This is a genomic window from Oryzihumus sp. JJN4-3R (assembly GCF_057747915.1).
In genome coordinates, this window is sequence record NZ_CM173229.1 from 57,672 (window position 1) to 283,982 (window position 226,311).

The 226,311-nt window shown below is 73.5% G+C and carries 197 protein-coding genes, 1 tRNA gene and 1 riboswitch (2 of these 199 running past the window's edge); of the genes, 92 read left to right on the forward strand and 106 right to left on the reverse strand.

From position 1 onward, the window contains the following. On the reverse strand, window positions 1-425 hold the 5' portion of the coding sequence (locus AC3ANM_RS00215) for a type 1 glutamine amidotransferase domain-containing protein (protein WP_488286126.1). Its footprint begins 274 nt before the window's first position; the window shows 425 of its 699 coding nt (coding positions 1-425); it begins with the start codon at window positions 423-425; the stop codon falls past the left edge of the window. Between the two features lie 217 nt (window positions 426-642). On the opposite strand from AC3ANM_RS00215, the gene AC3ANM_RS00220 reads away from it, so the two are divergent. Next, window positions 643-864 carry a hypothetical protein gene (locus AC3ANM_RS00220; RefSeq protein ID WP_488286127.1) on the forward strand — a complete coding sequence of 74 codons (222 nt, stop codon included), beginning with the start codon at window positions 643-645 and terminating at the stop codon, window positions 862-864. Between the two features lie 122 nt (window positions 865-986). On the opposite strand, the gene AC3ANM_RS00225 is transcribed toward AC3ANM_RS00220, so the two are convergent. Next, complete coding sequence (locus AC3ANM_RS00225; RefSeq protein ID WP_488286128.1) at window positions 987-3,176, reverse strand: cell wall-binding repeat-containing protein; 2,190 nt, start codon at window positions 3,174-3,176, stop codon at window positions 987-989. A 228-nt stretch (window positions 3,177-3,404) separates the two neighbouring features. Here AC3ANM_RS00225 and AC3ANM_RS00230 point away from each other — a divergent pair, with 228 nt between their 5' ends. Then, window positions 3,405-3,962 (forward strand): hypothetical protein, encoded by a 558-nt coding sequence (locus tag AC3ANM_RS00230; protein WP_488286129.1) that lies wholly within the window; start codon window positions 3,405-3,407, stop codon window positions 3,960-3,962. A 31-nt stretch (window positions 3,963-3,993) separates the two neighbouring features. Continuing rightward, window positions 3,994-4,815: an Imm1 family immunity protein gene (locus AC3ANM_RS00235; RefSeq protein WP_488286130.1), complete on the forward strand. Its 822-nt coding sequence runs from the start codon at window positions 3,994-3,996 to the stop codon at window positions 4,813-4,815. A gap of 17 nt (window positions 4,816-4,832) precedes the next feature. On the opposite strand, the gene AC3ANM_RS00240 is transcribed toward AC3ANM_RS00235, so the two are convergent. The 5 genes from AC3ANM_RS00240 to AC3ANM_RS00260 all read right to left on the reverse strand — a co-directional run bounded on the left by AC3ANM_RS00240 (window position 4,833) and on the right by AC3ANM_RS00260 (window position 9,913). Beyond that, the gene (locus tag AC3ANM_RS00240) at window positions 4,833-5,282 is read right to left on the reverse strand and encodes an iron chaperone (RefSeq protein WP_488286131.1); all 450 of its coding nucleotides are present in this window, start codon (window positions 5,280-5,282) and stop codon (window positions 4,833-4,835) included. 183 nt (window positions 5,283-5,465) lie between these two features. After that, entirely contained in the window at window positions 5,466-6,461 is a 996-nt protein-coding gene (locus AC3ANM_RS00245; RefSeq protein WP_488286132.1) for a formylglycine-generating enzyme family protein, read from the reverse strand. A 58-nt stretch (window positions 6,462-6,519) separates the two neighbouring features. After that, window positions 6,520-7,071, reverse strand: coding sequence for a hypothetical protein (locus tag AC3ANM_RS00250; protein ID WP_488286133.1), 552 nt, complete (start codon window positions 7,069-7,071; stop codon window positions 6,520-6,522). Continuing rightward, complete coding sequence (locus AC3ANM_RS00255) at window positions 7,068-9,341, reverse strand: arylsulfatase (RefSeq protein ID WP_488286134.1); 2,274 nt, start codon at window positions 9,339-9,341, stop codon at window positions 7,068-7,070. The genes AC3ANM_RS00250 and AC3ANM_RS00255 overlap by 4 nt, the downstream gene beginning before the upstream one ends. 263 nt (window positions 9,342-9,604) lie before the next feature. Then, the gene (locus AC3ANM_RS00260) at window positions 9,605-9,913 is read right to left on the reverse strand and encodes a three-helix bundle dimerization domain-containing protein (RefSeq protein ID WP_488286135.1); all 309 of its coding nucleotides are present in this window, start codon (window positions 9,911-9,913) and stop codon (window positions 9,605-9,607) included. A 368-nt stretch (window positions 9,914-10,281) separates the two neighbouring features. Here AC3ANM_RS00260 and AC3ANM_RS00265 point away from each other — a divergent pair, with 368 nt between their 5' ends. Further along, on the forward strand, window positions 10,282-10,542 hold the full coding sequence (locus tag AC3ANM_RS00265; protein ID WP_488286136.1) for a hypothetical protein: 261 nt from the start codon (window positions 10,282-10,284) through the stop codon (window positions 10,540-10,542). 209 nt (window positions 10,543-10,751) lie between these two features. Continuing rightward, entirely contained in the window at window positions 10,752-11,018 is a 267-nt protein-coding gene (locus tag AC3ANM_RS00270) for a hypothetical protein (RefSeq protein ID WP_488286137.1), read from the forward strand. A 531-nt stretch (window positions 11,019-11,549) separates the two neighbouring features. Here AC3ANM_RS00270 and glnA read toward each other — a convergent pair. Next, window positions 11,550-12,974, reverse strand: a complete 1,425-nt coding sequence (glnA, locus tag AC3ANM_RS00275; RefSeq protein ID WP_488286138.1) for a type I glutamate--ammonia ligase — start codon at window positions 12,972-12,974, stop codon at window positions 11,550-11,552. Window positions 12,975-13,195: 221 nt separating this feature from the next. Here glnA and AC3ANM_RS00280 point away from each other — a divergent pair, with 221 nt between their 5' ends. Then, a complete protein-coding gene (locus AC3ANM_RS00280; protein ID WP_488286139.1) occupies window positions 13,196-13,663 on the forward strand; it encodes an RDD family protein in 468 nt (155 codons plus the stop codon). A gap of 345 nt (window positions 13,664-14,008) precedes the next feature. On the opposite strand, the gene AC3ANM_RS00285 is transcribed toward AC3ANM_RS00280, so the two are convergent. The 3 genes from AC3ANM_RS00285 to AC3ANM_RS00295 form a co-directional block, all read right to left on the reverse strand. Continuing rightward, entirely contained in the window at window positions 14,009-14,740 is a 732-nt protein-coding gene (locus tag AC3ANM_RS00285) for a DUF4191 domain-containing protein (RefSeq protein ID WP_488286140.1), read from the reverse strand. A 17-nt stretch (window positions 14,741-14,757) separates the two neighbouring features. Beyond that, entirely contained in the window at window positions 14,758-15,783 is a 1,026-nt protein-coding gene (gene lipA / locus AC3ANM_RS00290; RefSeq protein ID WP_488286141.1) for a lipoyl synthase, read from the reverse strand. Window positions 15,784-16,013: 230 nt separating this feature from the next. After that, window positions 16,014-16,766 carry an SDR family NAD(P)-dependent oxidoreductase gene (locus AC3ANM_RS00295; RefSeq protein WP_488286142.1) on the reverse strand — a complete coding sequence of 251 codons (753 nt, stop codon included), beginning with the start codon at window positions 16,764-16,766 and terminating at the stop codon, window positions 16,014-16,016. A 197-nt stretch (window positions 16,767-16,963) separates the two neighbouring features. On the opposite strand from AC3ANM_RS00295, the gene AC3ANM_RS00300 reads away from it, so the two are divergent. Beyond that, window positions 16,964-17,896: an LLM class F420-dependent oxidoreductase gene (locus AC3ANM_RS00300; RefSeq protein ID WP_488286143.1), complete on the forward strand. Its 933-nt coding sequence runs from the start codon at window positions 16,964-16,966 to the stop codon at window positions 17,894-17,896. A gap of 57 nt (window positions 17,897-17,953) precedes the next feature. On the opposite strand, the gene AC3ANM_RS00305 is transcribed toward AC3ANM_RS00300, so the two are convergent. Then, a complete protein-coding gene (locus AC3ANM_RS00305) occupies window positions 17,954-18,358 on the reverse strand; it encodes a cupin domain-containing protein (protein WP_488286144.1) in 405 nt (134 codons plus the stop codon). 151 nt (window positions 18,359-18,509) lie between these two features. After that, window positions 18,510-19,142 (reverse strand): lipoyl(octanoyl) transferase LipB, encoded by a 633-nt coding sequence (gene lipB / locus AC3ANM_RS00310; protein ID WP_488286145.1) that lies wholly within the window; start codon window positions 19,140-19,142, stop codon window positions 18,510-18,512. Window positions 19,143-19,228: 86 nt separating this feature from the next. Here lipB and AC3ANM_RS00315 point away from each other — a divergent pair, with 86 nt between their 5' ends. Both AC3ANM_RS00315 and AC3ANM_RS00320 read left to right on the forward strand, forming a co-directional pair. Then, window positions 19,229-21,406, forward strand: coding sequence for an MMPL family transporter (locus AC3ANM_RS00315; RefSeq protein ID WP_488286146.1), 2,178 nt, complete (start codon window positions 19,229-19,231; stop codon window positions 21,404-21,406). A 61-nt stretch (window positions 21,407-21,467) separates the two neighbouring features. Next, entirely contained in the window at window positions 21,468-22,499 is a 1,032-nt protein-coding gene (locus AC3ANM_RS00320) for a Gfo/Idh/MocA family protein (RefSeq protein WP_488286147.1), read from the forward strand. An 81-nt stretch (window positions 22,500-22,580) separates the two neighbouring features. Here AC3ANM_RS00320 and AC3ANM_RS00325 read toward each other — a convergent pair whose 3' ends face one another. Continuing rightward, the gene (locus tag AC3ANM_RS00325; RefSeq protein ID WP_488286148.1) at window positions 22,581-23,309 is read right to left on the reverse strand and encodes a Type 1 glutamine amidotransferase-like domain-containing protein; all 729 of its coding nucleotides are present in this window, start codon (window positions 23,307-23,309) and stop codon (window positions 22,581-22,583) included. A gap of 24 nt (window positions 23,310-23,333) precedes the next feature. Here AC3ANM_RS00325 and AC3ANM_RS00330 point away from each other — a divergent pair, with 24 nt between their 5' ends. Then, window positions 23,334-24,797 (forward strand): serine/threonine-protein kinase, encoded by a 1,464-nt coding sequence (locus AC3ANM_RS00330; protein WP_488286149.1) that lies wholly within the window; start codon window positions 23,334-23,336, stop codon window positions 24,795-24,797. 69 nt (window positions 24,798-24,866) lie between these two features. Here AC3ANM_RS00330 and AC3ANM_RS00335 read toward each other — a convergent pair whose 3' ends face one another. The 4 genes from AC3ANM_RS00335 to AC3ANM_RS00350 form a co-directional block, all read right to left on the reverse strand. Continuing rightward, complete coding sequence (locus AC3ANM_RS00335) at window positions 24,867-25,781, reverse strand: TIGR01777 family oxidoreductase (RefSeq protein ID WP_488286150.1); 915 nt, start codon at window positions 25,779-25,781, stop codon at window positions 24,867-24,869. Between the two features lie 54 nt (window positions 25,782-25,835). Then, window positions 25,836-27,587, reverse strand: a complete 1,752-nt coding sequence (sucB, locus tag AC3ANM_RS00340) for a 2-oxoglutarate dehydrogenase, E2 component, dihydrolipoamide succinyltransferase (RefSeq protein ID WP_488286151.1) — start codon at window positions 27,585-27,587, stop codon at window positions 25,836-25,838. Window positions 27,588-27,617: 30 nt separating this feature from the next. Then, window positions 27,618-28,994, reverse strand: a complete 1,377-nt coding sequence (lpdA, locus tag AC3ANM_RS00345) for a dihydrolipoyl dehydrogenase (protein WP_488286152.1) — start codon at window positions 28,992-28,994, stop codon at window positions 27,618-27,620. Between the two features lie 197 nt (window positions 28,995-29,191). Beyond that, window positions 29,192-30,367 (reverse strand): hypothetical protein, encoded by a 1,176-nt coding sequence (locus AC3ANM_RS00350; RefSeq protein WP_488286153.1) that lies wholly within the window; start codon window positions 30,365-30,367, stop codon window positions 29,192-29,194. Between the two features lie 115 nt (window positions 30,368-30,482). Between AC3ANM_RS00350 and AC3ANM_RS00355 the strand changes: the two genes are divergently transcribed. The 3 genes from AC3ANM_RS00355 to AC3ANM_RS00365 all read left to right on the forward strand — a co-directional run bounded on the left by AC3ANM_RS00355 (window position 30,483) and on the right by AC3ANM_RS00365 (window position 32,461). After that, on the forward strand, window positions 30,483-30,818 hold the full coding sequence (locus AC3ANM_RS00355; protein WP_488286154.1) for a hypothetical protein: 336 nt from the start codon (window positions 30,483-30,485) through the stop codon (window positions 30,816-30,818). 34 nt (window positions 30,819-30,852) lie between these two features. Further along, window positions 30,853-32,130 (forward strand): glycoside hydrolase family 3 N-terminal domain-containing protein, encoded by a 1,278-nt coding sequence (locus AC3ANM_RS00360; protein ID WP_488286155.1) that lies wholly within the window; start codon window positions 30,853-30,855, stop codon window positions 32,128-32,130. Between the two features lie 139 nt (window positions 32,131-32,269). Next, the gene (locus AC3ANM_RS00365) at window positions 32,270-32,461 is read left to right on the forward strand and encodes a DUF5302 domain-containing protein (RefSeq protein WP_488286156.1); all 192 of its coding nucleotides are present in this window, start codon (window positions 32,270-32,272) and stop codon (window positions 32,459-32,461) included. Window positions 32,462-32,557: 96 nt separating this feature from the next. On the opposite strand, the gene AC3ANM_RS00370 is transcribed toward AC3ANM_RS00365, so the two are convergent. After that, on the reverse strand, window positions 32,558-34,072 hold the full coding sequence (locus tag AC3ANM_RS00370; RefSeq protein WP_488286157.1) for a leucyl aminopeptidase: 1,515 nt from the start codon (window positions 34,070-34,072) through the stop codon (window positions 32,558-32,560). A gap of 172 nt (window positions 34,073-34,244) precedes the next feature. On the opposite strand from AC3ANM_RS00370, the gene gcvT reads away from it, so the two are divergent. Continuing rightward, on the forward strand, window positions 34,245-35,351 hold the full coding sequence (gene gcvT / locus AC3ANM_RS00375) for a glycine cleavage system aminomethyltransferase GcvT (RefSeq protein WP_488286158.1): 1,107 nt from the start codon (window positions 34,245-34,247) through the stop codon (window positions 35,349-35,351). 68 nt (window positions 35,352-35,419) lie between these two features. Here the strand turns inward: gcvT and AC3ANM_RS00380 are convergent, their stop codons facing one another. Beyond that, window positions 35,420-35,947, reverse strand: coding sequence for a DinB family protein (locus tag AC3ANM_RS00380; RefSeq protein WP_488286159.1), 528 nt, complete (start codon window positions 35,945-35,947; stop codon window positions 35,420-35,422). A gap of 143 nt (window positions 35,948-36,090) precedes the next feature. Here AC3ANM_RS00380 and AC3ANM_RS00385 point away from each other — a divergent pair, with 143 nt between their 5' ends. Together AC3ANM_RS00385 and AC3ANM_RS00390 are read left to right on the forward strand one after the other, a co-directional pair. Next, on the forward strand, window positions 36,091-36,483 hold the full coding sequence (locus tag AC3ANM_RS00385; RefSeq protein ID WP_488286160.1) for a YciI family protein: 393 nt from the start codon (window positions 36,091-36,093) through the stop codon (window positions 36,481-36,483). 18 nt (window positions 36,484-36,501) lie between these two features. Then, the gene (locus tag AC3ANM_RS00390; protein WP_488286161.1) at window positions 36,502-37,737 is read left to right on the forward strand and encodes an RNA polymerase sigma factor; all 1,236 of its coding nucleotides are present in this window, start codon (window positions 36,502-36,504) and stop codon (window positions 37,735-37,737) included. Here the strand turns inward: AC3ANM_RS00390 and AC3ANM_RS00395 are convergent. From AC3ANM_RS00395 to AC3ANM_RS00420, 6 genes are all read right to left on the reverse strand, one after another. Beyond that, window positions 37,734-38,510 (reverse strand): adenosylcobinamide-GDP ribazoletransferase, encoded by a 777-nt coding sequence (locus tag AC3ANM_RS00395; protein ID WP_488286162.1) that lies wholly within the window; start codon window positions 38,508-38,510, stop codon window positions 37,734-37,736. The genes AC3ANM_RS00390 and AC3ANM_RS00395 overlap by 4 nt on opposite strands. Window positions 38,511-38,597: 87 nt before the next feature. Beyond that, window positions 38,598-39,149, reverse strand: coding sequence for a bifunctional adenosylcobinamide kinase/adenosylcobinamide-phosphate guanylyltransferase (cobU, locus tag AC3ANM_RS00400; RefSeq protein WP_488286163.1), 552 nt, complete (start codon window positions 39,147-39,149; stop codon window positions 38,598-38,600). Continuing rightward, window positions 39,146-39,934 (reverse strand): ECF transporter S component, encoded by a 789-nt coding sequence (locus tag AC3ANM_RS00405; RefSeq protein WP_488286164.1) that lies wholly within the window; start codon window positions 39,932-39,934, stop codon window positions 39,146-39,148. Before AC3ANM_RS00405 ends, cobU begins: the two co-directional genes overlap by 4 nt. Further along, window positions 39,934-41,634: an ABC transporter ATP-binding protein gene (locus AC3ANM_RS00410; protein ID WP_488286165.1), complete on the reverse strand. Its 1,701-nt coding sequence runs from the start codon at window positions 41,632-41,634 to the stop codon at window positions 39,934-39,936. Before AC3ANM_RS00410 ends, AC3ANM_RS00405 begins: the two co-directional genes overlap by 1 nt. Further along, entirely contained in the window at window positions 41,631-42,779 is a 1,149-nt protein-coding gene (locus AC3ANM_RS00415; protein WP_488286166.1) for an energy-coupling factor transporter transmembrane component T, read from the reverse strand. Before AC3ANM_RS00415 ends, AC3ANM_RS00410 begins: the two co-directional genes overlap by 4 nt. 25 nt (window positions 42,780-42,804) lie before the next feature. Then, window positions 42,805-43,524: an SCO2322 family protein gene (locus AC3ANM_RS00420; RefSeq protein ID WP_488286167.1), complete on the reverse strand. Its 720-nt coding sequence runs from the start codon at window positions 43,522-43,524 to the stop codon at window positions 42,805-42,807. Window positions 43,525-43,821: 297 nt separating this feature from the next. Here AC3ANM_RS00420 and AC3ANM_RS00425 point away from each other — a divergent pair, with 297 nt between their 5' ends. Further along, a complete protein-coding gene (locus AC3ANM_RS00425; RefSeq protein WP_488286168.1) occupies window positions 43,822-44,772 on the forward strand; it encodes a cobalamin biosynthesis protein in 951 nt (316 codons plus the stop codon). A 10-nt stretch (window positions 44,773-44,782) separates the two neighbouring features. Next, complete coding sequence (locus AC3ANM_RS00430) at window positions 44,783-46,249, forward strand: cobyric acid synthase (RefSeq protein ID WP_488286169.1); 1,467 nt, start codon at window positions 44,783-44,785, stop codon at window positions 46,247-46,249. A 53-nt stretch (window positions 46,250-46,302) separates the two neighbouring features. Here AC3ANM_RS00430 and AC3ANM_RS00435 read toward each other — a convergent pair whose 3' ends face one another. The 3 genes from AC3ANM_RS00435 to AC3ANM_RS00445 form a co-directional block, all read right to left on the reverse strand. Beyond that, on the reverse strand, window positions 46,303-46,698 hold the full coding sequence (locus AC3ANM_RS00435) for a universal stress protein (RefSeq protein ID WP_488286170.1): 396 nt from the start codon (window positions 46,696-46,698) through the stop codon (window positions 46,303-46,305). Between the two features lie 97 nt (window positions 46,699-46,795). Further along, entirely contained in the window at window positions 46,796-47,740 is a 945-nt protein-coding gene (locus AC3ANM_RS00440; protein ID WP_488286171.1) for an anti-sigma factor RsbA family regulatory protein, read from the reverse strand. After that, window positions 47,737-48,594: an MEDS domain-containing protein gene (locus AC3ANM_RS00445; protein WP_488286172.1), complete on the reverse strand. Its 858-nt coding sequence runs from the start codon at window positions 48,592-48,594 to the stop codon at window positions 47,737-47,739. Before AC3ANM_RS00445 ends, AC3ANM_RS00440 begins: the two co-directional genes overlap by 4 nt. A 338-nt stretch (window positions 48,595-48,932) precedes the next feature. Between AC3ANM_RS00445 and cbiE the strand changes: the two genes are divergently transcribed. Together cbiE and cobM are read left to right on the forward strand one after the other, a co-directional pair. After that, window positions 48,933-50,201, forward strand: a complete 1,269-nt coding sequence (cbiE, locus tag AC3ANM_RS00450; RefSeq protein WP_488286173.1) for a precorrin-6y C5,15-methyltransferase (decarboxylating) subunit CbiE — start codon at window positions 48,933-48,935, stop codon at window positions 50,199-50,201. Next, window positions 50,198-50,965 carry a precorrin-4 C(11)-methyltransferase gene (cobM, locus tag AC3ANM_RS00455; RefSeq protein WP_488286174.1) on the forward strand — a complete coding sequence of 256 codons (768 nt, stop codon included), beginning with the start codon at window positions 50,198-50,200 and terminating at the stop codon, window positions 50,963-50,965. Before cbiE ends, cobM begins: the two co-directional genes overlap by 4 nt. 83 nt (window positions 50,966-51,048) lie before the next feature. Here the strand turns inward: cobM and AC3ANM_RS00460 are convergent, their stop codons facing one another. Continuing rightward, entirely contained in the window at window positions 51,049-52,272 is a 1,224-nt protein-coding gene (locus AC3ANM_RS00460) for a cobalt-precorrin-5B (C(1))-methyltransferase (RefSeq protein ID WP_488286175.1), read from the reverse strand. A 59-nt stretch (window positions 52,273-52,331) separates the two neighbouring features. Here AC3ANM_RS00460 and AC3ANM_RS00465 point away from each other — a divergent pair, with 59 nt between their 5' ends. Beyond that, window positions 52,332-53,078, forward strand: a complete 747-nt coding sequence (locus AC3ANM_RS00465; RefSeq protein WP_488286176.1) for a cobalt-precorrin-6A reductase — start codon at window positions 52,332-52,334, stop codon at window positions 53,076-53,078. Window positions 53,079-53,082: 4 nt separating this feature from the next. Here AC3ANM_RS00465 and AC3ANM_RS00470 read toward each other — a convergent pair whose 3' ends face one another. The 4 genes from AC3ANM_RS00470 to cobG form a co-directional block, all read right to left on the reverse strand. Continuing rightward, entirely contained in the window at window positions 53,083-53,556 is a 474-nt protein-coding gene (locus AC3ANM_RS00470) for a hypothetical protein (protein WP_488286177.1), read from the reverse strand. Window positions 53,557-53,691: 135 nt separating this feature from the next. After that, complete coding sequence (locus AC3ANM_RS00475; RefSeq protein WP_488286178.1) at window positions 53,692-55,236, reverse strand: precorrin-2 C(20)-methyltransferase; 1,545 nt, start codon at window positions 55,234-55,236, stop codon at window positions 53,692-53,694. Continuing rightward, window positions 55,233-55,856, reverse strand: coding sequence for a precorrin-8X methylmutase (locus tag AC3ANM_RS00480; RefSeq protein WP_488286179.1), 624 nt, complete (start codon window positions 55,854-55,856; stop codon window positions 55,233-55,235). Before AC3ANM_RS00480 ends, AC3ANM_RS00475 begins: the two co-directional genes overlap by 4 nt. 11 nt (window positions 55,857-55,867) lie before the next feature. Next, window positions 55,868-57,202 carry a precorrin-3B synthase gene (gene cobG / locus AC3ANM_RS00485; protein ID WP_488286180.1) on the reverse strand — a complete coding sequence of 445 codons (1,335 nt, stop codon included), beginning with the start codon at window positions 57,200-57,202 and terminating at the stop codon, window positions 55,868-55,870. Between the two features lie 95 nt (window positions 57,203-57,297). Then, a riboswitch (adenosylcobalamin (AdoCbl) riboswitch) is annotated at window positions 57,298-57,438 on the forward strand. A 40-nt stretch (window positions 57,439-57,478) separates the two neighbouring features. On the opposite strand from cobG, the gene cobN reads away from it, so the two are divergent. The 12 genes from cobN (at window position 57,479) to AC3ANM_RS00545 (ending at window position 73,741) form a co-directional block, all read left to right on the forward strand. Continuing rightward, on the forward strand, window positions 57,479-61,072 hold the full coding sequence (cobN, locus tag AC3ANM_RS00490; protein ID WP_488287890.1) for a cobaltochelatase subunit CobN: 3,594 nt from the start codon (window positions 57,479-57,481) through the stop codon (window positions 61,070-61,072). Window positions 61,073-61,157: 85 nt separating this feature from the next. Continuing rightward, the gene (locus tag AC3ANM_RS00495; protein WP_488286181.1) at window positions 61,158-63,245 is read left to right on the forward strand and encodes a magnesium chelatase subunit D family protein; all 2,088 of its coding nucleotides are present in this window, start codon (window positions 61,158-61,160) and stop codon (window positions 63,243-63,245) included. Next, window positions 63,245-63,859 carry a cob(I)yrinic acid a,c-diamide adenosyltransferase gene (gene cobO, locus AC3ANM_RS00500; RefSeq protein WP_488286182.1) on the forward strand — a complete coding sequence of 205 codons (615 nt, stop codon included), beginning with the start codon at window positions 63,245-63,247 and terminating at the stop codon, window positions 63,857-63,859. Before AC3ANM_RS00495 ends, cobO begins: the two co-directional genes overlap by 1 nt. Then, a complete protein-coding gene (locus tag AC3ANM_RS00505; protein ID WP_488286183.1) occupies window positions 63,856-65,256 on the forward strand; it encodes a cobyrinic acid a,c-diamide synthase CobB in 1,401 nt (466 codons plus the stop codon). Before cobO ends, AC3ANM_RS00505 begins: the two co-directional genes overlap by 4 nt. Further along, window positions 65,253-65,678: a cobalamin biosynthesis protein gene (locus AC3ANM_RS00510; RefSeq protein WP_488286184.1), complete on the forward strand. Its 426-nt coding sequence runs from the start codon at window positions 65,253-65,255 to the stop codon at window positions 65,676-65,678. Before AC3ANM_RS00505 ends, AC3ANM_RS00510 begins: the two co-directional genes overlap by 4 nt. Further along, window positions 65,675-66,733: a HoxN/HupN/NixA family nickel/cobalt transporter gene (locus AC3ANM_RS00515; protein WP_488286185.1), complete on the forward strand. Its 1,059-nt coding sequence runs from the start codon at window positions 65,675-65,677 to the stop codon at window positions 66,731-66,733. The genes AC3ANM_RS00510 and AC3ANM_RS00515 overlap by 4 nt, the downstream gene beginning before the upstream one ends. After that, a complete protein-coding gene (gene cobC / locus AC3ANM_RS00520; protein ID WP_488286186.1) occupies window positions 66,726-67,757 on the forward strand; it encodes an Rv2231c family histidinol phosphate aminotransferase CobC in 1,032 nt (343 codons plus the stop codon). Before AC3ANM_RS00515 ends, cobC begins: the two co-directional genes overlap by 8 nt. After that, entirely contained in the window at window positions 67,754-69,487 is a 1,734-nt protein-coding gene (gene cobT / locus AC3ANM_RS00525; RefSeq protein WP_488286187.1) for a nicotinate-nucleotide--dimethylbenzimidazole phosphoribosyltransferase, read from the forward strand. The genes cobC and cobT overlap by 4 nt, the downstream gene beginning before the upstream one ends. Before the next feature lie 2 nt (window positions 69,488-69,489). After that, window positions 69,490-70,728: a uroporphyrinogen-III C-methyltransferase gene (gene cobA, locus AC3ANM_RS00530; RefSeq protein WP_488286188.1), complete on the forward strand. Its 1,239-nt coding sequence runs from the start codon at window positions 69,490-69,492 to the stop codon at window positions 70,726-70,728. A gap of 9 nt (window positions 70,729-70,737) precedes the next feature. Next, complete coding sequence (locus tag AC3ANM_RS00535; RefSeq protein WP_488286189.1) at window positions 70,738-70,953, forward strand: hypothetical protein; 216 nt, start codon at window positions 70,738-70,740, stop codon at window positions 70,951-70,953. Further along, entirely contained in the window at window positions 70,950-72,392 is a 1,443-nt protein-coding gene (locus AC3ANM_RS00540) for a serine hydrolase domain-containing protein (RefSeq protein ID WP_488286190.1), read from the forward strand. Before AC3ANM_RS00535 ends, AC3ANM_RS00540 begins: the two co-directional genes overlap by 4 nt. Beyond that, on the forward strand, window positions 72,389-73,741 hold the full coding sequence (locus AC3ANM_RS00545) for a transaminase (RefSeq protein ID WP_488286191.1): 1,353 nt from the start codon (window positions 72,389-72,391) through the stop codon (window positions 73,739-73,741). The genes AC3ANM_RS00540 and AC3ANM_RS00545 overlap by 4 nt, the downstream gene beginning before the upstream one ends. A 107-nt stretch (window positions 73,742-73,848) precedes the next feature. Here AC3ANM_RS00545 and AC3ANM_RS00550 read toward each other — a convergent pair whose 3' ends face one another. After that, complete coding sequence (locus AC3ANM_RS00550; RefSeq protein WP_488286192.1) at window positions 73,849-74,427, reverse strand: DUF3043 domain-containing protein; 579 nt, start codon at window positions 74,425-74,427, stop codon at window positions 73,849-73,851. An 80-nt stretch (window positions 74,428-74,507) separates the two neighbouring features. On the opposite strand from AC3ANM_RS00550, the gene AC3ANM_RS00555 reads away from it, so the two are divergent. Then, complete coding sequence (locus tag AC3ANM_RS00555; protein WP_488286193.1) at window positions 74,508-75,875, forward strand: M20/M25/M40 family metallo-hydrolase; 1,368 nt, start codon at window positions 74,508-74,510, stop codon at window positions 75,873-75,875. A gap of 132 nt (window positions 75,876-76,007) precedes the next feature. Here AC3ANM_RS00555 and AC3ANM_RS00560 read toward each other — a convergent pair whose 3' ends face one another. Beyond that, window positions 76,008-77,372, reverse strand: coding sequence for a pyridoxal phosphate-dependent decarboxylase family protein (locus AC3ANM_RS00560; RefSeq protein WP_488286194.1), 1,365 nt, complete (start codon window positions 77,370-77,372; stop codon window positions 76,008-76,010). A gap of 181 nt (window positions 77,373-77,553) precedes the next feature. Here AC3ANM_RS00560 and AC3ANM_RS00565 point away from each other — a divergent pair, with 181 nt between their 5' ends. Both AC3ANM_RS00565 and AC3ANM_RS00570 read left to right on the forward strand, forming a co-directional pair. Then, window positions 77,554-78,132, forward strand: a complete 579-nt coding sequence (locus AC3ANM_RS00565; RefSeq protein WP_488286195.1) for a hypothetical protein — start codon at window positions 77,554-77,556, stop codon at window positions 78,130-78,132. 145 nt (window positions 78,133-78,277) lie between these two features. After that, window positions 78,278-79,024 carry a dienelactone hydrolase family protein gene (locus AC3ANM_RS00570; protein ID WP_488286196.1) on the forward strand — a complete coding sequence of 249 codons (747 nt, stop codon included), beginning with the start codon at window positions 78,278-78,280 and terminating at the stop codon, window positions 79,022-79,024. Window positions 79,025-79,058: 34 nt separating this feature from the next. Here the strand turns inward: AC3ANM_RS00570 and AC3ANM_RS00575 are convergent, their stop codons facing one another. Beyond that, complete coding sequence (locus tag AC3ANM_RS00575) at window positions 79,059-79,994, reverse strand: PLP-dependent cysteine synthase family protein (RefSeq protein ID WP_488286197.1); 936 nt, start codon at window positions 79,992-79,994, stop codon at window positions 79,059-79,061. Window positions 79,995-80,037: 43 nt separating this feature from the next. Further along, a complete protein-coding gene (gene nadA / locus AC3ANM_RS00580) occupies window positions 80,038-81,240 on the reverse strand; it encodes a quinolinate synthase NadA (RefSeq protein ID WP_488286198.1) in 1,203 nt (400 codons plus the stop codon). Window positions 81,241-81,570: 330 nt separating this feature from the next. On the opposite strand from nadA, the gene AC3ANM_RS00585 reads away from it, so the two are divergent. Next, window positions 81,571-81,741 carry a hypothetical protein gene (locus AC3ANM_RS00585; protein ID WP_488286199.1) on the forward strand — a complete coding sequence of 57 codons (171 nt, stop codon included), beginning with the start codon at window positions 81,571-81,573 and terminating at the stop codon, window positions 81,739-81,741. A gap of 98 nt (window positions 81,742-81,839) precedes the next feature. Next, window positions 81,840-82,751 (forward strand): LLM class flavin-dependent oxidoreductase, encoded by a 912-nt coding sequence (locus AC3ANM_RS00590; RefSeq protein ID WP_488286200.1) that lies wholly within the window; start codon window positions 81,840-81,842, stop codon window positions 82,749-82,751. A gap of 6 nt (window positions 82,752-82,757) precedes the next feature. Here AC3ANM_RS00590 and AC3ANM_RS00595 read toward each other — a convergent pair whose 3' ends face one another. Further along, the gene (locus AC3ANM_RS00595; RefSeq protein ID WP_488286201.1) at window positions 82,758-83,531 is read right to left on the reverse strand and encodes a hypothetical protein; all 774 of its coding nucleotides are present in this window, start codon (window positions 83,529-83,531) and stop codon (window positions 82,758-82,760) included. 58 nt (window positions 83,532-83,589) lie between these two features. Between AC3ANM_RS00595 and AC3ANM_RS00600 the strand changes: the two genes are divergently transcribed. Next, window positions 83,590-84,372, forward strand: coding sequence for an ABC transporter ATP-binding protein (locus AC3ANM_RS00600; RefSeq protein WP_488286202.1), 783 nt, complete (start codon window positions 83,590-83,592; stop codon window positions 84,370-84,372). A gap of 50 nt (window positions 84,373-84,422) precedes the next feature. Here AC3ANM_RS00600 and AC3ANM_RS00605 read toward each other — a convergent pair whose 3' ends face one another. Continuing rightward, the gene (locus tag AC3ANM_RS00605) at window positions 84,423-85,643 is read right to left on the reverse strand and encodes an MFS transporter (protein ID WP_488286203.1); all 1,221 of its coding nucleotides are present in this window, start codon (window positions 85,641-85,643) and stop codon (window positions 84,423-84,425) included. An 84-nt stretch (window positions 85,644-85,727) separates the two neighbouring features. On the opposite strand from AC3ANM_RS00605, the gene AC3ANM_RS00610 reads away from it, so the two are divergent. The 5 genes from AC3ANM_RS00610 (at window position 85,728) to AC3ANM_RS00630 (ending at window position 89,577) form a co-directional block, all read left to right on the forward strand. Continuing rightward, window positions 85,728-86,054: an ArsR/SmtB family transcription factor gene (locus tag AC3ANM_RS00610; RefSeq protein WP_488286204.1), complete on the forward strand. Its 327-nt coding sequence runs from the start codon at window positions 85,728-85,730 to the stop codon at window positions 86,052-86,054. Window positions 86,055-86,207: 153 nt separating this feature from the next. After that, window positions 86,208-86,675: an NfeD family protein gene (locus AC3ANM_RS00615; RefSeq protein ID WP_488286205.1), complete on the forward strand. Its 468-nt coding sequence runs from the start codon at window positions 86,208-86,210 to the stop codon at window positions 86,673-86,675. A 67-nt stretch (window positions 86,676-86,742) separates the two neighbouring features. After that, on the forward strand, window positions 86,743-87,906 hold the full coding sequence (locus tag AC3ANM_RS00620; RefSeq protein WP_488287891.1) for an SPFH domain-containing protein: 1,164 nt from the start codon (window positions 86,743-86,745) through the stop codon (window positions 87,904-87,906). A gap of 61 nt (window positions 87,907-87,967) precedes the next feature. After that, entirely contained in the window at window positions 87,968-88,741 is a 774-nt protein-coding gene (locus AC3ANM_RS00625) for a sulfite exporter TauE/SafE family protein (RefSeq protein WP_488286206.1), read from the forward strand. Window positions 88,742-88,758: 17 nt separating this feature from the next. Beyond that, a complete protein-coding gene (locus AC3ANM_RS00630; RefSeq protein WP_488286207.1) occupies window positions 88,759-89,577 on the forward strand; it encodes a TrmH family RNA methyltransferase in 819 nt (272 codons plus the stop codon). A 74-nt stretch (window positions 89,578-89,651) separates the two neighbouring features. On the opposite strand, the gene AC3ANM_RS00635 is transcribed toward AC3ANM_RS00630, so the two are convergent. From AC3ANM_RS00635 to AC3ANM_RS00680, 10 genes are all read right to left on the reverse strand, one after another. Further along, on the reverse strand, window positions 89,652-91,061 hold the full coding sequence (locus AC3ANM_RS00635) for an ABC transporter substrate-binding protein (protein ID WP_488286208.1): 1,410 nt from the start codon (window positions 91,059-91,061) through the stop codon (window positions 89,652-89,654). A 90-nt stretch (window positions 91,062-91,151) separates the two neighbouring features. Beyond that, a complete protein-coding gene (locus AC3ANM_RS00640) occupies window positions 91,152-92,033 on the reverse strand; it encodes a carbohydrate ABC transporter permease (protein WP_488286209.1) in 882 nt (293 codons plus the stop codon). Further along, complete coding sequence (locus tag AC3ANM_RS00645; protein ID WP_488286210.1) at window positions 92,030-92,971, reverse strand: carbohydrate ABC transporter permease; 942 nt, start codon at window positions 92,969-92,971, stop codon at window positions 92,030-92,032. The genes AC3ANM_RS00640 and AC3ANM_RS00645 overlap by 4 nt, the downstream gene beginning before the upstream one ends. Next, window positions 92,968-93,501 carry a YbaK/EbsC family protein gene (locus AC3ANM_RS00650; protein WP_488286211.1) on the reverse strand — a complete coding sequence of 178 codons (534 nt, stop codon included), beginning with the start codon at window positions 93,499-93,501 and terminating at the stop codon, window positions 92,968-92,970. The genes AC3ANM_RS00645 and AC3ANM_RS00650 overlap by 4 nt, the downstream gene beginning before the upstream one ends. Continuing rightward, on the reverse strand, window positions 93,498-94,043 hold the full coding sequence (locus AC3ANM_RS00655; protein WP_488286212.1) for a YbhB/YbcL family Raf kinase inhibitor-like protein: 546 nt from the start codon (window positions 94,041-94,043) through the stop codon (window positions 93,498-93,500). Before AC3ANM_RS00655 ends, AC3ANM_RS00650 begins: the two co-directional genes overlap by 4 nt. Before the next feature lie 55 nt (window positions 94,044-94,098). Next, a complete protein-coding gene (locus tag AC3ANM_RS00660) occupies window positions 94,099-95,583 on the reverse strand; it encodes a peptide MFS transporter (protein ID WP_488286213.1) in 1,485 nt (494 codons plus the stop codon). Window positions 95,584-95,618: 35 nt separating this feature from the next. Next, window positions 95,619-96,005, reverse strand: coding sequence for a DUF3037 domain-containing protein (locus AC3ANM_RS00665; protein ID WP_488286214.1), 387 nt, complete (start codon window positions 96,003-96,005; stop codon window positions 95,619-95,621). Next, window positions 96,002-96,802: a HipA family kinase gene (locus AC3ANM_RS00670; protein ID WP_488286215.1), complete on the reverse strand. Its 801-nt coding sequence runs from the start codon at window positions 96,800-96,802 to the stop codon at window positions 96,002-96,004. Before AC3ANM_RS00670 ends, AC3ANM_RS00665 begins: the two co-directional genes overlap by 4 nt. Window positions 96,803-96,919: 117 nt before the next feature. Beyond that, window positions 96,920-98,137, reverse strand: coding sequence for an MFS transporter (locus AC3ANM_RS00675; protein WP_488286216.1), 1,218 nt, complete (start codon window positions 98,135-98,137; stop codon window positions 96,920-96,922). Between the two features lies 1 nt (window position 98,138). Next, window positions 98,139-98,690 (reverse strand): MarR family winged helix-turn-helix transcriptional regulator, encoded by a 552-nt coding sequence (locus AC3ANM_RS00680; RefSeq protein WP_488286217.1) that lies wholly within the window; start codon window positions 98,688-98,690, stop codon window positions 98,139-98,141. Between the two features lie 124 nt (window positions 98,691-98,814). On the opposite strand from AC3ANM_RS00680, the gene AC3ANM_RS00685 reads away from it, so the two are divergent. From AC3ANM_RS00685 to AC3ANM_RS00715, 7 genes are all read left to right on the forward strand, one after another. Further along, the gene (locus AC3ANM_RS00685) at window positions 98,815-99,774 is read left to right on the forward strand and encodes a DUF389 domain-containing protein (RefSeq protein ID WP_488286218.1); all 960 of its coding nucleotides are present in this window, start codon (window positions 98,815-98,817) and stop codon (window positions 99,772-99,774) included. A 95-nt stretch (window positions 99,775-99,869) separates the two neighbouring features. Beyond that, window positions 99,870-100,619: a lysophospholipid acyltransferase family protein gene (locus AC3ANM_RS00690; RefSeq protein WP_488286219.1), complete on the forward strand. Its 750-nt coding sequence runs from the start codon at window positions 99,870-99,872 to the stop codon at window positions 100,617-100,619. 128 nt (window positions 100,620-100,747) lie between these two features. Continuing rightward, window positions 100,748-102,478 carry an ABC transporter ATP-binding protein gene (locus AC3ANM_RS00695; protein WP_488286220.1) on the forward strand — a complete coding sequence of 577 codons (1,731 nt, stop codon included), beginning with the start codon at window positions 100,748-100,750 and terminating at the stop codon, window positions 102,476-102,478. Window positions 102,479-102,519: 41 nt separating this feature from the next. Continuing rightward, window positions 102,520-104,472, forward strand: coding sequence for an ABC transporter ATP-binding protein (locus AC3ANM_RS00700; RefSeq protein WP_488287892.1), 1,953 nt, complete (start codon window positions 102,520-102,522; stop codon window positions 104,470-104,472). A gap of 164 nt (window positions 104,473-104,636) precedes the next feature. Then, window positions 104,637-106,742 (forward strand): RecQ family ATP-dependent DNA helicase, encoded by a 2,106-nt coding sequence (locus AC3ANM_RS00705; protein WP_488286221.1) that lies wholly within the window; start codon window positions 104,637-104,639, stop codon window positions 106,740-106,742. Window positions 106,743-107,078: 336 nt separating this feature from the next. Next, entirely contained in the window at window positions 107,079-108,467 is a 1,389-nt protein-coding gene (locus AC3ANM_RS00710; RefSeq protein ID WP_488286222.1) for an HNH endonuclease signature motif containing protein, read from the forward strand. Window positions 108,468-108,830: 363 nt separating this feature from the next. Continuing rightward, complete coding sequence (locus AC3ANM_RS00715) at window positions 108,831-109,613, forward strand: class I SAM-dependent methyltransferase (protein ID WP_488286223.1); 783 nt, start codon at window positions 108,831-108,833, stop codon at window positions 109,611-109,613. Window positions 109,614-109,670: 57 nt separating this feature from the next. Here AC3ANM_RS00715 and AC3ANM_RS00720 read toward each other — a convergent pair whose 3' ends face one another. From AC3ANM_RS00720 to AC3ANM_RS00785, 14 genes are all read right to left on the reverse strand, one after another. Continuing rightward, window positions 109,671-110,318 (reverse strand): hypothetical protein, encoded by a 648-nt coding sequence (locus AC3ANM_RS00720; protein WP_488286224.1) that lies wholly within the window; start codon window positions 110,316-110,318, stop codon window positions 109,671-109,673. After that, window positions 110,315-111,166, reverse strand: coding sequence for a hypothetical protein (locus AC3ANM_RS00725; RefSeq protein ID WP_488286225.1), 852 nt, complete (start codon window positions 111,164-111,166; stop codon window positions 110,315-110,317). Before AC3ANM_RS00725 ends, AC3ANM_RS00720 begins: the two co-directional genes overlap by 4 nt. Before the next feature lie 47 nt (window positions 111,167-111,213). Beyond that, the gene (gene pilM / locus AC3ANM_RS00730) at window positions 111,214-112,350 is read right to left on the reverse strand and encodes a type IV pilus assembly protein PilM (protein ID WP_488286226.1); all 1,137 of its coding nucleotides are present in this window, start codon (window positions 112,348-112,350) and stop codon (window positions 111,214-111,216) included. Window positions 112,351-112,381: 31 nt separating this feature from the next. Then, window positions 112,382-113,179, reverse strand: a complete 798-nt coding sequence (locus AC3ANM_RS00735) for a prepilin peptidase (protein WP_488286227.1) — start codon at window positions 113,177-113,179, stop codon at window positions 112,382-112,384. After that, window positions 113,179-115,980, reverse strand: a complete 2,802-nt coding sequence (locus AC3ANM_RS00740; protein WP_488286228.1) for a hypothetical protein — start codon at window positions 115,978-115,980, stop codon at window positions 113,179-113,181. Before AC3ANM_RS00740 ends, AC3ANM_RS00735 begins: the two co-directional genes overlap by 1 nt. Beyond that, the gene (locus AC3ANM_RS00745; RefSeq protein WP_488286229.1) at window positions 115,977-116,786 is read right to left on the reverse strand and encodes a hypothetical protein; all 810 of its coding nucleotides are present in this window, start codon (window positions 116,784-116,786) and stop codon (window positions 115,977-115,979) included. Before AC3ANM_RS00745 ends, AC3ANM_RS00740 begins: the two co-directional genes overlap by 4 nt. Next, a complete protein-coding gene (locus AC3ANM_RS00750) occupies window positions 116,780-117,274 on the reverse strand; it encodes a prepilin-type N-terminal cleavage/methylation domain-containing protein (RefSeq protein WP_488286230.1) in 495 nt (164 codons plus the stop codon). Before AC3ANM_RS00750 ends, AC3ANM_RS00745 begins: the two co-directional genes overlap by 7 nt. Before the next feature lie 145 nt (window positions 117,275-117,419). Beyond that, a complete protein-coding gene (locus AC3ANM_RS00755) occupies window positions 117,420-117,878 on the reverse strand; it encodes a prepilin-type N-terminal cleavage/methylation domain-containing protein (protein WP_488286231.1) in 459 nt (152 codons plus the stop codon). Window positions 117,879-118,312: 434 nt separating this feature from the next. Continuing rightward, window positions 118,313-119,542 (reverse strand): type II secretion system F family protein, encoded by a 1,230-nt coding sequence (locus tag AC3ANM_RS00760; RefSeq protein WP_488286232.1) that lies wholly within the window; start codon window positions 119,540-119,542, stop codon window positions 118,313-118,315. A 6-nt stretch (window positions 119,543-119,548) separates the two neighbouring features. Beyond that, entirely contained in the window at window positions 119,549-120,685 is a 1,137-nt protein-coding gene (locus AC3ANM_RS00765; protein WP_488286233.1) for a type IV pilus twitching motility protein PilT, read from the reverse strand. A 273-nt stretch (window positions 120,686-120,958) separates the two neighbouring features. Then, window positions 120,959-122,629: a GspE/PulE family protein gene (locus AC3ANM_RS00770; protein WP_488286234.1), complete on the reverse strand. Its 1,671-nt coding sequence runs from the start codon at window positions 122,627-122,629 to the stop codon at window positions 120,959-120,961. Window positions 122,630-122,840: 211 nt separating this feature from the next. Further along, the gene (locus AC3ANM_RS00775) at window positions 122,841-123,806 is read right to left on the reverse strand and encodes a hypothetical protein (protein ID WP_488286235.1); all 966 of its coding nucleotides are present in this window, start codon (window positions 123,804-123,806) and stop codon (window positions 122,841-122,843) included. A 636-nt stretch (window positions 123,807-124,442) separates the two neighbouring features. Then, the gene (locus AC3ANM_RS00780; RefSeq protein ID WP_488286236.1) at window positions 124,443-124,907 is read right to left on the reverse strand and encodes a TspO/MBR family protein; all 465 of its coding nucleotides are present in this window, start codon (window positions 124,905-124,907) and stop codon (window positions 124,443-124,445) included. Beyond that, window positions 124,904-125,488 carry a DinB family protein gene (locus AC3ANM_RS00785; protein WP_488286237.1) on the reverse strand — a complete coding sequence of 195 codons (585 nt, stop codon included), beginning with the start codon at window positions 125,486-125,488 and terminating at the stop codon, window positions 124,904-124,906. Before AC3ANM_RS00785 ends, AC3ANM_RS00780 begins: the two co-directional genes overlap by 4 nt. A 259-nt stretch (window positions 125,489-125,747) precedes the next feature. On the opposite strand from AC3ANM_RS00785, the gene AC3ANM_RS00790 reads away from it, so the two are divergent. The 3 genes from AC3ANM_RS00790 (at window position 125,748) to AC3ANM_RS00800 (ending at window position 128,490) form a co-directional block, all read left to right on the forward strand. Continuing rightward, entirely contained in the window at window positions 125,748-127,142 is a 1,395-nt protein-coding gene (locus AC3ANM_RS00790; protein WP_488286238.1) for a class I SAM-dependent methyltransferase, read from the forward strand. Beyond that, window positions 127,142-127,948: a DUF1295 domain-containing protein gene (locus AC3ANM_RS00795; protein ID WP_488286239.1), complete on the forward strand. Its 807-nt coding sequence runs from the start codon at window positions 127,142-127,144 to the stop codon at window positions 127,946-127,948. The genes AC3ANM_RS00790 and AC3ANM_RS00795 overlap by 1 nt, the downstream gene beginning before the upstream one ends. A 77-nt stretch (window positions 127,949-128,025) precedes the next feature. Next, window positions 128,026-128,490 carry a peroxiredoxin gene (locus AC3ANM_RS00800; protein ID WP_488286240.1) on the forward strand — a complete coding sequence of 155 codons (465 nt, stop codon included), beginning with the start codon at window positions 128,026-128,028 and terminating at the stop codon, window positions 128,488-128,490. 93 nt (window positions 128,491-128,583) lie between these two features. Here the strand turns inward: AC3ANM_RS00800 and AC3ANM_RS00805 are convergent, their stop codons facing one another. Together AC3ANM_RS00805 and AC3ANM_RS00810 are read right to left on the reverse strand one after the other, a co-directional pair. Continuing rightward, window positions 128,584-128,886: a Fe-S cluster assembly protein HesB gene (locus tag AC3ANM_RS00805; protein WP_488286241.1), complete on the reverse strand. Its 303-nt coding sequence runs from the start codon at window positions 128,884-128,886 to the stop codon at window positions 128,584-128,586. A 102-nt stretch (window positions 128,887-128,988) separates the two neighbouring features. After that, window positions 128,989-130,005: an LLM class flavin-dependent oxidoreductase gene (locus AC3ANM_RS00810; protein ID WP_488286242.1), complete on the reverse strand. Its 1,017-nt coding sequence runs from the start codon at window positions 130,003-130,005 to the stop codon at window positions 128,989-128,991. Window positions 130,006-130,059: 54 nt separating this feature from the next. On the opposite strand from AC3ANM_RS00810, the gene add reads away from it, so the two are divergent. Continuing rightward, window positions 130,060-131,109, forward strand: a complete 1,050-nt coding sequence (gene add / locus AC3ANM_RS00815) for an adenosine deaminase (protein WP_488286243.1) — start codon at window positions 130,060-130,062, stop codon at window positions 131,107-131,109. Here add and AC3ANM_RS00820 read toward each other — a convergent pair. Further along, window positions 131,106-131,348: a DUF2795 domain-containing protein gene (locus AC3ANM_RS00820; RefSeq protein ID WP_488286244.1), complete on the reverse strand. Its 243-nt coding sequence runs from the start codon at window positions 131,346-131,348 to the stop codon at window positions 131,106-131,108. The two genes, add and AC3ANM_RS00820, sit on opposite strands and share 4 nt — an antisense overlap. A 203-nt stretch (window positions 131,349-131,551) precedes the next feature. Next, window positions 131,552-133,192: an alkaline phosphatase D family protein gene (locus AC3ANM_RS00825; protein ID WP_488286245.1), complete on the reverse strand. Its 1,641-nt coding sequence runs from the start codon at window positions 133,190-133,192 to the stop codon at window positions 131,552-131,554. 306 nt (window positions 133,193-133,498) lie between these two features. Between AC3ANM_RS00825 and AC3ANM_RS00830 the strand changes: the two genes are divergently transcribed. After that, window positions 133,499-134,272 (forward strand): hypothetical protein, encoded by a 774-nt coding sequence (locus AC3ANM_RS00830; protein ID WP_488286246.1) that lies wholly within the window; start codon window positions 133,499-133,501, stop codon window positions 134,270-134,272. 115 nt (window positions 134,273-134,387) lie between these two features. Here AC3ANM_RS00830 and AC3ANM_RS00835 read toward each other — a convergent pair whose 3' ends face one another. Further along, window positions 134,388-135,242 (reverse strand): LytR C-terminal domain-containing protein, encoded by an 855-nt coding sequence (locus tag AC3ANM_RS00835; protein WP_488286247.1) that lies wholly within the window; start codon window positions 135,240-135,242, stop codon window positions 134,388-134,390. A gap of 193 nt (window positions 135,243-135,435) precedes the next feature. Between AC3ANM_RS00835 and AC3ANM_RS00840 the strand changes: the two genes are divergently transcribed. Further along, a complete protein-coding gene (locus AC3ANM_RS00840) occupies window positions 135,436-136,443 on the forward strand; it encodes an inorganic phosphate transporter (RefSeq protein WP_488286248.1) in 1,008 nt (335 codons plus the stop codon). Then, window positions 136,440-137,042: a DUF47 domain-containing protein gene (locus tag AC3ANM_RS00845; RefSeq protein ID WP_488286249.1), complete on the forward strand. Its 603-nt coding sequence runs from the start codon at window positions 136,440-136,442 to the stop codon at window positions 137,040-137,042. The genes AC3ANM_RS00840 and AC3ANM_RS00845 overlap by 4 nt, the downstream gene beginning before the upstream one ends. Window positions 137,043-137,088: 46 nt before the next feature. On the opposite strand, the gene AC3ANM_RS00850 is transcribed toward AC3ANM_RS00845, so the two are convergent. Both AC3ANM_RS00850 and AC3ANM_RS00855 read right to left on the reverse strand, forming a co-directional pair. After that, window positions 137,089-137,352, reverse strand: a complete 264-nt coding sequence (locus AC3ANM_RS00850; RefSeq protein ID WP_488286250.1) for a metal-sensitive transcriptional regulator — start codon at window positions 137,350-137,352, stop codon at window positions 137,089-137,091. Window positions 137,353-137,401: 49 nt separating this feature from the next. Then, the gene (locus tag AC3ANM_RS00855; protein WP_488286251.1) at window positions 137,402-137,794 is read right to left on the reverse strand and encodes a DUF302 domain-containing protein; all 393 of its coding nucleotides are present in this window, start codon (window positions 137,792-137,794) and stop codon (window positions 137,402-137,404) included. A 332-nt stretch (window positions 137,795-138,126) separates the two neighbouring features. Here AC3ANM_RS00855 and AC3ANM_RS00860 point away from each other — a divergent pair, with 332 nt between their 5' ends. The 5 genes from AC3ANM_RS00860 (at window position 138,127) to AC3ANM_RS00880 (ending at window position 142,648) form a co-directional block, all read left to right on the forward strand. Continuing rightward, complete coding sequence (locus AC3ANM_RS00860; protein WP_488286252.1) at window positions 138,127-138,450, forward strand: rhodanese-like domain-containing protein; 324 nt, start codon at window positions 138,127-138,129, stop codon at window positions 138,448-138,450. Between the two features lie 52 nt (window positions 138,451-138,502). Next, window positions 138,503-139,876 (forward strand): MBL fold metallo-hydrolase, encoded by a 1,374-nt coding sequence (locus tag AC3ANM_RS00865; protein WP_488286253.1) that lies wholly within the window; start codon window positions 138,503-138,505, stop codon window positions 139,874-139,876. After that, complete coding sequence (locus AC3ANM_RS00870; RefSeq protein WP_488286254.1) at window positions 139,873-140,697, forward strand: sulfite exporter TauE/SafE family protein; 825 nt, start codon at window positions 139,873-139,875, stop codon at window positions 140,695-140,697. The genes AC3ANM_RS00865 and AC3ANM_RS00870 overlap by 4 nt, the downstream gene beginning before the upstream one ends. Before the next feature lie 98 nt (window positions 140,698-140,795). Beyond that, window positions 140,796-141,389: a rhodanese-like domain-containing protein gene (locus tag AC3ANM_RS00875; RefSeq protein WP_488286255.1), complete on the forward strand. Its 594-nt coding sequence runs from the start codon at window positions 140,796-140,798 to the stop codon at window positions 141,387-141,389. Next, entirely contained in the window at window positions 141,386-142,648 is a 1,263-nt protein-coding gene (locus tag AC3ANM_RS00880) for an MFS transporter (protein WP_488286256.1), read from the forward strand. The genes AC3ANM_RS00875 and AC3ANM_RS00880 overlap by 4 nt, the downstream gene beginning before the upstream one ends. Before the next feature lie 156 nt (window positions 142,649-142,804). On the opposite strand, the gene AC3ANM_RS00885 is transcribed toward AC3ANM_RS00880, so the two are convergent. Continuing rightward, on the reverse strand, window positions 142,805-144,769 hold the full coding sequence (locus tag AC3ANM_RS00885) for an N-acetylmuramoyl-L-alanine amidase (protein ID WP_488286257.1): 1,965 nt from the start codon (window positions 144,767-144,769) through the stop codon (window positions 142,805-142,807). Between the two features lie 335 nt (window positions 144,770-145,104). Between AC3ANM_RS00885 and AC3ANM_RS00890 the strand changes: the two genes are divergently transcribed. After that, the gene (locus AC3ANM_RS00890) at window positions 145,105-145,308 is read left to right on the forward strand and encodes a cold-shock protein (protein WP_488286258.1); all 204 of its coding nucleotides are present in this window, start codon (window positions 145,105-145,107) and stop codon (window positions 145,306-145,308) included. A 168-nt stretch (window positions 145,309-145,476) separates the two neighbouring features. Here the strand turns inward: AC3ANM_RS00890 and AC3ANM_RS00895 are convergent, their stop codons facing one another. Further along, on the reverse strand, window positions 145,477-146,334 hold the full coding sequence (locus AC3ANM_RS00895; protein WP_488286259.1) for a hypothetical protein: 858 nt from the start codon (window positions 146,332-146,334) through the stop codon (window positions 145,477-145,479). 225 nt (window positions 146,335-146,559) lie between these two features. Here AC3ANM_RS00895 and AC3ANM_RS00900 point away from each other — a divergent pair, with 225 nt between their 5' ends. The 4 genes from AC3ANM_RS00900 (at window position 146,560) to AC3ANM_RS00915 (ending at window position 154,863) form a co-directional block, all read left to right on the forward strand. Beyond that, entirely contained in the window at window positions 146,560-146,946 is a 387-nt protein-coding gene (locus AC3ANM_RS00900) for an NUDIX domain-containing protein (protein ID WP_488286260.1), read from the forward strand. Between the two features lie 68 nt (window positions 146,947-147,014). Beyond that, complete coding sequence (locus AC3ANM_RS00905; protein WP_488286261.1) at window positions 147,015-150,347, forward strand: ABC transporter transmembrane domain-containing protein; 3,333 nt, start codon at window positions 147,015-147,017, stop codon at window positions 150,345-150,347. Window positions 150,348-150,527: 180 nt separating this feature from the next. Beyond that, the gene (locus AC3ANM_RS00910) at window positions 150,528-152,807 is read left to right on the forward strand and encodes a hypothetical protein (RefSeq protein WP_488286262.1); all 2,280 of its coding nucleotides are present in this window, start codon (window positions 150,528-150,530) and stop codon (window positions 152,805-152,807) included. Between the two features lie 16 nt (window positions 152,808-152,823). Then, the gene (locus AC3ANM_RS00915; RefSeq protein ID WP_488286263.1) at window positions 152,824-154,863 is read left to right on the forward strand and encodes a serine/threonine-protein kinase; all 2,040 of its coding nucleotides are present in this window, start codon (window positions 152,824-152,826) and stop codon (window positions 154,861-154,863) included. A 35-nt stretch (window positions 154,864-154,898) separates the two neighbouring features. Here AC3ANM_RS00915 and AC3ANM_RS00920 read toward each other — a convergent pair whose 3' ends face one another. The 7 genes from AC3ANM_RS00920 to AC3ANM_RS00950 all read right to left on the reverse strand — a co-directional run bounded on the left by AC3ANM_RS00920 (window position 154,899) and on the right by AC3ANM_RS00950 (window position 163,428). Further along, entirely contained in the window at window positions 154,899-156,389 is a 1,491-nt protein-coding gene (locus AC3ANM_RS00920) for an aminoglycoside phosphotransferase family protein (protein ID WP_488286264.1), read from the reverse strand. Further along, window positions 156,386-157,228, reverse strand: coding sequence for an ATP-grasp domain-containing protein (locus AC3ANM_RS00925; protein WP_488286265.1), 843 nt, complete (start codon window positions 157,226-157,228; stop codon window positions 156,386-156,388). The genes AC3ANM_RS00920 and AC3ANM_RS00925 overlap by 4 nt, the downstream gene beginning before the upstream one ends. Then, entirely contained in the window at window positions 157,225-158,193 is a 969-nt protein-coding gene (locus tag AC3ANM_RS00930) for an ATP-grasp domain-containing protein (protein ID WP_488286266.1), read from the reverse strand. Before AC3ANM_RS00930 ends, AC3ANM_RS00925 begins: the two co-directional genes overlap by 4 nt. Window positions 158,194-158,428: 235 nt before the next feature. Further along, window positions 158,429-159,256 (reverse strand): protein kinase domain-containing protein, encoded by an 828-nt coding sequence (locus AC3ANM_RS00935; protein ID WP_488286267.1) that lies wholly within the window; start codon window positions 159,254-159,256, stop codon window positions 158,429-158,431. Window positions 159,257-159,267: 11 nt separating this feature from the next. Beyond that, window positions 159,268-160,854 (reverse strand): FHA domain-containing protein, encoded by a 1,587-nt coding sequence (locus AC3ANM_RS00940; RefSeq protein ID WP_488286268.1) that lies wholly within the window; start codon window positions 160,852-160,854, stop codon window positions 159,268-159,270. Further along, complete coding sequence (locus AC3ANM_RS00945; protein ID WP_488286269.1) at window positions 160,851-162,668, reverse strand: glycoside hydrolase family 15 protein; 1,818 nt, start codon at window positions 162,666-162,668, stop codon at window positions 160,851-160,853. Before AC3ANM_RS00945 ends, AC3ANM_RS00940 begins: the two co-directional genes overlap by 4 nt. Window positions 162,669-162,678: 10 nt before the next feature. Further along, the gene (locus AC3ANM_RS00950) at window positions 162,679-163,428 is read right to left on the reverse strand and encodes an FHA domain-containing protein (protein ID WP_488286270.1); all 750 of its coding nucleotides are present in this window, start codon (window positions 163,426-163,428) and stop codon (window positions 162,679-162,681) included. Window positions 163,429-163,714: 286 nt separating this feature from the next. Here AC3ANM_RS00950 and AC3ANM_RS00955 point away from each other — a divergent pair, with 286 nt between their 5' ends. Together AC3ANM_RS00955 and AC3ANM_RS00960 are read left to right on the forward strand one after the other, a co-directional pair. Next, window positions 163,715-164,560 carry a glycerophosphodiester phosphodiesterase gene (locus tag AC3ANM_RS00955; RefSeq protein WP_488286271.1) on the forward strand — a complete coding sequence of 282 codons (846 nt, stop codon included), beginning with the start codon at window positions 163,715-163,717 and terminating at the stop codon, window positions 164,558-164,560. Window positions 164,561-164,633: 73 nt separating this feature from the next. After that, window positions 164,634-165,011 (forward strand): hypothetical protein, encoded by a 378-nt coding sequence (locus AC3ANM_RS00960; protein WP_488286272.1) that lies wholly within the window; start codon window positions 164,634-164,636, stop codon window positions 165,009-165,011. A 128-nt stretch (window positions 165,012-165,139) separates the two neighbouring features. Here the strand turns inward: AC3ANM_RS00960 and AC3ANM_RS00965 are convergent, their stop codons facing one another. Together AC3ANM_RS00965 and AC3ANM_RS00970 are read right to left on the reverse strand one after the other, a co-directional pair. After that, window positions 165,140-166,081 carry an MEDS domain-containing protein gene (locus tag AC3ANM_RS00965; RefSeq protein ID WP_488286273.1) on the reverse strand — a complete coding sequence of 314 codons (942 nt, stop codon included), beginning with the start codon at window positions 166,079-166,081 and terminating at the stop codon, window positions 165,140-165,142. Further along, a complete protein-coding gene (locus AC3ANM_RS00970; RefSeq protein ID WP_488286274.1) occupies window positions 166,078-166,890 on the reverse strand; it encodes an MEDS domain-containing protein in 813 nt (270 codons plus the stop codon). The genes AC3ANM_RS00965 and AC3ANM_RS00970 overlap by 4 nt, the downstream gene beginning before the upstream one ends. A gap of 313 nt (window positions 166,891-167,203) precedes the next feature. Here AC3ANM_RS00970 and AC3ANM_RS00975 point away from each other — a divergent pair, with 313 nt between their 5' ends. From AC3ANM_RS00975 to AC3ANM_RS00985, 3 genes are all read left to right on the forward strand, one after another. After that, complete coding sequence (locus AC3ANM_RS00975; protein ID WP_488286275.1) at window positions 167,204-173,392, forward strand: chitobiase/beta-hexosaminidase C-terminal domain-containing protein; 6,189 nt, start codon at window positions 167,204-167,206, stop codon at window positions 173,390-173,392. Continuing rightward, window positions 173,389-174,678 carry a glycoside hydrolase family 5 protein gene (locus AC3ANM_RS00980; protein WP_488286276.1) on the forward strand — a complete coding sequence of 430 codons (1,290 nt, stop codon included), beginning with the start codon at window positions 173,389-173,391 and terminating at the stop codon, window positions 174,676-174,678. Before AC3ANM_RS00975 ends, AC3ANM_RS00980 begins: the two co-directional genes overlap by 4 nt. Window positions 174,679-174,941: 263 nt before the next feature. Further along, a complete protein-coding gene (locus tag AC3ANM_RS00985) occupies window positions 174,942-175,595 on the forward strand; it encodes a Crp/Fnr family transcriptional regulator (protein ID WP_488286277.1) in 654 nt (217 codons plus the stop codon). 162 nt (window positions 175,596-175,757) lie between these two features. Here AC3ANM_RS00985 and AC3ANM_RS00990 read toward each other — a convergent pair whose 3' ends face one another. Then, window positions 175,758-176,714 carry an FG-GAP repeat domain-containing protein gene (locus tag AC3ANM_RS00990; RefSeq protein ID WP_488286278.1) on the reverse strand — a complete coding sequence of 319 codons (957 nt, stop codon included), beginning with the start codon at window positions 176,712-176,714 and terminating at the stop codon, window positions 175,758-175,760. 255 nt (window positions 176,715-176,969) lie between these two features. Here AC3ANM_RS00990 and AC3ANM_RS00995 point away from each other — a divergent pair, with 255 nt between their 5' ends. Both AC3ANM_RS00995 and AC3ANM_RS01000 read left to right on the forward strand, forming a co-directional pair. Next, window positions 176,970-177,644, forward strand: a complete 675-nt coding sequence (locus AC3ANM_RS00995) for a response regulator transcription factor (protein WP_488286279.1) — start codon at window positions 176,970-176,972, stop codon at window positions 177,642-177,644. A gap of 41 nt (window positions 177,645-177,685) precedes the next feature. Beyond that, window positions 177,686-178,987, forward strand: coding sequence for a sensor histidine kinase (locus AC3ANM_RS01000; protein ID WP_488286280.1), 1,302 nt, complete (start codon window positions 177,686-177,688; stop codon window positions 178,985-178,987). Between the two features lie 32 nt (window positions 178,988-179,019). Here the strand turns inward: AC3ANM_RS01000 and AC3ANM_RS01005 are convergent, their stop codons facing one another. The 13 genes from AC3ANM_RS01005 to AC3ANM_RS01065 all read right to left on the reverse strand — a co-directional run bounded on the left by AC3ANM_RS01005 (window position 179,020) and on the right by AC3ANM_RS01065 (window position 194,155). After that, window positions 179,020-179,943, reverse strand: a complete 924-nt coding sequence (locus AC3ANM_RS01005; RefSeq protein ID WP_488286281.1) for a double zinc ribbon and FHA domain-containing protein — start codon at window positions 179,941-179,943, stop codon at window positions 179,020-179,022. A gap of 31 nt (window positions 179,944-179,974) precedes the next feature. Then, entirely contained in the window at window positions 179,975-181,267 is a 1,293-nt protein-coding gene (locus AC3ANM_RS01010; protein ID WP_488286282.1) for a vWA domain-containing protein, read from the reverse strand. 93 nt (window positions 181,268-181,360) lie between these two features. Further along, a complete protein-coding gene (locus tag AC3ANM_RS01015) occupies window positions 181,361-182,692 on the reverse strand; it encodes a protein phosphatase 2C domain-containing protein (RefSeq protein ID WP_488286283.1) in 1,332 nt (443 codons plus the stop codon). Beyond that, window positions 182,677-184,947, reverse strand: coding sequence for a serine/threonine-protein kinase (locus tag AC3ANM_RS01020; RefSeq protein ID WP_488286284.1), 2,271 nt, complete (start codon window positions 184,945-184,947; stop codon window positions 182,677-182,679). Before AC3ANM_RS01020 ends, AC3ANM_RS01015 begins: the two co-directional genes overlap by 16 nt. After that, complete coding sequence (locus AC3ANM_RS01025) at window positions 184,944-186,113, reverse strand: hypothetical protein (protein WP_488286285.1); 1,170 nt, start codon at window positions 186,111-186,113, stop codon at window positions 184,944-184,946. The genes AC3ANM_RS01020 and AC3ANM_RS01025 overlap by 4 nt, the downstream gene beginning before the upstream one ends. Then, a complete protein-coding gene (locus tag AC3ANM_RS01030) occupies window positions 186,110-187,132 on the reverse strand; it encodes a glutamate ABC transporter substrate-binding protein (protein WP_488286286.1) in 1,023 nt (340 codons plus the stop codon). The genes AC3ANM_RS01025 and AC3ANM_RS01030 overlap by 4 nt, the downstream gene beginning before the upstream one ends. Then, window positions 187,129-188,478, reverse strand: a complete 1,350-nt coding sequence (locus tag AC3ANM_RS01035; RefSeq protein ID WP_488286287.1) for a hypothetical protein — start codon at window positions 188,476-188,478, stop codon at window positions 187,129-187,131. The genes AC3ANM_RS01030 and AC3ANM_RS01035 overlap by 4 nt, the downstream gene beginning before the upstream one ends. Then, on the reverse strand, window positions 188,475-189,932 hold the full coding sequence (locus AC3ANM_RS01040; RefSeq protein WP_488286288.1) for an AAA family ATPase: 1,458 nt from the start codon (window positions 189,930-189,932) through the stop codon (window positions 188,475-188,477). The genes AC3ANM_RS01035 and AC3ANM_RS01040 overlap by 4 nt, the downstream gene beginning before the upstream one ends. Beyond that, window positions 189,929-190,504, reverse strand: a complete 576-nt coding sequence (locus tag AC3ANM_RS01045) for a hypothetical protein (protein WP_488286289.1) — start codon at window positions 190,502-190,504, stop codon at window positions 189,929-189,931. Before AC3ANM_RS01045 ends, AC3ANM_RS01040 begins: the two co-directional genes overlap by 4 nt. Window positions 190,505-190,530: 26 nt before the next feature. Continuing rightward, window positions 190,531-191,775: a toxic anion resistance protein gene (locus AC3ANM_RS01050; RefSeq protein ID WP_488286290.1), complete on the reverse strand. Its 1,245-nt coding sequence runs from the start codon at window positions 191,773-191,775 to the stop codon at window positions 190,531-190,533. 294 nt (window positions 191,776-192,069) lie between these two features. Beyond that, window positions 192,070-192,687, reverse strand: coding sequence for a hypothetical protein (locus AC3ANM_RS01055; RefSeq protein WP_488286291.1), 618 nt, complete (start codon window positions 192,685-192,687; stop codon window positions 192,070-192,072). Window positions 192,688-192,818: 131 nt separating this feature from the next. After that, window positions 192,819-193,892 carry a hypothetical protein gene (locus AC3ANM_RS01060; RefSeq protein ID WP_488286292.1) on the reverse strand — a complete coding sequence of 358 codons (1,074 nt, stop codon included), beginning with the start codon at window positions 193,890-193,892 and terminating at the stop codon, window positions 192,819-192,821. A gap of 175 nt (window positions 193,893-194,067) precedes the next feature. Continuing rightward, window positions 194,068-194,155, reverse strand: a tRNA-Leu gene (locus AC3ANM_RS01065). 107 nt (window positions 194,156-194,262) lie between these two features. Here AC3ANM_RS01065 and AC3ANM_RS01070 point away from each other — a divergent pair. Both AC3ANM_RS01070 and AC3ANM_RS01075 read left to right on the forward strand, forming a co-directional pair. Continuing rightward, the gene (locus AC3ANM_RS01070) at window positions 194,263-195,606 is read left to right on the forward strand and encodes a M20/M25/M40 family metallo-hydrolase (RefSeq protein ID WP_488286293.1); all 1,344 of its coding nucleotides are present in this window, start codon (window positions 194,263-194,265) and stop codon (window positions 195,604-195,606) included. Window positions 195,607-195,755: 149 nt separating this feature from the next. After that, window positions 195,756-196,919, forward strand: coding sequence for a hypothetical protein (locus AC3ANM_RS01075; protein WP_488286294.1), 1,164 nt, complete (start codon window positions 195,756-195,758; stop codon window positions 196,917-196,919). Window positions 196,920-197,042: 123 nt separating this feature from the next. Here AC3ANM_RS01075 and AC3ANM_RS01080 read toward each other — a convergent pair whose 3' ends face one another. Next, window positions 197,043-197,237: a DUF5703 family protein gene (locus AC3ANM_RS01080; protein ID WP_488286295.1), complete on the reverse strand. Its 195-nt coding sequence runs from the start codon at window positions 197,235-197,237 to the stop codon at window positions 197,043-197,045. Window positions 197,238-197,266: 29 nt separating this feature from the next. Here AC3ANM_RS01080 and AC3ANM_RS01085 point away from each other — a divergent pair, with 29 nt between their 5' ends. Next, on the forward strand, window positions 197,267-197,596 hold the full coding sequence (locus AC3ANM_RS01085) for a primosomal protein (protein WP_488286296.1): 330 nt from the start codon (window positions 197,267-197,269) through the stop codon (window positions 197,594-197,596). 95 nt (window positions 197,597-197,691) lie between these two features. Here the strand turns inward: AC3ANM_RS01085 and AC3ANM_RS01090 are convergent, their stop codons facing one another. Then, window positions 197,692-198,630: an aldo/keto reductase gene (locus AC3ANM_RS01090; RefSeq protein ID WP_488286297.1), complete on the reverse strand. Its 939-nt coding sequence runs from the start codon at window positions 198,628-198,630 to the stop codon at window positions 197,692-197,694. Between the two features lie 64 nt (window positions 198,631-198,694). On the opposite strand from AC3ANM_RS01090, the gene AC3ANM_RS01095 reads away from it, so the two are divergent. Next, window positions 198,695-199,759 (forward strand): LLM class F420-dependent oxidoreductase, encoded by a 1,065-nt coding sequence (locus tag AC3ANM_RS01095; RefSeq protein WP_488286298.1) that lies wholly within the window; start codon window positions 198,695-198,697, stop codon window positions 199,757-199,759. A gap of 41 nt (window positions 199,760-199,800) precedes the next feature. Beyond that, window positions 199,801-200,655, forward strand: coding sequence for an undecaprenyl-diphosphate phosphatase (locus tag AC3ANM_RS01100; protein WP_488286299.1), 855 nt, complete (start codon window positions 199,801-199,803; stop codon window positions 200,653-200,655). Window positions 200,656-200,809: 154 nt separating this feature from the next. On the opposite strand, the gene corA is transcribed toward AC3ANM_RS01100, so the two are convergent. Further along, window positions 200,810-201,784, reverse strand: coding sequence for a magnesium/cobalt transporter CorA (gene corA, locus AC3ANM_RS01105; protein ID WP_488286300.1), 975 nt, complete (start codon window positions 201,782-201,784; stop codon window positions 200,810-200,812). Between the two features lie 58 nt (window positions 201,785-201,842). On the opposite strand from corA, the gene AC3ANM_RS01110 reads away from it, so the two are divergent. From AC3ANM_RS01110 to mshC, 4 genes are read left to right on the forward strand one after another with little or no spacing between them, the layout of a single operon-like run. Beyond that, complete coding sequence (locus tag AC3ANM_RS01110) at window positions 201,843-202,661, forward strand: MSMEG_4193 family putative phosphomutase (protein ID WP_488286301.1); 819 nt, start codon at window positions 201,843-201,845, stop codon at window positions 202,659-202,661. 9 nt (window positions 202,662-202,670) lie between these two features. Continuing rightward, window positions 202,671-203,225 carry a DUF3090 domain-containing protein gene (locus AC3ANM_RS01115; RefSeq protein ID WP_488286302.1) on the forward strand — a complete coding sequence of 185 codons (555 nt, stop codon included), beginning with the start codon at window positions 202,671-202,673 and terminating at the stop codon, window positions 203,223-203,225. A gap of 8 nt (window positions 203,226-203,233) precedes the next feature. Beyond that, entirely contained in the window at window positions 203,234-204,076 is an 843-nt protein-coding gene (locus tag AC3ANM_RS01120) for an SCO1664 family protein (protein ID WP_488286303.1), read from the forward strand. A 23-nt stretch (window positions 204,077-204,099) separates the two neighbouring features. Beyond that, window positions 204,100-205,359, forward strand: a complete 1,260-nt coding sequence (gene mshC / locus AC3ANM_RS01125; protein WP_488286304.1) for a cysteine--1-D-myo-inosityl 2-amino-2-deoxy-alpha-D-glucopyranoside ligase — start codon at window positions 204,100-204,102, stop codon at window positions 205,357-205,359. A gap of 90 nt (window positions 205,360-205,449) precedes the next feature. On the opposite strand, the gene AC3ANM_RS01130 is transcribed toward mshC, so the two are convergent. After that, complete coding sequence (locus tag AC3ANM_RS01130) at window positions 205,450-208,521, reverse strand: M4 family metallopeptidase (RefSeq protein ID WP_488286305.1); 3,072 nt, start codon at window positions 208,519-208,521, stop codon at window positions 205,450-205,452. A 142-nt stretch (window positions 208,522-208,663) separates the two neighbouring features. Then, window positions 208,664-209,518: a PAC2 family protein gene (locus AC3ANM_RS01135; protein ID WP_488286306.1), complete on the reverse strand. Its 855-nt coding sequence runs from the start codon at window positions 209,516-209,518 to the stop codon at window positions 208,664-208,666. A 181-nt stretch (window positions 209,519-209,699) separates the two neighbouring features. On the opposite strand from AC3ANM_RS01135, the gene metH reads away from it, so the two are divergent. The 3 genes from metH to AC3ANM_RS01150 all read left to right on the forward strand — a co-directional run bounded on the left by metH (window position 209,700) and on the right by AC3ANM_RS01150 (window position 215,472). Next, window positions 209,700-213,254 carry a methionine synthase gene (gene metH, locus AC3ANM_RS01140; RefSeq protein WP_488286307.1) on the forward strand — a complete coding sequence of 1,185 codons (3,555 nt, stop codon included), beginning with the start codon at window positions 209,700-209,702 and terminating at the stop codon, window positions 213,252-213,254. Further along, window positions 213,251-213,934 (forward strand): HAD family hydrolase, encoded by a 684-nt coding sequence (locus AC3ANM_RS01145; protein WP_488286308.1) that lies wholly within the window; start codon window positions 213,251-213,253, stop codon window positions 213,932-213,934. Before metH ends, AC3ANM_RS01145 begins: the two co-directional genes overlap by 4 nt. 236 nt (window positions 213,935-214,170) lie before the next feature. Continuing rightward, on the forward strand, window positions 214,171-215,472 hold the full coding sequence (locus AC3ANM_RS01150; protein ID WP_488286309.1) for an HNH endonuclease signature motif containing protein: 1,302 nt from the start codon (window positions 214,171-214,173) through the stop codon (window positions 215,470-215,472). Between the two features lie 364 nt (window positions 215,473-215,836). On the opposite strand, the gene AC3ANM_RS01155 is transcribed toward AC3ANM_RS01150, so the two are convergent. Next, window positions 215,837-216,775: a tyrosine-type recombinase/integrase gene (locus AC3ANM_RS01155; protein ID WP_488286310.1), complete on the reverse strand. Its 939-nt coding sequence runs from the start codon at window positions 216,773-216,775 to the stop codon at window positions 215,837-215,839. Window positions 216,776-217,069: 294 nt separating this feature from the next. Then, a complete protein-coding gene (locus AC3ANM_RS01160) occupies window positions 217,070-217,915 on the reverse strand; it encodes a RecB family exonuclease (protein WP_488286311.1) in 846 nt (281 codons plus the stop codon). A 174-nt stretch (window positions 217,916-218,089) separates the two neighbouring features. Between AC3ANM_RS01160 and AC3ANM_RS01165 the strand changes: the two genes are divergently transcribed. The 3 genes from AC3ANM_RS01165 (at window position 218,090) to arc (ending at window position 222,130) form a co-directional block, all read left to right on the forward strand. Further along, complete coding sequence (locus AC3ANM_RS01165; RefSeq protein ID WP_488286312.1) at window positions 218,090-219,259, forward strand: site-2 protease family protein; 1,170 nt, start codon at window positions 218,090-218,092, stop codon at window positions 219,257-219,259. Between the two features lie 11 nt (window positions 219,260-219,270). Then, window positions 219,271-220,272 carry a tRNA (adenine-N1)-methyltransferase gene (locus AC3ANM_RS01170; RefSeq protein WP_488286313.1) on the forward strand — a complete coding sequence of 334 codons (1,002 nt, stop codon included), beginning with the start codon at window positions 219,271-219,273 and terminating at the stop codon, window positions 220,270-220,272. A gap of 73 nt (window positions 220,273-220,345) precedes the next feature. Continuing rightward, on the forward strand, window positions 220,346-222,130 hold the full coding sequence (gene arc / locus AC3ANM_RS01175) for a proteasome ATPase (protein ID WP_488286314.1): 1,785 nt from the start codon (window positions 220,346-220,348) through the stop codon (window positions 222,128-222,130). On the opposite strand, the gene AC3ANM_RS01180 is transcribed toward arc, so the two are convergent. From AC3ANM_RS01180 to AC3ANM_RS01190, 3 genes are read right to left on the reverse strand one after another with little or no spacing between them, the layout of a single operon-like run. After that, window positions 222,127-222,723, reverse strand: a complete 597-nt coding sequence (locus AC3ANM_RS01180) for a GNAT family N-acetyltransferase (protein WP_488286315.1) — start codon at window positions 222,721-222,723, stop codon at window positions 222,127-222,129. The genes arc and AC3ANM_RS01180 overlap by 4 nt on opposite strands. A 34-nt stretch (window positions 222,724-222,757) precedes the next feature. Continuing rightward, window positions 222,758-223,138: a DUF3054 domain-containing protein gene (locus tag AC3ANM_RS01185; RefSeq protein ID WP_488286316.1), complete on the reverse strand. Its 381-nt coding sequence runs from the start codon at window positions 223,136-223,138 to the stop codon at window positions 222,758-222,760. Next, window positions 223,135-223,659: an NUDIX hydrolase gene (locus AC3ANM_RS01190; protein ID WP_488286317.1), complete on the reverse strand. Its 525-nt coding sequence runs from the start codon at window positions 223,657-223,659 to the stop codon at window positions 223,135-223,137. The genes AC3ANM_RS01185 and AC3ANM_RS01190 overlap by 4 nt, the downstream gene beginning before the upstream one ends. A 102-nt stretch (window positions 223,660-223,761) precedes the next feature. On the opposite strand from AC3ANM_RS01190, the gene AC3ANM_RS01195 reads away from it, so the two are divergent. Continuing rightward, the gene (locus tag AC3ANM_RS01195; protein ID WP_488286318.1) at window positions 223,762-225,903 is read left to right on the forward strand and encodes an MFS transporter; all 2,142 of its coding nucleotides are present in this window, start codon (window positions 223,762-223,764) and stop codon (window positions 225,901-225,903) included. Beyond that, window positions 225,900-226,311, forward strand: the 5' portion of a protein-coding gene (locus tag AC3ANM_RS01200; RefSeq protein WP_488286319.1) for a TetR/AcrR family transcriptional regulator. It continues 143 nt past the right edge of the window; the window shows 412 of its 555 coding nt (coding positions 1-412); the start codon lies at window positions 225,900-225,902; its stop codon lies beyond the right edge, outside the window. Before AC3ANM_RS01195 ends, AC3ANM_RS01200 begins: the two co-directional genes overlap by 4 nt.

Genomic DNA, 226,311 nt, shown 5'->3' on the forward strand with positions numbered 1-226,311 from the left:
GGCGCGTGGCAGACGACGCCGAGCGGCTTGCCCGAGGCCAGGGCGGCCGTGAGCAGCCGGGCGGAGTCGGCGTTGACCGACAGGTCCTCCATCGGCCCGTGACCGCCGGGGTAGAACACCGCCGCGTAGTCGGCGAGGTCGACGTCCTCGAGACGCACGGGCGACTTCAGCTGCTCGATGCCCTCGAGCTCGGCCTTCACGGCGTCGGCCTTGTCCTGGCCACCGTTGGCGTCGGCCGCGAGGCTGCCCTGGTCCACCACCGGGACCACGCCGCCCGGCGTCGCCACCACGACCTGGTGGCCGGCGTCGGTGAAGGCGCGGTACGGGGCGACGAGCTCCTCGGCCCAGAAGCCGGTCGGGTGCTTCGTGCCGTCGGACAGGGTCCAGTGCCGGGCACCGGTCACGACGAACAGGATTGTGCTCACTGGCTGCTCCCTCGGAAGAGTTCGGCTCGTGCGGTCTCACGACCATACGTCGGCGGGCGGGGGCTTCGCTCCTGAGGGGTGCCCGGCGTTCGGTCAGGCGTGCGGAGCGGCACGAGGGGGGAGCGCCGGAACCGACCACCATGCTGCGCCGTCTGCCCGGTAGGGCCACTCTTGGTCTAGAGGCCGGCCCCGGCACTGGACGTGGGGAGTGGTTCGCATGGTGGTGACCATCGTGGGCACGATCGTGGTCGTGACGGTGTTCTTCCTGATCTGCGCCAGCATCGCCAAGGCGCTGGCGTTCCGCAGCCCGACGCCCGACGGCGACACCGTCGGCAACCGGTTGGCCGGGCACGGGCCGAACGACGAGATCCACGAGCCCACGGTGCGCGAGCGGGTCGCCCGGGTCCGGGGGTGGGTGCGCAGCCGCGCCCGACGGTAGGCGTGCGGGAGTCGCCTCGCCCGGGTCCCCGGGCACGATGCCGGAGGCCGCCGTCCCTCACCGTGGGGCGGCGGCCTCGGTCGTGTGCGCGGCGCCTGCGCCAGGGCGCGGCGCGGTCGACCTCAGAGGAGGTCCGGCCCCCACACCGCGGACTGTGAGCCGCCGAGGCGCTGGGCCACCTGCACCGCGGCGTCCGGGAGCACCGTCGTCCCCCCGAAGGCCAGGACGGTGTCGGTGGCCGAGCGGGCCACGTGCCACCAGGCCTGGGTCGGGGCGGGCACGCTCGAGCCGTGGACCAGCAGGAGCGGCGCACCCATCTGGGCCATCGCGGCGCCGCCGGTCACCGCATCCGGCCAGTTGCCGCCGTCGGCCATCCCGGTGACGGGCGGCGCCCAGAAGAACGTCTTGGCGACGTACTCGGCCGTCTGGTAGCGGTCGGCGCCGACTGTGCTCACGAACGTGCCTGCGGTGCTGGGGTCGCTGTCCACCGCCTTGGAGGCGCTGCCGCCGATCGCGTTCATCCACCGCTCGTTGGGAGCGGGATGGGCGGCCATCTCCTGCGTCAGGTACGAGCGGGTCGAGCTCGGCAGCCTCGTGCCGTTGCTCAGCACGATGGTGCCCCACCAGTGGCTGGCGGCCGGTCCGGTCACGAGCGCGTCGGCGAACGCCGTGCCGTCGGCGACGAAGATCGGGCTGATCGGCCAGGTCTCGGGGCGGGGGTCGTGGGCGTCGAGGAACCGGGCGACGGCCACGGCCGTCTCGAACCGGTCGCGTCCGGCGAGACGGACCACCTGGAAGCCCCGCGCCACGAGTGCCTGCTCGACCGTGCGGCTCACGGCTGCCGTGCCGCCGGCGACGTAGACGGTGGCGCCCGGCGTCACCGCCCGGCTCAGCTCGGTGGCGACCCGCGCGTCGAGGGAGGCGGCCGCGGTCATCAGCAGTGGCCCACCCAGCCGCCCGGCCAGAGGGGTCGCGGCCAGTGCGTCGGGGAAGGCTCCTGCACCGGCGATGACGGCGGTCCGTGCCGAGGCCGGGGCGAAGAGCACCCGGCTGGTGGTCACCGCCGTGGCGATGCGGTCGGCGCCGCCGAGGCGGCCAGCGAACGGTGCCGGCGTGCGGGCCTTCCAGGACATCGACGCGAACGGTGCACCGGTGCCCGAGTCGGCGACCACCCGGGCCGTCCCGGTGTCATAGCGGGTGCCGTCGGCGCTGAGCACCCAGAGCCTGGTCCGCGAGCACTCCTGGCCCGCCGCGCCGGCGGCCTCGAGGTAGGCGACCTGCCGGTGGCTGGGGGAGAAGAGCACCTGCGTCCCCGGGCAGACGGCGCCGAGCGGGGCCACGCGGACCAGACCGCGTCCATCGGCGTGGTCGACGTAGAGGCCGGCGCCGCCGTCCGTCGCCGGCAGGCGGACCGGCAGGGCCAGGTAGTCCGGTGACTGCCGGAGCGCCGAGCCGCCCGGTGCCAGCCCGATGGCCGGGGTCCCGAAGTCGGTGAACGTCCCCGTGCTGACGTCCACGGTGTCACCGTGGGGCTGCCGCCCGTCGGGGTAGCTGGCGCGGGTCACCGTGAGCCCGTCGCGGGTGAGCGCGGGGTCACCGCTGGTCGCGGACCACGGGGTCAGGATGACGTCGCCGTAGCTGTTGACCAGCGGCGAGGCGAAGGGGGTGTGGCCGCCGGTGTGGAAGTACCAGCTCAGCGACGAGGGGTTGACGGTGTACGGCATCCCGGCGGCGGCGCTGGTGGCGACGTTGGCGGCGTCCCCGAACGGCGACCAGACCGGCTGCACCCGGGGCCGGGCGACGGACTCGTCCGAGCCGCGCAGCACCGTGTTGGAGGCGCCGTCCTCGTCGGTGAAGACGGCCGGCGGGTAGGTACCCGTCCCCACCGCGACGAGCCGGTCGCCGGCCGGCCCCCAGACCGGCAGGCCGTATCCCGAGGGGACCCGTTGCGTGGTCACCGCACCGGTGCCCGGGTCCAGGGAGCGGACCGCTGGGCCCTGCTGCACGGTGATCGCGCCGTCGATGGCGCTGACCGCCGACGCGGTCGGGGCCGCCCCGACCCGGGGCGTCCCGGTCCGCAGGCGGTCCAGCAGGGCGGCGCGGGGACCGGGCACCGAGAAGGTGTCGGCCCCGGGGCTGGTGGCGGCGGCGCGCTGGCGTCGGTCGTCCTGGAGCTGCTGCCAGGTCATGACGGTGCTCACCGACGACACGGCGGTCGCGGCACTGCCGGGCACCGCCCACGCCGGCGACACGCCCTGCGACGTCGTCACCAGCGCCAGGCCCAACCCGGTCGCCGCCACCACTTCGGCCATCCTGCGGCCACTGCCCCGAACCACGCTCGCCCCCTGCTCTGTGATGCCACGACGGCGGCCGAAACCTACCAGCCGACAGCGGTTCCCGGGCACGGTCGGGACAGGTCCGGCGGTGAGGGGCGGGTCGGGCCGGTGCCGGTGTCATTCTTCCGGTCGGGAGCGCGGCCGGCTCGCTGCTTCCGTGTGCAACGATGCGCGGAGCATCGGCACCGGATCCGGGGGGCGCACATGAGCACGGAGGAACCCTTCCCCGCGTTCGACGACCATGATGATGTCGGCGCGAGTCGCAGGACTGCGCTGCGACCGGACCTCGTCCTCCGGCTGCTGGTTCCCCTCTGCGCGGCGCCGTTCGTCGTGGATCTGGTCCACGGTCGGCTCGCGGCCGCCCTCACCGCTCCGGCTGCCGACACCGTCGTCGTGGCGCTGGTCTCGCTGGGCATGGTGGCCGGCACCCTCTACGCCAGCGTGATGCTGTGGACCACGCGCGTGTGGGTGGAGCGCGCCGGCAGCAGCATCTACGACCCGAAGGTGCTGCACAGCGCCCGCCTGGGGAGGCGCCAGCAGGCCGTGCTCCGTCCGCCGACGCGCCTCCGAGTCACGGGCTCCAACCCGTACGGCGCGCGCCCGTCGTGGCGGCTCGTCGCCACGGACGGCGAGGGGCGGGAGATGCTCAGGCTGCGCACCCCGTTCGTACCCGCGCTGCGCCGCGTCGTCAGCCTCATCCGTGAGGCGGTCCCGTTCGACGCTGATCTGACCGCTGACCTACGGTCGAGCCCCCATGGCTGACCTTCCACCGGGTGTGACCCGGTACCGCCGCATGGGGTACCGCTACCGGCGCTTGGGGGCCGGGGACCTGGTGTGGGGGGCTCTCCTGCTGCTGTTCACCGTCGCGCTGGCCGTGTGGGGGTTCGGGTCCGACCCCGGCACGGTCCTCACGATCGTGGCCGTGTGTGTCCTCGTTCCTCCCGTGACGATCGTGGTCCCGTGGATGGTGCGCGCGGTGGTCATCGCCGGCGTCACCATCGCCGTGCTGAGCTGGGCCAACGCCGGCGGGCACGACGGCCGTGGCTACGTCTTGAGCTGGTTCATCGGAACCATCTCGGGGCTGGGCCTGCTCCTTGCCCTGGCCCACCGGCGCTGGCGACGGCAGCGCCGGGCGAGGGCGGAGGGAGCGGCCCCCACCGACCTCGATCCGAGCAACGGCAAGGACGTCGGAGTCTTCGCGACCTGGCGGGACGATGCGTACGACTACGAGGCGGCCCAGCCCGGGCTCGAGGTCGTCCTCGGCGCCGTACGCGCGCTCAACGGCCGGGACCGCACCGTGGTCTCGGTCTTCCACGGCCCCGGCCGGCTCGACGTCGGCGGAGACGCGGCCGGCCGGCTGGTGGTGCTGCAGAGCGACGACCGCCGGGCCTGGCACATGGTGGAGGACCGGGACGAGCCCGAGGGCAAGGCGCCCATCGTCGTGGCCGGGGTCTTCACGCACTATCCGCGCCGCCGCCTGGTCCCGTTGGTGGCCGCCGAACGAGCGATGACCACGTGGCTCCTCCGGGGCGAGCGGGACCCCGACCTCGACTGGTGGTCCGACACGGCATGGGACGAGGCGTTCCGGCCGCGGCCCCTGACGCTGACGGACTGACTGACCCCAGCCTGACGTCAGGAGATTGCGGCCTTCACCAGCTCCACGACCTTCTTCTCCACCGCGGGGCTCCACTGCTGGAGGGCGTAGGACACCGGCCACAGGTCGCCGTCGTCGAGGTTCGCCGCGTCCTGGAAGCCCAGGGTCGAGTAGCGGTACTTGAACTTGCCCGAGTCCTGGAAGAACACGACCACCTTGCCGTCCTCGTTCGCGTAGGCGGGCATGCCGTACCAGGTCTTCGGCGTCAGCTCCGGGGCCGTGGCGGTCACCGTCACGTGGACGCGCTCGGCGAGCGCACGGTCCTCGGGCGACATCTTCGCGATGCCGTCGAGAACGTCCTGCAGCCCGTCGGCCTTCTTGGCGCCCTTCTTGCCCTCGGCGCGCAGCTCGGCGGCGCGCTGCTTCATCGCGGCCCGCTCCTCCGCGGTGAAACCGTCGGACTCGGTCTTGACACTGTTCGCGGTCATTCTCGGACTCCCCTTCGACGTTCGGGGCTCGGCGTCGCGCCGGCCTTCATCACCGAGGTTAGGCAGCGCACCCGCGGTGGCGCTTCTTGATTCCTGACCACGTCAGGCGAACCCATCGACCGATCGCACCCTGCGTGGAGTACTCGCTGCCGTCGGCCGGCTCCTCGCACGAACCGCCGTGGTCTAGTCGGCGGCGCAGCGGAACCCGGTGTTCCCGGTGGAGCTGTCGGGGGTGTTCGCGGTCCGGGCGGCGACACGGTATCGGTTGCAGTAGGAGCGGTGGCAGAGGTACGAGCCGCCGCGGATGACCCGGGACTCACCGGTCGGGGGGCCCTGGGGGTCCGGCGTCGAGGCGCCGGGGTGGGTGGCGCTGAACCAGTCGGCGCACCACTCCCAGACGTTGCCTGCGACGTTGTGGAGGCCAAAGCCGTTGGGCTCGAAGGCGTCGACCGGTGCCGTGCCGAGGAATCCGTCGGCCAGGGTGTTCTCGGTGGGGAAGGTGCCTTGCCAGATGTTGCACATCCAGCGGCCCTCAGGAGTCAGCTCGTCTCCCCACGCGTAGCGCGCCCCCGCCAGGCCACCGCGGGCGGCATACTCCCACTCGGCCTCGGTCGGGAGGCGCCGCCCGGCCCACTGGCAGTATGCGGCGGCGTCGTCCCAGGAGACGTGCACCACGGGATGGTCCATCCGACCGTCCAGCGAGGACCCGGGACCTTCCGGGTGCTGCCAGTGCGCACCATGGACCTGCCGCCACCACGGTGCGTCGGCCACCGCTCGGGTGGGCGGGTGGTCATCGGGCAGCAGCCCGGCGAAGACGAAGGACCAGCCGTACCGCTCGGCGTCGGTGCGATAGCCGGTGGCGTCCACGAACTCGGCGAACCTCTCGTTGGACGTGGCGTACCGGTCGATCCGGAACGGTGACAGCGTGACGGCGCGAACCGGGCCCTCACCGTCGGCCGGGAACCCGTCCGGGTCGTCGGCACCCATCAGGAACGACCCGCCAGGCAGGTGGACCAGCGAGGAGTCCGAACCGGCGCCTCCCCGGGTGCGGATGGCCTGCCTCGGGCCCGCCGGTGGTGCTGACGCGCTGTCGGGGGAGGCCGCACTGTCGGGGGAGGCCGCGCTGTCTCGGGAGACCGCACAACAGGCAGCCGGCGCGGCTGGTCCCTGGACTTCCACGTGGGTGTTCCCCTTCGGCCCGCCAGCACGTGTCCACGGCTGGCTCGCGGTCAACCTGCTAGCTCGCGGTCGCGGCCATCTGCTGCTGGGCGCCGGCGAGGGCGCTCCTCAGCGCCTGGACGTGGTGGCCGTGCCCTTCGGCCGTGGCCTTGGTGAGCGCCCTCGTCACCACCGGTTGCACGGCGTCGGCTGACGAACGCGGGTACGCGATGATGAGCGCAGCGCAGCCCAGGGGGATCATCGACGCCGCCTGGCCCTTGACCTTGGTCTCGGTGAGCAGGTGCAGTGCCTCGCCCAGGAAGCCGCCCATCACGGCGCCGAAGCCGGTGGTGAGCGGCACCAGCGGGAAGACCATCAGTCCGGTGAGGAACCCCAGGGTGCCGAACCCCTGGGCTCCTTCGCGGACCATGTGGTCGGACTGCTCCACCGTGACCTTGCCGGACAGGTCCTTGGCGACGAGGATCGCGCCGTGCAGGTATGCGCCGCAGGTCAGGGCGGCTTGGTAGTCATCGCGGGCCGCGTCGTGGGACAGGTAGCTGCTGATCAGGACGTCGGTGGTCTCGTGGTCGATCGGCAGTGAGAGGACCTTGAGTCCGGCGGTGGGGTTCATGACGAGAGCCCGTGTGCTGCGTGGGCGTGGTGGGCGACCGTATGCATGGCTTGCTCGTCCTTGGCCCGGCGATGGGGCTTGACGTCAAAGGTGACCTTCTTGATCGTGCCGGTGAATGCGAACGGTCGCCGGTCCGCGTAGCTCAGGTCGACCACGCCACCGTTGTCGCGGCCGACGTCCATCCCGGCATAGGCCGAGAACCTCATCGGAACCGTGTGGTCCATCCTCCCGCCACCGACCGGGGTGTCGTTCACGAACAGGGTGACCTGCCCGCCGGTGGCCGGCTTGGCCGCGTCGGCGGCGAACTCCATGCGCACGTTCACCTCGCCGGTGGGCAGGGGGACGTCGGCCTGCTGGCGGTAGACGAACACGCCCATCATCGAGTACGTGTGGGTGAGCCGGCCGCCGTCGACGAACAGGGAGAACCCGCCGAGATGGTCGGCCTCGGCGACGATGACGCCTTCGGCGCCATCGGGCGGTATGACGAGGTCTGCGCCGATCGCGTAGGAACGGTTGTAGATGCGCGGGATCATGCCCGGCGCCACGTTCTGCACGTCACCGCGGAACTCGATCTTGTGGGTCGCCTCGAGCGGCGGCGTGATGCCGAAGAACGCCGAAAGCGTGGCCAGCAGCGGCAGCACCTTGTACCGCTCGGCCTCCTCCCAGAACAGCGTCCTGAGCTCCTGGACCTTGTCCGGGTGGGCGGCGGCCAGGTCGTGGGCCTGGCTGAAGTCGTCGGGCAGGTAGTACAGCTCCGCCGGGTCGGCGTCGGGGTCCCACACACCCGGTGCATAGGGCTGCAGCACCTCGGGGGTGATGACCCACGGGATGCGCGGTGTCTTCATCGCCAGCCACCAGCCGTCCTTGTACATGGCCCGGTTGCCGATCGTCTCGAAGTACTGCTGGGTGTGCCCTTCGGGCGCGGCCGCGTCGAGCAGCGTGTCGGCGAAGGTGACGCCGTGCAGCGGTTCCTGCTCGATCCCGTCCACGCGCGACGGGGCCGGGATGCCGGCGATGTCGAGAATCGTCGCTCCCACGTCGGTGACGTGGGTGAACTGGGAGCGCAGGCCGCCGGGGTCGACGATGCGCTCCGGCCAGTGGATGACCATCGGGTTGCGGGTGCCGCCAAGGTGCGAGCCGACCTGCTTGCCCCACTTGAACGGGGTGTTCCCGGCCCATGCCCAGGCCGCCGAGTAGTGCGGGTCCATGATCGGGGCACCCCACGACTCGCCGCCGCCGTAACGTTCGGAGAGCTGCAGCTGCATCTCGTCGGTGAGCGGGATGCCGTTCTGCATCGTCATCTCGTTGAACGAGCCGGTGATGGTGCCCTCCATGCTGGCGCCGTTGTCACCCCAGATCCAGATGACCAGGGTGTTGTCGAGCTCGCCCAGCTCCTCGATCGCGTCGACGACCCGGCCGACGTTGTGGTCGGCGTTCTCCGAGAAGCCGGCGTACACCTCCATCTGGCGTGCGTAGTAGGCCTTCAGCCGCGGCGGAACGCTGTCCCATGCCGGGAAGGCCTCGTCGCGTGCCGTGAGCTCCGCATCAGCGGGGACGACGCCGAGCTCCTTCTGCCGTGCGAAGACCTCTTCACGCAACCGGTCCCATCCCTGGTCGAACTGCCCCTTGTACTTGTCGGCCCACGTGGAGGCGACGTGGTGGGGGGCGTGGCTGCATCCGGTGGAGAAGTAGACGAAGAATGGCTTGCGCGCGTCCTGGCCGCGCACCCCGTGCAGCCACTCGATGGTCCTGTCGGCCATCGCGTCGGGCAGGTAGTAGGGGTTCTCCTCGTCGTCGTACTCCGCCGGGGTCCCGATGATCTTCTGGTTCTCGGCCAGGCACGGGTCCCATTGCCCGGAGTCGCCGCCGAGGAAGCCGTAGAAGTAGTCGAAACCCCAGCCGGTCGGCCAACGCCCCAGGGGGCCGGCGGGTCCCTGTTGCCCGTCCGGGGTCAGGTGCCACTTGCCGAACGCCGCCGTGCTGTAGCCGTTGTCGCGCAGGATCCTCGGCAGCGGGGCACACTCGAGCGGCACCATGGCGGTGTAGCCCGGGAACCCGCTGGAGAACTCACCCACCGAGCCGAAGCCGACCGCGTGGTTGTTGCGCGCAGTCAGCAGCGCGGCTCGGGTCGGGGAGCACAGCGCGGTGACGTGGAACCGGTTGTAGCGCAGCCCGGCTTCGGCGAGTCGGGTGTAGTTCGGGGTCTGGATGGGTCCACCGAAGGTGCTCGGGTTGCCGAACCCGGCGTCGTCGATCAGCACCAGCAGCACGTTCGGTGCGCCCTTGGGGGGTTCCAGTCGGGTTCCGAGCCCCGAAGGGTGCGGTTGGCCGTCCCCTCGAACGGCGGCGTGGTCAGCGGCAGGGTGGTGCGGTCGGGCTCGCGCATGTCATCTCCAGGTCGGTCACCGGCGCCCGTCACACGGCCGACACGAACGCCACGGTGCTGGGCAGGCCCGCCTTTGGAGCAGACTCACACCCGAGGAGCCTCTGACCTCACACGACGGGGGTCATCATCCCCGGCGGATGACCTCGATCATCCCGGCGTCACGGCATCTGCTGGTGGGGCCGGCATCGGCTCGGCCCGGGTTCCGGGATCCGCGACGGCTCCACTCCCGGAAGCTGCCCGCAGGTCACTCCTGGCGTAGCGGTGGACCAGCAGGGGCAGGAAGGTGCGCACCCGTGCATGCTCGAAGCGGGCGGTCACCTCCTCGAGGACCCGCTCGACGCCCTCCGCCGCGATGCGGTCGTCGAACTCCCGGTGCAGCCGGGCGGCGATCTCGTGCAGCTCGGCGCGAAGCCCACGATGGACCGGGTGGGCGTGGGTGAGGGGCAATTGGGTCATGACTGATGGTGCAGCGCGGCAAGCCCGCCGCACCATCGCCGAACGTCCTGACATGGAGGGCGGCAGGCGGGGGCCTCTGCCGGCATGGGGATGAGCCGTGCTGCGTCGTACGGGGGATCCCGCCGGGAGCGCGAACGGGGAGGGTGGGTTCACCGTCGCTGTGGCCTGAGGCCGCACGCTGCGGCTGACGCAGTTCACGGCACGGGTGGATCTGCGGGAGGGGTACAGGCATGGACCGATCCGGGCGGCGGCACTGGCGCCGCCGGCGCCTTCAGGGGCCGCTGCTTCCCGGGGCACACACACTGGACCCCCCGATCACGCGGCGCTGGCCGTGGCTGCTTGGTGGGCTGCTGGTCGGAGCCGCGGCCATGGACCGCGCCCTCGTGGGCGGCCAGGCCGCCCCGGCCACCGACTGGCAGCACCTGTTCGCCGTCGCGATCCGGGCGATGGCGGTGCTCGATGTGGTCGTGGTCGTCGCGCTCGTCGTGCGGTGGCGCGGCCGGGAGCACGCCCGCGTGCGGGCCGCCGGCACCGGGCTGCTGCTGGGGTCACTGGTCGCCCTCGGCGCACCCACGGTGTGGCTCGTGGCCAGCGTCCTGATGCACCGTCAGCTGGCCGGGCGGCTGTGAACGTTCGCGGGCTGCGCCGGAGCCGACCGATGGAACCACGGGCGCCATGGCCGAGCGCGTTGAGTGCGCGGTAGGCACGGGGCACCCAGAGCTGACCGGGGAAGCGGTCCGCGCGATCGGCAGCTACTGCTCCTGCTGTTCCCCGTAGCCCAGCGCACCGCGGCGGCTGAGGTCGCGCGGCGGGCGGCAGCCTGGCGCACAATCGACGCGTGCTGGAAGACGCGATGGACGAGTTCGCCGCGCATCTGCGTGCGTTCGGAGAACCCGAGTTGGCTGCCGCCGTCGAAGGAGCTCGTGATGGCGACCCCGGGCGGCTGCCGCAGCGGGTGCTGGGCCTGTTTCGCCAGGGGATGGGTGGATTGCTCGACGTTCCGCTGTACAGCGGAGGAGCAGTGGATCGCGCTGCGACGGATCGACGGGATGACCTGGCGGAATCGGTATTCGTGGCCGCGAAGGCGCGGCTCGGACACGAATAGGCGCCGCGAACCGGCGACTCGATCGGCGAGCAGGAGACGAGTTCGGGGCCCATCAATCGGAACGCGATCTCATCGTGCGACTGCATCGCACCAGGGAAGACACCCCCAGGAACGGCATCCCGATCGACGCCACCGCACCGCTCGCCCTCGTCGTCGACGAGATCCTCCGTCACACCACAGCGATCGAGGGCCACCCATGCCCGACGCAGACCCCAGAAGCTGACTGTCGCCATCATCGGGGCGGGTAAGCCGGAGCCGCCGCGGCTCGCGCCCTCCGACGTCGGCGCGGACGTCACCGTCTACGAACTGGCGTCGAAGATACGGGAGGTCGGTGCCGGCAGCGTCCTGCGCAGTCACCTCCCGAAACGGCCCAGCCCCCGCCAGGGGAGTCCGGGGGACTCCCTGACGGGGGCTGGGCACTGGCTCGCTGCGCTCGCTCAGATGTCGCTGAGCCGTCGTTCGACCTCTGGCTCGCTGCGCTCGCTCAGATGTCGCTGAGCTGTCGTTCGACTTCTGGCTCGCTGCGCTCGCTCAGATGTCGAAGTACATCTCGAACTCGTGCGGGTGCGGGCGGAAGCGGATCGGGTCCACCTCGTTGACGCGCTTCCAGTCGATCCACGTCTCGATGAGGTCCTTGGTGAACACGTCACCCTCGAGCAGGTACTCGTGGTCGGCCTCGAGGGCGTCGAGGACCTCGGGCAGCGAGCCCGGGACCTGCTGGATCGCCTTGTGCTCCTCCGGCGGCAGCTCGTAGAGGTCCTTGTCCACCGGCTCCGGGGGCTCGATGCGGTTCTTGATGCCGTCGATGCCGGCCATGAGCTGGGCCGAGAACGCCAGGTAGGGGTTGGCCGACGGGTCCGGCACGCGGAACTCGATGCGCTTGGCCTTCGGCGAGGTCCCGGTGATCGGGATGCGCACACAGGCGGAGCGGTTGCGGGCCGAGTAGACCAGGTTGACCGGCGCCTCGTAGCCCGGGACCAGGCGGTGGTAGGAGTTCACCGTCGGGTTCGTGAACGCCAGCAGCGACGGGGCGTGCTTGAGCAGGCCACCGATGTACCAGCGGGCGATGTCGGACAGGCCGCCGTAGCCGCGCTCGTCATAGAACAGCGGCTCGCCGTCCTTCCACAGCGACTGGTGGCTGTGCATACCGGAGCCGTTGTCACCGAAGAGCGGCTTGGGCATGAACGTGGCGGTCTTGCCGTGGCCCCACGCGACGTTCTTGATGACGTACTTGAACTTCAGCACGTCGTCGGCCGCGTTGAGCAGCGTGTTGAAGCGGTAGTTGATCTCCTGCTGCCCGGCGGTGCCGACCTCGTGGTGGGCGCGCTCGACGGCGAGGCCGACCTCGTTCAGCGTCAGCGTCATCTCGTCACGCATGTCGGCGAAGTGGTCCACCGGCGGCACGGGGAAGTAGCCGCCCTTGTAGCGGGTCTTGTAGCCCTGGTTGCCGCCCTCCTCCTCGCGACCGGAGTTCCACGCGGCCTCGATGGAGTCGATGAAGTAGTAGCCGGCGTTCTGCTTCGTCTCGAAGCGCACGTCGTCGAAGACGTAGAACTCGGCCTCGGCGCCGAAGTAGGCGGTGTCGGCGATGCCGGTCGACTTCAGGTACGCCTCGGCCTTGGCGGCGATGTTGCGCGGGTCGCGGCTGTAGGGCTCGTCCGTGAACGGGTCGACGATCGAGAAGTTGAGGATCAGCGTCTTCTCTTTGCGGAACGGGTCCACATACGCCGTCGTCGGGTCCGGAATCAGCTTCATGTCGGACTCGTGGATCGCCTGGAAGCCGCGGATCGAGGAGCCGTCGAACATCTGGCCGTTGGTGAAGGCGTCCATGTCGAACGTCTGGGCAGGCACGTTGAAGTGCTGCATCACGCCCGGCAGGTCGCAGAAGCGCACATCGACGAACTTGACGTCCTCGTCCTTGATGAACTTGAGGACCTCGTCAGCGTTGCTGAACATCCAACCTCCTGTGGTGGGGCGGGCACGATCGCCGGCCCGGGTGGGTCGGCTACGACCTTAGACCCACGGGATTTCCCGACCATGACCCGAATGTTTCCCCGGTGTTACGGAGCCCCGTCGTCCGTGGCGAGCGTCACGTGATCCCGCCCGGCATGTGGGACCGTCAGGGACCAGCGGGACCGCGGCTGAGACAGCCGGCCCTTGGCACGTACCCTGTGGGCGTGGTGGATCGCAAGGACGTCGGCTCGTGGATCGAGGGCCCGCGCGCGGCGCGCGGCGGGGAGGGCAGCTACCCCGGGCAGCGGCTCGGCCTGCCCGAGCGTGGCGTCGGCTCGGTGGCGCGCTTCGGCCGCCGGCTCGTGGCGATCCTCATCGACTGGACCCTGTGCCAGCTCGTGGCGCTGGCCTTCCTCGGCGCCGAGCTCGGCCGCGGCGGGGTCAACGGCCTGCTGCCGCTCGCGGTCTTCACCGCCGAGAACGTCCTGCTCGTCGGCACGGTCGGCTTCACCATCGGCCACCGCATCATGGGCCTGCGCGTCGTGCGCCTCGGCGGCGCCCCCGCCGGGCCGCTGCCCGGTCTGATCCGCAGCCTGCTGCTGGCCATCGCCGTCCCGGCGCTGATCTGGGACAAGGACGAGCGCGGCCTGCACGACAAGGCCGCCGGCACCGTCCTCATCCGCACCCGCTGACCACGGCGCCGCGAGCGGCGCACCCGGCCGCCCGGCATACTGCCCCACCGTCCGGCGAGCCCGAGTCTGCCCTGCCGACCCGGTGGGCGCCCGCGGGGCCGGTGCCGCAAGGGCAGGGTCCGCGGGCAAACATGGGGTCGGGTCCCTGGGCAAACATGGGGTCGGGTCCGCGGGCGGGACCGGGTGGGTGCGCACACGCGCCCGTATGCCGTGCCGTCACCTCACGGGCGTCCGGTCACCTCCGGCCCGGTCCTGACCGAGTGGCGGTGTCCGCCGGGAACGCGCAAACCGGGTGGTTCTGCACGTGCAGATCCACCCGGTTTGCGGTTCGAAGGGGGGCGGGGCTCAGCGGCCGCGCATCGCCTTGCGGTCCATGCGGACCCGGTTGGGGTCGACGCCGGCGGGGATCGGCGGGCGGCTGCCGGCGAGGGCCTTGAGCCGCTTGTTGACCTGGGCCGCCTCGTCCTTGGTCAGGACCGGCTTCATCCGCTGCAGCTTGCTGGCCAGCTTGCGCACGCTGACCTCGCCCTCGGAGTCGCCGTCGCCGATGCGCAGCACCGTGACCGGGACGCCGGGCAGGACGCGGGTGACCTTCTTGCGCTCGGACTCGAGCAGGCGGGCGGCGCGGCCGGCCGGGCCCTCGCCGACGAGGACGACGCCGGGGCGGCCCACGGCGCGGAAGACCATCGCCGCACTGGCCAGGTCGCCGGGGCGCACGGCCTCGGCCGCGACCGGCTGCTGGTCGTAGTACCAGCCGCGCCGGATGGCGTTGAGCGCGGCGCCGGTGGCCCCGGGCTGGCCCTCGATCGAGCGGTAGGCCGCGCGCTCGGCGCGGCGGCTCATCACGAGCATGGCCGCGAGGACGCCGAACATCAGGCCCAGGATGCCGACGTAGACCGGGTAGCCGATGACCAGGCCGATGACGACGCCGAGCAGCGTGACGCCGAGGCCGGCGAGGAGCATCCACCAGCCGATGGCGGGGTCGACGCCCCGGGCGGCGGTGAAGATCTGACGCATCTGGGCGACGCGGCCGGCCTTCTCGGGCACGGCTGACTGGGGTGAATCCTTGCGGGCCATGGTGTCCAGACTACCGGTCAGGAGGCGCTGCCGAGAGCACGCTGGACCAGCGACGCGGCCTCCTGGCGGGCGGGCGAGGAGGCGGCCTCGGCCAGGTGCGACAGGTGCGCCGGGACCTCGCGGCCCCACTTGTTCATGGCCTGTGCGTAGAGCCGGCCGGCGCGGTAGGAGCTGCGCACCAGCGGTCCGGCCATGACGCCCTTGAAGCCCAGCTCCTCGGCGACCGTGCTCCAGTGCACGAACTCCTCGGGCTTGACCCACCGGTCGATCGGGTGGTGCAGCTTGGAGGGGCGCAGGTACTGCGTGATCGTGAGGATGTCGCAGCCGGCGTCGTGCAGGTCGCGGATCGCCTGCTCGATCTCGTGGTCCTCCTCGCCCATCCCGAGGATGAGGTTGGACTTGGTCACCAGCTCGGCCTCGCGGGCCATCGAGAGCACCTTGAGCGACTTCTCGTAGGTGAACGCCGGGCGGATCTTGCGGAAGATCCGCGGCACCGTCTCCAGGTTGTGCGCGAACACCTCGGGCCGGGCGTCGAAGACCTGCCCGACGAGCTCGGGGCGGGCGCCGAAGTCGGGCGGCAGGATCTCCACGCCGGTGTTGGGGTTGAGCGCGTGGATCTGGCGGATCGTCTCGGCGTAGAGCCCGGCGGCACCGTCGGCGAGGTCGTCGCGGGCGACGCCGGTGACGGTGGAGTAGCGCAGGCCCATCTGGCGCACCGACTCGGCGACCCGGCGGGGCTCGTCGAGGTCCAGGGGCGCGGGCCGGCCGGTGGCGATGTCGCAGAAGTCGCAGCGCCGCGTGCAGGTGTCGCCGCCGATGAGGAAGGTCGCCTCGCGGTCCTCCCAGCACTCGAAGATGTTGGGGCAGCCGGCCTCCTGACAGACCGTGTGCAGCCCCTCGCTCTTCACCATCGAGTGCAGCGCGGTGTACTCCGGCCCCATCTTGGCGGTGGTGCGGATCCACTCCGGCTTGCGCTCGATCGGTGTCTCGGCGTTGCGCGCCTCGACGCGCAGCATGCGGCGACCCTCAGGTGCGACGGTCACAAACGGCTCCCTTGCCAGTTCGGAAGAAGGCGGGCGGTGCGGTGGCACACCCAGACCAACCTCCAGCCTACGCGGCGTCTTCCCGCCGCCCCGCACCGCCGGTCCCTCACCAGCCGGTATGCCGGGTCCTCACCGCCGCGGCCACCTCGCGAGGTCGGTCGTGCGCGACCCGGCCCCGAACGCACCGGTATGCCGCGTGCGCACCCATGCACGCGGCATACCGGTGGGTCTCAGCGGGCGGTGTAACCGCCGTCGATGTAGAGCTCGGAGCCGGTGACGTAGCTGGCGTCGTCGCTGGCGAGGTAGGCGACGCCGGCCGCGATCTCGTCGGGACGGCCCAGCCGGCCCAGGGGAGTCGCCGAGGTCATCACCGCCTCGAACTCGGTGCCCTTGGCCGACTCGAGGATCGGGGTGTCGATGAAGCCGGGGTGCACCGAGTTGACCCGGACGCCGTCCGGGGCCCAGTGCAGCGCGGTGTTCTTGGTCATCAGCCGGACCGCGCCCTTGGCCGCGTGGTACGCCGGCGAGGTGCCGAAGCCGCCGATGGCGCCGAAGATCGAGCTGATGTTGACGACCGAGCCGTGGCCGGAGGCCTTGAGCAGGGCGGCGGCGGTCTTCATGCCGAGGAAGACGCCGGTCTGGTCGATCGCGATGGTGCGCTCCCAGTCGGCCACCGAGGTCTCCTCGATGGTGGCGAGGTCGCCCATGCCGGCGTTGTTGACCAGGATGTCCAGGCGGCCGTGCTCGGCGCGGACCCGCTCGATGACCTCCTGCCACTCCGCCTCGGAGGACACGTCGTGGTGGGCGTACTCGGCGGTTCCGCCCTCGTCCCGGATCTCGGCGACGACCTTCTCACCGAGGTCGTCCTGGATGTCGGTGACGAACACCATGGCGCCCTCCGCCGCGAGTCGGTGCGCGCAGGCCTTGCCGATCCCGCTCGCGCCGCCGGTGACCACGGCCACGCGGTCCTCGAGTCGCTGCATGCCGTTCCTCCCGTGCCGCCGGCACGCCGGTCGGCGTGCTCCCTGCGGACAGCCTCGCGGCGGCGGTGGGGATCGGCCAGCGACCTTGGTCCCGGTCGCACCGGCCAAGGGTCCCGAGGGGTGGTCCCGAGTGGTGGCCCGACTGGTGCTCCCGGCCGGTGTCAGGGCGCGGTGGCGCCAGACCTAGAGTTGGGGAAATGGACCTGCGCATCTTCACCGAGCCCCAGCAGGGGGCCACCTACGGCCAGCAGCTCGCGATGGCCCGCCGCGCCGAGGAGTGTGGCTACTCGGCGTTCTTCCGCTCCGACCACCTGCTCGCCATGGGCGACGGCGACGGCATGCCCGGTCCGACCGACACGTGGACCACGCTCGCCGGGTTGGCCCGCGAGACCCTGACCATCCGCCTCGGCACGCTGGTGACCTCGGCGACGTTCCGCCACCCGGGCATGCTGGCCGTGCAGGTGGCCCAGGTCGACGAGATGTCCGGCGGCCGGGTCGAGCTCGGCCTCGGCGCGGGCTGGTTCGAGGAGGAGCACGCGGCCTACGGCATCCCGTTCCCGGAGTCGGTGGGGGAGCGCTTCGACCGCCTCGAGGAGCAGCTGGCCGTCGTGACCGGGCTGTGGGAGACGCCGGTGGGGGAGCGGTTCTCCTTCGACGGCAAGCACTACCAGCTGCAGGACAGTCCGGCGCTGCCCAAGCCGGAGCAGTCCCCGGTGCCGATCGTCATCGGCGGCAAGGGCAGGAAGCGCACGCCGGAGCTGGTCGCCCGCTACGCCAGCGAGTTCAACCTGCCGTTCGTGACCGCCGAGCAGTCGGCGCCGATGTTCGAGAACGTGCGCACCATCGCCCGCGAGCACGACCGCGACCCGGCGACGATCACCATGTCCAACGCGCTGGTGCTCTGCGCCGGCCGCACGTGGGACGAGCTGGGCCGCCGCGCCGAGGCGATCGGCCGCGACGTGGCCGAGCTGCGCGAGAACGGCCTGGCCGGCTCGCCGCAGGAGATCGTCGACACCATCGGGCGCTACGCCGAGGCCGGCTCGCAGCGGATCTACCTGCAGGTGCTGGACCTCAGCGACCTGGACCACCTCGACCTGGTCGCCAGCGAGGTCATCCCCCAGCTCGACTGACCGGGGCGCCCGTCAGGCAGCGACGTCGCGTGGGACGCGCGGGGCGAGCGCGGGGACCTACCTCGGCAGCTCGATCCCGTGCTCCTGCGCGTACCTCATCACGTTCGGCATGACCACCGCAGCCTGCTCCTTGGCTTCCGCGGTGGGCGTGAACGCGACGTACTCGCTGCCGGCGAACGCGAGCGGAATGTGCCCGGGCTCGATGGTGAACGCGTCGCCGGCCTCGAAGATCTCCTCGACCCCGTCGGCCCGCCGGACGCCGAACCTGCCCTTGAGCACGTAGCCCACGTGGCTCGCCTGGCACTGGTCGTTCGGCGCGCCCTTGAAGAACGGCGCCATGTCCATGTCGGTGAACTCGCTCTCGACGGTGACGGTCCAGCCACCGACCTCCTGCTCGTGGACCTCCGAGTAGCCGGGGAAGACCTGGTGGGTCGTGGCGGTGGCCTTGGACACCTTCGGCATGGTGCTCTCCTCCATGTGGTGACTCGCACCGAGCCGGGGGCGGCTCGGTGCCGTGTCACCTTCGAGGCTTCTGCGTCGCGGTGCCGGGTCCCCAGAGGCCAAGGTCCCGCGCGCCGGTGCTCCCACGGCCCCGGCACGCGCGGCCGCCGGATCAGGCGAGGGTGAGGATCTCGACGAGGTGCTTCTCGGCGTAGGGGAGCACCTCGGCGACCGTCACGTCGCGGCCGAGCTCCTGGCTCAGCGAGGTCACCCCGGCGTCGGCGATGCCGCACGGGACGATGACCTGCGACCACGACAGGTCGCAGTCGCAGTTGAGCGAGAAGCCGTGCATCGTCACGTCCTGGCTGACCCGGATGCCGATGGCGCCGATCTTGCGGGCGGGCCCGCGCTCGTCGGCGGCCACCCACACGCCGCTGCGGCCCTCGACCCGGCCGGCCTCGAGCCCGAGGTCGGCGCAGACCCGGATCATCATCTCCTCCAGGCGGCGCACGTGGGCGACCACGTCGACGGGGGAGGGCAGCCGCACGATCGGGTAGCCGACGAGCTGCCCCGGGCCGTGCCAGGTGATCTTGCCGCCACGGTCGACGTCCACCACGGGCGTGCCGTCCCACGGGCGCTCGTGCGCCTCGGTGCGCTTGCCCGCGGTGTAGACCCTCTCGTGCTCCAGCAGCAGCACGGTGTCCTCCCCGCCGGCGACGACGCCGGCGTGGACCTCCTTCTGCGTGTCCCACGCCTGCTGGTAGTCGACGTAGTCCGGCGCGAAACCCAGGTGCTCCAAACGCATGAAGGCAGCGTACGCCGCGGCCGCGGCATACCCAGCAAGCACATAGGCTTTGCCCAACTGACGGGTGAGCTGGGGAGCGGCAGGTCATGACACGGCACGACATCACGGCGGAGCAGGAGAGCGCGGAGCGGGTCAAGGCGCCGGGGCGGACGCGCGTGGTCCGGCTGGTGGCGGTGCTGCTGGTGCTCCTCGCCTGGTTCGCCCTCGCCGGGGTCGGCGGGCCGCTGGTCGGCAAGCTCAGCGAGGTGCAGAAGAACGACAACGCCTCGTTCCTGCCCAAGTCGGCCGAGTCGACCGAGGTGCAGCAGCTCGCCGCGAAGTTCACCGACACCAGCACGTTGCCCTACTTCGTCGTCGTCGAGCGTCCCGGCGGCATCACCGCCGCGGACCAGGCGGCCGTCCAGCAGTTCATCGCCGGTGTCCCGGCCCTCACCTTCGAGGGCAAGGGCAAGTCCCTGGGGGACTACCTCAAGGAGCCGCCGAAGTTCGCCGTCCCGAGCCAGGACAAGCAGGCGCTGCTGGTGCCGGTCCAGCTCGACGGGAAGAAGGCCTCGCAGCCGTTGCAGGGCTCCTCGGCGCTCTACGAGGGCGCCAAGGCGTTGCGGGCCTCGGCGGCGAAGTCCCTGGCGCCGCAGGGGATGAAGGTCTACGTCACCGGCCCGGGCGGGGTGCTCGCCGACTTCGTGACCGCCTTCAGCGGCATCGACGGGATCCTGCTCGTCGTGGCGCTGGGCGTCGTCTTCGTCATCCTGCTCATCGTCTACCGCAGCCCGATCCTGCCGTTCGCGGTGCTCATCACCTCGGTGTTCGGCCTGGCCGCCGCCGCGACCGTCATCTACCCGCTGGCCAAGAACGGCACCATCGACCTCAACGGCCAGAGCCAGGGCATCCTGTCGATCCTCGTCGTCGGCGCCTCCACCGACTACGCGCTGCTGCTCGTCTCCCGCTACCGCGAGGAGCTGCACGACCACCCGAGCAAGTGGGCCGCGATGCGCGCGGCCTGGCGTGCCGCCGTCGAGCCGATCGCGGCCAGCGGCGCCACCGTCATCCTGGGCCTGCTGTGCCTGCTGCTGTCCCAGCTCGGCAACACCCGCGGCCTCGGCCCGGTCGGGGCGCTCGGCATCGCCGGCGCCCTGCTCGCGGCGCTGACCTTCCTGCCGGCGGTGCTGCTGCTGTTCGGCCGCCGGATCTTCTGGCCGCTGGTCCCGCGCGTCGACCACGTCCACGCGGAGGACTCGGTCGGCAAGCGCGGCATCTGGGGCCGCGTCGCGGGCCTGGTCGGCCGCCACCCGCGCCGGGTGTGGGTCACCACCCTCGTGCTGCTGCTCGCCTGCATCGCGTTCGTGCCCACCCTGAAGGCGCAGGGCATCTCGCAGTCCCAGATCTTCCTCAACAAGGTCGAGTCGGTCACCGGGCAGGAGGTCCTGGCCCGGCACTTCCCGGCCGGGTCCGGCACGCCGGTCCAGATCCTCGCGCCCTCGGACAAGGCCGAGGCCGTCGTCGCGGCGGCCCGCAGCGAGAGCGGTGTCGCCTCCGTCGTCGTCGGCGAGACCCCCGGCGCCCCGCCCAAGGTCGTCGACGGCAAGGTGCTCGTGCAGGCCACGCTCACGCCGGCCGCCGACAGCCCGGCGGCGGAGACCGTGGTGGAGAACCTGCGCCGCGACCTCGACAAGGTCAGCCCGTCGGTGCTCGTCGGCGGCAACACCGCGATCAACCTGGACGTGCGCCAGGCCAGCGAACGGGACCTGCGGGTCATCATCCCGGCGATCCTCGCGGTCATCTTCGTCGTGCTGATGCTCCTGCTGCGCTCGTTCGTCGCGCCCGTGGTGCTCGTCGTGGCCAACGTCATCTCGTTCGCGGCCACCCTCGGCGTCGCGGCACTGGTCTTCAACCACGTGTTCGGCTTCCCCGGCACGGACCCCTCGACGCCGCTCTACGCGTTCGTGTTCCTCGTCGCCCTGGGCATCGACTACTCGATCTTCCTGATGACCCGGGTGCGTGAGGAGTCGATCGAGAGGGGCACGCGCCCCGGCATCCTCGTCGGCCTGGCGGTCACCGGTGGCGTCATCACCAGCGCCGGCGTCGTGCTGGCGGCGACGTTCTCGGCGCTGGCGGTGCTGCCGATCCTGTTCCTCGTGCAGATCGCGTTCATCGTCGCGTTCGGCGTCCTGCTCGACACCCTGGTGGTGCGCTCGCTGCTGGTGCCGGCGTTCTCCTACGAGATCGACCGCCGCATCTGGTGGCCCGGACGCCTGTCCCGCTGAGCCGCAGCGGTGCGCGGCGGCCCGCGTCCGGTGGACCCGGCGCGGGCCGTAGGGTCGAGCCGTGACGAACGTCGGTCTTGCAGGGTTCGGCTCCGCCGGACAGGGAATCCACGCGCCGCTGATGCGCGCCGCCGGCCTGACGGTCGCGGCGGTGTCGACCTCGAACGCCGAGCGCGCCGGGCAGGCCCGCGCCGAGAACCCCGGCGTGCAGGTCGTGCCCGACCTCGACGCGCTGCTCGCGGTGCCCCGGCTCGACCTGGTCGTGCTGGCCACGCCCAGCGGCGCCCACGCGGCCCAGGCGCGGCAGGTCATCGAGGCCGGGATCCCGGTCGTCGTCGACAAGCCGCTGGCCACCACTGCCGCCGACGCCCAGGCCGTCGTTGAGGCCGCCGAGCGGGCCGGTGTGCCGCTGACCGTCTTCCAGAACCGGCGCTTCGACGCCGAGCACGCCACCGCCCTCCAGCTCGTCCGTGACGGCGCCCTGGGCGAGGTCTTCCGGGCCGAGATCCGTTGGGAGCGTTGGCGTCCCGAGCCCAAGGACCGGTGGCGCGAGAACGCCGCGTGGCAGGACGGGGGCGGGATCATGCTGGACCTGCAGACCCACCTCGTCGACGAGGCCGTCGACCTCTTCGGCCCGGTCGAGTCGGTCTACGCCGAGGTCGCGGCCCACACCACGACAGCCGAGGACGAGGCCTTCCTGGCCTGTCGCCATGTCTCCGGCGTCCGCAGCCACCTCGGCACGACCTCGGTGGCAGCTGCGCCGGGACCGCGCATGCGGATCCTCGGGCGGTCGGCGGCGTTCGTGCTCAACGAGTTCGAGGGCGACGTGGGCGTCTACGACGACCTGCGCAACCACGACGGCGACCACGCGGGCTGGCTGTTCGCGGGGCAGGAGCGCCGCCCCGCGCGCCGGGTCGCCTCCAGCCAGGTCGACTTCTACCGCGCCGTCGTCGCCGCCCTCTCCGCCGGTGACCCGCAGGCCGCCATGCCGGTCGACCCGCGCGACGCCGTGCACACCCTCGCCGTGATCGACGCCGCGCGCATCAGCGCCGAGACCGGGACCGTGGTGCCGGTCCGGACCCCGGGCGCCTGAGCCCCGGACGCGAGGTATGCCGGGTGGTCACCGCGCAGGTGACCACCCGGCATACCGGGTGGGTCGGGGTCGGGAGCAGGCTCAGGTGAGCAGGCGCGGCTTGAGGGTCTCCTCGACGGCGGCGTCGCCCTCGCGCGTCACGATGTAGGCGGCCTTGCCGGCCTGCTCGCTGACCGCCTCGACGAGCTCGGCGCCGCGGTAGACCAGGCCGACGCCGTCGTCGGTGCAGTGCGTGACCGGCAGCGTGCCGTCGGCGACGAGGCGGTGCACCAGCGGGCGGCGGCGGGCCTCGCTGTCGTAGTGGACCCCGTTGCCGTAGGGCAGGAAGCCCAGGCCGTTGGTGACCGCGCGCAGCTCGGCGCCGAAGGAGTCGGTGGTGCCGCCCTCGAACCAGCAGATGGAGCCCGCCGAGACGCCCGCGAGGACCACGCCGGCCTCCCAGACGCGGCGCAGGATCTGGTCGAGGCCGTGGACCCGCCAGACGGCGAGCAGGTTGGCCACCGAACCGCCGTTGACCCAGACGACGTCCTGCTCCATCAGGTGGCCCTCGACGTCCTCGACGTTTGGCATCGTGAACAGGTTGAGGTGGCTCATCGCGAAGCCCGCGTGCCGGCCCGCCTCGTCCATCTCCGCGTTGAACCAGCGCTGGTCGCCCATGGCCGTGCCGATGTGGCAGACCTTGGGGATACGCGCGTCGGCGCCGGAGAGATCCACGGCATAGTGGACGAGTTCCGCGAACTCGAAGCGCAGCCGCTCGTGCGTCCGGTATCCACCGGACGTGGCCAGGATCGTGGGGGTGTCGGTTGCCATGCGCGAAACCCTAGGGGGTCCCTCATGAACCAGCCCACCGTGCCGGGGTGTGTCGTCCTCGGCCGCCTCGGACAAGGGTCTTCCGGCACCGTCTGGCTCGCCGAGCGAGAGCGGGACGGGCTGCGCGTGGCCGTGAAGGTGCTCTCCGACAACGGAACCGGCGCCCGGGCGCAGGCCGTACGCGAGCTGGCCGTGCTGTCCCGCACGGTGGGGGAGCACGTGGTGCGGCTGCACGAGGCGGTGCCCCTCGCGGACGGCGGCCTGGCGCTGGTCCTCGACCTGGCCGACGGGGGCAGCCTGGCCGGCGTCGTCGCCGGCCGCGGCCACCTCTCACCGGGGGAGACCGTCACCGTCCTGACCCCGCTGGCCGGGGCGCTGGCCGACCTCCACAAGGCCGGGGTGGTGCACGCCGACGTCTCCCCGGGCAACGTGCTCTTCACCCGGGAGGGCAAGCCCATGCTGGCCGACCTCGGGGTGTCCCGGCTCGTGGGTGAGGTTGACGGGGAGGTCCACGGGACAACGGGTTTCGTCGCCCCGGAGGTCGTCGACGGAGGCACCCCGACGCCCGCCGCGGATGTGCATGCCCTGGGGGCGCTGGGCTGGCTCGCCCTGACGGGGACCGTCCCGCCGCCCCCGGCGGTTCGCCCGCCGCTGGCGACCGTGGTGCCACAGGCGCCGCCGGCCCTCGTCGGGGCCGTGGAGCGTGCCCTCGCGCCGGAGCCGCAGGACCGCCCGGGCGCCCGCGAGCTCGCCCTCGCGGTCTTCGACGCTGCGCCCGGGGAGCCGGTCCGGCTGGGGGAGGGCAGCGACCCGGCCCAGGAGCTGACCCACCGGCTGCGGGCCGAGGCGGCGCGACCGGCGACGCCGACCCGGGCGAGCCGCCGGACCCGGCCGCGGCGGCGGGTGGCGCTGGTCGCCCTCTGCTCGGTCGCCGGTCTGGCGCTGGCGGCGCCCGGGGCGGTGGCCTCCTGGCGGCTGGGACGCTCGATCGCCACACCGGCACCGGCACCGGCACCGGCTCCGCAGGCCGCGCCGTCGCCCGGCCCGGTCCTGCGACGTGGCTCGCACGGCCCGGACCTCAGGGCACTGGGGCCGCACATCGGCGCCCGCAGCGCGGCGGAGTCGGCGCCGCGCGCGCTGCTGCAGGACCTGGCTGACCTGCGGGCCCAGGCGTGGGTCGAGCACGACCGGCTGCTGCTGACGTTGGTCGACGCACCGCGGTCGCAGGCGCTCCAGACCGACCTGGCCCAGTTCGCCCAGCTCGAGGCGCAGGGCGCCGGCTACGAGGGGGTGCGGTTCACGGTGCGGGAGGCCTCGGGCAGCCGGCACGGCGACACCGCGACCGTGCGCGCGCGGGTCGACACGGCCGACTACGCCGTGGTCGGCGCGGACGGCGCGAAGCGCACGCTGGCGGGCCAGGCCGGCCGGGCGCTCACCTTCCGGCTCACCTGGACGTCACTGGGCTGGCGGATCGCCGGCTACGCCTGAGCCGGACGACGGGCGTCACGACGACGTCAGGATGGAGGCGTCACCCTGTCAGGGGTGAGCCGTGGCGCGTCAGGCGGCGGGCTCGGCCTGGTCGATGAGCCAGGTCGCGGCCTGCTCGAGGGTGTCCTGCTCGAAGGTGAAGCCCGAGGCGGTCAGCACACTCGGCATCACGCGGGCGCTGCCGAGGACGTCGTCGGCGAACTCGCCGAGGACCGCCTTGAGGGCGAACCCCGGCGCCGGTACGAGCGCCGGCCGGTGCAGGCACGTCGCCACCGCGCGGGCCACTTCGGCCTGGCGGGCGGGAGCCGGGCCGACGAGGTTGACCGGGCCGGTGACGTCGGGCCGGTCCACGAGGTGGGCGTAGCCCCGGACCACGTCGCGCAGCGTGATCCAGCTCCAGAACTGCCGCCCGGAGCCCAGGGGACCGAGCAGTCCCAGGCGGCCCAGGGTGAGCAGCCGCTCGAACGCCCCGCCGTCGGGAGACATGACCAGGCCGGTGCGGGCCATCGCGACCGGCAGCCCGGCGTCGGCGGCCGGCTTGGTGGCCGACTCCCACGCCCGGACGACGTCGGCGAGGAAGCCCTGCCCGGGCTCGCTGTCCTCGGTCAGCACCTCGTCGCCGCGGTCGCTGCCGTAGAGGCCGATCGCCGACGCGTTGACCAGGCGCACCGGCTCGTCGAGCTCGGCCAGCGTGGAGGCGATGGTGTGGGTGGCATCGACCCGGGAGGCGAAGATCTCCTGCTTGTAAGCCGGGGTCCAACGCTTGGCACCGACGTTGGCCCCGGCGAGGTTGACCACGGCCGTGACGCCGGCCAGGTCGGCCGGGTCGAGGCGCCGGTGCCGCGGGTCCCACCCGATCTCGGCGCTGGTGCGCGGCTCGCGGCGCACCACGTGCAGCACCTCGTCGCCGCGCTGCCTCAGGAACGCCGACAGCGCGCCGCCGATCAGGCCGGAGGAACCGGTGATGGCGACGCGCTGCGGCATGGTGTGCTCCTTCGTCAGGGCATGCTCAGGTGCTGCTCAGGGTGTGAGGCTCCCTCAGAGGGAGGCCTCGAACGCGCCCTCCTCCAGGCGGGTCTTCATCGTGCTGAGGAAGCGGGCCGCGTCGGCGCCGTCCACGATCCGGTGGTCGTAGGACAGCGCGAGGTACATCATCGAGCGGATCGCGATCGTCTCGCCACCGTCGGCGTCGGTCACCACGACCGGGCGCTTGACGACCGCGCCCGTGCCGAGGATGGCCACCTGCGGCTGGTTGATGATCGGCGTGTCGAACAGCGCGCCGCGGCTGCCGGTGTTGGTCAGCGTGAACGTGCCGCCACCGAGCTCGTCGGGGGTGATCTTGTTGGTGCGGGTGCGCTCAGCGAGGTCGGCGATGCCCCGGGCCAGGCCGGCGATGTTGAGGTCGCCGGCGTTCTTGATCACCGGCACGAGCAGGCCGCGCTCGGTGTCGACGGCGATGCCGAGGTTCTCCTGGCCGTGGTAGGTGACCTGGTCACCCTCGACGCTGGCGTTGACGTTCGGGTGCGCCTTGAGCGCCTCGACCGCGGCCAGCGCCAGGAAGGGCAGGTAGCTGAGCTTGACGCCCTCGCGGCGCTCGAACTCCCCCTTGGCCTTGCCCCGCAGACGGGCGATCTTGGTGACGTCGACCTCGACGACCGTGGTCAGCTGCGCGGAGACCTGCAGCGACTCGACCATGCGCTGGGCGATGACCTTGCGCAGGCGGCTCATCTTCTGGGTGGTGCCGCGCTTGGGCGAGACCGCCGGGGTGCTCGGCGCGCCGGCGGCCGGGGCCGCGCTCGGCGCCGCGGCTGCGGGGGCGGCCGGAGCCGGAGCCTTGGCCTTCTCCGCCGCGTCGAGGACGTCCTGCTTGCGGATGCGGCCGCCGACGCCGGTGCCCTTGAGCGAGCCCAGGTCGACGTTGTTCTCCGCGGCCAGCTTGCGCACCAGCGGGGTGACGTATGCCGAGGCGTCCGTCTCGCTGCCGGCCTGGGCCGCGGGGGCGGCCGGCTGGGCAGCCGGGGCGGGGGCAGCCTGAGGGGCCGGGGCAGCCTGAGGCGCCGGGGCGGCCTGAGGGGCCGGGGCGGCCTGCGGCGCGGGGGCGGCCGGAGCCTCCTGCTTGGGGGCCTCCTGCTTCGGGGCCTCCTGGGCCGGCGCGGCGGCGGCCTCACCACCGACGATGGCCAGGTCGGCGCCGACCGGCACCGTGTCGTCCTCGGCGACCAGGATCTTGGTCAGCGTGCCGGCGACCGGCGAGGGGATCTCGGTGTCGACCTTGTCGGTGGAGACCTCGAGCAGCGGCTCGTCGACCTCGACCTGCTCGCCCTCGGCCTTGAGCCAGCGGGTGACGGTGCCCTCGGTGACGGACTCGCCCAGCGCCGGCATGGTCACGGTGGTGCCGCCGGAGACCTCGCCGCCACCGGAGGCGGGCTGCGCAGGCTGGGCCGGGGCGGCCTGCTCGGGGGCTGCCTCCTGCGGCGCCGCCTCGGAGACCGGCTGCTCGGCGGTCTGCTCCTGAGCCGGCTCGGCCGGGGCCTGCTCAGCGGGGGCCGCGGCGCCGTCACCGATGACGGCGAGGTCGGCGCCGACCGGCACCGTGTCGTCCTCGCCGACGAGGATCTCCTGCAGCGTGCCGGCGACCGGCGAGGGGATCTCGGTGTCGACCTTGTCGGTCGAGACCTCGAGCAGCGGCTCGTCGACGGCGACGGTGTCGCCGACGTTCTTCAGCCAGCGCGTCACGGTGCCTTCGGTGACCGACTCACCAAGGGCCGGCATGGTCACGCGTTCGGACATGTGTGGTGTCTCCTCGTTCTGCGGTGGCTGTCAGGCGTGTGCGTGCAGCGGCTTGCCGGCGAGAGCCAGGTGGGCCTCGCCGAGTGCCTCGTTCTGGGTGGGGTGCGCGTGGATGAGCTGCGCGACGTCGGAGGGCAGGGCCTCCCAGTTGTAGATCAGCTGGGCCTCGCCGACCTGCTCGCCCATGCGGGCGCCGATCATGTGGACGCCCACGACGGGGCCGTCCTTCTCGCGGACCAGCTTGATGAAGCCCTGCGTCTGCAGGATCTGGCTCTTGCCGTTGCCGCCGAGGTTGTACTCGTAGGTCTCGACCTCGCCGTACTTCTCCGTGGCCTGGGCCTCGGTGAGACCCACGGAGGCGATCTCGGGCTCGCAGTAGGTGACCCGCGGGATACCCATCTCGTCGATGACCGGCGGGTTGAGCCCGGCGATCTCCTCGGCGACGAAGATGCCCTGGGCGAAGCCGCGGTGGGCCAGCTGCAGGCCGGGGACGATGTCGCCGACGGCGAACACCCCGGCGACGTTGGTGCGCAGGCGCTCGTCGGTGAGGACGAAGCCGCGGTCCATGGCCACGCCTTGCTCCTCGTAGCCCATGCCGCTGGCGTTGGGGCCGCGGCCGACGGCGACGAGCAGCAGGTCGGCCTCGATGGTCTCGCCGGACTCCAGCGAGACGGTGACGGTGTCGCCGGACTGGGTGGCGCCGGCGAACTTCACGCCGGTCTTGAACGCGATCTTGCGCTTGCGGAAGGAGCGCTCGAGCTGCTTGGAGATGGCCTCGTCCTCGGCGGCCACGAGCCGGGGCAGGGCCTCGACGATGGTGACCTCGGAGCCGAAGGAGCGGAAGACGGAGGCGAACTCGACGCCGATGACGCCGCCGCCGAGGACGACCACGCGGCCAGGGACGTCCTCGAGGAAGAGCGCCTGCTCGCTGGTCATGACGCGGCCGGTGACCTCCAGGCCAGGCAGCGTCTTGGCGTAGGAGCCGGTGGCGAGGACGACGTGCTTGCCGACCAGGGTGCGCCCGCCGGCCTCGACGGTGTTGGGGGCGACCAGGCGGCCCTCGGCCTCGACCAGCTCGACCTTGCGCGACTTCACCAAGCCCTGCAGGCCCTTGTAGAGGCGGCCGATGACGCCGTCCTTGTAGGCGTTGACGCCCTTCATGTCCACGGACTCGAACGTCGTCTTGACGCCGAACTGCTCGCCCTCGCGGGCGGTGTCGGCGACCTCGGCCGCGTGCAGCAGCGCCTTGGTCGGGATGCAGCCCATGTGCAGGCACGTGCCGCCGAGCTTGCCCTTCTCGACGAGGGCCACCGACAGGCCGAGCTCTGCGGCCCGGAGCGCGCAGGCGTACCCACCGCTGCCGCCGCCGAGGATGACGATGTCGAAGTTCTCGGCACCTGCCGACATATCGCTGACGCTCCCTTGCGTTCCGCGCTGACCTGATCGTGCCCCCGGAGCCCGCCGCACGGCATACCGGCGGTGGCGGAGGCGTCAGGAGGCATCTTGTCACTTCTTCACGGCGGAGTCGCACGCAGGTATGCCGCGTGCCCGGGTGCGCGGCGCCTCGCGCCCGCGCGCGGGTTACGGGACGGGGATGCCGCGGGTCAGCCGCGGGCGGACAGGCCGTGCAGGACTGCGCACCCGGAGGCGACGTCGCGCTCCGCCGCGAGGGCCCGCCCGACCCAGTCCGTGCGGGCCCGGCCCTCGGGGGTCGCGCCCGTGCCGTCGACGCACCACGAGGCCCACGACTCGGCGAAGTCCTCCTCCGGCGAGGTGGCCGCGTAGGGCGAGACGAACGCCGTGCGGTGCCGGGCGTAGAAGGTGCGCAGCGCGGTGAGCCGGGCCGCCTCGGTCGGCTGCTCGTCGGCGCGGACCCACTCCCGGAACAGGCCGGTCGTCCACGCGGCGTCCAGGAAGCCCAGGAGGAGGCTGCCCTGCCGCAGGCAGCCGGTGACGGTCAGGTAGGTCGGGCAGTCGCGGCCGGTGTGGCTGCGGTCCATCTGCCCGGTGCCAAGGCTGACGAGGTGGGCGACCTCGTGGGCGATGGTGAGCAGCAGCTGGTGGTCGTCGCCGGCGTCCAGGCGCAGGGCCAGCCGCCAGCTGCCCGGGTCGTCGCCCGCGGGCTCGACGTCGCCGAGGAGCTGGCCCTCGGGGGAGTCGTCGGGGCCGTCGAAGACGACCAGCTCGGCCAGGTGCGACCGCACGGGCGCGGGGGTGGCCGTGAGGACGACCCGCCACAGGTCGGCGTCGCAGGCGCGGACGTGGTCGAGGCCGTCGACCGGCTCGAGCCGGCCGGCGCGCACGGCGTAGGCCCGGCGCAGCCGCAGGTGCGGGCCGAGGCTGCTGATGGGGGAGAACCGGTCGCCCGGCGGCGCGTGCAGCGCCCGCTCGGAGCTCCCGGTGGAGGTCTGACCGGGAAGCCCGGTGGAGGTCGCGTCTGCGGTGGTGCAGGCAGCGGCCAGGGGCCAGCGCGGTGCGGTCGACAGGAGGTTCGGTGTCGCCGTCAGCAGGGCGTCCACGCTGGTGCGCCGCGAGGCGATGGAGGTGCCCGCGGCGCTCGTGGTCGTGCTGGTCGTGCCGGTCGAGCTGGCCGTGCTCGTCGCCGGCGAGGTCGCGCTCGTGGTCGCGGCGGTCGTCGTGGTCGTCGTGGTCGTGGTGGTCGTGCCCACCGGCAGGTGGCTGCCCGCGGCCGGCGCGGCGGGCAGCAGCGGGACGAGCGCCAGCAGGGCGACCGGTGGTACGACCCCGGCCACCCACCGGGACCGCCGCGGTGCGCGCACGGCGGGGAGCCTCGCACCCGGCCGCACGGCACACGTCCCACTTTGCCCAATCCTGACGCGCGCCGATAGGCCCAAATGCGCGTCGCCGCAGCAGGGCCGGACCTACAGTCGGCTCATGAGGTGGTGGGACCGGCTGCGGCGTCGCGGCTCGCGCGCGGGTCGCGCCGACGGGCCGGACATGGCGATAGACGCCGGGACGGTGCGCGCCTACCTGGCCGACTTCGCCCGCACGCACCGCGGGGTCGAGGCCTACGTCGAGCCGGCCACCAACGTCACCGCGACGACGGTCGTGCTCGTAGCGCACGACGGGGAGTGGACCCGCCGCGCCGTCCCGTCCCCCAAGGCGGCGTTCGAGTTCGCGCGCTCGCTGGGGATCCCCGTCTACGACGTGCACCAGACCGGCTACCCACGGCGGATGCGCGAGTGGACCTCCCGGCAGCGGCGTCGGTGAGCCCAGGCCGGGACGGCAGGAGAGGATGGGGCCGATGCCTTCCCGCCTCCCGCTGCTCGCGTCCCTGACCGCCGCGACCCTCCTGGGGGTGGTGGCGGCCGGCTGCGGCGCCGGCCAGGCGCAGCGGTCGGTCACGACCACCTCGACCTCGCCACACAGTTCCACGGCCACCGGCTCGCCCGCGCCGTCGACGCCGCCCGGCACCACGCGGGGTGCGCCCACCGCCACCGCCACCGGCTCCGTCCCGCACGTGGCGCCGACGCCCGACGCCGCCCAGCGCGCCCTGGCCCGGATGAGCCTGGCGCAGCGCGTCGGCCAGCTCTTCATGGTCGGCTCGCCCGCGTCCTCGCCGAGCGCGGCGACCGCGGCGACGATCACGCGCTACCACGTCGGCAACGTCATGCTCACCGGCCGCAGCCGGAGCGGGACGGCCGCACCGGCCCGCACCGCGGCCGCCCTGCGGGCCCGCGCGACCGTCGCCGCCACGGACGGGGTGCGCCTGTTCGTCTCGACCGACCAGGAGGGCGGGCTCGTCCAGGTCCTCAGCGGTCCCGGCATCTCCGCCATCCCCAGCGCCCTGACCCAGGGCGGGATGTCGCCCGCGAGCCTGCAGTCGGCGGCGGCGCGGTGGGGCCACCAGCTGCGCGTGTCCGGGGTGAACCTCGACCTGGCGCCGGTGCTCGACGTCGTGCCCGGCCCGGCGGCGGCCCGGGCCAACCCGCCGATCGGGGTGTTCGGGCGCGAGTACGGCTACACCACCTCGACCGTCACCACCCACGGGCTGGCCTTCGCCGCCGGGCTGCGCTCCGCCGGGGTGGGCGTGGCGGTCAAGCACTTCCCGGGCCTGGGCCGCGTGCACCAGAACACCGACACCAGCCCCTCGGTCACCGACACCGTGACGACCCGGCACGACCCGCTGCTGGCCCCGTTCGCCGCGGCCGTGCACTGGGGGACGCCGTTCGTCATGGTCTCGACGGCGACCTACGCGCGCATCGACCCCGCTCACCCGGCGGCGTTCTCGCCCACCGTGATCGGCGGGATGCTGCGCCACGACCTCGGCTTCGGCGGCGTGGTCATCTCCGACGACCTGGCGGCGGCGCGGCAGGTGGCTCGCTGGAGCCCGGGCTCGCGCGCGGTGCAGTTCCTGGCCGCCGGAGGCGACATGGTCCTCGTGGTCGACCCGACCCCGGTGGCCGCCATGCAGCAGGCGGTGCTGGCCCGGGCGTCGTCGGACAAGGCGTTCCGTGCCACCGTCGACGCCGCCGCCCTGCGGGTGCTGCGCGCCAAGGCCGCCGCCCACCTGCTGCCCTGAGACGCGGGGCCGTCGTCCTCGCCCTGAGGTCGCGCCCCGCCGTCTGCCCCCGGAGCCAGCGCGACCTCCGGACCAAATCCGGTGGTGGGGCGTCGCCGCCCGTGCGAGTGTGGGCCCACCATCGAGGCAGGAGGTACGCATGTCCGCCAGTCACGACACCCCGCACCCGGAAGGCGCGAGCGAGGACGTCAAGGCGAAGTTCCGCGAGGCACTCGAGCGCAAGCACGCCCACGGCGGCCGGGACGTCACCGGGGGGTCCGACCCCTCCAAGGTCCACGACGCCCACGGCCCGGCCCACACCCAGCAGATGTTCCGCCGCAAGAGCGGCTGAGCCACCCGGCATACCGGGCTGACGACGCCGGCCACCTCCCCTCACGGGAGGTGGCCGGCGTCGCGTGCGCTGTATGCCGTGTGCGGGCGGCTGCGGTCAGCCCGCCGTCGCGTAGCGCTCCAGGGTGGCCACGAGCGCGCCGACCCCGAAGCCGGTGGCGCCCTTGGGGGTGTATCCCCACGGAGCGGACTCGTTGAACGACGGGCCGGCGATGTCGAGGTGGGCCCACGGGATGCGGCCCTCGCCCTTGTCCTGCTCGGGGATGAACTCGCCGAGGAAGATGCCGGCGGTGAGCATGCCGCCCATCCGGTCGCCCTTGTGGGCGATGTCGGCGATCTGGCTGTCGAGGTTGGGGCGCATGTCGGCCGGCAGCGGCATCGGCCACAGGGTGTCGCCGGTCACGGCGCCGGCGGCCCGGACTGCGTCCCGCAGGACGTCGTCGTTGGCCATGACGGCGGCGACCCGGTTGCCCAGGGCGATCTGCTGGGCGCCGGTCAGCGTGGCGATGTCGATGATCGCGTCCGGCTTCTGCTCGCCGGCGAGGACGAGGCCGTCGGCCATGACCATGCGGCCCTCGGCGTCGGTGTCGATGATCTCCACCGTCTTGCCGCCGCGCATGGTGACGACGTCGCCGGGGCGCTGGGCGTTGGAGCCGGGCATGTTCTCGGCCAGGCACAGGTAGCCGGTGACCGCGACGGGCAGCTCGAGCTCGGCGGCGGCGAGGACCGTGGCGGCCACGGCGGCGGCACCGGCCATGTCGGACTTCATCGTCAGCATCGAGGCCGGGGGCTTGATGCACAGGCCGCCGGAGTCGAAGGTGATGCCCTTGCCGACGAGGGCGACGTGGGCCTTGGCCTTGCTCGGGGCGTAGGTCATCGTCACGATGCGCGGCGGGCGGGCCGAGCCCTGGCCGACGCCCATGATGCCGCCGAAGCCGCCCTTGAGCAGGGCCTTCTCGTCCAGCACCGAGACCTTGACGGCGGTCTTGGCGGCGCGCTCCTTGACCGAGTCGGCGAAGGTCTGCGGGTAGAGCAGGTTCGGCGCGGTGTTGACCAGGTCGCGGGCGTAGGCGCGGGCGCCCGCCAGCGTGGTCGCGCGGGCCACCGCGGCCTTGACGTCCTTGGCCTTGGCCTCGTCGGTGAGCACGGTCAGGGCACTCGGCGGCTGGCTGGTCGCCGGCTGGCTGCGGTGGGCGTCGAAGGCGTAGGCGCCGTAGAGCGCGCCCTCGGCGACGGCGCCGACGGCCGCGGCCCCGGAGCCGGGCAGCGCCAGCGCGACCTTGTCCACCCCGGTCAGGGCGCGGGTCGCGGCACCGGCGGCGCGGCGCAGGACCTCGTGGTCCCAGGCCCCGCCGCGGGCCGCGGCGCCGACGCCGGTGAGGACGACCAGCGGGGCGGTGACGCCGGGCACGGCCGGGAGCTTGACGACCTCGTCGGGGGTTCCCTTGGCGGACAGCGTCTTCAGCGCGGTCGCCAGGTGCTCGGCGGTGGCCTTGCCCAGACCGTGCCCGGGGGCCAGGCCCGCGCCGGAGTCGGTCTTGACGGTGGCGAGGACGAGGGCGTCAGCCTTGACGTCGCTCGCGGAGCGGTCGGAGACGGTCAGGGTCGTCACGGGGGTCCATTTCGTCGAGGTGCTGGGGGTGCGGCTGTGCTTCGCCGCAACGGGGGGCGGGCCACCTCCGGAGGCGAGGGACACGGCATACCGAGGTGCCCTGTCCGACCGCGGGCGGGTGCGGCCCACCGCCCGAGGATAGCCACCCGGTCGTGGCGGTAGGTTGCGCGTCATGACGACGACGCTGAAGACCTCGCCGCTGCACGACCGCCACGTCGCCCTCGGGGCGAAGATGGCCGACTTCGGGGGCTGGGAGATGCCGATCGAGTACCCCGGCGGCGGCGTCGTGCGCGAGCACACCGCGGTGCGCGAGCGGGTCGGCATCTTCGACGTCAGCCACCTGGGCAAGGCCGGCGTCCGCGGTCCGGGCGCGGCGGAGTTCGTCAACGCGTGCCTGACCAACGACCTGGGCCGGATCGCGCCGGGCCAGGCGCAGTACACCCTGTGCTGCGACGAGGACGGCGGCGTCGTCGACGACCTCATCGCCTACCTCAAGGCCGACGACGACGTCTTCCTCATCCCCAACGCCGCCAACACCGCCGAGGTCGTGCGCCGGCTGGCGGCGGCCGCGCCCGAGGGCGTCGAGGTGACCGACCTGCACGAGCGCTACGGCGTCATCGCGGTCCAGGGCAACGACAGCGACGCCGTGCTGGAGGCGCTCGGGCTGCCGACCGGGCACGACTACATGTCCTTCGTCGAGGCCGACTGGCAGGGCCGGCCGGTCATCGTCTGCCGCACCGGCTACACCGGTGAGCGCGGCTACGAGCTGGTCCCGCTGTGGGACGACGCCCCCGCCCTCTGGGACGCCCTCGTGGAGGCGGCCGCGCCGTTCGAGGGGCTGCCCTGCGGCCTCGGCGCCCGCGACACGCTGCGCACCGAGATGGGCTACCCCCTCCACGGCAACGACCTGAGCCGTGACATCACCCCGGTGCAGGCCCGCGCCGGCTGGGCGGTCGGCTGGAAGAAGCCGCAGTTCTGGGGCCGCGACGCCCTGGCCGCCGAGAAGGCCGCCGGCGCGCGCCGCACCTCCTGGGGCCTGCTGGCCACCGGCCGCGGTATCCCGCGTGCCCACTGCGAGGTCCGCTCACCCTCCGGGGAGGTCATCGGGGAGGTCACCTCGGGCACCTTCTCGCCGACGCTGAAGCAGGGCATCGCGCTGGCACTGCTGGCGCCCGGCACCGTCGAGGGCGACACGGTCGTGGTCGACGTGCGCGGCCGCGATCTCGAGGCCCGCGTGGTCAAGCCCCCGTTCGTCCAGGTCAACGTCCGCGCCGACTGATCCTCACACCGACAGACTTCGCCCGCGCGTCCTCCGCAAACCGAGAGACTCTGCGGGGGTGCGAGACATCAGGCGTCACCTGGCCGTCGGACCGCACTGCGGCCGTAGTCCCAGACTCCGCCGTCGAGGTTCTCGCGGGCGAGGTCCAGGTGCCCGGTGTGGCCGGCGTTGTCGTACAGCAGGTGGAGCAGGACTCCCCGGATGGTCTCCTGGCGATAGCCGCCCCAGGCTCCTTCGGGCCACCAGCCCGGGGCTGCATCGCCGGCCAGATGCTCCACCGCGGCGCAGGCCCGTGCGGTGTCGCGGCGCAGCTGGGGCAGGAGCTCGGCGACGGGCAGCTCCGGGTCGTTGTCCCAGCGGGCGTCCTCATCGAGCGTGGTCGGGTGGCCGGCGGCGACGTGGTGCAGCCAGAACCACGTGCACGCGTGCACATGGCCCACGAGGCCGGCGATGGACCATCCCGAGGGGGCCGCGGGCTCACGCACCTGTGCGTCGGTCAGTCCCTCGACGGAGCGGCAGACCCGCTCGGTGCTGTGCCGGACCCAGCCCAGCAGCTCCTCGGTCACGGGGTCACGGGGCGTTGTCGTCTGTGTCATGTCCCGAGGTCGGAGCTGCATGACGCCTCTCGACATGACGTCGGCGAGAAGTTGCGACGATGTCGAGAAGTCGTGTCGCTGCTCCGACAGGATGACGGAGCCACCGGCCTCCGAGCACCAGTCACCGTCCTGAAGGAGCAGTCGTGAAGTACGTCATCCTCATCCACTCCAACCCGCGCCCCTGGGGGCACCCCACGGCGGACTACCTGCCCGAGCGCCAGGCCATGGCCCAAGCAGACCGGGACCGCCTCAACCGGGAGTTCGAGAAGGGATTCGCCGAGGTCCTGGAGCGCGGCGAGCTCGTCCACGCGGAGGCGCTCGCGGCACCCTCCAGCGCGCGACTGTTCCGCTGGCGGGATGGGGACCGGATCCCCTCGGACGGGCCCTATGCGGAGGGCAAGGAGCACTTCGCCGGCTTCTTCCTCATCGACGTGGAGAGCCAGGAACGCGCGGAGGAGATCGCCCAGCTCTTCGGCTGCCCGGGAGAGACGGTCGAGCTGCGTCCCGTCATGAGCGGCGGGTCGGACGAGTCGTAGACAGGCCGTGGAGCACCGTTGAGCACCGCTGACTTCGAGGACGTGTGGCGTCGGGAGGCGCCACACGTCCTGGCCGCGCTGGCCCGCCGCCACGACAGCTTCGCCGACTGTGAGGACGCCGTCCAGCTCGCGCTGGTCGCGGCGTCCGAGCAGTGGCCGGTCGATGGAGTCCCGGCAAGTCCCGCGGGTTGGCTGAGGCGAGTGGCTGAGCGCCGCCTGGTCGACATGATGCGGGCCGACGGTTCCCGACGGCGGAGGGAGGAGAAGGCGGCCCGTCTCGACGGTGCCGTGGGGCCGGTGGTGCCCGACGGCGCCCTCCCGGGCCAGGACGGGAAGGACGACCCCCTGCTGCTGCTGGTGCTGTGCGCCCACCCCGCGTTGACGCCGCCGTCCCAGGTGGCACTGATGCTGCGTGCCGTTGGCGGCCTGACGACACGGGAGATCGCCGCGTGCTTCTTCGTGCCGGAGGCGACCATGGCGCAGCGCATCAGCAGGGCGAAGGCGACCCTTCGGGAGACCGGCGCACGTCTCGAGCCGCCGCCGAGGTCGGCGCTGCCGATCCGGCTCCACGCCGTGCGGCACGCCATTGCGCTGCTCTACACCCAGGCCCACTCCCTCGGGGAACGAGCGCCGGGCCAGGACGAGGGGCAGGACTCGCTGCTCGACCGGACCGCCCTGCGCCTGGCGCGCGAGCTCCATCGCCTGGCGCCGGCCGACCCGGAGAACGCCGGCCTGTTGGCGCTGCTGCTGCTCACGTCCGCCCGCGCCGCGGCTCGCCTGGACCCGGCGGGAGACCTCATCCCGCTCGAGGAGCAGGACCGGGGGCGCTGGGACCGTGCGCTCATCGCCGAGGGGACCGCGTTGCTGGAGCGGACACTTCCTGTGGGCTACGTCGGGTCGTTCCAGCTCCAGGCAGCCATCGCTGCGGTTCACGCCGAGGCGCCTTCGGCCACGTCGACCGACTGGGCGCAGGTCCTGGTGCTCTACGGAATGCTCGAGCAGGTCGACCCGACACCCGCCGTCACCCTGGGGCGGGCGATCGCCACCGCCGAGGTGGTCGGTCCGCAGGCCGGGCTCGAGATCCTGAGCCGGCTGCCGGAGGCCAACCACCGACGACACGCCGCCGCCGGCCACATGCTCCTCCGGATGGGGAGAGGTGCGCAGGCCCGGGCGGGGTTCCTGCGCGCAGCGGAGCTGACGCGAAGCGTGCCCGAGCAGCGCTACCTCAACAGGCTCGCCACCAACGACGGCTAGGCGGCGTGGGGGAGGAGGACCGCCGCGAGGCTGAGACTCGCCGCGAGGCCGGCCTCGACGACGGCGCCGAGCACGTCGCCGGTGACGCCGCCCAGCCGCGTCGTGCACCGGCGCAGCACGGCCAGGCCCGCCAGCACCGCGGCGACCCACAGCGCCGGCCCGAGCCACCACCGGGAACCGGCCAGCAGCCCGACCGCGACCGACAGACCGAGCACACCCACGGAGGCCACGGCCACGGCGAACCGCGGGACCGAGCCCGCGACGGTCGCGCCCAGGCCCGACGGTCGGGCCGAGGGCACCCCGGCGCGGCAGGCCCACGTCAGCCCGTGGCGGCTGAGCAGGACGCAGAGCCCGGCCAGCGCGATCCCGGTCCACGAGCCGGCCAGCGCCGACAGCGCCGCGGCGTCGACCAGCAGCACCAGCGCCACGGCGGCCACGCCACTGGGGCCGATGTCGCTGCGGTGCATGACCTCCAGGGCGCGCTCGCGGTCGTAGCCGGAGGACAGCCCGTCGGCGGTGTCGGCGAGCCCGTCGAGGTGCATCGCGCGGGTGCCCAGCACGGTGGTCGCCAGCGCCAGGACAGCGCCCAGCAAGGGCGGTGCCGCCCACCAGTGGAGCAGCCCGGCGACCGCGACCAGGCCGAGAGCCAGGGGCAGCGCGGCCAGCGGGGCCAGGGCCATCGCCTGCCCCCCGACCCGACGGTCGACCCGACGCGGCGGCGGCACCGGCAGCGCCGTCAGGGTGCCGAAGGCCAGCCGCAGGCCGTCAGTCATGGGGGCGACCAGGACCGGTTGGTGGCTCCGGGGGCCGCCGGCGGTCGGGCTGAAGGCCGTCGGGCGGCACGTGGAGCCGGCGCCCGCTCAGAACGGCACGACCGGGCAGTCGGACAGGTCGACGACCCGCCCCGCCACGACGAGGAACACCCGGTCGCAGGCCGCGCTGACCGCCGCGTTGAGGCGGCCCAGCTCGTCGCGGAACAGCCGGCCGGACGCGGTGTCCGGGACGACGGACAGGCCCACCTCGTTGGTCACCATCACCACGTCGACGACGGCCGAGCGCAGCACGGTGAGCAGCTCCTCGGTGCGCTTCTCCAGGTGCCGGCCGGTGCCCTGGGGGTCGCCCCAGCCGTCGATGTCGTCGATCTGGCGGGTGAGCCACGTGCCCAGGCAGTCCACGAGGACGGGGGAGTAGGCGGAGTCGATGGCGGCCGCGAGCCGGGGCGTCTCGACCGTCGACCACCAGGCCGGTCGGCGCAGCCGGTGGCGCCAGACCCGGTCGCTCCACTCCTGGTCGTTGCCGTCGGGGACGTTTCCCGTGGCGATGTAGGTCACCCGGGCGCGGTGGTCCAGCAGGCTCTCGGCGTATCGGCTCTTGCCGCTGCGGGCACCGCCGGTCACGAGCGTCGTGGTCATCGGTCGTGGTCCTCGAAGATCACCTCAGCGTCGAAGGCGGCGCGACGCACCGCCCGGCGCAGGGTAGCAAGCACGGGTCGGCCCGCAACCAGGACCAGGGCCGCGGTCAGCACGCCCCGCGGGACGTCCCAGCCGAGCGAGGTCGCGAGGTAGAAGGCGGCGTAGTGGCCGAGGTTCGAGGTGACGTCGTCGCCCGGCACGAAACCTGCTCCGGTTGGCGCGCTGGCACCCATGAACGGCCAGAACCACAGGTTCATGACCGCGCCGTAGACCAGCCCGGCAACCAGCCCGTATGCCGCGAGCATGGTCCGCTCGACCCTGCCGTTGGCGGGGGGCAGCAGGGCGGCCCCGAGGGCCACCCAGCCGGCGGCGATCATCTGGAACGGCAGCCACGGGCCGACGCCGCCGGTGAGGAAGGCGCCGGTGAGCACCGCCAGCGCGCCGAGGACGAACCCGGCGCTACGGCCCAGGACCCGCCCGGCCAGCACCAGCAGGAAGAACATCGGCTCCAGGCCCGCCGTCCCGGCGCTCAGCACCCGCAGGGCGCCGCCCATGGCGGCCAGCACGCCGAGCACGGCCACGGCGCGGGCGTCGAGCTGACCGGCGGACACCTCGGCGAGGACCACCAGCGCGAGCAGCCCGAGCAGCACCGCGAAGAGCCAGGGCGCGTCCTGGCCGTGGGCGAGGCCGACGCTGGGGTCGACCATGAACGGCCAGCCGAAGGAGGCGATGCCGACCACCGTCACCAGCAGGAGCGAGACGGCGCCCTGCCAGCGGATGGTCATCACGACGCGCGCTCCAGGGCGGCGGTGACGTCGGCGACCGTCAGGTAGGGCAGCGGGTGGACGATCTTGGCGACCTGCGGCGCGAACGCCGGCGAGCCGGAGAGCACGCCGCGTGCCGGCCCCTCAGCGACGACCTCGCCGTCGGCGATGACGACGACGTCCGTGGCGACCTCGGCGGCCAGCTCGACGTCGTGCGTGGCCAGCAGCACGGTGTGGCCTGCGGCGGCCAGGTCCCGCAGCACCACGACGAGCCTTGCCTTGGCCTGGTAGTCCAGCCCCCGGGTGGGCTCGTCCAGCAGCAGCACCTGCGGCCGGCCGGTGAGGATCACCGCCAGGGCCAGGCTCAGCCGCTGCCCCTCGGACAGGTCCCGGGGGTGCGCCTCGTCCGGGACGTCTCCGGCGATGGTGCGCAGCAGGGCGCGGGCGGTGCCGGGCGCGGCGGCGAAGTCCCCGTCGGCCGCGCGGCACTCCTGCGCCACCGAGTCGGCGTAGAGCAGCACCGTCGGGTCCTGCGGCACCAGCCCGACATGGCCGACCAGCTCGCGCGGGGCCGTCGCCGAGGGCGTCAGGCCGGCGACCCGGACCCGGCCGGCGGCCGGCGTGAGCTGGCCCGCGAGGGCGCCCAGCAGGGTCGACTTCCCGGCCCCGTTGCGGCCCATCACCGCCGTGACCGAGCCGGGGGCAACCTGGAGGTCGAGACCGCGCAACGCCACGGCGGCGCCGCGGCGCACGACCAGGCCGGCGACGTCGACCGGAGGGGTCGCGGGGGTCGACGGCGAGGCCGGGGTCGCGGGCACCGGGGTGCTCGCGCGCAGGGCGGGCCCACCGGCAGGGCCAGGCGCGGCGCCGACCGGGACCACCCGGTCCTGCTGGCGCTGCTCGTGGTCGGTCGTGAGCAGCTGACGCAGGGACCCGGCCCGTCGGCGGGCGTCGCGCACCGAGAGGGGCAGCGGGGCCCAGCCGGAGACCCGGCCCAGGCCGATCACCGGCGGGAAGACGGGGGAGCCGACCATCGCGTCGGCGGGCTCCAGCAGGGCCGACACGTGGCCGTCGTCGACGAGCAGCACGCGGTCGGCGTGGTGGATGACCCGCTCGAGCCGGTGCTCGGCGAGGACGACGGTGATGCCGACGTCGTGCACGAGGCGGGTGAGGGCCGAGAGCACGTCCTCGGCGGCGACGGGGTCGAGGGCGGACGTGGGCTCGTCCAGGACGAGGATCCGCGGACCGGCGGCAAGGACCGCGCCGATCGCGACGCGCTGCTGCTGGCCGCCGGACAGGTCGCGCAGGGACCGTCCGCGCACCTCGGCCAGGCCCAGGAGGTCGAGGGTCTCCTCGACCCGGCGGCGCATGGCCGTGGCGTCCACGCCCAGCGCCTCCATGCCGTAGGCGATCTCCTCCTCGACGGTGTCGGTGACGAACGAGGCGGTCGGGTCCTGCACGACGACGCCGACCAGGTCGGCCAGGTCCCGCGGCCGGTGGGTCCGGGTGTCGCGCCCGTCGAGGACGACGCGTCCGGTCAGCGTGCCGCCGGAGAAGTGCGGCACCAGGCCGTTGATGCAGCGCAGCAGGGTGGACTTGCCGCTGCCGGTCGGGCCGACCACGAGCACCAGCTCACCCTCGGGGACGGTGAAGTCGGCGCCGCGGAGCGCGGGAGCCGCGGCACCGGCATACGTCACGCTGACGTCGTGGAACTCGATCACGTTGGCACCTCGACGTTCTCGCGGGGGGCGGCACGGGTGGCGGCCGCGAGGGCCGCGCGCTGCGGCGGGCAGGGGCTCAGCCACGCCGCGGCGGCGGCCACCCCGATCGCGAGCACCGCGACCAGCGGGAGCTGTGGCAGCGTGGCCGGCACCTGGACCGGGGTGATCCCGGCCCAGCCCTGCTGGTCGCCGACGACGAGCGCGGCGGCAGGGACGAGGCCGCAGAGGGCGACCCCCCACTCGGGCAGGGCCCAGGGGTCACGGCGGTAGCGGGTGCGCGGGTCCCGACGCGCGCCGGTGGCCAGCGCGATGCCGGCGAGCACGACGCCGAGCAGCAGCAGCGGCAGCCCGAGCAGCGGTGGGGTGGAGCCGTCGAGCAGGCCGTAGAGCCCGGCGAGCACCCCGAGCAGACCGACCAGCGTGAGGGCGCTGGCGCGGCGCCGGGAGCCCACGCTGTGGTGCACGGCTCGACCGTACCCGCGGGACTCCATCGACGCGGCCAGCGACAGGGACCGGTCCAGGGCGCCCTCGAGCACCGGCACCGCGAGCCGGGCCATCTCGCGCAGCCCGCGCCCGGTGTGCCCGCGCAGCCGTCGCGCGGCGCGCACCCGGGCGGCGTCCTCGACCATCTGCGGGGCGTAGGTGAGGGCCACGACCACGGCGGTGCCCACGTCATACAGCGTCGCGGGCACGTAGCGCAGCAGCCGCCGCGGGCTCGCCAGGGCGTTCGTGGCGCCGAGGCAGGCGAGGATGGCCGCGAGGCGCATCCCGTCGTATGCCGCGGCGAGCACCCCTTCCAGGGTCACCGCACCACCCAGCCGCACGCCCGCGCTCCAGGCCGGAAGCGGGACCTCCGGCAGCCGGAAGAGGACGACGCGGCCGCTCACGCCGCCGCCGAGGACGACGGCGGTCACGACGCGCAGGCCGACCGCCACCAGGCCGATGAGCAGGAAGCTGGTGAAGGCATCGGTGGCCCCCAACTCACGGCGCTCCAGCACCACCCACCACGCCACGGCCGCGATGAGCAGCAGCAGGAACGGGTTGGTGGTGCGGGAGGCCGCGGTGGCCAGGCCGATGCCCCAGACCCACCACGCGACCGGGTGGAGCAGTCGCGGGAGGCTGGGGCGATCGGCGGCTTGGAGCATGAGTCTCCTTGCGGGACAGGGGTGCTCAGGCTCGGCTGCGGCGACGCAGGGCCACGCCGCCGACGAGGAGCACGACGAGCACGATCACGCCGATGAGCAGCAGGGTGCCGGTGGACGTGCCAGAGTCGGCCTTGGCCGCGGCCGGGGCGTCGGCCTTCTTTGCGGCGGCGATGGTCACCGGGGTGTCGGCCGCCTTGGCGGCGGCGGACAGCGTCTTGACCTCACCGCCGCAGCCGGTGGTCGGCCAGTTGTCGATGGCGCACGTCAGGCCCTTGTCGGCGCGGACGCTGGCCACGGCGGCGAGCACCTCGGCGCCGGTCGCCTGCGGGTCCACGACCGCGCACCTGGCGGCCGGCGCCGGCGGGGTGCCGGTCTCGGCGTCGGCCGGACGGCCGTAGTCCAGGACCAGACCGACGCGCTTCTTCCCGGCGACGGCCGGGGTCGCGCCGCAGATGTCCTCGAAGGACGGGGTCGCACGGGGCAGGCGGGTCGAGCTCTCGTCGCCGACCGCGAAACGCCATCCTTCGACGGCGCCGTCCTTGGGCGTGACCTTGTCGGGGCCGGTCTGGGCGAACGCCCACTTGCCGGACTGGAGGTGGTAGTAGCCCCAGTAGCGGTAGGCCGCGGCGTGCGCGGCGCCGGCCGGGGCCAGTGCGGTGAACAGGGCCGCCAGCAGGGCGACGAGGGTGAGCAGGGCAGCCGGGCGCGCGGGGGCGCGCAGGGCTGCGGGGCGCGAGTGGGACATCAGACCTCTCCTCGCGGCCGGTGGCGAGAAGGGCAGGGGCCGGGGCCCAGGTCTGCGCCTTCGGCTCCGGTCCGCATTCCACGACGGACGAACAACACTGGAGCCGACGACCCCAGCAGGTGCTCCGGCTCGTCGTCGGGTGGGTCGCCACGGGGGCGGGGCCACCGACGGCCTACGGTTGCGGGACAGCGCCGGACTCGGACCGGCTTCCCCTGACTGCGGACGTGCGGTGAGCGCACCGTCCCACGCGGCATCGAGGGGTGTCAAAGTGCTGGTCGTCACGAGGAGGGATGCCCCATGACCGGAACCGCGCGTGCGGCTGGGCTGGTCCTGGGCTACGCCGCCGATGCCGTGCTCGGGGACCCCCACCGGGGGCACCCGGTGGCGGTCTTCGGTCGGGTCGCCCGGGCGGCGGAGCGGCGCTGGTGGGCGGACAGCCGCGGGCGCGGAGCGGGATACGCGGTGGCCCTGGTGGCCGGGGCCGGCGGCCTCGGCTGGGCGCTGGAGCGAGCGGCGCGGGCCGGTGCGATGGCCGAGGCGGTCGTGGTGGCCGCGGCGACGTGGACCGTCCTCGGTGGCACCAGCCTGGCCCGCGAGGGTGCGGCCATGACCGGGTTGCTGGACAGCGGGGACCTGCCTGCCGCGCGGCAGCGGCTGGGGCACCTGTGCGCCCGCGACGCGACCGGCCTGGACGGGCCCCAGCTGGCACGGGCCAGCGTGGAGTCCCTGGCGGAGAACACCTCCGACGCGGTCGTGGCGCCGCTGCTGTGGGGTGCGGTGGCCGGCGCCCCCGGCCTGCTGGCCTACCGTGCGGTGAACACCCTCGACGCCATGGTCGGCTACCGCTCACCCCGCCACCACCGCTTCGGCTGGGCCTCGGCCCGGCTGGACGACCTGGCCAACCTCGTGCCCGCACGGGTCTCGGCCCTGCTGGCGACCGCTGCCGCCGGTCTGGTCGGCGGCCGCAGCAGCGATGCGTGGCGGGTCTGGCGGCGCGACGCGGCAGCCCATCCGAGCCCCAACGCCGGGCCGGTCGAGGCGACCTTCGCCGGCGCCCTCGGGGTGCGCCTGGGCGGCGTCAACCGCTACGGGGACGCGGTCGAGGACCGCGGCGTGCTCGACGGTGGGGCCGAGGTGCGCGTTCGCGACCTGCCGCGGGCCGTGTCCCTCTCGCGGGCGGTCGGCGCCGCCGGGCTGGGCGTGGCCGTGGTCGTCGCGGTGGCCGGTCGGGGCGGCCGTCGTGGCTAGGGGGCTGCTGGTGGCCGGGACCACCTCAGATGCCGGCAAGAGCCTGGTCACCGCCGGGCTGTGCCGATGGCTGGCGCGCGAGGGGGTGCGTGTCGCGCCCTTCAAGGCGCAGAACATGTCGAACAACTCGATGGTCTGCGCCGACGGGGCCGAGATCGGCCGGGCGCAGTGGACGCAGGCGGTGGCGGCGCGGGCCGTGCCCGAGGCGGCGATGAACCCGGTGCTGCTCAAGCCCGGCTCCGACCGCCGCTCCCACGTGGTGCTCATGGGACGGCCCTTCGGTGAGCTGCGCGCCGGGGAGTGGGCGACCGGGCGCCGCGTGCTCGCCGAGCGGGCGTTCGAGGCGTTCGAGGACCTCGCCGGCCGCTACGACGTGGTCATCGCCGAGGGCGCGGGCAGCCCGGCGGAGATCAACCTGCGCGAGGGCGACTACGTCAACATGGGCCTGGCCCGCGCGGTGGGCCTGCCGGTGGTCGTGGTCGGCGACATCGACCGTGGCGGGGTGCTCGCCGCGATGTACGGCACGCTCGCCCTGCTCGACGAGGCCGACCAGGCCCACGTGCACGGCTGGGTGGTCAACAAGTTCCGCGGCGACCTCGGGCTGCTGCAGCCGGGCCTGCGGATGCTGGAGGAGCGCACGTCCCGTCCCGTGCTGGGCGTCCTGCCCTTCCTGGCCGACGTCTGGCTGGACTCCGAGGACGCGCTCGCCATCGCCGGGTGGTCCGCGGTGGCCGGGGCGCGGGGGGACGCAGCCGCCGGCGCCACGCTCTCGGTGGCCGTCATCCGCTTCCCGCGCGTGTCCAACGCGACCGACGTGGACGCCCTCGCCGCCGAGCCCGGCGTCGACGTGCGGGTGACCGCCGACCCGGACGTGGTCGCAGGCGCCGACCTGGTCGTCCTGCCGGGGACCAGGGCGACCTTGTCGGACCTGGAGTGGCTGCGGGAGCGCGGGCTGGACACCGCCGTCCGTGCGCGGGCGGCGGCGGGCCGTCCGGTGCTGGGCATCTGTGGCGGCCACCAGATGCTCGCCGAGGTCATCGACGACTCCGGCGGCGTCGAGTCCGACTCTCCCGCAACGGTTCCCGGGCTGGGGCTGTTGCCGACTCACGTGACGTTCGAGCCGGAGAAGGTGCTGGGCACCCCGGCCGGGCGGTGGCGCGGGCAGGACGTCACGGCATACGAGATCCACCACGGGACGGCCCGGCTGGTCCCGGGCGCCCGGGACGTGGAGCCGTTCCTCGACGGATGGAGCCGGGGCAGCGTCCACGGCACGACGTGGCACGGGGCGTTCGAGTCCGACGGCTTCCGCCGGGCGTTCCTGGCCGAGGTCGCCCGTCAGGCGGGCGTGGCGTGGCGACCCCGGACGGACGTGCCGGGTTTCGCGGCCCGCCGCGACCTCATGCTCGACCGGCTCGCCGACGCCGTGGAGGAGCACCTGGACACCGCGGCGCTGGTCCGGCTGATGGGGCTGGGCTGACCGAAGGTGTCGCCGGCGGCGGGCACGACCGCCCGGGGTGCCACCCCGCGGGCTCAGGCCGGCGGCTTGACCGCCAGCACCGGGCACTCGGCCTCGAGCAGGATCTGCTGGGCGGTGCTGCCGGTGATGAGCTTGCCGACGGGGGAGCGGCGGCGCAGGCCGATGACGATCAGGTCCGCGCCGACCTCGCGTGCGGCGGCGAGGATCGAGTCGCCGGCGGCGACGTCCTCGGTGGGCTGGCGGACCTCGTGCGGCACCCCGGAGTCGGCCAGCTGCTTCTCGAGGCTGTCGAGGTCGCGGCCCTCGGCGAAGTTGGGGTCGGCGTAGTTGCCGTGGTGGACGGCGTTGACCACGACGAGGCGGGCGTTGTCGCGCTGGGCCTGCGCGACGGCGGCGTCGACCGCGGCAAGGCCCTCGGGTGTGGGGATGTAGCCGGCGAGGATGATCACGGGGGGCTCCCAGGGGTCGGGTCGGGCTGGCAGGTGCTGCGCCGGTCGGGACCGGTCGGGCCGGGCACGGTCGGGTCGGGGCTCAGTCTGGTGGGCCTCAGTCCGGCCAGGTGGACAGGCGCACGGTGAATCCTGCCGGACCGGACCACATTTCGACGCGGTCGCACAGCATGCGGGCAAGCCACAGGCCCCGGCCGGAGGACGCCAGGCCGTAGGGGTCCTCGGGCAGGTAGCCCGCGAAGTCGTCGGCGAAGCCGGTGCCGTGGTCGCTGACGGTGCACGCCAGGCGCTGCGGGGTGGCCCAGAGCCGCACCCACACCGGGGGCAGCCCGTGGACGAGGGCGTTGGCCGCGACCTCGCTGAACGCCGCGATGAACTCCTCCCGGGCCTCGGGGTCGGTGCCCGCCTCCGCCATGGCGGCGCGGAAGTCCTCGCGCAGCCGGGACAGTGCCATCCGGTCGTGGAGGACGGCCCGCATCGACGGTGTCGCCTCGATCTGCTCGTCGGCCGGGGGCATGGCCCGGTTGAAGGCGTCCGGGTCGAGGTAGTCGCGGTTGGGCTCCCACGCCGCGCCGGACACCAGGCGGGGATGGGTCATCCGCCCGTAGCGAACGGCCTCGGCCGGGAGCCGCCGCTCGTCATACAGGCACAGGGTGCTGAGCGGGAAGGCGGCGAGGGCACGGTTGACGTAGGCCTCGTAGCGCGCCCACTCCTGCCACACGAGCGGGTTCTGCCCGAAGTCGGTGTCACTGACCAGCCAGACGCGCCGGACCCCCTCGGCGAGGGCGTCCTCCATCATCCGGCGGTAGCCGTCCAGAGCCATGGTGCTGCGCCGGTACTGCCCCCCGCCGGGCAGGAACTGGACCCGGTCGTCGTGCAGGGCGTCGGCCAGCAGCGCCGACTGGTGCTCGTTGCACACGGCGACGGCCGCGTCGCCCCCGTCGAGCCCGGATCGCAGGAACGGCACCGCCGCGGCGAGGAGCTGCTCGTCGGTGCCGTGGATGAGAGCGTTGTGCAGCAACCCCTCCGGGGCAACGGTCATGGCCTGCTCGCGACGATGGCCATGCCCGGCATGTCGTCCAGCCCCATCAGCCGCAGGGTGCGGTCGACGACGGCCGCCGGCGCGAGAACCGCGACGGCGCCACCCGTGCGGCGGAAGCGCTCGGTCCCCGTGGCCAGCGCACGGCAGCCCGACACGTCGATGAAGTCGAGGTCGGCCAGGTCCAGCCACAACAGCCCGTCGTCGGCCCGGCCGGTGTCCTCCGCCCCGGGGTGCGCGCCCGTCGCCTGGACCAGCATCGCCGAGAGCACCGCGTCGTTGCTGACGTCCACGGAGCCGGACAACGCCAGCCCGCCGTCGGCCGGGGCGCTGCGCAGCTGGGTCTCCCGCAGGCCGGTCAGGTGCGTGCCGGTCGCCCGGCGCAGCCACCAGCCCGTCGTCGCGCCCTGGTCGTACTGGCACAGCGCGGACACCGGCCGCGTCGCGCACAGGACGTCCATCGCGTCCTCGAAGTGCTCGTAGTCGTCCTGGGCCACCCGGGTGAGCACCACCCGGGCCTCGGCGGACAGCCGCACCCGGACGAAGCCCTCGTCGAGGGCGCGGTCCACGAGGGACTCCTGCCCACCGGGTGGGTAGAACTCCGACAGGGGCAGCACGCTGAGGCGCCCCTCGGCGACGGCGGCCGCCGAGTCGACGCCGTGGCGGTCCAGGACGTCGAGCAGGCAGCGGTCCTGTGGCTCGTCCCCGCGCTCGGCGTAGAGGACCTTCTCGTCCGACTCCAGGCCACGGCGCACCCACGAGGCGAGGGCCTCGCAGCGCTCGGCCTCGGTGCGGTGGAGGAGCAGCAGGTGGCCGTCCCAGCCGACGGTCGAGGGGTCCCGTGTGGCGGTCGCCATGACCCGAGCGTACGCCTGCCCCGGGAGGCCACGACAGGGAGCGGATAGGCTCGCGCGACACCGTCGACGGTGCGGCAGGAACTCCGGTGCGGCCATGCGGTATGCCGTGTGGCCCAGTCCGGGGCGGTCCCGCCACTGTGAGCGGACCCGCGCGTGGAGCGAGGGGTCTGTGAGCCAGGAACTGCGCCCGTCGGCTTCGTTGACCTCTGACCCGAGGCGTGGACACCTCGAGAAGGGCCGGTGCCGTCGTGCCGCTGTCATCTTCTGGACCTGCTGGACCTGCTGCAACCGCTGGACCTGATGGACCTACCGACCCCCCGACCGGCGCGGTGGCCGTCGTGGGGATCGGCGCGGACGGCTGGGCCGGACTGGCGCCGTCGGCGCGGGCCGCCCTGCTGGAGGCGCGCGTGGTCCTCGGTGGCCGGCGCCAGCTCGACCTGCTGCCGGCGGGGGTGGAGGCGCGGCGGGTGGCCTGGCCCTCGCCGCTGCGCCCGGCCCTGCCGGGGCTGCTGGCCGCGCACCGGCCGGCGGGGCTGGCGGTCCTCGCCAGCGGCGACCCCCTGTGGTTCGGGATCGGTCGGGCGCTGGTGGAGGAGCTCGGCGCGGGGGCCGTGGTCGTGCACCCGCACCCGTCGTCGATCAGCCTGGCCTGCGCGCGGATGGGCTGGCCGGTGGAGGAGACGACCGTCGTCAGCGCGGTCGGCCGACCGGTGGCCGGCATGCTGCGCGAGGTGCACGAGGGGGCTCGGGTCCTGGTGCTCAGCGCGGACGGGGGGACCGCCGCTGAGGTGGCTGGGCTGTTGCGGGACAGCGGTTTCGGCGCGAGCGAGCTGACCGTGCTCGCCGAGCTCGGCGGCCCGGCGGAACGACGCACGGAGGGGGTCGCCGGCTCCTGGCAGCAGCCCGAGGGGGCGGCGCTGAACGTGGTGGCGGTCCGGTGCCGGCGAGACCTCCCGGCGTCGACGCGCGGCGGGCCGGACGGGAGCCACCGACCCCGGCTGGGGACGGTGCCGGGCCTGCCGGACGCGGCCTACGAGCACGACGGTCAGCTCACCAAGCGGCAGGTGCGCGCCGTGACGGTCGCCGCCCTGGCCCCGGCGCCGGGTGAGCTGCTCTGGGACGTGGGTGGGGGTGCCGGCAGCGTCGCGATCGAGTGGATGCGCAGCCACCACGCGTGCCGTGCCGTGGCGGTCGAGGTCCGCCCGGACCGCGCGGCCCGCATCGCCGGCAACGCCGGGCGCCTGGGCGTGCCGGGCCTGCGCGTGGTGACCGGCAGCGCGCCGGACGCCCTGGAGGGGCTGCCGCAGCCGGACGCGGTGTTCGTCGGCGGCGGCCTGACCGTGCCGGGGCTCCTCGAGACGTGCTGGCAGGCGCTGCCCCCGGGCGGCCGCCTGGTGGCCAACGCGGTGACGCTCGAGTCCGAGGCGCTGCTCTCGCGCTGGCACGCCCACCACGGCGGAGAGCTGACCCGCATCGCGGTCTCCCAGGCCGTGCCGGTCGGCGGGTTCACCGGGTGGCGCCAGTCGATGCCCGTGACGCAGTGGAGCGCGACCAGGTCCGGGGCCCCGCAGCCGTCCCCGGCGACGACGACGGGGGAGGACGCATGACGGTCCACTTCATCGGCGCCGGCCCCGGGGCGGCCGACCTCATCACGGTGCGCGGCCAGCGGCTCGTCGCCTCCTCCCTGGTGTGCCTGTATGCCGGGAGCCTGGTGCCGCAGGAGCTGCTGGACCACTGCCCACCCGGGGCCCGGCTCGTCGACACCGCCGGGCTGGACCTGGACCAGATCACGGCCGAGCTGGTGTCGGCCCACAACGCCGGGCTGGACGTGGCCCGGCTGCAGTCCGGCGACCTGTCGATCTACAGCGCGCTCGCCGAGCAGCTGCGACGACTGGACGCCGAGGGCGTGCCGTGGCAGATGGTCCCCGGGGTGCCGGCGTTCGCCGCCGCCGCGGCAGCGCTGGGCCGGGAGCTGACCGTGCCCACGGTGGGCCAGAGCGTCATCCTCACCCGCCTGGCCCAGCGGGCCACGGCCATGCCGTCGGGGGAGGACCTGGCCACGTTCGGCCGCAGCCGTGCCCTGCTGGTGCTGCACCTGGCGACCCACCTGGTCGAGCGCGTCGTGGAGGAGCTGACCCCGTGGTACGGCGCCGGGTGCCCGGCCGCGGTGGTGGCCATGGCCAGCCGCCCCGAGGAGGTGGTGCTGCGCGGGACGCTGGCCGACATCGCCGGCCAGGTCCGCGCGGCCGGGATCCGGCGGACGGCGGTCATCCTCGTGGGGCAGGTGCTGGCCGCCGAACAGTTCGGTGACAGCTACCTGTACTCCCCGGGACGGGACCGCAGCGGCAGCGGGCATGCGGCGTGCGGGTGAGCGGGCGGCATACCGGCTCCGCTGCGTGCTGCGTCGTCGCCGGCACGGCGGCGGGCCGCGGCCCCCGACCCGGGTCAGCCGGGTCAGCCCGGGGCGGCGTCCTCGGCTCCCGCGCCGCGGGGGCCGAGGGGACGCGCCCGACCGAGGACGGTGCCGGAGCGGTCGATGCAGAGCACGTCGACCGTGACCGGCGCCCCTCGCAGGACGCCCAGCGCCACGTCGCGGGCGCGATCGGCGACCAGGTCGCCCAGGGGCACCCCCGCCTTTCGGCACAGCAGCGCGGCCTCCAGCCCGGTGTTGGCAGCGGCCACCGCGGCGCACAGCCGCTCGTCGCCGCCGCCCTCGCGGGCCAGGCCCGCCAGGAAGGCGAGGTCGACCTGGGACCGGCCCGAGTGCAGGTCCAGGTGGCCGGCGGCGAGCTTGGACAGCTTGGCGAACCCGCCGGCGATGGTGAGCCGCTCGATCGGGTGGCGCCGCAGGTACTTCAGCACCGCGCCGGCGAAGTCGCCCATGTCGAGCAGGGCGTCGTCGGGCAGGGAGTGCTCGGCGATGGCCACCCGTTCGGACGTCGACCCGGTGCACCCGGCGACGTGGGCGTGGCCGACGGCCCGTGCCACGTCGATCCCCCTGCGGATGCTGTCGATCCACGCCGAGCAGGAGTAGGGCACCACGATGCCGGTCGTGCCCAGGATGGACAGGCCACCCACGATGCCGAGCCGCGGGTTCCACGTGTGCCGGGCGATCTCCTCGCCGTGGTCGACGGACAGCTCGACGACGACGTCACCGGGGTCGCCGTGCGCCTGGGCGATGGCCGCGACGTGCTCGCGCATCATCTGCCGCGGGACCGGGTTGATCGCCGGCTCGCCCACCGGGAGCGGCAGCCCGGGCAGCGTCACCGTGCCCACCCCCGGACCCGCCGCGAACGTCACGCCGGAGCCGGCCTCCCCGCGGCGGACGGTCGACCGGACCAGCGCCCCGTGGGTCACGTCGGGGTCGTCACCGGCGTCCTTGACGACGCCGGCCATCGCCCAGCCGTCCCCGAGGTCCTCACGCGCGAGGGCGAAGGCCGGCTCCTGGCCGCGGGGCAGCGTGATCGTCACCGGGTCGGGGAACTCACCGGTCACCAGCGCCGTGTATGCCGCGGCCGTCGCCGCGGTGGCGCAGGCCCCGGTGGTCCAGCCGCTGCGCAGGCCGGTGCGCTCCAGCTGGGCCGGGCGCCCGCCCGGCTGAGGTGGAACGGGCTGCGACGGGACGGGCTTCTCCGCCTCGTCGTCCTTCGGGCTCCCGGGAGCCTGACGGTCAACCACGGTGCCCCCGGGGCGCCGCGCACCGGTCCCGGTCGGACCCCGCGCCCGCAGGGTGCCCGATGAAGCACGTGCTGGTGCTGGGCGGCACGACCGAGGCGCGGGAGCTGGCCCACGAGCTCGACGCGCGACCGGGCATCCGTGTCACGAGCTCCCTCGCCGGGCGGGTCAGGAGGCCGGTGCTGCCCGATGGCACGGTGCGGGTCGGGGGCTTCGGGGGAGTGGAGGGCATCGCCGCGTGGCTCGCGGAGCACGCCGTGGACGCGGTCATCGACGCCACCCATCCTTTCGCGGCCGCGATCTCGGGCAACGCCGCACGGGCTGCGGCGCAGGTCCATGTTCCCCTGCTGGTGCTGCGCCGGCCCGGGTGGGTCGCCGACGGACGGGACCGGTGGCTGGGCGTGGACTCCCTGGCGGCGGCCGCCCGGGTCCTGCCGGGCCTCGGCGACCGCCCCTTCCTCACCACCGGGCGGCAGGGGCTGGGTGTCTTCGCCTCCCTGGACGCCCAGGAGTTCCTCATCCGAACCGTCGACCCGCCGACGCTGCCGTTGCCCCCACGGCACGTGCTCATCCTCGACCGCGGGCCGTACTCGCTGGACGGGGAGCTCACCCTGCTGCGCCGCCATGCCATCGACGTCCTCGTCACCAAGGACAGCGGTGGCGGCGCCACCGCGGCCAAGCTGGAGGCGGCCAGACGGCACGGCCTTCCGGTGGTGATGGTGCGCCGGCCGCCCGTGCCGGCCGGCGTGCAGGTCGTGGAGACGGTGCAGGGCGCGGTGCAGTGGCTGCGGGCCGTGGCGTCGCGGTGAGACCTCAGGTCTCGCCGCCGATGTCGACGACGTAGGCCTCGTAGATCAGGTCTGCGCCGCGTTGCCGGTGCCGCGCGAGCAGCCGCAGCAGGTCGGCGCAGCCCTCGCGCAGGGCGTCGACGCCGGCGGCGTCGGAGGCCACCTCGGCGGCGTCGACGAGCGACTCCACCGACGGCAGCAGGTGCGTGTGCTCCTGGTTGAGCCGGTGGACCTGCCCCACCAGCCGCGGTGAGCTCGTCACCACCTGCGCGAACAGCCCGTCGGGGGCCTCGGTGAGCTCCATGTGCACCCGCAGGTCCCCGGACAGCTCGACCAGGGCGGCGTGGACGCGCTCCGCCCAGGCGGCCACCCGTCCCGGGGAGGGCGCCGCGAGAGCCTGCTCGACCGCGGCCATGGACTCCCCGAGCTCGGCGCGCCGGCGGCGCACCTCCTGCAGCTCCGGTGGCAGGGTCGTGGTGGACGACGTCGTCTCGGACATGACGCTCTCCCAGCGTGCGGTGGGCAGCCACCATGCTCCGCCCACCGGTGGTCGCCGTCCAGACCCCGCCGCCGGGTGACGGTCCGGTCCGGTATGCCGTGCCCCTCGCCTTCCGGCGAGCCGCGTCAGACCGCGTCAGACCGCGGGCTGCTCCGGGTAGCGCCGGGGCGTCCACACGACCTGCCGCCCGTCGGCGCGGCCGACCGCCCGGGTCTGGGAGGACCCGACGATGAGCAGCGTGCGCATGTCGACCTCGGCGGGATCCAGGTCGCCCAGACGCACCACCCGCACGGCTTCTGCGGGGCCGCCGACGTCGCGCGCGACGACGACCGGCGTCTCCGGGGTCCGGTGCTCGAGCAGCAGGTCCCGCACCGCTGCGACCTGCCAGGTGCGGCTGCGCGAGGCGGGGTTGTAGAGGGCGAGCACGAGGTCGGCCGCGGCGGCGGCGGCCACCCGCGTGGCCACCACGTCGAACGGCTTGAGCCGGTCCGACAGCGAGATCGTCGCGAAGTCGTGCCCCAGCGGCGCGCCGACCCGGGCGGCCGCCGCGTGCGCCGCGGTCATGCCGGGCAGCACCCGGACCGGGACGTCGGCATACGCGTCCTCGCACGCGACCTCGAGGACCGCGCTCGCCATGGCGAACACGCCGGGGTCGCCCGAGGACACGACGGCGACCCGCCGTCCGGAGCGGGCCAGGTCCAGGGCGAACGTCGCCCGCTCGGACTCCACCTTGTTGTCCGAGGCGTGTCGCCGCTGGCCGGGCCGGGTGGGCACGCGGTCGATGTAGGTGCTGTAGCCCACCAGGTCGTCGGCGACGGCGAGGGCGCCGCGGGCCTCGGGGGTGAGCCAGGTCGGTCCGGCGGGTCCGAGTCCCACGACGACGACCTCACCGGCGTCGGCCGGCGCCGGCGGAACCTCCTCCACCGCAACGGTTTTCGCCGGGGCGCCCACCTCGCTCGGCACCAGGGCGACGGAGAAGTAGGGCACCGACTCCTCGTCCACGTCGGCCAGACGCCCGGTGCGCTCGCCGTCCATCGTGGCCCGCTCGACGTACCACGCGTCCCGCAGCCGCCCGGCCCGCTCCAGTGCCCGCTTCACGGAGGGGAAGGTGCGGCCCAGCTTGAGCACCACTGCGGAGTCCGTGGAGGACAGCCGCGCCGCCAGCTCCTCCTCCGGCAGCGTCCCGGGCAGCACCGTGAGCACCTCGCGGTCCTCCACCAGCGGTCGCCCGAGCCGGCTCGCAGCGGCGTTGACCGAGCTGATGCCCGGCACCACCTCGGTGGGGTAGCGGTGCGCCAGCCGCTTGTGCATGTGCTGGTAGGAGCCGAACAGGAACGGGTCCCCCTCACACAGCACCGCCACGTCGCGCCCCGCGTCGAGGTGGGCGGCCAGCCGCCGCGCCGCCTCCTCGTAGAACTCCTCCAGGACCGCGCGGTAGCCGCCGGGGTGGTCGGTGCCCTCGGTGGTGACCGGGTAGACCAGCGCCTCCTCGACCTGGTCGGCGCGCAGGTGGCCGGCGGCGATGCTGCGGGCGATGCTGCGCCCGTGGCGGGCCGAGTGGTAGGCCACGACGTCCGCCGCGCCGACGAGCTCGACGGCCCGCAGGGTCATGAGGTTCGGGTCCCCCGGACCCAGCCCGACGCCATACAGGCGGCCGGTTTGCTTGTCCGACAGGCTCATTCGACCTCACTCGCAATCGCGTTGACGGCGGCGGCGACGATGGCGCTGCCGCCCCGGCGTCCACGGACCACCACGTGCTCCAGGCCGAGGTCGTTGTCGACCAGGGCTTGCTTGGACTCGGCCGCTCCGATGAACCCCACCGGTATGCCGAGCACCGCGGCCGGGCGCCACGGCACCGTACGCAGGTGGTCCAGCAGGTGGAAGAGGGCGGTGGGGGCGTTGCCGATGGCCACGACTGCCCCGTCGAGGCGCTCGCCCCACAGCTCCACGGCGGCTGCGGTGCGCGTGGTGCCCAGCTGGCGGGCCAGGTCGGGCACGCGCGGGTCGGCGAGCGTGCACACCACGTCGTTGTCGCGGGGGAGCCGGGCGCGGGTGACCCCGCTGGCCACCATCTGGGCGTCGCACAGGACCGGGGCGCCGGCCCGCAGCGCGGCGCGGGCGCGCGGGATGGCCTGCGGGGTCGCCACCACGTCGGCGGCCAGGTCGACCATGCCGCACGCGTGGATCATCCGTACGACCACCTGCGCGGTGGCCGGGTCGAACGCCGCGAGGTCGGCCTCGGCGCGGATCGTGGCGAACGACTGCCGGTAGATCTCGGCGCCGTCCTTCTCGTAGTCCATGCGTGTCTCCATCAGGTGGTGCGCCGGGCGTCCGAGACGGCCGCGGCAAGGGCGTGCGGCGAGGCGTCGGCGGCAAGGGAGGTCGGCGTCAGGGGCTCGGCGATGTCGTGCCGCTCCAGCACGTAGTGGCCCCCGGGCTGGGCGACGACCTCCACCCTGGCGCCGCCGGGGTGGCCGCAGCGCCGTTCGCAGCCGGACCAGTGCAGCGGCAGGAGCGTTGCGCTGGAGGCCTTCCAGGACGTGAAGGCCGCCACGGCGTCGGCGTGGACGTTGGTGTGGGACTTCTCGCACCCGGGCCGCCCCGCGCAGGCGGTGACCCCGGCCCGGGGCGACCGGGCGTTGGTCACGAACCCGGCCGAGGCCAGCGAGGCGAGCCCCGCGGTGCATCCCGCCAGGTCGACGCCCGGGACCACGATGCCCCGCCACGGCGTGAGTCGCAGGTCCCCGGCTGCTGTCCGGGCCACCTCGACGAGAGCCTGCCAGGCGGCGGCCGGCGCCCGTCCGAGCGGTGCCGCGACGGACAGCGTCGCCCGGCCGTCCGGGGACCGGACCACCCCGAGGGCAGGCCCCTGGCGGCCGCCCGCCGAGGGGCGCAGCCCCGGGTCCGTCTGCTCGTGGGGCAGTCGGCGCTCCACCAGGAGGGACTGCACGGTGGGGAGCAGGTCGAGGGGGTCGCCGACGAGGTCGCGCACGCGCCAGGAGTCCGCGCCGGCGGCGGTGCGCGCCGCGAGGAAGGCCTCTGCCGCGGCCGCCGCGCAGCGCGCCGCGTCCGCGGTGGCGACGGTCAGGCCGCTCGGCACGCCGGCCAGCAGCAGCTCGGTGACCCGCTCGGCCCGCGCGACCAACGTCACATCGGCGCCGAGCCCCGCGACGTCGTGGCGCCCGTCGTCGAAGGCGACGAGGAACCGGCCTGACAGCTCGGCCAGGGCCGTTGTGCCGCAGAGGATCTCGTCGAACTCGCCGACGCTGGCGGCCAGGTCCGTCAGTCCGCGGCCGTCGAGCCCGGACAGCGGCGACAGCAGGACGTTTCGGGCGCGGTCGTGGGCCACGGACGGCAGGAGACCCACGGCATACAGCCGGTCTGTCAGGCCCTCCCCGCACGTCGGCGGCAGCCCTCTGAGCTGCACGTTCCCACGGGAGGTCACCTCGATCGAGCCGTCGCCGAGTTCCGTTGCAGCGCAGGCGATCTCATTCGCCTGGTCAGCCGTCAGGAGGCCACCGGGGACGCGGACGCGGGCCACGGATCCGTCCTCGGCAGCGTGCAGCCGGAGCGCCCCGGGGCATCGGTCGGGGCGACCACGCGACAGGGTCGGCGGGGTCGCCGGAGGGCGGTCCGGGGCGGGCATGGCGGTGGAGCATACCCACGCCGGATGGCCACTCCGGGCTGTCGTCCGGACGGCTCGTCTGGCTATGCTCGCGGCCAGCGCTCACTTGAGCGCCCTTTCGCCGGAAGACGGCGCAAGGGGAGGAAGCCGGTGTGAATCCGGCGCGGTCCCGCCACTGTGACCACGGCCCAGCCGTGGGAGTCAGGAACTCCCGTCGTCTTCTCTCACCCGGGGCGTGGACACCCCAGGAAGAGGTTCAGCGTGCTGCTGTTGTTGTCGACCTCCGACACCGACCTGATGAGCGCCCGGGTGGCCGACGGCCCCGTCGCATGGCGCTACGCCAACCCCTCGCGTCTCCTCCCCGAGGACCTCCCCGCCCTGCTCGAGGGCACCGACCTCGTGGTCGTGCGGCTGCTCGGGGGCCGCCGCGCCTGGGCCGACGGCGTCGAGGCGCTGCTGTCCGGCCCCCGTCCGGTCGTCGTCCTCTCCGGGGAGCAGGCCCCGGACGCCGAGCTGATGGGCCTGTCCACGGTCGCCGCCGGGATCGCCGCCCAGGCCCACGCCTACCTCGCCCACGGCGGCCCGGCCAACCTCGAGGCGCTGGGCGCCTTCCTGTCCGACACGGTGCTGCTCACCGGGCACGGCTTCGACGCCCCGCTCGTGGCACCGGCCTGGGGTCGCCTCGACCGGGCCGCCGCGACGCCGGGCACCGGCACCCAGCCGACCGTGGCGGTGCTCTACTACCGGGCCCACCACATGAGCGGCAACACCGGCTTCGTCGACGCCCTCTGCGACGCGGTGGAAGCCGCCGGGGGCCGCGCCCTGCCGCTGTGGTGCGCCTCCCTGCGCGACGCCGACTCCGGCCTGCTGGACGCGCTCGGCGAGGCCGACGTCGTGGTCACCACGGTGCTTGCCGCCGGGGGCACCCGGCCCGCCGACGCGCAGGCGGGGGGCGACGACGACGCCTGGGACGCCGGCGCGCTGGCCTCCCTGGACGTGCCCCTGCTGCAGGCGCTGTGCCTGACCAGCTCCCGCCGGCAGTGGCAGGCCAACGACGAGGGGCTCTCCCCGCTGGACGCCGCCACCCAGGTGGCCGTGCCCGAGTTCGACGGTCGGGTCATCACGGTCCCGTTCTCGTTCAAGGAGATCGACGCCGACGGGCTCCCTGCCTACGTCGCCGACCCCGAGCGCGCCGCGCGCGTCGCCGGCCTCGCCGTCGCCCACGGCCGGCTGCGCCACCTCGACCCGGCACACCACCGCGTCGCCCTGGTCCTGTCCGCCTACCCCACGAAGCACGCGCGCATCGGCAACGCCGTCGGCCTCGACACCGGCGCGAGCGCCATGGCCCTGCTGCGCCGGATGGGGGACGAGGGCTGGGACCTCGGCCCGGCCGCTGGCCCCGGCGCCCTGCCGGGGCTGGCCGCCGGCGACGGCGACGCCCTCATCCACGCCCTCATCGAGGCCGGTGGCTACGACCCCGACTGGCTGACCGCCGAGCAGCTCGCCGGCAACCCGGTGCGGATCCCGGCCGCCGACTACCGCCGCTGGTACGCCACCCTTCCGGCCGGCCTGCGCGCCCGGGTCGAGGAGCACTGGGGCCCGCCGCCCGGTGAGCTGTACGTCGACCGGTCCCGCGACGCCGAGGGCGACCTCGTGCTCGCGGCACTGCGGGCAGGCAACCTGCTCGTGCTCGTCCAGCCTCCGCGCGGCTTCGGGGAGAACCCGATCGCGATCTACCACGACCCCGATCTGCCACCCTCGCACCACTACCTCGCGGCCTACCGCTGGATCGCCGCGCGGCAGGAGGACGGCGGGTTCGGCGCCGACGCGGTGGTCCACCTCGGCAAGCACGGCAACCTGGAGTGGCTGCCCGGCAAGAACGCTGGCCTGTCCGCGGAGTGCGCCCCCGACGCGGTGCTCGGCAACCTCCCCCTCGTCTACCCGTTCCTGGTCAACGACCCCGGCGAGGGCACCCAGGCCAAGCGCCGTGCCCACGCGGTGCTGGTCGACCACCTCGTGCCGCCGATGGCCCGCGCCGAGAGCTACGGCGACATCGCCCGGCTCGAGCAGCTGCTCGACGAGCACGCCAACGTGGCCATGCTCGACCCCGCCAAGCTGCCCGCGATCCGCAGCCAGATCTGGACCCTGCTCCAGGCGGCGAAGATGGACCGCGACCTCGGCCTGGCCGGACGGCCCGACGACGAGCGCTTCGACGACATGATCATGCAGGTCGACGGGTGGCTCTGCGAGGTCAAGGACGCCCAGATCCGCGACGGGCTGCACGTGCTCGGCCAGGCGCCGCAGGACGCGCCTCGCATCGACCTCGTCCTGGCCATCCTGCGGGCCCGGCAGATCTGGGGTGGCAGCCACGCCGTCCCCGGCCTGCGCGAGGCGCTCGGGCTGGACGAGTCCGCCGCCGACCGGGGCGAGGCCGACCGGGCCGAGGCCCTGGCCCGCGAGGTGGTGGTTGCCATGGAGCGCCGCGGGTGGGACGCCGACGCCGTCGACGCGGCCCTCGCCCTCGTGCCGCAGGAGCGGGTCGAGGCCGTCGGCCAGGTGCTGGACTTCGCCGTGGCCCAGGTGGTCCCGCGGCTGGCTGCGACCACCGACGAGCTCGATGCGGTGGTGCACGCCCTGCGCGGCGGCTTCGTCCCCGCCGGCCCGTCGGGCTCGCCGCTGCGCGGCCTGGTCAACGTGCTGCCCACGGGCCGCAACTTCTACTCCGTCGACCCCAAGGCGGTGCCGAGCCGCCTCGCGTGGGAGACCGGCCAGCGCCTCGCCGAGTCGCTGCTGGCCCGCCACCGCAGCGACACGGGGGAGTGGCCGACGTCGGTCGGGCTGTCCCTGTGGGGCACCAGCGCCATGCGCACCGCCGGGGACGACATCGCCGAGGCCCTGGCCCTGCTCGGTGTCCGGCCCGCCTGGGACGACGCCTCCCGCCGGGTGACGGGGCTCGAGGTCGTCCCGCTGGAGGAGCTGGGCCGCCCGCGCATCGACGTCACGCTGCGCATCTCCGGCTTCTTCCGCGACGCCTTCCCCCACGTCGTCGGGCTGCTCGACGACGCCGTGCAGCTGGTCGCCGGTCTGGAGGAGGGCCCGGCCGACAACCTGGTCCGTGCCCACGTGCAGGCCGACCTGGCCGAGCACGGCGACCCGCGCCGGGCCACCACCCGCATCTTCGGGTCCCGGCCCGGCACCTACGGCGCCGGCCTGCTCCAGCTGATCGACAGCAAGGACTGGCGCACCGACGCCGACCTCGCCGAGGTCTACTCCGTCTGGGGCGGCTACGCCTACGGTCGTGGGCTCGACGGCCGGCCGGCGCGCGCGGAGATGGAGACGGCCTACCGACGGATCGCGGTCGCGGCCAAGAACACCGACACCCGCGAGCACGACATCGCCGACTCCGACGACTACTTCCAGTTCCACGGTGGCATGGTCGCCACGGTGCGGGCGCTCACGGGCGCTGCGCCGGCGGCATACATCGGGGACAGCACCCGGCCCGAGAGCGTGCGCACGCGCACCCTGGCCGAGGAGACCGCGCGCGTCTTCCGCTCCCGCGTGGTCAACCCGCGCTGGATGGAGGCGATGCGCCGCCACGGCTACAAAGGCGCGTTCGAGATGGCCGCCACCGTGGACTACCTGTTCGGCTACGACGCCACGACCGGCGTGGTCCACGACTGGATGTACGACCGGGTCACCCGCGAGTACGTCCTGGACGAGGTCAACCGGAAGTTCCTGGAGGCCGCCAACCCATGGGCGCTGCACGGCATGGCCGAGCGCCTGCTCGAGGCGGTCTCGCGTGGGCTGTGGGCCGAGCCGGACCCCGAGGTCCTGGCTGCGCTGCGGCAGGCCTACCTCGAAGCCGAGGGCGACCTCGAGGCCGGTCGCTGACCCCGGGCCCCCGCCCGTGACGCGTGCCCGCTGCCCGGAACGGCAGCACCCTCCCGCACCACCACCTCCGACGAAGGGCCATCCGTTGCGTCCCGACGCTGCCACCTACCCGTTCACCGCCGTCGTCGGCATGGACGACCTGTCCCTGGCGCTGTGCCTGTCCGCGGTCTCGCCGGCCATCGGCGGCGTCCTCGTCCGCGGCGAGAAGGGCACCGCCAAGTCGACGATGGTCCGCGCCCTGGCCGCCGTGCTGCCACCGGTGGAGGTCGTGCAGACGTGCCGGTTCTCCTGCGCCCCAACGGTTCCGGACGCCTCCTGCCCGGACGGGCCGCACTTCAACGCCCCCGTCGAGACGCGCCCGGTCCGGCTGGTGGAGCTGCCCGTCGGCGCCAGCGAGGACCGGGTCGTCGGCTCCCTGCACCTCGACCGGCTCCTCTCGGCCGGTGAGACCGCCTACGAGCCGGGCCTGCTCGCCCAGGCCCACCGCGGCATCCTCTACGTCGACGAGGTCAACCTGCTGCCCGACCACCTCGTCGACACGCTGCTGGACTCCGCCGCGATGGGCCGCGCGCGGGTGGAGCGCGAGGGGGTCTCGGTCACCCACGGTGCCCGCTTCGTCCTCGTCGGCACGATGAACCCCGAGGAGGGTGAGCTGCGCCCGCAGCTGCTCGATCGGTTCGGCCTGGCCGTCGAGGTCGCCGCCAGCCGCGAGGCGGCCGTCCGGGTCGAGGTGGTCCGCCGGCACCTGGCCTTCGAGCGGGACCCCGACGCGTTCGCCGGCCTGCACGCCCAGGGCGAGCTGGCCCTGTCGCTGCGCATCGCCGGGGCCCAGGAACGCGTCGCCGGCGTCGCCCTGCCCGACGCGGCGGTCGAGACCATCGCGCGCATCTGCGCGGCCTACGACGTCGACGGCATGCGCGGCGACCTGGTCACCGCGCGCACCGCCATCGCCCACGCCGCGTGGTGCGGGCGCGACGAGGTGACCGACGAGGACGTGCGCGTCGCGGCCCGCCTGGCGCTGCCGCACCGGCGCCGCCGCAACCCCTTCGACGACACCGACGGTGCGGCCGAGAACCTGGAGCAGGTGCTGGCCGAGCAGGCTCCCGAGGCGCCGGAGGACGACCCGGACCCGGACGGCCCCGGGGACGGACCCGACAACGACGGCCACGGCGACGGCCCTGACGACGACGGCCCCGGTGACGGCCCCGACGGTGATGGCCCCGACGACGGCGGTGGTCCTGACGATGGTGGCGGCCCCGGAGGCGGCCTGCCCCGGCAGCCCGCCGACGACGGAAACCGTTCAGGCACAGGGGATCCCGGGGATGCGGACGCTCCCGGGACTCCCGCCACGCAGGCCGGGCAGCCGTATGCCGCGCGCCTGCTCACGCACCAGCGCCCCGGTCCGGGGGTGGCCGGCCGGCGCTCCCGCGCCACGACCACGCACGGCCGGCACCTGCGCGGCATACCGCTGGAGGACCGGCGTGGCCAGGGGCTGTCGGTGACCGCGACCGTGCACGCCGCGGCCCGACGGACCCGGGGGTCCGCGGGGCCGTTGCGGCTGGTCCGCGCCGACCTGCGGCGCAGCCAGCGCGAGGGCCGCGAGGGCAACCTGGTGGTCTTCGCCGTCGACACCTCCGGGTCGATGGGCGCGGCGGCCCGGGTCCGGGAGGTGCGCACCGCGGTGGTGTCGCTGCTGCTGGACGCCTACCAGCGCCGCGACCGGGTCGCGGTCGTCACCTTCGCCGGTGACCGGGCCCGGCTGGTGCTGCCGCCCACGTCGAGCGTGGAGCTGGCGCAGCGGCGGCTCGCCGAGGTCCCCACCGGCGGGCGTACCCCGCTGGCCGAGGGGCTGGCCGAGGTGGCCGGGCTCGTGCGCCGCCAGCGGGCCCGCGACCCGCAACGGCGCCCGCTGCTCGTCCTGCTGACCGACGGGCGGGCCACCCACGGCGAGCAGCCGCTCCGGCGGGCCTCTGCTGCCGCGGCGCACTGCGTGGCCGAAGGGATCTCCTCGGTCGTCGTCGACTGCGAGAAGCGGTCCGTGGTGCGCCTCGGCCTCGCCCGCGAGCTGGCCGCCACCCTGCGCGCCGAGTACCTCGACCTCGGCGACGTCGCCGCCGATGCCCTCGCCGGCGTCGTCCGCCGCAGCGTCGCCCCCACGACAGGAGCAGCCTGATGCCCCAGGGACAGCCGGCCCGCGTGCCGGAGGACGGCCTGACCACCCGCCAGCGACGCAACCGGCCGCTGACGATCGTCCACACCGGAGCGATGAAGGGGAAGTCGACCGCCGCGTTCGGGCTGGCCCTGCGCGGCTGGAACCAGGGCTGGGACATCGGGGTGTTCCAGTTCGTGAAGTCGGCCAGGTGGAAGGTGGGGGAGGAGAGCGCCTTCCGTGCGCTCGGCGACCTGCACGAGAGCACCGGCGTCGGCGGCCCGGTGCAGTGGCACAAGATGGGCGAGGGCTGGAGCTGGTCGCGCAAGGCCGCCACCGAGGAGGACCACGCCGCCGCAGCGCTGGAGGGCTGGCGCGAGATCCAGCGACGGCTGGAGGCGGGCACCCACGACCTCTACGTCCTGGACGAGTTCACCTACCCGCTGAAGTGGGGCTGGGTCGACGTCGCCGACGTCCTGGCCACCCTCACCGCCCGGCCCGGGCACCAGCACGTCGTCATCACCGGCCGGGACGCGCCGGCCGAGCTGGTGGCCGCCGCGGACCTCGTCACGGAGATGACCAAGGTCAAGCACCCCATGGACGCCGGCCAGAAGGGCCAGCGGGGGATCGAGTGGTGAGCACCCCGGCGACGCACCTGCCGCGGCTGGTCATCGCGGCACCGGCGTCGGGCCACGGCAAGACCATGGTCGCGACCGGCCTCATGGCCGCCCTGCGCGCCGCCGGTCACGAGGTCTCCCCGCACAAGGTCGGCCCCGACTACATCGACCCCGGCTACCACGAGCTCGCCGCCGGGCGTCCGGGGCGCAACCTCGACCCGCACCTGCAGGGGGAGGACCGGATCGTCCCGCTCCTGCTCCACGGGGCGAGCCGCCCCCGCGCGGCCGACGTCGCCGTGGTCGAGGGCGTCATGGGGCTGTTCGACGGAGCCACCGGCACCGGCGGGTTCAGCTCGACCGCGCACGTCGCCCGGCTGGTCCAGGCCCCGGTGGTGCTGGTCGTCGACTGCCGCGCCGCCGGCCGCAGCCTCGGTGCCGTGGTCCACGGCTTCTCCCGCTTCGAGGACGACGTGCGCGTCGCCGGGGTGGTGCTCAACAACGTCGCCTCCGCGCGGCACGAGGCCGAGGCCCGCGACGGCATCGCCGCCACCGGGGTCCCTGTCCTCGGGGCCCTCCCGCGCCTGCCCGAGCTGCTCGTGCCCAGCCGCCACCTCGGCCTGGTCCCGGCGGCCGAGCGCTCGCCTGCGGCCACCGCTGCGGTGTCGGCCCTCACCGACCTGGTCCGCGACCACGTCGACCTGGACGCGGTGCTCCGGCTGGCCCGGCAGGCGCCGGACCTGGCCGCCGCGCCCTGGGACCCCGCCTCGGCGGTCGGCGCCCCGGTGGCGTCCTCCCGGCCGCCCCGGGTCGCCGTGGCGGGAGGACGCGCCTTCACCTTCGGGTATGCCGAGACGGCCGAGCTGCTCGCGGCCGCCGGTGCCGAGGTGGTCGGCTTCGACCCGCTGCGGGACGAGCACCTGCCGGAGGACGTCTCCGCCCTGGTCATCGGAGGCGGGTTCCCCGAGGTGCACGCCGCCGACCTGTCGCTCAACACCGCACTGCGACAGGCGATCTCGGACTTCGCCGCCGGCGGCGGAGCCATCGCGGCGGAGTGCGCGGGGCTGCTCTACCTCACCGAGGAGCTCGACGGCGCACCGATGTGCGGTGTCCTGCCGCTGACGTCCCGCATGGACTCCCGGCTGACGCTGGGCTACCGCAGCGGGGTCGCCCTCACCGGCAGCGTCCTGGCCGAGGAGGGGGAGCGGGTGACGGGGCACGAGTTCCACCGGACCGTGGTCACCCCCTCCACCGGCGCCGGCATCGTGCCGGCCTGGGGCTGGCGCGGCGCGAGCGGTGACCCGGTGCGGGAGGGGGCGGTGCGCGGTCGGGTGCACGCGTCATACCTGCACACGCACTGGGCCGGGCACCCCCGGATGGCTACGCGGCTGGTCGCCGCGGCGGCGGAGGCGGGGCGATGAGCCACGTCCTGGGGGTGGGTGGGCGCCCGGAAGCGCCGGCGGACGAGCTGCGGGCACTTGCCGCGGCGGCCCTGACCGAGCACGGCCTCGACCCCGCTGCCGTGTCCCTCGTCACCACGCTCGACCGCCGCGCCGGCGCCGAGGCAGTCCTCGCGCTCGCCGCGGCCAGTGGCGCGCCCGTGCAGCCGGTCGCCGTGGAAACCCTTGCCGCACAGCCCTGCCCGACGCCCAGCGGTCGGGTCCTCGCCGCGGTCGGAAGCCCCTCCGTGGCCGAGGCCGCCGTCCTCGCCTGCGGCGGCAGGCTCCTGGGCCCGCGCCGGGCGTCACGAGCCTGGACGGTGGCCATCGGCACGCTTCCTGCGGCCCGCCGCCCGGATGCCGTCCGGTTGACGGCGACCCCGCCCGACCAGGAGGACCGATGAGCTCCCTGACCGACACCCCGCTGGCCGACGGGCGCTGGACGAGGGAGGAGCGCTGGCGCCTGTCCGGAATCCTCGGGACCATCGTCGCCCTGCACGTGGCCGGGATCGCGCTCTACCTGCTGCACCGCGGCGACACCGCCGCCGCCGGAGGGCTCGCCGGCTCCGGGGCGCTGGCCTACGTGCTCGGCATGCGTCACGCCTTCGACGCCGACCACATCGCCGCGATCGACGACACCACCCGGGTCATGCTGGTGCGCGGCCGCCGCCCGGTCGGGGTCGGCTTCTTCTTCGCGATGGGCCACTCGACGGTGGTCGTCGTCCTCGCGCTGCTGGTCGCCGCCGCGGCCGGGTCGATCTCCACCTCCGACGTCGACGCGGTCCGCTCGGTCGGGGGCACGGTCGCCACCGTCGCGGCCATGGTGTTCCTGCTCGTCGTCGCCTCGCTCAACGCCCGGGTCCTGCGCAACCTGGTCGGCCTGTGGCGCCGGCTGCGCGGCGGGGCCGACACCGCCGCGCAGGTGGAGGAGGCGTTGCTCTCGCGCGGGTTCGTCACGCGGGTCCTCGGCGGGCGGCTCCGTGGGCTCATCCAGCACTCGTGGCACATGTACCCGGTGGGGCTGCTGATGGGACTGGGACTGGAGACCGCCAGCGAGGTCACCCTGCTGGCCCTGTCCGCCTCGACCGCGGCCGGCGGCGGCGCCTCGGTCCTCGGCGTGCTCAGCCTGCCCCTGCTGTTCGCCGCGGGCATGTCGACGTTCGACACCGCCGACTCTCTGGCGATGACCCGGCTCTACTCCTGGAGCTACCGCAACCCGGTGCGCTCGCTGTTCTTCAACATCGCCACGACGGCGGTCACCGTGGCGGTCGCGGCGTTCATCGCGCTGGTCTACCTCGCCGACGCGCTGGTGCAGTACGCCGGGCAGGCGTGGCTCGCCCCGGTCGCGGCGATCAGCGACAACTTCGAGCTCATGGGCTACGTCATCGCCGGCATCTTCGCCACCACCTGGCTCGGCGCCCTGGCCGTCTGGCGGTTCCGCGGCGGTGACGATGCCTGAGGTCGACCTGCTCCACCACGGCGACCGCGAGGTCGGTGACGACCTCGTCGACCTGGCCGTCAACGTCCAGGCGCCGCAACCCCCGTCCTGGCTGCTCGACGTCTTCGCCGCGGCGCTGGCCCGGTCGGGCGCCTATCCGGACGCCACCCCGGGGTTGGCCGCCGTCGCGCGGGCCCATGGCTGCGACCAGGCGTCGGTCCTGCTGACCAACGGTGCCGCCGAGGCGTTCACCCTCCTGGCGCGGCTGCCCTGGCGGCGACCACTCGTGGTGCACCCGCAGTTCACCGAGCCGGAGGCCGCGTTGCGCGCGGCCGGCCACACGGTGCGGCGGCTGGTCCTGAGCAGCGACAACGGTTTCCGTCTGGACTGTGACGCGGTCGACCCGGCCGCCGACCTCGTGGTCCTGGGCAACCCGACCAACCCGACCTCGAGGCTGCACCCCGCGGAGGCGATCGGGGCGCTGCTGCGCCCGGGACGCCTCGTCGTCGTCGATGAGGCCTTCATGGACGTGACGGACCAGAGCCAGTCGCTGGCCGGCCTCGCGCCCACCACCGAGGGCCTGCTCGTCATCCGCAGCCTCACCAAGACCTTCAGCCTCGCCGGCATCCGCGCCGGCCACCTGCTGGCGGCTCCCGCGCTGGTGGCGGACTTCGCGGCACACCAGCCGCACTGGTCGGTCAACTCCCTCGCGGTGGCCGCCACCGTGGCGTGCCTCGGCCCAGAGGGGGAGGCCCACCGTCGTGGGGTCGTCAAGCGGCTGCCGCGGCGGCTGTCCCACCTCACCGGGGCGTTGCGGACCGCCGGGCTCGGGGTCGTCGCGGACCCCGCCGGCCCGTTCGTGCTCGTGCACCACGACCGGGCGGACCTCCTGCGGGAACGCCTGCGCCACCACGGTTTCGCGCTGCGCCGGGGTGACACCTTCCCCGGCCTGGGGCCCCAGTGGCTGCGCGTCGCAGCCCGCGACGAGGCCACCACCGACGCCCTCGCCCACGCCCTCACCACCGCACTGCAGGAGCTGCCATGACCGACCACGCCTTCCCCGACGACGCGCGGGCGGCCGTCCACGACGTCATCGCCCGGCGCCGGGACGTGCGCCGCGGGTTCACGCTGGACCCGGTCGACGACGAGGTCCTCACGCGGGTGCTGGCGGCCGCCCACCAGGCGCCCAGCGTCGGGCTCAGCCAGCCGTGGGACTTCCTGCTCCTCACCGACGTGGAGCAGCGCGCCCGCATCCAGGCCCTGGCCGCGCGCCAGCGGGACGCGTTCGCCGCGTCGCTGCCGACCGGGCGCACCCGGCTGTTCGACGGGATCAAGGTCGAGGCGATCCTGCAGACCCCGCTCAACGTCGTCGTCACCTGCGACCCGACCCGTGGCGGCCCCTACACCCTCGGCCGGCACGCCGACCCGCGCATGGCGCCGTTCTCCGCCGCGCTGGCGGTGCAGAACCTGTGGCTGGCGGCGCGGGCCGAGGGCCTGGGCGTCGGCTGGGTCAGCTTCTTCGACCCCGAGGAGCTGGCGAGCGAGCTCGGCCTTCCCGGCCACCTGCAGGTCGTGGCGTACCTGTGCGTCGGCCACGTGGAGCAGTTCCCGCCCGCGCCGGAGCTGGTTCTCTCAGGATGGGCACGTCGGCGGCCCCTGACGTGGGCGGTCCATCATGGGGCCTGGGGCGACCGTCGCCTGCCCGGAGGAGAAGCTGTGAGCCTGCTGACCGAGACCGTTGCCGCCATCGCCCCCGCGGACGCCGCCGCCATGCTTGCCGCCGAGGAGCGACAGGGCCAGCTGACCAAGCCGCGCGGCTCGCTCGGGGTGCTCGAGGAGCTCGGCACGCGCCTCGCCGGCATGTATGCCGTGTGCCCACCCCCGCTGCCCGAGCCGGTCGCCATCGCGGTCTTCGCCGGCGACCACGGGGTGCACGCCCAGGGCGTCTCGCCGTGGCCGCAGGAGGTGACGACCCAGATGGTGGGCAACTTCCTCGCCGGCGGAGCGGTCATCAACGCCCTGGCCCGTCAGGTCGGCGCCGAGGTGACCGTGGTCGACGTCGGCGTGGCCGGCGACGTCCCGGACGCCCCAGGGCTGCTGGCCCGGAAGGTCGCCCGTGGCACGGCCGACATGACGCAGGGCCCGGCGATGAGCCCGGAGCGGGTGCAGGCAGCCCTGGAGGTGGGCATCGACGCGGCCCGCGACCTCGTGGCCCAGGGCAACCGGCTCCTGGTCACGGGTGACATGGGCATCGCCAACACCACCGCCTCAGCCGCCCTGATCAGCGCCTTCACCGGGCTGGACGTCGAGGAGGTCACCGGCCGCGGCACCGGCATCGACGACGCCATGCTCGCCCACAAGGTCGGCGTCATCCGGCGGGCCCTCGAGGTCAACGCCGTCGACGTCACCGACCCGGTGGCCGCGCTCGCCGCCGTCGGCGGGCTCGAGCACGCGGCCGTGGCCGGCTTCCTGCTCGGCGCCGCGGCGCTGCGCACCCCCGTGGTCCTCGACGGGGTCATCGCCTGCTCCGCGGCCCTCGTCGCCCGGGCGGTCGCCCCCGATGCGGCCGGCTACTGGGTCGCGGGCCACCGCTCGGTGGAGCCCGGGGCCGGCGCGGCCCTGGAGCACCTGGGGCTCACCCCGCTGGTCGACCTCGACCTGCGCCTGGGCGAGGGCAGCGGTGCCGCCCTGGCCGTGCCGCTGGTGCAGTCCGCCGCCCGCGTGCTGCGCGAGGTGGCGACCTTCGACTCCGCCGGCGTGACGGACAAGGCGTGAGCATGGCCGAGCACGCAGAGACCCTGCTGCCCCTGGGGCTGCGGCTGCGCGACCGTCGCGTCGTCGTGGTCGGCGGCGGCCGCGTGGCGCTGCGCCGGGTCGGGGCCCTGCTCCAGGCCCGGGCCGCGGTCACGGTGGTCTCGCCCGAGGTGGTGGCAGCGCTGGAGGACCTCGCCCTGCGCGGCCAGGTCGAGTGGCAGCCGCGCTTCTACGCCGACGGCGACCTCGAGGGCGCCTGGCTGGCGATGGCCTGCACCGCCGACCCCGAGGTCAACGCCGCGGTGCTGCGCGAGGCCGAGGCCCGGCGCGTCTTCTGCCTGCGCGTCGACGACGCCCGGGACGCCTCGGCGTGGATGCCGGCGACCGGGCGCAGTGGCCCTGCCACGGTCAGCGTGCACGGTGACCGCAACCCGCGCCGGGCCGCAGCCCTGCGCGATGCCGCCGTGGCCGCGGTGGAGGCGGCCCTGCGCGACGACGCCGGCGCACCGACCCGAACGCCCCTGCGCGACGAGGCCACCGGGCGGGTCATCCTCGTGGGCGGTGGCCCGGGTGACCCCGAGCTGTTGACGCTCAAGGGCTTCCAGGCCCTGGCCACCGCCGACGTGGTCGTGGTCGACCGGCTCGCGCCGCTGGCCGTCCTCGACGGGCTGCGCGAGGGCGTCGAGGTGGTGGACGTGTCCAAGATCCCGCGAGGCCGCTCGACCCCGCAGGAGGAGATCAACGCGGTCCTGGTCGACCGGGCCCGGCGCGGCCTGACCGTGGTGCGGCTCAAGGGCGGGGACTCCTTCGTCTTCGGCCGGGGCATGGAGGAGGTGCTCGCGTGCGCCGACGCCGGGATCGCCACGGAGGTGGTCCCCGGGGTGACCTCCGCGGTCGCGGCGCCCGAGCTGGCCGGCATACCGGTCACCCACCGCGGGCTCTCGCAGGGGTTCACCGTGATCTCCGGGCACGCGGCCCCGGACGACCCCCGCAGCACCGTCGACTGGGACGCGCTGGCGCGGGGTGGGACCACCCTGGTGGTCCTCATGGGGGTCGAGACGCTGCCCGCGATCGCCAAGGCCCTGCTCGCCGCGGGGCGCGCCGAGGACACCCCCCTGGCCAGCGTCATGGACGGCGGCCTGCCGACGCAGGCGGTGGTCAGCACCACGCTGGCGGCGGTGGCGACCGGCGGCGCCCCGGAGGGTCTGCGGCCCCCCGCGGTCACCGTGATCGGGGCGGTCGCGGGCTTCGCCGCTGGCTAAGGTGAGGCCATGAGCGCTCAGTGGACCTGGACCTACCTCGACGCCGACGGCAAGCCCATGAGCGGGGGTGCCCTGGTCACCTCCGGGTTCCCCTCGCAGAGCGAGGCGGAGAGCTGGCTGGGGGAGGAGTGGCGCGACCTCGCCGACGCCGGCGTCGAGTCGGTCACGCTCCACCACGAGGACGCGGTGGTCTACGGCCCGATGAGCCTGCGACCCGCCCAGTGAGCCCATCCGGCGCCTCCGTCACGACCGCGGTCGACCCGGTGCCCTCGCCCGAGCTGGCCCGCCGGCTCGAGCGGATGGTCCGGGAGGCCCAGCGCGACTGGCGCTCACCGGCCGTGAGCGCGGGCGTCGTGCGGGACGGCCGGCTCGTGTGGTCGACACACGTCGGGTCCGCGCGCCTCGAACCGGGCACGGCCCCGACCGACGACACGCAGTACATGATCGGCTCGATCACCAAGACCTTCACCGCCGTCGTGGTGATGGCGCTGCGCGACGAGGGCCGGCTCGGCCTGGACGACCCGCTCTCGCGCTGGCTGCCCGACACCCGCCACGGCGAGGTGACGATCCGCCAGATGCTGGCCCACTCCTCGGGCCTGCAGCGCGAGCCGGTCGGCCGGATCTGGGAGAGCCTGGACGCCCCGGACGAGGCGCGGCTGATCGCCGAGCTCGAGGCCGCCGAGCGCGTGCTGCCCCCGCACTTCGTCTTCCACTACTCCAACCTGGCCTACGCCCTGCTGGGGCAGGTCATCGAACGGGTCGAGGGCGCGAGCTGGGAGGACGTGGTCCGGCGCCGGGTCCTGGACCCGCTGGAGATGCGGCACACCGGCCTGGCGCCGCGCGAGGACCGCGCGCTGGGCTACCAGGTCCACCCCTTCTCGGGGCTGGCCACGCAGGAGCCGCGCTTCGACCTCAGGGCCACGGCCGCCCTCGGCGGCCTCTGGAGCACGGTCGCCGACCTGGGCCGGTATGCCGCGTTCGTCGCCGATCCGGTGGCCGGGGTGCTCTCCGCCGACACGCTCGAGGAGATGTGCCGTCCCCTGGTCATCACCGACCCGGACGGCTGGACCGGGGGCTACGGCCTGGGCTTCGGGATGGGGCGGCTGGGGGAGCGGGTGCTCGTCGGCCACGGCGGCGCGATGCCGGGCTACCTGACCGGGCTGCGGGTGCGCCGCGCCGACCGGGTGGGTGCCGTGGTGTTCGCCAACGCCACCGCCGGGGCGGCCTCGCTGGTGCTGTCGGGGCAGCTGGTGGCGGCGGTGCTCGACGCCGAGCCGGCCGCGGTCGAGGCGTGGGTGCCCTCGACCCCGCGGCCGGAGCTGGCCGGCCTCCTGGGCAGCTGGTGGTCCGAGGGCGAGGAGCTGGTCCTGGAGGTGCGCGGGGAGGACCTGTGGTGCCGGGTGCCGGGCTCTCCGGCGACGACCAACGAGACCCGGTTCGCGGCCGAGGGGCCCGACCGGTTCCGTGCGGTGCAGGGGCGAGAGCGTGGCGAGCTGCTCGAGGTGGTTCGCGACGAGGAAGGAACGGTGAGGCAGATGTACTTCGCCACCTACGCCGTGACGCGCGAGCCCCGCGCGTTCGCCCAGCTGGTCAGCGAGGTCGACCGGGTCGGCGACGCCGGCCAGGCCGGCGTGGTCCGAGGGGTCAGCGAGGCCCGCGGATGATCGCCCGCGACCGGATGCACGAGCAGATGAAGCGGGAGCTGGCCGACTTCGCGGCGCGACACCCGTTGTCGGAGAAGGCCTTCGGCTCCGCCGAGCACCTGTTCGGCCGGGTCCCGATGACGTGGATGAACAAGCGCGCGGGGTCGTTCCCGCTCTACCTGGACTCGGCCCGCGGTGCCCGGGTGACCGACATCGACGGCCACACCTACCGCGACTTCGCCCTGGGTGACACCGCGGCGATGGCCGGGCACTCGCCCCGGGCCACGGTCGAGGCGGTCCAGCGCCGGTTCGCCCAGCTCGGCGGGGCCACGGCGATGCTGCCGACCGAGGACGCCGAATGGGTCGGCGCCGAGCTGACCCGGCGCTTCGGGGTGCCGCGGTGGAGCTTCTCGCTCACGGCGACCGACGCCAACCGGTGGGCGATCCGCATCGTGCGGGCGGTGACCGGCCGGCCGAAGATCCTGGTCAACAGCTACTGCTACCACGGCAGCGTCGACGAGTCGCTGATCGTCGTCGGACCCGCCGGCGAGGGCACGGCCCGCGAGGGCAACGTCGGCGCCCCGTGCGACGTGACGATCACCAGCCGGGTGGCCGAGTTCAACGACCTCGAGGGCCTGGAGCGCCAGCTCGCGCACGGTGACGTGGCGGCGGTGCTCATGGAGCCGGCGCTGACCAACATCGGCATCGTGCTGCCCGAGCCGGGCTACCTCGAGGGCGTGCGCGAGCTGACCCGGCGCTACGGCACCCTGCTCATCAACGACGAGACGCACACGTTCTCGGTCGGCCCGGGCGGGGCGACCAGGGCCTGGGGCCTGGACCCCGACCTGCTCGTCATCGGCAAGGCCATCGGCGGCGGCATCCCGGCCGGTGCCTACGCCATGTCCGCGGAGCTGGCCGACCGCACCCTGCGTCGCGACGACCTCGACCTGGTCGACATGGGCGGGGTCGGCGGCACGATGGCCGGCAACGCGCTGTCGGTGGCCGCCATGCGGGCGACGCTGGAGTCGGTCCTGACCGACGAGGCGTTCGCGCACATGATCGCCCTGGCCACGACCTACACCGAGGGCATCCGTGCGACGATCACCGGGCACGACCTGCCGTGGTCGGTGACCCAGCTCGGGGCCCGCTCGGAGTACCGCTTCGCCGCCACCCCGCCGCGCAACGGGACCGAGTCCCACGCGGTCCACGACGAGGAGCTCGACGACTACCTGCACCTGTTCCTGGCCAACCGGGGCATCCTGCTCACGCCGTTCCACAACATGGCGCTGATGAGCCCGGACACCACGGCCGACGACGTGCAGGCCCACCTGTCGGTCTTCGCTGAGGCGGTCGCCAGCCTGGTCGGCTGAGACCCCTTTCCAGCGGCCCGACATCGACGAGACGCACACCAGGACCGGGTCATGGTGTGCGTCTCGTCGATCCCGGCGGGTTGCCGCCTCAGGTCACCCGTTCAGGGTCACTGCGGCTTGGCGCCGCGCGCGACCTGCGGGCGCGGCAGCCGCGAGCGGCGCATCTGGAAGGCGCGCGTCACGGCATACATGGCAGCGCCCTGGGGCACGGCACCCTCGCCGAACTTGGCGGCGATCTTCTTGCGGGTGCGGCGCCACATGAGGATCGCGTCGGCGACGGCCACGATGATCAGGCCGTAGACGAGGGCGAAGACCAGCGTCAGCGCCCAGGTCTGCCGGACGAACGACAGCGCCAGCACCACCAGCATCACCGGCAGCATGAACTCGCCGATGTTCCAGCGGGCGTCCACCGTGTCGCGGATGTAGCGCTTGACCGGGCCCTTGTCCCGCGCGGGCAGGTTGGCCTCGTCGCCGGTCATCATCGCGGCGCGCTGGCGGGCGCGGGCGTCGCGGGCCTTGACCCGGGCCTCGTTGGCCGCCGCCTTGCGGTCGGTCGGCACCAGCGGCTTGCGGCGCGCCGCCTCCTGGTCCCTGCGCCTGGGCGTGGGCCGGTTCTTGGCGCCCGGGCGCTCGGCGTAGCTGGTTTCGGGGGCGGCCGGCTCCGCGGCCTTCTTTCGTCCAAACACGACGCACACTGTATGTCGAGTGGCCCGGTTCGCTGGTATCGCCACCGACGCGCGTGGGGCGGGTCGGTACCCTCGGGCGCGTGACCGACGACGCCATCACCCCTGACCGGCTCGACGCCATCCGCTCCCGGGTGGCCGAGCTCATGCCCGGCCTGCGCCACGACCTGGAGATGCTGACCCGCATCCCGAGCGTGTCGCTGGACGCCTTCGACCAGTCCCACGTGGAGTCCAGCGCCGAGGCGGTGGCCCAGCTGCTGCGCGGCGAGGGCCTCGACGTCGAGATCGTCCGCGAGGGCGGCCGGCCCGCGGTCATCGGCCACATCGACGGGCCCGAGGGGGCCCCGACGGTCATGCTCTACGCCCACCACGACGTGCAGCCGCCCGGCAAGGACGAGGACTGGGACAGCGCGCCGTTCGAGCCGACCGAGCGCGAGGGCCGGGTCTACGCGCGCGGCATCGCCGACGACAAGGCCGGCGTCATGGCGCACATCGCGGCGCTGCGCGCGCACCACGGCACGCTGCCGGTGGGCGTCACGGTCTTCGTCGAGGGGGAGGAGGAGGTCGGCTCCGACTCGCTGCCGACCATCCTCGAGCGCCACGGCGAGAAGCTGCGCGCCGACGCGATCGTCCTGGCCGACTCGATGAACTGGGGCGTCGGCGAGCCGGCCCTGACCACGACGCTGCGCGGCATGATCCGCGTCGTCGTCACCGTCCGCACCCTGGACCACGGCATCCACTCGGGCATGTTCGGCGGTGCGGTGCCGGACGCGATCATGTCGCTGGCCCGGCTCCTGGCCACCCTGCACGACGACGAGGGCAACGTCGCCGTCGAGGGGCTGAAGTCCGGCGAGGCCGCCGACCTGGAGTTCACCGAGGAGCAGCTGCGCAAGGACTCCGGCCTGCTCGACGGGGTGCACACCATCGGCTCCGGCTCGCTGCTCTCGCGCATGTGGACCAAGCCCTCCATCACGACGATCGGCCTCGACGCCCCGACCGTGGCCCAGGCGTCCAACACCCTCGTCCCGCAGGCCTCGGCCAAGATCTCGGTGCGCATCGCCCCCGACGAGGACCCGGCCGCGGCCTACCGCCTCGTCACCGACCACCTCAAGGCCCACGCGCCGTGGAACGCCCAGGTCGACGTCCACCTCGACGAGACCGGCGCCGGCTTCGCCGCGGACGCCCAGGGCCCGGTCTACGACCAGGCGCGCGCCGCCTTCACCGACGCGTGGGGCACCCCGCCGGTCGACATCGGCGTCGGCGGCTCGATCCCGTTCGTCGCCGCGTTCGCCGAGAAGTTCCCCGAGGCCGGCATCCTCATCACCGGCGTCGAGGACCCCGACACCCGCGCCCACGGCGCCAACGAGAGCCTGCACCTCGGTGAGTTCGAGCGGGTCTGCGTCGCCGAGGCCGTGCTGTTCGAGCGCCTGGGCACCCTCAAGAAGGCCTGAGCCGCCGCACCACCAGCCACGCGTCACCCAGCCACGCACCACCCGGTATGCCGCCCGCTCACCCGAGCGGGCGGCATACCTGCGTCTCCAGCCCTCTGCCGAGTCGTGACGACCGCCGTCACGAGGGTCGGGTCAGCCGGCGCGGTGGGCGGCGAGGACGGCAGCCACGGTGCGGTCGATGTCGGCGTCGGTGGTCATCCAGTTCGAGACCGAGAAGCGCATCGCCCGGCGACCGTCCCAGAGCGTGCCGGACACCCACGCCTCACCGCTGTCGCGCAGCCCCTGCATGACGGCGTCGGTGTGCCGCTCGGAGTCGCCGAAGCGCACGAGCACCTGGTTGAGCACGACCTCGTTGAGCACCTCCACGCCGGTCTCGGCGCGCATGGCGTCGGCGAACCGCCGCGCCCGGGCGCAGGAGCCCTCCACCATCGCGGCCACGCCGGCACGACCCAGCTCCCGGATCGCCGCCCAGACCGCGAATCCCCTGGCGCGCCGGGAGGCCTCGGGCACGAAGCGGAACGGGTCGCGGGCCTCCCCGACCTGCACGTAGGCCGCCTGCCACGTCATCGCGGCCATGTGGGCCTCGGGGTCGCGGGTGAAGACGAGCGCCGAGTCGTAGGGCACGTTGAGCCACTTGTGGCAGTCGGTGGCGACCGAGTCGGCGAGCTCGACGCCGGCGGTGAGGTGGCGCAGCCGCGGGCTGGCCGCCGCCCACAGCCCGAACGCGCCGTCCACGTGCAGCCACGCGCCGCGCTCCCGGCAGACCCGGGCGATCTCCTCCAGCGGGTCGAACGCCCCGGTGTCGACGTTGCCGGCCTGGGCGCAGACGATGGCCGGGCCCTCGCTGCGGGCGAGCACGTCGGCGAGCGACTCCGGCACCATCCGGCCCTGGTGGTCGGCCGCGGCGCGCTCGGGGGTCCCGCCGAGGCCGAGGAAGCGCAGCGCCTGCGGGACGGTCGAGTGCGACTGGGCGCCGGCGACGACGTGGACGCGCGGGGCGCCCTGGAGGCCGTCGGCCTCGACGTCCCACCCGGCCCGCTTGAGGACCGCGTGCCGCCCCGCGGCGAGGCCGGTGAAGTTGGCCATCTGCGCGCCCGTGGTGAAGCCGAAGGAGGAGTCCGGGGCGAGGCCGAGCAGCTCGCGGGACCAGGCGCCGGCGGTCTCCTCCGCGGCGGCGGCCGCCGGCGACATGACCTCCAGCCCGGCGACCTGGTCCCAGGCGGCGGCCAGCCAGTCCGCGGCCACGGTCGAGGGCAGCCCGCCGCCCATGACGTAGCCGAAGTAGCGCGGCCCCGCCGTGGCCACCAGGCCCGGCTCGGCGGCGGCCACCAGCGCCTCGACGACGGTGGCCGGGTCCTCGCCCTGCTCCGGCAGCGGCCCGGCAAAACCGGCCTGCGCGTCGGCGTCCGCCGGCGGGAAGACGCGCCGCTCGCGCAGCCCGTCGAGGTAGCCGACCGCGTGACGGTGCGCGGCCTCCAACGCGTCGTGGTGGCTCATTCGCGGAGGCTACCGCCGACGGTGAGCAGCCGGCACGGGCGTGCGACGGAGCAGCTGGTGTGCGGGACGGCCGACCGGTCGCTGCCGGGTCAGCCGTTCGGCCGGTTCCTGCGGCAACCCCGTGTCGGGACGGACGCGACGCGGCATGCTGGCCAGGCGTCGGGGATCGGGGGTGGGACGGGTGCGGTCTGGTGACGATGCGGCACGCCGGGCGACAGGAGCCCGCCGTGCCGTCGCGCTGCTCGCAGTGGCCGCCGTGCTGGCGGTGCTCACCGGTGGGTGCTCGACGGTGGTCGGTGTCACCGGCGGGGCGCCACCCGTCCGGTTCTCCGCCGGCCTGAGCGGCAAGCCCGACACGGTGCGACGCGAGGTGCAGTTCGCGTCGGTCGACGACGCCTCCGGGACGCTCGTGACGTGGTCACCGCGCCCTGCCGGCGCGTGGCTGGTGTCCGTGCGCACCGTCCCGATCGAGACCGGCTCGCCCTACCGCGTCGACGTGTTCGACGCGGCAGCACCCGGTCCGCTGCGCGCCGGGTCGCGGGTGACCCTGACCTGGAGGTACAGCGTGCCCCGGAAGCCGTCTCCGGGCCCCGTGGTCGCCGTCGTCAGCGCCGACGGGCGCTCGCTCACACTGCCCCTGGGCAGCGGGCATCCGGCGACGTTCACGCGACTGCGGCTGCCCGGGGACTTCGAGGTCCTCATGCTGCGCGCGCGGGTCAAGGCGGAGTCGACCCGGACCACCGGCACGCCACGGCCCTGAGCCGCGACCCGGCCACGGTCAGCTCCTCCGGGAGCGCAAGGGACGTATGCCGGGTAGCCGGCTGGGTGCCGGCCACCCGGCATACGTCCGTTGCGGCGGGCGGCGCGGCGCGGGCCACCCCACGATGGTGAGGGGAGGTGGCGCGATGGGCGACGTCAGCATCGGCACGCCGGAGGGTGACCTGCCGGCGTGGGTGGAGACGCCGGGCGGGGCCGGACCGTGGCCGGGGGTCGTCCTGGTCAGCGACGTCATGGGCCCGTCCGACGACCTGCGCCACCAGGCGGGCTGGCTGGCGGGGGAGGGCTACCTCGCGGCGGCGCCGGACCTGTTCCACTGGGGCAGCCGGCTGACCTGCCTGCGCTCGATCCTGCGAGAGACGATCGAGAAGCAGGGCCGCACCTTCCGCGACATCGAGGCCACGCGACAGTGGCTGCTGGGCCGCCCGGACTGCACCGGGCGGATCGGGGTCCTCGGCTTCTGCATGGGTGGCGGCTTCGCGCTGATGCTGGCGATCGGCGGTGACTACGACGCCTCGAGCGTCAGCTACGGGACGGCGAAGAGGCGCTACCAGACGCGCGAGGCGCTGGCGGGGGCCTGCCCGGTCGTGGGCAGCTACGGCAGCAAGGACCTGATCACCCGGCGGTCGGCGGCACGCCTGGAGGAGCACCTCACCGACCTCGGCATCGACCACGACATCCGCGTCTACCCCGGGGTGGGGCACGGCTTCATGAACGACCACGGCGACAGCGGCGCCGTCGGGACGTTCCTGGCCAGGGTCAGCGGCACGGCCTACGACGACCCGGCGACACAGGACGCCCGCCGGCGGATCGTGGCGTTCTTCGACCGGCACCTGCGGACGGTCACGGCCCAGCTGGCGAGTCCCGACTCCTGACAGGCGCTTTCGCGATCCAGGGGGTGCCTGGCGCTCAGAGGCGGTAGACCGCGGTGCTGAGGTACTTCAGCCCCGAGTCCACCAGCAGCGTGACGACGCGGGCGTCCGGCCCCAGCCGTCGCCCGAGGTCGATCGCGGCCAGGACGTTGGCGCCCGAGGACGTGCCGGCGAACAGGCCCTCCTCGCGCGCCAGGCGCCGCGCCATCTCCTCGGCGTCGTCACTGGGGACCGGGATCACCTCGTCCACGAGCCCGGGGTCCCACATCGGCGGTCGGTCGCCGATGCCGATGCCCTCGATGCGGTGGGCGCCGGGCAGCCCTCCGGAGAGCACCGCAGACTCGGCGGGCTCGACCGCCACGACCCGCAGCCCCGGGTGGTGGCGCTGGATGCCGGCGGCGGCGCCGCGCAACGAGGCGGCGGTGCCGATCGACTGGAGGAACGCGTCGACCCGCCCGCCGGTCTGCGCCCAGATCTCCTCGCCCATCGCGTGGTAGCCGGCGATGCTGTCGGTGTTGTGCAGCTGGTCGGTCCAGTAGGTGCGCGGCTCCCGGCTGATCGCCCGGGCCCGCTCGATCATGGTGCGGATGAGCGCCTTGGTGATGGCGCCGCCCTCGCTCGGGACGATGGTCAGCTCGGCGCCGAACGCCGCCATCTGGGTCAGCTTGTCCTGGCTGAACGCGTCGGAGGTGACGATCCGCAGGCGGTAGCCCCTGGCCGCGCAGACCAGGGCCAGGGAGGCACCGGTGCTGCCACCGGTGTACTCCACCACGGTGTCACCCGGGCCCAGCCGCCCGTCGGCCTCGGCGCCGGCGATCATCGCCTGGGCCATGCGGTCCTTCATGCTGCCGGTCGGGTTCTGGCCCTCGACCTTGACGAAGACCTCGGCGCACCCGGGCGGCACGACGCGACGCAGCCGCACCAGCGGCGTGTTGCCGATCGTCGCCAGGACGCCGCTGCCGTTCTGCGACATCAGGACTCGCTGATCCGATGGTTCGATGACCCGGGCCCCGGGCTCAGTCCTTGCTGGTCTCGCCGGGCAGGGCGAGCATCTGGTCCAGCGCCACGCGGGCCCAGTGGGCCACGTCCGGGTCGACGACGATCGGGTTGACCACCCGGCCCGCCACGAGCGACTCCAGGGCCCACACCAGGTGCGGCAGGTCGATGCGGTTCATCGTCGAGCAGTAGCAGACGTTCTTCTCCAGGAAGGCGATCTGCTGCTCGGGGAACTGCTCGGCCAGCCGGCGCACGAGGTTGAGCTCGGTGCCGACGACCCACTTGCTGCCGGCCGGCGCCGCGGCGATGGTCTTGATGATCTTCTCGGTGGAGCCGACCTCGTCGGCGGCCTCGACGACCTCGTGGCGGCACTCGGGGTGCACGATCACCTTGACGTCGGGGATCGTCGCGCGCGCCTCGTTGACGGCCTCGAGGCTGAACCGGCCGTGCACCGAGCAGTGCCCGCGCCACAGGATCATCCGGGCCGCCTGCAGCTCCTCGCGGGTCAGCCCGCCGTTGGGCTTGTGCGGGTCGAAGACCACGCAGTCCTCGAGGGACAGGCCGAGCTCGCGGACGGCGGTGTTGCGGCCGAGGTGCTGGTCGGGCAGGAAGAGGACCTTGCCGGTGCCGTCGACGCCGCCGCGCTGCTCGAACGCCCACGCCAGGGCGGTCTTCGCGTTGCTGGAGGTGCAGACCGTGCCGCCGTGCCGACCGGTGAACGCCTTGATCGCGGCGCTGGAGTTCATGTAGGTCACCGGGATGACGTCGTCGGCCACGCCGGCGTCGACGAGGTCGTCCCACGCGTCCTCGACCTGGCTGATCGCGGCCATGTCGGCCATCGAGCACCCGGCCGCCAGGTCGGGCAGGATCACCTGCTGCGCGTCGCTGGTGAGGATGTCGGCCGACTCGGCCATGAAGTGCACGCCACAGAAGATGATGTGCTTCGCGTCGGGCCGGGCGGCGGCGTCCTTGGCCAGCTTGAACGAGTCACCGGTGACATCGGCGAACTCGATGACCTCGTCGCGCTGGTAGTGGTGCCCCAGGACGAACACCGAGTCGCCGAGCGCGGCCTTGGCGGCCCGGGCGCGCTCGACCAGCCCGGGGTCGGACGGGGCCGGCAGGTCACCGGGGCACTCGACGCCACGCTCGGTGGCGAGGTCCCGGCCGTGGCCGAGGACCAGCAGGGGCAGGGCGCTGCGCGGGGCATCCGTGGTCGTGCTCACGCTCTGATCGTTTCACAAGTGCACGGGCGCCCCCGACCACCCCGCCCCGGTATGCCGGGTGGCCGGCCCCCACGAGCGCGCCGGCCTCCTCGACGCAGAGCCCGGGAGACGCGTGTCGGCTTGGCGGGAGCCGCCCGGTTTGTCCCGGTTGTGGACCGTGTGGGCAGGGACTGACTCCACGACGCGCCGACCGGCGCGACGACACGCCGAACGGCCCCCGGCCGCGGGTTGCGGGGAAGGGCCCGTCGTCGTCGCTAGCCTTCGATCTCCGGACCGGCCTCGGGGGCGAGCGGTCCGGTCCCGTGTCAGAACCTTCGCAAGGAGACCGCGATGACCGAACCGCTGCTCGCCCTGTCCCGTTCCGACTCCGAGGCCCTCGACCAGGACCTGGTCAGCGCCCTGGCCGACTGCATCCGCGTCGGGGCGCTCACCCTGGCCGACATCAACGACCTCACCACCGGCGAGATCCGCGACCTGCTGGTCGGGCGCACCGCCTCCTAGGGTCGCCCCCATCGCCCGGCCGCGGGTGCCCGGACACCGGCTCGTCCGGGCACCCACGGGCGGCGGGCGTCCACCGTCGCGGCGGCTAGGGTCCGGTCATGCGCTTCTCGATCTGGCCCTCGGTCGGCCAGCCCTGGCACGAGGTCGTCGACACGGTGCGGCACGCCGAGGCCACGGGGTGGGACCGGGCCTACCTGGCCGACCACTTCATGGCCAACAGCGCGGACCCCGCCGAGGCCGCGGCGCCGCTGCTGGAGGCCACCGCCGCGCTCGGTGCCCTGGCGGCGCTGACCGAGCGGATCGTGCTCGCACCCCTGGTGCTGGGCATGACCTACCGGCACCCGGCGGTGGTCGCGAACTGGGCGGCCACGGTCGACCACGTGAGCAACGGCCGGCTGGTCCTGGGCCTCGGCGCCGGCTGGCAGGTCAACGAGCACGAGCAGTACGGCATCGACCTGCCCGGGCCCGGCCCGCTGGTCACCCGGTTCCACGAGGGGCTGCGCGTGATCGAGGGCCTGCTGACGCGGGAGCGCACCACCGTCGAGGGGGAGCACTACCGCGTCACCGACGCGTTGTGCGAGCCCAAGCCGGTGCAGCCGCGGGTGCCGCTGCTCGTCGGCTGCACCGGCGAGCGGATGCTGGGCATCGTCGCCCGGCACGCCGACGAGTGGAACATGTGGGGCCTGCCCGACCGGGTCGCCGAGCGCAGCGCGGTGCTCGACCGCCAGTGCGAGAAGGTCGAGCGCGACCCGGCCACGGTGCAGCGCTCGTGCCAGGCGGTGTGGTTCGTCGGGGACGACGGCGACGCGGCGCGGGCCGAGGCGGCGGCCTCACCCGCCCGGGCGGCGGTCGGGGGGACCCCTGCGGACCTCGTCGAGCTGGTCGAGTGCTGGCAGGCCGTCGGCGTGGACGAGGTGGTCGTCCCCGACTTCACGCTCGGCACCGGTGCGCGCAAGCGCGACCTGATGGACGCGATCATCGAGGTGACTGCGGCGACGACCCACGGCTGAGCCCGGCTAGTCGCGGGCGCCCGGCGGGCGGAGGCCGGCGAGGTTGAGCGCGGCCACGGTCGCCGCTCCGGCCAGCGCGCGGTCGGCCGCGCCCTGAAGGTCGGCGAGCAGCGCACGGCGCTGCTCGGTGCCGTGCGCGTTGACGGCGTGGCCGACGTGCTCCAGCCCGACGTCGGTGATCGCGCCGACCTGCGCGGCCAGCGTCATGACGGACATGGCGCGCTGCGGCAGCCCCTCCGGCAGGCCCCAGCCGCGGCCGCCGAGCCGCTCGTCGGCCGTCGTGCGCAGGTCGCTGCCCGCCCACGGCTTAGCGTCGAGGCCGTCGAGCGCCTCGGTCAGCTCGATCAGCTCAGAGCGCAGCCCGCGCTCGATCTCGCTGAGCGACAACGCCTCCAGCGTGTGCGCGGGCACCGGGTCGGTGTCGTATGCCGACCAGGTCACCCGGGTGCCCTGGTCCACCTCCGGGCCGTAGACCTCGACCCGCGGCACGAGCGCCCCACCCATGCCGGGCACGTAGACGCACTCGCCCGCTGCGGTCGCCGCGGCGGCGAACTCCGCCGAGCCACGCGGCATACCGCGCAGGTCCCCCGGGCGGGGGAGCGCGACGAGGACCGCGCGCTCACCGAGGTCGCGCCACAGCTCCAGCCGGGCCGTCACGTCGCCGTCGACGTGGTCGACGTCGGGCAGCGAGCGGGCCAGGACCTCCTCCAGGCGGGAGCGCCCGGAGAACGACGCGGTGGCCCACAACGCGAGGCGGACCGAGGCGGGGAGCACGGACATCCCGCCATCGTAGGTGTCGCCCGCGACGTCCCCCGAGGGGTTGGCTAGGGTCACCGCCATGAGTGATGTCCTCGAGCTCGCCGGCGTCAGTGTGGTCCGCGGGGGGAACACCCTGCTGGACGACGTCACGTGGGAGGTCGAGGAGGGGCAGCGCTGGGTCGTGCTGGGCCCCAACGGCGCCGGCAAGACGACGCTGCTGCAGCTGGCCGCCGGCCGGATCCACCCGACGACCGGGGTCGCCGGGGTGCTCGGCGAGGTGCTCGGGACGGTCGACGTCTTCGAGCTGCGCCCCCGGATCGGCCTGGCCAGCGCGGCGATCGCCGAGCGGATCCCGGCCGACGAGCGGGTCGCCGACGTCGTCGTGACCGCGTCCTACGGCATCGTCGGGCGCTGGCGCGAGCGCTACGACGAGCTCGACCACGGCCGGGCCACCGACCTGCTCAAGGCCCTGGGCGCCGGGCACCTCGCCGACCGGGTCTTCGGCACCCTCAGCGAGGGTGAGCGCAAGCGCGTCCAGATCGCGCGGGCCCTGATGACCGACCCCGAGCTGATGCTGCTCGACGAGCCGGCCGCCGGGCTGGACCTCGCCGGCCGGGAGGACCTGGTGGCCCGGTTGGGCGAGCTGGCCGCCGACGTGGACGCGCCCGCGCTGGTCCTGGTGACCCACCACGTCGAGGAGATCCCGCCGGCGTTCACCGACGTGCTGCTCGTCCGCGACGGCCGGGTCGTGGCGCAGGGGCCGATCGAGATCACCCTCACCGAGGACAACCTCTCCGAGACCTTCGGCCTGCCGCTCGTGGTCGACCGGCACGGCGAGCGCTGGTCGGCCCGCGCCCGCTGAGCCAGGCGGTGCCTTGACGGCCGCCACCCGGGCTCAGACGCCACCCGGGCTCAGGTCGTCGCCGGGCAGGTGCGCACCGCGCGCCCCTGGCGCAGGCCCAGGCCCATGGCGACGAGGGCGAGCACCGCGACCGCGAGGCCGTAGGCGACGGCGGTGGGCAGCAGCCCCGCCTGCCGGACCGCCACGCCCGCGAGGAGGGTCGGCACGCCGAAGGCCAGGTAGTTGACCGTGTAGGCCGCGGCGAACAGCTCGGCCCGCTCGTGCGGCTCGGGCAGCGCGGCGACCGAGCGGAACGCCCCGAAGAACGCCGTGCCGAAGCCGGTGCCTGCCACGACCGTCGCGGCGAAGAACCCGGCCACCGACCGCGCCTCGAGGGCGGCCAGGGTCGCCAGCACCCCGACGGCCAGGGTCGCCGCACCGAAGGTCATGGTCGGGCGCGGTGCCCGGTTGCCGACCAGCAGCACCGCGATGCTCCCCGCCCCGGTCAGGGCCGCCACGACCAGGCCTCCGGCGAGGTGGCCCTCCACGTGCAGCTCGGCGGAGACCAGCGACGGGCCGAGCGAGAGGTAGAGCCCGCCGATCGCCCAGGTCGCGACCAGCGCCGGCACCGCCATCGCAAACGCCCGGCGGGCGCGCTGCGGCACGCAAGCGCTGGGGCGCAACGACTTCAGCGCCCCGGCCCGCGGCGTGACCGTCTCCGGCACCACGACCACGAGGGCGGCCAGGGCGGTCAGCGCCACGGCCAGGGCGAGGAAGACGACGGTGGTCGGCGCGGGCAGGCTGTCGAGCACGATCCCGGAGCCCAGGGCCCCGGCCGCCAGCCCCGCGGTCGGGCCGACGCTGTTGACGACCGCCCCCGATCGCGGCCGGCCCGGGGGTTGCAGGTCGACCAGGGCGGCGCTGACGACGCCCATCGCCGCGCCGGTCGCCAGGCCCTGCACCGCTCGCGCGACCAGCAGCCCGGTGACCCCGCCCGCGGCGAGGAAAAGCAGCATCGCGACGGCGTCGAGCACCAGGGCTGCGGCGAGCACCGGGCGCCGGCCGACGTGGTCGGACAGCCCGCCGACGGTGAGCAGGGCGGCCAGGAGCGCCAGGGGGTATGCCGCGAAGACGGTGGTCAGCGCCGCGGCCGAGAAGTGCCACTGGGCCTGGTAGACGGAGAACAGCGGTGAGGGTGCACCGGCGGCCAGCATCAGCACGACCAGGGCGATCGAGACGACCGCGAAGGCGGGGGTGCGCCCCAGGCGGGGCAGCGGGCGAAGGGGCGGCATGGAGGCTCCTCGAAACAGTTCCAGAATCATCGAACTGTCACGACACTAGGCGCCTTCGACCGATAGTTCAACTATCATCGAACCATGACCACGTCACCGCGCCAGCTGGAGCACCCCGAGGCGGGGGACCTGAGCCTCACCGGGGTCCTGTTCGCCCTCAGTGACGCCTCGCGCCTGGCGATCGTCCGCCAGCTCGCCCTCGGCCCGAGCCAGGAGGTCTCCTGCCAGGCCGTCGGGGGAGACCTGGCCAAGTCGACCCGTTCGCACCACCTCAAGACGCTGCGCGAGGCGGGCGTCATCCGCAACGTCCCGCACGGTCGCGAGCGGCTGGTGAGCCTGCGCCGCGACGAGCTCGAGGCCCGCTTCCCGGGGCTGCTCGAGGCCGTCCTGGGCGCGTCGGGAGACGCCTGACGGGTCTGCCTGGGGGCGCGGTGCCGGGGCGGCGCGGGAGCCGATGCGAACCCGTCGGCGACACGGCGAATCCGGCGCACCGCAAGGGGAACCAACACCGATAGCGTGGCGTCGCACTGCTGAGCCTGTGCGCACAATCGAGGAGCGTGGCGGATGTCGTGGTTCAGTGATCACGGTTGGCTGGCGTGGGTGGGCCTGGCCCTTGCTCTGGGGGCGATCGAGGCCGCGAGCGTCGACTTCGTCTTCCTGATGCTCGGCGGCGGCGCCCTGGCCGGTGCGCTCGCGTCGGCGCTCGGCGCCCCGTTCGCCCTTCAGGTCTTCGTGGCCGTCATCGTGGCGGCCCTGCTCCTCGTCGGCGTCCGGCCGCTCGTGCGGCGCCACTTCATGGTGCCCGAGGGCCACGGGGGCATCGGGGTGCCCGCCCAGATCGGGCGTGCGGCACTGGTCATCGAGACCGTCACGACGCTGGACGGTCGCATCAAGCTGGGCGGTGAGACCTGGTCGGCCCGCACCGCACCGGGCGCCGCCGACTGCCTGCCCGGTCAAGAGGTCCGGGTAGTTTCCATCGAGGGGGCCACCGCGATCGTCTCCGGCGTCGCGCCTGGTCGGAATTCGGAGTAGTCCCGTGAACCAAGTCGGCGCCGGCCTCATCGTGCTGCTGCTGCTGGTCGTCTTCGCAGTCGTCGTCATGGTGCGGACCATCCGCATCGTGCCGCAGCAGACGTCCCAGATCGTCGAGCGGCTCGGCCGCTACTCGCGCACCCTGGACGGCGGCATCCACTTCCTGGTGCCGTTCGTGGACAAGGTGCGGGCCAACATCGACCTGCGCGAGCAGGTGGTCTCCTTCCCGCCGCAGCCGGTGATCACCTCGGACAACCTCGTCGTCAACATCGACACCGTCATCTACTACGCGGTCAACGACGCCAAGGCGGCGGTCTACGAGATCGCCAACTTCATCCAGGGCATCGAGCAGCTCACCGTCACCACCCTGCGCAACGTCATCGGCTCGCTCGACCTCGAGCAGACGCTGACCAGCCGGGACAACATCAACGCCCAGCTGCGCGGCGTCCTCGACGAGGCCACCGGCAAGTGGGGCATCCGGGTCAGCCGCGTCGAGCTCAAGGCCATCGACCCGCCGCACTCGGTGCAGGACTCGATGGAGAAGCAGATGCGTGCCGAGCGTGACCGCCGCGCCGCGATCCTCACGGCCGAGGGCGTCAAGCAGTCCGCCATCCTGTCCGCCGAGGGCGAGAAGCAGAGCCAGATCCTGCGCGCCGAGGGCTCGGCGCAGGCCCGGATCCTGGAGGCCCAGGGCCAGGCCCGCGCCATCCAGCAGGTCTTCGACGCCATCCACCGCGGCAAGCCGACCCAGCGCCTGCTGGCCTACCAGTACCTCCAGGTCCTGCCGCAGATCGCCCGGGGCGACGCCAACAAGATGTGGATCGTCCCCAGCGAGCTGACCGACGCCCTCAAGGGCATCGGCAACGCCCTCGGCGGCAACGACCAGGCTCCCTCGTCCCGTGAGGAGGACGAGTGGGTCGACACCGGCGAGGCCATGCCGACCGCCTTCGAGGAGACCGCCCTGGAGGACCCGGCCCGCGCGCTGGCCGAGGCCCGCGGCGAGGCCGCGCGCTCCAGCGCCGAGGCCGAGGGCCACCGCCAGGGTGTGGGCGGCTCCGCGCACGCCTCGATCGGCCACCAGTCCGGTATGCCGTCCGGGCCTGTCGCGGGGCCGCAGGACGCCGTGCCGGCCCCGGTCGACCCGCCGCAGCCCCCGATGACGCCGCCGGCCCCGGCCGCCCCGGAGCCCCCGGCTCCCCCGGTCGACCTGCCCGGGGACGAGCGTCCGTAGGGCCGACGCGCCACGCGGTGCCCACGCCACGACACCCGGTCACCCTCGCTAGGGTGGCCGGGTGTCCGTCGGTGAGGTCGTCGCCATCCTGCTGGCCGGGCTGGCGGCCGGCACCATCAACACGATCGTCGGCTCCGGCACGCTGATCACGTTCCCGACGCTGCTGTTCTTCGGCTTCAACCCGGTCGTCGCCAACATCTCCAACACCGTCGGCCTCGTCGCCGGCGGGATCACCGGCATCCACGGCTACCGGGCCGAGCTCGATGGGCAGTCCCGCGCCCTGCGCCGCCTGGCCCCCGCGTCCCTGTTCGGCGCCGTCACCGGCGCGTTGCTGCTGCTCGTCCTGCCGCCGGCGGCGTTCGAGGCGATCGTGCCGGTGCTGATCGGGCTCGCCCTCGTGCTGGTGCTCGCCGGGCCGTGGCTGCAGCGCAAGGCGGCCGCACGGCATACCAGCACCGGCCGCCGCGGACCCGGGGCCAACGCGCTGCTCGTCGGCGGGGTGTTCGTGGCCGGGGTCTACGGCGGCTACTTCGGCGCGGCCCAGGGCGTGCTGCTCGTCGGCATCATGAGCGTGCTCATGATCGAGCCGCTGCAACGGATCAACGGGTTCAAGAACGTCCTCGGCACGGTGGTCAACGCCGTCGCGGCGATCACCTTCATCATCGTGGCGCCCGACAAGGTCGACTGGCTGGTCGCGGCGCTCATCGCGGTCGGCGCCCTGGCCGGCGGCTGGGTCGGGGCGCACGTGGGCCGGCGGCTGCCGGCGCCGGCGCTGCGCGCGCTCATCGTCGTGATCGGCGTCGTGGCCATCTCCAAGATGGTGTTCTTCAGCTGACCAGTAGCCTTGCCGCCGTGGTGACGCGGATCGAGGACCCGAAGGACGAACGGCTGCAGGACTACTTCGGCCTCACCGACGTCGCGCTGCGCCGGCGCACCGAGCCCGAGCGCGGCCTCTACATCGCCGAGAGCGAGAAGGTCATCCGCCGGGCGCTGGCCGCCGGGCACCGGCCCCGGTCCTACCTCATGGCCGAGCGCTGGCTGAGCGACCTGGAGGACCTCGTCGCGCAGGCAGACCGCGACGGCGTGCCGGTCTTCGTCGGCGAGCACGACGTCATCGAGGCGATGACCGGCTTCCACCTGCACCGCGGGGCGCTGGCCTCGATGCAGCGCCCGGAGCTGGTGTCCCCGGAGGTGCTGCTGCGCGACGCCACCCGGGTCGCGGTGCTGGAGGACATCGTCGACCACACCAACGTGGGGGCGGTGTTCCGCTCGGCGGCGGCGCTCGGTGTCGACGCCGTCCTCGTCACGCCGCGCTGTGCCGACCCGCTCTACCGGCGCAGCGTGCGGGTCTCGATGGGCACCGTCTTCCAGGTGCCGTGGACGCGCATCGACCCGTGGCCGGAGGGCGTGGACCTGTTGCGGGACAACGGGTTCACGGTCGCGGCGTTCGCGCTGAGCGAGGATGCGGTGAGCCTCGACGACGTGGCTGCCGACCCGCCCCAGCGCCTCGCGCTCATCCTGGGCACCGAGGGCGACGGGATCTCGCGCCGGGCGCTGGAGGGCTCGGACCTGGTCGTGAAGATCCCGATGGCCGGGGGAGTGGACTCCCTCAACGTCGCCGCCGCCAGCGCGGTCGCGTTCTGGGCCACCCGCCCGGCCGCGGCCCACTGACACACGGCAGCGCCCCGCCGGGGATGACCCGGGCGGGGCGCCGTCGGTGACGCGGGACGTGCTGCGGTGCGCGGCTACTTCGTCGCGGAGTTGTACTGCTCGATCGCGGGCTTGAGCGAGGCCGCGGCCTGGGCCATCGCCTGCTGCGGGTCGGTGCCGTTGAGCGCCTTCTCCAGGCCGTCCTCGGAGGCCTTGCGGGCCTGCGGCATGACCCCGAGCAGGCAGCCCTGGGTCGCCTTGGACAGCGCGGTGCCCTCCAGCTGCTTCACGGCCACGTCGAACTGCGGGTACTGCTTGCGCCACGCCACGTCGGCGGGCTCGTTCAGCGCACCCTTGGAGATCGGGAAGTAGCCCGTGCCGGTGTGCCAGGTGGCCTGGGTCTTGGCGTCCGCGAGGAACTTCACGAAGCGCCAGGAGGCCTCCTTCTGCGCGTCGCTGTGGCCCTCGCCGTCGATCCACAGCGAGGCGCCGCCGATGATCGGGCCGCCGCTGCTGGCCTTGAGCTTGGGGTAGTTGGCGACCCCGAGCTCGTAGCCACCCTCCTGGGCGGCCTTCTGGAAGCCGCCGACCTGCCCGGTGGACTCCAGCGTGATGGCCAGCTGGCCGGCCTTGAACGCCGCCTGGGCGGCCTTGGTGTCCCGCCCGGTGTTGGCGGCCAGGCCGTCCTTGACCATCTTCTGCCACCACGCGACGACCGCGACCGAGTCGGGGGAGTCGAACTGCACCTTGCTGGCCTTGCCGTCGCGGCCGTTGCCCTGGTCGCAGTACTCGGCGTTGTCGGTGGCGATGAACTGCTCGAGCAGCCAGCCGTAGATCGCCGCGCCGAAGCCGTACTTCGCCGGGCCGCCGTTCTTCGCCGACAGCTTCTCGGCGTCGGTGCGGATCTCCTCCAGCGTCGTCGGCGGCTTCTCCGGGTCGAGGCCGGCCGCCTTGAACAGCTTCTTGTTGTAGTACAGCACCGGCATCGAGGTGTTGAACGGCATCGAGTACAGCTTCTTGTCGATCGAGTAGTACCCGGCGATGTTGGGCTGCAGGTCGCTGACGTCCATCTTGTCGCGGTCGATGAAGTCCTGCATCGGCACGGCCTGGCCGGCGTCGATCATGAACCGCGTGCCGATGTCGTAGACCTGCACGACGTCGGGCGTGGACTTGCTCTGGATGGACGCCTTGTACTTCGCGATGGCGTCGTCGTACTTGCCGGCGTAGGTCGCGTCAACCTCGATCTTGCCGGAGTTCTCCTTGTTGAACTGGTCGACGAGCTGGTTGAGGACCTCGGCGTTCTTGCCGTCCATGGCATGCCAGAAGGCCACCTTGGTCACGCCGTTGGTCTTGTCCAGCGCGCTCTTGTCCGGTGCCTTCGCGCCGCCCGCTGCGTCGCCGCTGCCCCCGCACGCGGCCAGCCCCAGCGACAGCGCCGCCACCCCGGCGGCGAGCACCACCCGGTATGCCGTGCCCGGCGCGCCCCTGCCTGATCGATGGAACACGCGTTCTCCTTTCGCCCCGACCGCCCTGCGCGGCCGCGTGGTGTCGATCTCCGCCGTGCCGGCGGTGCTCCCGTGGTCAGGCCGGTGCGCTCACTTGACCGCGCCGGTGGTCAGTCCACGGACGATGAAGCGCTGCCCGAAGATCACGAGCAGCAGGGTCGGCAGCAGCGCCAGCACCACGCCGGCGAGCACCATGCCGGGGTTGTCCCCGTCGGAGGACTGCAGCTGCCCGATGCCGATCTGGATGGTCTGGTGGTCGGCCCGGGTCGTGACCAGCAGCGGCCAGAAGTACATGTTCCAGGCCGACAGGGCCGAGTAGATGCCCAGCGCCGCGAGGGTCGGCCGCGACAGCGGCAGCAGGATCGAGCGCAGGAACCGCAGGTGCCCGGCACCGTCCACCCGGGCGGCGTCGCGCAGCTCGGTGGGGAAGGCCATGAACGCCTGGCGCAGCAGGAACGTCCCGAAGCCGGTGGCCAGGAACGGCAGCGCCAGGGCCCCCACGGTGTCCTTGAGGCCGGCGCTGGAGACGAACAGGTAGTTCGGGATGATGATCGACTCGTAGGGGATCATCATCGTCGACAGGAACAGGCCGAACCACAGGCCGCGCCAGCGCAGGTCGAGGAAGACGAACGCGTAGGCGGCCAGCGCGCTGGTGACGATCTGGCCGATGGTGATCAGCGCCGTCTGGGCGATGCTGTTGAGGTACTGGTGGCCCAGCGGGATGATCCGCAGCACGTCGGTGTAGTCCTCGGCGTGGACGCCGTGGGTGGGCCAGAGCGCCGGCGGGAACGTGTTGGTGTCGGCCACCCCCATCACACTGCCGGCGATCCCGTAGTAGACCGGGAAGAGGACCACGAGGAAGAGCAGGCCCAGACCCACGTAGGTGCCGACGGGTGCGCGCCGGCGTGGGCGGCGGGCGGACGGGCGGGCCGCCGGGGCGGGCGCGGGACGGCTCTGCGTGGCCTGGCTCACCGGTAGAAGACCTTCCGCTCGAGGACGCCGAACTGCACGGCGGTGATGGCCAGCACGATGAGCAGCAGGACCATGGCCTGCGCGGAGGCGTAGCCGAAGTTGGAGTTGTTGTAGGCGAAGGCCTGCTCGTAGATGGAGTAGACCAGCGTCGTCGTGGTGCCCTCGGGCCCGCCGGCGGTGAGGATGCGGATCTGGCCGAAGCTCTGCAGCGAGTGGATCGTGCCGGTCACGACCAGGAAGAACAGCTGCGGGGTGATCAGCGGCAGGATGATCGAGCGCTGCAGCCGCAGCCCGGTCGCGCCGTCGAGCCGGGCTGCCTCGACCACCTCCTCGGGCACTGCCCCGAGGCCGGCGCTGAGGACCAGCAGGTTGTAGCCGAGCTGCATCCAGACCGTGGCTCCCGCGACGGAGAAGAGCGCCACCGACGGGTCGGTCAGCCAGCGCACCGGGCCGGCGCCGAGGTGGGAAAGGAGGCCGTTGAGCACCCCCGAGGCCGGGTTGTAGAGCACCTGGAAGACGACCGAGGCCGTGGCCACCGAGAACGCGAACGGCAGGGCGAAGGCGGTGCGGAAGAAGCGCACCGCGCGGATGCGCCCCTGGAGCAGCAGGGCGATCACCAGGGCCAGCAGGATGCTCGGGACGACGGTGAGCAGCGTGAAGGCCAGCGTGACGCCCAGGACCGAGAGGAAGTCGGGGTCGGACAGCAGCCGCTCGTAGTTGGCCGTGCCGACGAACGCCCCGGGCCGCCCGACGATGTCGGTGCCCTGGAAGGAGAGCATGACCGAGCGGACCAGGGGCCAGAAGACGAAGAGGCCGAACACGACCAGGGCGGGCAGCATGAACAGCATCGCCAGCCCGGTGCTGCCGCGTCGCCGGCGTGCCGGTGGCGCCGGCGCAGCACGATCCTGGTCCTGCACAGGTGACGCGGTCGTGGTCATCGAGCCAGCCCCTCCACGGTCTCGACGCCGGGTAGTCCGGGCACCAGGGCGCCGGGCAGCCTCAGCTTCGCGGCGCGAGCCCCCGCGCCGATGACGACGTGCTCACGCTCGAGCACGCGCGCGTCAACGTACACCGGCCACGCGCCCGGCAGCCCGACGGGCGTGATCGCGCCGTACTCCATGCCGGTGCGCGCGACGGCGTCCTCCATCCCCAGAAAGCTCGCCTTGCGCACGTCGAGCAGGCTGCGGACGGTGGTGTTGACGTCGGCGCGGGTGGTCGCCAGCACCACGCACGCGGCGACCTTCTCGACCCCGGCGCGCCGGCCGCCCACCACGACACAGTTCGCGCAGTCGGCCAGGTCCATGCCGGTGACCTCGACGAGGGCGGCGGTGTCGGAGACGTCCGGGTCGATGGCGGCCACCTCGACCCGGGCCGCGTGCTCCCAGCCGCGGAGCGCGTCCGCGACGGGGGCCGCGACCAGGTCGAGGTGGTCCAGGACCGGGAGCCAGAGCAGCCCGGCGCCGGTCACCAGCGGTAGGTCGCCGTGATCACACCGCGCGCGAGGGTGTGCGCACCGAGGTTGAAGGCCGCGACCGCCGGGGTCACCGACGCGTCGAGGCCCAGGTCGTCGGTGTCCAGGGCGTGCACCGCGAAGAGGTAGCGGTGGTTGCGGTCCCCCTGGGGCGGCGCCGCACCGTCATACGCCTTGTTGCCGTAGTCGTTGCGCACGTGGAACGCGCCGTCCGGCAGGGCGGCGTCGCCGTCCGCGCCGGCACCCGGGTCCAGGGAGGTGACCGAGGCGGGGATGCCGAGGACGATCCAGTGCCAGAAGCCGGACGGGGTCGGGGCGTCGGGGTCGAAGCAGGTGACGGCGTAGCCCTTGGTGCCCTCGGGGGCGTCGGACCAGGTCAGCTGCGGGGAGGTGTTGCCCCCCGTCATGCCCCAGTCGTTGAACACCTGGGCGTCCGGCAGGGCGTTGCCGTCGATGAAGTCGGCGCTGCTGACGGCCACGGCGGGCACCTGGGGCAGCAGCGTGTACGGGTCGGGGGCGACGGGACGGTCAAGGTTCATGCTTCGGACCCTAACCGCCCGCGCCGCCCCCGGCACGTGTGGGACGTGTGGTGCGTCAGTGACCGCTCTCGCGGTGGACCCACCGCGCCAGCCCGGCCAGGACGGCCGTGAAGGCGAGCGTCACGACGGCCAGGCCGCCGAAGTATGCCGTGTCGCTGGTCCCCGCGGTCGCCTGGACGACCTGGGCGGTGATCGCCTGGCCGGCGGCCGGGGCGAGGAACCACAGCGCCATCGTCTGGCTGCGGAAGGCCTTGGGGGCCAGCAGCGTGGTCGCCGCGATACCGACTGGGGAGAGGCACAGCTCGCCGAGGGTCTGCACGACGTAGACGAGGATCAGCCACATCGGCGAGGCCTTGCCGTCACCGGTGAGGAAGGAGGCCAGTGCCATGATCACGAAGGACAGACCGGCCAGCCCCAGGCCGATGGCGAACTTGCCGCCGAGGAAGGGCGAGCGCTCGCCGCGGCGCATCCAGATCGCGGCGAAGACCGGCGACAGGACGATGATCGCGAACGGGTTGACCGACTGGAAGAACTCCGGCGAGATGTGGGCGCCGAAGAGCTGCAGATCGGTGCGGTCGGCCGCGAACGTGGTCAGCGTCGTGCTGGCCTGCTCGAAGAGCATGAAGAAGAGCATCGCCGCGACGAACAGCGGGATGTAGGCCAGCAGCCGCCGCTGCTCGTGCGCCTCGACCTTGGGGCTGCGGTACATCACCACGAAGAAGACGACCGGGGTCACCAGGGCGATGTAGGAGATGGCGTCGACCATCGTCGGCAGGCCGAAGCTGCCGTCGTTGACGACCGTGGCCACGACCATGGCGGCCGCCACGCCGGCGAGCACGTAGGCCAGCATCCGGGTGAGGGCGCCGTTCTCCCGCGGCTCGATCGGGTTCGAGGGGTGCAGGCCCACGTCGCCGAGCGCCTTGCGGCCCCAGATCCACGCGACGAGCGCCAGCGTCATGCCGACGGCGGCCGCGGCGAAGCCGGCGTGGAAGCCCCAGCCGGCGCGCAGCCAGCCGACGACCCACGGGCTCGCCAGGGCGCCGATGTTGATGCCCATGTAGAAGATCGAGAAGCCCGCGGTGCGGCGGCTGTCGTCCTCGTCGTAGAGCCCGCCGACCATCGTCGAGACGTTGGGCTTGAAGATGCCGGTGCCCAGGGCCACCAGCACGATGCCGAGGTAGGACAGGGCCGGCGTCGGGATCGACAGGCTCAGGTGCCCGGCGATGATGATGAACGAGCCGATGAGCGTGGTCTTGCGCGCACCCAGCACGCGGTCGGCCAGCCAGCCACCCACGACGGAGAGCAGGTAGACCGAGGCGCCGTAGACGGACACCACGGCCTCGCCGAGGTTCGCGTCGAGGCCGAGGCCGCCTTCCTTGAGCTTGGCGGTCAGGTACAGCAGCAGGATCGCCCGCATGCCGTAGTAGCTGAACCGCTCCCACAGCTCGGTGCTGAAGAGCGTGGCCAGGCCCTTGGGGTGGCCAAGGAACTCGCGGCCGTCCGACCGGGTTCTTTCAGGGGGGTTGGTCGTGGCAGTCACGGGCGAAAACGGTAACAACGACGGTGTTGACCGCCCTAATTCACAAGCGCACGAACGAGCCTCGCGAGCTCCGCGGCGGGGTCCTTCGTCAGTCCGCCGTGGACCGGTCCGGGCTGGATCACGGTGCTACGTGGGGCAATCAGCCATCCGAAGCGCTGGCCGGGCTTGTCGAGTGTGGGACGCCCCACACCGGCCTCGCCGCGGCACACCTGGCAGATCGTGGCCAGCGACGCGTCGACCGCGTCGAGGTCCAGCTCGGGGAAGGCGGCGACCAGCCGGGGGCGGTCCAGGTCGAAGGCGGCCTCGAGGAAGTCACCGGCCTGGCTGTAGAGCACCACACCGACGTTGAGGAACTCCTCGCGGTCCACCCGGGGCACGCAGCGCAGCGTGACGTACTGGTAGCCGACCATGCCCGCGGTCACCGGGAGCCACCTGTCGGGCCACCCGTCGTGCCGTCCGCGCCGGTGGGCAGCCAGGCCTGCGGGCTCGCCACGCGCGCGAGCAGGTTCTCCCGGTATGCCGTGCGGACCGCGGCCGGGTCCGCCAGCCCGGGTGCCGGCTCGAGCCAGGGGCCGGGCACCTGCTCCAGCACCTCGGTGACCAGGTCCGCGTCGACCCGGGGGGCGAGCTCCGCGTGCGCGGCCGCGATGTCGCCGGCCACGTCGAGCAGCACGTGCCTGCTCGCATCGAAGGCCTGCGCCGCGAACCGCTCCGGGTGGGAGCCCTTCCCCGGCCAGGAGTGGTGGAAGTAGAGCGCCGCGCCGTGGTCGATCAGCCACGGCTCGTGGTGCCACACGAGCAGGTTGGGGTTGTTCCACGTCCGGTCGACGTTGGCGGTGAAGGCGTCCAGCCAGATGATGCGCGCGGCCTCCTCCGGCGTCGGCGGGCGCGACCCGTCGTAGCCGAAGGAGCCGGGCAGGAAGTCGACGCCGAGGTTGAGGCCCACGCTGGCGGTGAGCAGGTCCTGGACCTCCTCGTCCGCCTCGTACTTGGCGATCTGGGCGTCGAGCTCGACGGCCTTCATCTCCGGCACGCGCAGCCCGAGGCGGCGCGCGAGCTCGCCGACGACCACCTCGGCGACGAGGACCTTCAGGCCCTGGCCGGCGCCGCGGAACTTCAGGACCCAGGTGCCGCAGTCGTCGCCCTCGACGATGCCCGGCAGCGACCCGCCCTCACGCAGCGGCGTGACGTAGCGGGTGGCGGTGATGTGTTCGAGCACGCCCGCAGCCTATGAGGTCGCGGGCGTGCCCGGGTGTGGTGACGCCTCAGGCGTCGGCGGTGACGACGCTTGGTCGTCCGCGGTGACGACGCGTGGGGCGTCCGTGGTGGCGGCGCCTCAGGCGTCGCCGACGGTGACCAGCTCGGCCTCCTCCTCGCTGTGGGCGGCCGGGGCGCCGTGGCCCGCGCCGTCCTCGACGTGGGCGAGCAGCCGGCGGCCGGAGGTCAGCAGGACCACGCCGAGTGCGACCGCGACGGCGCCGACCCAGAACGGCACGTGCACGCCGTAGGTCTCGCCGAGCCGGCCGGCCAGCCACGGCGCGACCGCGCCGCCGGCGAACCGCACGAAGCTGTAGGCCGCCGAGGCGACGCCGCGCTCGACCGGCGCGGCCTTCATGACGGTCTCGGTGATGAGCGTGTTGTTGACCCCGAGGAACGCCCCGGCGACGACGACGCAGGTGGCCAGGACCGCCTTGTCCTCGGTCCACACCGCCATCACGACCAGGGTCGCGGTGAAGCCGACCAGGGCCCCGATGATGGAGACCACCGTGCCGAAGCGGCGCTGCAGCCGCGGGGCGACGACCACCGAGGTGAAGGCCAGCAGCAGGCCCCAGCCGAAGAAGATCAGGCCGACCTGGTGCGGGCCCATGCCCAGCGGGAACGGAGTGAACGCCAGCAGGGTGAAGAAGCCGAAGTTGTAGAGCAGCGAGGTCAGGGCGACGACGAGGAGTCCCTTGTGCCGCAACGCCTTGAACGGCTCGGTGATCGAGGTGGCCCGCTCGGCCCGCGGCGTGGGCGGCAGGACCACAGCGGTGGCGACCAGAGCGACGGTCATGAGCGCTGAGACGCCGAAGAACGGCCCGCGCCACGAGATGCCGCCGAGCACGCCGCCCAGCAGCGGGCCGGCCGCGATGCCCAGGCCCAGCGCCGCCTCGTAGAGGATGATCGCCTGGCCGACCGAGCCCTTGGCGGACTTGACGATGGTGGCCAGGGCGGTGGCGATGAACAGGGCGTTGCCCAGGCCCCAGACGGCGCGGAAGGTGACGATGCCGCCGACGGAGTCCTGCGTGCCGGCCAGGCCGGCGCCGATGATGATGATCACCAGGCCGATGAGCAGGGTCCGCTTGGCGCCGATGCGGCTGGAGACGAAGCCCGTGATGAGCATCGCCACGCCCATGACCACCATGTAGCTCGTGAACAGCAGGGAGACCTGCGAGGGGGTTGCGCCGAGCTGGTCGCCGATCGACTTCAGGATGGGGTCGACCAGGCCGATGCCCATGAAGGCGATGACACAGGCGAAGGCAACGGCCCAGACGGGCTTGGGTTGGCGCCACACGTCAGGTTGTCCTCTCGTGGTGGTGGTTGTGGGGTGGTTCGGGTGGTGGTGTTGGGGTGATGGTGCTTGCAGGGGTGGGTCTAGGGGGCTGCCGTGGGGCGGCTGGGCGGCTGGGCGGCGGGGCCTCGCCGGCCGCCTTGAGCAGGTCGCGCAGGACGTCCACGGCGTCGGCGAGCCGGGCCCGGTCGGCGGCGGGGAGCCGCTCGAGGACCGGGGCGAGGACCGCCGAGCGCGCCCGGCGCACGGCGGTGATGGCGCGGGTCCCCTCGGGGGACAGGGCGATCAGCGAGGCGCGCGCGTCGGCGGGGTCGGCCGTGCGCATGACCCACCCGGCCTGCTCGAGGCGCCCGACCTGGGCCGACATGGTCGGCTGGCTGGTGTGGTCGGCGACCGCGAGGTCGCCGACGCGGGCCGGCCCGAGCTCGTCGATCTGGGCCAGCAGCCGGGCCTGGGCCGGAGGGACGTCGAACTCGGCGTGGCGGCTGGCCCAGCGGTTGAGCCGCGCGACGACGCCGAGCAGCTCGTCGCCGAGGGAAGTGGGGGATCCGGTCACCCTTCCATGTTACATAGTACCTCTATGTAAATCGTCGGGGGGCGGGGCTCGCCGGGAGGCGGTCGGGCCGGCCGGGAGTGTGGTGGGGTGTGCCCATGACCGGTATGCCGTGGGGAGACTCCCGATGCTGCTGAACCTTCGCCTCGCGGTGCCGCCTGACCTCATGGCCGAGGTGCGCGACCTGCTCGCCGGGGACGAGCGGGTCACCAACCTGGTGATCCTGCCCGGCGCAGCGGTCGAGCCGGAGGGTGACGCCGTGCTGGCCGACGTCCCGCGGGAGGCCGCCGGCGAGCTGCTCGGCCGCCTCGACGAGCTGGGCCTGGGGCGCCACGGCGCCATGAGCGTCTCGGAGGTCAGTGCCTCGCCCTACCGGCGGGCGCGGGAGGCCGAGGCCGCGGCGCCGGGCAGTCCCGACGACGGCGTCGTCTGGCGCATGGTCGAGGAGCAGGCTTGGTCGGACAGCCGCGGGTCGGTGTCCTTCTACGCCTTCCTCACCCTGGCGACGGCCCTGGCCGCCATCGCGGTGATCACCGACTCCTCGATCCTCGTCGTCGGCGCCATGGTCGTCGGCCCGGAGTTCGGCCCGGTCGCGGCGATCGCCACGGGGCTGGTGCTGCGCCGCTGGGGCCTGCTGCCCCGCTCGCTGTCCCTGCTGGCGCGATCGTTCGCGTTCGCGGTGCTCGTCGTGGTGGTGCTCGCCCTGGCCGCCCGCGCCGCCGGCTGGATCGACCCGACGACGGTGACCCGCGCCCGTCCGCTGACCGGCTTCATCTGGCAGCCCGACCGGTGGTCCTTCGTCGTGGCCCTGCTCGCGGGCTTCGCCGGGGTCCTCTCGCTCACCTCGGGCAAGTCCTCAGCCCTCGTCGGCGTCTTCATCTCCGTCACCACCGTCCCGGCGCTGGGCAACCTGGCCCTGGCACTGGCCCTGGGGGAGCTGGCCGAGGCGCGCGGCTCGGCGCTCCAGCTCCTCGTCAACCTCTCCGGCATGGTCCTCGCCGGCGTCATCACCCTGGTCGCCCAGCGCCTCGGCTGGCGGCTGGTGCAGCGCCGCAGTGCTGCGGTGGCGACCGTCCGCAGGCCCTGAGGGGCCGCGCGCAAGGCGGGCACCCGGCATACCGGAGTGGGTCGTCCGGGACGGCCGGTGGGGCGCCGGACGGGCGCAACCTCTACCGTTGCGCCATGGAGCCCGTCTACACCCCTGTCATCGGGTTCGCCCGCGCGCTGTTCGCCTTCCAGGGCCTGAAGTTCCGGATCACCGGCGCGGAGAACATCCCCCGCTCCGGTGGCGCCGTGATGATGCTCAACCACCTGTCCTTCTTCGACTTCGCGTATGCCGGGCTGGCCGCCCTCCCCGCGAAGCGGCTCGTGCGGTTCATGGCCAAGGAGTCGGTCTTCCGGCACCCGGTCGGCGGGCCGCTCATGCGCGGCATGCACCACATCCCCGTCGACCGTGAGGCCGGCGCCGCGTCCTTCCGTGCCGCGGTCAACGCCCTGAAGGAGGGCGAGATCGTCGGGGTCTTCCCCGAGGCGACCATCTCGCGCTCCTTCGAGCTCAAGGAGTTCAAGAGCGGGGCGGTCCGGATGGCCAAGGCCGCCGGGGTCCCGATCGTGCCCACCGTGCTGTGGGGCTCCCAGCGCGTGTGGACCAAGGGGGAGAAGCCGCGGTTCGGGCGCAGCAACATCCCGATCTCGATCACGGTCGGCGAGCCGGTGCACCTGGTCAAGGGCGAGGACCTCGAGGAGGTCAACCAGCGGGTCCGCGCGCAGATGACCACGCTGCTGCACCAGGCGCAGGAGTCCTACCCGGCGCTGACCGGGGACGACCTGAGGTTCCTCCCGGCCCGCCTCGGCGGGACCGCGCCCACCCCGGAGGAGGCGGCGATGCGTGACGACGCCGACGCGGCCGGGCGGCGTGAGCGGCGCGCCTGAGCGCGGGCGGGGCGGGGACCTCCTGACGAATGTCACCTGACGGGAGCGCCGTCGGCGACTAGCGTCGGATCCGGCTGCGCGCGCCGCTGGGGAGCGTGCCGGCCACCGACATCCGGAGGTCCCGCCCCGTGCTGCTGCCGTTGCTGCGCACCTACCTGCGTCCCTACCGGGGCGCCATCGCCCTGGTCGTGCTGTTCCAGCTGGTGCAGACGCTGGCGACGCTGTACCTGCCCGGGCTCAACGCCGACATCATCGACCAGGGTGTCGTCGTCGGGGACACCGCCAGGATCCTGTCGATCGGCGCCGTCATGCTTGCGGTCACCCTCGTCCAGGTGGTGGCATCGGTCCTGGCGGTCTGGTTCGGGGCGCGCACCGCGATGGCGCTCGGCCGGGACCTGCGCGAGGGGGTCTTCGTCGCCGTCGAGCGGTTCGCCGCCCAGGAGGTGGGGCGCTTCGGTGCCCCGTCGCTGATCACGCGCTCCACCAACGACGTCCAGCAGGTGCAGATGGTCGTCCTGCTGACCTTCACGATGATGGTCGCGGCGCCGATCATGTGCGTGGGGGGTGTCATCCTCGCCCTTCGCCAGGACGTCCACCTGTCCGCGCTGCTGCTGGTCTCGGTCCCGGCGCTCGTGGTCGCCGTGGTGCTGATCATCCGGCGGATGCGGCCGCTGTTCCGCTCCATGCAGGTGCGCATCGACGTCATCAACCGGGTGCTGCGCGAGCAGATCGGCGGCGTGCGGGTGATCCGGGCGTTCGTGCGCGACACGCACGAGCAGGAGCGGTTCGCCGGCGCCAACACCTCGCTGATGGACGTCTCGGTCGCCGTCGGCCGGCTGATGGCCCTGATGTTCCCGACCGTCCTGCTGGTGATGAACGCCTCCAGCGTGGCCGTCATCTGGTTCGGCGGGCACCGGATCGCCAACGGCGACATGCAGATCGGCACGATGACGGCGTTCCTCAGCTACCTCATGCAGATCCTCATGTCGGTGATGATGGCGACGTTCATGTTCGTCCTCGTCCCGCGCGCCGAGGTCTGTGCCGAGCGGATCACCGAGGTCCTCGACACCGAGCCGAGCGTGCAGGCGCCCGAGCAGCCGGTGGCGCTGCCGGTCGTGACCGGCGCCGTCGAGCTGCGCGGCGCGACCTTCGCCTACCCGGGGGCGCAGGAGCCGGTGCTGCACGCGGCCGACCTCGTCGCCCGGCCGGGGGAGACCACGGCCATCGTCGGCTCGACCGGGTCGGGCAAGACCACCCTGCTCAACCTCGTGCCGCGGCTGGTGGACGTCACCGGCGGGCAGGTCCTCGTGGACGGGCGGGACGTGCGCGAGGTGGAGCCGGAGCAGCTCTGGGCCGGGATCGGCCTGGTGCCCCAGCGGGCCTACCTCTTCTCCGGCACCGTCGCCTCCAACCTGCGCTACGGCCGCCCCGACGCCACCGACGAGGAGCTCTGGGAGGCGCTGCGGATCGCCCAGGCCGCCGACTTCGTCGAGCGGCTCGGCGGGCTCGAGACCCCCATCGCCCAGGGCGGCAGCAACGTCTCCGGCGGCCAGCGCCAGCGACTCGCCATCGCCCGGGCGGTGGTGCGCCGGCCGACGATCTACCTGTTCGACGACTGCTTCTCGGCGCTGGACTACTCCACCGACGCCGCCCTGCGGGCCGCCCTGCGCCCGGTCACCCGCGAGTCCGCCGTGATCACCGTCGCCCAGCGGGTGAGCACCATTCGCGACGCCGACCGGATCGTGGTCCTCGACGAGGGGCGGGTCGTCGGGACCGGCACCCATCGCGAGCTCATGGCGAGCTGCCCGACATACCGGGAGATCGTCCTGTCCCAGCTGACCGAGGAGGAGGCGGCGTGAGCGGCTCCACGACCACCACCTCGCGCCCGTCCCCGCCCCCGATGCGCGGCCCGATGGGCGCCATGATGGGCGGCCCGCCGGCCAAGGCGCTGGACTTCCGCTCCTCTGCGGTGCGGCTGGTGCGCTCGATGCGCCGCCAGCGCGCGCTCGTGGCGACCGTCTTCGCGCTGGGGGTCAGCAGTGTCACGCTGGCCGTGACCGGCCCGCGGGTGCTGGGGCACGCCACCGACATCATCTTCGCCGGGGTGGTCGGACAGCGGCTGCCGGCCGGGGTCAGCAAGGCCGAGGTCATCGCCCGGCTGCGGGCCACCGGCCAGGTCCGGATGGCCGACCTGCTCCAGGGCGTCGACGTCGTGCCGGGGCAGGGTGTCGACTTCGCCGCGCTGGCCCGGGTCCTGATGCTGGTCCTGCTCATCTACGTGGCGGCATCGCTGTTCGCGTGGATGCAGGGGCGGGTCACCACGACGATCGTCCAGCGGACGGTGTTCGCCATGCGCGAGGAGGTCGAGGCCAAGTTCGCCCGGCTGCCGCTGGCGTGGTTCGACGGCCGCTCGCGCGGGGAGATCCTCTCCCGGGTCACCAACGACATCGACAACATCGCCCAGTCGCTGCAGCAGACGATGAGCCAGCTGCTCACGGCGCTGCTGACTGTCGTCGGGGTGCTGGTGATGATGTTCGCGATCTCGCCGGTGCTGGCCGTGGTCTCGCTGGTCATGGTGCCGCTGTCGGCGGTGGTGACGATGCAGATCGGCAAGCGGGCCCAGCCGCGTTTCGTCCAGCAGTGGGCCACGACCGGGCGGCTCAACGGCCACATCGAGGAGATGTACACCGGCCACGCCCTGGTCAAGGTGTTCGGCCGCACGCAGGAGGCGCGGGAGGTGTTCGTCGAGCAGAACGAGCACCTCTACGAGTCCAGCTTCCGCGCGCAGTTCATCTCCGGCCTGATCCAGCCGGCGATGTTCTTCATCGGCAACCTCAACTACGTCTTCGTCGCCGTGATCGGCGGCCTGCGCGTGGCCTCCGGGGCGATCAGCCTCGGCGACGTCCAGGCGTTCATCCAGTACTCCCGGCAGTTCAGCCAGCCGCTGACCCAGGTCGCCTCGATGGCCAACCTGCTCCAGTCCGGGGTCGCCTCGGCCGAGCGGGTCTTCGAGCTGCTCGACGCGCCCGAGCAGAGCCCCGATCCCTCGCCGGCCGCGCCGGTGGAGGCGGTGCGCGGACGCGTCGCCTTCGAGGACGTCTCGTTCCGCTACACCGCAGACACCCCGCTCATCGAGCACCTCGACCTCGTCGCCGAGCCGGGGCACACCGTGGCCATCGTCGGGCCGACCGGCGCCGGCAAGACCACGCTGGCCAACCTGCTGCTGCGCTTCTACGACGTGGACGAGGGGCGGATCACGCTCGACGGCGTGGACACCCGGCTGATGCGCCGGGAGGACCTGCGCTCGCGGTTCGGGATGGTGCTGCAGGACACGTGGCTGTTCAGCGGGACGATCCGGGAGAACATCGCCTACGCCGCCGACAACGCCACGGACGAGCAGGTCCTCGCCGCCGCGACCGCGGCCTACGTCGACCACTTCGTGCGGACGCTGCCCGACGGCTACGACACGGTCATCGACGACGAGGGTGCCGGCGTAAGTGCCGGGCAGCGGCAGCTGCTGACCATCGCCCGCGCCTTCCTGGCCGACCCGGCGATCCTCATCCTCGACGAGGCGACCAGCTCGGTGGACACCCGCACCGAGGCGCTCGTCCAGCAGGCGATGGCCGACCTGCGGCGGGGGCGGACCAGCTTCGTCGTCGCGCACCGGCTCTCGACCATCCGCGACGCCGACCACATCGTCGTCATGGAGGAGGGCAGGATCGTCGAGCAGGGCACGCACGAGGAGCTCCTCGCCGCCGGCGGTGCCTACCACCGCCTGTATGCCGCGCAGTTCAGTGGCGCCGTGGTCCAGGACGAGGAGGTGGCTGCGGCACCGACCCGCGTTGGGCGCTGACCCGGGCTGGGTCTTGACCCGGGCTGGGTCTTGACCCGGGGTGGGCGCTGACCCGGGGCTGGGTGCTGTCGCGGAGCGCGGGCGAAGGCCATGGCGCGGGCGGAGGACGCCCGTGGGTCGGGCGCTGACCGGGCCCGTCGGGGGCGGCCCGTAGGGTCGGGCGCATGAGCGTCACGCTGACCGAGCACCACGACCGCGTCGCCGCCCGCGTCATCACCGCCCTCGCCGGTGAGGGCGCGCGGCTGCGCGAGGACCAGGCGACCGCGGTGGCCGAGCTGTCCCGCCCGGCCTCGCGGGTGCTGGTCGTGCAGGCGACCGGGTGGGGCAAGTCTGCGGTCTACTGGGCGGCCACCGCGATCCGCCGCGCCGACGGTGCCGGCCCGACGCTGGTCGTCTCCCCGCTGCTGTCGCTGATGCGCGACCAGGTCGGGGCGGCCGAGCGGGCGGGCCTGCGCGCCGCCACGCTGAACTCCTCCAACATCGACGCGTGGTCCTCGATCGAGGCGGCCCTGCTCGCCGACGAGCTCGACGTGCTGCTGGTGTCCCCCGAGCGCCTGGCCAACCCGGGCTTCGGCCGACGCGTGCTGGACCGGCTGGCCGGGCGACTCGGCCTGCTGGTCATCGACGAGGCGCACGCCGTCTCCGACTGGGGCCACGACTTCCGGCCCGACTACCGGCGCGTGTCCGACGTGCTGCGCGACCTCAACCCCGACACCCCGGTGCTGGCCACCACCGCCACGGCCAACGCCCGGGTCACCGAGGACGTCTCGGCCCAGCTGGGCGACTCCACCCTGGTGCTGCGCGGGCCGTTGGCGCGCTCCAGCCTCCAGCTGAGCGTCGTCGACCGGCTGACCCCGTTGCAGCGCTACGCGTGGGTGGTCGACCACCTGCCGGTCCTGCCCGGCTCCGGCATCGTCTACACCCTCACCGTCGCCGACGCCGAGCGCCTGACGGCCGCCATCCAGGCGGCCCACGGCGACGAGGTGCCGGTCGCGGCATACACAGGGGGTCTGGAGGCGGGGGAGCGCGAGCGGCTCGAGGACGCGCTCCGGCACAACCGGCTCAAGGCGCTCGTCGCGACGTCGGCTCTGGGGATGGGCTACGACAAGCCGGACCTCGGGTTCGTCGTGCACGTGGGCTCGCCGCCCTCGCCGGTGTCCTACTACCAGCAGGTCGGGCGCGCCGGGCGCGGCATCGACCATGCCCTGGTGGCGCTGCTGCCGTCAGACGCCGATGCGGGGGTGTGGGACTACTTCGCGACCGCAACGATCCCCGACCCCGACCAGATGCAGCAGCTCCTCGGCGAGCTGCCGGTGGGTGCCGATGCGCCGCCCGCCTCGGTGCCGGCGCTGGAGGCCGAGACCGGGCTGCGGCGCTCGCGGGTGGAGCTCATGCTCAAGCAGCTCGCCGTCGACGGCGCGGTCGACCGGGTCGAGGGCGGCTGGGTCTCGACCGGCAGGGACTGGGCCTTCGACGCGCCGCGCTACGAGGGGATCGTGGCCACGCGGCGGCGCGAGGCGGAGATCATGCGCTCCTACGTGCGCGGGCAGCGCTGCCTCATGCAGCTGCTCCAGGAGTCGCTCGACGACGACAGCGCGACGGCGTGCGGCCGGTGCTCGGTGTGCCTGGGCCGGCTGCCGGAGTCGCTGGCGGGCGAGCCCTCGGGGGAGACCGTCGCCGCGGTGGCGGGGCTCCTGCGCGGCCAGGTGCACGACCTCGAGCCGCGCAAGATGTGGCCCGGCGGGGCGTTCGGCACGAAGGGGCGGATCCCGCCGACGCTGATGGCCGAGACCGGTCGGGTCCTGATCCACGCCGACGCGCCGGAGTGGCGCGAGGTGGTGCAGGGCTCGTTCGGGTCGGACGGGCCGGCGCCGCAGGAGGTTCTCGACGGCGTCGTCCGGCTGCTGGGCTCGTGGCGGCAGAGCTGGCCAGCGCGCCCGGAGGTCGTGGTCGACCTTCCGGCCGCCGGGCTGTCCCGGATGACGGCGCAGGTCGCCGACCACGTCGCGTCCGTCGGCCGGCTGGGCCGGGCCTCGCTCGACCTGGCCGGCTCACGGCCGGGGCGTGACCTGGGTTCGGCTCAGGAGGCGGCCGGCTGGCGCGAGGCGGTCTCGGTTCCTGCCGAGACGGCCAGCTCGATGGCGGGTCGCGTCGTGCTGCTCGTGGTGGATGCGACCTCGACCCAGTGGGCAGTCACCGTGACGACGGCGCACCTGCGCCAGGCCGGGGCCGCTGCCGTACTGCCGCTGGTGCTGCACCGCCAGCCCTGATCCTGCGGTGCGGTGCGGTGCGGTGCGGTGCGGTGCGGGCGGCTGGCGTGGCGGGGGCGTCGCCGAGATCGCGGAGAGGAGCGGCGCCGCGTCGGGCAGCCGCCTCGCTGTCGCCAGATTCCAGCGCGCGGTAGCCGAAGCCGACCGGCGTGGTCACCAGCTCCTCGCTCGCCTGGCTGCACCTGACGCGACACGCTCACCGTCACGTTCACTCGCCTCTTCCGGCGACGCCTCGGATGAGCCGTTGGTGGGCCGGGTTGGTTGGTGTCAGCTGCGATGCCGAGACTGTTGGCAGCGCGGTCATGGCCTGTCGGTGGTCGAATGTATGTTCGAATCATGCACCAGGGGGATCGTCGTCAGGGGGCCGCGGCCAGCGGGTCCGGTGGCGTGCCCGGGCAGTGCCGAGGCGTCGAGTCGGCGGGGGCGGTGGCCTCGTTCGATGAGCGGTTCGCGGCGGTGGATGCCGCCGCAGGGGTGTTGACCGGGTTGGTCGAGGTGATGCACCAGTGTCAGGGGTCGGACCTGGGGTCGGCTTTGGGGCGCCTGGATGCGTTGCGGCGCCTGGTCGAGGCGGCCCAGGTGACGGTGCTGGGCGAGGCGGTCGAGCGCGGTGAGGTGACCGCCTCGCACGCGTCGGCGGCGGCGTGGGTGCTGGAGTGGGCGCCGTCGTACAGGTGCGGCGGGGTCAAGGACCTGGTCACCGTGGCCACCGCGTGCACCGGGCGGCCGGTCGTGGCGGGTCAGGTGATCGACCACGGGTCGGTGCAGCGGCTGCGGTCGTGCGTGCTGTCCGGGCGGGTCGGGGTGCGTGGGGCGGCGGTCGCTCTGGCGGAGATGCACAAGCTCGCGCCGCGCCTGACCAAGGAGGCGGTGCCGACGGTGTGGGAGGGCTTCCTGACGTTGGCGGCCTCCGAAGGCCCGTCGGCGGTGCGGGGGCTGCGGGAGCGGATCATCGCCATGTACGGGCGGGACCAGGAGTTCCAGGTGCGGCAGGACCGGCTCAAGCACGGGGTGTCCCTGTCGGCTGGGCGGGCTGATGACGGGATGGTGGAGTACCTCCTGCGGCTGGACCCCGAGGGCGCGAGTGTGTTGGAGGCGGCGATCGGGCCGCTGTCCGCCCCGCAACCGGCCGAGGGGGTCAGTGACTTGCGGAGCTCGGACCAGCGGCGTGGTGACGCGCTGGTGGCGGTGTGCCGGCGGTCGACCGCGGCGGCGGAGGGGGTCCCGGCGCAGGCGAAGGCGTTGCTGTTCCTGACGATGGACTACGACCAGTTGAAGGCCACGTGTGGGGCGGCGACCACCCTCGGCGACGGCCCCAGCGGCCCCAGCGGCTCAGGCGGCTCGGATGGCGGCCCCGGTGGCGGGCCGGTGTTGGGTAACGGGACCTTGATCGCGCCGGAGACGGTGCGCCGGATCGCCTGCGATGCCGCCGTCATCCCGATGGTCCTGGGCAGCAAGGGGGAGATCCTGGACCAGGGTCGCACCAAGCGCCTGTTCACCCCGGCGCAGCTCGCCCATCTGTGGAAACGCGACGGCGGGTGCACCATCCCGGGCTGCAACGCCCCGCCGTGGTGGTGCGACGGGCACCACGTCATCCACTGGGTCGACGGCGGTCCCACCGACGTGCGCAACGCCGCCCTGCTCTGCGGCCGACACCACACCCTGGCCCACCAGAAGGGCTGGACCGCCACCATCACCGACACCGGCGTCACCTGGCACCTGTAACGACCCCGCCCCGCACCCGGCCGGATGACGACCGGGTCAGCGGCATGCCTGTCGCGATCTGCCTCCGTCACCAAGGGCGCTCGACGTGGCGCTCAGAGTCAGCTCGAGAGCGCCTACTGGGGAGGCTCAGGCCGCCTGGCGAAGTCGTTCCAGAACACCATCACCCCGGCGTCCGGCTGGCTCCAGGTCGCGTGCATCGCGGCAGGGGTTCGCGCCACGTGGGAAATCCGGTGGGCCGCAGCGGCCGGGAGTGCTTGGCTGCTCAGTGCGCGCGAAGCAGTGCGCGCTGAAGCATTGCGACACAGCAGGGAAGGCATTGGCAGGGCACGCTCGTCCTGCCCACGTGTTGTCGAGTCGACAGAGGTGATCACGGTGGCTGGTTATGGGGCGCTCTCCGACGTGTACGAGTGGCTGATCCCGGACGCCAAGCTGACCCCTGCCGGCGCGGTCGCGGCCTTCGGTGATCTCGTGGAGTCCCTGCCGTCCGACGCGCGAGTCCTCGACTGCGCCTGTGGGACCGGCCAGCTCGCGGTTGGTCTCGCCGGACTAGGTCTGGACGTGGTCGCGGCGGACGCCAGTGGTGGGATGGTTCGCCGGACACAAGAGCTCGCCGACGAAGCGGGTGTCTCGCTGCGAACCCTTCACGCCAGCTGGGGTGAGCTGCCCGACCACCTCGATGCCTCGACGTTCGACCTGGTGTTCTGCGTGGGCAACTCGCTGGGACATGCCGACGGCGCGTCCGGCCGGTTGACCGCACTGGCCGCGATGTCGCGGCTGCTGAATCCGGGCGGACGCCTCGTGCTCACGTCGCGCACGTGGGAGCTGGTTCGCTCCAGCGGCTCGCGGCTGGAGACCCGCGATCGACTCGTCCGCCGCAACGGCCACGATGCGGTCGTCACCTACTACTGGCAGATCGAGCAGCGCTGGGAGCAGGAGCACCACCTGGAGATTGCGGTGGCACAGGTCGAGCCGGACGGGTCGGTCCGTTCCTGCTCGGAGCGGTTGTCCATCTGGCCGTTCCGGCACGAGGAGCTCGTGGCGCAGCTGAAGGACGTAGGGCTCAAGGTCGTGACCACCACCTTCGACGCCGATGCCGATGGGTACATGGTGGTCGCAGTCAAAGAGCATGCTGACGGTCACGTCTGAGCTGTCACCCCGAGCGCCCTGACCGCCAGCGTCATGCCACCCACGCTGCTCAGGAGCTCAGTGAGTGGCTTGGGCTGGCGCGACGAAGACCTGCAACTGCACGGTCAGCGTCGACCCGGCGTCGATGGACCCCGCGGCGGCGGTACCGGCAGGCGCGAGCTGCACCGAGGAGACCAGTGCCGTCCGCGGTCCGTCGTGCTGCAACGCCTTCAGGAACTGCTGCTGGCGCTCCGCCGGGCCGGTCGCCGTGATCGTGACCGGGATGGAGTAGACCGACCCTGCGGTAGCAGCGCCACCCGTGCCCACCGGTGCGTTCGCGCCAGATGGCTGGGGCGGTGCCCCAGGACCTCTGCCGATCGGGGCCGGCGCCCCGGCGAGGACGCTGCCGATACTCAAACCGGCGGCGGCAGCCTGGTGCCCGACCTGTCGGAGGAAGTCCGGCATCGCGTTGTCGGACGGCAGTGCCGCCTGAGCGGCTCCGAGGCGTTGCTGGAGCTGGGGGAGCTGGAGGCTCTCCCGCCGCAGCTGCACGAGCCGGGTCTGGAGAACGGTGGCCTGGTCCTGGGCGGCCGAGGTCTGGTCATCCAGCTGCGAGCCGTCGGCGAGCCGTGGTGAGACGAGGAAGAACCACGAGGCGGCCAGGATGACCACCGACAGGAGTATGCCGCCCACCATCAGCAAGCGGTCCGTGCGGGCGCCGATCATCGTGTGCTCCCTGTCCCCGTGCTCGATCCAGTGCTGGTGCTGGTGCCGGTGCCGGTGCCGGCAGTCGAAGTCGTGCCAGTGCCCGCGCCAGTTCCAGCGCTGCTCCCGGAGGTCGGATCGGGCTGTGTGGATGCGGCGGATCCCGTTGTGGGAGAGGCCGTTCCCGCAGAGGGCCGGGCCGGCGCAACGGGCCAGAGCCGGTCCGTGAGGGTGAGCTGGAGCGAGTAGTCGACGGTGGCTGCGCCCGCGTGGCTGGAGGCCGGGTAGGGCTGGACCACCCCGGCGATCTTCGCGAGCCGGTCGACGTAGGCCGACACGTCGTCCAGCCGGCGCGCCGCCCCGGTGATGGTCACCGACCCGATGTGCCGTTGCCCCGACGCATCCAGCGCCCCGGCGCCACCGCTGCTCCCGGCGGCGGAGGTCGTGGATCCGGCGCCCTGGCCATCGCCGTCGAGGGTGACGGTGAGCTGGGTGATCGACACGCCGCTGGGGAGGGCACCCCGCAGGGCCGCGAGCAGCGCCTGCATGTCGACCGAGTGCGCGGTCAGCGTCGACCCCTGGGCACTGAGCCGAGCGGTCTGCGCCTTGACCTGCACGACGCCGGCAAACTGGCGCTGCTGCGCCATCAGCCGGGTCGTCGTGGCCTGGGCCTCGGCGAGGCGGTCGGCAGCGACGTGGGTGCGCCACGTTGCGGCAACGAACCCACCGGCGACCACCACGAGAACGACGATGAGCACGATGACGTTCGTCCGGCGGACGGCCCGCACCCGCCGGGCCTGCAGCACCTCCGGGGGGAGCAGGTTCGCCGCGAGCCGCCACCCGGGCGCGACCAGGGGCGCCGTGGTCACCGGAGGCAAGGGGGCAGGGGAGGGCGCCGGTGCACCCAGTACGGCGGTCATGCTGCCGCTCCCATCGCGAGACCGACGGAGACCGCCGTGGCCAGCCGCTGGCGCTCGGCCTCACGCACCTCACGGTTGGCCCAGCGGCTGCGGATGTGCTGCAAGGCCGGCACGACCGCGGAGTGGATGCCCACCTGCTCGGTGAGCAGCTCGGCGAGCCCCGGCAGCTCCGCGCACCCGCCGGTGAGGGCGATACGGTCCAGCCGCAGTCCCGGGTTGGTGGTGTGGAAGTACTGGATCGAGCTGCGGACCTCGGCCACCAGCGGCCGCACCGCCTCGCGCAGCGCGAGGGTCACGGCACGGTCGGAGCCGGTGAGCCCGTGTTCGCGCTTGGCCTGCTCGGCCACGTCCGTGGCCAGGTCGGCGCGTTCGGCGAGCTTGTCAGTCAGCTCCTGCCCGCCCCGCGTGACGCTGCGCACGACCTTGGGCACCCCGCCGGCGTGGACGACGATGCTCGTCAGGTGCGCGCCGAGGTCCACGACCGCCTCCAGCGGCAGCCGCTCGTCCGCGATGGAGCGCAGTGCCGCGAACGAGGACAGGTCGACCCGCGCGACGTGCAGGCCCGCCCGCTCGACCGCGCTGACCGCCGCGACGACCGGCCCGCGAGGGGTGGCGACGAGCAGGCCGGAGATCGTGTCCGCAGATCCTGCCGAGCCGGCAGCAGCCGATGAGCCGGCACGGCCAGCGGAACCCGTTGTGGCAGAGAGGTTCTCGAGCGGCAGGAAGTCGAGAACTACCTGGTCCATCGGCAGCGGCACCACCTCCCGCGCCTGGAACGGCAGCGCCTTGGCGAGCTGGGCCCGCCCGAGGTTGGGCATCTGCAGGTCGCGCACGACCACCTGCTGGTTGGTGATGCCCAGGATGACACTGCGGCCCTCGATCGCGTTCTCCTCCCACAGCTGTCGCAGCGCGCGGGTGACCAGCGCCTGGTTCATCACGACCCCGTTGACGACGGTCCCGGGGGTGAGGGCCACCTCCCCGACGCCGTGGATCGAGGCCGCCTGCCGCCCGTCGCGGGCGTTGATGGCCACCACGGCGGCGCGCACGGCGGTGGCGCCGATGTCGATCCCCACGGCCAGGCCGTCCGGGTTGGTGACCGCGCTGACCGTGCTGCTGCGGTGTCGACGTCTCATGGCTGCTCCTTGCGGGCGGGGTGGTGCCGGGTCATTGGCCGAGGGCCACGTGCAGGTAGAAGGTGCCGATCGGCCCGCCGGCGAACACGCCCACCAGGGCCCCGGCCACCATGAAAGGCCCGAACGGCAGGGCGGTTCGGCGCGTCCCCCGTCGCAGGCCGAGCACCACGACGCCGGCGACACCGCCGAGCAGGAACGCCGTGAACGCCCCCACCAGCAGCGCCGGCACCGAGATGAACGCGGTGACGGCGCCGACCAGCCCCGAGAGCTTCACGTCGCCGAACCCCATCCCCGCGGGGTAGGCGAACGCGAGGGCGAGGTACACGGCATACAGGCCCGCCCCACCGATCAGGGCCCGCAGCGCGGCAGGCCCGTCGTGTGAGGCCCCGGCGGCAAGCAGCAGGAGCCCGCCGAGCAGCGGGTAGGCGGGCAGGACGATGGCGTCCGGTAGGCGACGGCAGTCGAGGTCGATGAGGGAGAGGGCCACCCCGGCGGCGGTGAAGGCGAGGTATGCCGGGACGGCCGGCAGCCGGCCCAGCGCATCCAGGCGGGCGGTCACCGCGACGAAGAGCACCGCGGTCGCGAGCTCGACTGCGGGGTAGCGCAACGGGATTCGCACGCGACAGTCCGCACAGCGACCCCGCAGCGCCAGCCAGCCCGCGACCGGGACGTTGTGCCGCGCGCGCACCGCGTGACCGCAGGCCGGGCAGTGCGACGGCGGGTGCACCACCGACTGCCCCAGCGGCACCCGGTGGATCACGACGTTGAGGAACGAGCCGACCGCGAGGCCGAGGAGGGCGGCGGGCAGGAGGAGGATCGGCAGCGCCATCAGGACCCCGTCGCCACGGCGATGACGTTCCAGGTGCGGTTGGCGACCTGGCCGGAGGGTGTCGGCAGCCACGGCACCCGCAGGCCGCCCTTGGGGTTCCGCCCGGCCTTGAGGTTGTCGTAGTTGTACGCCAGCGTCATTCCGGGCCGCGTGATGCTCGACTGGGCCGGATGCCCCTGGAACTGCACCTTGGTCACGCCGCGGTGGTACTGGTACAGCCCGCCGAAGACGTTGATGTTGCCGTCGTCCCCGGCGCGGGCGACATTGTCGACCATGAAGCTGCCGCGCAGGGCGAAGATCGAGCCGTAGAGGTAGCTGTCCGAGTTCTTCGACTTTCCCTTGCTCATGGCCGGGGCCGCCGCCTCCTTGTACATCGTGGCCGGCGGGTAGCCCGGCCAGTCCGGCAGCGTGGTGTAGGCCCCGGTGATGTCGTCGGGGCACCAGCCCGGCGAGGTGGTGCCGGTGGGGTCGTCCTGGACGCAGGACAGGGGGCGGTAGATGCGCACGTTGTGCCCGGCCACGAACGCCCAGCCGTCGTTGGTGGTGTCGAGGTTGGTGTTCGCGTAGCGCGCCTCGCCGGTCAGCAGGATGTCGTGCTCGGCCACGAGCGAGAGCTGGCCGTCCAGGGTGCCCTCGACGTACACGTCGCCGTAGCCGGTGGAGTACGTCGTGATGTCGCGGTTGGGGTCGCTGTAGGACGTGCCGAACCACGGGAAGCCCGCGCTCGAGTTGACCGGCGCCGTTGCCGTGGAACGGGATCGGGTGACCGTGCCGCTGACGGCCGTGGTGGCGGTGGGCTTGGGGTCGTTCTGCTTCGTCCCGCAGGCGGCCGTGCCGCAGGCGTAGCGGGTGAGCGTCACCGTCCAGCTCGTGACCGCGGTGCTGTAGCCGCCGCCGGCGACCTGCTGGAGGAACGGGTCCGCCGGGCTCAGGGCGGGCGGCGTGGTCGCGGTGGCAGTGGTCCAGGGCGAGGCGGCGGCGACGGTCAGGGTGTAGGCAACGGCCTTGGCGGCCATCGCCCCCGGCACGGTGTCGCTGACGACTGCGGGGTTGAGCCTCGCCAGCAGCTGGTCGTGCAGCTTCTTCAGGACGTCGGCGTCGGCGGTGCTCGTGGTGGCGACCACCGCGTCGGCGGTGGCCTTCAGGCCGGCCAGGACGTCCTCCTTGACCGGCGTGGCCGTCCCGGTCTCGCAGTCCAGGGTCCGGCGCAGCGCGGGGTTCGCCGGCGACGGACAGGCCGAGGTCGGGGAGTACGTCGCCGTGTCGGTCCACGAGCCGCCGAGGGAGTCACCGCTTCCGGCCGCCGGGACGCTCAGCGAGGTGCCGAGCTGGAACACCGGGCTCGTCGCCGTGGCGACCTGCGGGGTCAACGGCGCCGGGTTCTTCACGTAGATCAGGGCCCGCGACACCGGCACCTGTGCGTCGACAACCCCACCGCCCGCGGAGGCGTTGGTGTTGGCCCACGCCCCGGTGCTCGTGTAGCAGAAGCGTGAGGCGGAGGTGTCGGTGCTGCTGGCCGGTGGGGTCCCCGGGCTGGTGACGTAGGCGATGCCCTGCTTGACCAGGACGCGGGTCGGCCCGGTGTAGGTGCACGTCGCCAGCGGCTTGGCCGCGGTGGGGTCCGCCGGCAGGTCCAGCTTGTTGGGCGTGTATGTCGGGAACTGCGCGGCGTGGGTGCCCAGCGGGTAGCCGTCGCCGTCGGGGAGGGTGTAGCTGGCGAACGTCCGGTAGTGACCCGGGCCGACCTCGGGGTGCGGCGTCAGGAAGAGGTTCGAGTCATGCACCTTGCCCGTCCACAGCGTGTATGCGGCGTCGTTGAACTGCGCGCCCTTGTTGTTGTTCTTGACGTCGTTGAGCAGGTAGGCGTCCTGCGTGTAGACGGGACCGTTGAACACCATGTCGGGCTCGAAGGCGACGTCGCAGGTGTCGTTGTGGGTCACGGGCGCCGGGCTTCCCACGGCGGGGGTGTAGGTGCCGCGCTCCTGGACCCAGGCGAAGTCGGACCCGCTGTCCGGGCGCCGGGTGAGGTTGCTGTAGGCATCGTTGGTGGCCCGGCCGGGTCCTCCGTCGTTGGGGTAGTAGAGGTCGTTGCAGATGCCCGTGCCGTGCGTCGGGTAGTCGGCGTCGGTGGGCACCGGCAGCCCGCGCCAGGTCAGCGTGCCCGGCAGGGGTGTCGAGGCGAGCTGGGAGCCGGAGAGGCTGGTGCTGCTGTCCAGCCGGATGCTGCGTGGGGCGTAGAGGCTGTCGAGGTAGTCGGGGGAGTAGGTCTCGAACTTGGTGTAGTACTCCAGGTTCGGGAAGCCGGGCTGGGCGTTGAAGTCCGCGACGAGCGTGGTGGTGCGGAAGCGTGTCCGGGAGGCATCCACGGGGACCTGGCCCACGGACCGCAGCCGGGCGACATACGCCGCCTTGAAGGTGACCGTCCAGACGAACGAGCCCGCCGTGCCGGTGCCGTCCGCACCCTTGACCGCGACTCCGGGCTGCGTCACCGGGTTGGTGACGGCCGGCGAGCTGGTCAGGCCCTGGACCAGCCACGTGCACTGGGGGTCGTCCGGGCACTGGCTGTTGACCATGGCCGTGAAGTCCTCGATGCCGGCCTGTGCCGCGGCCATCGCCTGGCCGTCGTCGAGGCTGCGCTTGGCCGGGCGGATCTGCGAGACCAGGGTCGTGGTGGCGGTGCTGAGCAGCAGCATGATGAGCAGGCTCACCAGGAGGACGAGCACCAGTGCCTGGCCGGACTCGTCCCCGGGGCGGAGGCGGCGGCGCCGGGCCGAGGGTGTGGCCGTGGGGGTGGGGCTCATGACGGGAAGCCGGAGCTGACCGAGGCCGAGGAGGAGTAGTCCTGCGTCGTCTGGCCGGAGGGGTCCTGCACGGTGAAACCGATGTCGATCCGGCCGATGTTGCCGAGCATGCTGTCCGCCGAGCCGTCACCGGTCAGGGGGCCGGCGAGCACCTGGTGCGTGCCCGCGGCGAGCTGCGGGTCGAGCAGGCCGGCGCCGGCGGGCGCCTTGACGCACAGGCCCGGTGCAGGGCCGGATCCGTTGCGGCACAACGGCTGGCTGGTGTCGACGGCCACGCCGGTCTGGTTGTACGGCGTGAAGACCCATGAACCGGAACGCGCCTGGGCGTCCAGCGCGAGCTGGCGCACCGTCACCGGGGTCGTGTTGTCGCTGCCGAAGACGACCTGCACGAGGTGCCCCCGGCCGGTCGCCACGTCGGTGACGTCGAGCATCAGCGCGACCTTCGTCGGCGCGGTGGCGGTGCTGCTGGCGGTGTTGCGGTTGGCCAGGTTGGCGTAGAAGACGACCTTGGTGGGCGTGACCTCCTCGAACCGGTCGACCTTGCCGGTCGGGTCCAGCCAGCCGGCGACCCGCAGCATCGCGGTCCAGTTGTCGAGCGTGAGGCGCGCGTCGGCAGTGCTCTGGTTCGTGGCGATCGTGGTGTTGCCGGCGTGGTTGGCCCCGACGAAGAAGCTGGTCGACATGGTGCCGACGATGGCGGTCAGGGTCATGGCGACCATGAGCTCGGCGAGGGTGATGCCGGCGTCGCCGGTGGCGCGGACCCGGTCCAGGCGCCGACCCAGCCGCCGGGTCAGGCCGGTCAGCATGCGAGGACCGTGTCGTAGCGGACCGTGCGGCCCTGGGTGTTGGCCCAGCTGACCACGACGGAGACGGCGCGGGAGTTGGCCACGGGGTCGCAGGGGCTGGTCGCCGCCGGCGTCAGCTGCGGGGTCACCGTGTAGGTCGTGGACTTCAGGACCACGGTGCGCGGGTCGGCATCGAGTGCGCGGCCTGTCGAGCTCTGCAGCCGCAGCCGCTCGACCTCCTGGCGGGCCAGACTGCCTGCGGCCACACGGTTCTGGGTCGTGCGGGTCGTCACCATCAGGGAGACCAGGGCGTAGCTCGCGGCGGTGGCCACGATGCCCAGCAGGGCGATCGAGACGACAGCCTCGATCAGGGTGAAGCCCTCGTCGCCGGTGTGGCCGGCGGTGCGTCGTGGGTCGCGGGCCGGGGGGGCGGGGACCGACTCCGGGGAGATCGCGCGCGGCCGGCGCGGCAGGGGAGTCGCGCAGCGGCGGGCCAGGGGGAGCGACATCGGGGGACACCTCCTCGAGGAGGGCGAGGGCTGGTCATGCGGGGGACGTGCGCAGGGTGCTGCGCCAGGGCGAGGTGCGGACAGCGAGCGGTGCGAGGGGGATTGGTGGGGTGGCCCGGGGGACAGGCCACCCCACCGGAGGGGTCTAGCTCGCGGCAATCACCGTCTGACCGGTGCTGCTGTCGTACGTGTACTTCTTGTCGCCACCGGTGGTGTTGCTCCCGACCACGGTGTACTTCTTCGCCGTGCCGTCATAGGCATAGGTCAGCGTGTTTCCCGGCGACACGTTGATGGTCTGGTCCGATCCGGGGGAACAGGTCAGGGGAATCGACGTCGTCGGTGTCGCTCCGCTGTTCGTCGCGCTGCCTCCCGCGGGATAGGTGTTGTTCGCCTCGGTGGCGCACTGCTCGATGGCAGGAATGGCGTTGCGCACGTCTGCCTGGGCCGACTTGTTCTTCGCGCCCTTCTGGTAGTTCAGGTAGAGCGGGATGGCGATCGCGATGAGGACGCCGATGATCACGACGACGACCAGCAGCTCGATGAGGGTGAAGCCCTGCTCGCCCTGGGCGCGACGGGCGCGGATCTCGTGGAACTTCGTGAGCATGTGAGCCTCCTTGGCTCTAAGGGGAGCTCGCCGCGCGAGTTTCCGGCCGAAGCCGGTGAGGGGAGAAAGATCTCTCGCCGTGCGAGGGAAATGCGGTTGAGGAATACGCTTTCCGGAGGTTGACACCACCGGGTGGGACGGCTGAAAGCGTTGCAGTCGCGATGATTTCGCCGATCCGCCATTACCAACTGCTGACCATTGGCAGGTGAGGAATTGCCTGTACCAAGAATTGCGGGAGGAATGACTCTGCTGATTGTCCGAATTGCCAAGAACGTCGCCAAGAATTGGTATCGCGGGGCAGTTGGCGATGATTGTCCGAATTGCCGCAGGGAGATTCACCGCTGAACATCCGCATCTGCCCGAATTGCCCCTGAGCCCGCCAACGCCGCGGCGCCTCCGCGCAGCCCGTGGGGAACGCGGCCGGGCAGATGCCGTCAGTTGGACTGGATGTGCTGGTAGATGCTGAACATCGGCAGGTACAGGCAGATCACCATCGTGCCGATCACGGTGCCCAGCAGGACCACCAGGACCGGCTCCAGGGCCGACGTGAGCGACTCCGTGGCCGTCTCGACCTCGTGGTCGTAGAAGTCGGCCAGCTTGTCCAGCATCTCGGTGATCTGGCCTGTCTCCTCACCGACCTCGAGCATCTGCACCACCATCGGGGGGAAGAGCGGGTGCCGGCCCAGCGGGCCCGACATCTGCAGTCCGGCCCGGACGGCGGCCCGCACGTCGTCCATGGCCTCGGCGATGACCGCGTTGCCGGCCGTGCCGCCGACCACCTCGAGGGCCTGGAGCACCGGCACTCCGACGCCGAGCAGCGTCCCGAGGTTGCGCGCCCAGCGGCTGATCGCGAGCTTGGTCAGGAGCTTGCCGAACACCGGCACGCGCAGCTTGAGCCGGTCCATGCGCAGCCGGAAGGCTGGGCTGGAACGCAGGCGCGCGCGATACGTCCGCGTGCCCAGGAGGACCACGGCGATGGTGAGCGGGCCCGCCCACGGCATGGCGTGCGAGAGGACGACCATCACCTTGGTGGGCAACGGGAGCTCGCCGCCGAGCTGGGCGAACATCTTCTCGAAGATGGGGACGATGAAGATGATGACGCCCGCGCCCATCAGCAGCGAGAAGAGCAGCACGATGACGGGATAGGTCATGGCGCCCTTGATCTTGGCGCGCAGGTTGGCGTCGGCTTCATACATCTTGGCCACGCGCTCGAGGGCGTCGTCGAGGAAGCCGCCAGCCTCGCCGGCGCGAATCATGTTGACCATCAACGGCGGGAACTGGTCAGGGTGCCGTCCCATCGCCGCCGACAGGGTCATGCCGCCCTGCACGTCGGAGCGCACCTGGGTGATCGTCTTCTGCAGCTTGGGTTTGGCGGTCTGCTCCTCGAGGATGCCCAGGGCACGCATCAGCGACAGTCCCGAGGTGCTCATCGACGCGAACTGCCGCGCGAAGACGGCGAGGTCGCGCAGGTTCGTCCGGCCGGCGAGGCCCGGGATCTGCAGCTCCCGTTGCAGGCCGGTGCCGGCCTGCGCGACCTCCAGCGGCACGAGGCGTTGCTCGGTCAGGGTGTGGGTGACCGCCGACTCGGACTCGGCCTGGAGCTTGCCCTTGTGCAGCGCGCCCGTGGAGTCCAGCGCCTGGTAGGTGAACGTCTTCGTCGGCACGGCCGCTCAGCCCCGCGCCAGCCGCTGGAACTCGGCCTCGTCGTGGCACAGCTCGAGGCCGGTGCTGTAGCTGATCAGGCGTTCGCGGTGCCGCTGGGCGAGGTGCTGGTCGAAGCTGATCATGCCCAGGTCGCCTGAGGACTGCAGGAACGACGGGATCTGGTGGACCTTGCCCTCGCGGATGAGGTTGCGGATGGCCGGGGTCGCGAGCATGACCTCACAGACCACGGTGCGGCCGTGGCCGTCGCGGGTCGGCGCGAGCGCCTGGGTCACCACGGCCTGGAGGCAGTTGGCCAGCTGCGCGCGGATCTGCTGCTGCTGGTGCGGCGGGTAGATGTCGATGACCCGGTCGATCGTCTGCGCCGCTGACTGCGTGTGGAGGGTGGCCAGGACGAGGTGGCCGGTCTCGGCCGCGGTGATCGCCACCGCCGTCGTCTCGAGGTCACGCAGCTCGCCGACGAGGATGATGTCGGGGTCCTGGCGCAGGACGTGCTTGAGCGCCGTGGCGAAGTCCTCGGTGTCCGCGCCGACCTCGCGCTGGTTGACCAGGCAGCGCTTGTGCTCGTGGACGTACTCGATCGGGTCCTCGATGGTGACGATGTGGCCGTCACGGGTGCTGTTGGCGACGTCGAGCAGGCTGGCCAGCGTCGTGGACTTGCCCGAGCCGGTGGGCCCGGTGACCAGGACCAGCCCACGTGGCAGCCCGGCCAGGGACTCCACGGCGTGCGGCACGCCGAGGTCGGTCAGCGACCGGATGTGGTGCGGGATGGCGCGCATCACCGAGCCGATGGCGCCGCGCTGGCGGTAGACGTTGACGCGGAAGCGGCTCACGCCCGGGATCTCGTAGGCCGTGTCCAGCTCGTTGTCGCGCAGGAACCGTTGCCACGCCTCGTCATCCAGCAACGAGCGCACGAGGCGCTCGGTGTCGGCTGCGGTGAGCGGGTCGCGTCCCGGCGCCGGTGCGAGGGCGCCGTGCACCCGGATGCTGGGGGCGGCGCCGACGGTCAGGTGCAGGTCGGAGCCGCCGACCTGGACGGTGTCGATCAGCAGCGCATCCAGCTCGTCGCGGACCCGGGTCGTCGTGGCGAACGCCGGGTCGGGGGCCGCGGGGGCCGGGTGGAGCAGGTCGTCGAGGGCGCTCATGGTTGCTCCTCGGGGCAGGGCGCAGGGCGCGGAGGGTCTCTGGCGTCAGGGTGACGGCCACGCCGGCGGCCGCAGGCCGTCTTGGCCAACCGCTGACCTTCTCCAGCCCAAGCGGTGACCTGTGGGCCCGGGTGAGTCCCGGCATACCGGGCATCCCGGTCAAAGTCCCGGTCTGTGGGTCGGGCAACCGGACAGGCAACGGGTCGGGCATCGGGACAAGGCAACGCGGCGGGCAACGAGCCGGGGAGCCTGGGGCCACAGGCTTCCCGCCGGTCAGACGGTGACCCGCAGGACCTCCTCGAGGGTGGTCAGCCCGGCAGCCGCCTTCTCCAGGCCGTCGTCGCGCAGGGTCACCATGCCCTCGGCGAGGGCCGCCCGCGCGATCTCGGTGGCCGGGGCGTTGGCGACGGTCAGCCGCTCGATCTCCTCGCTGACCGGCATCACCTCGTTGACCGACAGCCGTCCGCGATACCCGGTGTTCGCGCACGAGCGGCAGCCGGTCGCGCGCCACAGCTGCGCGGGGCGCGGCAGCCGCTCCAGCGGCCAGCGCGCCGCGACCAGCTCGGCCTCCTCCGGCTCGTATGCCGTGCGGCACCACTCGCACAGCCGGCGGGCCAGGCGCTGGGCCAGCACGGCGTCCAGTGAGGAGCCGACGAGGAAGGGCTCGATGCCCATCTCGACCAGACGGGTCATCGAGCTCGGCGCGTCGTTGGTGTGCAGGGTGGAGAGCACCAGGTGTCCGGTGAGGGCGGCCTCGATCGCGAGCTGCGCGGTGGTGCTGTCGCGGATCTCGCCGACGAGGACGATGTCGGGGTCGGAGCGCAGGATCGCCGGCAGGACGGCCGCGAAGGTCAGCCCGGCCTTGGCGTTGACCTGCACCTGGTTGATCCCGTCGATGCGGTACTCCACCGGGTCCTCGACGGTGATCACGTTGATCTCGGGTCGGGCGATCTCGGTCAGCGTGGCGTAGAGCGTCGTGGACTTGCCCGAACCGGTCGGGCCGGTGACCAGCACCATCCCGTGCGGCTTGCGGAAGCTGGCCGAGAAGCGGTCGTAGTTGAGCGGACTGAAGCCGAGCTTGCGCAGGTCCAGGTCGACGCCGCCGGTGTCCAGGACCCGGAGCACGATCTTCTCCCCCCAGACGGTGGGCAGGGTGGCGGAGCGCAGGTCGATGCTGCGGCCGCCGACGTCCACCGTGAGCCGGCCGTTCTGGGGGACCCGCCGCTCCGTGATGTCCAGGCCGGACATGATCTTCAGCCGGGAGGTCAGGGCAGCCTGGACGCCGCGCGGCACCGAGTCGATCTCGTGCAGCACGCCGTCGATGCGCAGCCGCACCCGAACGTCGTGCTCGCTCGGCTCGAGGTGGATGTCGGAGGCCCGGCTGGTGATCGCCCGCTGGAGCAGGGCGCTGACGTAGCGGACGACGGGCGCGTCCTCGTTCGTCGCGGTCAGCTGCTCGGTGCCGTGGGACTCGTCGGCGGCGATCTGGGCGGCGGCCTCGTTGAGGTCGGTGCTCTGGCGCGAGTAGCGGTCCAGCAGCCGCCCCAGCTCCTCGGGGGTCGCCACGACGGCCCGCACGGCCAGGCCGGTCGCGGCGCGGACGTCGTCCAGCCCGATGACGTCACCGGGGTCGAGGACCGCGACGGTGACCGTCGTGTCGGTCGCGGCGATCGGCAGCATCTGGTGTCGGCGGGCCAGCGCCAGTGGAACCCGGCTCATGGCGGCGTGGTCCACCGGGAAGCCGGCCAGCTCGACCGCGTCCACGCCGTAGGCGTCGGCGACGGCGGAGGCCAGCTCGAACTCGGTGATCAGCCGCTCCTCGACCAGCACCGTGGTGACCGGCTGGCCGCTCTCGTCGGCCTCGCGCATCGCGCGGGCGAGGGAGTCCTCGCTCAGCCCGCGGTCGCGCAGCGCGTTGAGGACGGTGTGGACTGCCTGATCCATGAGGGTGCTCCCGCCCGCCGAGGCGCCGGCGCAGGACCGGCGTGGCGCCGGCGTCGACCGGCGTGCTCGGGACGATACGGGCGGGCCGTGGCCGGTGTGGTCGAGTTGACCGGCGCCTTACCCGGCGCCCGCGTCGCACGTCGCACAGCGCGCCCGTCGCACAGCGCGAACGTCGGGCTGCGGTGAGCCCGACGTTCGCGCGAGCGCGCGCTCAGCCGAGGGTCAGCACCGCCAGGGTCGTGCTGGCGGCCACGACGGCCGAGGTGACCAGGGCCACGGTGCGATCAGGCCACGGGAAGCGTGCGGCCATCCCGGGCGCGGCAGCGGGCAACGGCTGCGCCCGTCGGCGCCGGGCGGTGCTGATGGCAGCCCCGACGAGGAGCACGCCGACGAGGAGCAGTCCCAACGCTGCGCCGAGGGAGCCGCCGAACCAGCGCACCATCGCCGCGGGCAGTGTCTGCAGGGCGGCCAGGCTGCCCAGGGCGAGCAACGGCAGGCTGCGCGAGAGCACGGCGGCGAGCACGATGGCCCCGACCGTGACGAGGCTGAGCACCGTGCCCCAGTTGGACTGCATGGTCGTCATCGAGCCGACGATCGCCCCGAACGAGCCCAGCATCACGCCCAGGTTGGGCGTGCCCGGCTCGCCGACCCAGGGGAGCACGCCGCCCCACGACAGCACGGCCCAGATGGCGGCCGCGCCCCACGTCGCCAGCCCGGCGCCTCCTTCGCTGGCCATGGGCAACAGGGATGCCGCGGCCGCGACCGTGCCCATCACCCCGGCGAAGGTCGCGGCGTGCTGCAGCGGGTGGTGGTGCGCGTACCACAGGGCCACCGCGGCCACGGTGGTCGTGGCGGCGACGAAGAGGGCGAGGTTGCTGTTGGTCCACCCCAGCGTCTCGCTCCCGAACAGCGACATGAAGCCGGCGACAGCGACCGTCGCCGCCAGCCACAGGACGGCCCGCAGCCGACGACCGGTGTCACCCAGGCTGGCTGGGACGAGCGCTCCGCCGGTCAGGAGCAGCGCTGCCGCCGCCGCGACAAGGGCGAGCCTCCCGGTGGTGGGCAGGTCGTTCCAGAAGCGGGCCGCGACGAGCCCCGCTGCCACGAGGATGATGACGCCGCCGAGGTAGCCCAACGCCTCGGTGACCAGCGAGGAGCGTCCCGGCTCTGGTGGCATCGGGCCGGCAGCCGCTGCCGTGGTGCGTGTACGTCCCTCGGGTCCGGGCGGGGCAACCGCCGTGCCCGAGGGGGCAGTGGCAGCGGGGGCAGCGGGGGCCGGGCGCGCTGGGGTATCGGGCGCAGGGGCACGGGGCGCTGCTGGGTGGGGGAGGGCCGTCGGTGCCGCGAGGTCGGCCCGCATCCACGCGGCCTGCGCGGGGGAGACCAGCCCCTCCGCGACCCAGCGGTCGACCAGGGCGCCCATCTCCACGGGTGAAGATGAGGGTGAGGGTGAGGGTGAGGGTGAGGGTGGTGCGATGGGCGGAGCGGTGCTCAGGGTTGAACCTGAGCCCGAGGCGGAGCTCGTGTCGGAGCACGAGGCGGAGCTCGTGCCGGAGGTCGTGCCGGAGCCAGGGCTGGGGCTCGGAGCAACGGTCACGACAGGCTGCTGGGGTTCGTGGGCGTCCTGACCCTCGCGGGGATCACCGGTGCGCGTGTCCATACCTCAATCGTCGTTCCGGCCGGCCAGCACCGGCGGGGCACTAGGTCACCGTGACGGTGGTCGCCTCAGATAACGGGCCCAGGCAAAGCTTGCGCAGGGACCCAAGCGCCACCCTGCACAGGGACCCAAGCCACAGCCCGTGCGGGGAGGGGGTCACCGGTTGCGGCGCCAGATGTCGGCGTTGAGGGCGGTCGCGAACAGGCCCCACGCCGCGTAGGGAGCCAGCGCTCGCGCCGCCGGGGCGTCACGCCGTCGTGCCTGGTCGACGAGGGCCACGTTGAGCACGTCGAGGGCGGCGATGGCGACGACCCCCTTGCCGGGAGCCTTGCCCTTGAAGAAGACCCAGCACCACCCGGCGTTCGCGACCAGGTCGGCCGCCAGCAGCCCGGCCAGCCGGCGGCGTCGGGCCGGGTCGGGCTCGGCGTCGAGCATCCGCGCCGACCCCCAGGCGATCAGGCCGTAGAGCGGGGTCCACACCAGGGGGAAGGCCAGCGGCGGTGGCTGCCACGGCGGCTTGGCCAGCGAGCGGTACCACCGGGACTGCGGGTCGGTGCCCAGGCCCCCGACGAGGGCGGTGGCCGCCGACGCCAGGGACGTGGCGAGCAGCGTGCGCCTCATCGCCGCGCCTCCACCCGGGGAGCCCACGGTCTCATCCACGGCGTCTCCGGCCAGCCCTCGGCGGCGGCCATGAGCGGGAACGCGGTGGCGCCGTCGATCGACTCGCGGACGATGTCGGCGTGCCCGGTGTGCCGGGCGATCTCCTGGACCAGGTGCAGCAGCACCCAGCGCACCGACCACGCCTCCACGTCCTGGGGGAACCACGGTGAGTCCCGCGGCACCGGCACGGGCTGACCGAGGTCCTCGACCTCGGCGATGGCGGCCTCCGTCTCGGCGGCGACCTCGTCGAGCAGGTCGAGGACGTCCTGGAGCGTCTCGCCCTCGGCCAGGTGGAAGTGGGCGAAGTAGTCCTCCCGTGAGTACGTCTGCGGGACCTCGCGCACCCGCTCGGTCCAGACGCGCTCGGCCATCGCGACGTGCTTGATGAGGCCGCCGACGCTGAGGGCGCTGGCGGTCGGTGTCGCGCGGGCCTGCTCGTCGGTCAGCCCGTAGGCCGTCAGGCGCAGGACGTAGCGCATCTGGGCGAGGTAGGCCAGCAGGCCGTCCCGCTCGTCGGTGATGGGTCGGACGGTCCCCGGCATGGCGCACCTCATCGGTTGACGGACAGCTCGTGACGTCTTCGATGCTGGCACCATCCACCGACAGCCACCACGGGGAGGGGCCGCGACCGGCACGGCATACCGGCCAATCCGCCCGGAGGGCGGCTCCGAACGGCTCCCGTGCCGTCGGCAGCACCTGCCGTCGCGCCGTCACGCCGTCACGGGCGGCGCGCGCGGGCAGGGTGACGGCGGGTCGGCAGGGGACGTCCCTGACGACGGCGACCGAGCAGGGAGGCAGTCCGTGACCGCGACGACCGAGAGCCGCGAGGACCAGCAGGCAGGCGGCCGGCGGGCAGAGGATGAGTGGGCAGGGGATGAGTGGGCAGGGGATGAGCGGGCAGGGGATGAGCGGGCAGGGGGAGCCCAGGCATCAGGAGGCAGCATCGCCGCCCGGCTGGGCCGCCTCGTGGAGCCCCTGTTCGGCGGCGAGCTCCCGCTGCGCCTGCGCGCCTGGGACGGGTCCGAGCACGGCCCCGCGGACGCCCCGGTGATCACCGTCTCCTCCCCGGATGCGTTGCGGCGCCTGGTGTTCCAGCCGGGCGAGCTCGGCCTGTCGCAGGCCTACGTCACCGGCGAGATCGACGTCGAGGGCGACGTCCTGGACGGCTTCCGTCGCGTGTGGCGCACCGCGCGGGAGCGCAGCGTGCGGCCCCGCCCCAGCGCCGCCCAGTTGCTCCAGGCCCTGCGCGCCGCCGCAGACCTTGGCGCGATCGGCCGCCCGCCGGTGCCGCCGGCCTCCCAGGCGCGCCTGCGCGGACGGTTGCACAGCCTCGGCCGCGACCGGCAGGTCATCGCCCACCACTACGACCTGTCCAACGACTTCTACGCCCTGATCCTCGACCCGCACATGGCCTACTCGTGCGGCTACTGGACCAGCGACGACCCCGACTACACCGTCGAGGACGCCCAGCGCGACAAGCTCGACCTCGTCTGCCGCAAGCTCGGCCTGCGCGAGGGCATGCGGATGCTCGACATCGGCTGCGGCTGGGGCTCGCTCACCCTGTACGCCGCGGAGCACTTCGGCGTGAGCGTCACGGCGGTGACCCTGTCGGCCGAGCAGCGGGCGTTCGTCCAGGCGCGGGTCGACGAGCGCGGCCTGGGCGACCGGGTCGAGGTCCGCTACCAGGACTACCGCGACGTGCCCGAGACCGGCTTCGACGCCGTGACCTCGATCGAGATGGGCGAGCACGTCGGCAGGGACAACTACCCGCTGTTCGTCGAGCGGATCCACGCCAGGCTCAAGCCCGGCGGCCGGGTCCTCATCCAGCAGATGTCACGCAAGGGCCACCACCCCGGCGGCGGGCCGTTCATCGAGGCGTTCATCGCCCCCGACATGTGGATGCGCCCGGTCGGGGAGACCGTCGCCCTGATGGAACAGTCCGGCCTCGAGGTCCGCGACGTGCACGTCCTGCGCGAGCACTACGTGCGCACCATCCACGCCTGGTACGTCACGCTCGAGCGGCGCTGGGAGGACGTCGTCGCGATGGTCGGCGAGGAGGTCGCCCGCGTGTGGCGCCTCTACATGGTCGGCAGCGCCCTGTCCTTCGAGGAGAACCGCATGGGCGTCGACCAGGTCCTCGCCGTCAAGCCCACCACCGACGGCGTGAGCGCGATGCCGCCGGTCCGGGCCTGGTGATGCCCTTCCCGTGGGGGGCGTTCGCCGCCGCCCTGCCGTTCACCGTGCTCGCGGTGGGGGTCCTGCTCGGGATCACCCTCGTGGTGGCGCTGCGGGTCGGCAAGCACGCCGTCGTGGACGTGACGTGGGGCCTGGGCTTCGCCGCGGTGGCCGTCACGGCATACGCGCTCTCCGCGGGTGAGGGCGACGCGGGGCGTCGCCTGCTGGTCACCCTCCTCACCGTCGTGTGGGGCGTGCGGCTGGCTGTGCACATCGGCCGCCGCTCGCGGGGCCACGGGGAGGACCCCCGGTATGCCGCGATGCTCGCCGAGGCGCCGGGCAACCCCACGTGGTTCGCGGTGCGCAAGGTCTACCTGACCCAGGGCGCGGTGATGTGGTTCGTCTCGCTGCCGGTGCAGGTGGCCTGCTTCGAGCCGGCGGCGCTGGGGCCCATGGCCTGGGCCGGCGTCCTGGTGTGGGCCGTGGGGCTGTTCTTCGAGGCGGTCGGCGACTGGCAGCTGACCCGGTTCCGCGCCGACCCGGTCAGCAAGGGCCAGGTCCTCGACACCGGCCTGTGGCGCTACACCCGCCACCCCAACTACTTCGGCGACGCGTGCGTGTGGTGGGGTCTGTCCCTGGTCGCGTTCAGTGCCTGGCCGGGCATCCTCACCGTGCTCTCGCCGGTGGTGATGACGTGGCTGCTGGCGAAGGGCACCGGCAAGCCTTTGCTGGAGAAGGACATGTCCTCGCGCCGACCCGGCTACGTGGACTACGTGAGGCGCACCAGCGGGTTCCTCCCGCTGCCGCCGAGGAAGGGCACCGTGTGAACGGCACCGTCTGAACGGCGCCGTGTGAACGACGACACCGACCAGCACGTGCACCTGTATGAGAGGAAGGCCCGAGCATGAAGACCCTGACCGTGGGCGAGCAGGCCCCCGACTTCGAGCTGCCCGACCAGGACGGCACCCCCACCCGGCTGAGCACCCTGCTGCTCGACGGGCCCGTGGTGCTGTTCTTCTACCCCGCCGCCATGACCGGCGGCTGCACCCAGGAGAGCTGCCACTTCCGTGACCTCGCGGCGGAGTTCGCCGCGGCCGGCGGCCAGCGGGTCGGCATCAGCCGTGACGAGGTGTCGGCGCAGAAGAAGTTCGCCGACACCCACGGCTTCGACTACCCGCTGCTGTCCGACCCGGACGGCACGGTGGCGGCCGGGTTCGGCGTCAAGCGCAGGCTGATCTCCTACGTCAAGCGCGCGACGTTCGTCATCGACACCGACCGCACGGTCCGTGAGGTGGTCAGCAGCGAGACCAACTTCACCACGCACGCCGACACGGCGCTGGCGGCCCTGAAGGCCCTGCAGCACCGCTGACCCCACGTGCCCGGGGGAGTGCCCGGATGCCTGGGACGACGAAGGGCGCCCCACCGACCGGTGGGGCGCCCTTCGCGCGTGTCCGGGGGGTCGTCAGCCGACGACCGAGGCGCCGCCCTGCGGGGCGATGCTGAACTGCACGGTGCCGGTGTCGTCGACCGCCGCGTCGAGCACCTGCTCGCCGAGGGCCACGGCTGCGGTCTCCTCGAGGTAGATGCGCGCGCCGCCCTCCTCGACGACCTGGTCACCCGGCTGGGGCTCCTCGACGGGCGCGACGTCGAGACCCTCGCCACCGGCGACGTTGGGGCTGAAGCGCAGGCCCGCGGTGTCGGCGGAGCTGGTCTGGTCGGTGATGGCCTTGACGATGGTGCTGGCGTTCTCGGTGAGGGTGAGCACGAGCTCTCTCTCCGTTCCGTAGCGATCGGGGACCACTCCACCGTTTCGTAGATGCCGGATCGACACAAATCGGGCGGAGGGCGTGCCGGCGTGGGCTCGCTCTCAGTCACGCAGGCCCGCGACCTGCGCGAGCAGGTCGTAGGACCGCCGCCGGGCGGCCGGGTCGTGCACGTTCGTCGTGACCATCAGCTCGTCGGCGTCGGCCTCCTTGGCCCGCCGCTGCAGCGCGTCCCAGACCTGCTCGGGGGTGCCCACGGTGGCGAACCGGGAGAACGCCTGCGCCATGCCCCGCTCGGCCTCGGTCCACGGGTGCGCCGCGGCCTCCTGCGGCGAGGGCAGCGGGCCGGGCCGGCCCTGGCGCAGCCGCACCATCGACAGCGCCGCGGCCTGGCCGAGAGCCTCGGCCTCCTGCTGGGTGTCGGCCACGATGGCCGCCACCGCCAGGATCGCCCGCGGCCCGCTCGGTTCACCGTCGCGCCCCGACGGGCGGAACCCCTCGCGGTACAGCCGCACCGCCTCCGCGGGGTCGGCCTCACCGAAGTGGCCCGCATAGGCGAAGCCGGTGCCGTACGCCGCCGCGGCCTGCGCCCCATACAGGCTGGAGCCCAGGATCCACACCGGCGGGAGCGCCACGTCCGTGGGCTGGGCGACGATCGGCGCGAACGGGTGCCCCTCGGGGAAGCCGTCGACGTAGCCGAGGAGCTCGCCGAACTGCTGCGGGAAGTCGTTGGCGGCCAGCGCCTCGCGGCTGCGCCGCAGCGCGTACGCCGTGAGCTGGTCGGTGCCCGGCGCCCGGCCGACGCCGAGGTCGATGCGCCCGGGGTGCAGGCCCTCGAGCACGCGGAACGTCTCGGCGACCTTGAGCGGGGCGTGGTTGGGCAGCATGATCCCGCCGGCCCCGACACGGATCCGCGAGGTGGCTGCCGCGACCGTCGCGATCATCACCTCCGGCGCGCTGCTGGTCACGCTGGCGATGTTGTGGTGCTCGGCGACCCAGAACCGCTCGTAGCCGGCGGCCTCGGTGCTGCGGGCCAGCGCCACGGTCTCGTGCAGCGCCTGCGACGGCGCACGGCCGGAGGCGACGGGGGACAGGTCCAGGACGGAGAGCGGGAGGGTCACGCCCAAGGCCAACCGCTCCCCGCCGCGCGATGTTCCCGCGGGTAGGTTGCCCGGGTGCGTGACCTGACCCTCCTGCCCAAGGCTCACCTGCACGTGCACCTCGAGAGCACCGTGCGCTGGCAGACGCTGCGCGAGGTCGGCGACGCGAACGGGGTGGCGGTGCCCGGGCACCTCGCCGGCAGCGGCACGGGGTCGGGCCCGACCTTCACCGGCTTCCGCGACTTCGCCGACCAGAACGCCCTGATCCGCGCCTGCCTGCGCCGGCCGGAGGACTTCACCCGCATCGCCCGGGAGTTCTGCGAGGACGCGGCGGCCGACGGCACGACCTACGCGGAGGTGACCTTCACGGCGGCAGCGCACGGGGAGCGGCTCGGCGACCCGGACATGCCCCTGGAGGCCGTGCTGGAGGGGCTGCGGGAGGGAGGGGCGGCCCACGGTGTCACCACCGGGGTGCTGCTGGACCACTCCCGGCGCCGGCCGCTCGAGCGGGCCCGGCGCACCCTGGACCTGGCTCTGCGTCACCGCGACCGCGGCGTGCTCGGCTGGGGTGTCGCGGGTGAGGAGACCTACCCCCTGGCGCCCTTCGCGCGGGTCGTCGACGAGGCGGCGGAGGCGGGGCTGCACCTCGTCCACCACGCCGGCGAGGCGGCCGGCCCGGACAGCGTCCGCGAGGCGGTCACCCTGGGGCGGGCCGAGCGGCTCGGGCACGGCATCCGCGCGCTGGAGGACCCCGAGCTGACCGCCGAGCTGCGGGACCGCGGGATCCCGCTGGAGGTGTGCCCGTCCTCCAACGTGGCGCTCGGCTTCGTGCCCTCCCTGGCCGACCACCCGCTCCCGCGGCTGGTCCGGGCCGGGTTGCGGGTCACGCTCAACACCGACGTCCCCTCGGTGCTCGGGGTCACCCTCAGCGAGGAGTATGCGCGGGTGCGTGCGTCCCTGGCGTACGACGACGAGGCGCTCGCGGACCTCGCGCGCGCCGGGGTGGAGGCGTCGTTCGCGCCGGCGGCAGTCAGGGCACACATGAACGACGGGATCGACGCCTGGCTGGCGTCGATCCCGTCGTGGACGGACGTGGGCGAGGTGCCCGGTCGGTCCGGCAGCTAGTTGCGCCCGATAGTGGGCGTGGCCACCACGTCGAGGTAGCTCTCGACGTCCGTGACGCTGGAGAAGCGGCGGTCGTAGGGGAGCTGGTTGAGCTGCCACAGCACCACGCTCGGCACCCTCCGGCGCAGGGCCAGGACCATGAGGTCCTCGGCAGTCACGGGGTAGCGGACGCCCGCGAGGATCTGCGAGAGGACCTCGCGCTCCTGCGTGCTCGACGTGCCCTGCTGGGTCTGCAGCATCTCATCTCACCTTCGCCGTGCGATCCGGTTGCCCCGGTCGTACCCGCATTCGCGACATCCCAACCCTTTCCGGCGTGCCGGTGGCGTGGCTGATCACTCTGCGTGGTATTGGGGCGGTGCGCCTACCCTCCCAACGGAGGACACGATGCCGTAGTGCCGAAGGTCCCGACCATCGGCCGAACGGGTGAGGGAAGTCGGGCGAATCAGGACAAGGTGAGCACGCTGACGGCGGTCAGCGCCCCCTGGCGGGCGGGGTCGGGACCGGCCTGCTCGAACAGCACCCGGGCGCTGCGACCGTCCATGCTCAGCGTCGCGATCTGGTCGCCGAAGAACGGTCCGCACAGCCGGGACCACTCCAGCGGCACCGGCGGGACGTGCGAGACCCGCTTGAGCAGGAAGCGCACAACGCGCTCGGTGACGCGGTACCACGTGATGCGGAAGACCACCTTCATGAACCACGGCACGTAGTTGTGCAGTGGCGAGCAGGTCAGCTGGTAGACGGCGGTGTCCATGTCGGAGGGGTAGTGGGCGCGCGCCGCGTAGGCGTGGTGGACGTCCCCGGACAGGACGCAGACGGTGGCGGGCCCCCGACCCGCGGGGCTGTGCTCCCCGCGGCCGACCCGGGCGAACAGCTCGGTCAGCCAGTCGAAGGAGGCGCGGAACGCGGCCCAGTGCTCGAGGTCGGCACCCCGGCGGGCCTTCTCGCCCCACCGGGCCAGGCGCCGGCCCTCGACGCCGCTGGCCAGCCGCTCGTCCCAGGATTCCACGTCGTGCAGCGCCCGCGGCAGCAGCCACGGCAGCGAGGTGCCGATGAGCAGGTGGTCGTAGTCGCCCTCGACCTGCTCCTCGATCCAGGCCATCTCGCCCTCGGAGAGCATCGAGCGGGCCTCACCGTCCAGCATGCGCCCGCAGCGGGAGTCGACGACGAGCAGGCGCACCTGCCCCAGGTCCCGCCGGAACGACCACTGCGCCCCCTTGTGCCCGTCGGCCTCCTTGTCGGCTGCCGTCGCGAACTCGCGCAGCAGCGGCTCGGCGTCGCCGTCGAGGTCCCGGACCCGCTGGTAGAGCTCGTTCTCCTTCAGGGCGGCGGGGGAGAGGTTGCCCAGGTGCTGGTAGACCCAGTAGGACGACAGGCCTCCGACGATGCGCTCCTGCCACCACGAGGTCTGCTGCATCTCCCGGCGCCACGAGCCGGAGGTGTTCCAGTCGTCGCGCACGTCGTGGTCGTCGAAGATCATCGAGCTCGGCAGGGTCGAGAGCAGCCAGCGGACCTGCGGGTCCGACCACGACTCGTGGTAGAGCCACGTGTACTCCTCGAAGTCGCGCACCTCGAGCCCGGGCTCCTGCGAGACGTCGCGGCGCTGCCGGATCCGGCGCTGCGTCTCCTCGGTCGTCTCGTCGGCGTAGACCTGGTCGCCGACGAGCAGCAGCGCGTCCGGCCAGCCGGTCTCGGGGGTGCGCATCATCCGCCGCGCGAACGCGTCGAGCGCGTCGGCGTCGAAGTGGTTGTCGTCCTCGACGGCGGCGGGCGTGGCGTAGCGGCACGAGCCGAACGCCAGGCTGACGGCACCGCCCCGGGTCAGGGTGCGGATGCGGGAGGGCGGGTATGCCGTGTCGGCCGGTGGCCAGACCACCTCACCGTCGAGGGCGACCTGGTAGTCGGTGGTCGTGCCGGGCGTGAGGCCGTCCACGGTCACGAGGGCGTAGTGGTGCCCGGCCACCGTCCAGGTGCGCTCGCGGTGGCCGAGGACCTCCACGGTGCAGGGACCGTCGGTCTCGACCCAGATCGTCGCGTCCCCCTCGCCGACGTGTCGCAGCAACGGTCCCAGCAGCAGTCGGCTCATGGCGACAGGTGTATCACCCCGCGGCTCCCGGCCGCGGGCGGATGTGTGACGGGCGGAAGGGGTGGTGCGCGCGGTGGTGGCGGGCGGTGGTGGCAGGCGGGAGCGGGGCGAGGGCCGCCGCTGTCCGGGGTGCTGGGCGGAGGTCGCGCCCGCCATACACCCGAAGGTCTTGTCTGTCACCGGCCATCGGGTGTCGGCGCGGGCAGGAGGCCGGCTGCGCGCGACGCGGGATCCGCCGCCCGCCGCCGGCGCCGACCGTGGCAGGGAGGCGACCTGCCCCCAGGGTCGCCACCGGAGCGAGGCGCCATGCACCGTCCCCGACCATCGCGCCGCACGGTGCGGATCGTCGCCGCCACCGGCGTGCTCGCGCTCGCGGCCGGCGGCGTCGCCCTGGCTGCCGGCGACGGTCCGTCGACCCCGCGGTCCAGGCAGGTCGAGCTCGCCGTCGGCCCCTCTCCCCTGCTGTCGCCCACGATGTCCCTCACGGCGACGCCCGCCGTGACGCCCACGGCGCACCCCTCGGCGACCGGCCCGTCGCCGACGCCGGTGACGAGCTCGCCGCGCGCCACGCCCCGCCGGACCACGGCCGCCGTCCCGACGCGACGGCCGGCCACCGTGCGACCGACGACCACCCGGGCGACGACCGGTGCCACGACGGCCCCGCGTGCCGTGGCACCGGTCGGGGTGCCGTCCGCGTTGGGGGCCGCGGTCGGCCGGATCCCGGGCTACCGCTCCGGGGTGGTCAGCCAGTGGGTGTGGAGTGACCGGTACGGCCACTACGGCGCGACGAACCTCTTCACCCGCGAGGTGACCATCTCCCCGCGGGTCCCGGCCGGGATCCTCTACCCGGTGGTCGTGCACGAGTACAGCCACGCCCTGGTGATCTGGCTCTACGGCAGCTCGGCGCGGGCCGACGCCGCCCTGGTGCCGGTCTTCGGCGGCTCCGCCGCCACCGCGCGCGAGCGGGCCGCCGACTGCATGGCCATCGTGCAGGGGGCCTGGTGGACCAACTACACGAGCTGCTCGAGCCCGGCGTGGCGGCAGGCGGCGCGGACCCTGGTCGCGGGCCGGCTCCTCTGAGCCGCGGGCGCCCCAGCGGGCGGGCGGTCAGCACGGGTTGCCCAGCACGGTTGCCCGGCGCGGTTGCCCGGCGCGGTTGCCCGGCGCGGTTGCCCAGCGCCGTCCAGCACGCTCCTCAGCAGCCGGGGCGCGTCACCATCGGGGTCGGGGTGTGCGTCGGCGGCACGGCGGCCTCGGCGCGCGGGACGAAGACGGTGAACAGGTTGCCCAGGGCGAGGTCCACGGTGGCGCCGACCCGGTTGTCGCGCACGAGCGTCGCGCCGGCGACCTGGCGCGCGAGCAGACGGGCCGCAGGCTCGCCGTCCTCGCCGTAGCGGATCTCGGCGACGTCGAGCACGACCTTGCTCGGGTCGTTCCCGACCTTGCCGATGTGGAAGCCGCGGGCCCCGACCTCCGAGGCCGCGGACTTGGCCAGGCCGGTGCGGAAGGTCGTGTTGAAGACGTTGACGGTCACCTTGTCGGGGGCGGGCAGCGGAGCCGGGGGTGCCTTGGTCAGCCCGCGGAAGTCCGGGCCGAGGGCCAGGTCGACGCTGGTGTCCCCGCGCGGGTCGTGGACCATCCGGGTGTCGGGGATCATCGCCGCCACCATCAGCGCGGCGTCGTAGCCCTTGTCACCGAAGCGGACCTCGGCCGGCGCCCGCACCGGCGCCTGCGAGGGGTCGTTGGCGACGGTGCCGATCCGGTAGCCGCGCCGGGCCAGGGCCTTGGAGGTCGTGCGGGCCAGACCGACCTTGTCGCTGTTGTTGTAGACGTTGAGCCGGAAGCTGGCGGGCCGGGGGGCGGGGACCTTCACCGGGTGGCAGTTCGCCCCGGCGGCCTCGGCCGTGGGGCGCACCCAGCCGGTGTAGTAGGTGGCGGCGTAGAGGAAGGCGACCATCATCATGGTCAGCACCAGCGTCAGCACGATGGTGTGCCGGCGCTTGAGCCGGCGCGTGCGCATCGCGCGCGGGGAGTCCTCGAGGTCGGCCACCGTCACCCTCCCGCCGTCATGCCCGCGCCACCACCGCAATCCTCTCGTGCGCCAGAACCTCACATAGGGACTTATGGCAACGATCGTGTTGCAGTTGGGGTGGATTCGCCCCAAGTGCGGGCGGACGCAGTCGGGGCGGCGGGTCACCCCGCTGTGGATGGTGGTCGGCGCGCCGGGGGGCTTCACTGAGGCCATGCAGTGGGCCGTGGCCGTCCTCGTCGTCCTGGCGGTGGCGTTCGACGTCTCCAACGGGTTCCACGACTCCTCCAACGTGACGGCGGCCCTGGTGGGGACAGGCGCCGCGACCCCGCTGGCCGCCGTGACCCTGTCCGCGGTGTTCAACCTGCTCGGCCCGGTGGTCGCGGGGACGGCGGTGGCCGACACCGTGGGCGGCATCGTCAAGGTCGAGCCCTCTGGCACCCTCGGCGTCCTGGTGGCCGCCGTGACCGCGGCGCTGACGTGGAACCTGCTCACCTGGTGGTGGGGGCTGCCCTCGTCCTCCTCGCACGCCCTCGTCGGCGGCCTCGTCGGGGCGGCGGCCGTCGGTGGAGGCGTGCAGGCCGTGAACTGGGGCGGCTTGAGCGGCCTCCACCCGTCCGGCGTGCTCGGGGTGCTCGCGGGACTGGCGCTCTCCCCGGTCGTCGGGGTCGTCGGCGGTCTGGCGGCCGAGCTGGCCGGGCGCCGGGCGCTGCGCCGGGCCAGCCGCGCGGTCGAGCGACCCGTTCGCCGGGCGGAGTGGCCGATGGCGGCGGCCCTGGCCTTCGCCCACGGCACCAACGACGCGCAGAAGACCATGGGCGTGATCACCCTGGCACTGCTGGTCTCCGGAGGGGTGTCGACGTTCGCTGTCCCGCTGTGGGTCAAGGCCCTCTGCGCGGGGGCGCTCACCTTCGGCTCGGCCCTCGGTGGGTGGCGGATCGCCCGCACCGTCGGCCGGGGGATCTACCGCATCCGGCCGCTGGACGGCCTCGCCAGCCAGGGTTCGAGCGCCTTCGTGATCGGGGCGGCGGCCGCGGTGGGGGCCCCGGTGAGCACCACCCACGTCGTCGCGTCCTCCGTCGTCGGGGTGGGCACCGCCCGGCGGTGGAGGCACGTGCGCTGGCCCGTGGTCCGCGAGATCCTGCTCGCGTGGGTCGTGACCCTGCCCGTCTCGGCGGTCCTGGGCGCGGTGGGCGGCCTGGTCGTCAAGGGGGTCACGTGAAGCACTGGTTCCTGCCGCAGACCCCCGACGTGCTGGGCACGCTCGGGGAGCAGGCGCGCGTCACCATCGGCGGCATGGAGGCCCTGGTCTCCTGGGCGGGCGGAGCCGACGCCGCCGGCGAGGTGCGCGAGGCCGAGCACGCGGCCGACGCCATCCGACGCCAGCTCTCGCGCCAGCTCCGGGCCGCGTTCAGCACGCCGATCGACCAGGAGGACGTGTTCACCCTCTCGGAGCGCCTGGACGTCGTGCTCAACACCGCCAAGAACGTTGTGCGGGAGGCCGAGGCGCTCGAGCTGGAGCCCGACGAGGCACTGGCCGACATGGCCGGCATCGCGCTCGACGGGGTCCGCGAGCTGGCGGCCGGGCTGGCCCTCCTCATGGCCGACCCCGACCAGGCGACGGCGCACGCGGACGCGGCCGTGGCGGCCGACCGGCGGATGGAGAAGCGCTACCGCGCGGCGATGCGGGACTCCCTCTCGGTGGAGGACCTGCGCCTCGCCGTGAACCGGCGCGAGCTCTACCGGCGGATGCTGGAGCTGGCCGAGGCGGAGGCCCGCGTCGCCGACCGGGTCTGGTACGCCGTCGTCAAGGAGGCGTGAGGTCAAGGAGGCGTGAGCAGCGTTCGGGGCCGTTGCTCCCGGCGCCTCAGGCCAGGGACATGAACAGCTTCTCCATGCGCTGGGTGTCCAGGCTCTCGGCGCCGCCCGGCTCGGCGAGGCACTGCTTGAGGCCGGTGGAGATGATCGCGAAGCCTGCGCGATCCAGCGCCCGGTTGACCGCCGCGAGCTGGGTCACGACGTCGGCGCAGTCGCGGCCCTCCTCGATCATCCGGGTCACCGCGGCCAGCTGACCCTGGGCTCGCTTGAGGCGGTTGAGCACCGGGCCCATCTCGGTGGGTTCGAGCTGCATGTCCATCTCTCCTTCAGGCCGCCGGGTCGTCCCGGTGGCCATGGTGCTGTCAACGGGTCAGGGTCGCCAGTGCGGCCGTGAGCCGCTGCGTGGCCTCGTTCGCGACGGAGACGAGGGCCGGGTTGCCGGTGAGGCCGACCATGACCTGCGGGTCGAGGGCCTCCACCGCCGTGGTGTCCTGGTCGAGCGCCCGCACCACGACGTTGCACGGCAGCAGCAGCCCGACGGACGGCTCGGCCTGCAGGGCGGCGTGGGCCAGTGGCGGGCGGCAGGCGCCCAGGATCACCTGGGCCGGGACCTCGACGTCCAGCTTGGCGCGCAGCGTCGCCTGGAGGTCGATCTCGGTGAGGACGCCGAAACCCTGCTCTGCCAGGGCCTCACGGGTTGCGGCGAGGGTCTCGGCGAAAGGCCGGCCCACCGTGGCCGTGATGGCGTAGCTCATGTGTTCCTCCGGGTGCGCGGCGTGTGGCTCGCGGCGTGTGTGTTGCGGCGTGTGTCGCGGCGTGGGGGTAGTGGCGTGGTTGCGCCCGGGGCGGGAGGGGACGCAACCGCCCCGGGCGCTGGAGGAAACATACCTCCGGGGGTATCAAGGCCAGAAGGGTGACTGCGTATTCCGTGCCGCACGTCCCCGGGTGGCCACCGGCCGCTGCATACCCTGTGGGGTATGTCACGAGCCGTGCGGGCGGTCGGCAGGAATGGCGGGCAGGGGGCTACCGTTGCTGGCATCAGATACCCCAGGGGGTATGCGACAGCGCTGGACGATCGGAGAGCCTCATGCGCGAGATCACCCTGCCGGAGTTCACCACTGCCCATGCCGGTGGCGCCCGCGTCATCGACGTGCGCGAGCCCGGGGAGTACGTCGCCGGGCACGTGCCCGGGGCGGAGCTGCTGCCCATGGGGCAGGTGGCCTCCCGCGTCAGTGAGCTCCCGCGCGACGTCCCCCTCTATGTCATCTGCGCCAGCGGCAACCGCAGCCTGGCCATGACGGCGTTCCTCCTGCGGGCCGGCTTCGACGCCTGGTCCGTGGCCGGCGGCACGGCGGCCTGGGCCAAGGCGGGCCATCCGGTCGTACGCGGTCCCCGTCCCCACGCCGCGTGACCCGCTGCACCAGCCGCTTCCCTGACACACTGAGCCCGGAAAGGACCTCTTGATGTCCACCACCATCGTCCCGATCGACACCCCCAGCCTGGGTGACCGCAGCTACCTGGTGCACGACGGGCGGGTCGCCTTCGTCGTGGACCCGCAGCGGGACATCGACCGCGTGCTCGACCTGGCGCGTGAAGCGGGGGTGAGGATCACGCACGTCCTCGAGACGCACCTGCACAACGACTACGTCACCGGGGGCCTGGCCCTGGCTCGCCACACCGGTGCGGCCTACCTCGTGAACGCCGCGGACGAGGTCGCCTACGAGCGCCTGCCCATCCGCGACGGCGACGTGGTGGAGGTCAGCCCGACGCTGCGGCTGCGGGTCATCGCAACCCCGGGTCACACCTTCACCCACCTGTCCTACGCCCTGGAGGGTGAGCGTCCCGCGGTGTTCTCCGGCGGCTCGCTGCTGTTCGGCTCCACCGGGCGCCCCGACCTGCTCGGGCCCGAGCACACCGACGACCTCGCGCGGCACCAGCACGCCTCGGCGCACCGCCTCGCCGCCGAGCTGCCCGAGCAGGCCCAGGTGCTGCCCACCCACGGTTTCGGCAGCTTCTGCTCCGCCACCCAGTCCGAGGCCACTGCCTCGACGATCGGCCAGGAGAAGCGGGTGAACCCCGCGCTGACGCAGGACGAGGAACGCTACGTCAGCGAGATCGTCGCCGGGCTCGACGCCTACCCGGCCTACTACGTCCACATGGGACCGGCCAACGCTGCCGGCCCCGAGGCCGCCGACCTGACCCCGCCCTCGATGGCCGATGCCGCGGAGCTGCGCCGTCGCCTCGAGGCGGGGGAGTGGCTGGTGGACCTGCGCGAGCGCACCGCGTTCGCCGCCGGGCACGTCCCGGGCACGCTCAACTTCGGCCTCGACGGCCAGCTCGCGACCTACCTCGGGTGGCTGATCCCGTGGGGGACGCCGGTGACCCTGTTGGGTGAGACCGCTGAGCAGGTCGCCGAGGCGCAGCGTGAGCTGGTCCGGATCGGCATCGACCGGCCCGCCGCTGCCGCGACGGGCGGCCCGCGCCAGTGGACCGACGGCGAGCTCGCCCGCTTCGAGACGGCGACGTTCGCGGACCTGGCCCAGGTGCGCCACCACCGCCCCGTCGTCGTCCTGGACGTCCGGCGCACCCCGGAGTGGGTCGACGGCCACATCGACGGCGCGGTGAGCATCCCGATCCACGAGGTGCTCCGCCGAGTCGAGGAGGTGCCGCCGGGCGAGGTGTGGGTGCACTGTGCCGGTGGCTACCGCGCCTCCGTCGCGGCCTCGATCCTCGCCGCCGCCGGCCGCCACGTGGTGGCGGTGGACGACAGCTTCGAGGAGTCCGCCGCACAGGCGGGGCTGCCGCTGGTCGTGGAGGCCGCCGGGGTCCACGCGTGACGCTGCTGGCCGTCGCGGTCCCCGTCGGGCTGCTGATCGGGCTCAGCCTGGGCGCGCTCGGCGGTGGGGGGTCGATCCTCACCGTCCCGGCGCTGGTCTACCTGCTTGGCCAGGACGCCCGCGCAGCCACCACGGGCTCCCTGCTCGTCGTGGGCGTGACCGCCCTCGCCGGGGTGCTCGCGCACCACCGGCACGGGCGGGTCCGCCTCGGGCAGGGCCTGGCCTTCGGGGTGCTCGGCATCGCCGGGTCGTGGGCCGGGTCGCGGCTCTCCGCCAGCGTCCCGAGCGCGGTCCTGCTGGCGGCGTTCTCCGTCCTCATGCTGGTGGTCGCGGCAGTGATGGTCGTGCGCCGACGGCGCAGCCGCAGCGGGCTGCACGCCGGTGAGGAGGACGCCTCCGACGGCCTGCCGGTCCTCACGTTCTCCCCGCGCTTCGCCTGCGACTGCCCGCGCGCCGTCAAGGTCGTGGTGACCGCCACCCTGGTAGGCCTGCTCACCGGCTTCTTCGGGGTCGGCGGGGGCTTCGCCGTGGTCCCGGCGCTGGTGCTCGCGCTGGGGTTCACCATGCCGGTCGCCGTGGGCACCTCGCTCCTGGTGATCGTGGTCAACAGCGCCACGGCGCTCGCGGCCCGGCTCGGTCACGGCATCCACCTCGACTGGCCGCTGCTCGCGGCGTTCACCGCTGCGGCCATCCTCGGCAGCCTGCTCGGCGGCCGGGTCGCCACGCGGGTCAGCCCCCAGCGCCTGGCCACCGCGTTCACCGTCCTGCTCGTGCTGGTCGCGCTCTACACCGCCGCACGCAGCGTCCCCCAGCTGGTCTGAGCACGGCCGCCGGAGCCTGACGGCTCGCTGCCCGGCCGTGCCCTTCCGGGCGCGCGGCACCCAGGCCGCGCGCCCGTCATACGAAAGGAACTCCCCTCATGACCCTTGCCCCTGCGCCGACCCGCCCCGCCCGGCTCGACGTCGTCGACCTGCGCGCCTGGCTGGAGGAGGACAGCACCCCGCGGGTGCTGGACGTCCGGACCCCGGCGGAGTTCGCCGCCGTGCACATCCCGGGGTCGGCCAACGTGCCGCTGGACCTGCTGCGCGAGCACCGCGACGAGCTCGCGCTCCGCCTCGACCAGCCCGCGGTGCTCGTCTGCCGCTCCGGCGCCCGGGCCGGGCAGGCCGAGGCGCTGCTGGCGGGGACCGGGCTGCCGCTGCACGTCCTCGACGGCGGGGTGAACGCCTGGGTCGACGCCGGCGCCCCGGTGAACCGCGGCGCGGAGCACTGGGACCTTGAGCGGCAGGTGCGGCTGGTCGCCGGCTCCCTCGTGGTCGCCGGCGTGGTGGGCAGCGTCCTGCTCCCGCCGCTGAAGTGGGTCGCCGCGGCGATCGGCACGGGCCTGTCGGTCGCAGCGCTGACGGACAGCTGCGCGATGGGCATGCTGTTGTCGAAGCTGCCGTACAACCGCGGTGGCGCCTCCAGCGACCTCGCAGGCGTCCTCGAGGAGCTCGACGGCAGCCGCGCATGACCGGGAGGGCCGTCGTGGGCGAGCGGGTCGAGCTGGGGCTGCGGGCCAACCTGGCGCAGTTCAGCCTGCTCGTCGGGGTCAACGCCCTCGTCGGCGGGATGCTCGGCCAGGAGCGCACGGTGCTGCCGCTCCTGGCCGGGCAGGTCTTCCACCTCACGGCCTACAGCGCCGGGCTCACCTTCATCCTGGCCTTCGGGGCCACCAAGGCGGCGACGAACTTCGTGGCCGGGCAGCTCGCCGACCGCTACGGGCGCAAGCCGGTCCTCGTCGCCGGGTGGCTCCTTGCCCTGCCGGTGCCACCCCTGCTGATGCTGGCTCCCTCCTGGGGCTGGATCGTCCTCGCCAACGTGCTGCTGGGCATCCACCAGGGTCTGGCCTGGTCGACCACGGTGGTCATGAAGATCGACCTCGCGGGGTCCACCCGGCGCGGGCTGGCGATGGGGCTCAACGAGGCCGCCGGCTACGGCGCGGTCGCGCTGACCGCCCTGGCGACCGGGTTCATCGCGGCGCGCGCGGGGCTGCGGCCGGAGCCGTTCTTCCTCGGGGTCGCCTTCGCCGGGCTCGGCCTGGGCGTGTCCACCCTCCTCGTCCACGAGACGCGCGGCCATGCGCGCCTCGAGGCGTCGCTGAGCACGGACGGTGAGCACGCGGGCGGGCAGCACCTGTCGACCGGTCAGGTCGCGGCCCTCACCAGCTTCCGCGACCGCAGCCTCTCGGCGGCCAGTCAGGCCGGGATGGTGAACAACCTCAACGACGGCCTGGCGTGGGGGCTGTTCCCCGTGCTGTTCGCGGCCCACGGTGTCGGGGTCGCCCGGATCGGGGTCCTCGCCGCCATCTACCCGGCGGTGTGGGGCGTGGGCCAGCTCGTGACCGGGGCTTGGTCGGACCGGGTCGGGCGCAAGCCGCTGATCGTCGCCGGGATGCTGCTGCAGGCGGTGGCACTGGGGCTGGTCGCCGTCCTCACCTCCTTCGCCGGGTGGGCGCTGGCCCTGGCCCTGCTCGGTGCCGGGACCGCACTGGTCTACCCGACCCTGCTCGCCGCCGTCGGGGACGCCGCCCACCCTGCGTGGCGCGCCCGCGCCGTGGGGGTCTACCGGCTCTGGCGCGACGGCGGTTTCGCGGTGGGGGCCCTCCTCGCCGGCGTCGTCGCCGACGCGTGGGGCATCCCGGCCGCCGTCTGGGTCGTGGCGGCGTTGACCGGCGCGTCCGGCCTGGTGGTCTGGGGCCGCATGCGCGAGACCCTTCACGCGCTGGCATGATGCCGCCGGGATGACGAAGGGGGCGCCCCGGTCGGGACGCCCCCTTCGTCATGCAGGACCCGCGTCAGGTAGGCCGCGGTCAGGCCGGTCCGCGGTCAGGCCGGTCATCGTCGGGCCGGTCCCTCGTGACGACGGTCCGGTGCAGGCCGGGCACGGTCAGGGCCGGACGACGTCCACGTCGGCGGCGCGCACGTAGCCGACCCGGTGGCCGAACGAGATCAGGTAGTAGCGGTCCTGACCCACGATGTCGACGTGGTCGCCGGGGGTGTCGGCGGAGAACGTCTTGGCCTTGTAGTAGTCGGTCGGGACGGTCGCGTCCGCGAGCACGTAGCGCTGGCCGGCCGGGATGGAGTACTGCAGCGGCACCACGGCCTGTGGTGTCTCGCCGGCCGGGTAGGCCGCGGCCTCCGGGTAGGCGCGCCCGTAGACGGGCACCGAGGACCGGCCCGGCTTCGGGGTCACCAGGACCCCGCCGACGGCCTTGGTCGTGCGTCGGCCCGCCGGGTCGAGGAACCACGCCTTCTGGCCGAGGTACCAGATCGCGGTCCACTCACCCGAGCGGGCGGCGAGGGCGTAGTCGACCCCCGCCGTGGCCCGTGCGCCGATGTCGGACACGGCGGTGGTGTCGGGGCTGCCGTCGGGCCGCAGCCCGATGTCGTTGACCAGCGGCGAGGTGGCGTCGGGGGCGGTGTGCAGTGAGACGAAGTTCGTCCCCTGCTCCGGGCAGGGCTGGCCGGCCTTGTCACACCCGGTCACGGGCTGGGTGTTGTGGGCGAAGCCGGGCAGGATCCGGACCACGTCGTCGCTGGGCGCCCCGTGGCTGGCCGTCAGGGGCGCGCCCATCAGCTCGAAGTAGTGCTCCCAGTCCCAGTAGGGGCCCGGGTCCCAGTGCATCCCCCTGACCGTGGACGGGACGGTGCCGGGCACCTGGTCGTGGCCGATGATGTGCTCCCGGTCGCGCGGGATGCCGTACTCGTCGGTCAGGTGCCGCACCAGCTTCGCCGAGCTTCGGTAGAGCGGCTCGGAGTACCACGTGGCACCCTGCGCGGCGAAGCCCTCGTGCTCGATGCCGATGGAGTGGGCGTTGACGTACCAGTTGCCCGCGTGCCAGCCGACGTCCCGCGGGTCGAGGTGCTGGACGACCTGACCGTCGGAGGAGCGGATGCTGTAGTTCCACGCCAGGTAGGTCGGGTCCTGCACCAGCTTGAGCGTGCTGGCCCAGGAGGCCTCGGTGTCGTGGATGACGATCGTCGTCAGCCGCGGCGAGGCCGGGCGGTGGGCGATGTCGTGGTTGCCGTAGTCGCCTGCGTGCGGGCCGTACTGCGCGTACGGCGCCTCGAGCCACTGGCAGTCCAGGCTGCTCGGGCAGTCCAGGCGGGGGTCCTGCCGGGGGTCGGTCAGGTGCAGGCGGGCGACGTCGGAGCGGCGGGGGCTGCTCGGCGTGGCAGCCAGGCTGACCTGCTGGCCGTCCGCGGTGGTGCGGGACGCGCCCGCGGCCAGCACGGCATACGCGTCGTCGGCGAAGGTGACCGCCGCGGACCGCTCGCCCGACCCGCTCGCGTCCGCGACGGCGGCGTACCAGGCGCCGGGGTCGCTGGCCGTGCCCGTGGGCAGGCCGAGCTCGCGCTGCCGCTGCGCGAGCAGCGCCGCACCACCGCGGATGTTGGTGGAGGGGTCCTCCCGCAGCTGCCCGGCCGGCACGCCCAGCAGGGCCGCCGCGTGGCCGAGGGTGTCCGTGGCCGGGCTCGCGTCGCCGGTCGGTATGCCGTCCCGGCCGTCGCGCGCGAAGGTCGCGTCGACGAGGTGCATGGGGCCGTAGCCGCCGTCGGTGCTGTGCTGGCCGGCGTGGCCCTCCCAGCGGGTCCACGAGTAGGAGACGGCCTCCAGGACCGACTGCGGGACGCCGAACTCCGTTGCCGCAGCGGCGAAGGCGTGCTCGCGGCTGGTCGGGCCGCTGTCCGTGGCGCTGTCCGTGGCGCTGTCGACAGGGGTCGCGGTGGCTGCGGGCGCGGGGCTGGCTGTGGCCGCGGTGCCGGTGGCCAGGGCCAGGCTGGCGGCGAGGACGGAGACGACGCCCAGGGTCGCGCCGCGCCCGGACCCTCTCCGTGCGGGGTGGTTCATGAGGGAGCCTTCCGGGAGGGTCGACCTGACGCACCGGAGTCAACCATTGGCGTCCTCACTGCGCTCGCCGGGACTTTGTGCCGGCGAGCCGCGGGCACGGATGGAGGTGGCGCAGAGGGTGCCCGAAGAACGCCCGTCGAGGACCAGCCCCCCGAGCGGCCCGGCGTGTTACGGTTGACGCGGTTGCAGTTGCAGTTCCTCGAAGGACGGGCCCGCCGATCAGGCGGGCCTTTTTTCACAAGGATCAAAGTCTTCGGTCTTGGTCGTGGGCGTTGCAGCAGCCGGGACCCGCCACACGGGCGGGTTCCACCGGCTAGAAGGAAAGAGTTACCCCCATGGCACAAGGCACTGTGAAGTGGTTCAACGCGGAGAAGGGCTTCGGCTTCATCGCCCAGGACGGTGGCGGCCCGGACGTGTTCGTCCACTACTCCGCCATTGACACCAACGGCTACCGCTCCCTCGACGAGGCGCAGCGCGTGGAGTTCGACGTCACGCAGGGCCCCAAGGGCCCGCAGGCCGAGAAGGTCCGCGCGATCTGATCGCTGACCGCCGATCGGCGGTCGAGCACGATGCCCCCGGCCCGATGGGCCGGGGGCATCGTCATGTCCGGGGGCCGGGCCCTCCGGTGCGTGACCTCTGGTGCGGGACCGGAGGGCCAGCCCGGGCGCGGCCGGGGGCCGTCTGTCAGGCCCGGGCGGGGGCGTCCGTCAGGCCCGGCCGGGCGCGCCCTTGCGGGTGCGGCCGGTGGGTGCGCGACGGCTGGTGCGGCTCGGAGCGGCGGCGAGGTCGCGCTCGAGCGAGGCCAGGTCGACGATGCGCCCGGCGGCCGTGCGCAGCTGGTCGCTGAGGGCCTGGTAGTCAGGACTGATCACCGACACCGGCCAGCGGGCGGCCAGCTGGGCGAAGATGTTGTCGTTGCTCACGACGACCACGTGCAGGTCGCGGTCGTGCAGGGCGGTGGCCGCGCCCAGCAGGATGTGGTCGGCCAGGTCGCTGCCGTCGTCGACCCCGTGCGTGGCGGCCTCGTAGCGGCCCAGGTGCGGGCGGGCCCGGCGCACCGCGTCGTGCTGACCGGCGAGGACCACGTGGTCGAAGCGCTCCGCCAGCGCGACGAGCGCGTCGATGCGCGCCTGCCAGCGCACCCGACCGGCCCGCAGGTTGTCGAGGTCGACCAGGAGCAGCCGGGCGCCGGGGTGGGCGGCCCACCCCGGGTCGTCGGCGAGCCACTGGGCGAGGGCGTCCTCGAGGCTCTGTCCGTCGAGACCCTGCACGTCGACGCCCAGCTCCTCGACGACCGGCTCCTCGACGACCAGGCTCGCGACGCCCTGGCCGGCGAGGTCGGCCGGCGCCGTGCCGGCCGCGCCAGGCGAGGCTGTCGCCGCGGCCGGTGCCGCGTGGGGCGGTGCCTCGTGGGCCGGAGCTTGGTGGGTCGCAGCCGTGGAGGCCTCGGGCCGACCGGAGGGACGGGTCCCGGCCCCGCGCGTCCGGCGGGCCGGCGGCGCGGCGGGCGACGCGGGATACCAGTCGTACTCGTCCCACTCGGGGGCGCGTTCGCCTAGGCCCATGCGCGGTCTCGGGTCAGGTGCATGTGCCCAGCATCCTGCATCGGCGCGTCTCCTGCCCCGCCGACCCGCCCCGGGCGCCGCCCCATGAGGTGACCATCACCCGATGGGCGGGGGACGCCGGACCTGCGTGAGGGGGATGATGGGTCGGTGAACGGCGACGGGAACGGTTGGACTCGTTGCGCCCTGGGCCATCGGCACTGGGGCGTGCACGGCGCGGCGGGACTGATGCTCCGCAGCCGCGACCCCGGCGGCGAGGTCCGGATCCTCATGCAGCACCGCGCCGCCTGGACCGCGCACGGCGACACCTGGGGCCTGCCGGGCGGGGCCCGCGACAGCCACGAGAGCGCCCGGGAAGCCGCCCTGCGGGAGGCCGCGGAGGAGACCGGGATCCCGGCAGCCATGGTGCGCCTGGTCGACGAGGTCGTCGACGACCACGGAGGCTGGTCCTACGTCACCGTGATCGCCGAGGCACCGCACCTGCTCTCCGTGCGGGCCAACGCCGAGAGCGAGGCGCTGCGCTGGGTCCGTGAGGCCGCCGTGGAGGCCCTCGAGCTGCACCCCGGGTTCGCCCGGACCTGGCCGATCCTGCGAGAGCACGGCCGGGCGGGATGAGCGGGCGGGGCGACACCCGCAGGACCGTGGGGCTGTTCCGGCGCTACGCGGTCGGACAGACACGGACCATGGTCCTCGCCGTGGTGCTGCTCACGCTCGAGGCCGTCACGACGGTTGCCCTGCCGACCCTGATCGGGGCGCTGATCGACTTCCTGAAGTCCGGCCGCCCGTGGCAGCTGTTCTCCTTCCGCCCCTCCCACGGCTCCACGATCACCGTGCTCGCCGTCGCCATCGTGGTCGTCACGGCGGTCAACAGCGTGTCCGACTCGACGGCCGAGATCTCCCTGGCCAAGGCCGGGCGCACCCTGGGCTTCAACCTGCGCGCCGCGATGTTCGGCCACCTCCAACGGCTCTCGCTCGCGTTCCACCTGCGCCGCCGCACCGGTGACGTCCTCAGCCGGATCACCAGCGACGTGCAGGCGCTGGAGGAGTTCGTCTGCGACTCGGTCAGCGACCTGCTCGGCAGCGTCCTGCTGCTGGTCGGCACGATGGGCTACCTGTTCTGGAAGTCGTGGCGCATCGCCGTGCTCGCCCTGGTCGTCGTGCCCGTGCTCGCCGTGATGTCCAACGCCTTCGCCAGCCGGATCAAGGCGGCCTCCAAGGAGCTGCGCGCCCGGGAGGGCGACCTCGCCTCCACCGCCCAGGAGATGCTCTCCTCGATCAGCGTCGTCCAGACCTACGGGCGCGGCGAGGTCGAGGAGCGCAAGTTCGCGAAGGAGAGCCGCTCGGCGATGAGCGCGGTCCTGCGCACCGCCCGGCTCGAGGCGCTGTTCAGCTTCACGGTGAGCATGCTCGAGGCGCTCGTCATCGCGCTGGTCGTCATCATCGGCAGCCGGCTCGTCGACTCCCGCGTCATCGCGCCCGGCGTCCTGGTCACCTTCATCCTGCTGATCCAGGGGATGTTCAAGCCGACCCGCCGGATCATCAAGGAGTGGAACACCGTCGGCAAGATCTACGCCAGCGTCGAGCGGATCACCGAGCTGCTCGACCGCCGGCCGGCCGTCGTCGACGCCCCCGACGCGGTGCCGGCCCCACCGCTGTATGGCGAGATCGAGTTCCGCGACGTCAGCTTCGCCTACCAGCCGATCGGGGACCAGGACGGTGACGACGCCCCGCTGCGGACCGCCCTGGACCAGGTGAGCTTCACCATCGCCCCCGGCGAGGTGGTCGCCCTCGTCGGGCACAGCGGCGCCGGCAAGAGCACCATCGCCCAGCTCCTCCCGCGGCTCTACGACCCGCACGCCGGGGCGGTGCTCATCGACGGCTACGACATCCGCGGCTTCACGATCGCCTCGCTCCGGGCGCAGATCAGCATGGTGCTGCAGGAGACCGTGCTGTTCACCGGGACCGTCTTCGACAACATCGCCTACGGCCGGGAGGGCGCGACCCGCGAGGAGGTGGAGGCGGCGGCCCGCCTCGCCAACGCCCACGACTTCGTCAGCGCCATGCCACAGGGCTACGACACACCCCTCGGGGAGCGGGCCGCGACGCTCTCGGGCGGGCAGCGCCAGCGGCTGGCGATCGCCCGCGCCTTCATCCGGGACACCCCGGTCCTCGTGCTCGACGAGCCGACGACGGGCCTGGACGCCGAGTCCACCCACCTGGTCGGCCAGGCCCTGAACGGCCTGGTGCACGGGCGCTCCACCGTCATCGTCTCCCACGACCTCAACCTCATCCGGGACGTCGACCGCATCCTGGTGATCTCGGCGGGCCGGGTGCTGGAGGAAGGCACCCCGGCGGACCTGCTCGAGCGCGGCGGCCTCTACGCCGACCTCTACCTGCGCCAGTTCGGCCAGGCCATGGGGGTGGCCGAGCCCGTGCCGGCCGACGGCGCCGGCGAGGCCGAGGAGTTCGAGACGGCCCTCACCGAGGCCATGCCCCTGCCGGCCACGGCGGAGACCTTCCGGCAGCTCACCGGCCGCGCCGTCGTCCCCTCACCGGTCACCCTCGAGGAGAGCGACCTCGACCCGCTGCGCGCGCCCGCCCTCGCCCGCGCGCTGCCCGGCCTGGCCGAGGCCCTCGACCAGGCGGCGATGGCGCCGCGGCTGCAGGCGCTGCTGCGTGAGTCGTGGACCCTGGACTGGTGCGCGCCGGGCAAGGCGGTGGTCGAGCCGCGGGCCGGGGCCACCGTGCGCTACCGCGTGGGGCTGCGGCACGTGGCGTCCGGCCACACCGTGGAGACGGTGGTGGGTGGACGGGTCTTCGCGGTGGCCGAGCTCGCCCAGCGCTGGCTGACCGGCACCGTGCCGCTGGTCGAGCAGGCCGGTGGCCGCGAGGAGCTGGCCCCCTTCATCCGGGCCGCCGACGTGGTGCCCGAGCTGGCCATGGTGCTCCACGCCTTCCCGGTCGACCCCGACCTGCCCGGGCTGGTCGGGGCGACGGACACCGACCGGATCACCCGGGCCCTGGAGCCGGGGCTGGCCGCCTCCCTGGACGGGCTCGGACTGGAGTCCTGCCGCACCGGCGTCGTCCAGTACGCGCGGCGCGGCCACGCGGTGCTGCGCCACGAGCTGGTCTGGCGCCTGGCGCCGTCGGGACGCACGGTGAAGCAGGTCGTCTACGGCCGCGTCGACGCGGACGACCGTTGCCGCCTGGTGGGGCGGGTCGCGACGGCCCTGCGGGCCCAGCTCGAGGCGAGCGGCGAGGCGGCCCACCCCTTCCTGGTGCCGCGGCTGCAGGGCATCGCGCCGGACCTCGGGCTCGTCCTGCTGGAGGCGCTGCCCGGCACGCCGCTGCTGCCGGGCCTCATCCGCGCGCGACAGACCGGGGCACCGCCGCCGGGGCCGGGAGAGCTGACCGTGGAGTCCGCGACGCGGACCAGCGCCCGGATCGCCGCCACGCTGCACGGGAGCGGGCTGCGGCTGGGGCCGACCCGGACCCTCGCCGGCGACGTCGAGGCCCTGCGGGCCGACCTGGACGCCGTGGCGCCGCTGGCCCCGGCGCTCGCGGCGCGGTTGCAGACCCACCTGGCCGCCGCGCTGGCCGCCGACGACGGCGCGGGACCGACCGGCTTCTGCCACGGGGACCTCACCGCCTCGCGGGTCATCTTCGACGGTCCGATGAGCAGCATCGTGGACCTGGGCCACGCCTGCACCGGGGAGCCGGCCCTGGACGTGGGGCAGTTCATCGGCCACCTCGCCGTGACGACGCGCAAGGCGCGCGCCGCGGGCCGGCGGCCCGAGGAGCCCGGTGAGGAGCCGGAGCGCCACTTCCTCGAGGCCTACCTGGCGGCCGACCCCGCAGGGGCGGACGCGCTGCTGAGCCGCGTCGCGGCATACCGGCAGGTGGCCCTGGCGCGGCTCGCGCTGGGGAGCTGGTGCCAGCTCAAGCCGGACCGGCTGGCCCATGCGCTGGAGGTCCTCGACACGCCCCTGCCCTCCGGTCTGCGGGTGCGCGCCTGACCGTCCCGGCTCCCGGCGGCGGGGCGAGGGGCCGACGTGGTCGCCCGGCCTAGTCCGAAAGGCGTATTCCGTTACCGGACAAGGGCTTCACGCGTCCGTTGACACCCCCCGACAACGGGTTTTGGATGGATGAGTCCGCCGCGGACATCGGCTGTCCTGCCACGTCGAGCGGAGCGCGTCATGACCGGTCATCGCAGCACCCGTGCCCTCTCCGTGGGGGCAGGCGTCGTCGCTGCCCTGGTCCTCGGGCCCGTCTCCACGGCCGTCGCGCACGTCCACCCGACCCCCACCGAGCTCACCGAGCCGGCCGTCGTCTACGTCGAGGCGCGCGCCCACGTCGAGGTGGCCCTCATCGAGCACAAGCAGGTGGGCGACCCCTTCGGCGTCCACATCGGGATCATCCCGAGCGTGTGGGACCCGGTCCTCAAGGCGGCCAGCGGCTTCGTCGTCGACCCCACCGGGGCGGTCGTGACGACGGGCGAGCTGAGCTCGGGCGACCTGCGCAGCGCCCAGGTGTACGCCGTCAACCAGGCCTTCCACCAGCACTACGGGTCGGCGGCGCCGCTGCCGGCAGACCCGTTCTCGGAGCACCACATCGGGCCCGTCTCCGACACCACGGAGCAGCGGCTCCAGGCCTGCTACACGCCGCAGAAGACCAACGACGCCGGCGGCTGCGTCGTGCACGCCACCTGGGACTACCGGGTCTTCCCGTACGTGACATCGCAGCAGCGCTACGGCAACCTGCCTGCCAACGTCATCGCCCACACCAACGATGTGACGGTGCTGCGGGTGACCGGCGCGACGAGCATGCCGACGGTCGACCTCGCCAAGTCGTCGGCCGGCGCCCACGCCCTGGCGTCGCTGGGCTTCACCGGGGTGCCCGGGGCCGCGCACCCGCTGCTCATGACGAACACGCACCTGGCGACTGTGGGTGGCAGCGTGCTGAAGACGACCGGGTTCACCGGCACCGAGGCGGCGGACGCCGCCAAGCTGGACCGTGACGTCGTCGCCGGGGTGCAGGGCGGTCCTCTGGTTGCCGAGATGGGCCAGGTCATCGGCTTCCTCGTGCCGCCGGCGGCCGGCTCGACGACGGGCAGCTCCGGGGCGAGCGGCAGTCCCTCGACTCCGGCGTCCGGAGGTGGGTCCGCGACGGGGTCCGCGACCGGCTCGGCGACGGGGTCCGCGAATGGCTCGTCGACCGGTGCGCCCACAGGCGCGGCCTCCTCCGGTGGCCTGTCACGCATCGTGGGTGCCGCAGCGATCGCGACCGCGCTGAGCCGCGCCAACGTCACCCCCCTGCGTGGGCCGGCCGACATCTCCTTCGAGAGGGCGATGCACGACTTCAAGAACCACGGGTATGCACGGTCGCTCACCGGGTTCCGCAACACCCTGGCGCTGTTCCCCGGTCACGTCCCCGCCCGCACGAACCTCGCCCAGGCGGTGAAGCTGCAGGGCAGCCCGTCCGGGCAGATGTCCGGGCAGATGCCTGGGCAGATGCCTGGGCAGGCAGCCACCCACAGCTCGTCGGGCATCTCTCCGTGGCTGGTCGCCGGCCTGGTCCTCCTCGGCCTCATCCTGGTCGGGCTCCTCGTGGCGCTGCTCCTCCGGCGACGCCGGCGCGAGGGGACCGGCGGGCCGGGCCCGGACGCGGCGACGGCCCGGGAGCCCGTGCCGGCCGGTGCCGCACCGGCTGCCATGGCGGCCGGTGCTGCGCGCGCCCCGGGTGCGTCGGGTACGCCCGGCCCGCCCGGAGGTCCTGGTGCGACCGGAGGTGCCGGTGGGCGCGGTGCGCCGGGTGGTCCCGGGGCCGCGGGACCCCAGGGCTCGAGGCCGGGCGTGGGGCGTCCGCCTTCTGCGCCGCCCGGAGCGGGCGGCCCCCGGGCAGCGGCCCCCGCCGGGTCCACCCCCTCGCGTCCGACGCCGACTCCCGCCGGCGCCGGCCCCTCCGGGCCCGGGCCGACCACTCCGACGGCGGCAGGGTCTGCGGCCGGATCAGCGGCGGGAGCGGCGACGGGCGCAGCGGCCGGAGCTGCGGCAGGCGTCTCCCGCCCGGTGTCGCGCCCACTCGGCCCGACGCCGGGTGGCCCGGGTGCGCCCCGCGACCCGGCCACCGCCGGACCGGCGGCTGGGGGAGGCCGTCCCCCGGGAGGCGGGCCGGGGGCAGCGCCCTCGCGGACGGCACCGTCGTCCAGTGGTCCGCCGGCCCCGGGCGGCCCGCAACGGCCGGGCGCAGGTGGGGAACCGGTCCGGGCGGCGGGGGCCTCGGTCGGGGGTCGCCCGAGCGGATCGGCGGTGCGGCCCGCACCCGGGGAGGGGCCGGTGCGCCCCGGTTCCATGGGCGGAGCCGCCCCTGGCTCCGAGACCGGCTCCACGCGAGCCCGCAACTTCTGCACCACCTGTGGTGGCCGCCTCGCGGCCGGCGACCGGTTCTGCGGTTGGTGCGGCGAGCCGGTGACGTGACGGGCGGCGCCAGCGGATGACCGAGCAGGCCACAGGATCGGAGATCGCCGGCTACCGGATCGAGTCGGTGATCGGCCGGGGCGGCATGGCCACGGTCTACCGGGCGGAGGACACCCGGCTGGGGCGCAAGGTGGCCCTGAAGCTTCTCTCGAGCTCGCTGGCCGCCAACGAGCAGTTCCGGCAGCGGTTCATCCGCGAGTCCCGGCTGGCGGCCTCCCTCGACCACCCCAACATCGTGCCGATCTACGAGGCGGGGGACGCGGACGGCGTCCTGTTCATCGCGATGCGCTACGTCGTGGGCAGCGACATGAAGGACCTGCTTGCGCGTGACGGGGCCCTGGACCCGGACCGCGCGGTGAGGTTGTTCGCCCAGATCGGTGAGGCGCTCGACGCCGCGCACGAGCTCGGCCTGGTCCACCGGGACGTCAAGCCCGGCAACATCCTGATCACCCAGACCCACGAGCACGGCGACCACGTGAGCACCGAGCACGTCTACCTGACCGACTTCGGGCTGACGAAGCGCACCTCGTCCCTCTCCGGCGGGCTGACCGGGACGGGCCACTTCCTGGGGACCGTGGACTACGTCGCCCCCGAGCAGATCCAGGGCAAGCCGGTCGGACCGGCCGCGGACATGTACGCCCTGGGGTGCCTGCTCTACGAGTGCCTCACCGGACGGGTGCCGTTCCGCCGGGACGACGACGCGGCCGTCCTCTGGGCGCACCTCATCGAACCGCCCCCACCCCCGTCCGTGCTGCGCGCGGACCTTCCGGCGTCGGTCAACGCGGTCGTCAGCCGGGCGATGGCCAAGTTCCCCGAGGAGCGCTACGGGTCCTGCCACGAGATGGTCCGCGCGCTGGCCGAGGCCGTGCGTGACCGAGGGTCCGGTGGGCCTGCGGCCCCGGCGACCGGCGGCACGGCGGGCGACGACGGCTCGACGGTGACCCCGGACGCCCCGCTGACAGCCGGAGTCGCCAGCGCCGCCGCGGGTGAGGCCGGGGCCGCCGCACCGCCGGAGGCGGGAGCCGCAGAGCCGGAAGCGGGGGAGGCAGGGCCGGAGGCGGGGCAGGCAGGGGCGGAGGAGCCGGCATGGAGCGACGTGGCCTCCGCGCCGGCGTGGCCGACCGAGTCAGGTCAGGACTGGGCGCCCGAGGCCGAGGAGGGCGCATGGGCCGGGCAGGAGTGGGCCCCCGAGGCCGGCCAGGAGTGGACGGCCGAGGACGAGCCGGCCTGGTCACCGGAGGAGGGGCAGGAGTGGCCCGAACCGGAGGGTGGCTGGGAGGCGAACGGCGAGCCGGGCACCGCGGACAGCCCGGACACCACGGACGCCCCGGACATGGCCTCGTGGCAGGAGCAGGCGTCGGTGGTGTCCGCGGAGGGAACCTCGGCGACCACGGCCTCCACCGCCACCGGGTCGAGCACGACGCGACGGTCCCGTCGCTGGGTGCTGACCACGGTCGCGGCGGTCGTGGTGGTGGCCGTGGTGGCGGTGGCGTTGCTGTGGTGGCTGCCCTCCCGTGGGCAGGACCTCAACCGCGTCTACCGCCCGGGCAACAGCACCGTGCCGCTGTCGTTGCGCTACCCCGGCGCATGGACGGTGCGCGAGAGCCAGGGGACGGAGGCGGTCATCGCGGCCCGACCCGACGTGTCGGGTGACGTCTTCTTCGGCAACGGGGCCGACCAGGGCTGGACGGCCATGCGGCGTCTGCTGCAGACCTCTCCCGGTGACGCGGTCGGGGTCTACCTGTCCTCGGGCTTCAGCTCGGTCAGCCCGTCGTCGCCGTCGTTCCCCGACGCGGTGCGCCAGTCCATGCCGGTGGGGACGCAGCTGCTGGCCGGCCAGCAGCCTGTCGCCGCAGGCGGCCTCCGCGGGGTCGAGCTCAGTGGGGTGCTCACCGCGCCGACCGGCGCGACCGCCAGCCTGGGCCTGATCATCGACGTCCTGACCACACCGCAGGGCGACCAGGTGCTGCTGACGATGTTCGCTCCCTCCTCCGAGCTCCAGGCCCAGCGCGCGCTGTTCGAGAAGGTGCGCGCCTCGCTGCGGGTGCCGGGCTGACGGACGCAGTGCCACGGCATACGGCGCTCCGGTCGTCAGGGGGCGGGCGCCGCCTTCGCGGCGACCAGGCAGGCCCGAACCTCCTCCAGCACGGCCGCGACCTCCCCGGTGCGGGGGCTGTGCAGGCGGTTGGGGCGGCGGGCAGCGATCTTGAGCAGCAGGGCCGCCTCGTAGACGTGGGCCCGGGAGAGCACGGCGGCCCGGCCCGCGGCGGTCCACCCGCGGGCGGCGAGGGCCTCGTCATACGCGCGGGTGAAGACGGCGGCCGCCTCCTCGAACCACTGCCGGGTGCCGGCGCGGTGGTACCAGAGGCCGGGCGGGCGCAGGTAGGCCAGGAAGTAGCCGACGTCCAGCGCCGGGTCGGCCAGGCAGAACTGGTCGAAGTCGACGAGCGCGACCGCGCCGTCGCGGAAGAGCAGCTGGCTCGGCTTGTAGCTGCCGTGGGAGGGCACGAGCGCGTCGGGGCTCGCCGCCCGCAGGTGGGCGGCCAGGTCGTCCGCGACCACCGCCACGGTGCCGGCCAGGGAGGGCACGTATGCCGTGAGGACGGCGGCGCGCTTGGCCGCCCGGGCGGCCTCGTCGGCCCCGGTCCGGGTGGCGGTCTCGACCGTGGACGTGCCACCGGTGTGCAGGTCGACCAGCGCCCGGGCAGCGGCCTCGACGGCCTGGAGCGCCTGCGGGTCGACGGGGCGGATGACGGCCGTGCCCGGGAGCGTCGGCGGGATGTCGGTGCTGCTGCCCAGGTCCTCGCTGAGCGCGATCGGCAACGGCTCGACGACGCCACGCGAGGCGGGGCTCCACCGCGGGCTCTGACGCGTCGCCGCCAGGCGGTCGAGCAGCTCGGCGGCGGCCCGCGCCTGGTCCACCTCGCGGTAGACCTTGCCGACGACGGTGCGGGTCAGGTGCTGTGGCTCGGTGGCCGCCGTCTCGGGGCCGGTCTCGGTGGTGGCCTCGGGGATGGCCCCGCCGCTGGACTCGGCGCTGGACTGGCCGCCGGACTCACCGGTTGCGCCCTCGTCGCCGTCCGCGGAGACGAGGTGCAGCCGGTAGCGCACGACGCAGCGGTCGCCCGGCTTGTAGCGCAGCGCCATGGCGTCGACGTCCGCCAGCCGCCACGTCGGGCCACCCGGCAGGCTGTCGCGGACGGCATCGAGGAGGGCTTCGCGCAGGACGGGCGTCTGCATGGGGGCCATCGCGGCGGCCAGCGCCGGCAGGGTGAGGTCGTGCGGGAAGGACTGCAGCGTCAGGCCGCGCCCGCTCACCTCCAGCAGCCCGGGCCACTGCCCCTGCCAGGCCGACGGCTGGGGCGCGGGGTCGTCCGGGTGCTCGGTCAGCGCCGACTCCTCGACGGTGAGGGTGAACAGGTGCTCTGGGTCCGAGGGCTGGCCGTAGACCGCAACGAGGCCGCGGCCGGGCTTGCGGCGCAGGTAGGTCAGGTTCAGCGCCGCCTGGTGGTCGTCGCGCGCGTCGAGCACCTGCGCCAGGGTCGAGGTGACGCCCTGCGGGGTGAGCCAGGTGGTGGTCATGACCGCACCCCGCGCTCCAGCCAGACCCGCTCGACGAAGCCGGCCAGGTGCGTCGCCGCGTCCCCGGCGCCGCGGAAGCCCGGGAAGGCGTTGACGTCGATGACGTAGGGGCGACCGTTGCTGAGCACGATGTCGGCGCCGAACAGGTCCAGGCCGATCGCGTGCCCGGCGCGGCGGGCGATGTCCACCAGGCCCGGGGCCAGCGAGGCGGGGTCGAGCTCGACGTCGACGTCCTTGCGCCGGACCTCCAGGGCGGCCGGACGACGGGCCACCGACAGGTGGTCGCCGACGACCCAGAACTTGAGGTCGAAGCCGTCGTTGGGCAGGAACTCCTGGGCGATGACCGGCTCCCGTCCCCACTCCGGCAGCAGCTCGGCCAGCTCGTGCCGGGCGAGGACGAGGCGGACCAGGTCGCCGCGACGGCTGGTGCGGCTCTTGACGACGAGCGGCCAGGGCAGCGGCGCGGCGCCGGGGCGGTACGCCTCGCGGGCCAGCTCGGTCAGGGACGCGAACGCCAGCGTCCGGGGGGTCGGCACCCCGGCGGCCGCGAGCAGCGCAGCGGAGCGCTGACGGTCCAGGGCGGTGTCCGTGGCGGTCGGGGTGTTGACCACGACCGCCCCGGCCTGCTCGGCGTGGTGGGCGTAGGCCCGGGCGGCCTCGGTGCGGGACTTCAGCAGGAGCATGTCCCCATCCCTACGCCTGGACGCCGCCGGGCGGAACCCCCACGGGGACAAGGACTTCGGGTCCTGCACGCTGACGGCGTGGCGCTCGCGCAGCAGGTCCAGGGCGGTGTCCAGCACGGGGTTGGACGACGGCTCGGCGATCAGGGTGATGTTCATGCGGACGCCTCCAGGAAGGGCAGGATCTCAAGGGTGCGGGTGTCAGAGGTGAGGCGCTGGGCCACCGACTGGCGGGCCAGGCGGAGCACGGTGCGAGCGAGGCGCTCGGCGGCGTGGGGGACCTTGCCGAAGCTCGGGAAGTCGTTGACGTCCAGGACCATCCAGCCCTGCGGCGTCTCGATCACGTCGATGCCGTAGATGTCGAGGCCGAACGCGCGGCCGACGGCCAGCGCCAGGGCCCGCAGCTCCGGCGTCGTGGGGATGAGCTCCTCCACGACGGGGGCGCCCGGGTGCAGCGGGGAGTGCTTGACCGCGGCGAAGACCTCGTCGCCGGTGTTGTAGAGCTTGATGTCGTAGCCCGGGTTGGGCAGGTACGGCTGGGCCAGCAGGTAGCCGCTGTCGTCGATGTCGAGAGCCTCGAGGTCCTCGGGGCGGTCGACCCGCAGCACCTGCTCGCAGGAGCTGCCGTTGTTGGGCTTGACCACCAGCGGGTAGGCCTCGCGCGGCAGCCCCTGCAGCAGCGCGGTGCGGGCGGCGAACCAGGTGCGGGGGAAGGGCAGTCCGGCGGCGCGGACCCGGCTGGCGGCGACCGCCTTGTCGCGGGCCAGGCGGATGGCGCGGTGGTCGTTGACCGTGGCGGCTCCCGTGGCCGCGGCGGCCTCGAGGATGCTCAGGCCCGGCCCGCCGGAGACGGTCTTGAGGACGTAGGCGTCGTAGCGCGGGCCGCTGAACGGGTCCAGGTCGTCGACGTCGGTCGGCGTGCCGAGCGGGCGCAGGATGTCGACCTCGTGACCCCAGGAGGTCAGGACGTCGGCGACCGCGCCGGGCATGACGTCGTTCTCGTACTTGCCCTCCACGATGAAGCACACCCGCGTCGGGGCCGACACCGTCGAGGCCGAGATGGTGCGCATGGCCTGCGAGCTGGACCGGTGGCCCTGGCCGTGGGACCTGTCGTGCTGTGACATCTGCTGCTCCGCTCCGGCCCGACCCTGTGTCGTGCCTGAGCACCACTCTCGGCGCGGGCGGGACGGGCGGGTAGCGACCCCAGGGCTGCTCCCGCGCCCCGCCAGGGGTGGGTCGCACCCACCCAAGGTGGGGGGCGGCATACGGGTGTGCCGTCCGGTGGCCTCCGTGCGAGGGCCCCTCGGGGCACGTGCGGTCCGGCTGGTGCCTCCCGGGACGGCCGGTATGCCGCGGGCGTCAGTGCGCGTGCCCGGTCGCCGTCGCGGCGACCTCCTCCACCGCGTCGGCGAGCTCCGCGGCGGTGCGGTAGCGCGCTGCCGGGTCGGCCCGCAGCGCCTGCAGCACCACCGCCCGCTCGGCCGGGGCCAGGTCAGGGTCCGGCTCGGGGTCGCTGCGCAGGTACATCCGCACCGCGACCATGGGGTCCGCCGACATCAACGAGGGGTAGAGGCCGGTGCCGGTGAGGGCCAGGTGCAGCGTGACCCCCAGCGCCCAGATGTCGCTGGCCCGCCCCGGGGGTGCGCCGCGGACCACCGCGGGGTCGGCCAGCTCCAGCGCGGTGGAGCCCCCGAGCGGGTGGGGTCCTGTGGTGGTGATCCCGGGCTCGACGAGGTGGGACACCCCGGGCTCGGCCAGCAGGGCACCGGTGTCGGCCAGGAGGATGTTGCTCGGCTTGATCGCCCGGTGCACGATGCCGGCCTCGTGCAGCCGATGGGCGGCCCGGGCCGCCCGGGCCACGGCGTGCAGCCGCGCCTCCCTCGACAGGGGGCGGGTCGGCCGGGCCAGGGACCCCATCGGCTGGTAGCCCAGGACGTAGTACAGGCGCGTCCCGGCCAGGCCCGCCTCGAGCAGGGGGACCAGCTCGTCCCCGTCGACGGCGGCGAAGCACTGGAGCTCGTGCGTGACGGCGTCGAAGGTGGCCTCGGAGGCGTTGTTCTCCAGCACCTTCACCGCGACCTGGTCCTCGCCGCGGTCGAGCCGCTCCGGCGGGCGGGCGAGGTAGACCCGCCCCTGCGGTCCGCGGCCGATCTCCCGCAGGAAGGCGAAGTCGGCGATCCCGTCCACGGCGGCCTCCCTCAGGACCCGGCCCCGGGGGCAGGTTCCGGGTCGGGTGCGGGCGCAGCGGCTGGTCCGGCGGGACGGCCGACAGCGGCGGGGTGGCGGTCGAACATGAGGTGACGCTTGCCCAGCCGGATCCGGTCGCCCGGGGACAGGACGGTGGGCTCCTCGACCGGGACCCACGGGCCGGCGGCACCGTGGCTGCTGAGGAACGTCCCGTTGGAGGAGCCGCTGTCGGCAACGGTGACCTCCCAGCCGTGGAGCCGGACGTGCGCGTGCACCCGCGAGACGCTGTGCGCCTCGTCGCGCAGCGGCAGCTGCTGGGCCCGGCCGGCGATGACGTCCTCGGCACGCCCGGGCTCGCGGCCGATGACGACGTCGGAGGTCAGCAGGAACACCGACCCCTCGTCGGTGACCAGGACCCCGAGCGGCGGCCGGGCCGCGCGCACCGGCGGGGACTCCCTGTCGATCGGCCTGCCGCACAGCACGCAGGTGGCGGACCGGGGGTCGTTGAGGTGGCCGGCGGGGCAGGGCAGGCCCTCGACGACCACCTGCCGGTCGACGGTGGGTGCCTCGGTGCGGTCGGGCGTCTCGCCGGCCAGCGGCAACGGCGCCCTGACCGGCGCGGCGACGCCGCTGAGGGGCACGTTGCGGAAGCGCGTGACCGGGCGCATGACGGTGAACTGCGCCGCCACGGAGGGGTCCCGCCGCGTGGCGCCCTCCGCAACAGGCTCTGCGACCGGCTCGGCGGTCGCTTCGGGAATCGCCTCGGCGAGTGCTTCGGGGCTCGGCTCGGGAACGGGCTGGGGGACCGGCTCGGTCACCGGGCCGGTGACGGGCTCCTCGGCCGGGGACTCCTTGGCCCGAGACTCCTTGGCCACGGGCTCGTCAGCGCTGGGCTCCTCGGCGATGGGCTCCGCGACCGCGGGCTCCTCCGGCTCCGCGGGCCGTTCGGGTTCGCGCACGCGTCCGCGCGCCGGGGCGGGCTCGGCCCGGGCAGCCGGCGGTGCCGGTACCTGCTCCACGGGCGGCGCGGCATCGGTGGCCGCGAGGGTGCGCAGCACCGTCACCCCGCTGCCGGGGACCGTGCCGAGCGTGAGGTCGAGCGGCAGTCCGGCCGAGGGGTCCGCAGCCCCACCACCGTCCGTCCCATGACCGTCCGCCCCTCCCTCGGCACCGACCCCCGCCCCGGGACCACCGAGGCGCAGCTCGGTGAAGTCGGGGTCCACACGGTGCTCCACCCAGGCCAGCGAGGCGCGGCCGTCGACCCGCTCCTCGGCGCGACCGCGCACCAGCGCGTCCACGTCCCCGTACAACAGCAGCACCGGCCCGGCGTCGACGTCGAGCACGAGGGCGAAGTCGGGGACGGCGTCCGGCTCGTCCGTGGAGGCGACCAGCGCGGCCACCCGCCGGGCCCGACGCCGGCCGGTCGGGTCGTCGGCCACGTCGCAGGTGGCCAGCAGCTCGCGGGCGGCCCCCACCTGGTCCGGGCCGATGACCGGCAGCACCAGCAGCACGTCCGGCCCGCGGTGCACGACGCCCGGCCCGGGCTGGACCACCACCCGCGCGGCGGACCCGAGGGCCCGACCGGCGCGGGTGCTCATGCCGGTCCCGGGGTCAGCGCCCGGTCGAGGTTGACGGCGGCGCTGATCAGCGCCAGGTGCGTGAACGCCTGCGGGAAGTTGCCCAGCGCCTCGCCGGAGGGGCCGATCTCCTCGGCGTACAGCCCGAGGTGGTTGGCATAGGTGAGCATCTTCTCGAAGACCTGGCGGGCCTGGTCCAGCCGGCCGGCGCGGGTGAGCGCCTCGACGTACCAGAACGAGCAGAGGTTGAATGTCCCCTCGCCCTCGACGAACCCGTCGCTGCCGTCGGTGCGGTAGCGCTGCACAAGGCTGTCGGTGACCAGCTCCTCCTCGATGCGGTCCAGGGTGGCGAGGAACCGGGGGTCGCGGGGGCCGGTGAACTTCACCAGGGGCATCACCAGGGCGCCGGCGTCCAGCGTCGAGCTGCCCGGGTACTGCACGTAGGCCCGGCGCTCGCGGTTCCACGCCTGCTCCTGCACCTGGAGGTAGGCCCGGTCGGCGGCCTCGCGCCAGGCGGTCAGCGGCGCCGGCAGCCCCCGGTGCCGGGCGATCCGCCCGGCCCGCTCGAAGGCCACCCAGGTCATCAGCGTGGAGTAGGTGAACCGCTGCATCGGCCCGCGCACCTCCCAGACCCCGCAGTCCGGCTCCTCCCAGTGCTGCTCCAGCCAGTCCAGCTGGCGGCACAGCGCCACCCACAGGCTGTACGAGATGGGCTGGCCGTGCTTGTTGAACAGGTAGACCGAGTCCATCAGCTCGCCGTGGATGTCGAGCTGGCGCTGGTGCGCCGCCCCGTTGCCGATCCGGACCGGGCGTGACCCGCGGTAGCCGGCGAGGTGGTCCAGGGCCTCCTCCGCCGGTGAGGGGTCGCCGTCGATGGCATACAGCACCTGCAGGCTCGCCCCCGGCGGCGCCTCGAGGCAGCGGGCCTCCAGCCACGTCGTGAACGCGCCCGCCTCCTGGGTGAAGCCCAGGCTCATCAACGCATAGACGGTGAAGGCCGCGTCGCGCACCCAGGTGTAGCGGTAGTCCCAGTTGCGGGTGCCGCCGATCGCCTCGGGCAGGGAGGTGGTGGCGGCCGCGACCAGCGCCCCGGTCGGCTGGTGCACCAGCAGCTTGAGCGTCAGCGCCGAGCGCTCGACCATCTCGCGGTAGCGCCCGCGGTAGCGCGAGCGGCGGATCCAGCTCTGCCAGAAGGAGACCGTGGCCTCGAGCAGCTCCTCGACCTCGATCAGGTCCAGCGGGTGAGGGGAGCCCTGGCGGGACAGCGCCAGGGCGATCGTGTCGCCCTCCTGGAGGACCGGGGTGGCCACGGCGGCGGCACCGTCGGCGTGCAGCGGCACGGTGGAGCGCAGCACGAGCCGGCCGGCGGGGGAGGAGAAGAACGCCCCGGACCCCTCGACGACGTCGACCTCGCCGCGGGCGCGGCCGTAGTCGAAGGCCGGCTCGCAGCGGATGTCGACCTGCACCCGGCCGCGCACGGCGCGGATCTTGCGCACCAGCTGGTGGGCGCCGCGGTGGTCGTGCGAGCCGTGCTCGTGGGGGACCATGAAGTCCACGACCTCCAGCACCGCGTGCTCGCCGAGGAACCGGGTCAGCAGCACGTTGGAGTCCGGCAGGTACATCTGCTTGGTCCGCGTCGCGCCCACCGCCCGCACGGTGAACCGCCCGCCGCGCTCGCCGTCGAGCAGGGCCGCGAACACCGACGGGGAGTCGAAGCGCGGCAGGCACAGCCAGTCGATGTCGCCGTCGGTGGAGACCAGGGCCGCGGTGTGCAGGTCGCCGATGATGCCGTGGTCCTCGATCGCGGCCTGTCCGGTATGCCGGGTGCCCACCACCGCGCGCCCGCTACAGCTCGCGCCGGGAGACCAGCCCCAGGGAGAAGGCCCGCTCGACGAGCTTGGCGCGCTTCTGGTTCTGGGGGAGGTCCTCGATGTGGAACTTCTGGAACAGCGTGCGCAGGTGGGTCTTGACCGCGTCGACGCTCAGGTAGAGCTCGGCGGCGATCTGCTGGTTGGCGGCGGGCGTGGCGAAGCCGGAGGAGTCGCGGTACGGGCGGCACAGGGCCGTGAGGACCTGCCGCTGCGTGGGTGACAGGGACCCCACCGTGACCATGCCGGTGGCGACCTTCGTCTCCTGTGACGCCCCGCGGTGGCCGCGGTAGGTGAACGACGTGCCGCCGAGGACGAAGGTGTCGCCGTCGCGCAGCCGCCGGCGCCCGGCCAGGCGCTCGCCGTTGAGGTAGGTCCCGTTGCGGGAGAGGCCGTCGTCGACGAGGGTCCAGTCCCGGCCAACCGGCTCGAGCTGGGCGTGCACCCGGGAGACCGCCTCGTCCCAGTCGAGCTGGACGTCGCACCCGGCGCTGCGGCCCAGCGTGATCGGGGTGCCGGGGGAGAGGGCGACGTACTGCCGCTCGCCGCCGCCGTCGGTGTAGCTGAGGAACGGCCCGTCGGTCCAGCCGACCCCGCCTCGAGGCCGGCTGGGGGACGAGGCAGGAGGGGGAGCGGGAGAGGCGGCAGGCGGGGTGCCGGCCGGTGCGGTGGGAGGGCCTGCGGCAGCAGGGGGAGGGGCGGCGGCGGGGCGGCCCGCACGGGGCACGGGAGCGCGACCCCGGTCAGCAGGTGGATCGTCCATGGGCCACTCCCAAGCGTCCTCGCCGTCCAGTCTACGACCCCGGGACCGCCCGTTCGGGGGGTCGGCCGGTGGGGCGGACGGGCCTGCGCCGCCGGCCGCGTGGCCGGTGCCGTGTCCCCACCAAGGGGGTGGGCGGCCCACACCTTGCGAGGGTTCGCCAACACCTGCGGTGCCTACCTGCCACCGCTGCCGCCCGGCACCGTCGAGGTCAGGAAACAAGGCCACCCACGGACCGGGAAGGAACGCTCCGATGTCACCGATCACCGCCACCGCAGGCGCCCGAGTCCTCGCCGCCGTCGCCCCCGGCCCGCAGGTGGCCCCGCGTGCCGGGACCGTCGCCCGCGTCCTGGCCCACCGTGGCCTCTCCGGTGCCAGCCGTCCGGACAACACCGTTGCGGCCGTGGCCGCGGCGCTCCAGCTCGGCGCCGACGGCGTCGAGGTCGACGTCCGGCTGACCGCCGACGGTGCCCTGGTCTGCAGCCACGACCCGGTCCTGCTCGGGCGGGACGGCCGTGAGGTCGAGATCGCCGTGGCCACGGCGGCGCAGGTGCGCTCGCTGGATCTCGGCGGCGGCCACCACGCGGCGACGCTTGCCGAGGTGCTCGCCGTGGTGGCGCTGCACGGTCGGTCGGTGGTCGTGGAGGCCAAGGCCGTCGACGTCCCCGGCTACGCCGGGCGGCTCGGCCGCGAGCTCGGCCGGGCCCTGGCCCACCGGCCCGCGGGCGTCACCGTCTCCTCCTTCGACGCCGAGCTGCTGTGCGGCCTGCGCCCGGTGGTGTCCACCCGTGGTGCCCGGACCGCCCTGCTCGGTCGCGCCGCCACCCCGCTGACCGCCCTGCTCAGGCGCGCCGTCGACGACGGGCACGACGAGATCCACCCGGAGGTGGCCGCCGTCCTCGACGCCCCCGGTGCGCTCGGACCGGCCCACCGGCTCGGCGTCGGCGTCACCGCCTGGACCGCCAACCGGCGCAGCGAGCTGCGCCAGCTCGCCCACCTCGGCGTGGACGCCGTGATCACCGACCACCCGGCACGTGCCCTGGAGGCGCTCGCCGCGCTCGACACCCCCGCAACCCCGTCCGGCACCAGGGCCTGCTGAGCCCCGGCGCCGACGGCCCCTCGACCTCACCAGGTGACCACCCGGGTCACCGTCAGGAAAGGAAACCCCCACCATGTCCCTCATCACCCGCCACCGCCCGGCCCTCCTGGGCATCGCCCTGGCCGGAGTCCTCGGCGCCGCCGCCGTCGCCGTCGGCAGTGCCACCTCGGCTGCCACCGTCACCCCGACCGTCACCCCGTCCGTCGCGACGGTGACCGGCCCCCACTCCCACCCCGGCCGCGTCCACGCAGTGCACACCACCACCGGCCACACCACCGCCGGCGCGCCCGCCGACACCGCCGACCGCGTCGAGGCCCGCAAGGGCGTCACGGGGCGGCAGGCCCCGACCCCGGAGGCGACGCACCCGGCCCGGACCGCCAGCGGGCTCACCGCGGCCACGCACCCGCACACGCGGGTCGTGCCCCTGCGCGGCGCGCCCGTCGGTGACTGACCACGCGCCTGCCGGCGTCGGGGACGGGTCCGCAAGGACCCGTCCCCGACGCCGTGCCCAGGACCGTCCCGGACGGGCCGCGACCCGGCATACCGCAGCGGGGTGTGGCCGGGAGCGGGCGACCGGGCTCAGGCGGTCGTGAGGAGGACGGCGCAGCCGCGGCCGTCCCGGTTGCTCAGGACGAGGTCCGCGCACAGCTGCCGCGCGACCCAGAGCCCCGACGGGCCGTCGGCAGCGGGATGGCGGAAGCCGGCCAGACGGTCCGGCACCCCCGGCCCCTCGTCCGTCACGAGGGCGGTGAGCTCACCCGGGGCGAGCCAGACGTCCAGCCGCACCGGAGGGGCGCCGTGGCTCAGGGCGTTGACCAGCACCTCGTTCGCCGCGGACACCAGGTCGCTGCCGGTCTCCGGGGCCAGGTCGGCCTCGACCACCGCCAGCGCCAGCAGGCTCCTGGCGTGGTGCAGGTCGCGCAGGGCGGCCACCGTCGTGGTCAGGCTGGGCGGGCCGGTCGGGGCCGAGGGGGTGCCGGCCAACGGGTCGTCCAGGAACGCCGCGGGCGGCTGGTACTCCGGTGCCTGCCACCGTGCGCCGGCCGCGCCGGTGTGGGGGTGGGTCGCCCGCGCCCCGGCGATCACGTGCGGGGGCAGCGTGCGGGTGTCGTAGGTGCACAGGGCATGGAAGGCGTAGCTGCCGAGCACCTCGTTGACCAGCGACTCGTAGCGCGCCCACGCCGCCTGGCCCTTGCGGTCCGCGGGGATGGGCACGGTCCCGGTCACCCAGAGACCACCCGGACCGGTGAACTGCGCGACCGAACGCTGGTAGGCGAAGAGCGTCGACATCGGCGCCTGGTAGAGCTCCTCGTCGTAGCCGTAGGTCAGGCCCTCCTCGGCGCCGAGGGCGTCGCGCAGCAGGTCGACCTGCTCGTGCGAGCTGTGCACCAGGACCTGGCCGCTGGCGGCCAGCCCCAGCTCCACGAAGGCCCGTGTCTCGGCCACCAGCGCCTCATCGTCGTCGTGGACGAGGACGTCGTGGGTGTAGGAGGCGTTGTCGATCACGCTGGTGGTGGTCATGTCCCCTCCAGGACGACTCCGGGTGCCAGCGCAAGGCCGAGCAGGTCGAGGACCCGGCGGACCTTCGGCTGGATCGCGTTGAGCCGCAACCGTCCACCGCCGCGGCGGTACTCGCGGGTGGCTGCGAACAGGGCCCGGGCGGCCGCTACGTCGACGAAGCGCAGCTGGCCCAGCTCCACGGTGAGCTCGCCAAGGTCGCGGCTCAGGACGGCCTGCAGGGCCGAGCGCAGCACGGCCTGCGTGGACACGTCGACCTCACCGCAGAGGTGCACGCCGACCCCGTCGGAGTGGATGCGCAGCTCGCCGGCCATCACGCCGGAGTGCATGCCGCAGACGGCGTGGAGCATCATCGGGGTGAGGTCGTGGTGGTACTGGCACAGGGCCGAGACCCGGTGGGAGCGGCACAGCCGAGCCATGGACCGCTCGAGCTCTGCATGCTCCTGCTCCGTCACGACGGCAGCGGTGCCGTCCTCCTCGGCGCTGACCCGGACCGCGGTGAAGCCGTCCCGAAGGGCCTGGTCGACGAGGCCGACCTGACCGGACGGGGAGTACAGCTGCGGGGCCGGCCCGATCACCTGCAGCTGCCCGTGGTGCAGGGCGGCCGCAGCGTCGGTGCCTTCCCGCTCCAGCAGGGCACACAGCAGGTCCTGTGCCCGGTCGGGCAGCGGCGCGATGTAGACGACGCGCTCTCCGAGCGAGAGGCCACGCGAGGCCCAGGCCACGACGGCCGCACGACGGTCCTGCTCCGAGCGGTGCAGGTGGAGGAGGTGGCCGTCCCACACGGTCGTCGGCCACGGTGATGGCTGCACCCGCTCAGGCTACGCCGGGATCCGGCGGCTGAGCAGGGGGAAATCCGCGTCCTGTCGGGGCCGTGACCGGGTCTCGGGGGGTACGGCGCCCTGGTCGCCTCCTGCCGATGGCGTACGCGTTGCGGGACCGGACTACGACGATGCTCCTACGCCGAATCCGCAACGCGGTTCGGGCCTTTGCCTCACGCCCGCGGGGCCCCCGGTCCCTAGCGTGAAGGGCAGGCGCGACGCCCTGGGCTCTGCTGCATCTGTCCATGACGACACGCTGCTGACCTGCTGCTGGTGCAGCCACGTGCGTGGGAGGGACCCGTCGATGTCTTGGTTGCGAACCACTGGTGCGGGACGAGGGCGGCGGCTGTGGCTGCACGCCGGTATGCCGTTCGTGCTGCTGCTGGGTGTGCTTCCCCTCGTGGCGGTCCCGGCCTCGGCCGCGGTCCAGACGACGGTCGCCCTGACGTTCGACAACGGCTCGATCAGCCAGTTCACCCTCGGGTACCAGCAGGCGCTGCAGCCGCACGGGGCCAAGGCCACGTTCTTCGTCAACTCCGGCACGGTCAGCGGCGGGGCCAGCTTCATGTCCTGGGCCCAGCTGGGCACGCTCGCGGCAGCCGGGCAGGACATCGGCGGCAAGACGGTCAACGCCACCAACCTGACCACCGACCCCAACCCGACCAACCAGGTCTGCAACGACCGCGCCGCCTTGATCTCGCACGGGCTGAGCCCGGCGGTCTTCGCCTACCCCGGCGGTGCGAACAACGCCACCGTGCAGGCGGTCGTGAAGGCCTGCGGCTACGGCAACGCCCGGAGCGCCGGCGGCCTGTCGCCGACCGGGGCGACGTACGCCGAGACGCTCCCGCCGGCAAACTGGTTCGCGACCCGCGCCTACGCCCCCTCTGCGGTGACCCTCGCCAACCTGCAGTCCCTCGTCACCGGCGCCGGCACCCACATCGGAGGGCTCACGCAGGTCGTCATCGGCCGGGTCTGCGACCAGACCCTCGACGCGGGCAACTACACGAGCTGCTCGGGGGCCAGCGGTCACATCGAGCTCGCCGACCTCAACGCCTTCCTGGACTGGATGGCCAACGCCGGTCAGCCCGGTGGGGCCCCCGCCGGCTCCACCCTGGGCACGGTGCGCGACGCGCTGGCGTCGGCGGACACCGCGGCCCCGACCACGACGATGGCCTGCAACGGCGCGGCCTGCACCAACACGGCATACAGCGGCCTCGTCAGCGTGACGTTCGCGGCCACGGACGTCGGCTCGAGCATCGCCAGCACCCGCTACACCACCGACGGGACCGACCCGACGCTGTCGAGCCCGGCCTACACCGGACCGTTCAACGTCAACGGTTCCAGCGCCTCCACGACGGTGAAGTTCCGCTCGTGGGACTACGCCGGCAACGTCGAGGCGACCAACACCCAGGTGGTCCAGGCCCCCGCCGACACCGCGGCGCCGACGACGACGATCGCCTGCAACTCCACCGCCTGCTCCACCAGCCCGTATGTCGGGTCGGTCACCGTGAGCCTGGCCGCCACGGACACCGGCGGGTCCGGCCTGGACAAGACCTACTACACGACCGACGGGTCCACACCGACCACGTCCAGCACGGTCTACACGGCGCCGTTCGCGCTGAGCGACCCCGCGACCTACGCGGTCAAGTTCTTCTCGACCGACAAGGCCGGCAACGCCGAGACGGTGCAGACCCAGTCGGTCAAGGTCGTGCCGGTGACTACGAAGGTCTCGCTGACCTTCGACAACGGCACCGTCAGCCAGTACACCCTGGGCTACCTCAAGGCCCTCCAGCCGCACGGCGCCCTCGCCACCTTCTTCGTCAACTCCGGCACGGTGGGTGTCTCGGCCAACATCATGACCTGGTCCCAGCTGGCCACCCTGCGGGCCGCCGGGGAGGACATCGGCGGCAAGACCGTCAACGCCACCAACCTGACCACCGACCCCAACCCCACCGCCCAGGTGTGCGACGACCGCAAGGCCCTGGCCCAGCACGGCCTGGACCCGGTCGCCTTCGCCTACCCCGGCGGCGCGATGAACGCGACGGTCAAGGCGATCGTCCACGACTGCGGCTACGGCAGCGGCCGCAGCGCCGGGTCGCTGTCCCCGAGTGGCCCGACCTACGCCGAGGCGCTGCCGCCCACCGACTGGTACGGCACCCGCGCCTACGCCCCCAGCACCCAGATGACGCTGGCCAACATGAAGGCCCTGGTCACCGGCGCCGCCTCCCACGGTGGCGGCTGGAGCCAGCTGGTCATCGGCCGCGTCTGCGACCAGACGCTGGAAGCCGCCAGCTACACCGCGTGCACCGGCTCCGCCGGGTGGGTGGAGCTGGCCGACCTCAACGCGTTCCTGGACTGGGTGGGCAACGCCGGCCAGACCGGCGGCGCGCCGGCCGGCGCCGGGCTGAGCACCGTGCGCGACGCCGCCATCAGCGCCGACACGAGCCCCCCGGTGACCACGATCCTGTGCAACGGCACCGCCTGCGGCACCGACCCCTACACCAGCACCGTCTCGGTCACCCTGCCCAGCACCGACGTGGGCTCCGCCGTGGCCAGCACCCACTACACGACCGATGGGTCCGACCCGACGCTCGCCAGCCCGACCTACACCACCGCCATCCCGGTCACGGGCAACACGACGATCACCGTGCGGTCCTGGGACCACGCGGGCAACGTCGAGGCCGCGAAGACGCAGTCGATCCTGGCCACGCTGCCCGCCGACACCACCGCGCCGACGACGACCATCGCGTGCAACGGCACGCCCTGCACCACGACCGGCTACAACGGCACCGCCACGGTGACCCTGACCGCGACGGACGCCGGTGGCTGGGGCGTGGACAAGACCTACTACACGACCGACGGCTCGACGCCCACCACGTCGAGCGCGGTCTACAGCGGGCCGGTCACGCTCTCGACGCCTGCGACCTACACGGTGAAGTTCTTCTCCACCGACCTGGCCGGCAACACCGAAGCCGTGCAGTCACAGGACATCCAGGTGCTGCCGCCGCAGACGGTCGTCTCGTTGACCTTCGACGACGGCGTCAACAACCAGTACACGCTGGGGGTCAAGCGGGCCCTGCAGCCGCACAACCTGAGGGGCACGTTCTACGACGTCAGCGGGCTCAACGACGTCGACCCCCAGCACATGACGTGGGACCAGCTGCACGCGACGAACAACGCCGGCAACGAGATCGGCGGGCACACCCTCGACCACGTCAACCTCAAGACCACGACCGACTACAACACCATCGTCCACGAGGTCTGTGACGACCGGCAGAACCTGCTCAACCACGGGTTCTACCCGACGAGCTTCGCCTACCCGTTCGCGGCCTACGACGCCACCGACGAGTCGGTCGTCCAGAGCTGCGGCTACACCACCGGCCGCGCGGCCGGCGGGGTCGACGTCGCCGGTGAGGGCGCCGGGCCGGTCTACGCCGAGACGCTGCCGCCCAAGGACCTGTGGGCGACGCGGACGGTCTACGCCCCGCCGACGGGCAGCCCGGCCAACGTGCCGCCGCTGACCCTGTCGCACCTGCAGGACGCCGTGACCGCCGCGGCGGCGCACGGTGGTGGCTGGATCGTCTACGACTTCCACCAGATCTGCTCCCAGGCCTACGACCCGGACAACTACACCAGCTGCATGGGCGACTGGGGCCCGATCGAGCTGTCGACGCTGAACGCCTTCCTCGACTGGCTGAACAACGCGGGCCAGCCGGGGGGTGCGCCGGTCCGCACGACGGTGCAGACCGTCTCCCAGGTGATCAACGGACCCGACCTCCAGGCGCCCATCACGACGCTGGAGTGCGACGGCCAGCCGTGCGCGTCCTCCACCTACAGCGGCTCGACGACGATCTCCCTCGTGGGCAAGGACCCCGGCAACACGGGCGTGAAGACCACCTACTTCACCACCGACGGCTCCACGCCCACCACGTCCAGCGCGATCTACACCAGGCCGTTCACCATCAGCACGGGGACGACCTTCAAGTTCTTCTCCGTGGACAACGACGGCAACACCGAGGCGGTGCAGACGCAGCAGGTGCTCGTCCAGCCCAACGCCGACCCGGTGGTCGGCTCGGCCGGCGACATCGCCTGTGACCCGACCGCACCGGCGTTCAACGACGGCCTGGGCACCGAGACCGACTGCCGTGCCTCGCAGACGGTCAAGCTGCTCACCGGCGTCGACGCGGTGCTGCCGCTCGGCGACAACCAGTACGACTGCGGTGGGCCGGCGGCCTACGCCCAGTCCTACGACCCGACCTGGGGCGTGAAGAAGTCGATCACGCACCCGGTGCCCGGTGACAAGGACTACGGGACAACCGGCGGGACCGACTGCCCGGCCACTCCGGGCGCCGGCTACTACCAGTACTTCGGCAGCGCCGCCGGTGACCCGGCCAAGGGCTACTACAGCTACGACCTCGGCTCGTGGCACGTCATCGCGCTGAACACCGCGACCTGCCCGGACGACCCGACGTTCTGCGCCGCAGGCTCCGCCCAGGAGCAGTGGCTGCAGCAGGACCTGGCCGCCCACAACGCCTCGTGCACCCTGGCGTACTACCAGAACCCGCGCTGGGCCTCGACCGCCTCGGGCTCCGGAGGACACACGGAGTACCAGGCGATCTGGCAGGACCTCTACAACGGCGGCGCGGACGTCGTCCTCAACGGCGACTCGCACTGGTACGAACGGTTCACCCCGATGAACGCCTCCGGCGTCAAGGACACCACCTACGGCGTGCGCGAGTTCATCGTCGGCACCGGTGGGGCGGGCCTGGACACCCCCGGGACGCCCGGCGCCACCAGTGAGGCGCTCAACGCCACGACCCACGGCGTGATCAAGCTGACGCTGCACAACGGGTCCTACGACTGGTCGTTCCTGCCGGACGAGGGCACGTTCACGGACTCCGGGAGCAACGGCTGCCACGCCGCGCCTCCCGTGCCGGACACGACCGCCCCGACGACCACGGTCGCGTGCAACAACGCGCCGTGCGCCACGACGGCCTACGGACCGCCGGTGACCGTGTCGCTGACGGCCACGGACAACCTCGGCGGCCAGGGTGTGGCGAGCACGCACTACACCACCGACGGCACCGACCCCTCCCTGACCAGCCCGACCTACACGGCGCCGTTCCCGTTGTCGGCCACGGCCACGGTGAAGTTCAGGTCCTGGGACAACGCCGGCAACGTCGAGGCCACCAGGAGCCAGCTGGTCACGGTCGACGGCAGCGCACCGACCACGTCGGTCACCTGCAACAGCGCCGCGTGCACGACGGGCTGGTATGCCGGTCCGGTCACCATCGGCCTGTCCGCCACCGACCCCGGCGGGCTGGGTGTGGCCAGCACGCACTACACGACCGACGGCTCCGACCCGTCGCTGGCGAGCCCGACCTACACGGCGCCGTTCGCGGTGCCGGCGACCACGACGGTGAAGTTCAGGTCATGGGACAACGCCGGCAACGTCGAGGCCACGAAGAGCCAGCTGGTCCAGGTCGACGCGGTCGCGCCGTCCACGGCGATCACCTGCAACGGCGCGGCCTGCCAGAGCGCGGCCTACTTCGCCTCGGTGACCGTCGGCCTGACCGCGACCGACAACACCGGTGGGTCGGGCGTCTCGAGCACCCACTACACGACGAACGGGACCGACCCGACGCTGACGAGCCCGACCTACACCGCCCCGTTCAAGCTCACCAGCTCGGCGACGGTGAAGTTCCGCTCGTGGGACAAGGCCGGCAACGTCGAGGCGACCGGCAGCCAGGCGGTGAGCGTGGCCGCGGACGGCGCCCCGGTGGTGTCGTTCACCCTGACCCCGACGAGCGGCGTGGCACCCTTCGCGGTGACCGCGGACGCGTCGGCCTCGACCGACCCCGACGCGACGCCGATCGCGTCCTTCACGTTCAACTTCGGTGACGGCACCGCCACGGTCACCCAGGCCTCGCCGACGGCCACGCACACCTACACCCGGACCGGGACCTTCACGGTCACCGTCACGGCGCGCGATACGGCGGGCCTGTCCGCCAGCGCCACGAGGACGGTGACGTCGAAGGCGAACCTGGTCGGCAACGCCGGCTTCGAGGGCAACACCAAGGGCTGGGCGACCGGCAGCGGTGCGGTGAGCCTGACGCGGGTCGCCGGCGGCCACTCCGGCAGCTATGCGGCCGCGCTGACCAACACCGGCTTCACGACCACCACCTGCACGCTGGACGACTCCCCCAACTGGGTCGGCAAGACCGCGGCCGGGACCTACACCGCCTCGCTGTGGGTGAAGGGCGCCACGGCCGGGGCGACGTTGACCCTGCGGCTGCGGGAGATGCGCAGCAGCACGGTGGTCGGGACGGCCGTCGCCACGGTCACGCTGACCACGTCGTGGCAGCTGGTGACGGTGACCTACACCCCGACCCAGCCGACGAAGACGTCGCTGGACCTCAACGCGTTCGCCGTCGGGGTGCCTCCGCGCAGCACCGGCTTCTACGCCGACGACGCTGCCATCACCCTCGGGTGACCCGCGCCCGGACCACGGCCACCGCAGCGCCTGCTGCGGTGGCCGCGGCCGTGTCCGTCGTCGTGCCCGTGGTCATGGCCCTGGTCCTGCTGCTGGCCGGCTGCGCGTCGACGGTCGGGTCGACGCCGCTCGCGGTCCCACCGCCGGGGACCCCCACCGGTGCGACAGGGACTCTTGCCGCGACGACGGCTGGTGGGACGACGGCCGGTGGGACGACGGCTGGTGGGACGACGCCCGGCGTGACACCGACACCGACTGGAGAACCGACAGGCCGTGATGCCCTCCCGCTGGCCGTGCGCGTCGCGGGCAACCGCCTGGTCGACGCCGCCGGCACCACCGTGCGGCTGCTGGGGGTGAACCGCTCCGGCACCCAGTACGCGTGCGTCGCAGGGTGGGGCGTCTTCGACGGCCCAGCCGATGCGGGGTCCATCGCGGCGATGCGGCGCTGGGGCATCACGGCGGTGCGGGTCAGCCTCAACGAGGACTGCTGGCTGGGCATCAACGGGGTGCCGCCCGCGTGGAGCGGGCCCGCCTACCGCGACGCCATCGGCGGCTACGTCGCGCGGCTGAACGCCGCCGGCCTGTATGTCGTCCTGGACCTGCACTGGAACGCCCCCGGCTCCACGCGGGCGCTCGACCAGCAGCCGATGGCCGACCGCGACCACGCGCCGGCCTTCTGGGCCTCGGTCGGGAGGCAGTTCAGGTCCCGTCCCGGGGTGCTCTTCGACCTCTACAACGAGCCGTACCCCGACCACAACCGCGACACCACCGCCGCCTGGACCTGCGTCAGGGACGGGGGGACCTGTCCCGGTGTGCCGTTCGTCGCGGCCGGGAGCCAGGAGCTGCTCGACGCGGTCCGCGCGGCGGGGGCACACAACGTGGTCCTGGTCGGCGGGCCGCAGTACGCCGGGGTCCTCGACCGCTGGGCGGAGTTCGCGCCGGTCGACCCGCTGGGCCAGCTCGCGGCCTCGCTCCACGTCTACTACGGGACGCCGGCCGCCCCGGAGTGGTCCCCGTGCTTCCGGGCTGACTGCTGGAGCGGAAGCATCGCCCCGCTCAGCGCCACCACCCCGGTCGTCATCGGCGAGGTGGGCGAGCACGACTGCGGCTCGGCCCTGATGATGCCGCTGCTGCGCTGGGCCGACAGCGCGGGTGTCAGCTACCTCGCCTGGTCGTGGCTGACCGGGCGGTGCGCCGCCGAGCCGGCCCTGATCACCGGCTACGACGGCACCCCCAGCGGGGCCGGTGCCGGGTTGCGCGACCACCTCCTCGGCCTGCCGCACTGACTGCAATGCTCTGAACTCAATCCGCGCTCAAGCCGCTCTGACTCGGCACCGACTCCGCACCGACTACGCACTGGAACGGCGCGCCTCGTGCTACGCGTTCTGCTGCGGGTGCGCCCGGAAGGCCCGGCGTACCTTCGCGGGCAGTCAGACCTCGACCCGTGACGGACCGCTGGGGGCCACCCATGAGTGCACCTGCGCCGAGGCCGGGCGCACCGTCCGCACGCGGTGGCCCGGGTAGCCGCAGCCAGGCTGCCGCGGCCGCGTTGCTGCGCCAGGTCCCGGTCTTCCACGGGCTGCCCGACGACGCGGTCCGGGAGCTGGCCAGGGCCGGCACGTTCGGTCGCTACCGCACCGGCTCGTCGGTGTTCTTCCAGGGCGACGTCACGGACGCGGTCTACGTCGTGGCTTCGGGGCGGGTGAAGGTCAGCGTCACCTCGGCGCGCGGCGACGAGCTCGTGCTGGCGGTGCTGGGCGTCGGCGACGCCGTGGGTGAGCTCGGCGCGCTCGACGGCCTGCCGCACGCGGCCGGACTGGAGGTGCTGCAGGAGGCCGAGCTGCTGCGTATCGAGGCCGCCGTGGTCCGCAGCCTGCTGCGGACCCAGCCGGCCTTCGCCGAGGCCGTCACCGTGAGCCTGTGCCGCCTCGTGCGCCAGCTGGCGGGCGCATCGGCCGACCTCGCCTTCGTCGACGCCCCGGGACGCCTGGCCCGGCTCCTGCTGGACCAGGCGGACAGCACGGGTCGGGCGGTGGTGGACCTCGGGCTGACCCAGCCCGGCGTCGCGGGCCCGGGCGGCACCTCGCCGGAGACCGTGACGGAGTCGCTGGAGCAGTTCCAGCGGCGCGGCTGGGTGCAGCTGCGGGGCCGGGAGGTGACGCTGCTCGACGCCGAGGCGCTGCGCCGCTACGTCGAGCGCTAGCCATGCCGCGCGCCGGTATACGGTCGTGTCGCCTCGGCAATGAACCTTCGCAGGACCGTGCAGAGCTTGCAGGACCTGGCCGATCAGCGCCACGGGACACGGCCGGGGCGGGCGTCACGCCCGGCCCCGGCCACGTCACGTCAGCGACCGACCGGCGCCGCCTCAGCCCCCGCCGGCGATGAGGTTGAACGCCTGCCACCCGCTGCCGATGACGCCGTGGCTGCTGAAGCCGCCGGTCCCGTTGCCGCGGTAGAGGTAGAGGGCGCCGGTGGGGGTCCGCCCGATCACGTCGGAGCGGCCGTCGCCGGAGAAGTCGCCGGGGGAGAGCAGCTTGTCGAAGACCTGCCACCCGCTGCCGATGACGCTGTGGCTGCTGAAGCCGCCGAGTCCGGTGCCACGGTAGAGGTAGAGGGCACCGGTGGGAGTCCGCCCCAGGACGTCCGTGTGGTGGTCTCCCGTGAAGTCGCCGGGGCAGAAGAGCTTGTCGAACAGGTTCCACCCCGCGCCGATGACGGTTCGGGCGGCGAAGCCGCCGTTGCCGTTGCCTCGGTAGAGGTACAACGTGCCGCCCTTGACGCGCGCGAGCAGGTCCGGGCGGCCGTCACCGGTGAAGTCGCCCACCGACAGGATCCGGTCGTACACGCTCCACCCGGTCCCGACGAGGCTGCGGCTGGCGAAGCCTCCGGTTCCGTTGCCCCGGTAGAGGTAGAGGCTGCCGGTGGGTGTCCGCGCGAGCAGGTCCGGACGGCCGTCGGCGGTGAGGTCGCCGGGCGTCACGAGCCGGTCGTAGACCTGCCACCCGCTGCCGACCACCGAGTGGCCGCTGAAGCCGCCGAGGCCGTTGCCCCGGTAGAGGTAGAGGGTCCCGACGGAGGTGCGGGCCAGCAGGTCCGGGTGGCCGTCGCCGCTGAAGTCACCCGGCGGGACCACGGTGGCGACCGCGGTGACCGTGGGGACGGCCGTGACTGCGGCAGGCTGGGCGCCGGCCGGCCCGGCGCAGGTGACGGCCGTCGCCAGGCTCACCGACGCGGCCAGTGCGAGCAGCCCTGCGGGGGGGCGCGATCGCGTGCCGCGGCGCCGTGCCGTCGGGTCGTGGGGTGCGCGTGGGGAGCGTGACATCCCGGCCTCCTGAGGTCGCCGCAGGGCCTGCACCAGGCCCGGAAGCCGTGGCTACCGTGATTGAAGCCCCTGCGGCGTGCGATGGCGTCCACCAGATGGAGGAGACGTCCGGAACGGTGTGGTCACAGCGTCTGTTCAGGCTTCGTCCAGTGTGAGGATGGACGCGTGTGGACCGCCACGACCGGGCCACCGACAAGCCGGCCGCACGGGCGGGGCGCACGCGAAGCTGACAGGACCACCCGCGATACTCGGTCCGTGGAAGCCCCCCGAGTCCTCGTGGTCGAGGACGACCTCTCGCTGCAGCGCACCCTGGTGCGCGGCCTCGGCGAGCACGGGATGACCGTGTCGTCGGCGCGCGACGGCGGCTCGGCACTGTCCCTGGCCGCGGACGAGGACGGCGGCTTCGACGTGATCGTCCTGGACATCGGGCTGCCGGACTCCGACGGGCGCGACGTGTGCCAGGCCCTGCGGGCCCGTGGCGTGCAGACGCCCGTGCTCTTCCTCACCGCCCGGGGCCAGGTGGGTGACGTGCTGTCCGGCTTCTCCGCCGGGGGCGATGACTACCTGGCCAAGCCGTTCCACTTCGGCGAGCTGCTGGCCCGGGTCAGCGCCCTGGCCCGCCGCCAGGAGCCGGTCGTCACCGCAGGGCCGGCCCGGACCCACCTCGACCCGCGCTCGCACGAGCTGGTCTCCCCGACGGGCGTGCACCCCCTGACGCCCACCGAGTACCGCCTGCTGGCCGCCCTGATGAGCGCACCGGGCAAGGTGATGCGCCGGCGGGAGCTGATCCTGTCGGCGTGGCCGGAGGGGGCGATCGTCAGCGACAACACGCTCGACCAGTACATCGCGCGGCTGCGCCGCAAGCTCGAGGAGGCCGACCCGGAGCGGGCCATCGTGACGGTCTACGGCGTGGGGTACCGGCTCACGTGAGGCGACCGTGGAGCCTGCGCGGGAGGGTGACCCTGGCGGCGGTGGCCACGCTGGCCGTGTGGGTGGCGCTGGCCACGCTGGCGGCCAACCTGGTGCTGGACAACCGCCTGAGCGCCCAGGCCGACGACGTGCTGCAGGCCCGGGCGGAGGCGGCCGCCAGCACCGTGGACGTCGGTCCGCGCGGACAGGTGAGCGTCCATGACCCCGACGACGACGCCTCGATCGACGTCGGGACGTGGATCTTCCGCGGGTCGCAGCTCCTGGAGCACCCGAGGGTGGGCACGAGCCTGACGTCCGCCGCGACGTCGATGGTCGGGCGCGGGACGACCTACGACGAGGTCCGGCAGCCGAAGACGATCCGCCTCTACGCCTACCCGGTGACCGACCGGGGACGCACCGTCGCCACGGTGGTCACGTCCCTCGCCATGGGGCCCTACGAGCAGGCGAGGAAGGGGGTGCTGCTGGGCAGCACGGCGCTGGCCCTCCTGTTCCTCCTGGGAGCCTTCCTGGTCCTGCGCGCCGGCGTCTCCCGGGCGCTGTCCCCGGTGACGTCCATGACCGACCAGGCGGAGGAGTGGAGCGCGGGGGCCCCCGGGCAACGGTTCGGCGACGCCCCGCGGCCGGTCGAGCTGGCGGCGCTGGCGCGCACCCTCGACGCGCTCCTGGACCGCCTGGCCGCGGTGCTGCGGCACGAGCAGCAGCTCGCCGGGGAGCTCTCGCACGAGCTGCGCACGCCCCTGTCGCGCATCATCGCCGAGACCGCCCTGTTGCAGGAGCGGGTCCAGAGCGCCGACGAGCTCGCAGCCGGGCACGCCTCCATCGCCCAGAGCGCCGAGGAGATGCGCGACATCCTGGAGACGCTGCTGGCCACCGCGCGCTCCGAGTCGGGCGCCCCCGCCGGCAGCTGCGACGCCGAGGAGGTGGCCAACCAGGTGGCCGGGAGGTATGCCGGGTCCGCCGGGTCCGGGGACGGCCGGTGCGTCCGGGTGGTCCGGCACCCCGGGAGCAGCCGGGCCGGGCTGGACGCCGCGCTGCTCGAGCGCGCCCTCGCCCCGGTCGTGGACAACGCCGTGCGCTACTGCTCCCGCGAGGTCCGGCTCGAGGTCTCCGGCGACCAGGCCGCGGTGCTGGTCGACGTGGTGGACGACGGCCCGGGGATCCCGCCGGCCGAGCTGCCCCTCGTGTTCGAGCCGGGCCGACGGCTCGACCCCGGCGACGGCCACGACGGGGCGGGCCTGGGCCTGGCGCTGGCCCGCCGCCTGCTGCGCGCCGCCGGCGGTGACGTCATCGCCTCGTCCACGACCGACGGCGCCACCTTCCGGCTGCGGCTGCCCCGAGGCTAGCTGCGGCTGCCGCGAGGCTAGCTGCGGCGGCCTCAGGCGTGGGCCGCCTGCTCCTCCGCCGTCGCCCGTCGCACGACCAGGCGGGTCCACGCCCCGACGTAGATCCGGTCGTCCTCGTCGAGCTCGCGCCGCTGGCCGGCCGGCAGGGGGTCCTCCGGCAAGGGACCGCTGGCGGGGCCGACGTAGGTGCCGTTGGAGGACTGCAGGTCCTCCACCCACCAGCGCTGGCCATCGGTGGTGAGCTGCGCCTGTCGGCGGCTGACGCCGGTGTCCGCGGAGCAGTCCACCTGGGGGTGGATGTTGCGGCTCGCCGAGCGCCGGCCGACGAGCACCGACTGCAACGTCAGCGGGACCACCTGCGGCGGCCCGGGGGAGGGACAGACCTGCTCGCTCTCCTGCACGGCATACCAGTCCGGGTCCACCCAGACCTCGGCCACCCACTCCAGCGGGACGGGAGGGGCGACGGGTGCTGCCGCGGCCGCCGCTCCGCCGGGGGCGGCCTGCCCGTCGGGTGCCTCTCCACCTGCCGCCTGCACCGGCTGCCCGCCCGAAGGGGTGGAGGGGCCGAGGTCGAGGGAGGACGACCCGGCACCTGCGGCAGCCGCGACCTCCGGCGGCCGGGGCAGGGTGCCGGTGGTGAAGTCGTAGCCGCACGCCTCGCAGAAGAGCGCGTCGGCGGTGTTGTCACTCGAGCAGTTCGGGCACACGCGCGGGCCTGCCGTGGCGGCTCCGGCGCCCGCGCCGGAGCCGGTGTCGGGTGCGGTGCCGCCCCCGAGGCCGGACGCGACGGCCGCGCCAGCGGCGCTTCCCGTGGCACTACCGGAGGCGGCTCCGGCGACGGCACCGGAAGCCTCGGAGCCCGGCCCTGACGCACCCTGGGCGATCGGCGCACCACAGGTGTCGCAGTAGTCGCCCGACTCGGAGGTGTGGCCCTGCGGGCAGGTGTAGGGGCTCATGCGCTCAACCACCTCGTCGCGGTCGGGGAGGTCACTTCTTGACCCGGGTCGTCTTGGTCGAGGAGGTGTCCAGGGCCATCTCGTCGAGGCGGTCGACGCTGCGGCGCAGCCGGACCCGGCCGGTGCCCTGGTCCTCGATGTCGACGACCTTGCGCAGCCGGCTGGTGGCCTCGTCGTTGCCGGTCTCGGCCGCGAGCTGCACCGCCCTGCCGAGCTTGGCGGTGGCCGTCGCGTCGTCGCCGGCGGCCTTGGCGGCCAGGCCGTCCTGGATGGCCTGCGCGAGCTCGGCCTGGCCGGTGTAGTGGGCCACCGCGGGGTTGATGCGGGTGGTGAGGGTGTCGTCGTTGGACCACAGGGCCTTGACGAGGCCCTGCGCGACCACGTCCCCGCCTACGGCGAGCTGGACCCTGGCGGCCAGCTGCTCCTGCCCGATTCCCTTGGGGGACAGGCGGACTGCCACGTGGTAGTCGCGGGACTCATCGCCCCAGGACCCGGTCGGGTAGGCGCCGGTCAGCGGGTTGACCTCGGCGCGGCGGGAGGAGAGGTCCTCCACGGTCGGAGCGACCTGCCGGACGAAGAGCACCTGCGCCCCCTGCGGTGCCCAGACCCGCAGCTCCGCCGCGGCGACCCCCCGGCCCATGGACCGGCGCATCAGCGTCTCGAAGACGGCCGGCATCTGCTCCGCCTTCGGGATGAGGTCGACCGTGCCGAGCAGGGCCGTGGCGATCCGGCGCAGCTCGGCGACCTCCCAGTCGGCGCCCACGCCACGGCAGTCGCACTGGAACTGGCCCTGTGCCGCCGCGATCGCGACCGAGAGCTGCTCGGGCGTCTCGTGCTGGTTGTTGCCGTCGGTGAGCAGGATGGCGTGCTTCTGGCTGACCGACGGCACGGAGGCGAGGACGCGGCTGGCCATGGTCAGCCACGTGCCCATGGCCGTGCCGCCGTCGGCGTGAAAGGTCGCGACCGCTGCCTTGGCCGCCCGGCGGATCGAGGGGTCCATGCGGACCATCGCGACCTCGGGGGAGGGGCTCAGCGACCCGGTGGGGAACGCGAGCCGGGCCTCGTGGCTGCCGGCGATGACGGCCACCCACGTGCCGTCGAGGACCTGGTCGAGCGCCGCCGACGCCGCCGCCTGCGCGGCCAGGATCTTGTCGCCGCCCATTGACCCGGAGGTGTCCACGATGACGACCTCCGCGGCCTCCCCGGCGCCGGACCGCCCGGCCTCGCCCGCCCCCTCGCAGGTGACGGTGACGATCGCGTGGACGTCGGTGCCGCCGTCGGGCAGGAACTCGTTCTGGTAGACCTCAGCCGTGAACTCGGCCATGTCGTGAGCCTTCCTCTCGTGCGCAGCAGGCAAGCAACGGGTATGCCGTGCGGCGGGGTTCCCCGCCCGGCCGCCGGCTCTCGTGGGGCGAGGTCACGGCGGACCCACCCGGGCCAGGGCGACGGTGATGTTGTCGTGGCCGCCCTCACCGTTGGCCCAGGCCACGAGCGCCTCGGCCAGGTCCATCGGCGCGCTGGTCGCCGTGGCGGTGTCGTGCAGGAGGTCGGCGAGGTCCTGCGCCTCGGAGCAGTAGTTCCACAGGCCGTCGGAGCAGAGCAGGACCCAGCCCGGGCCGTCCAGCTCCAGGGAGGCCTGCCGTGGGCTGTGGTCAGGGGAGTCGAGCCCGAGCCACCGGGTGATCGCGTGGGCGTGCGGCCCGGTCTCGGCCACGTCGCGGGGGATGCCCTGCGCGATCTGCTCGGCGGCCCACGAGTCGTCCACCGTGAGCGCCACGGCCGGCCCGGTGTCGGGGACCCAGTAGGCCCGGCTGTCACCGACCCAGCCGACGACCAGCAACCCCTCGTCGAGGACGCCGGCCACGAAGGTGCACGAGGGCGGGCTGTGGCCGTCGGGGTCGGCCGTCGTGGCGATGACGGCCTCGTTGGCTGCGTCGGCGGCCGCCTCGAGCAGGCCCGCGGTCGCGCTCACCCGGGCGGGCGTGGTGCCGGCGCCCCGGGGACGGGATGCGCCGAGCACCACCCGGGCAGCGCGGGCCGCGGCCAGGCTGGCGCGGTCGGAGTCGGTGGAGGAGGAGACCCCGTCGCAGACCACGAGGACCGCGCGGGAGGAAGCCGGGGCGTCGGCGTCCAGCGCCATCGCGTCCTCGTTGCGGTGGTGGCGCAGCCCCCTGTCGCAGACCCCGGCCACCCACGGGGCCGGCTGCTCGCGGAAGTGGTCGCGGGGCCGGGTCGCCGGGGTGCCGCACGTCTGGCAGTAGCCGTCCTCGGCGATCACCCCGCCACAGGCGGCGCAGGCCGTCGCCGCCGGCCGGACCCGCAGCGAGTCCAGCGGGCTGGCCTCGTCGGCGGCGACCGGGGTGGGCTCCGGGGGCGGGGCAGCGGTGGGCGGCAGCTCCTGGCCGCAGGCCTCGCAGAACCGCGCGCCCGGTGCGGTGGCGGCCCCGCAGGTGGGGCAGGTGCTGGAGGACGCAGCCGGTTCCGGCGTCGCCGGGTGGCCAGGGGCCCCGGGCTCGATCGGCTCGGGCTCCGGTGCGTCCGGATCGGTGCTGCCCGGAACGGTGCCGCCGAGCGCGGTGCTTCCCGGCGCGGAGGTGTCCGGCGCGGTGCTTCCCGGCGCGGAGGTGTCCGGCACGGTGCTGCCTGCGGCCGTGCCGTCCGGCAGGCCACTGTCCACGTCACCGCTGTCCGGCACACCCCTGTCCGGCCGCGGTGCGCCCGGCCCGGCGGCGGTCACCACTTCGTCCACGGCCGGCTCCGGTTGGCGGAGTCGACGAGCCGCACGCGCTCCTCGCGCGACTCGGTCAGCCCCGCCAGGTGGCGGTAGGCCGCCTCGAGGCCGGTCCGCAGCGGCGTCTCCTGGGCGGGCAGGCCGCCGATGTGCACGCCGGGCTGCGGACCGTGCTCCAGGACCTCCTTGAGGGCCAGGCCCAGCACCGTGGCCGTCAGGCCGTAGCGGTCGGCCGGGTCGAGGCTGACCGTCTCGATGCTGCCGAGCGCGGCCGACAGGGCGGGCAGCCCCCGCCCGGACCCGGCCAGGTGCCCCGCGCGCAGCCGGCGGGCCTGCGGGTAGGCGCGGCTGGTCGGGGGCACCAGGTCGAGCGCGGCGATCGCGCCGTCGAGGTCCTGCCGGGAGGAGTGGATGCGGGCCAGGCCGAAGGCCGCCGGTGCGGTGTAGTTGGCGTCCGTGCGTGCGCACGTCGTGTAGAGCGACTCCGCCACGTCGGCCTCACCGCTGAGCTCGCAGGCCAGCGCCAACGCCAGCTTGGGCGCCAGCTCGCCGGGGACCTGGCCGTAGACGGCGTTGAAGGCCGCGCGAGCAGCCGCCGCGTCCTCCCGCGCGAAGGCGGCGAGCCCGGACATCCACACCGCCCGCCACTCCCACGGGTCGGCGGTGAGCAGGTCGCCCACGGCCCGGTCGACGAGGTCGAGCCGGTGGGCGTCCAGCGCCGCCCGGGCGGTGGCGAGGAGCACCTCGGCCGAGGTCTCCGGGGCTCCCGCCAAGGCGGCCAGCCGCGCCTGCGGGTCCTCGATGCTCACGGTGCGCAGCCACCCCGCCATCGGGTCGCCGTCGTCCACCCGCAGCAGCGGCAGCTGGCGCCAGTCGAGGGTCTCCCCGGAGGCCGAGGGGGCCTCGAAGAGCAGCGAGGACGCGGAGTGGCTGGCCGCTCCGGTGCCGGGACGCTCGGTGGCGACGACCTCCCGCAGCACGCCCAGCAGCTGCACGCGCAGCTCGTCGGCGGTGGCGAAGCGGTCGGCCGGCTCCGGCGCGCAGGCCTTGACCAGCAGCCGGTAGAGGGAGTCGTGCCGCTGGAAGAGTGGCGTCTCGTCCACCGGGGGCAGGGAGGAGACCCAGGTCGACTGGTAGCCGCGGAACTCCATCGCCAGCACCACGAGGGTGCGCCCGATCGTGTAGATGTCCGAGGCGACGGAGGCGCCCACGGTGGGCACCTCCGGTGCCTGGTAGCCGACCGTGCCGTAGATGGCCGAGTCCAGGTCGTCGGCGCGGCGGACGCCGCCGAGGTCGATCAGCTTGACCGCGTCGCCGACCTGGATGATGTTGTCCGGCTTGAAGTCGCAGAACAGCAGGCCGAGGTCGTGCAGGTACTGGAAGGCCGGCAGGATCTCCACGAGGTAGGCGATCGCCTGGTCCACCGGGATCGGGTCGTAGCGCCCGCCGGCTGCGCGCATCCGCGCCTTGAGCAGCGCCTTGAGCGAGGTGCCGCCGACGTACTCCATGACGATGTAGCCGGCGTCGCGGTGGGTGACGAAGTTGTAGATCTCCACGATCAGCGGGTGCTCGACCTGCGCGAGGAACTGGCGCTCGGCGATCGCGGCAGCCAGGGCGTCGGGGTCGCCGGAGTTCAGCAGGCCCTTGAGCACCACCCACCGGTCGGAGACGTTCTTGTCCCGGGCTGCGTAGATCCAGCCGAGCCCGCCGTGGGCCAGTGCGCCGACCACCTCGTACTGCCCCCCGACGAGCTCGCCGGGAGCCAGCTTCGGCGTGAAGGAGTACGGCGCCCGGCACTTGGGGCAGAACCCCTCCGTGCGCCCCGGCACGCCGTCGTGGGAGCGTCCCACCGGCGCCCCGCAGGAGGGGCAGGTGCGCCGGTCCTCGGGCACCTCGGGGTTGAGCATGATCGCCTTGGCGGCGTCGACCGCCGGGACCGGCGGCACCGTGGTGAGCCCCGCACCCAGCCGCGCGCCGCGCAGGCGGGTCGAGGAGGTCCCCAGCCGCCGGGTGACGTTGGTGCCACCGTTCGCGCGGGCCGAGCCCAGGGGTGAGGAGGCGAGCCGGTTGGAGGCGCGGGAGACGCTCGAGGGGGAGGTCGCGATACCGGCGGGCTGGGTCGGGGTGGACGCCGCGACAGCGGCGCCCGGCGGCGCCCCGGCCACGGCTGAGGCGCTGACGACGCCTGACGCGGCGGGTGACCCGCACACGTCGCAGTAGCCGTCGAGGATCTGGCCGGTGCACCCGGGCTGTGTGCAGGGGACGGTGCTCACGGGGTCCCTCCGGTGACGTGTGAGGCCAGGTAGGCCTGGTAGGCGGCGACCAGCGCCCGGGCCCGCTCGAGGCTGGCCGGCGCGGTGCCCAGCTCGTCCACGGCGCGCCGGCGCAGCTCCGCCAGGTCGCCGGCGGCCTCGGCGTCCAGCCCGGCGCCGCCCGCCTTGGCGCCGTAGGCCTCCAGCCGCCCGCGCAGCTCGTCGCGCTCGTCGAGCGCGGACTGGTATGCCGTGTGGGCCAGGTCCAGGGCCCGGCCCACCGCCTCGAGGCGCGCGAGGTAGGCCTCCACGGCTGCGGCCTCGGTGGGCACGGGGCCCAGCGCCGCGACGTCCGGGACCGCCAGCCGTGGGGCAGGGGTCAGCTCGCGCACGCACCGTTCGGCGAGGGCGCGCAGCACCTGGCCGCGGGCCTCCAGCTCGGCGCGCTGCGCGCGGGCGCGGGCGGCGTCGCGCGCCGCGCGGTGCCGGGTCGCCGCCGCGACGATGAGGTCGCGCTCGAGGCGGGCTGCGTCGCCCTCGACCACGGGCAGCCGCCCGCCGACGTCCGCACCGCGTCCGGCGTCGCCGACCAGGTCGGTCACGGCCGAGTCGAGCTTGGCCACGCGCCGGGCCACGCCGTCCTCCAGCGAGGCCGACCGGTCGCCGTCCACGAGCTCGCGCACGCGTTCCAGCTGCGCCCGCAGGGCCCGGAGCCGGGCCGCCAGGTCGGCCTCCACGGGGTCGAGCGAGAGCCGGGTGCGCAGCGCGGCGGCCAGCGCGTCGGACAGGCGGCACGCCTCCGGGAGCGAGACGCTCAGGGCCGCCCCGGTGACGGTCTGGCCGGCCAGGCGCGGGTCGACGGTGGCGTCGAGGCGGCCCCAGATCAGGGAGGACAGGCGCTCCCGCTCGGCGACCCCGGCCCGGCCGGAGTCCCACGTGGTGACCAGGAGCTCGTAGCGATCGGCCACCGACTTCCACAGCGCCATGGACAGCTGCACGTCGCCGGTGAGCGCGTCACGCTCGGGGGAGGCCAGGGCGGCCTCGTCGAGGCGGTCGAGCTCGGCGCGCCGCTGGTCGCGCCACTGCCCCAGAGCCGAGAGGTAGTCCAGGGCGTCCCGGGCGGCCATCGGCGTGCCGAGGCGCCCGACCGGCTCGGGGGCGGTGGTGGTCATGGTGCCGGCCGTCATTGCGGGGTCCTGCCGTAGACCGCCGCCGGGGGCGCGGGGGCGGGCCCGAGCGCTGCCCGCAGCCACGTGTTGTAGTCAGCAGTCCACTGCCCGTCCGAGCGCAGGCGCGCCAGCACGGCGTTGACGTAGCGGACGAAGTCGACGTTCTTCGCCGGGATGCCCAGGCCGTAGGGCTCGACGGTGAAGGCCGGGGCCTTGATGACGCGCGCGTAGGGGTCCTGGGCGGCGAGGCCGGCCAGGACGGTGTCGTCACCGGTGATCGCGTCGACCTTGCCCTGCTGGAAGAGCACGAGGCAGCCGGTGTGCGTGTCGGACCCGACGGGGATGACGCCGGTGAAGGTGCGCAGCTTGTCCATGGTGGTCGAGCCGTTGGGCGCGCAGACCTTCTTGCCCTTGAGGTCCGCCATCGAGCGGGCCGTCGAGCCGAGGGGCACCAGCACCTTCTGCCCGGCGCGGTAGTACTCGGTGGAGAACGCGATCTTCTCCCAGCGGGCGCAGGTGATGCTGAAGGCGCGGGCCACGATGTCGACGGTGCCCTTCTGCAGGCTGGGGATGCGGTCGGCGGCCGTGATCACCTTGAGCTCGATCCGGTCCGGCCGGCCGAAGAGCGCGGTCGAGACCGCCTGCAGCATGGAGATGTCGAAGCCCTCGATCTGCCCGGTCACCGGGTTGCGGGCGCCCAGCAGCAGCGTGTCGGCGGACACCCCGGCGATGAGCCGGCCGCGCGCCTTGATCCGCGCCATGGTGCTGCCGGCGGGCACGGCCAGCGGGTCGGTCGCGGCGGGGGCGTAGGACGCCAGCGGGTTGCCGCACGCCGGGGCGGAGGTCGACGGTCCGGGCGCGGGGGTCGTCGCGGTCGCGGACCGGCTCGGCGTCGGGACCGGGGTCTGCGCATAGACCCCGCTGGTGCAGCCGGCCACGGCCAGCACGCAGAGGACCGCAGCCACGGCGCCCCACCCGGACCGACCGGTCCCGGGCCTGCGTCGGCGGGGGCTGGAGGTGGGCAGCAGCCGCGTCATCGGTACTCCTCCAGGCGCTTGCCGACGCCCCACCAGGCACCGAGAGCCGCCAGCAGGCCGACCAGCAGCCCGACGACGCCGGCCACCGGTAGCCATGGGCGCTGCGTCGACAGGCCGTCGTCCGTGGCCCGGCCGACCTCCGCCAGGGCCGAGGCCGAGGCCCGGTCGAAGGCGTCGAATGCGGCGTTGGCCGACGAGGGGCCCGAACCGGTCGCCAGCGCGACCGCGCGGTCCCACTGCCCGCCGTCGTCAGCGCCCCGGATCGCCTGGTGGGTCTTGACGTAGGGGGCCCACGCCTGCGCCAGCCCAGAGGACTCCGACGCGTGCGAGGCAGCGGCCTGCGACTGCGCCACCACCGCAGCGGAGGAGGCCTGCCACGCCTTCTCGAACGCGCCGCCGGACCCCCGGGCGATCAGGGTCAGGCTCTCGTTGGACTTGGCGTCGAAGGCGGCGATGCGCGCGCGGGCCGTGGCGAGCGTCGCGGCGTACGGGCCGTCGCGCACGTCGGCGACCTGGCTTCGGACGGCGCCCAGTGCCAGTGCACCGACGACGAACGTCACCAGCACCGCGCCGGTGGCCGCGAGCAGGGGCAGGTTGAGGTAGCGGTGGGTCCGCCGCGCGAGCCAGACCATGCCGACGACGAGGACGGCCAGGGTCAGCAGGCCGGCGAGGAGCCAGTCGGCGGCCCTGGCCGCGTTGTCCAGCTCGGCCCGGACCCGGCGGTCGTTGGCGGTCACCAGGGCGTCGACGATCGGCAGCGCCTCGGCACGCAGCCCGGCACTGGCGTTGCGTTGGTACTGCGCACCGAGCGGCAGGGCCTGGCGGTTGTTGGCCCGGGCCTGCTCGACCAGCCCGGTGTAGGTGAGCAGCTGGTCGTTCAGCGCGGCGAGGGCGCGCCCGTCGGCCGGCTGGGCCCTGGCCGCCCGGGCGATGAGCTGCGCGGCCTGGCTGACCGAGGTCTCGTAGGCGGCGCGGGTCGACGCGGGCTCCAGGCCGCCGACGAGGAAGGCGTTGGTGGCGTTGGCGTCGGCGCGCACGAGGTTGGTGTGCAGCGCCTGGATGCGCACGAGCTGGGCGGTGTTGGCCTCGGCCCGGGCCAGGGCGCCGTCGGCGGCGTTGAACGCCTGCCCTGCCGCGAGGCCGAACAGGACCGCGACGGCGGCGGTCACCAGGGCCAGGACGCGCAGCCGTCCCGGAGTGCCTTCGAGGCCCCGCCGGATCGAGGCCCTCGCGGACGCGACCCGGCCCCGGGGCGGAGCGGCGGGCCCGGGCTGGGCGACGGCCGCGGTGGCCGTGCGCGCGACCGGCACCCCGGTGCCCACTGCGGAGCCGGCGGACTGGGTCACGACGCACCTCCCGGTTGCTGGGGTCCTGTCGTCTCTGACGTGTCCACCAGCCAGGTCGGATCCGTCGGGAGCGCAGCGGTTTCCGCGGCACCCGGGTGAGGCCGTGTCGCTGCGCCGGACCCGGCGTCGGCCCCGGCGTCGGACCCGGTGTCGCTGAGGTCCTCGGGCAGCAGCAGCCGCAGCTGCTCGGTCGTGGGGCTGGGGACGTCCCGCAGCCGCCAGGCGTGCCGCCCGATCGCCTCCTCCAGGACGTTGCGGGCGAAGCGGCCGTTGCCGAACGACGGGCCGCGGGGCACCCCGGCGAGCAGCTCGGTGAACCGCGCCACCGCCTGGGGAGCGAGGGTGTAGTCGGCGCCCTCGCTCAGCCGGGTGAGGATCTCCACGAGCTCGTCGTCGGTGTAGTCCTCGAAGCTGATCGTGGTGCGGAACCGGCTGGCCAGCCCGGGGTTGGCCGCGACGAACGCCTCCATCGGCGCGGGGTAGCCGGCGACGATGACCACGAGGTCGTCGCGGTGGTCCTCCATCTCCTTGACGAGGGTGTCGACGGACTCCTCGCCGTACTGGTCGCCGGCCAGGCTGTAGGCCTCGTCGATGAACAGCACGCCCCCGAGGGCCGAGGTGACGACCTCGGCCGTCTTGACCGCGGTCTGGCCGAGGTAGCCGGCGACCAGCTCGGAACGGTCGACCTCGACCAGCTGGCCCTTGGTCAGCAGGCCCAGGGCCTGGTAGATGCCACCGACCAGCCGCGCCACCGTGGTCTTGCCGGTGCCGGGGTTGCCGACGAAGACCAGGTGTCGGGTGATGGTGGGGCTGCGCAGCCCGGCCTCGGCGCGCAGCTTCTCGACCCGCATCAGGGCGACCTGCCGGTGCACCTCGGTCTTGACCCGCGACAGGCCGACGAGTGCGTCCAGCTCGCCGAGCAGCTCCTCCAGGGTCTTGTGCTCGACCGGCGTGTCCGGCGCCGCCCCCGCCGCGTCGGCGCCCGCCGCCGGTGCCGCCGGTGCCACCGACCCGGTATGCCGGGTGGCCGGCTGGGGTGCGGGCCGTGCCCCCGCGGCCTGCAGCTGCGCGGCGGCGGCGACCGAGGCGTTGCCGACGACCCGCATCGTCGGCTCACCCAGGCCGCAGGCCGCTGCGGCGACGTCGGCCAGCGCGGCGGCGTAGTCGCCGGCCCGCTCGGAGCGGGCGGCCACGAGGCCGGTCAGCGCGGTGGTGGGTGCGGCCCGCCACCGCCGGCCGCGGGAGGCCGCGTCGAAGAAGTCCCCGGTGCCGGAGCCGTCGCCGACGGCCTCGGCCCACACCACGGAGGCGCCGGGTGCGGACTCGGCCACGGCGGCCGCCAGGGCGACTCCCTCGGCGCGGGACTGGGCAGCGGGCACGCCCGCGCCGGTGCCGACGGCCACCAGCCGGTCGAGGGCCTGCCGGAGCGTGACGGGCGGGTTGGTGGCGCTCATGCCGGACCCGTCCCCGTCGGTGGCTCGAGGGCACCGGGTGCCCGGGGCGCGGTGGTGGTGGGCCCCAGCTCCAGGGCGCCGCCCCCGGCGCCCGGGCCGAACTTCTCCGCCAGGAACCGCCCGTGGGCCACGAGCGCGGCCGCGTCGGCACGGCATACGGCGTCGAAGACCTTGTCCATCGTGGCGGCGAGCAGGTCGAGCTGGTCGATGAGCACCATCAGCGAGGTCCGGCCCTTGTCGACCGGACGGCTGTCGGCCCACTGCCGGGGCAGGCGCAGGTAGCCCCCGATCGCCTCGGGGAGGTAGTCGGTCGCGGTCGCCATGACCGAGTAGGCCTGCGGGCTGCCGGCGCCGAGGGTGGGCAGGCGGGGGATCGTGTCGCGCACCGTGCGCGAGACGCGGGCGACCCGGGAGGCCACGGCGGCGGGCACCGCGCCGTCCGCCACGAGCGCCTCGACCCGGTCGAGGGAGTCCAGCAGGTCCTGGCTCGTGGGCACACGGGGCAGCTGCAGGGGCTCGGGCGCCGGGCGCCGACCCATGATGCGTGCCAGGAGCTGGCCCAGCGATGCCATGCGAGTGCCCTCCTCGGCGCCCCCGGTCAGCGCCGGCCGCCGGGCAGGCCCAGGTCGAGGGAGCCGTGCGCCACCCGCTCGTCCTGCCGGGAGACGCGCTCGAGGTAGTCACGCGACTTGGTGACCTCGTTCTCGAGGGTGCCGATGGTCGCGGCCATGGAGTCCAGCGCCTGCACCTTGAAGGCGTCGATGGCGTCCATGGTCTGGTAGATGTTCTGGAAGGCGGCCTGCAGCTGCGGCAGCCCGATGGTGGCGGACGCGGCCTGCTGCTGCACCTGGACCGAGTTGTCGCGCAGCATCTCCGAGGTGCGCTGGATCATGTCCGAGGTCGTGGTGTTGAGCGCCGTGATCTGGTCGAGGACGAGCTTCTGGTTGCCCAGCGCCTGGGCAACGATGACCGCGGTCCGCAGGGCGGAGACCGTCGTGGTCGTGGCCCGGTCGACGCCCTTGACCAGCTCGATGTTGTTCTTGATGACGATGTCGATGGCCAGGTAGTTCTGGATCGAGACGGCCAGCTGGGTCAGCAGGTCCTGGTGCTTCTGCCGGACGTAGAACAGGACGTCGTCCCGGACCGCCGTGGCCTTGTCCGGGTCCTGGGCCTGCAGGTCGGCGACGGCAGCAGCGAGGCGGGAGTCGAGCCGCTCGGCCACGTAGACGTACTGGTTGAGCCGCGCCATCGCCTCCCAGAGCTGCTGCTTCTCCATGTTCAGGGCGGCGTTGTCCTTGCCGAGCTCGTCCTGGCCGTCGCGGAGCGCGTGCAGGATCGCGTCGAGGTGGCCCTGGGCGCTCTGGTACTTGCGGAAGTAGTCGGTGATCCGGTCGCCGAACGGCAGGACGCCGAGGAGCCTCCGGGCGCCCTGGGCCTGCTTGGGGTCCAGGTCCTCGACGGTGCGGCGCAGCTCCAGCAGCGTCGAGCCGACCCGGGAGCCCTCGGCGAGACCACCCTCCTTCATGGCGCGCACCGGTGAGTTGAGCAGCCGGTTGGAGGTCTCGGCCGCCCGCCGGATGTCCTCATCGCCCATGGTCCGCACGTCGGTGGCCTTGGCGGCGAACTCGGGGGAGCGGGGCGTGGTGGCCATCAGCGAGCCGAGGTAGGCGTCCACCTTGGCGTCGAGGCCGGGCAGGGCGGCTGCCTCGACGGCCGGCGCCAGCCGCGGGGCGGCCGTCGTGGCCACCGCCTGCGCCGGCGCCGGGGCGGTCAGCGTGAGGACGGGTTCGGTGCCGGGCATGCCGGTCGGGGGCTGGAGCGGAGCCTGACTCGAGTCGGTCATCGTCGTCCTTGTCCTCGGCGGTCCGTGACCGCTCGCGATGGTCCATCACCCCTGTTGACGCCTTGTCAATCTACGCGGTTCCGGACCGGCGGCGGCCCTGTTTGGACCAAGCCGGGACGTGCGGCTCGAACCGGGCGAAACGGTCGGACGGCAACACCTGCACCGGCTGAACCCAGCCCTGGCGGGGTTCAGCCGGCACGCGGAGCGGTCGCGGGACAGGGGCGGCCGGACATGCACCAGCGGGTGTGCCGGTCGAACGGACCCGGCACACCCGCCTCCTGGTGCAACGCCGACTCACCCGGCCCAGCAGGACTTGCTGGAGGAGGAGTTCCAGACGTTGGTGTAGTTCCACGTGTAGCGGGTCGTGCCGTCGCCGCGGTCGTAGACGTAGGTCTTGACGGCGTAGGCGTAGCCGGGCGTCGCGGCGAACGTGTAGTAGGAGGTGCCCCTGTTTCCGTAGGTCGCCCAGTGCGCGTTGGGGACCGGGGTGCCGGGCCGGCCGGCGTAGTCGGTGATCGTGTAGGCCCACCACCCGCTCTGGCCGACGCGCTGCCAGGTGTGGCTGTAGCTGTTCCAGCGGTAGAGCTCGGCGCGGGTGTCGAGCTCGACGCCCGCGAGGGTGCTGCGGGTGTAGTCGGACGAGGGCGTGTAGGCGTAGACGTGGTTGTAGCCGCAGGAGATGCCGGCCCGCATCACCGTCACGTCGGCGTGGGCGGGCGCGGCCGTCGTGACCACCCCCGCGGTGATGGCCGCCGCGGCGGCACCGGCGGCGAGCAGCCGGGTGCGGCCGCGGGACGTCGGCGTCCCGATGACTGCGGTGGCGGCACCACGGCCTGCGGTGGCGGACGGAACGCGGGAGTTCCGGGTGAGGGCGTTGCGGATGCTCTTGGTGAAGCGGTCGGTGGTCGACATGAGACTGGCCTTTCGGTCTGGTCGCGACCCCTGTGGTCGCTTGCCGAAACTGTGGCCGCGCAGCCGAACCCGCCGATACGACCCCTAGGTGGCCAAAGCACCCACCCCCTGACGATGTCCGGCCCTGTCGCTCAGGAGGAGTACGGCACGCGCTCCCAGGAGAGGACCTCGGCGGAGTCGGGGCGAGTGATCGTCACCCGCAGCCAGTCGGTGTTGTTGCTGGAGCCGTCCACCGTGACGCGACGGAGGTTGTCCGCCCAGCCGTTGACCCCGTAGGTCCTCAGCCACGAGGACCCGGCAGCCAGCGGGCGGTCGCTGTTGTAGACATGGCTGTCGCCGTTGAACAGGTACACCGGACCCGGGAAGGTGGAGGCCTCGTCGACCAGCGCCTGCACCAGGGGCTTGAAGGCCGAGATGTCGCTCCACGACGGCGTGTAGGTGGGGTCGAACATGTCGGCCTGCTGCAGCAGGACCACGGCGCGGTCGTGCCGCTGCCTCGCCGAGGCGAAGGTGGAGCGGACCAGCTTGATGGCGTTGGCCATCCGCGCGCGCTCCTCGGCCACCTGCTCCGGGGTGGCCGAGGTCTGGCCCAGGCCGGTCCAGGGCTGGAGGTCGTCGTTGCTGCCGACGACGTGCAGGGTGGCGAAGTCGACCTGGTCGTGGCGCAGCGACACGTTCTCGGGGAAGCCGTGGCGGGCCTCGGAGGTGACCTTCTCCGGGTGCTGGCCCATCGTCATACCCGGCCGGTCGAAGAAGACAGAGCGGTCCAGTGTGAGGCGGCCCAGGGGTGCGTACGCGCCGTTGTTGGCCCGGTGGCAGTCGGTCCACTCGTTGTCACCGGGGGTGTAGACCAGCGGCCCGGCGAAGCGGTCGAAGTCGGCGCGGATCATCCGGTAGTAGGGCTCGTCGCAGCGGGAGGAGCCGTTCTTGATGTCGCCGACGTGGAAGGTCACGGCGGGGTGGGCCGCGTTGACCTGGCTGATCCAGGACGGGAAGGCGGCGACCTGCGCGTCTCCGTAGGGGACGTCGCCGATGACGGCGAAGGTGTGCCCGGCGCCGTCGGGGTGCGGGTCCGGGGTGCCGGCTTGGGCGGCCGTGGGGGCGGCGAGCCAGCTGAGGACCAGGCCGGCGGCGGCCAGGCTGCCGATGCGGGCGCGGGTCAGGTCGCGCGGGAGGCTGAGGCGGGTGAGGCGGCGACGGGGCATTGGGGCTCCGGGTCATGGGCGGGCAGTGACGCCTCACACCGTGCCGGGGCGGAGGCCGCCGCGCGTGAACCGGGGCGGTCGACCCGGTGAAGACCCGGTGACCGTGGCCCTCTCAGGGGGTCGGGTTGCCGGGAACGCACCAGGGCCGCACGCTGTCGCGTACGGCCCTGAATGATGGTGTCCGGAGGGGGACTTGAACCCCCACGCCCGATAAAGGGCACTAGCACCTCAAGCTAGCGCGTCTGCCATTCCGCCACCCGGACGAGGGTGATGTCGGCACGCCCTGCGGCGTTCCAACGGGTCGGAACACTAGCACGGACCGAGGGGCATCTCCGAACCCGCCACCGACCCCCCGAATAGGGTGCATCCCATGACCGCCAACGCCGCTGCCGCCAGCCAGGTCCGCCCCGAGGACGAGGTCGTCCGCATCTGCCAGGACCTCATCCGGATCGACTCGACCAACTACGGCGACGGCAGCGGGCCGGGGGAGCGCAAGGCCGCGGAGTACGTCATGGACCAGCTCACCGAGGTGGGCCTGGACCCCCTGTATGTCGAGAGCGAGCCCGGGCGCGCCAGCGTCCTCGTGCGCGTGGCCGGGCAGGACCAGAGCCGCCCCGGGCTGGCGATCCACGGCCACCTCGACGTCGTGCCCGCGAACGCTGCCGACTGGCAGGTGGACCCGTTCGGCGCCGAGCTGCGCGACGGCTGTGTCTGGGGCCGGGGCGCGGTCGACATGAAGGACATGGACGCGATGATCCTGGCCAACCTGCGTCACCTCGCGCGCACCGGGACGACGCCGCCGCGAGACCTGGTGTTCGCCTTCTTCGCCGACGAGGAGGCCGGGGGCGTCAAGGGCAGCCACTGGGTGGTCGACCACCACCCCGAGGTCTTCGAGGGCGTCTCGGAGGCGATCAGCGAGGTCGGCGGCTACAGCGTCACCGTGCCCGCCAAGGGCACGGGTGAGCCGACCCGCGCATACCTGCTCCAGACCGCGGAGAAGGGCATCGCCTGGCTGCGGCTGCGCGCCCACGGCCGCGCCGGCCACGGCTCGGTCCCCAACGACGAGAACGCCGTCGTCCGTCTCGCGGCGGCCATCGCCCGCATCGACGCCCACGTCTGGCCGCGGGAGTACATCGCGTCGGTGCGCCAGCTGCTCGACGGCCTCAGCGCGATCACCGGAACCCCGTATGACGAGCAGTCACCCGCAGCCCTCCTGGCCCACCTCGGGGGAGCGCGGGGCTTCGTCGAGGGGACGCTCCAGGACACGGCGAACTTCACGATGCTCGATGCCGGCTACAAGCACAACGTCATCCCGCAGGGCGCGACGGCGTCGCTGGACTGCCGGTTCCTGCCCGGCCACGAGGACGAGCTGATGGGCGTCATCCGCGAGCTGGCGGGCGAGCACGTCGAGGTGGAGGTCGTGCACCGCGACATCGCCCTCGACGCGCCGTTCGAGGGCGCCCTCGTGGACCGGATGAAGCAGGCCCTGGTCGCGGAGGACCCGGGCGCGGCGATCCTGCCCTACTGCCTCTCCGGCGGCACCGACAACAAGGCGTTGAGTCGCCTCGGCATCACCGGCTACGGCTTCGCGCCGCTGCGCCTGCCCGCCGACCTCGACTTCGCGCCGATGTTCCACGGCATCGACGAGCGGGTGCCGGTCGACGCCCTCGAGTTCGGCGCGCGGGTGCTCCAGCGGCTCCTCGCCGACTGCTGAGCGGTCCCCGCTCCGGGGCGGTGGTCACTGAGAGTGACCGGTGACGTCACCCTGTGGGGTACGTCACCCCCCGGACCGGGCCCTCGTTCTCCCTGCACCGGACCACGCGCCGAGCCGGCGCCAGACGCAGGGGGAATCAGGTGGGGACCATGTCTTCAGGAGCTCGGCGCGCCGTTACGCGCGCCTCGATCGCCGTCGTGCTGTGCAGCGCGGCGGGTCTGTCGTTCGCGGGTGGGGCCCAGGCGGACCTGCTGCCGCCGCCGCCCGCGCCGCTGCCGTCGGTGCCCGCCCCGGCGCTGCCGATCCCGACGCCGTCGCTGCCCGGTGCGTTGACGGCGCCGGCCCCGGCGCCTGCGCTGCCCAGCGTCGCCGTCCCGTCGGCCCCGACAGCCGGGACGCCCACCGGGGGCCTGCTCCCGGTCAAGGTCGACGTCAACGTGCCGGTCCTCAAGCAGGCGCCGACCCCGCCGAGCGCACCGCTCCCGGCCGTGAGCACGCCGAAGGCGCCGGCCGAGCTGACCGGTGCCCTCATCCAGGTGAGCACCGGCGTGAAGTCGGCGCTCGACCAGGTCGGCGCGGCCACGGCCGGCACGCCGCTGGCCTTCCTCGACGTCAGCGGCGCCACGGCCAGGACGGCGGCGGTCACCGCTGACCTCAGCCCGTTGGCCACCACCTGCGTCCAGGCCACCGGCACCGGCACGGCGCTGGCCAACGTGGACCTGAGCGTGCTCGGCCAGGACGCGGGCACGCCGCTCACCAGCGCGTTCCCCGGCTTCCTCGACGCCTGCCCGGCGGGCACGGGCGCAGGCAACGGCACGGGCAACGGCACCGTCCCGGCACCGGGCACCGGCTCCGACACGATCGTCTCCACGGGCGCGGGAGCCGGCAGCCTCGTCGGTGCCTGTGCGCGCGTCACGACGTCGGTGGCGCCGGTGGAGAGCACGGTGGTGGTCCTCGACCAGGACCTCATCGCCTCGCTGACCAAGGCCGGGCTCCCGCTCGACCAGCTGATCGTGCCGTGCCCGGCCGACGCCACGAGCCCGACCGGTGGCGGCAGCGGCGGCTCCACCGGGGGCAGCACCGGCGGCGGTGACAACGGCGGGTCCGGCTCGGCCGGCGGCAGCACCGGCGGCAACGGTGGCGGCGGCTCGAGCTCGGCGGCCAGCGACCTCCCGTCCCTGGGTGGCAGCCTGCCCTTCACCGGCGCGCAGGTCTCGCTGTTCCTGGTGCTCGCCTCGGCCCTGCTGGCCGGTGGCGCGGCGCTGGTGGCCAAGGCCCGTCGTGGCGGCCTGGCGGCGATCCGCCTGTCCTGACGCGCACCACAGACGGCACCGGGCGGCCTCCTCGGGGGGAGGAGCCGCCCGGTGCATTGGTGTCCAGGCGGTCCGCTGTGGTTTCAGGCGGTGCCCAGTGGTCTCACGCGGTGCGCTGTGGTCTCAGGCGGTGCGCTGCGCCCGGATGATCCGGCGGCGCAGCCACGCCCGCCGGGCACCCCCGAGGTAGAGGCGCATCCTGGACAGCTCCCAGTGGCCGTACTCCGCGTGGTCGGTGATGACACGGCGGACGTCCCCGCGGGACATGTCGCGCGGGAACGTCAGGACTCGCCACTCGTACTCGACCACCCTGCCCATTGTGGCCCACGACAGGCTACCTTCAAGGCATGACCGCCGATCCGCGTGCAGCACTGGCCACCTTCGTGGCAGCCCTGGAGCGCCACCTGGAAGCCTCCGCATCGCGCCGCGGGGAGAACGACCCCTCCGTGGTGGCGGCCTACCAGGACCTGGCCGACGCCTTCGACGACTACGACGACGCCCTGCTCGACGCCTTCGGGGAGGTCACCCCGCTGGAGATCTACAGCGGCCCCTTCGAGGACGACGAGCTCGAGGACGACGAGGACGACGAGCTCGACGACCACGACGACGAGGACGGCGACGGCGGGGTCTACCTCGGCCTCGACGACTCCGACTACGAGGAGTCCCGCACCCGCTGAGGTGCGCCCCCCGGGGACCAGTCCTCGGCTCGATGTTCTGCTGGTCGATGCCCTGCGGTCGATGTCTCGCGCCCGAGGGCCTGGGGCCGGTGTGCTCAGGCCGAGATGTCGTCCAGCGCCTGCACCAGCTCGGCGGGCAGCTCGACCTCCTCGGAGGCCAGCGCGGTCCGCAGCTGCTGCACCGTCCGGGCCCCGACGATCGGGGCCACCACCGCGGGGCGGTCGCGCACCCAGGCCAGGGCGACCTCGGCCGGTGACACCTCCAGCCCGCGCGCGGCGATGACGAGCGCGTCGACGACCTGCGCCGCCCGCTCGCCCAGGAACCGGCTGGTGAAGCCGGGGTACTCCCGCGAGGCCGCGCGCGAGTCCGCCGGTATGCCGTGGCGGTACTTGCCGGTCAGGACCCCACGGGCCAGCGGCGACCAGGGCATCAGGCCCAGGCCGAGGGCCGCGGCAGCCGGGGCGACCTCGTCCTCGGGCTGCCGGCTCAGCAGGGAGTACTCGACCTCGTTGGCCACCAACGGGATCGAGCGGGCCGACATCAGGGTCGCGGCATGCGCGCTCTGCCAGCCCGAGTAGTTGGAGACCCCGACGTAGCGCGCGCGGCCGGTGCTGACCGCCCACTCCAGCGCTGACAGCGTCTCCTCCAGAGGCGTGTCGTCGCTCCAGGCGTGCACCAGCCACAGGTCGACGTAGTGCGTGCCCATCCGCTCCAGCGAGGCGTCCAGCTCGGCGATGAGCCGCCGCCGGGACGTGTCGACCACGCGCTCCCCGCTGCGCCGGGAGATCCCCGCCTTGGTGCAGATGACCAGGTCGTCGCGCGCGACGACATCGCCCAGGAAGCTGCCGAGGGCCTGCTCACTGAGCCCACCGGCATACCCGTGGGCGGTGTCGACGAAGTCCCCGCCGGCGTCGAGGAAGGTGGTGAGCTGCTCGCGTGCCTCGGCGAGGGCCGTCTCACGGCCCCACGTCATCGTGCCGAGCGCGAGCCGCGACACCGACAGCCCCGAGCGTCCCATCCTCCTGTGGCGCATGTCTCCGGACTGTATCGGCGCCACCCCCTCCCCATGCTGATGCCCCGCCGATAGCCTCCCGGCCATGAAACTCGGTCTGAACCTTGGCTACTGGGGCGCCGGCAACGACGCCGACAACATCGCACTCGCCAAGGAGGCGGATCGGCTGGGCTACTCGGTGGCCTGGGTGGCCGAGGCGTACGGCTCCGACACCCCGACGGTGCTGTCCTGGGTGGGTGCCCTGACCGAGCAGATCGACCTCGGCGCCGCCGTGATGCAGATCCCGGCCCGGACGCCCGCGATGACCGCGATGACGGCGGCGACCCTGGACACGCTCTCCGGCGGCCGTTTCCGGCTGGGACTGGGCGTGTCCGGCCCGCAGGTCAGCGAGGGGTGGCACGGGGTGCGCTTCGACGCGCCGCTGGGCCGGACCCGCGAGTACGTCGACATCGTGCGGATGGCGCTGCGGCGCGAGACAGTCCGCTATGACGGCAAGCACTACCAGCTGCCGCTGCCCGACGGCCCCGGCAAGGCGCTGAAGCTGACCGTGCACCCGGTCCGCGAGCAGATCCCGGTCTACCTCGCGGCGGTGGGCCCGAAGAACCTCGAGCTGACCGGCGAGATCGGCGATGGCTGGCTGGCCATCTTCTTCAGCCCGGAGAACGCCAAGGAGCTGCTCGAGCCGCTGCGGGCCGGGGCCGCGAAGGCGGGCAAGGGCACCGAGGCCGAGCCGCTGGCCGGCTTCGACATCGTGCCGACCGTCCCGGTGGTCCTCGGCGACGACGTCGAGGCGGCCGCGGAGCCGCTGCGGCACTACTCGGCGCTCTACATCGGCGGCATGGGCTCGCGGGAGAAGAACTTCTACAACAAGCTCGCCGTGCGGATGGGCTTCGAGGAGGAGGCCCGCCAGGTGCAGGACCTCTACCTGGCCCGCCAGCACCGGGACGCCGCCGCCGCGGTGCCGTTGGAGTTCATCGACCGCACCGCCCTGATCGGCCCGCGTGACCGGATCAAGGATCGCCTCGTACGCTACGCCGAGGCCGGCGTGACGACCCTGACGATCTCGCCGTTCGCCGGCTCCCTCCAGGAGCGCGTGCACGTGGTGCGAACCATGGCCGAGCTGCTGGGCGAGACCGGTCTGGGCGACTAGCCCGACGACGACACCGTCCACCCCCAGGCGAAAGCGAGCCCGTGGAGCACCTCACCTATCTCGACTCTCTGGTCCTCGGCATCGTGGAGGGGCTCACCGAGTTCCTCCCGGTGTCCTCGACCGGCCACCTGACGATCACCGAGAAGCTGCTCGGGCTCAACGTCGACGACAAGGCCGTCACGGCCTACACGGCGATCATCCAGATGGGCGCGATCGTCGCGACGTTCATCTACTTCGCCAAGGACATCGCGCGCCTGCTCGGTGCGTGGTTCGCGGGGCTGCGTGACTCGCGCCAGCGCTCCGACCACGACTACCAGCTGGCGTGGGCGGTCATCGTCGGCTCGATCCCGGTGGGAGTCGTCGGCTTCCTGGCCAAGGACCTCATCACCGGCGCCCTGCGCAGCCTGTGGGTCGTGGCGGCCGCGCTCATCCTGTGGAGCGCAGTGATGTTCGTCGCCGAGGTCCGCAACAAGGAGCTCGCCCGGCAGGGGCTGCACCGAGGCGAGGGGTCGGTCACCCTGCGTGACGGCCTCATCATCGGCGTGTGGCAGTGCTTCGCGCTGATCCCGGGCATCTCCCGCTCCGGTGCCACGATCTCCGGCGGCCTGCTGCGGGGCATCGACCGCGTCACCGCGACCCGCCTGTCCTTCTTCATGGCGATCCCCGCGCTGACCGCGGCCGGCCTGTTCGAGCTCAAGGACGTCGACCCCAAGGTCGTCGGGGTCGGCCAGCTGCTGCTCGGCGTCGTCGTCTCCTTCGTGGTGGCCTACGCCTCGATCGCCTGGCTGCTCAAGTTCGTCGCGGGGCACCGGATCACGGCCTTCGTCTGGTACCGCATCGGCCTTGGCCTGCTGCTCATCGTCAGCCTGTCGGCGGGCCTCCTCAGCGCGACCTGAGCCCCCGCGACCAAACGCGCGGAACGGCCCGTCCAGCCCCCTCAGCGGGGCCGGGACGGGCCGTTCCGTGTCTCGGGTGGGTCTGGGTGCCCCCGGTGCAGGGTCCAGGCGTGCGTCCCCGCCTCGATCGCGTCGAGGTCGCGCACGCTGTCCGTCAGAGCCAGCCGGAACGGCGGAACGCGCGGTAGAGACCGACGCACGCCGTGGCCATGACGCCCAGCACGATGAAGTAGCCGTAGGCCCAGTGCAGCTCGGGCATGTGGTCGAAGTTCATGCCGTAGATGCCGGCGATCATCGTGGGGACCGCGGCGATCGCCACCCAGGCCGAGATGCGCCGCATGTCGTCGTTCTGCTGCACCGAGATCTGGGCCAGGTGGGCGTTGAGGACGTCGGTCAGCAGCCGGTCGTAGGACTCGGCGTGGTCGTTGACCCGCAGCAGGTGGTCGGAGACGTCGCGGAAGAACGGCCGCGCCTCGTCCTTCATGCCGGGGATCTCCTCGTCCTCGGCCAGCCGGCGCAGCGGCTCGGCCAGGGGGATCGAGGCCCGCTTGAACTCCAGGACCTCGCGCTTGAGGGCGTAGATGCTCGGCGCGTGGACCTCCCGGGACCCGGAGAAGACCTGGCGCTCGATGATCTCGAGGTCCTCGCTGACCTCGCTGTCGATGAGCGTGTAGTTGTCGACGATCGAGTCGATCACCGAGTAGGCCACGGCCATCGGGCCGTGCTCGAGGTGCTCGGGCATCTGCTCGAGGCGCTGGCGCACCCCGGCCAGCGGGTTGGCCTCGCCGCGGCGGACCGTGACGACGAACTGGTCGCCGACGAAGATCATCACCTCGCCGGTCTCGATGTCCGAGGTCTTCTCCAGGTAGCGCAAGGTCTTGATCACCAGGAAGACCGAGCCGTCGTAGACCTCGAGCTTGGGGCGCTGGTTGCCCTTGACGGCGTCCTCGACGGCGAGCGGATGCAGCTGCAGCTCGTCGTTGACGAGGGCGAACTCGGCATCGGTCGGGTCCTTCAGCCCGATCCAGATGAAGCCCTGCCCGCGGCTGCGCAGCGCCTCGAGCTCGTCGCTGAGGTCGCCGCAGTGCATGCGCTTGCCGTTGCGGTAGACGGCCTGGTCCACGATCACGAGGCAATGTCATCACACGTTCGTGGCAGTGGCGAGAACGCGGCATACAGTGTCGGACGTGCCGATCTGCCTGCTCGTCCGACACGGACGGACCACAGCCAACGCCAGCGGGACCCTCGCCGGCTGGACCCCGGGTGTGGGGCTGGACGACGTCGGCCGCGAGCAGGCGTCCGCCCTCGCCGGGCGGCTGGCCGAGCTGCCCGTCGTCCGTGTCGTCTCCAGCCCGCTGCAGCGGTGCCAGGAGACGGCCAAGGCGCTGCTGGACGTCCTTGACGGGGTGGCCCTCGACGTGGAGGAGGCGCTGGGGGAGTGCCGCTACGGGGCCTGGACCGGCGGCCTGCTCGCGGAGCTGGCCAAGGAGCCGCTGTGGCGCGTGGTCCAGGACCAGCCCAGCGCGGCGCGCTTCCCCGACGGTGAGGACTTCCCCGGCGAGTCGATCGCGGCCATGCAGCAGCGCGCCGTGGACGTGGTGCGCTCGGTCGACGCGCAGGTCGAGCAGGCGCACGGCCCCGACGCGATCTGGGTCGCGGTCTCGCACGGCGACGTCATCAAGTCGGTCCTCGCCGATGCTGCCGGCAGCCACCTCGACCACTTCCAGCGGATCGTCGTCGACCCCGCGTCGTTGTCGGTGGTGCGCTACACGACCCGCCGGCCGTTCGTGCTGCGCGTCAACGACGCCGGGAGCGACCTGCGCTCGCTCGTGCCGCCGCCGAAGCCGCCGCAGGGACAGGAGCAGGAGCCGGACCAGGAGCGGGAACAGGCTGGAGCGGAGGCCCCGACGCAGGGGACGGAGCCTGCGGCGGAGCACACGAGCGCGTACGACACGAGCGGGGACGCGCCCGTGGGTGGTGGCCTCGGGGCCGGTGCGTCGGTCTAGGCTCGAAGCATGCCGGTGATCGAATTCGACCCGCCCGACCGCTTCGTTGCGGGCACCGTGGGCCCTCCCGGGCAGCGCACCTTCTTCCTCCAGGCCAGCGAGGGCCGCCGCATCGTCAGCGTGTCGCTGGAGAAGGCGCAGGTCAGCCTTCTTGCCGACCGGATCAACGACCTGCTCGACGACTTCGCCGGGGGAGCGGCGGCCGAGTCGGTCGCGGCCGAGGTCGAGGACAACGCGCCGCTGGACACCCCGATCGAGGACGAGTTCCGCGTCGGCAGCATGAGCCTGGCCTGGGACTCCGGGCGTCACATCCTCATCCTCGAGTGCCACGACAACGAGGAGCCGGTGGAGGTCGACGACGAGGGCGAGATCGTCGCCCCGCCCGGGCCGGACGGCCTCGAGCCGACCATGCTGCGGGTCGCCATCGACCCGGCCGCGGCCCGCGCCTTCGCCCGGCGCTGCGCCGCCCTCGTCTCCGCGGGCCGGCCGCCCTGCCCGTTCTGTGGAGGCCCGCTGGACCCGACCGGTCACATCTGCCCGCGCGCGAACGGCTACAAGCGCTGAGCGCTCAGGTGCCCCCGCCGTCCAGCGAGGCCGAGGTCGCCGAGGTCCTCGACCTGCTGACCTTCGGCGAGCTCACCGTCGAGGGCCGCCTGGTCGACGCCTCCAACCTGGCCCTCCTGGCCCGCGTCGAGCTCGAGGGCGTCAGCACCCATGTGATGTACAAGCCGGTGCGCGGGGAACGCCCGCTGTGGGACTTCCCCGACGGCACCCTCGCCGCCCGTGAGACCGCCGCGTTCCTCGTGTCCTCGGTCGGCGAGTGGGGCGTGGTCCCGCCGACCGTCCTGCGGGACGGCCCGATGGGCGAGGGCTCGGTGCAGCTGTGGATCGGCGACCCCGAGGCGGATGCCGCCGACGTGGACGCGCCCGACGAGGCCCTGATCGACGTCGTGCCGCGCGAGGAGGTCCGGCCGGGGTGGCTGCCGGTGTTCGAGGCCGAGATGGCCGACGGGGCGCCGGTGGTCGTGGTGCACGCCGACCGCCCGGACCTGGCCAGCACGGCGGTCCTCGACGCGGTCATCAACAACGCCGACCGCAAGGGCTCCCACCTGCGCCTGCAGGAGGGCACGGTGTGGGGCTTCGACCACGGCGTGACCTTCAACGTCGAGCCCAAGCTGCGCACCGTGCTGTGGGGCTGGATGGGCGAGCCGCTGCCGGGGGAGGACCTCGAGCGGCTGCGCGTCCTGGCGGCCGACCTGAGCGCCACCGGGTCGCGGCTGGCCGCCGAGCTCGAGCCGTTGCTCACCCTGGCCGAGCGGGAGGCACTGGAGGCCCGGGTTGCCGCGCTGTTGCGGCGTGGACGGTTCCCGCGCCCGGGCGGTGGCTGGCCGGCGGTGCCGTGGCCTCCGCTGTGAGAGCCGCCGGTTAGGCTTTGCCGGTGATCTCCTGGCCGACGCCCTTCCTGCCCGACATCCCCGGCACGGGGCTTCCCGTGCGTGTCTTCGACACGGCAGCCGGCGTGGTGCGTCCGCTCACTCCCGGTCCGGTTGCGCGGATGTACGTCTGCGGGATCACGCCGTACGACGCCACGCACATGGGCCACGCGGCCACCTACGTCACCTTCGACCTGCTCGGCCGGGCGCTGCGCGATGCCGGCCACGAGGTCCTCTACGTCCAGAACGTCACCGACGTCGACGAGCCGCTCCTGGAGCGGGCCGAGCGTGACGGGATCGACTGGCGCGAGCTGGCCGAGCGCGAGACGGCACTCTTCCGGGAGGACCTCACCGCGCTGGCCGTGATCCCGCCGGACCACTTCATCGGCGCGGTGGAGAGCATCCCCTCGGTCGTGGAGGCGGTCAGCAAGCTGCTCGTCGACGGCACGGCATACCTCGTGCCCGTCCCGGACGGCGAGGGGGAGCCGGGCGCCTCGGACGTCTACTTCGACCTGTCCACCCAGCCCGCGTTCGGCCAGGTCTCGAGCTGGGACCGCGACCAGATGATGGCGGTGTTCGCCGAGCGCGGCGGTGACCCCGACCGGGCCGGCAAGCGCGACGCGCTCGACCCGCTTCTGTGGCGCGCGAGGCGCGAGGGCGAGCCGAGCTGGGAGGGCGGCGACCTCGGCGACGGCCGCCCCGGTTGGCACATCGAGTGCACGACGATCGCACTGGACCACCTGGGCATGACCTTCGACGTGCAGGGCGGCGGCACCGACCTCGTCTTCCCCCACCACGAGATGTCCGCGGTCCAGGCCAGCGGCCTGACCGGCTCCGAGCCGTTCGCACGCAGCTACGTGCACCAGGCGATGGTCGGCCTCGACGGCGAGAAGATGAGCAAGTCCCGTGGCAACCTCGTCTTCGTCTCGGCGCTGCGCCGGGAGGGCGTGGACCCGATGGCCATCCGGCTGGCCCTGGTCTCCCACCACTACCGCACGCCGTGGGAGTGGAGCGAGGACGTCCTCGCCGAGGCCCAGGAGCGGCTGGCGACCTGGCGCGAGGCCGTCTCGGTCAACACCGGCCCCGACGCGACCGAGACCATCGCGAGGGTGCGCGAGTGCCTGGCCGACGACCTCGACGGCCCGGGCGCCGTGGCTGCCGTGGACCGGTGGGCCCGGGAGTCGACCACCCGCGGCGGCGACTACGCCGCGGCGCCGGGGCTCATCGCCCGCACCCTGGACGCCCTGCTGGGCATCCGGATCTGATCTCCGACACGACGAGGGCCCCGCGGTCGCCGCGGGGCCCTCGTCGGTCCAGAGGGCCGGCCCGGGGTCAGGCCGGGGTCCGCCCCAAGGTCAGCTGACCCGCACCCCCACCGACGGGCTCGCGCCGGTGCCGTGGTCGCGGTCGGCCGCCTTGACCACCCGCAGGACGAACGAGCCGCGGACACCGGGCCGCCACGTCATCGCGTAGCCGCTGCTCGCGCTGAGCGTGGCCCGCGACAGGGTCGCCCAGCGACCAGAGCCGAGGTAGCGCTGGAGAACGACCTGCTGGCCGTGGTGGTTCGGTGACACGCTGCCGCTGACGGTGAATCGTTGCCCCAGCCAGAGCGTGCGGTCGGCCACGTGCAGCGTCACCCGCGGGGCGACCCCGACCATCGTCGTGGCCGAGGTGGCACCCACCGGCGTCGCCCCGGCGAACGTCACCAGGTAGTCCACCGAGCGCAGCGGACGCAGGCCGCTGAAGGCGTAGCCGCCGGTGGACCAGGTGCGGGTGCTGCTGACGGCCGAGCCCCACGAGCTCGCGCCGTGGGCCCGCTGGTACAGCCGGACCACCTGGCCGGCCAGGGCCGCCGACGTGTCGGCCTTCACCAGGCGCCCGGAGAGGGTGGTCGCCGAGCCGTAGGCGATGGTCCTGGGGCGGGTCAGCGAGAGCAGGGAGGCGTTGCAGGAGTAGATCTGCACGTCGTCGACGAACCAGCCGTAGTCGCCGACCCGCTGGTCGGTCGAGACGACGAACCGGATCCTGACGGACCGGCCGGCGAGGGAGCTGAGGTCGAGCCGGCTGGCGGTGTAGCCACGGCTGCTGCCGACGAAGGCCCGCCGCCCCGCGTCCGGGTTCGCCGTCGAGGGGTCGCGGTAGCCGGTCCTCGGCAGCAGGGTGCCCGAGTATCCGTTGTTGACAAGCAGGTGCCCGGCATCGCTCCAGTGCGCGCCGTTGTCGGTCGTGACCTCGACCCGGCCGCCGTCGTAGTGGTCGCCGTCGAGGGAGTCGAAGCTGTAGGCGTGCGCGAACCAGAGGAAGGTCCCCACGTGCGGGACGACGGCGTAGCGGGTCGCGATGGAGATCTGCCGCCGGAACGGTGAGCTCGTCCCGGCGGGTGCCGAGTCGGCCAGGCCCGGGTCGTCGCCCCACAGGTTGCCCCGGCCGGTCCGGGCGTACCTCGCGTAGGCAGGGGCGTTGCTGAACCAGGCGCCCTGGCCGGCGATGTCCGAGGAGGGCGCGGGTGGCTGGGGGTTGGCGACCCAGTGCGAGGCCGAGGACGAGGCCGACTCGAAGCCGTCGGACCAGATCGGGGACCTGGCGCCGCCGTTGGTGCAGGAGGGCGCCGGCCGGTTCGGGCCGGCCCCGGGAACCGTCGGCGACAGGCTCATCTGGGTGGCGGCCACGGCTGCCCGGACCGCCGTGCAGTCCGCGGTGCGGAAGGTCAGGCCGTTGACCGGCGCCCCGGCGGCGACCAGGGAGTCGCACGCCTGCGGGAGCAGCCGGGACAGGTCGGCGTAGGAGGTCCCGGAGGGCATCCGCAGCTCGAGGGCGTAGTAGATGTTGGCGACCTTCTCCAGCACCTGGCGCCGGGAGTCGGTGGTGGCGCCGCCGTCGGCGTCGGCACCGGTGAGCGGGTTGCCGTCGTTGTCGGTCACCCCGGTGAAGCTGCGGCCGTTGAAGGTGCCGTCGGGCTCGAGGCGGGTGCCCTCGGTGAGCAGGTAGGCGGCCTTGTTGCCCACTCCGCTGTTGGCGTGCACGTCGCCGCCGTCCTCGACCACGCCGTCGGCGTCGAAGCCGGAGGCGTAGTCCGGCGAGGTCATCCGGTCGGGCTGGGCGCCGACCAGACTGGACGTGGGGTCCTTCATGTTGCGCAGGTCGTGCAGGCCGCGGGAGTCGTTGGGCGCGTCCTGCCCGACCATCCAGAGGTCCTCCGGCGCGACCGAGCCCTCGAGCTGGTCGATGAGCTCGCCCATCACGTCGGACATCGACTCGTTGATGGCCCCGGACTGGAAGAAGTAGAACAACCCCGAGGTGTGGTCGGTGACGCCGTGGGTGAGCTCGTGCCCGACGACGTCGAGGGCGGCCGGCAGCCCGGCGCCGTAGACCATCTGCTCGCCGTCCCAGAAGGCGTTGTCGTAGGGGCAGGCGCTGGTGCTGGGGCAGTAGCCGACGGTGGACACGATCGGCATGCCGTGGCCGTCGATCCCGTTGCGGCCCAGGACATCCCGGTAGAACGCGGCCGTCTTCGCGGCGTTGTCGTAGGCCAGGCGCTCGTCGTCGGTGCCCGCGGCCGGGTCCGCAACGACGTGCGGGTCGTCCGTGACGCAGGTGGGGTCGTCCGCGGCCACCTCGCCGAAGTCGCACACCCGCTGCTCCACTTCGCTCGCGGCCCGGTCGACCTCGCTGAAGTGGAGCGCGACCGTGCCTCGGTGGGCGTCGACCAGCACCAGCTCGCGCACGTCGGGGTGGCCCGCGGCCGTCACCTCCGTGCGCCAGACCAGCTGCTGCTGGCGCTGCCCGGGGGCGCCGAGCAGGCGGGCGTCGTAGACCGAGAGCACCGGCGCACTGGCCACGAGGCCGGTCGCCGGGAAGCGGCGGGAGCGCGAGAAGAGGCCGACTGCCGTCGCGGCGGCGGACCGTGCACTGACCTCGGGGGTGGCGTCGGTGACGCTCGCGTCGGAGGTGTGGGCCGCGTAGGACTGCAGGGCCCCGGTGCGGTCCATCGACACGGTGACCTCGCCGCCGACCAGCGGCAGGCCGCCGGCCAGCTGCTGGAACCGCACGGTGGTGCCCCACGGCTGTCGCGCGACGGCCAGCGGGCGCACGGCCCGGTCGGAGACGCCGCTCAGCGGCGCCAGGTGCCGCAGGTATGCGCGGGCGGCCGGCTCCGCGCCGCCGCTCGCCCCCGCATCGCCCGGGCGAGCCAGAGGGGCACCCGCGTCCGCCCCGACGAAGGTGACCCGGCCGGTGGCTGGGTCACGCGCGATACGGGTGTGGCCGTGGCTGCGGGCGGCGAGCTGGCGCAGCACCGCGGCGGCAGGGGACGGCGGGGGGTTGACCCACCGGGGGCTGGCGGCGGCGCCCGCGCCGGGCGCGAGCGCCAGACCGGCGGTCAGCGTGGTGAGGAGCGCGATGATGCGCGTCTGGCGGCGCCGGGCCACGTGTCACTTCCCCCTGATGGTGCGGATGTGACGATGGTGACAGAAGGGACCTGCGCCGTGCGGGCGATTCAGGTCCTTTTCAGGAAGCCCGCCACGCCCCCACAGCGCGTGAGTCGGCCCGCGCCACGGCGTCCCGGGAGGGTCAGCCGGCCGGCGGCTCGTCCCCCCGTCGACGCAGGTAGCGCTCGAACTCCCGGGCGATGGCCTCCCCGGAGGCCTCGGGCAGCTCGGCGGTGTCCTGGGCCTGCTCCAGGGACTGGACGTACTCGGCGACCTCGTCGTCGGACTCGGCCAGCTCGTCGACGCCGTGCTCCCAGGCGCGAGCCTGGTCGGAGAGGTCGCCGTGGGGGACGGTGGTGTCGAGCAGCTCCTCGAGCCGCGAGACCAGACCCAGGGTGGCCTTGGGCGAGGGGGTGCCGCCGGCGTAGTGCGGGACCGCGGCCCAGCAGGACAGCGACGGCAGTCCGGCCTGGGTGGCCGCGTCGGCCAGGACGCCGACGATGCCGGTGGGGCCCTCGTACTTGCTCGGCTCGAGGTCGAAGCGGTGGATGACGTCCTCGTGGTCGGAGGTCACCGTGATCGGGATCGGCCGCGTGTGTGGCACGTCGGCCAGCAGGGCGCCGACCGTCACGAACAGACCCACGCCCATCTGCTGGGCGAACTCGAGCAGCTCGATGGTGAACGAGCGCCACCGGGTCGAGGGCTCGATGCCCTGCACGAGGATGACGTCGCGCTCCAGCGTCGCGGAGGAGGCCAACAGGATGCGCGTGGTCGGCCAGCTGATCCGGCGCTGGCCCTCCTCGAGCACGACCCGCGGCCGGTTGACCTGGAAGTCGTAGTAGTCCTCGGGGTCGATGGCGGCGATCGGCTCGGCGTCCCACACCTGGCAGAGGTGCTCGACGGCGGCGGTGGCGGCCTCGCCGGCGTCGTTCCAGCCCTCGAAGGCGAGGATCATGACCGGGTCGCGCAGCTCCGGGACGTCCTCGAGCTCGATCACCGGTGGCCTCCTAGCGGTGCGGGTGGGGGTCCCGCGTCCTGTTGTGGCGGGCCGGGGCCCGCGCGGTGTCCTGCGCCACACGATCGATGTGGTCTGACCAGACTACGGAATGCTCAGGCGGCCGGCAGGCGCCCCGCCGATAGACTCAGGGCCGGTTCCCCGAGTGCGAAGGTCCATCACATTGAGCAGCCGCTCCGACCTCTTCCGCCAGGCCCTCTCCGAGCGCGTCCTCGTCGCCGACGGCGCCATGGGCACCATGCTCCAGGCCGCAGACCCCAGCCTCGATGACTTCGAGGGCCACGAGGGCTGCAACGAGGTCCTCAACGTCACCCGTCCCGACATCGTGCGCAGCGTCCACGACGCCTACCTCGCCGTCGGCGTCGACGCCGTGGAGACCAACACCTTCGGCGCCAACCTCGGCAACCTGGGCGAGTACGACATCCAGGACCGGATCTACGAGCTGGCCGAGGCCGGCGCGCGGATCGCGGCCGAAGCCGCAGCCGCGTGGTCCACCCCGGAGCAGCCGCGGTTCGCCATCGGGTCGGTCGGCCCGGGCACCAAGCTCCCCTCCCTGGGGCACGTCCCCTTCGCGACGCTGCGCGATGCGTATGCCGAGCAGGCGCGCGGGCTCATCGACGGCGGTGCCGACGTCATCCTCATCGAGACCAGCCAGGACCTGCTGCAGGCCAAGGCCGCCGTGATCGGCGCCAAGCGGGCGCTGGCGGCGGTCGGCGAGACCCTGCCGGTGATCGTCCAGGTGACCGTCGAGACGACCGGCACCATGCTCATGGGCTCGGAGATCGGTGCGGCCCTGACCGCCCTGGAGCCGTTGGGGATCGACGCGATCGGCCTCAACTGCGCCACCGGCCCGGCCGAGATGAGCGAGCACCTGCGGCACCTGTCGCGGCACGCCCGGATCCCCGTCACCTGCATGCCCAACGCGGGCCTGCCGATGCTGACCAAGGAGGGCGCGGCATACCCGCTCACCCCCCAGGAGCTGGCGCAGGCGCACGAGCAGTTCACCCGGGAGTTCGGCCTGGCCCTGGTCGGCGGCTGCTGCGGCACGACGCCGGCCCATCTGGAGCAGGTCGTCAAGGCGGTCGGCGGGCAGCCGGTGGCGCCGCGCCGGCCGCGTCCGGAGGCGGGCGTGGCCTCGCTCTACCAGGCGGTGCCGTTCCGTCAGGACGCGTCGTTCCTGTCCATCGGTGAGCGAACGAACGCCAATGGTTCCAAGGCTTTCCGCGAGGCGATGCTCGACCAGCGCTGGGACGAGTGCGTCGAGATCGCGCGCGACCAGACCCGCGACGGCGCCCACCTGCTCGACGTCTGCGTGGACTACGTGGGACGTGACGGCGTCGGCGACATGCGAGAGGTCGTCCAGCGGCTGGCCACCTCCTCGACCCTGCCGCTGGTGCTGGACTCCACCGAGCCCGCGGTGATCGAGGCCGGGCTGGAGCTGCTCGGCGGCCGGGCCGTCGTCAACTCGGTCAACTTCGAGGACGGTGAGGGCCCGGACTCCCGTTTCCGCCGGATCATGCCGGTCGTCCAGGAGCACGGCGCTGCCGTCGTCGCGCTGACCATCGACGAGGACGGCCAGGCGCGCACCCGCGAGCACAAGGTGGCCGTGGCGACCCGCCTGATCGAGTCCCTGACGGGGGAGTGGGGGATGCAGGTCAGCGACATCGTCGTCGACACGCTGACCTTCCCGATCGCCACGGGGCAGGAGGAGACGCGGCGCGACGCGATCGAGACGATCGAGGCGATCCGCGAGATCAAGCGGCGCTACCCCGAGGTGCAGACCACGCTGGGCGTGTCCAACGTGTCCTTCGGTCTCAAGCCCGCTGCGCGCGTGGTGCTCAACTCGGTCTTCCTTCACGAGTGCGTCAAGGCCGGGCTCGACTCGGCGATCGTGCACGCCGCCAAGATCATCCCGGTGGCGCGTATCCCCGAGGACCAGCGCGAGGTCGCCCTCGACCTGGTGCACGACCGGCGCCGCTGGGCAGGGGAGCCGGGGGAGAGCGAGCTGCTCTACGACCCCCTGGCCCGGTTGCTGGAGCTGTTCGAGGGCGTGGACTCGGCTTCACTCAAGGCTTCCCGCGCCGACGCGCTCGCGTCCCTCCCGCTGGAGAAGCGGCTCGAGCAGCGCATCGTCGACGGTGAGCGGCAGGGCTTGGAGGTCGACCTCAAGGACGCGCTGGACAAGGGGCACAGCGCCCTGGACGTCATCAACGACAACCTGCTTGCCGGCATGCGGACCGTCGGTGAGCTCTTCGGCAAGGGCGAGATGCAGCTCCCGTTCGTGCTGCAGTCCGCCGAGGTCATGAAGGCGGCCGTGGCGTTCCTCGAGCCGCACATCGAGGGCTCGGCCGACGGCGGCGGGCGCGAGGCCAAGGCGCGCATCGTCCTGGCCACCGTCAAGGGCGACGTCCACGACATCGGCAAGAACCTCGTCGACATCATCCTGAGCAACAACGGCTTCGACGTGGTCAACATCGGCATCAAGCAGCCGGTCTCGGAGATCATCCGCGCGGCAGAGGAGCACGACGCCGACGCCATCGGCATGAGCGGCCTGCTCGTGAAGTCGACCGTCGTCATGAAGGAGAACCTCGAGGAGCTCAACTCCCGCGGCCTGGCCGCGCGCTGGCCGGTCCTGCTCGGCGGTGCCGCCCTGACCCGTGCCTACGTCGAGAACGACCTCGCGGAGGTCTACGAGGGCCAGGTGCGCTACGCCCGTGACGCCTTCGAGGGACTGCGGCTCATGGACGCCGTCGCGGCGGCCAAGACCAACCCGTCCCTGTCGGTCGAGGACGCGCTCCCGGAGCTGCGCAAGCGCCGGGTCCGCCAGGTGGCGGCCCCCGAGACCGATGACGGCGCGCTGTCGGACACGACGCGCTCGGACGTGGCGACGGACAACTCCGTGCCCACCCCGCCGTTCTGGGGGACCCGGGTGGTGAAGGGGATCGCGCTCGCCGACTACGCGGCATACCTCGACGAGCGGGCGACCTTCCTCGGCCAGTGGGGGCTGAAGGGCTCGCGAGGTGAGGGCGGCCAGTCGTATGACGAGCTGGTCGAGACCGAGGGCCGGCCGCGGCTGCGCATGTGGCTGGACCGGATCAAGACCGACAACCTGCTCGAGGCAGCGGTCGTCTACGGCTACTTCCCCTGCTACAGCGAAGGCAACGACGTCGTCGTGCTGCACCACGAGGGGGAGCTCGAGGGGCAGGAGCGGGCGCGGTTCTCCTTCCCCCGGCAGCGTCGTGACCGGCGGCTGTGCCTGGCCGACTTCTTCAGGTCGCGGGAGGCCTACGAGGCCGACGGGAAGCCGGACGTCATCGCGTTCCACCTCGTGACGATGGGCGCGCGCGTGGCCGAGGCGACGGCAGACCTGTTCTCGCGCAACGCCTACCGCGACTACCTCGAGCTGCACGGCCTGTCCGTGCAGCTGACCGAGGCGCTCGCGGAGATGTGGCACGCACGGGTGCGCGAGGAGCTCGGCTTCGGCACCGAGGACGACCCGGACCTCGGCGGCATCCTGCGCCAGGCCTACCGTGGGTCGCGCTACTCCTTCGGCTACCCGGCCTGCCCGGACCTCGAGGACCGGGCCGTGCTCGTGGAGCTGCTCGACCCCTCGCGGATCGGGGTGAGCCTGTCCGAGGAGCTGCAGCTGCACCCCGAGCAGTCCACCGACGCGCTCGTCGTCCACCACCCGGAAGCCAAGTACTTCAACGCGACATGACCAGTCCTGCCTCACCCACCGCGCCCCTGCCCCACCTGCCCGCCGCCGTCCTCTGGGACATGGACGGCACCCTCGTCGACACCGAGCCGTACTGGATCGCCGAGGAGCACGCCCTCGTCGAGGCCCACGGGGGAGTGTGGACCGACGAGCACGCCCACCAGCTCGTCGGGAACGACCTCATGGTGTCGGCGGAGTACATCCGCGCGCACTCGCCGATCTCGTTGTCCCCGTTGGAGATCATCGAGGAGCTGCTTGCGGGGGTGGTGCGCCGGGTCAAGGAGCACGTCCCGTGGCGCCCGGGCGCTCGCGAGCTGCTGCACGGCCTGGTCGAGCACGGCGTGCCGTGTGCCCTCGTGACGATGTCGTGGCGGTCGCTGGCCGACGAGTTCGTCGCCTCGGTGCCCCCGGGGACGTTCTCCGCGGTCATCACCGGTGACGAGGTCGCCCACGGCAAGCCGCACCCCGAGCCGTACCGTGCCGCCGCCCGGGCGCTGGGCGTCCCGCTCGAGGCGAGCATCGCCATCGAGGACTCGCCGACGGGCGTAGCCTCGGCGGTGGCGGCGGGTGCCCGCACGATCGCGGTGCCCCACGTGGTCCCGGTGCCGGTGCATCGGGGGGCGGTCCAGGTGCCGTCGCTGCGCGGGCTGACCCCGACGGACCTCACCCGCCTCTTCCTCTGACGCGCCCGGGGGCTCGTTGTCGCCCCCCGTGAAGGCTCTTCTCCCAAATCGAGGAGGAGTTCTGCACGCGCGTTCAGTGCAGACCGAGCAGTTCTGCACGCGCGCTCGTCTGGCCGATCCGAAGACCCGGATCGGCCAGGCAGCATCCGTGCAGCCCTGTCGGTGGTCGAATGTATGTTCGAATCATGCATCAGGGGGATCGTCGTCAGGGGGCCGCGGTCAGCGGGTCCGGCGGCATGCCTTCTACCGATGGCGAGCTTGCGGCCGGGGGTGTGCCCGCCGACGGAGGGCCTTCGACGAGCGGGGACCGGGCGTCGTTCGCGGAGCGGTTCGCCGCGGTGGGAGCCGCGGTGCGCGCGCTGACCGGGCTGGTCGAGGTGGTCCATGAGTGCCAGGGGTCGGATCTGGGGCCGGCGATGGGCGGGCTGGATGAGCTGCGGCGCCTGGTCGAGGCGGCGCAGGTGACGGTGTTGGGTGAGGCGGTGGAGCGCGGTGAGGTGACCGCGACGCATGCCTCGGCGTCGGCGTGGGTGTTGGAGTGGGCTCCGTCGTATCGGTGTGGTGGGGTCAAGGACCTGGTCACCGTGGCCACGGTGTGCACGGGGCGGCCGGTGCGGGCGGGGATGGTCGTCGACCACGGGAGCGTGCAGCGGCTGCGCTCGTGCGTGCTGTCCGGGCGGGTCGGGGTGCGTGGCGCCGCGGTCGCTCTGGCCGAGATGCACAAGCTGGCGCCGCGGTTGACCCCGGCGGCGGTGCCCACGGTGTGGGAGGGCTTCCTGACGTTGGCGGCCTCCGAAGGCCCGTCGGGGGTGCGGGGGTTGCGGGAGCGGCTCATCGCCGAGCACGGCCGGGAGGGGGAGTTCCAGGTGCGTCAGGACCGGCTCAAGCACGGCGTCTCCCTGTCCCAGCCCCGCAGCGACGACGGGATGGTGGAGTACCTGCTGCGCCTGGACCCCGAGGGCGCGAGCGTGCTGGAGGCGGCGATCGGGCCGCTGTCCGCCCCGCAACCGGCTGAGGGCGTCTCGGACCTGCGCAGCAGTGATCAGCGGCGCGGTGACGCGCTGGTCCAGGTGTGCCGGCGGTCGGCGGCGGCGGGGGAGGAGGTCTCGGCCCAGCCCAAGGCCATGGTCTACGTGACGATGGACCATGAGAAGCTTCGGGACTCCTGCGGGGCCGGGACCGTGCTCGGGAACGGGACCCTGCTGGCCCCGGAGACGGTCCGGCGGATCGCCTGCGACGCCGGGATCCTCCCGGTCGTCCTCGGCACCGACGGGGAGATCCTGGACCTGGGAAGGACCCGGCGGCTCTTCACCCCCGCGCAGCTGAGGTACCTGTGGCTGCGCGACCAAGGGTGCACGATCCCGGGGTGCACGGTCCCGCCGTGGTGGTGCGACGGGCACCACGTCATCCACTGGGTCGACGGCGGGCCCACCGACCGGCGCAACGCCGCCCTGCTCTGCGGGCGGCACCACACGATCGTGCACCAGCGAGGGTTGACCGCCACGGTCACCGACGCCGGGGTCACCTGGCACTTGTGAGGTCCCCGCCCCGCACCCGGCCGGCAACGACCGGGTCAGTGGCATGGGCCAAGCAGGGTGCTGGCAGGTCCGCGGTCCCACCGCGCCTCAACGGTGTTACTGGCAGGCCCGGGTACTTCTGCAGCCTGGACCGGTGGGGTGAGCGGTCGGGCGTCGACGGCCGGCCCGCCGCAGCGTCACACCGCGCCCCTCACCATTGTCACCGTTCCAGGTCGCCTGTTCCGGATAACGGGCCCAAGCCTGCGCAGCACCCTCGCAAGGATTGCCAGGGCCGTGCGCCGGCAGAGGCCACGGACGAGGTGATGACGCGCTTCTGGTCGGCTCACGCTCTGACAGACGGACTCACCCGCTCACCGGCAAGCCGTCAGGACGTCTCCGGACCAGCCTCCGGGACGGGCACGCCGCGGCGCAGCTGCTCGAGTCGCGAGGGGAGCGGAGTCCACCCGGGGGTCCCGGCCAGGTCGGTGTTGAGCTCGTTCACGGCGCGCTCATAGGCCCGGCGCAGCCCTCGAGGCTGCAAGGGCATCCCCGCCGGCCGGGGGAGGGAGGTGCCGTCGGGCCGGTCGACGTGGTTGCCCCTGACGGAGACCCACAGCGTGTTCACCGTTGCGCCCTCGAGGCGGCTGACGATCTCGTGGCGCTCGTCCAGCCAGCGGCGCATGGCCACCCTCGTGGCACCGGACAGCGGCAACCGCTCGGGAGTGGGCTCGCTGACCCGGCGTGCCTGCGGCCTCCGGTCGAAGCGGAGGGTGGACAGGTCGGGCGCGAGGTCGTCGACGCGCATGGTGCACAGCTCGCCGGCACGGGCACCGGTGTCCAGGACCACGCCCATCATCGCCAGCAGGCGGACTCGTCCCTGAGCGCTCCAGGGACGGGATGCCAGTGTCTCCAGGCGGTCCCACATCGTGCGCTGCTGCGGCGTGGCGACGGGCTCCCGCAGGCCGGGGAAGGCAGGTCGGGTCACCGCCGGCATGGGGGTTCCCAGCTCAGCAGCCAGCAGCCCCAGGCAGTCGAGCCGCACGCGTTCGGAAGCGGGGGAGGGGGCAGTGTTGCGGTACGGCGCGATCCGCAGCTCGCCGTCCCTGGCCAGAGTCAGGTACTGGTCCAGGGCCGCCGCCGTGAACAGCGAGGGGACATCGGGCTGGAGCTCTCCGAGGGCCGGGTGCTCCAGGGCGCGCCGGAGCTCGCCCACCACCCAGCGGACCTGACGGGCACGGGAGGCGCTGGTGCTGTCCCGCTCGCAGACCCGGTCGGCAGCGGCATCGACACGGGCCAGGAGCGATGCAGGAGTGGGTGATTCCATGCCCCAACCATAGTTCAAGATAACGGGCCCGAGCGTGACCAACACGCCCCGCGTGGAAGACCAGATACACAACGTGACATGCCCTGAGGAGGGGGCCGCCGCCTCGGCGCAACCACCGTGGCAATGGGCTGCTCGAGCTGACATGCGCCGGTCGCGGCCACCTCGACGGGCAGACCGGGAGCGCAGCCGGACCTCGCAGCTCGAGCGTCGGGACCGGGACGACCAGAGGCCGGGGCCACTCGACGCAGCTCGGGGTCACCCGGTGGTCATTCCTGTGCGGTCATTCCTGAGCGGTCACTCCTCGGTCGGGCTGACCGCCGCCGAGGACCGCGGGTCGAGGGCGAGCACGGTTGCGCCCTCGGGCAGCGGCGGGGGAGTGCCACCCCACGCCGGGCAGAGCTGACGGTGGTCGCACCAGTCACACAGTCGGGAGGTGTTCGGGCGCCAGTCACCGCTCGTCGCCGCACGCTCGATCGCCTGCCACAGGGCCTTGAGCTTGCGCTCGGTCGCCAGCAGGTCGGTCTCGTCCGGTGCGTAGCGCACGATCTCTGAGTTGCCCAGGTAGACCAGCTGCAGCATGCGAGGCACCTCGCCGCGCAGCCGCCACAGCACCAGGGCGTAGAACTTCATCTGGAACAGCGCCTTGGCCTCGAACAGCTCCGAGGGCGAACGCCCCGTCTTGTAGTCGACCACCCGGATCTCGCCGGTCGGTGCCACGTCGAGCCGGTCGACGTAGCCGCGCAGGGTCAGGCCGTCGAGGTCGGTCTCGACGTAGAGCTCACGCTCGGCCGGCTCCAGCCGTGTCGGGTCCTCGAGGGTGAACCACCGCTCGATCAGCGCCACCGACTCCTCGAACCAGGTCTTCAGCGCGCCCGGCTCGCCGTCGTCGACCAGCGTCGCCAGCTCTGGCTCGGCCTCGACGAGGGCCTGCCACTGCGGCTCGACCATGGCGGCCGCGGCCTGCAGCGTCCGCTCGGCCGCGGGCAGGTCGAACAGCCGCTCCAGCACCGAGTGCACCAGGGTGCCGCGAGCGGCGGCCGGGCTCGGCGGCTCGGGCAGCTTGTCGATCACCCGGAACCGGTAGAGCAACGGGCACTGCATGAAGTCCGAGGCTCGGCTCGGGGACAACGCGGCAACCATGCGGTGCACTGTATGGCGCGGCGCCGACATCGCTGGGCTCGGCTCCACGAGGGCGAGAGAACGGGCCGGCGTCGGCGCGCCGGAGGCCGGTCCGGCGACACGGGGTGGGGACCGACAGCCTGGGCACAGCCGGCACTCAGGGTCCGGCGGCCTCCGGTGACGTAGGGTCACTTCATGTCCACCCCCGGTGCCCCGGCCCAGGCTCAGCGGGCACCCGGGCTGCGCATCGCGACCCTGGCCGGCGTGCCCGTCTACATCGGCCGCACCTGGCCGGTCATCGCCCTGGTGATCCTCGTCCTCTACGGCCCGACGATCCAGAGCTCGCGCCCCGACCTGGGCTCAGGCGCCTACCTGGTCGCAGCGGCGTTCGCCCTGCTGCTGCTGCTGTCCGTCCTGGCGCACGAGGCCGCCCATGCCCTGGTCGCCCGCGCCTTCGGCTACCGCGTCAGCCGCGTGGTGGCCGACGTGTGGGGCGGGCACACGGCATACGAGTCGGGGGGCAACCGGCCCGGAGCCAGCGCCCTCGTCGCGGTCGTCGGCCCGGCGGCCAACGGCGTCCTCGCCGTCGTGGCCTGGCAGCTGAGCCTGCTGGTGCCCGACGGCAGCATCAGCCAGATCCTTCTTGGGGCCATGGGGTGGACCAACGGCTTCGTCGCGGTCTTCAACGTGCTGCCCGGGCTGCCCCTCGACGGCGGGTTCGTCGTCGACGCCCTGGTGTGGAAGGCAACCGGCCGGCGCGAGGCCGGCCTGACCGCCGCAGGCTGGAGCGGGCGCGTCCTGACCGTGCTCGTCGTCGTCGGGGCCCTCGTGGTCTGGCCGTTCATGCAGCACCGGCAGGTCGACCTCATCGACCTCGTCTGGACGGGCATGATCGGCGCCTTCCTGTGGTCGGGTGCGACGCAGGCCGTGCGCGCCGGACGCACCCGCGGTCGGCTCAGCCGCCTCACCGTCGACGCCGTGTGGCGGCGGGTCGCCACCCTGCCGCTGCAGGCCTCCGCGGAGGACGCCTACCGGTTGCGCACCAACGGCGACGGGGGTTCGGCCGTGGTGGTGCTCGACCCCCACGGCGCGGAGGTGGGGCTGGTCGACGACGACGCGCTGCGCGGCATACCGGAGGGGATGCGCGCGGGCACCCCCGTCTCCGCGGTGATGCGGTCCCAGCCGGCAGGCTGGGTGGCCCTGGCGGTCCCCGGTGAGCCGGTCACCACCATCGCCGAGACGATGCAGCAGCTGGGCATCGGGGCGGTGCCGGTGCGCACCAGTGCCGGGGGGCCGCTGGTGGCGATCGTCCTGGCCGAGGACCTCGAGGAAGCCCTGTCACGACGGACATCGGGGCGCACCTAGACTTTCCGGCCATGACCACCACGCCTGACGCCCCGCTCGACGGCCCCACCGGGGCCCACACCCGCAGGGGGGCGTTCGGTGTCGGTGAGCGCGTGCAGCTGACCGACCCCAAGGGGCGCCTGCACACCATCACCCTCGGGACGGGCAAGGAGTTCCACACCCACCGCGGGCGCCTGGCCCACGACGACCTCATCGGCGCGCCCGACGGCTCGGTCGTGAAGAACACCGCCGGCGTGGAGTACCTCGCGCTGCGGCCCCTGCTGTCTGACTACGTGCTGTCGATGCCGCGTGGCGCGGCGGTGGTCTACCCCAAGGACGCCGGGCAGATCGTGGCCATGGCCGACATCTTCCCCGGGGCGCGGGTCGTCGAGGCGGGTGTCGGCTCGGGCGCCCTGAGCATGTCCCTGCTGCGCGCGGTGGGCGACCAGGGCTCCCTGCACTCCTTCGAGCGGCGTGAGGACTTCGCCGACATCGCCCGTGGCAACGTCGAGGCGTTCTTCGGCGGCCCCCACCCGGCGTGGACCCTGTCCGTCGGTGACCTCGTGGAGACCATGCCCGGTGCGGTCGAGCCCGGCACCGTCGACCGGGTCGTCCTGGACATGCTGGCGCCATGGGAGTGCCTCGAGGTCGTCGCCGACGCGCTGGCCCCCGGTGGCGTGCTCATCTGCTACGTCGCCACCGCGACCCAGCTCTCCCGGGTCGCCGAGGCCGCCCGCGACCACGGCGGCTTCACCGAGCCCCAGGCCTGGGAGTCCCTCGTGCGCGGGTGGCACCTGGAGGGCCTGGCGGTCCGCCCCGAGCACCGGATGCACGGGCACACCGGCTTCCTCATCACGACGCGCCGCCTGGCCCCGGGGGTGACCCCGCCGCTGCGCAAGCGCCGACCGGCCAAGGGGGCCTACGGCGAGGCCGCCACCGAGCAGTGGGAGCCGGAGGACCTGGGCGAGCGACCCCTGTCGGAGAAGAAGATCCGTCGTGTTCGTCGTTCTGTGACTGAGACGTCCGAGACGTAGGGCCTCACGCGGGCTAGGGTCGTCCTATCGGCCGCGGACGCGGCCGGGAGTCGCCCGCGAGGAGGTTCCGACGATGTCCGACAACTCGCCGCAGCACGACGCCCCTGAGCCCCGCGAAGGCCGGGGGGAGGGTGACCGCATCGAGCGTGAGGAGCTCGAGCGGCAGCAGGCGCTGCTGGGTGACGAGGTGACGGCGCTGCGACGCAGACTGGCCGAGTCCCCGACCCGCGCCCGGGACCTGGAGAACCGCATCCTGCAGCTGCAGTCCTCCCTGGCCACGGTCTCCTCCCAGAACGAGCGCCTGGTCAAGACGCTCAAGGAGGCCCGGGAGCAGATCGTCACCCTCAAGAGCGAGGTGGACCGGCTGGCCCAGCCGCCGTCGGCGTACGGCCTGATCATCGAGTCCTACGACGACGCGACGGTCGACATCCTCACCGGTGGGCGCAAGATGCGCGTCGCCGTGTCGCCGGCGGTCGACCCGGGTGAGCTGTCGGCCGGGCGCGAGGTGATGCTCAACGAGGCGCTCAACGTCGTGGCGACGTGCGGCTTCGAGCGGGTCGGCGAGGTCGTCATGATCAAGGAGCTCCTCGGCGACGACCGCATCCTCGTGGTGGCGCACGCCGACGAGGAGCGCGTCGTGCGGATGGCCGAGAGCCTGGAGGGCGAGCCGATCCGGGTCGGCGACGCGCTCATGCTCGACACCCGCTCCAACTTCGTCTACGAGCGCATCCCCAAGGCCGAGGTCGAGGACCTGGTCCTGGAGGAGGTGCCCGACATCGACTACGAGGACATCGGTGGCCTGGCCGGGCAGATCGAGCAGATCCGCGACGCGGTCGAGCTGCCCTACCTGCACCCCGACCTGTTCAAGGAGCATGAGCTCAAGCCGCCCAAGGGCGTGCTGCTCTACGGGCCGCCCGGCTGCGGCAAGACGCTGATCGCCAAGGCGGTCGCGGCCTCCCTGGCCAAGAAGGTCGCCGAGCGCACGGGGCGCACCGAGACCAAGAGCTTCTTCCTCAACATCAAGGGCCCGGAGCTGCTGAACAAGTACGTCGGCGAGACCGAGCGGCACATCCGGCTGATCTTCCAGCGGGCCCGGGAGAAGGCCTCCGGCGGCACCCCGGTGGTGGTGTTCTTCGACGAGATGGACAGCCTGTTCCGCACCCGCGGCTCCGGTGTCTCCTCCGACGTCGAGACCACGATCGTGCCCCAGCTGCTCTCCGAGATCGACGGCGTGGAGCGCCTGGAGAACGTCATCGTCATCGGCGCCTCCAACCGCGAGGACATGATCGACCCAGCGATCCTGCGGCCCGGCCGCCTCGACGTGAAGATCAAGATCGAGCGCCCCGACGCCGAGAGCGCGCGTGACATCTTCAGCAAGTACCTCACCGCCACCCTGCCGCTGCACGAGCACGACCTGTCCGAGCACGACGGGTCCAAGCAGCGCACGGTGGACGCGATGATCGACTCGGCCGTCCAGCGGATGTACTCCGAGATCGACGAGAACCGCTTCCTGGAGGTCACCTACGCCAACGGTGACAAGGAGGTCCTGTACTTCAAGGACTTCAACTCCGGAGCGATGATCCAGAACATCGTGGACCGGGCCAAGAAGATGGCGATCAAGGACTTCCTCACCAGCGGCGCCAAGGGCATCCGCGTGGAGCACCTGCTGGCGTCCTGCGTCGATGAGTTCAAGGAGAACGAGGACCTTCCCAACACGACCAACCCCGACGACTGGGCGCGGATCTCGGGCAAGAAGGGCGAGCGGATCGTCTACATCCGCACGCTGATCACCGGCAAGGACGGCACCGAGCCGGGCCGCTCGATCGACACGGTCGCCAACACCGGCCAGTACCTCTAGGCCGGCCCCTCACCCGGCTCCACGCCAGGCTCCCCGGCAGGCTCCTCGGCACCCGGTGGCTCCAGCAGCAGCTGGTACCACCGGGTGCTGACGTAGGCGCCGAACTTGTGCCCGACCTCCTCCAGCGTGCCGACCTCCCGGAAGCCGAGGCTGCGGTGCAGGGCGTCGCTGGCCGGGTTCGGCTGGGCGACGACGGCCACGGCCAGGTGCACGCCCGCCGCCCGCATCAGCGCGAGCAGACGCGTGTAGAGCGCGGTCCCCACGCCCCGGCCGACCGCCTCCGGCGCCAGGTAGACCGAGGTCTCCCGGGTCCGGTCGTAGGCCGGGCGCGGACGGAACGACCCCGAGTAGGCGTACCCGATGACACACTCCTGACCGTCCTGCGCGACGAGCACGTGGTCGCCGGGGTGGGTGCTCTCGACCTTCGCCAGCCAGTACGCCGGCTCGGGGTCCTCGACGTCGAACGTCGCCACCGAGGTGCGCACCGCGTGCCCGTAGATCGCCGCGAGCGCCGGGAGGTCGGCCGCGAGCGCGGGACGGATCGTCACGTCCCCCGCGGGCACGGGGGCAGCGGGCACGGGGGCAGCAGGCATGGGATCAGCGGGCATGGCCTCATGGGGAGCCGGGTCAGCCACGGACCGTGCCCCAGCGGTTGAGCCACGCCGCGAGCGCGCGCCAGCCGAGCAGAAAGGCTCCCAGCACCACCGTGGCGACGACGACGAAGGACAGCGGGGTCCCCTTGTCGATGGTCTGGCGAAGCATCATCCCCACGGCGACGGCACACAGCCAGACGGGTATGCCGTGCCGCACGCTTCGGGGGAGCGTGCGGAAGGTGAGCAGCGAGACCAGCCAGCCGACCGCCATACCGGTCAGGAACGGCCAGGCCGTGACGAGCACCCCCAGGACGGCCGAGGACTCCTCGTGGCTGCGTCGCCCGAGGAAGGCGAACAGCACGACGAGCAGCACGTCCAGGGTGAGCAGCAGCAGGTCGCGGGGGACGGGCCTCATGGCCGGCCCTCCCGCGCCTCGAGCAGCCACTTGATGCCCGCGCGGCCGTCGGGGACGAACGGCCAGGCCGGGTCGCCCAGCCGGGTGAGCAGCTCCTCCCAGGGCATCCACCACCCGTCGGCGACCTCCTCGGGCTGGTGGACGACCGGGCCGTCCCAGGTCACCTCGTAGCCGAACGCCAGGTAGTGCGTGTGGTCGTCGCGGTACCAGTGGCGGAACCGGGGCACCAGGGGGACCCCGCTGATCCCGAGCTCCTCGGCCAGCTCGCGACGGGCGGCGTCCCCGGGGTCCTCCCCGGCGTCGACGCAGCCGCCGGCGAAGGCGTCGTGCATCCCGGGGAAGACGTCCTTGGTGTCGGTGCGCCGGTGGACGTAGACGGCGCCGTCGGGGCGGCGCACGAGCACCGCCGTGGCGGCGTGCGGGAGGTTCTCGGCCCGGACCCGGGAGCGGGGGGCGGACCCGGTCACCCGGCCGGTGGGGTGCTGGGGGTCGTAGAGCGCGAGGAGCTCGTCGGCGGCCATGACCGGACACTAACAAGGGGCGGGCGGGGGATTTGGGTGGGCGTGGTGAACGATGGTTCACTGGTGGTGAACAGTCGTTCACCACCACCCGGAAGGATCCCCGTGGCTGACCGCGCCCCCCGCCGCGCCGCTCCCACCCCGCTCGTCATCGCCGTCCTCAGCCTGTGCGGCACCATCGTGGCCCTCCAGCAGACGCTGGTCGTCCCCCTGCTGCCGGAGCTGCCCAAGCTGCTGCACACGACCACCGAGGACGCCTCGTGGCTGGTCACCGCCACCCTGCTCACCAGCGCGGTGGCGACCCCGATCGTGGCCCGGCTGGCGGACATGGTCGGCAAGCGGCTGATGATGATCGTCTGCCTCGTGGTGATGATCGCCGGCTCGGTCGTCGGCGCGCTCGGCACCACCTTGGGCGCCGTGGTCACCGGCCGGGCGCTGCAGGGCTTCGCGGCCGCCCTCATCCCGGTCGGCATCAGCATCATGCGCGACGAGCTGCCGCGCGAGCGGGTCGGCTCCGCCGTTGCCCTGATGAGCGCCACCCTGGGCATCGGGGCGGCGATCGGCCTGCCGCTGTCGGGGTTCATCGACGAGCACTACGACTGGCACGTGCTGTTCTGGGTCGCGGCGGCCATGGGCGCGCTGATGCTCCTGGCGGTGCCGCTGGTCATCCCGGAGTCGCCGGTGCGCAGCCGCGGCCGGTTCGACTTCGGCGGGGCGGTGCTCCTCTCGGGGGCGCTGACCTCGCTGCTGCTGGCCATCTCCAAGGGTGGTCACTGGGGCTGGACCAGTGAGCGCACGCTGGTGCTGTACGTCGCGGCCGCGGTGCTGCTGGCGGTGTGGCTCCCGGTGGAGCTGCGCGTCGCGCGTCCCCTCGTGGACGTGCGCACCTCGGCCCGTCCCGCCGTGCTGCTGACCAACCTGGCCTCGCTGCTGCTGGGCTTTGCGATGTTCGGCAACATGCTCACCACCACCCAGCTGCTGCAGATGCCCAAGGCCACCGGCTACGGCTTCGGCCTCCCGGTCATCGACGCCGGGCTGGGCATGCTCCCGGCGGGCCTGGCCATGGTCGTGCTCGCCCCGGTGTCGGCGGCGATCACCCGGCGGTTCGGCGCCAAGACGACGCTGGTGACCGGCGGGCTGATCATGGCCGGCGCCTACGTGGGCCGGGTCTTCCTCGTCGACCAGCTCTGGCAGATCATCGTGGGCGCGGCGCTGGTGTCGATGGGTACCGCCGTGGCCTACGCCGCCATGCCGACCCTGATCATGCGGGCGGTGCCGATCACCGAGACCGCCTCGGCCAACGGGCTGAACACCCTCCTGCGCGCCATCGGCACCTCCACCGCGAGCGCGACCGTGGCGGCCGTCCTGACGGGCACGGTCATGCGGCTGGGCCCGGTGACGGTGCCCTCCCTGGACGCGTTCAAGCACATCTTCTGGCTCGCCGCGATCGCGAGCCTGGCCTCGGCGGCCATCGCGCTCACCCTGCCCCGGTCCCGGTCCCGGCCCGCCACCGCGAGCGCCGAGCCTGTCGTTGGTGCAGGCGCGGGTGCGGCGGCGAGCGCGGGCGTGGGCGTGGGCGTGGCTGCGACCTCCCCGTCGCCCGTCCACGACGAGGTCAAGGGCGAGGGGCAGGAGCACGAGATGGTCGTGCGCGGGGTCGTGCACGCCGACTCCGGCCAGCCCATCCGCAGCGCGGTCGTCTCGGTCCTGCGGGTGGACGGCGAGCCGGTGGACTGGGCCCGGGTGGACCCCTCGGGGGCCTACACCGTCGCCCTGCCCGGTCCTGGACGCTACGTCGTGGTCACCAGCGCCGACGGGTGGTCCCCTCGCTCGGACGTGCTCGACCTCGTCGACGCCACGACACACCAGCACCTCGTGCTCTCCGACCGCCTGGCGCTGACCGGGACGGTGCGCCGGAGTGGCTCGGTCGTCGAGGGCGTGGTCCTCACCCTGACCAAGCCGTCGGGAGAATGGGTCGCGACGACGCGCAGCGCAGCCGTCGGCGCCTACACCCTTCCCCTGCCGGGCGCGGGCAGGTTCGTCCTCACTGCCGTGGACGCGGGCTCCGGGGATGCCACCTCCGAGCTGGTCGTGCTCTCCGGGCACTCCGACGTGCTGGACCTGGACCTGCCGGCCACCGCGTCCCCCCTGGCCGTGTCACCCGGGGCCGGCGTCGATGACGCCCCTGAGGGTGCCGCCGGCGCTGCCGACGTCGCCGAGGGCGCCTCTGCCGGGGCGTCCCGGTGAGCGAGGCGGACACCCGCCGGGTCGTCATCGCCGCGGCCCGGCGCCTGTTCGCCGAGCGGGGCTTCCGCTCGGTGACCATCCGGGACATCGCCGCGGAGGCGGGCCTGTCCCCGGCCATGGTCATGAAGGTCATCGGCAGCAAGGAGCAGCTCTTCACCGAGGCCGCCTCCTTCGAGCCCGACCCGCTGCCGGACGACCTGCCCACCGCCGAGCTGGGACGCGAGCTCGTGCGCCGGATGCTCGAGCGCCGTGACCGCGTCGCCGCCGAGCCCTTCGCCCGCGCCATCGTCCTGGCGCTTCCTGCCCCGGACCCCGAGGCGGTCAAGGCGCGCTTCGTCCAGGCCTACGTCGAGCCCCTCGCCCAGCGCCTGGGCGGCGGGGACGAGGCGCGCAGCCGGGCCGAGCTGG

Excerpts from the sequence above, each read along its gene's own strand:
- AC3ANM_RS00220 (WP_488286127.1), top strand. The coding sequence starts at position 643 with ATGGTGGTGACCATCGTGGGCACGATCGTGGTCGTGACGGTGTTCTTC.
- AC3ANM_RS00225 (WP_488286128.1), bottom strand. The coding sequence starts at position 3,176 with ATGGCCGAAGTGGTGGCGGCGACCGGGTTGGGCCTGGCGCTGGTGACG.
- AC3ANM_RS00230 (WP_488286129.1), top strand. The coding sequence starts at position 3,405 with ATGAGCACGGAGGAACCCTTCCCCGCGTTCGACGACCATGATGATGTC.
- AC3ANM_RS00235 (WP_488286130.1), top strand. The coding sequence starts at position 3,994 with ATGGGGTACCGCTACCGGCGCTTGGGGGCCGGGGACCTGGTGTGGGGG.
- AC3ANM_RS00240 (WP_488286131.1), bottom strand. The coding sequence starts at position 5,282 with ATGACCGCGAACAGTGTCAAGACCGAGTCCGACGGTTTCACCGCGGAG.
- AC3ANM_RS00250 (WP_488286133.1), bottom strand. The coding sequence starts at position 7,071 with ATGAACCCCACCGCCGGACTCAAGGTCCTCTCACTGCCGATCGACCAC.
- AC3ANM_RS00260 (WP_488286135.1), bottom strand. The coding sequence starts at position 9,913 with ATGACCCAATTGCCCCTCACCCACGCCCACCCGGTCCATCGTGGGCTT.
- AC3ANM_RS00265 (WP_488286136.1), top strand. The coding sequence starts at position 10,282 with ATGGACCGCGCCCTCGTGGGCGGCCAGGCCGCCCCGGCCACCGACTGG.
- glnA (WP_488286138.1), bottom strand. The coding sequence starts at position 12,974 with ATGTTCAGCAACGCTGACGAGGTCCTCAAGTTCATCAAGGACGAGGAC.
- AC3ANM_RS00285 (WP_488286140.1), bottom strand. The coding sequence starts at position 14,740 with ATGGCCCGCAAGGATTCACCCCAGTCAGCCGTGCCCGAGAAGGCCGGC.
- AC3ANM_RS00295 (WP_488286142.1), bottom strand. The coding sequence starts at position 16,766 with ATGCAGCGACTCGAGGACCGCGTGGCCGTGGTCACCGGCGGCGCGAGC.
- AC3ANM_RS00300 (WP_488286143.1), top strand. The coding sequence starts at position 16,964 with ATGGACCTGCGCATCTTCACCGAGCCCCAGCAGGGGGCCACCTACGGC.
- AC3ANM_RS00305 (WP_488286144.1), bottom strand. The coding sequence starts at position 18,358 with ATGCCGAAGGTGTCCAAGGCCACCGCCACGACCCACCAGGTCTTCCCC.
- lipB (WP_488286145.1), bottom strand. The coding sequence starts at position 19,142 with ATGCGTTTGGAGCACCTGGGTTTCGCGCCGGACTACGTCGACTACCAG.
- AC3ANM_RS00315 (WP_488286146.1), top strand. The coding sequence starts at position 19,229 with ATGACACGGCACGACATCACGGCGGAGCAGGAGAGCGCGGAGCGGGTC.
- AC3ANM_RS00325 (WP_488286148.1), bottom strand. The coding sequence starts at position 23,309 with ATGGCAACCGACACCCCCACGATCCTGGCCACGTCCGGTGGATACCGG.
- AC3ANM_RS00330 (WP_488286149.1), top strand. The coding sequence starts at position 23,334 with ATGAACCAGCCCACCGTGCCGGGGTGTGTCGTCCTCGGCCGCCTCGGA.
- AC3ANM_RS00335 (WP_488286150.1), bottom strand. The coding sequence starts at position 25,781 with ATGCCGCAGCGCGTCGCCATCACCGGTTCCTCCGGCCTGATCGGCGGC.
- sucB (WP_488286151.1), bottom strand. The coding sequence starts at position 27,587 with ATGTCCGAACGCGTGACCATGCCGGCCCTTGGTGAGTCGGTCACCGAA.
- lpdA (WP_488286152.1), bottom strand. The coding sequence starts at position 28,994 with ATGTCGGCAGGTGCCGAGAACTTCGACATCGTCATCCTCGGCGGCGGC.
- AC3ANM_RS00355 (WP_488286154.1), top strand. The coding sequence starts at position 30,483 with ATGAGGTGGTGGGACCGGCTGCGGCGTCGCGGCTCGCGCGCGGGTCGC.
- AC3ANM_RS00360 (WP_488286155.1), top strand. The coding sequence starts at position 30,853 with ATGCCTTCCCGCCTCCCGCTGCTCGCGTCCCTGACCGCCGCGACCCTC.
- AC3ANM_RS00365 (WP_488286156.1), top strand. The coding sequence starts at position 32,270 with ATGTCCGCCAGTCACGACACCCCGCACCCGGAAGGCGCGAGCGAGGAC.
- gcvT (WP_488286158.1), top strand. The coding sequence starts at position 34,245 with ATGACGACGACGCTGAAGACCTCGCCGCTGCACGACCGCCACGTCGCC.
- AC3ANM_RS00380 (WP_488286159.1), bottom strand. The coding sequence starts at position 35,947 with ATGACACAGACGACAACGCCCCGTGACCCCGTGACCGAGGAGCTGCTG.
- AC3ANM_RS00395 (WP_488286162.1), bottom strand. The coding sequence starts at position 38,510 with ATGACTGACGGCCTGCGGCTGGCCTTCGGCACCCTGACGGCGCTGCCG.
- cobU (WP_488286163.1), bottom strand. The coding sequence starts at position 39,149 with ATGACCACGACGCTCGTGACCGGCGGTGCCCGCAGCGGCAAGAGCCGA.
- AC3ANM_RS00405 (WP_488286164.1), bottom strand. The coding sequence starts at position 39,934 with ATGACCATCCGCTGGCAGGGCGCCGTCTCGCTCCTGCTGGTGACGGTG.
- AC3ANM_RS00415 (WP_488286166.1), bottom strand. The coding sequence starts at position 42,779 with ATGCTCCAAGCCGCCGATCGCCCCAGCCTCCCGCGACTGCTCCACCCG.
- AC3ANM_RS00420 (WP_488286167.1), bottom strand. The coding sequence starts at position 43,524 with ATGTCCCACTCGCGCCCCGCAGCCCTGCGCGCCCCCGCGCGCCCGGCT.
- AC3ANM_RS00425 (WP_488286168.1), top strand. The coding sequence starts at position 43,822 with ATGACCGGAACCGCGCGTGCGGCTGGGCTGGTCCTGGGCTACGCCGCC.
- AC3ANM_RS00440 (WP_488286171.1), bottom strand. The coding sequence starts at position 47,740 with ATGACCGTTGCCCCGGAGGGGTTGCTGCACAACGCTCTCATCCACGGC.
- AC3ANM_RS00445 (WP_488286172.1), bottom strand. The coding sequence starts at position 48,594 with ATGGCGACCGCCACACGGGACCCCTCGACCGTCGGCTGGGACGGCCAC.
- cobM (WP_488286174.1), top strand. The coding sequence starts at position 50,198 with ATGACGGTCCACTTCATCGGCGCCGGCCCCGGGGCGGCCGACCTCATC.
- AC3ANM_RS00465 (WP_488286176.1), top strand. The coding sequence starts at position 52,332 with ATGAAGCACGTGCTGGTGCTGGGCGGCACGACCGAGGCGCGGGAGCTG.
- AC3ANM_RS00470 (WP_488286177.1), bottom strand. The coding sequence starts at position 53,556 with ATGTCCGAGACGACGTCGTCCACCACGACCCTGCCACCGGAGCTGCAG.
- AC3ANM_RS00475 (WP_488286178.1), bottom strand. The coding sequence starts at position 55,236 with ATGAGCCTGTCGGACAAGCAAACCGGCCGCCTGTATGGCGTCGGGCTG.
- AC3ANM_RS00480 (WP_488286179.1), bottom strand. The coding sequence starts at position 55,856 with ATGGACTACGAGAAGGACGGCGCCGAGATCTACCGGCAGTCGTTCGCC.
- cobG (WP_488286180.1), bottom strand. The coding sequence starts at position 57,202 with ATGCCCGCCCCGGACCGCCCTCCGGCGACCCCGCCGACCCTGTCGCGT.
- cobN (WP_488287890.1), top strand. The coding sequence starts at position 57,479 with ATGAGCGCCCGGGTGGCCGACGGCCCCGTCGCATGGCGCTACGCCAAC.
- cobO (WP_488286182.1), top strand. The coding sequence starts at position 63,245 with ATGCCCCAGGGACAGCCGGCCCGCGTGCCGGAGGACGGCCTGACCACC.
- AC3ANM_RS00510 (WP_488286184.1), top strand. The coding sequence starts at position 65,253 with ATGAGCCACGTCCTGGGGGTGGGTGGGCGCCCGGAAGCGCCGGCGGAC.
- AC3ANM_RS00515 (WP_488286185.1), top strand. The coding sequence starts at position 65,675 with ATGAGCTCCCTGACCGACACCCCGCTGGCCGACGGGCGCTGGACGAGG.
- cobC (WP_488286186.1), top strand. The coding sequence starts at position 66,726 with ATGCCTGAGGTCGACCTGCTCCACCACGGCGACCGCGAGGTCGGTGAC.
- cobT (WP_488286187.1), top strand. The coding sequence starts at position 67,754 with ATGACCGACCACGCCTTCCCCGACGACGCGCGGGCGGCCGTCCACGAC.
- cobA (WP_488286188.1), top strand. The coding sequence starts at position 69,490 with ATGGCCGAGCACGCAGAGACCCTGCTGCCCCTGGGGCTGCGGCTGCGC.
- AC3ANM_RS00535 (WP_488286189.1), top strand. The coding sequence starts at position 70,738 with ATGAGCGCTCAGTGGACCTGGACCTACCTCGACGCCGACGGCAAGCCC.
- AC3ANM_RS00545 (WP_488286191.1), top strand. The coding sequence starts at position 72,389 with ATGATCGCCCGCGACCGGATGCACGAGCAGATGAAGCGGGAGCTGGCC.
- AC3ANM_RS00560 (WP_488286194.1), bottom strand. The coding sequence starts at position 77,372 with ATGAGCCACCACGACGCGTTGGAGGCCGCGCACCGTCACGCGGTCGGC.
- AC3ANM_RS00570 (WP_488286196.1), top strand. The coding sequence starts at position 78,278 with ATGGGCGACGTCAGCATCGGCACGCCGGAGGGTGACCTGCCGGCGTGG.
- AC3ANM_RS00575 (WP_488286197.1), bottom strand. The coding sequence starts at position 79,994 with ATGTCGCAGAACGGCAGCGGCGTCCTGGCGACGATCGGCAACACGCCG.
- AC3ANM_RS00585 (WP_488286199.1), top strand. The coding sequence starts at position 81,571 with ATGACCGAACCGCTGCTCGCCCTGTCCCGTTCCGACTCCGAGGCCCTC.
- AC3ANM_RS00590 (WP_488286200.1), top strand. The coding sequence starts at position 81,840 with ATGCGCTTCTCGATCTGGCCCTCGGTCGGCCAGCCCTGGCACGAGGTC.
- AC3ANM_RS00595 (WP_488286201.1), bottom strand. The coding sequence starts at position 83,531 with ATGTCCGTGCTCCCCGCCTCGGTCCGCCTCGCGTTGTGGGCCACCGCG.
- AC3ANM_RS00600 (WP_488286202.1), top strand. The coding sequence starts at position 83,590 with ATGAGTGATGTCCTCGAGCTCGCCGGCGTCAGTGTGGTCCGCGGGGGG.
- AC3ANM_RS00605 (WP_488286203.1), bottom strand. The coding sequence starts at position 85,643 with ATGCCGCCCCTTCGCCCGCTGCCCCGCCTGGGGCGCACCCCCGCCTTC.
- AC3ANM_RS00610 (WP_488286204.1), top strand. The coding sequence starts at position 85,728 with ATGACCACGTCACCGCGCCAGCTGGAGCACCCCGAGGCGGGGGACCTG.
- AC3ANM_RS00615 (WP_488286205.1), top strand. The coding sequence starts at position 86,208 with ATGTCGTGGTTCAGTGATCACGGTTGGCTGGCGTGGGTGGGCCTGGCC.
- AC3ANM_RS00620 (WP_488287891.1), top strand. The coding sequence starts at position 86,743 with ATGGTGCGGACCATCCGCATCGTGCCGCAGCAGACGTCCCAGATCGTC.
- AC3ANM_RS00645 (WP_488286210.1), bottom strand. The coding sequence starts at position 92,971 with ATGACCACGACCGCGTCACCTGTGCAGGACCAGGATCGTGCTGCGCCG.
- AC3ANM_RS00655 (WP_488286212.1), bottom strand. The coding sequence starts at position 94,043 with ATGAACCTTGACCGTCCCGTCGCCCCCGACCCGTACACGCTGCTGCCC.
- AC3ANM_RS00685 (WP_488286218.1), top strand. The coding sequence starts at position 98,815 with ATGCTGCTGAACCTTCGCCTCGCGGTGCCGCCTGACCTCATGGCCGAG.
- AC3ANM_RS00690 (WP_488286219.1), top strand. The coding sequence starts at position 99,870 with ATGGAGCCCGTCTACACCCCTGTCATCGGGTTCGCCCGCGCGCTGTTC.
- AC3ANM_RS00700 (WP_488287892.1), top strand. The coding sequence starts at position 102,520 with ATGCGCGGCCCGATGGGCGCCATGATGGGCGGCCCGCCGGCCAAGGCG.
- AC3ANM_RS00705 (WP_488286221.1), top strand. The coding sequence starts at position 104,637 with ATGAGCGTCACGCTGACCGAGCACCACGACCGCGTCGCCGCCCGCGTC.
- AC3ANM_RS00710 (WP_488286222.1), top strand. The coding sequence starts at position 107,079 with ATGCACCAGGGGGATCGTCGTCAGGGGGCCGCGGCCAGCGGGTCCGGT.
- AC3ANM_RS00720 (WP_488286224.1), bottom strand. The coding sequence starts at position 110,318 with ATGATCGGCGCCCGCACGGACCGCTTGCTGATGGTGGGCGGCATACTC.
- pilM (WP_488286226.1), bottom strand. The coding sequence starts at position 112,350 with ATGAGACGTCGACACCGCAGCAGCACGGTCAGCGCGGTCACCAACCCG.
- AC3ANM_RS00735 (WP_488286227.1), bottom strand. The coding sequence starts at position 113,179 with ATGGCGCTGCCGATCCTCCTCCTGCCCGCCGCCCTCCTCGGCCTCGCG.
- AC3ANM_RS00740 (WP_488286228.1), bottom strand. The coding sequence starts at position 115,980 with ATGAGCCCCACCCCCACGGCCACACCCTCGGCCCGGCGCCGCCGCCTC.
- AC3ANM_RS00745 (WP_488286229.1), bottom strand. The coding sequence starts at position 116,786 with ATGCTGACCGGCCTGACCCGGCGGCTGGGTCGGCGCCTGGACCGGGTC.
- AC3ANM_RS00750 (WP_488286230.1), bottom strand. The coding sequence starts at position 117,274 with ATGTCGCTCCCCCTGGCCCGCCGCTGCGCGACTCCCCTGCCGCGCCGG.
- AC3ANM_RS00755 (WP_488286231.1), bottom strand. The coding sequence starts at position 117,878 with ATGCTCACGAAGTTCCACGAGATCCGCGCCCGTCGCGCCCAGGGCGAG.
- AC3ANM_RS00765 (WP_488286233.1), bottom strand. The coding sequence starts at position 120,685 with ATGAGCGCCCTCGACGACCTGCTCCACCCGGCCCCCGCGGCCCCCGAC.
- AC3ANM_RS00770 (WP_488286234.1), bottom strand. The coding sequence starts at position 122,629 with ATGGATCAGGCAGTCCACACCGTCCTCAACGCGCTGCGCGACCGCGGG.
- AC3ANM_RS00775 (WP_488286235.1), bottom strand. The coding sequence starts at position 123,806 with ATGCCACCAGAGCCGGGACGCTCCTCGCTGGTCACCGAGGCGTTGGGC.
- AC3ANM_RS00780 (WP_488286236.1), bottom strand. The coding sequence starts at position 124,907 with ATGAGGCGCACGCTGCTCGCCACGTCCCTGGCGTCGGCGGCCACCGCC.
- AC3ANM_RS00785 (WP_488286237.1), bottom strand. The coding sequence starts at position 125,488 with ATGCCGGGGACCGTCCGACCCATCACCGACGAGCGGGACGGCCTGCTG.
- AC3ANM_RS00795 (WP_488286239.1), top strand. The coding sequence starts at position 127,142 with ATGCCCTTCCCGTGGGGGGCGTTCGCCGCCGCCCTGCCGTTCACCGTG.
- AC3ANM_RS00800 (WP_488286240.1), top strand. The coding sequence starts at position 128,026 with ATGAAGACCCTGACCGTGGGCGAGCAGGCCCCCGACTTCGAGCTGCCC.
- AC3ANM_RS00820 (WP_488286244.1), bottom strand. The coding sequence starts at position 131,348 with ATGCTGCAGACCCAGCAGGGCACGTCGAGCACGCAGGAGCGCGAGGTC.
- AC3ANM_RS00825 (WP_488286245.1), bottom strand. The coding sequence starts at position 133,192 with ATGAGCCGACTGCTGCTGGGACCGTTGCTGCGACACGTCGGCGAGGGG.
- AC3ANM_RS00830 (WP_488286246.1), top strand. The coding sequence starts at position 133,499 with ATGCACCGTCCCCGACCATCGCGCCGCACGGTGCGGATCGTCGCCGCC.
- AC3ANM_RS00840 (WP_488286248.1), top strand. The coding sequence starts at position 135,436 with ATGCAGTGGGCCGTGGCCGTCCTCGTCGTCCTGGCGGTGGCGTTCGAC.
- AC3ANM_RS00850 (WP_488286250.1), bottom strand. The coding sequence starts at position 137,352 with ATGCAGCTCGAACCCACCGAGATGGGCCCGGTGCTCAACCGCCTCAAG.
- AC3ANM_RS00855 (WP_488286251.1), bottom strand. The coding sequence starts at position 137,794 with ATGAGCTACGCCATCACGGCCACGGTGGGCCGGCCTTTCGCCGAGACC.
- AC3ANM_RS00860 (WP_488286252.1), top strand. The coding sequence starts at position 138,127 with ATGCGCGAGATCACCCTGCCGGAGTTCACCACTGCCCATGCCGGTGGC.
- AC3ANM_RS00865 (WP_488286253.1), top strand. The coding sequence starts at position 138,503 with ATGTCCACCACCATCGTCCCGATCGACACCCCCAGCCTGGGTGACCGC.
- AC3ANM_RS00875 (WP_488286255.1), top strand. The coding sequence starts at position 140,796 with ATGACCCTTGCCCCTGCGCCGACCCGCCCCGCCCGGCTCGACGTCGTC.
- AC3ANM_RS00880 (WP_488286256.1), top strand. The coding sequence starts at position 141,386 with ATGACCGGGAGGGCCGTCGTGGGCGAGCGGGTCGAGCTGGGGCTGCGG.
- AC3ANM_RS00885 (WP_488286257.1), bottom strand. The coding sequence starts at position 144,769 with ATGAACCACCCCGCACGGAGAGGGTCCGGGCGCGGCGCGACCCTGGGC.
- AC3ANM_RS00890 (WP_488286258.1), top strand. The coding sequence starts at position 145,105 with ATGGCACAAGGCACTGTGAAGTGGTTCAACGCGGAGAAGGGCTTCGGC.
- AC3ANM_RS00895 (WP_488286259.1), bottom strand. The coding sequence starts at position 146,334 with ATGGGCCTAGGCGAACGCGCCCCCGAGTGGGACGAGTACGACTGGTAT.
- AC3ANM_RS00900 (WP_488286260.1), top strand. The coding sequence starts at position 146,560 with ATGCTCCGCAGCCGCGACCCCGGCGGCGAGGTCCGGATCCTCATGCAG.
- AC3ANM_RS00905 (WP_488286261.1), top strand. The coding sequence starts at position 147,015 with ATGGTCCTCGCCGTGGTGCTGCTCACGCTCGAGGCCGTCACGACGGTT.
- AC3ANM_RS00910 (WP_488286262.1), top strand. The coding sequence starts at position 150,528 with ATGACCGGTCATCGCAGCACCCGTGCCCTCTCCGTGGGGGCAGGCGTC.
- AC3ANM_RS00915 (WP_488286263.1), top strand. The coding sequence starts at position 152,824 with ATGACCGAGCAGGCCACAGGATCGGAGATCGCCGGCTACCGGATCGAG.
- AC3ANM_RS00920 (WP_488286264.1), bottom strand. The coding sequence starts at position 156,389 with ATGACCACCACCTGGCTCACCCCGCAGGGCGTCACCTCGACCCTGGCG.
- AC3ANM_RS00925 (WP_488286265.1), bottom strand. The coding sequence starts at position 157,228 with ATGAACATCACCCTGATCGCCGAGCCGTCGTCCAACCCCGTGCTGGAC.
- AC3ANM_RS00930 (WP_488286266.1), bottom strand. The coding sequence starts at position 158,193 with ATGTCACAGCACGACAGGTCCCACGGCCAGGGCCACCGGTCCAGCTCG.
- AC3ANM_RS00940 (WP_488286268.1), bottom strand. The coding sequence starts at position 160,854 with ATGAGCACCCGCGCCGGTCGGGCCCTCGGGTCCGCCGCGCGGGTGGTG.
- AC3ANM_RS00955 (WP_488286271.1), top strand. The coding sequence starts at position 163,715 with ATGTCACCGATCACCGCCACCGCAGGCGCCCGAGTCCTCGCCGCCGTC.
- AC3ANM_RS00960 (WP_488286272.1), top strand. The coding sequence starts at position 164,634 with ATGTCCCTCATCACCCGCCACCGCCCGGCCCTCCTGGGCATCGCCCTG.
- AC3ANM_RS00965 (WP_488286273.1), bottom strand. The coding sequence starts at position 166,081 with ATGACCACCACCAGCGTGATCGACAACGCCTCCTACACCCACGACGTC.
- AC3ANM_RS00975 (WP_488286275.1), top strand. The coding sequence starts at position 167,204 with ATGTCTTGGTTGCGAACCACTGGTGCGGGACGAGGGCGGCGGCTGTGG.
- AC3ANM_RS00990 (WP_488286278.1), bottom strand. The coding sequence starts at position 176,714 with ATGTCACGCTCCCCACGCGCACCCCACGACCCGACGGCACGGCGCCGC.
- AC3ANM_RS01005 (WP_488286281.1), bottom strand. The coding sequence starts at position 179,943 with ATGAGCCCCTACACCTGCCCGCAGGGCCACACCTCCGAGTCGGGCGAC.
- AC3ANM_RS01010 (WP_488286282.1), bottom strand. The coding sequence starts at position 181,267 with ATGGCCGAGTTCACGGCTGAGGTCTACCAGAACGAGTTCCTGCCCGAC.
- AC3ANM_RS01025 (WP_488286285.1), bottom strand. The coding sequence starts at position 186,113 with ATGACGGCCGGCACCATGACCACCACCGCCCCCGAGCCGGTCGGGCGC.
- AC3ANM_RS01030 (WP_488286286.1), bottom strand. The coding sequence starts at position 187,132 with ATGACGCGGCTGCTGCCCACCTCCAGCCCCCGCCGACGCAGGCCCGGG.
- AC3ANM_RS01040 (WP_488286288.1), bottom strand. The coding sequence starts at position 189,932 with ATGAGCGCCACCAACCCGCCCGTCACGCTCCGGCAGGCCCTCGACCGG.
- AC3ANM_RS01045 (WP_488286289.1), bottom strand. The coding sequence starts at position 190,504 with ATGGCATCGCTGGGCCAGCTCCTGGCACGCATCATGGGTCGGCGCCCG.
- AC3ANM_RS01050 (WP_488286290.1), bottom strand. The coding sequence starts at position 191,775 with ATGACCGACTCGAGTCAGGCTCCGCTCCAGCCCCCGACCGGCATGCCC.
- AC3ANM_RS01055 (WP_488286291.1), bottom strand. The coding sequence starts at position 192,687 with ATGTCGACCACCGACCGCTTCACCAAGAGCATCCGCAACGCCCTCACC.
- AC3ANM_RS01060 (WP_488286292.1), bottom strand. The coding sequence starts at position 193,892 with ATGCCCCGTCGCCGCCTCACCCGCCTCAGCCTCCCGCGCGACCTGACC.
- AC3ANM_RS01070 (WP_488286293.1), top strand. The coding sequence starts at position 194,263 with ATGACCGCCAACGCCGCTGCCGCCAGCCAGGTCCGCCCCGAGGACGAG.
- AC3ANM_RS01075 (WP_488286294.1), top strand. The coding sequence starts at position 195,756 with ATGTCTTCAGGAGCTCGGCGCGCCGTTACGCGCGCCTCGATCGCCGTC.
- AC3ANM_RS01080 (WP_488286295.1), bottom strand. The coding sequence starts at position 197,237 with ATGGGCAGGGTGGTCGAGTACGAGTGGCGAGTCCTGACGTTCCCGCGC.
- AC3ANM_RS01085 (WP_488286296.1), top strand. The coding sequence starts at position 197,267 with ATGACCGCCGATCCGCGTGCAGCACTGGCCACCTTCGTGGCAGCCCTG.
- AC3ANM_RS01090 (WP_488286297.1), bottom strand. The coding sequence starts at position 198,630 with ATGCGCCACAGGAGGATGGGACGCTCGGGGCTGTCGGTGTCGCGGCTC.
- AC3ANM_RS01095 (WP_488286298.1), top strand. The coding sequence starts at position 198,695 with ATGAAACTCGGTCTGAACCTTGGCTACTGGGGCGCCGGCAACGACGCC.
- AC3ANM_RS01115 (WP_488286302.1), top strand. The coding sequence starts at position 202,671 with ATGCCGGTGATCGAATTCGACCCGCCCGACCGCTTCGTTGCGGGCACC.
- AC3ANM_RS01145 (WP_488286308.1), top strand. The coding sequence starts at position 213,251 with ATGACCAGTCCTGCCTCACCCACCGCGCCCCTGCCCCACCTGCCCGCC.
- AC3ANM_RS01150 (WP_488286309.1), top strand. The coding sequence starts at position 214,171 with ATGCCTTCTACCGATGGCGAGCTTGCGGCCGGGGGTGTGCCCGCCGAC.
- AC3ANM_RS01155 (WP_488286310.1), bottom strand. The coding sequence starts at position 216,775 with ATGGAATCACCCACTCCTGCATCGCTCCTGGCCCGTGTCGATGCCGCT.
- AC3ANM_RS01160 (WP_488286311.1), bottom strand. The coding sequence starts at position 217,915 with ATGGTTGCCGCGTTGTCCCCGAGCCGAGCCTCGGACTTCATGCAGTGC.
- AC3ANM_RS01165 (WP_488286312.1), top strand. The coding sequence starts at position 218,090 with ATGTCCACCCCCGGTGCCCCGGCCCAGGCTCAGCGGGCACCCGGGCTG.
- AC3ANM_RS01170 (WP_488286313.1), top strand. The coding sequence starts at position 219,271 with ATGACCACCACGCCTGACGCCCCGCTCGACGGCCCCACCGGGGCCCAC.
- arc (WP_488286314.1), top strand. The coding sequence starts at position 220,346 with ATGTCCGACAACTCGCCGCAGCACGACGCCCCTGAGCCCCGCGAAGGC.
- AC3ANM_RS01180 (WP_488286315.1), bottom strand. The coding sequence starts at position 222,723 with ATGCCTGCTGCCCCCGTGCCCGCTGCCCCCGTGCCCGCGGGGGACGTG.
- AC3ANM_RS01185 (WP_488286316.1), bottom strand. The coding sequence starts at position 223,138 with ATGAGGCCCGTCCCCCGCGACCTGCTGCTGCTCACCCTGGACGTGCTG.
- AC3ANM_RS01190 (WP_488286317.1), bottom strand. The coding sequence starts at position 223,659 with ATGGCCGCCGACGAGCTCCTCGCGCTCTACGACCCCCAGCACCCCACC.